The sequence below is a fragment of the Enterobacter sichuanensis genome, from assembly GCF_009036245.1.
GTDB classification, from domain to species: Bacteria; Pseudomonadota; Gammaproteobacteria; order Enterobacterales; family Enterobacteriaceae; genus Enterobacter; species Enterobacter sichuanensis.
The window spans coordinates 2,799,802-3,026,948 of record NZ_CP027986.1; the positions used below are offsets into that span (position 1 = coordinate 2,799,802).

At 56.5% G+C, this 227,147-nt stretch carries 220 protein-coding genes, 7 tRNA genes and 3 pseudogenes (2 of these 230 only partly in view); 93 read left to right on the plus strand and 137 right to left on the minus strand.

Annotated features, from left to right (window positions below; translation table 11 throughout):
- A protein-coding gene (gene kdgR, locus C1N69_RS13520; RefSeq protein WP_025756898.1) for a DNA-binding transcriptional regulator KdgR crosses the window boundary here: on the minus strand, positions 1–386 show its 5' portion. 406 nt of this gene lie to the left of the window's left edge; only the first 386 of its 792 coding nucleotides appear in the window; it begins with the start codon at positions 384–386; the stop codon falls past the left edge of the window.
- 178 nt (positions 387–564) lie between these two features.
- Here kdgR and C1N69_RS13525 point away from each other — a divergent pair, with 178 nt between their 5' ends.
- Positions 565–1,938: an MFS transporter gene (locus tag C1N69_RS13525; protein WP_155031367.1), complete on the plus strand. Its 1,374-nt coding sequence runs from the start codon at positions 565–567 to the stop codon at positions 1,936–1,938.
- A 49-nt stretch (positions 1,939–1,987) separates the two neighbouring features.
- On the opposite strand, the gene htpX is transcribed toward C1N69_RS13525, so the two are convergent.
- From htpX to C1N69_RS13545, 4 genes are all read right to left on the minus strand, one after another.
- Positions 1,988–2,869 carry a protease HtpX gene (gene htpX, locus C1N69_RS13530; protein WP_155031368.1) on the minus strand — a complete coding sequence of 294 codons (882 nt, stop codon included), beginning with the start codon at positions 2,867–2,869 and terminating at the stop codon, positions 1,988–1,990.
- Positions 2,870–3,062: 193 nt separating this feature from the next.
- On the minus strand, positions 3,063–5,111 hold the full coding sequence (gene prc / locus C1N69_RS13535) for a carboxy terminal-processing peptidase (RefSeq protein WP_047958944.1): 2,049 nt from the start codon (positions 5,109–5,111) through the stop codon (positions 3,063–3,065).
- A gap of 19 nt (positions 5,112–5,130) precedes the next feature.
- Positions 5,131–5,817 (minus strand): RNA chaperone ProQ, encoded by a 687-nt coding sequence (proQ, locus tag C1N69_RS13540; protein ID WP_025756901.1) that lies wholly within the window; start codon positions 5,815–5,817, stop codon positions 5,131–5,133.
- A gap of 96 nt (positions 5,818–5,913) precedes the next feature.
- Positions 5,914–6,411 carry a GAF domain-containing protein gene (locus C1N69_RS13545; protein WP_008500476.1) on the minus strand — a complete coding sequence of 166 codons (498 nt, stop codon included), beginning with the start codon at positions 6,409–6,411 and terminating at the stop codon, positions 5,914–5,916.
- Positions 6,412–6,543: 132 nt separating this feature from the next.
- Between C1N69_RS13545 and yebS the strand changes: the two genes are divergently transcribed.
- The 4 genes from yebS to C1N69_RS13565 all read left to right on the plus strand — a co-directional run bounded on the left by yebS (position 6,544) and on the right by C1N69_RS13565 (position 12,294).
- The gene (gene yebS / locus C1N69_RS13550) at positions 6,544–7,827 is read left to right on the plus strand and encodes a membrane integrity lipid transport subunit YebS (RefSeq protein WP_104557091.1); all 1,284 of its coding nucleotides are present in this window, start codon (positions 6,544–6,546) and stop codon (positions 7,825–7,827) included.
- Positions 7,796–10,429, plus strand: a complete 2,634-nt coding sequence (locus tag C1N69_RS13555; RefSeq protein ID WP_047958946.1) for a PqiB family protein — start codon at positions 7,796–7,798, stop codon at positions 10,427–10,429. Before yebS ends, C1N69_RS13555 begins: the two co-directional genes overlap by 32 nt.
- A gap of 77 nt (positions 10,430–10,506) precedes the next feature.
- Positions 10,507–11,949 carry a 16S rRNA (cytosine(1407)-C(5))-methyltransferase RsmF gene (gene rsmF / locus C1N69_RS13560; RefSeq protein ID WP_155031369.1) on the plus strand — a complete coding sequence of 481 codons (1,443 nt, stop codon included), beginning with the start codon at positions 10,507–10,509 and terminating at the stop codon, positions 11,947–11,949.
- 105 nt (positions 11,950–12,054) lie between these two features.
- Positions 12,055–12,294: a YebV family protein gene (locus tag C1N69_RS13565; protein WP_008500472.1), complete on the plus strand. Its 240-nt coding sequence runs from the start codon at positions 12,055–12,057 to the stop codon at positions 12,292–12,294.
- A gap of 34 nt (positions 12,295–12,328) precedes the next feature.
- Here the strand turns inward: C1N69_RS13565 and pphA are convergent, their stop codons facing one another.
- Positions 12,329–12,973, minus strand: coding sequence for a protein-serine/threonine phosphatase (gene pphA, locus C1N69_RS13570; protein ID WP_155031370.1), 645 nt, complete (start codon positions 12,971–12,973; stop codon positions 12,329–12,331).
- A 167-nt stretch (positions 12,974–13,140) separates the two neighbouring features.
- Between pphA and C1N69_RS13575 the strand changes: the two genes are divergently transcribed.
- Positions 13,141–14,082 (plus strand): VirK/YbjX family protein, encoded by a 942-nt coding sequence (locus C1N69_RS13575; protein WP_155031371.1) that lies wholly within the window; start codon positions 13,141–13,143, stop codon positions 14,080–14,082.
- Positions 14,083–14,489: 407 nt separating this feature from the next.
- Here C1N69_RS13575 and C1N69_RS13580 read toward each other — a convergent pair whose 3' ends face one another.
- From C1N69_RS13580 to yobA, 3 genes are read right to left on the minus strand one after another with little or no spacing between them, the layout of a single operon-like run.
- Positions 14,490–14,828: a YebY family protein gene (locus C1N69_RS13580; RefSeq protein WP_025756907.1), complete on the minus strand. Its 339-nt coding sequence runs from the start codon at positions 14,826–14,828 to the stop codon at positions 14,490–14,492.
- Between the two features lie 16 nt (positions 14,829–14,844).
- Positions 14,845–15,714 carry a copper homeostasis membrane protein CopD gene (gene copD, locus C1N69_RS13585; protein WP_155031372.1) on the minus strand — a complete coding sequence of 290 codons (870 nt, stop codon included), beginning with the start codon at positions 15,712–15,714 and terminating at the stop codon, positions 14,845–14,847.
- 1 nt (position 15,715) lies between these two features.
- Entirely contained in the window at positions 15,716–16,087 is a 372-nt protein-coding gene (gene yobA / locus C1N69_RS13590) for a CopC domain-containing protein YobA (RefSeq protein ID WP_155031373.1), read from the minus strand.
- Positions 16,088–16,224: 137 nt separating this feature from the next.
- Here yobA and C1N69_RS13595 point away from each other — a divergent pair, with 137 nt between their 5' ends.
- The 3 genes from C1N69_RS13595 to exoX all read left to right on the plus strand — a co-directional run bounded on the left by C1N69_RS13595 (position 16,225) and on the right by exoX (position 17,903).
- Positions 16,225–16,455, plus strand: coding sequence for a DNA polymerase III subunit theta (locus C1N69_RS13595; protein ID WP_013096102.1), 231 nt, complete (start codon positions 16,225–16,227; stop codon positions 16,453–16,455).
- 110 nt (positions 16,456–16,565) lie between these two features.
- The gene (locus tag C1N69_RS13600; protein WP_155031374.1) at positions 16,566–17,216 is read left to right on the plus strand and encodes a carbon-nitrogen hydrolase family protein; all 651 of its coding nucleotides are present in this window, start codon (positions 16,566–16,568) and stop codon (positions 17,214–17,216) included.
- Between the two features lie 24 nt (positions 17,217–17,240).
- Positions 17,241–17,903 carry an exodeoxyribonuclease X gene (gene exoX, locus C1N69_RS13605; RefSeq protein WP_025756911.1) on the plus strand — a complete coding sequence of 221 codons (663 nt, stop codon included), beginning with the start codon at positions 17,241–17,243 and terminating at the stop codon, positions 17,901–17,903.
- Here exoX and ptrB read toward each other — a convergent pair.
- Positions 17,900–19,960, minus strand: coding sequence for an oligopeptidase B (gene ptrB, locus C1N69_RS13610; protein WP_155031375.1), 2,061 nt, complete (start codon positions 19,958–19,960; stop codon positions 17,900–17,902). The genes exoX and ptrB overlap by 4 nt on opposite strands.
- Positions 19,961–20,044: 84 nt before the next feature.
- Positions 20,045–20,695 carry a tellurite resistance TerB family protein gene (locus C1N69_RS13615; RefSeq protein WP_059386792.1) on the minus strand — a complete coding sequence of 217 codons (651 nt, stop codon included), beginning with the start codon at positions 20,693–20,695 and terminating at the stop codon, positions 20,045–20,047.
- A 171-nt stretch (positions 20,696–20,866) separates the two neighbouring features.
- On the opposite strand from C1N69_RS13615, the gene purT reads away from it, so the two are divergent.
- On the plus strand, positions 20,867–22,045 hold the full coding sequence (gene purT, locus C1N69_RS13620) for a formate-dependent phosphoribosylglycinamide formyltransferase (protein WP_095441572.1): 1,179 nt from the start codon (positions 20,867–20,869) through the stop codon (positions 22,043–22,045).
- A gap of 41 nt (positions 22,046–22,086) precedes the next feature.
- Here purT and C1N69_RS13625 read toward each other — a convergent pair whose 3' ends face one another.
- The 3 genes from C1N69_RS13625 to zwf all read right to left on the minus strand — a co-directional run bounded on the left by C1N69_RS13625 (position 22,087) and on the right by zwf (position 26,288).
- The gene (locus C1N69_RS13625; protein ID WP_025756915.1) at positions 22,087–22,728 is read right to left on the minus strand and encodes a bifunctional 4-hydroxy-2-oxoglutarate aldolase/2-dehydro-3-deoxy-phosphogluconate aldolase; all 642 of its coding nucleotides are present in this window, start codon (positions 22,726–22,728) and stop codon (positions 22,087–22,089) included.
- Positions 22,729–22,767: 39 nt separating this feature from the next.
- On the minus strand, positions 22,768–24,579 hold the full coding sequence (edd, locus tag C1N69_RS13630; RefSeq protein WP_045286373.1) for a phosphogluconate dehydratase: 1,812 nt from the start codon (positions 24,577–24,579) through the stop codon (positions 22,768–22,770).
- A 233-nt stretch (positions 24,580–24,812) separates the two neighbouring features.
- On the minus strand, positions 24,813–26,288 hold the full coding sequence (gene zwf, locus C1N69_RS13635) for a glucose-6-phosphate dehydrogenase (protein ID WP_028013613.1): 1,476 nt from the start codon (positions 26,286–26,288) through the stop codon (positions 24,813–24,815).
- A 356-nt stretch (positions 26,289–26,644) separates the two neighbouring features.
- Here zwf and C1N69_RS13640 point away from each other — a divergent pair, with 356 nt between their 5' ends.
- Together C1N69_RS13640 and pyk are read left to right on the plus strand one after the other, a co-directional pair.
- Entirely contained in the window at positions 26,645–27,514 is an 870-nt protein-coding gene (locus C1N69_RS13640) for a MurR/RpiR family transcriptional regulator (RefSeq protein WP_155031376.1), read from the plus strand.
- A gap of 137 nt (positions 27,515–27,651) precedes the next feature.
- Positions 27,652–29,094 carry a pyruvate kinase gene (gene pyk, locus C1N69_RS13645; RefSeq protein ID WP_020883399.1) on the plus strand — a complete coding sequence of 481 codons (1,443 nt, stop codon included), beginning with the start codon at positions 27,652–27,654 and terminating at the stop codon, positions 29,092–29,094.
- Between the two features lie 59 nt (positions 29,095–29,153).
- Here pyk and lpxM read toward each other — a convergent pair whose 3' ends face one another.
- From lpxM to znuA, 3 genes are all read right to left on the minus strand, one after another.
- On the minus strand, positions 29,154–30,125 hold the full coding sequence (gene lpxM / locus C1N69_RS13650; RefSeq protein ID WP_045286372.1) for a lauroyl-Kdo(2)-lipid IV(A) myristoyltransferase: 972 nt from the start codon (positions 30,123–30,125) through the stop codon (positions 29,154–29,156).
- 121 nt (positions 30,126–30,246) lie between these two features.
- On the minus strand, positions 30,247–31,566 hold the full coding sequence (gene mepM / locus C1N69_RS13655) for a murein DD-endopeptidase MepM (protein WP_025756921.1): 1,320 nt from the start codon (positions 31,564–31,566) through the stop codon (positions 30,247–30,249).
- Between the two features lie 15 nt (positions 31,567–31,581).
- Entirely contained in the window at positions 31,582–32,526 is a 945-nt protein-coding gene (gene znuA, locus C1N69_RS13660) for a zinc ABC transporter substrate-binding protein ZnuA (protein WP_047959829.1), read from the minus strand.
- Between the two features lie 77 nt (positions 32,527–32,603).
- On the opposite strand from znuA, the gene znuC reads away from it, so the two are divergent.
- On the plus strand, positions 32,604–33,359 hold the full coding sequence (znuC, locus tag C1N69_RS13665) for a zinc ABC transporter ATP-binding protein ZnuC (RefSeq protein WP_155031377.1): 756 nt from the start codon (positions 32,604–32,606) through the stop codon (positions 33,357–33,359).
- A complete protein-coding gene (znuB, locus tag C1N69_RS13670) occupies positions 33,356–34,141 on the plus strand; it encodes a zinc ABC transporter permease subunit ZnuB (RefSeq protein WP_155031378.1) in 786 nt (261 codons plus the stop codon). The genes znuC and znuB overlap by 4 nt, the downstream gene beginning before the upstream one ends.
- 54 nt (positions 34,142–34,195) lie before the next feature.
- On the opposite strand, the gene ruvB is transcribed toward znuB, so the two are convergent.
- The 6 genes from ruvB to aspS all read right to left on the minus strand — a co-directional run bounded on the left by ruvB (position 34,196) and on the right by aspS (position 39,451).
- On the minus strand, positions 34,196–35,206 hold the full coding sequence (ruvB, locus tag C1N69_RS13675; protein WP_025756924.1) for a Holliday junction branch migration DNA helicase RuvB: 1,011 nt from the start codon (positions 35,204–35,206) through the stop codon (positions 34,196–34,198).
- A gap of 8 nt (positions 35,207–35,214) precedes the next feature.
- Positions 35,215–35,829: a Holliday junction branch migration protein RuvA gene (ruvA, locus tag C1N69_RS13680; protein ID WP_155031379.1), complete on the minus strand. Its 615-nt coding sequence runs from the start codon at positions 35,827–35,829 to the stop codon at positions 35,215–35,217.
- Positions 35,830–35,909: 80 nt separating this feature from the next.
- Complete coding sequence (gene ruvC / locus C1N69_RS13685; protein ID WP_014832404.1) at positions 35,910–36,431, minus strand: crossover junction endodeoxyribonuclease RuvC; 522 nt, start codon at positions 36,429–36,431, stop codon at positions 35,910–35,912.
- A gap of 34 nt (positions 36,432–36,465) precedes the next feature.
- Positions 36,466–37,206, minus strand: a complete 741-nt coding sequence (locus tag C1N69_RS13690) for a YebC/PmpR family DNA-binding transcriptional regulator (protein WP_045286369.1) — start codon at positions 37,204–37,206, stop codon at positions 36,466–36,468.
- Between the two features lie 27 nt (positions 37,207–37,233).
- The gene (gene nudB / locus C1N69_RS13695) at positions 37,234–37,677 is read right to left on the minus strand and encodes a dihydroneopterin triphosphate diphosphatase (protein ID WP_155031380.1); all 444 of its coding nucleotides are present in this window, start codon (positions 37,675–37,677) and stop codon (positions 37,234–37,236) included.
- A 1-nt stretch (position 37,678) separates the two neighbouring features.
- On the minus strand, positions 37,679–39,451 hold the full coding sequence (gene aspS / locus C1N69_RS13700; protein ID WP_059386787.1) for an aspartate--tRNA ligase: 1,773 nt from the start codon (positions 39,449–39,451) through the stop codon (positions 37,679–37,681).
- 263 nt (positions 39,452–39,714) lie between these two features.
- Here aspS and C1N69_RS13705 point away from each other — a divergent pair, with 263 nt between their 5' ends.
- Genes C1N69_RS13705 through cmoB form a run of 5 tightly spaced genes read left to right on the plus strand, consistent with a single transcriptional unit; the run spans position 39,715 to position 43,295 of the window.
- Positions 39,715–40,281 (plus strand): hydrolase, encoded by a 567-nt coding sequence (locus tag C1N69_RS13705; protein ID WP_155031381.1) that lies wholly within the window; start codon positions 39,715–39,717, stop codon positions 40,279–40,281.
- A complete protein-coding gene (locus tag C1N69_RS13710; protein ID WP_155031382.1) occupies positions 40,278–41,096 on the plus strand; it encodes a DUF72 domain-containing protein in 819 nt (272 codons plus the stop codon). Before C1N69_RS13705 ends, C1N69_RS13710 begins: the two co-directional genes overlap by 4 nt.
- 51 nt (positions 41,097–41,147) lie before the next feature.
- Positions 41,148–41,543, plus strand: a complete 396-nt coding sequence (locus C1N69_RS13715; protein ID WP_025756930.1) for an MAPEG family protein — start codon at positions 41,148–41,150, stop codon at positions 41,541–41,543.
- A 40-nt stretch (positions 41,544–41,583) separates the two neighbouring features.
- Positions 41,584–42,327, plus strand: a complete 744-nt coding sequence (gene cmoA, locus C1N69_RS13720; RefSeq protein ID WP_025756931.1) for a carboxy-S-adenosyl-L-methionine synthase CmoA — start codon at positions 41,584–41,586, stop codon at positions 42,325–42,327.
- On the plus strand, positions 42,324–43,295 hold the full coding sequence (cmoB, locus tag C1N69_RS13725) for a tRNA 5-methoxyuridine(34)/uridine 5-oxyacetic acid(34) synthase CmoB (protein ID WP_025756932.1): 972 nt from the start codon (positions 42,324–42,326) through the stop codon (positions 43,293–43,295). The genes cmoA and cmoB overlap by 4 nt, the downstream gene beginning before the upstream one ends.
- A 145-nt stretch (positions 43,296–43,440) precedes the next feature.
- On the opposite strand, the gene cutC is transcribed toward cmoB, so the two are convergent.
- The gene (gene cutC / locus C1N69_RS13730; protein ID WP_155031383.1) at positions 43,441–44,184 is read right to left on the minus strand and encodes a copper homeostasis protein CutC; all 744 of its coding nucleotides are present in this window, start codon (positions 44,182–44,184) and stop codon (positions 43,441–43,443) included.
- Positions 44,185–44,262: 78 nt separating this feature from the next.
- Positions 44,263–44,823: a VOC family protein gene (locus tag C1N69_RS13735; RefSeq protein ID WP_155031384.1), complete on the minus strand. Its 561-nt coding sequence runs from the start codon at positions 44,821–44,823 to the stop codon at positions 44,263–44,265.
- A gap of 239 nt (positions 44,824–45,062) precedes the next feature.
- Between C1N69_RS13735 and argS the strand changes: the two genes are divergently transcribed.
- Positions 45,063–46,796 carry an arginine--tRNA ligase gene (gene argS / locus C1N69_RS13740; RefSeq protein ID WP_155031385.1) on the plus strand — a complete coding sequence of 578 codons (1,734 nt, stop codon included), beginning with the start codon at positions 45,063–45,065 and terminating at the stop codon, positions 46,794–46,796.
- Positions 46,797–46,850: 54 nt separating this feature from the next.
- Here the strand turns inward: argS and flhE are convergent, their stop codons facing one another.
- The 14 genes from flhE to C1N69_RS13810 all read right to left on the minus strand — a co-directional run bounded on the left by flhE (position 46,851) and on the right by C1N69_RS13810 (position 62,230).
- On the minus strand, positions 46,851–47,243 hold the full coding sequence (flhE, locus tag C1N69_RS13745) for a flagellar protein FlhE (protein ID WP_047958967.1): 393 nt from the start codon (positions 47,241–47,243) through the stop codon (positions 46,851–46,853).
- Positions 47,243–49,321 carry a flagellar biosynthesis protein FlhA gene (gene flhA, locus C1N69_RS13750; protein ID WP_045285655.1) on the minus strand — a complete coding sequence of 693 codons (2,079 nt, stop codon included), beginning with the start codon at positions 49,319–49,321 and terminating at the stop codon, positions 47,243–47,245. Before flhA (C1N69_RS13750) ends, flhE begins: the two co-directional genes overlap by 1 nt.
- Positions 49,314–50,462 (minus strand): flagellar biosynthesis protein FlhB, encoded by a 1,149-nt coding sequence (flhB, locus tag C1N69_RS13755; RefSeq protein WP_025756937.1) that lies wholly within the window; start codon positions 50,460–50,462, stop codon positions 49,314–49,316. The genes flhA (C1N69_RS13750) and flhB (C1N69_RS13755) overlap by 8 nt, the downstream gene beginning before the upstream one ends.
- 147 nt (positions 50,463–50,609) lie before the next feature.
- Positions 50,610–51,254 (minus strand): protein phosphatase CheZ, encoded by a 645-nt coding sequence (cheZ, locus tag C1N69_RS13760; RefSeq protein WP_008500432.1) that lies wholly within the window; start codon positions 51,252–51,254, stop codon positions 50,610–50,612.
- A gap of 10 nt (positions 51,255–51,264) precedes the next feature.
- Complete coding sequence (gene cheY / locus C1N69_RS13765; RefSeq protein ID WP_008500431.1) at positions 51,265–51,654, minus strand: chemotaxis response regulator CheY; 390 nt, start codon at positions 51,652–51,654, stop codon at positions 51,265–51,267.
- 17 nt (positions 51,655–51,671) lie between these two features.
- On the minus strand, positions 51,672–52,721 hold the full coding sequence (locus C1N69_RS13770; RefSeq protein WP_014884341.1) for a protein-glutamate methylesterase/protein-glutamine glutaminase: 1,050 nt from the start codon (positions 52,719–52,721) through the stop codon (positions 51,672–51,674).
- On the minus strand, positions 52,718–53,584 hold the full coding sequence (gene cheR / locus C1N69_RS13775; RefSeq protein ID WP_008500429.1) for a protein-glutamate O-methyltransferase CheR: 867 nt from the start codon (positions 53,582–53,584) through the stop codon (positions 52,718–52,720). The genes C1N69_RS13770 and cheR overlap by 4 nt, the downstream gene beginning before the upstream one ends.
- A gap of 19 nt (positions 53,585–53,603) precedes the next feature.
- Complete coding sequence (tap, locus tag C1N69_RS13780; RefSeq protein ID WP_025756938.1) at positions 53,604–55,205, minus strand: methyl-accepting chemotaxis protein IV; 1,602 nt, start codon at positions 55,203–55,205, stop codon at positions 53,604–53,606.
- Between the two features lie 44 nt (positions 55,206–55,249).
- Positions 55,250–56,917, minus strand: coding sequence for a methyl-accepting chemotaxis protein II (tar, locus tag C1N69_RS13785; RefSeq protein WP_025756939.1), 1,668 nt, complete (start codon positions 56,915–56,917; stop codon positions 55,250–55,252).
- An 85-nt stretch (positions 56,918–57,002) separates the two neighbouring features.
- On the minus strand, positions 57,003–57,968 hold the full coding sequence (locus tag C1N69_RS13790) for a Csu type fimbrial protein (RefSeq protein WP_104557107.1): 966 nt from the start codon (positions 57,966–57,968) through the stop codon (positions 57,003–57,005).
- Positions 57,965–60,349 carry a fimbria/pilus outer membrane usher protein gene (locus C1N69_RS13795; RefSeq protein ID WP_155031386.1) on the minus strand — a complete coding sequence of 795 codons (2,385 nt, stop codon included), beginning with the start codon at positions 60,347–60,349 and terminating at the stop codon, positions 57,965–57,967. Before C1N69_RS13795 ends, C1N69_RS13790 begins: the two co-directional genes overlap by 4 nt.
- On the minus strand, positions 60,325–61,080 hold the full coding sequence (locus tag C1N69_RS13800) for a fimbrial biogenesis chaperone (protein ID WP_047958971.1): 756 nt from the start codon (positions 61,078–61,080) through the stop codon (positions 60,325–60,327). The genes C1N69_RS13795 and C1N69_RS13800 overlap by 25 nt, the downstream gene beginning before the upstream one ends.
- 16 nt (positions 61,081–61,096) lie before the next feature.
- The gene (locus C1N69_RS13805) at positions 61,097–61,645 is read right to left on the minus strand and encodes a Csu type fimbrial protein (protein ID WP_047958972.1); all 549 of its coding nucleotides are present in this window, start codon (positions 61,643–61,645) and stop codon (positions 61,097–61,099) included.
- A gap of 12 nt (positions 61,646–61,657) precedes the next feature.
- Entirely contained in the window at positions 61,658–62,230 is a 573-nt protein-coding gene (locus C1N69_RS13810; RefSeq protein WP_155031387.1) for a Csu type fimbrial protein, read from the minus strand.
- Positions 62,231–62,659: 429 nt separating this feature from the next.
- On the opposite strand from C1N69_RS13810, the gene C1N69_RS13815 reads away from it, so the two are divergent.
- Entirely contained in the window at positions 62,660–63,919 is a 1,260-nt protein-coding gene (locus tag C1N69_RS13815; RefSeq protein WP_025756945.1) for a dicarboxylate/amino acid:cation symporter, read from the plus strand.
- Between the two features lie 484 nt (positions 63,920–64,403).
- On the opposite strand, the pseudogene C1N69_RS13820 reads toward C1N69_RS13815, so the two are convergent.
- The 7 genes and pseudogenes from C1N69_RS13820 to flhD (C1N69_RS13850) form a co-directional block, all read right to left on the minus strand.
- Positions 64,404–65,545 (minus strand): annotated as a pseudogene (locus C1N69_RS13820) (IS481 family transposase).
- A gap of 205 nt (positions 65,546–65,750) precedes the next feature.
- Positions 65,751–66,254: a chemotaxis protein CheW gene (gene cheW, locus C1N69_RS13825; protein WP_014884351.1), complete on the minus strand. Its 504-nt coding sequence runs from the start codon at positions 66,252–66,254 to the stop codon at positions 65,751–65,753.
- A 19-nt stretch (positions 66,255–66,273) separates the two neighbouring features.
- Entirely contained in the window at positions 66,274–68,310 is a 2,037-nt protein-coding gene (cheA, locus tag C1N69_RS13830; RefSeq protein WP_059385023.1) for a chemotaxis protein CheA, read from the minus strand.
- A gap of 4 nt (positions 68,311–68,314) precedes the next feature.
- A complete protein-coding gene (gene motB, locus C1N69_RS13835) occupies positions 68,315–69,244 on the minus strand; it encodes a flagellar motor protein MotB (RefSeq protein ID WP_025760369.1) in 930 nt (309 codons plus the stop codon).
- A complete protein-coding gene (motA, locus tag C1N69_RS13840; protein WP_008500417.1) occupies positions 69,241–70,128 on the minus strand; it encodes a flagellar motor stator protein MotA in 888 nt (295 codons plus the stop codon). The genes motB (C1N69_RS13835) and motA (C1N69_RS13840) overlap by 4 nt, the downstream gene beginning before the upstream one ends.
- A 123-nt stretch (positions 70,129–70,251) precedes the next feature.
- The gene (gene flhC, locus C1N69_RS13845; RefSeq protein ID WP_013096051.1) at positions 70,252–70,830 is read right to left on the minus strand and encodes a flagellar transcriptional regulator FlhC; all 579 of its coding nucleotides are present in this window, start codon (positions 70,828–70,830) and stop codon (positions 70,252–70,254) included.
- A 2-nt stretch (positions 70,831–70,832) separates the two neighbouring features.
- The gene (gene flhD / locus C1N69_RS13850) at positions 70,833–71,183 is read right to left on the minus strand and encodes a flagellar transcriptional regulator FlhD (protein WP_025760368.1); all 351 of its coding nucleotides are present in this window, start codon (positions 71,181–71,183) and stop codon (positions 70,833–70,835) included.
- Between the two features lie 795 nt (positions 71,184–71,978).
- Between flhD (C1N69_RS13850) and uspC the strand changes: the two genes are divergently transcribed.
- A complete protein-coding gene (gene uspC / locus C1N69_RS13855; RefSeq protein WP_155031388.1) occupies positions 71,979–72,407 on the plus strand; it encodes a universal stress protein UspC in 429 nt (142 codons plus the stop codon).
- A gap of 15 nt (positions 72,408–72,422) precedes the next feature.
- Here the strand turns inward: uspC and otsA are convergent, their stop codons facing one another.
- The 5 genes from otsA to araF form a co-directional block, all read right to left on the minus strand.
- Positions 72,423–73,847, minus strand: a complete 1,425-nt coding sequence (gene otsA, locus C1N69_RS13860) for an alpha,alpha-trehalose-phosphate synthase (RefSeq protein ID WP_094919080.1) — start codon at positions 73,845–73,847, stop codon at positions 72,423–72,425.
- Positions 73,822–74,625, minus strand: a complete 804-nt coding sequence (otsB, locus tag C1N69_RS13865; RefSeq protein WP_059385026.1) for a trehalose-phosphatase — start codon at positions 74,623–74,625, stop codon at positions 73,822–73,824. The genes otsA and otsB overlap by 26 nt, the downstream gene beginning before the upstream one ends.
- Positions 74,626–74,801: 176 nt before the next feature.
- Complete coding sequence (gene araH / locus C1N69_RS13870; protein WP_173651692.1) at positions 74,802–75,791, minus strand: L-arabinose ABC transporter permease AraH; 990 nt, start codon at positions 75,789–75,791, stop codon at positions 74,802–74,804.
- 11 nt (positions 75,792–75,802) lie between these two features.
- Positions 75,803–77,317, minus strand: a complete 1,515-nt coding sequence (araG, locus tag C1N69_RS13875; protein ID WP_025760331.1) for an L-arabinose ABC transporter ATP-binding protein AraG — start codon at positions 77,315–77,317, stop codon at positions 75,803–75,805.
- Positions 77,318–77,388: 71 nt separating this feature from the next.
- On the minus strand, positions 77,389–78,378 hold the full coding sequence (gene araF, locus C1N69_RS13880) for an arabinose ABC transporter substrate-binding protein AraF (protein ID WP_014832433.1): 990 nt from the start codon (positions 78,376–78,378) through the stop codon (positions 77,389–77,391).
- Positions 78,379–79,165: 787 nt separating this feature from the next.
- On the opposite strand from araF, the gene C1N69_RS13885 reads away from it, so the two are divergent.
- On the plus strand, positions 79,166–79,669 hold the full coding sequence (locus C1N69_RS13885) for a non-heme ferritin-like protein (RefSeq protein WP_094919078.1): 504 nt from the start codon (positions 79,166–79,168) through the stop codon (positions 79,667–79,669).
- Positions 79,670–79,825: 156 nt separating this feature from the next.
- Positions 79,826–81,169 (plus strand): anaerobic C4-dicarboxylate transporter, encoded by a 1,344-nt coding sequence (locus C1N69_RS13890; RefSeq protein ID WP_025760177.1) that lies wholly within the window; start codon positions 79,826–79,828, stop codon positions 81,167–81,169.
- 41 nt (positions 81,170–81,210) lie between these two features.
- Here C1N69_RS13890 and C1N69_RS13895 read toward each other — a convergent pair whose 3' ends face one another.
- Positions 81,211–81,462, minus strand: coding sequence for a DUF2766 family protein (locus C1N69_RS13895; protein WP_014832436.1), 252 nt, complete (start codon positions 81,460–81,462; stop codon positions 81,211–81,213).
- Positions 81,463–81,559: 97 nt separating this feature from the next.
- The gene (azuC, locus tag C1N69_RS13900) at positions 81,560–81,643 is read right to left on the minus strand and encodes a stress response protein AzuC (protein WP_088244265.1); all 84 of its coding nucleotides are present in this window, start codon (positions 81,641–81,643) and stop codon (positions 81,560–81,562) included.
- A gap of 225 nt (positions 81,644–81,868) precedes the next feature.
- Between azuC and yecR the strand changes: the two genes are divergently transcribed.
- From yecR to tyrP, 3 genes are all read left to right on the plus strand, one after another.
- Entirely contained in the window at positions 81,869–82,207 is a 339-nt protein-coding gene (gene yecR / locus C1N69_RS13905) for a YecR family lipoprotein (RefSeq protein ID WP_155031389.1), read from the plus strand.
- 202 nt (positions 82,208–82,409) lie between these two features.
- Positions 82,410–82,907: a non-heme ferritin gene (ftnA, locus tag C1N69_RS13910; protein ID WP_025760175.1), complete on the plus strand. Its 498-nt coding sequence runs from the start codon at positions 82,410–82,412 to the stop codon at positions 82,905–82,907.
- A gap of 238 nt (positions 82,908–83,145) precedes the next feature.
- A complete protein-coding gene (gene tyrP, locus C1N69_RS13915; protein WP_263575168.1) occupies positions 83,146–84,297 on the plus strand; it encodes a tyrosine transporter TyrP in 1,152 nt (383 codons plus the stop codon).
- A 32-nt stretch (positions 84,298–84,329) separates the two neighbouring features.
- Here tyrP and C1N69_RS13920 read toward each other — a convergent pair whose 3' ends face one another.
- Positions 84,330–84,998, minus strand: coding sequence for a YecA/YgfB family protein (locus C1N69_RS13920; protein WP_025760173.1), 669 nt, complete (start codon positions 84,996–84,998; stop codon positions 84,330–84,332).
- 425 nt (positions 84,999–85,423) lie between these two features.
- Here C1N69_RS13920 and C1N69_RS13925 point away from each other — a divergent pair, with 425 nt between their 5' ends.
- The 5 genes from C1N69_RS13925 (at position 85,424) to C1N69_RS13945 (ending at position 90,430) form a co-directional block, all read left to right on the plus strand.
- Positions 85,424–86,545 (plus strand): branched-chain amino acid ABC transporter substrate-binding protein, encoded by a 1,122-nt coding sequence (locus tag C1N69_RS13925; protein WP_104557206.1) that lies wholly within the window; start codon positions 85,424–85,426, stop codon positions 86,543–86,545.
- A 99-nt stretch (positions 86,546–86,644) separates the two neighbouring features.
- Entirely contained in the window at positions 86,645–87,559 is a 915-nt protein-coding gene (locus C1N69_RS13930) for an ABC transporter permease subunit (RefSeq protein ID WP_025760171.1), read from the plus strand.
- Positions 87,560–87,570: 11 nt separating this feature from the next.
- Positions 87,571–88,845 (plus strand): high-affinity branched-chain amino acid ABC transporter permease LivM, encoded by a 1,275-nt coding sequence (gene livM / locus C1N69_RS13935; RefSeq protein WP_059385032.1) that lies wholly within the window; start codon positions 87,571–87,573, stop codon positions 88,843–88,845.
- On the plus strand, positions 88,842–89,717 hold the full coding sequence (locus C1N69_RS13940; RefSeq protein WP_094919074.1) for an ATP-binding cassette domain-containing protein: 876 nt from the start codon (positions 88,842–88,844) through the stop codon (positions 89,715–89,717). The genes livM and C1N69_RS13940 overlap by 4 nt, the downstream gene beginning before the upstream one ends.
- Entirely contained in the window at positions 89,714–90,430 is a 717-nt protein-coding gene (locus tag C1N69_RS13945) for an ABC transporter ATP-binding protein (RefSeq protein ID WP_045285642.1), read from the plus strand. Before C1N69_RS13940 ends, C1N69_RS13945 begins: the two co-directional genes overlap by 4 nt.
- A gap of 233 nt (positions 90,431–90,663) precedes the next feature.
- Here C1N69_RS13945 and C1N69_RS13950 read toward each other — a convergent pair.
- From C1N69_RS13950 to uvrY, 6 genes are all read right to left on the minus strand, one after another.
- A tRNA-Leu gene (locus C1N69_RS13950) sits at positions 90,664–90,750 on the minus strand.
- A 12-nt stretch (positions 90,751–90,762) separates the two neighbouring features.
- Positions 90,763–90,836, minus strand: a tRNA-Cys gene (locus C1N69_RS13955).
- A 46-nt stretch (positions 90,837–90,882) separates the two neighbouring features.
- A tRNA-Gly gene (locus C1N69_RS13960) sits at positions 90,883–90,958 on the minus strand.
- 152 nt (positions 90,959–91,110) lie between these two features.
- Positions 91,111–91,659 carry a CDP-diacylglycerol--glycerol-3-phosphate 3-phosphatidyltransferase gene (pgsA, locus tag C1N69_RS13965; protein WP_008500348.1) on the minus strand — a complete coding sequence of 183 codons (549 nt, stop codon included), beginning with the start codon at positions 91,657–91,659 and terminating at the stop codon, positions 91,111–91,113.
- Between the two features lie 56 nt (positions 91,660–91,715).
- On the minus strand, positions 91,716–93,548 hold the full coding sequence (gene uvrC, locus C1N69_RS13970) for an excinuclease ABC subunit UvrC (protein ID WP_155031390.1): 1,833 nt from the start codon (positions 93,546–93,548) through the stop codon (positions 91,716–91,718).
- Complete coding sequence (uvrY, locus tag C1N69_RS13975) at positions 93,545–94,201, minus strand: UvrY/SirA/GacA family response regulator transcription factor (RefSeq protein ID WP_013096026.1); 657 nt, start codon at positions 94,199–94,201, stop codon at positions 93,545–93,547. The genes uvrC and uvrY overlap by 4 nt, the downstream gene beginning before the upstream one ends.
- 387 nt (positions 94,202–94,588) lie before the next feature.
- Here uvrY and C1N69_RS23170 point away from each other — a divergent pair, with 387 nt between their 5' ends.
- Positions 94,589–94,642, plus strand: coding sequence for a hypothetical protein (locus tag C1N69_RS23170; RefSeq protein WP_418885776.1), 54 nt, complete (start codon positions 94,589–94,591; stop codon positions 94,640–94,642).
- Between the two features lie 25 nt (positions 94,643–94,667).
- Positions 94,668–94,892, plus strand: coding sequence for a DUF2594 family protein (locus tag C1N69_RS13980; RefSeq protein WP_008500345.1), 225 nt, complete (start codon positions 94,668–94,670; stop codon positions 94,890–94,892).
- A 66-nt stretch (positions 94,893–94,958) separates the two neighbouring features.
- Here the strand turns inward: C1N69_RS13980 and sdiA are convergent, their stop codons facing one another.
- From sdiA to C1N69_RS14025, 9 genes are all read right to left on the minus strand, one after another.
- The gene (sdiA, locus tag C1N69_RS13985; RefSeq protein ID WP_025759910.1) at positions 94,959–95,681 is read right to left on the minus strand and encodes a quorum-sensing transcriptional regulator SdiA; all 723 of its coding nucleotides are present in this window, start codon (positions 95,679–95,681) and stop codon (positions 94,959–94,961) included.
- Between the two features lie 221 nt (positions 95,682–95,902).
- The gene (tcyN, locus tag C1N69_RS13990; RefSeq protein ID WP_155031391.1) at positions 95,903–96,655 is read right to left on the minus strand and encodes an L-cystine ABC transporter ATP-binding protein TcyN; all 753 of its coding nucleotides are present in this window, start codon (positions 96,653–96,655) and stop codon (positions 95,903–95,905) included.
- Entirely contained in the window at positions 96,652–97,320 is a 669-nt protein-coding gene (gene tcyL, locus C1N69_RS13995; RefSeq protein ID WP_025759914.1) for a cystine ABC transporter permease, read from the minus strand. The genes tcyN and tcyL overlap by 4 nt, the downstream gene beginning before the upstream one ends.
- Before the next feature lie 21 nt (positions 97,321–97,341).
- Positions 97,342–98,328 carry a D-cysteine desulfhydrase gene (gene dcyD, locus C1N69_RS14000; protein WP_095441692.1) on the minus strand — a complete coding sequence of 329 codons (987 nt, stop codon included), beginning with the start codon at positions 98,326–98,328 and terminating at the stop codon, positions 97,342–97,344.
- A 106-nt stretch (positions 98,329–98,434) separates the two neighbouring features.
- Complete coding sequence (tcyJ, locus tag C1N69_RS14005; RefSeq protein ID WP_023336163.1) at positions 98,435–99,235, minus strand: cystine ABC transporter substrate-binding protein; 801 nt, start codon at positions 99,233–99,235, stop codon at positions 98,435–98,437.
- 86 nt (positions 99,236–99,321) lie between these two features.
- The gene (gene fliZ / locus C1N69_RS14010) at positions 99,322–99,873 is read right to left on the minus strand and encodes a flagella biosynthesis regulatory protein FliZ (RefSeq protein ID WP_025759916.1); all 552 of its coding nucleotides are present in this window, start codon (positions 99,871–99,873) and stop codon (positions 99,322–99,324) included.
- Between the two features lie 54 nt (positions 99,874–99,927).
- Entirely contained in the window at positions 99,928–100,647 is a 720-nt protein-coding gene (locus tag C1N69_RS14015; protein ID WP_025759917.1) for an RNA polymerase sigma factor FliA, read from the minus strand.
- Between the two features lie 129 nt (positions 100,648–100,776).
- On the minus strand, positions 100,777–101,982 hold the full coding sequence (gene fliB / locus C1N69_RS14020) for a flagellin lysine-N-methylase (protein WP_155031392.1): 1,206 nt from the start codon (positions 101,980–101,982) through the stop codon (positions 100,777–100,779).
- Positions 101,983–102,044: 62 nt separating this feature from the next.
- On the minus strand, positions 102,045–102,869 hold the full coding sequence (locus C1N69_RS14025; RefSeq protein WP_047362882.1) for a flagellin N-terminal helical domain-containing protein: 825 nt from the start codon (positions 102,867–102,869) through the stop codon (positions 102,045–102,047).
- A 401-nt stretch (positions 102,870–103,270) separates the two neighbouring features.
- Here C1N69_RS14025 and fliD (C1N69_RS14030) point away from each other — a divergent pair, with 401 nt between their 5' ends.
- The 4 genes from fliD (C1N69_RS14030) to amyA are packed head-to-tail and all read left to right on the plus strand — an operon-like array spanning position 103,271 to position 107,041.
- Positions 103,271–104,695 carry a flagellar filament capping protein FliD gene (gene fliD / locus C1N69_RS14030; protein ID WP_045285397.1) on the plus strand — a complete coding sequence of 475 codons (1,425 nt, stop codon included), beginning with the start codon at positions 103,271–103,273 and terminating at the stop codon, positions 104,693–104,695.
- 21 nt (positions 104,696–104,716) lie between these two features.
- Positions 104,717–105,121, plus strand: a complete 405-nt coding sequence (gene fliS, locus C1N69_RS14035; protein WP_045285398.1) for a flagellar export chaperone FliS — start codon at positions 104,717–104,719, stop codon at positions 105,119–105,121.
- Between the two features lie 5 nt (positions 105,122–105,126).
- Positions 105,127–105,501: a flagella biosynthesis regulatory protein FliT gene (fliT, locus tag C1N69_RS14040; protein WP_045285399.1), complete on the plus strand. Its 375-nt coding sequence runs from the start codon at positions 105,127–105,129 to the stop codon at positions 105,499–105,501.
- 52 nt (positions 105,502–105,553) lie between these two features.
- Positions 105,554–107,041, plus strand: coding sequence for an alpha-amylase (gene amyA, locus C1N69_RS14045; protein ID WP_094919083.1), 1,488 nt, complete (start codon positions 105,554–105,556; stop codon positions 107,039–107,041).
- Between the two features lie 102 nt (positions 107,042–107,143).
- On the opposite strand, the gene yedD is transcribed toward amyA, so the two are convergent.
- Positions 107,144–107,557, minus strand: coding sequence for a lipoprotein YedD (gene yedD, locus C1N69_RS14050; RefSeq protein WP_014832473.1), 414 nt, complete (start codon positions 107,555–107,557; stop codon positions 107,144–107,146).
- A gap of 74 nt (positions 107,558–107,631) precedes the next feature.
- Complete coding sequence (gene fliE, locus C1N69_RS14055; RefSeq protein WP_025759462.1) at positions 107,632–107,946, minus strand: flagellar hook-basal body complex protein FliE; 315 nt, start codon at positions 107,944–107,946, stop codon at positions 107,632–107,634.
- A gap of 228 nt (positions 107,947–108,174) precedes the next feature.
- On the opposite strand from fliE (C1N69_RS14055), the gene fliF (C1N69_RS14060) reads away from it, so the two are divergent.
- From fliF (C1N69_RS14060) to rcsA, 14 genes and pseudogenes are all read left to right on the plus strand, one after another.
- Entirely contained in the window at positions 108,175–109,851 is a 1,677-nt protein-coding gene (gene fliF / locus C1N69_RS14060) for a flagellar basal-body MS-ring/collar protein FliF (RefSeq protein WP_155031393.1), read from the plus strand.
- The gene (gene fliG, locus C1N69_RS14065) at positions 109,844–110,842 is read left to right on the plus strand and encodes a flagellar motor switch protein FliG (protein WP_008500327.1); all 999 of its coding nucleotides are present in this window, start codon (positions 109,844–109,846) and stop codon (positions 110,840–110,842) included. Before fliF (C1N69_RS14060) ends, fliG (C1N69_RS14065) begins: the two co-directional genes overlap by 8 nt.
- Positions 110,835–111,542, plus strand: coding sequence for a flagellar assembly protein FliH (fliH, locus tag C1N69_RS14070; RefSeq protein ID WP_025759464.1), 708 nt, complete (start codon positions 110,835–110,837; stop codon positions 111,540–111,542). The genes fliG (C1N69_RS14065) and fliH overlap by 8 nt, the downstream gene beginning before the upstream one ends.
- Positions 111,542–112,912: a flagellar protein export ATPase FliI gene (gene fliI / locus C1N69_RS14075; RefSeq protein ID WP_045285403.1), complete on the plus strand. Its 1,371-nt coding sequence runs from the start codon at positions 111,542–111,544 to the stop codon at positions 112,910–112,912. Before fliH ends, fliI (C1N69_RS14075) begins: the two co-directional genes overlap by 1 nt.
- A gap of 21 nt (positions 112,913–112,933) precedes the next feature.
- Positions 112,934–113,377 carry a flagellar export protein FliJ gene (gene fliJ / locus C1N69_RS14080; RefSeq protein WP_014170734.1) on the plus strand — a complete coding sequence of 148 codons (444 nt, stop codon included), beginning with the start codon at positions 112,934–112,936 and terminating at the stop codon, positions 113,375–113,377.
- A complete protein-coding gene (gene fliK / locus C1N69_RS14085; RefSeq protein ID WP_155031394.1) occupies positions 113,374–114,606 on the plus strand; it encodes a flagellar hook length control protein FliK in 1,233 nt (410 codons plus the stop codon). The genes fliJ (C1N69_RS14080) and fliK overlap by 4 nt, the downstream gene beginning before the upstream one ends.
- 106 nt (positions 114,607–114,712) lie before the next feature.
- Positions 114,713–115,183: a flagellar basal body-associated protein FliL gene (gene fliL / locus C1N69_RS14090; RefSeq protein ID WP_021241388.1), complete on the plus strand. Its 471-nt coding sequence runs from the start codon at positions 114,713–114,715 to the stop codon at positions 115,181–115,183.
- Positions 115,184–115,187: 4 nt separating this feature from the next.
- Positions 115,188–116,192: a flagellar motor switch protein FliM gene (gene fliM, locus C1N69_RS14095; RefSeq protein ID WP_008500320.1), complete on the plus strand. Its 1,005-nt coding sequence runs from the start codon at positions 115,188–115,190 to the stop codon at positions 116,190–116,192.
- The gene (gene fliN / locus C1N69_RS14100) at positions 116,189–116,602 is read left to right on the plus strand and encodes a flagellar motor switch protein FliN (RefSeq protein WP_025759467.1); all 414 of its coding nucleotides are present in this window, start codon (positions 116,189–116,191) and stop codon (positions 116,600–116,602) included. The genes fliM (C1N69_RS14095) and fliN (C1N69_RS14100) overlap by 4 nt, the downstream gene beginning before the upstream one ends.
- Before the next feature lie 2 nt (positions 116,603–116,604).
- Positions 116,605–116,979, plus strand: a complete 375-nt coding sequence (fliO, locus tag C1N69_RS14105; protein WP_025759468.1) for a flagellar biosynthetic protein FliO — start codon at positions 116,605–116,607, stop codon at positions 116,977–116,979.
- Positions 116,979–117,716, plus strand: a complete 738-nt coding sequence (gene fliP / locus C1N69_RS14110) for a flagellar type III secretion system pore protein FliP (protein ID WP_008500316.1) — start codon at positions 116,979–116,981, stop codon at positions 117,714–117,716. The genes fliO (C1N69_RS14105) and fliP (C1N69_RS14110) overlap by 1 nt, the downstream gene beginning before the upstream one ends.
- Before the next feature lie 9 nt (positions 117,717–117,725).
- On the plus strand, positions 117,726–117,995 hold the full coding sequence (fliQ, locus tag C1N69_RS14115) for a flagellar biosynthesis protein FliQ (RefSeq protein ID WP_008500315.1): 270 nt from the start codon (positions 117,726–117,728) through the stop codon (positions 117,993–117,995).
- A 7-nt stretch (positions 117,996–118,002) separates the two neighbouring features.
- Positions 118,003–118,795 (plus strand): annotated as a pseudogene (fliR, locus tag C1N69_RS14120) (flagellar biosynthetic protein FliR); the annotation flags it as partial.
- Between the two features lie 287 nt (positions 118,796–119,082).
- A complete protein-coding gene (gene rcsA / locus C1N69_RS14125) occupies positions 119,083–119,706 on the plus strand; it encodes a transcriptional regulator RcsA (protein ID WP_013097740.1) in 624 nt (207 codons plus the stop codon).
- Between the two features lie 107 nt (positions 119,707–119,813).
- On the opposite strand, the gene dsrB is transcribed toward rcsA, so the two are convergent.
- Positions 119,814–120,002: a protein DsrB gene (gene dsrB, locus C1N69_RS22825; RefSeq protein ID WP_008500312.1), complete on the minus strand. Its 189-nt coding sequence runs from the start codon at positions 120,000–120,002 to the stop codon at positions 119,814–119,816.
- Between the two features lie 136 nt (positions 120,003–120,138).
- Here dsrB and yodD point away from each other — a divergent pair, with 136 nt between their 5' ends.
- Both yodD and C1N69_RS14140 read left to right on the plus strand, forming a co-directional pair.
- Entirely contained in the window at positions 120,139–120,366 is a 228-nt protein-coding gene (yodD, locus tag C1N69_RS14135) for a YodD family peroxide/acid resistance protein (protein WP_155031396.1), read from the plus strand.
- Between the two features lie 300 nt (positions 120,367–120,666).
- Positions 120,667–121,467: a mannosyl-3-phosphoglycerate phosphatase-related protein gene (locus C1N69_RS14140; protein ID WP_155031397.1), complete on the plus strand. Its 801-nt coding sequence runs from the start codon at positions 120,667–120,669 to the stop codon at positions 121,465–121,467.
- On the opposite strand, the gene dgcQ is transcribed toward C1N69_RS14140, so the two are convergent.
- From dgcQ to C1N69_RS14155, 3 genes are all read right to left on the minus strand, one after another.
- Positions 121,452–123,152 (minus strand): cellulose biosynthesis regulator diguanylate cyclase DgcQ, encoded by a 1,701-nt coding sequence (dgcQ, locus tag C1N69_RS14145; protein WP_155031398.1) that lies wholly within the window; start codon positions 123,150–123,152, stop codon positions 121,452–121,454. The genes C1N69_RS14140 and dgcQ overlap by 16 nt on opposite strands.
- A gap of 67 nt (positions 123,153–123,219) precedes the next feature.
- A complete protein-coding gene (locus tag C1N69_RS14150) occupies positions 123,220–123,402 on the minus strand; it encodes a YodC family protein (protein ID WP_025759475.1) in 183 nt (60 codons plus the stop codon).
- 78 nt (positions 123,403–123,480) lie between these two features.
- Positions 123,481–124,392, minus strand: a complete 912-nt coding sequence (locus C1N69_RS14155; RefSeq protein WP_155031399.1) for a DUF808 domain-containing protein — start codon at positions 124,390–124,392, stop codon at positions 123,481–123,483.
- Positions 124,393–124,570: 178 nt separating this feature from the next.
- Here C1N69_RS14155 and yedA point away from each other — a divergent pair, with 178 nt between their 5' ends.
- Positions 124,571–125,485 (plus strand): drug/metabolite exporter YedA, encoded by a 915-nt coding sequence (gene yedA / locus C1N69_RS14160; protein ID WP_025759478.1) that lies wholly within the window; start codon positions 124,571–124,573, stop codon positions 125,483–125,485.
- Here the strand turns inward: yedA and C1N69_RS14165 are convergent.
- From C1N69_RS14165 to C1N69_RS14175, 3 genes are all read right to left on the minus strand, one after another.
- Positions 125,457–125,948 carry a very short patch repair endonuclease gene (locus C1N69_RS14165; RefSeq protein WP_155031400.1) on the minus strand — a complete coding sequence of 164 codons (492 nt, stop codon included), beginning with the start codon at positions 125,946–125,948 and terminating at the stop codon, positions 125,457–125,459. The genes yedA and C1N69_RS14165 overlap by 29 nt on opposite strands.
- Complete coding sequence (locus C1N69_RS14170; RefSeq protein WP_155031401.1) at positions 125,929–127,344, minus strand: DNA cytosine methyltransferase; 1,416 nt, start codon at positions 127,342–127,344, stop codon at positions 125,929–125,931. The genes C1N69_RS14165 and C1N69_RS14170 overlap by 20 nt, the downstream gene beginning before the upstream one ends.
- A 61-nt stretch (positions 127,345–127,405) precedes the next feature.
- Entirely contained in the window at positions 127,406–128,107 is a 702-nt protein-coding gene (locus tag C1N69_RS14175) for a phosphohydrolase (protein ID WP_059385101.1), read from the minus strand.
- Positions 128,108–128,392: 285 nt separating this feature from the next.
- Between C1N69_RS14175 and ompC the strand changes: the two genes are divergently transcribed.
- Positions 128,393–129,499, plus strand: a complete 1,107-nt coding sequence (gene ompC / locus C1N69_RS14180) for a porin OmpC (protein ID WP_095441700.1) — start codon at positions 128,393–128,395, stop codon at positions 129,497–129,499.
- A 54-nt stretch (positions 129,500–129,553) separates the two neighbouring features.
- Here ompC and C1N69_RS14185 read toward each other — a convergent pair whose 3' ends face one another.
- The gene (locus tag C1N69_RS14185) at positions 129,554–130,417 is read right to left on the minus strand and encodes an N-acetylmuramic acid 6-phosphate etherase (protein WP_155031402.1); all 864 of its coding nucleotides are present in this window, start codon (positions 130,415–130,417) and stop codon (positions 129,554–129,556) included.
- Between the two features lie 165 nt (positions 130,418–130,582).
- On the opposite strand from C1N69_RS14185, the gene C1N69_RS14190 reads away from it, so the two are divergent.
- Together C1N69_RS14190 and dcuR are read left to right on the plus strand one after the other, a co-directional pair.
- Positions 130,583–132,199: a sensor histidine kinase gene (locus tag C1N69_RS14190; RefSeq protein ID WP_155031403.1), complete on the plus strand. Its 1,617-nt coding sequence runs from the start codon at positions 130,583–130,585 to the stop codon at positions 132,197–132,199.
- Positions 132,196–132,915, plus strand: coding sequence for a two-component system response regulator DcuR (gene dcuR, locus C1N69_RS14195; RefSeq protein ID WP_025759484.1), 720 nt, complete (start codon positions 132,196–132,198; stop codon positions 132,913–132,915). The genes C1N69_RS14190 and dcuR overlap by 4 nt, the downstream gene beginning before the upstream one ends.
- On the opposite strand, the gene C1N69_RS14200 is transcribed toward dcuR, so the two are convergent.
- Both C1N69_RS14200 and C1N69_RS14205 read right to left on the minus strand, forming a co-directional pair.
- Positions 132,896–133,858: an FAD:protein FMN transferase gene (locus C1N69_RS14200; protein WP_104557490.1), complete on the minus strand. Its 963-nt coding sequence runs from the start codon at positions 133,856–133,858 to the stop codon at positions 132,896–132,898. The genes dcuR and C1N69_RS14200 overlap by 20 nt on opposite strands.
- An 88-nt stretch (positions 133,859–133,946) precedes the next feature.
- Positions 133,947–136,727, minus strand: coding sequence for a flavocytochrome c (locus tag C1N69_RS14205; protein WP_155031404.1), 2,781 nt, complete (start codon positions 136,725–136,727; stop codon positions 133,947–133,949).
- A 610-nt stretch (positions 136,728–137,337) separates the two neighbouring features.
- Here C1N69_RS14205 and C1N69_RS14210 point away from each other — a divergent pair.
- From C1N69_RS14210 to C1N69_RS14225, 4 genes are all read left to right on the plus strand, one after another.
- Positions 137,338–138,846, plus strand: a complete 1,509-nt coding sequence (locus C1N69_RS14210) for an anion permease (protein WP_014884418.1) — start codon at positions 137,338–137,340, stop codon at positions 138,844–138,846.
- A 53-nt stretch (positions 138,847–138,899) separates the two neighbouring features.
- Positions 138,900–140,549, plus strand: coding sequence for a class I fumarate hydratase FumA (gene fumA, locus C1N69_RS14215; protein ID WP_104557488.1), 1,650 nt, complete (start codon positions 138,900–138,902; stop codon positions 140,547–140,549).
- Between the two features lie 272 nt (positions 140,550–140,821).
- Positions 140,822–142,120, plus strand: coding sequence for an MFS transporter (tcuC, locus tag C1N69_RS14220; protein ID WP_047959002.1), 1,299 nt, complete (start codon positions 140,822–140,824; stop codon positions 142,118–142,120).
- Between the two features lies 1 nt (position 142,121).
- Entirely contained in the window at positions 142,122–142,913 is a 792-nt protein-coding gene (locus C1N69_RS14225) for a substrate-binding domain-containing protein (RefSeq protein WP_047959003.1), read from the plus strand.
- Here C1N69_RS14225 and psrA read toward each other — a convergent pair.
- The 20 genes from psrA to flgB all read right to left on the minus strand — a co-directional run bounded on the left by psrA (position 142,888) and on the right by flgB (position 161,797).
- Positions 142,888–143,787, minus strand: coding sequence for an L-proline-binding transcription factor PsrA (gene psrA / locus C1N69_RS14230; protein WP_047959004.1), 900 nt, complete (start codon positions 143,785–143,787; stop codon positions 142,888–142,890). The two genes, C1N69_RS14225 and psrA, sit on opposite strands and share 26 nt — an antisense overlap.
- Positions 143,788–143,887: 100 nt before the next feature.
- A complete protein-coding gene (locus C1N69_RS14235; protein WP_059385109.1) occupies positions 143,888–144,409 on the minus strand; it encodes a chemotaxis protein CheW in 522 nt (173 codons plus the stop codon).
- Positions 144,406–146,325 carry a chemotaxis protein CheA gene (gene cheA, locus C1N69_RS14240; protein ID WP_104557484.1) on the minus strand — a complete coding sequence of 640 codons (1,920 nt, stop codon included), beginning with the start codon at positions 146,323–146,325 and terminating at the stop codon, positions 144,406–144,408. The genes C1N69_RS14235 and cheA (C1N69_RS14240) overlap by 4 nt, the downstream gene beginning before the upstream one ends.
- Positions 146,312–147,217, minus strand: a complete 906-nt coding sequence (motB, locus tag C1N69_RS14245) for a flagellar motor protein MotB (RefSeq protein ID WP_155031405.1) — start codon at positions 147,215–147,217, stop codon at positions 146,312–146,314. The genes cheA (C1N69_RS14240) and motB (C1N69_RS14245) overlap by 14 nt, the downstream gene beginning before the upstream one ends.
- Positions 147,214–148,110 (minus strand): flagellar motor stator protein MotA, encoded by an 897-nt coding sequence (gene motA / locus C1N69_RS14250; RefSeq protein ID WP_059385112.1) that lies wholly within the window; start codon positions 148,108–148,110, stop codon positions 147,214–147,216. Before motA (C1N69_RS14250) ends, motB (C1N69_RS14245) begins: the two co-directional genes overlap by 4 nt.
- Positions 148,111–148,193: 83 nt before the next feature.
- Entirely contained in the window at positions 148,194–148,769 is a 576-nt protein-coding gene (gene flhC, locus C1N69_RS14255; protein WP_059385113.1) for a flagellar transcriptional regulator FlhC, read from the minus strand.
- Between the two features lie 2 nt (positions 148,770–148,771).
- Complete coding sequence (gene flhD, locus C1N69_RS14260; RefSeq protein WP_104557483.1) at positions 148,772–149,122, minus strand: flagellar transcriptional regulator FlhD; 351 nt, start codon at positions 149,120–149,122, stop codon at positions 148,772–148,774.
- A 361-nt stretch (positions 149,123–149,483) separates the two neighbouring features.
- Positions 149,484–150,209, minus strand: a complete 726-nt coding sequence (gene fliA, locus C1N69_RS14265) for an RNA polymerase sigma factor FliA (RefSeq protein ID WP_059385115.1) — start codon at positions 150,207–150,209, stop codon at positions 149,484–149,486.
- A 158-nt stretch (positions 150,210–150,367) separates the two neighbouring features.
- Positions 150,368–151,993, minus strand: coding sequence for a methyl-accepting chemotaxis protein (locus tag C1N69_RS14270; RefSeq protein ID WP_155031406.1), 1,626 nt, complete (start codon positions 151,991–151,993; stop codon positions 150,368–150,370).
- Positions 151,994–152,064: 71 nt separating this feature from the next.
- Positions 152,065–152,967 carry a flagellar hook-associated protein FlgL gene (gene flgL, locus C1N69_RS14275; protein WP_155031935.1) on the minus strand — a complete coding sequence of 301 codons (903 nt, stop codon included), beginning with the start codon at positions 152,965–152,967 and terminating at the stop codon, positions 152,065–152,067.
- A gap of 10 nt (positions 152,968–152,977) precedes the next feature.
- On the minus strand, positions 152,978–154,612 hold the full coding sequence (flgK, locus tag C1N69_RS14280; RefSeq protein ID WP_155031407.1) for a flagellar hook-associated protein FlgK: 1,635 nt from the start codon (positions 154,610–154,612) through the stop codon (positions 152,978–152,980).
- Positions 154,613–154,705: 93 nt separating this feature from the next.
- A complete protein-coding gene (flgJ, locus tag C1N69_RS14285) occupies positions 154,706–155,626 on the minus strand; it encodes a flagellar assembly peptidoglycan hydrolase FlgJ (protein ID WP_155031408.1) in 921 nt (306 codons plus the stop codon).
- Complete coding sequence (locus C1N69_RS14290) at positions 155,626–156,753, minus strand: flagellar basal body P-ring protein FlgI (protein WP_155031409.1); 1,128 nt, start codon at positions 156,751–156,753, stop codon at positions 155,626–155,628. The genes flgJ and C1N69_RS14290 overlap by 1 nt, the downstream gene beginning before the upstream one ends.
- Position 156,754: 1 nt before the next feature.
- Entirely contained in the window at positions 156,755–157,456 is a 702-nt protein-coding gene (locus tag C1N69_RS14295; protein WP_155031410.1) for a flagellar basal body L-ring protein FlgH, read from the minus strand.
- A gap of 47 nt (positions 157,457–157,503) precedes the next feature.
- Positions 157,504–158,286 (minus strand): flagellar basal-body rod protein FlgG, encoded by a 783-nt coding sequence (gene flgG / locus C1N69_RS14300; protein ID WP_155031411.1) that lies wholly within the window; start codon positions 158,284–158,286, stop codon positions 157,504–157,506.
- 19 nt (positions 158,287–158,305) lie between these two features.
- The gene (locus C1N69_RS14305) at positions 158,306–159,043 is read right to left on the minus strand and encodes a flagellar basal body rod protein FlgF (RefSeq protein ID WP_059385123.1); all 738 of its coding nucleotides are present in this window, start codon (positions 159,041–159,043) and stop codon (positions 158,306–158,308) included.
- A 9-nt stretch (positions 159,044–159,052) separates the two neighbouring features.
- Entirely contained in the window at positions 159,053–160,240 is a 1,188-nt protein-coding gene (gene flgE, locus C1N69_RS14310) for a flagellar hook protein FlgE (RefSeq protein ID WP_059385124.1), read from the minus strand.
- A gap of 22 nt (positions 160,241–160,262) precedes the next feature.
- On the minus strand, positions 160,263–160,967 hold the full coding sequence (locus C1N69_RS14315; RefSeq protein WP_155031412.1) for a flagellar hook assembly protein FlgD: 705 nt from the start codon (positions 160,965–160,967) through the stop codon (positions 160,263–160,265).
- A gap of 8 nt (positions 160,968–160,975) precedes the next feature.
- Positions 160,976–161,380 (minus strand): flagellar basal body rod protein FlgC, encoded by a 405-nt coding sequence (gene flgC, locus C1N69_RS14320; RefSeq protein ID WP_059385126.1) that lies wholly within the window; start codon positions 161,378–161,380, stop codon positions 160,976–160,978.
- A 6-nt stretch (positions 161,381–161,386) separates the two neighbouring features.
- Positions 161,387–161,797: a flagellar basal body rod protein FlgB gene (flgB, locus tag C1N69_RS14325; protein WP_059385127.1), complete on the minus strand. Its 411-nt coding sequence runs from the start codon at positions 161,795–161,797 to the stop codon at positions 161,387–161,389.
- Positions 161,798–162,045: 248 nt separating this feature from the next.
- Between flgB and flgA the strand changes: the two genes are divergently transcribed.
- From flgA to C1N69_RS14340, 3 genes are all read left to right on the plus strand, one after another.
- Positions 162,046–162,744: a flagellar basal body P-ring formation chaperone FlgA gene (flgA, locus tag C1N69_RS14330; protein ID WP_155031413.1), complete on the plus strand. Its 699-nt coding sequence runs from the start codon at positions 162,046–162,048 to the stop codon at positions 162,742–162,744.
- Between the two features lie 68 nt (positions 162,745–162,812).
- Positions 162,813–163,106 carry a flagellar biosynthesis anti-sigma factor FlgM gene (gene flgM / locus C1N69_RS14335; RefSeq protein WP_104557470.1) on the plus strand — a complete coding sequence of 98 codons (294 nt, stop codon included), beginning with the start codon at positions 162,813–162,815 and terminating at the stop codon, positions 163,104–163,106.
- 17 nt (positions 163,107–163,123) lie between these two features.
- Positions 163,124–163,567, plus strand: coding sequence for a flagella synthesis protein FlgN (locus tag C1N69_RS14340; RefSeq protein ID WP_059385130.1), 444 nt, complete (start codon positions 163,124–163,126; stop codon positions 163,565–163,567).
- Positions 163,568–163,784: 217 nt separating this feature from the next.
- Here the strand turns inward: C1N69_RS14340 and fliT (C1N69_RS14345) are convergent, their stop codons facing one another.
- From fliT (C1N69_RS14345) to fliD (C1N69_RS14355), 3 genes are read right to left on the minus strand one after another with little or no spacing between them, the layout of a single operon-like run.
- On the minus strand, positions 163,785–164,105 hold the full coding sequence (gene fliT, locus C1N69_RS14345; protein WP_059385131.1) for a flagellar protein FliT: 321 nt from the start codon (positions 164,103–164,105) through the stop codon (positions 163,785–163,787).
- Entirely contained in the window at positions 164,098–164,505 is a 408-nt protein-coding gene (gene fliS / locus C1N69_RS14350) for a flagellar export chaperone FliS (RefSeq protein WP_104558202.1), read from the minus strand. The genes fliT (C1N69_RS14345) and fliS (C1N69_RS14350) overlap by 8 nt, the downstream gene beginning before the upstream one ends.
- Positions 164,506–164,540: 35 nt before the next feature.
- The gene (gene fliD / locus C1N69_RS14355) at positions 164,541–166,022 is read right to left on the minus strand and encodes a flagellar filament capping protein FliD (RefSeq protein WP_155031414.1); all 1,482 of its coding nucleotides are present in this window, start codon (positions 166,020–166,022) and stop codon (positions 164,541–164,543) included.
- A gap of 300 nt (positions 166,023–166,322) precedes the next feature.
- On the opposite strand from fliD (C1N69_RS14355), the gene C1N69_RS14360 reads away from it, so the two are divergent.
- Complete coding sequence (locus C1N69_RS14360; protein ID WP_155031415.1) at positions 166,323–167,828, plus strand: flagellin N-terminal helical domain-containing protein; 1,506 nt, start codon at positions 166,323–166,325, stop codon at positions 167,826–167,828.
- A gap of 176 nt (positions 167,829–168,004) precedes the next feature.
- Here the strand turns inward: C1N69_RS14360 and C1N69_RS14365 are convergent, their stop codons facing one another.
- The 5 genes from C1N69_RS14365 to C1N69_RS14385 all read right to left on the minus strand — a co-directional run bounded on the left by C1N69_RS14365 (position 168,005) and on the right by C1N69_RS14385 (position 174,227).
- Positions 168,005–168,454 (minus strand): hypothetical protein, encoded by a 450-nt coding sequence (locus tag C1N69_RS14365; RefSeq protein WP_155031416.1) that lies wholly within the window; start codon positions 168,452–168,454, stop codon positions 168,005–168,007.
- A 299-nt stretch (positions 168,455–168,753) separates the two neighbouring features.
- Positions 168,754–169,896: an IS481 family transposase gene (locus tag C1N69_RS14370; RefSeq protein WP_047959517.1), complete on the minus strand. Its 1,143-nt coding sequence runs from the start codon at positions 169,894–169,896 to the stop codon at positions 168,754–168,756.
- A 632-nt stretch (positions 169,897–170,528) separates the two neighbouring features.
- Entirely contained in the window at positions 170,529–172,424 is a 1,896-nt protein-coding gene (locus C1N69_RS14375; protein ID WP_153907617.1) for a methyl-accepting chemotaxis protein, read from the minus strand.
- A gap of 36 nt (positions 172,425–172,460) precedes the next feature.
- Complete coding sequence (locus tag C1N69_RS22740) at positions 172,461–173,624, minus strand: methyl-accepting chemotaxis protein (RefSeq protein ID WP_104557498.1); 1,164 nt, start codon at positions 173,622–173,624, stop codon at positions 172,461–172,463.
- Positions 173,625–173,735: 111 nt separating this feature from the next.
- Positions 173,736–174,227, minus strand: coding sequence for a DoxX family protein (locus tag C1N69_RS14385; RefSeq protein ID WP_059385139.1), 492 nt, complete (start codon positions 174,225–174,227; stop codon positions 173,736–173,738).
- 455 nt (positions 174,228–174,682) lie between these two features.
- Here C1N69_RS14385 and C1N69_RS14390 point away from each other — a divergent pair, with 455 nt between their 5' ends.
- Positions 174,683–175,492 (plus strand): winged helix-turn-helix domain-containing protein, encoded by an 810-nt coding sequence (locus tag C1N69_RS14390; protein WP_155031417.1) that lies wholly within the window; start codon positions 174,683–174,685, stop codon positions 175,490–175,492.
- Positions 175,458–175,982: a hypothetical protein gene (locus C1N69_RS14395; protein WP_155031418.1), complete on the plus strand. Its 525-nt coding sequence runs from the start codon at positions 175,458–175,460 to the stop codon at positions 175,980–175,982. The genes C1N69_RS14390 and C1N69_RS14395 overlap by 35 nt, the downstream gene beginning before the upstream one ends.
- A 3-nt stretch (positions 175,983–175,985) precedes the next feature.
- On the opposite strand, the gene fliR (C1N69_RS14400) is transcribed toward C1N69_RS14395, so the two are convergent.
- The 13 genes from fliR (C1N69_RS14400) to fliF (C1N69_RS14460) all read right to left on the minus strand — a co-directional run bounded on the left by fliR (C1N69_RS14400) (position 175,986) and on the right by fliF (C1N69_RS14460) (position 186,384).
- The gene (gene fliR / locus C1N69_RS14400; protein WP_155031419.1) at positions 175,986–176,765 is read right to left on the minus strand and encodes a flagellar biosynthetic protein FliR; all 780 of its coding nucleotides are present in this window, start codon (positions 176,763–176,765) and stop codon (positions 175,986–175,988) included.
- Positions 176,765–177,034, minus strand: coding sequence for a flagellar biosynthesis protein FliQ (fliQ, locus tag C1N69_RS14405; RefSeq protein ID WP_155031420.1), 270 nt, complete (start codon positions 177,032–177,034; stop codon positions 176,765–176,767). Before fliQ (C1N69_RS14405) ends, fliR (C1N69_RS14400) begins: the two co-directional genes overlap by 1 nt.
- Positions 177,035–177,043: 9 nt before the next feature.
- Positions 177,044–177,742, minus strand: a complete 699-nt coding sequence (fliP, locus tag C1N69_RS14410) for a flagellar type III secretion system pore protein FliP (protein WP_153907685.1) — start codon at positions 177,740–177,742, stop codon at positions 177,044–177,046.
- A 26-nt stretch (positions 177,743–177,768) separates the two neighbouring features.
- Complete coding sequence (gene fliO / locus C1N69_RS14415; protein WP_104557501.1) at positions 177,769–178,140, minus strand: flagellar biosynthetic protein FliO; 372 nt, start codon at positions 178,138–178,140, stop codon at positions 177,769–177,771.
- Positions 178,140–178,523, minus strand: a complete 384-nt coding sequence (fliN, locus tag C1N69_RS14420; protein WP_059385145.1) for a flagellar motor switch protein FliN — start codon at positions 178,521–178,523, stop codon at positions 178,140–178,142. Before fliN (C1N69_RS14420) ends, fliO (C1N69_RS14415) begins: the two co-directional genes overlap by 1 nt.
- Positions 178,524–178,530: 7 nt before the next feature.
- Positions 178,531–179,523, minus strand: a complete 993-nt coding sequence (fliM, locus tag C1N69_RS14425; RefSeq protein ID WP_059385146.1) for a flagellar motor switch protein FliM — start codon at positions 179,521–179,523, stop codon at positions 178,531–178,533.
- Positions 179,524–179,528: 5 nt separating this feature from the next.
- A complete protein-coding gene (locus tag C1N69_RS14430) occupies positions 179,529–180,035 on the minus strand; it encodes a flagellar basal body-associated FliL family protein (protein WP_153907621.1) in 507 nt (168 codons plus the stop codon).
- Between the two features lie 129 nt (positions 180,036–180,164).
- Entirely contained in the window at positions 180,165–181,208 is a 1,044-nt protein-coding gene (locus C1N69_RS14435; RefSeq protein ID WP_155031421.1) for a flagellar hook-length control protein FliK, read from the minus strand.
- Entirely contained in the window at positions 181,205–181,654 is a 450-nt protein-coding gene (gene fliJ, locus C1N69_RS14440) for a flagellar export protein FliJ (RefSeq protein WP_032672560.1), read from the minus strand. The genes C1N69_RS14435 and fliJ (C1N69_RS14440) overlap by 4 nt, the downstream gene beginning before the upstream one ends.
- A gap of 12 nt (positions 181,655–181,666) precedes the next feature.
- Positions 181,667–183,031 carry a flagellar protein export ATPase FliI gene (gene fliI, locus C1N69_RS14445; protein ID WP_155031422.1) on the minus strand — a complete coding sequence of 455 codons (1,365 nt, stop codon included), beginning with the start codon at positions 183,029–183,031 and terminating at the stop codon, positions 181,667–181,669.
- Positions 183,028–183,732 (minus strand): flagellar assembly protein FliH, encoded by a 705-nt coding sequence (locus C1N69_RS14450; protein WP_155031423.1) that lies wholly within the window; start codon positions 183,730–183,732, stop codon positions 183,028–183,030. Before C1N69_RS14450 ends, fliI (C1N69_RS14445) begins: the two co-directional genes overlap by 4 nt.
- Positions 183,719–184,705, minus strand: a complete 987-nt coding sequence (gene fliG / locus C1N69_RS14455) for a flagellar motor switch protein FliG (protein ID WP_059385151.1) — start codon at positions 184,703–184,705, stop codon at positions 183,719–183,721. The genes C1N69_RS14450 and fliG (C1N69_RS14455) overlap by 14 nt, the downstream gene beginning before the upstream one ends.
- Complete coding sequence (gene fliF / locus C1N69_RS14460) at positions 184,705–186,384, minus strand: flagellar basal-body MS-ring/collar protein FliF (RefSeq protein WP_155031424.1); 1,680 nt, start codon at positions 186,382–186,384, stop codon at positions 184,705–184,707. The genes fliG (C1N69_RS14455) and fliF (C1N69_RS14460) overlap by 1 nt, the downstream gene beginning before the upstream one ends.
- Positions 186,385–186,648: 264 nt before the next feature.
- Between fliF (C1N69_RS14460) and fliE (C1N69_RS14465) the strand changes: the two genes are divergently transcribed.
- The 8 genes from fliE (C1N69_RS14465) to C1N69_RS14500 are packed head-to-tail and all read left to right on the plus strand — an operon-like array spanning position 186,649 to position 193,600.
- Positions 186,649–186,972, plus strand: a complete 324-nt coding sequence (fliE, locus tag C1N69_RS14465) for a flagellar hook-basal body complex protein FliE (RefSeq protein ID WP_155031425.1) — start codon at positions 186,649–186,651, stop codon at positions 186,970–186,972.
- Between the two features lie 16 nt (positions 186,973–186,988).
- On the plus strand, positions 186,989–187,843 hold the full coding sequence (locus C1N69_RS14470) for a CheR family methyltransferase (RefSeq protein WP_155031426.1): 855 nt from the start codon (positions 186,989–186,991) through the stop codon (positions 187,841–187,843).
- Positions 187,840–188,919 (plus strand): protein-glutamate methylesterase/protein-glutamine glutaminase, encoded by a 1,080-nt coding sequence (locus C1N69_RS14475; protein WP_155031427.1) that lies wholly within the window; start codon positions 187,840–187,842, stop codon positions 188,917–188,919. Before C1N69_RS14470 ends, C1N69_RS14475 begins: the two co-directional genes overlap by 4 nt.
- On the plus strand, positions 188,909–189,295 hold the full coding sequence (gene cheY, locus C1N69_RS14480) for a chemotaxis response regulator CheY (protein ID WP_059385156.1): 387 nt from the start codon (positions 188,909–188,911) through the stop codon (positions 189,293–189,295). Before C1N69_RS14475 ends, cheY (C1N69_RS14480) begins: the two co-directional genes overlap by 11 nt.
- Positions 189,296–189,300: 5 nt before the next feature.
- A complete protein-coding gene (cheZ, locus tag C1N69_RS14485; protein ID WP_155031428.1) occupies positions 189,301–189,939 on the plus strand; it encodes a protein phosphatase CheZ in 639 nt (212 codons plus the stop codon).
- An 18-nt stretch (positions 189,940–189,957) separates the two neighbouring features.
- Positions 189,958–191,103 (plus strand): flagellar biosynthesis protein FlhB, encoded by a 1,146-nt coding sequence (flhB, locus tag C1N69_RS14490; RefSeq protein WP_155031429.1) that lies wholly within the window; start codon positions 189,958–189,960, stop codon positions 191,101–191,103.
- Positions 191,103–193,196, plus strand: a complete 2,094-nt coding sequence (gene flhA, locus C1N69_RS14495) for a flagellar biosynthesis protein FlhA (RefSeq protein WP_155031430.1) — start codon at positions 191,103–191,105, stop codon at positions 193,194–193,196. The genes flhB (C1N69_RS14490) and flhA (C1N69_RS14495) overlap by 1 nt, the downstream gene beginning before the upstream one ends.
- Positions 193,193–193,600 carry a flagellar protein FlhE gene (locus tag C1N69_RS14500; RefSeq protein WP_104557512.1) on the plus strand — a complete coding sequence of 136 codons (408 nt, stop codon included), beginning with the start codon at positions 193,193–193,195 and terminating at the stop codon, positions 193,598–193,600. The genes flhA (C1N69_RS14495) and C1N69_RS14500 overlap by 4 nt, the downstream gene beginning before the upstream one ends.
- Positions 193,601–193,642: 42 nt before the next feature.
- On the opposite strand, the gene C1N69_RS14505 is transcribed toward C1N69_RS14500, so the two are convergent.
- The 3 genes from C1N69_RS14505 to C1N69_RS14515 all read right to left on the minus strand — a co-directional run bounded on the left by C1N69_RS14505 (position 193,643) and on the right by C1N69_RS14515 (position 197,365).
- Positions 193,643–195,778: an autotransporter outer membrane beta-barrel domain-containing protein gene (locus C1N69_RS14505; RefSeq protein WP_155031431.1), complete on the minus strand. Its 2,136-nt coding sequence runs from the start codon at positions 195,776–195,778 to the stop codon at positions 193,643–193,645.
- An 80-nt stretch (positions 195,779–195,858) separates the two neighbouring features.
- On the minus strand, positions 195,859–196,128 hold the full coding sequence (locus tag C1N69_RS14510) for a hypothetical protein (RefSeq protein WP_059385162.1): 270 nt from the start codon (positions 196,126–196,128) through the stop codon (positions 195,859–195,861).
- A 31-nt stretch (positions 196,129–196,159) separates the two neighbouring features.
- The gene (locus tag C1N69_RS14515; RefSeq protein ID WP_155031432.1) at positions 196,160–197,365 is read right to left on the minus strand and encodes a conjugal transfer protein TraF; all 1,206 of its coding nucleotides are present in this window, start codon (positions 197,363–197,365) and stop codon (positions 196,160–196,162) included.
- 278 nt (positions 197,366–197,643) lie between these two features.
- On the opposite strand from C1N69_RS14515, the gene C1N69_RS14520 reads away from it, so the two are divergent.
- The 3 genes from C1N69_RS14520 (at position 197,644) to mtfA (ending at position 199,719) form a co-directional block, all read left to right on the plus strand.
- Positions 197,644–198,189: a chorismate mutase gene (locus tag C1N69_RS14520; RefSeq protein ID WP_155031433.1), complete on the plus strand. Its 546-nt coding sequence runs from the start codon at positions 197,644–197,646 to the stop codon at positions 198,187–198,189.
- 29 nt (positions 198,190–198,218) lie between these two features.
- On the plus strand, positions 198,219–198,710 hold the full coding sequence (locus C1N69_RS14525; RefSeq protein ID WP_146086292.1) for a hypothetical protein: 492 nt from the start codon (positions 198,219–198,221) through the stop codon (positions 198,708–198,710).
- Positions 198,711–198,921: 211 nt separating this feature from the next.
- Positions 198,922–199,719: a DgsA anti-repressor MtfA gene (gene mtfA, locus C1N69_RS14530; protein WP_047959006.1), complete on the plus strand. Its 798-nt coding sequence runs from the start codon at positions 198,922–198,924 to the stop codon at positions 199,717–199,719.
- Here mtfA and C1N69_RS14535 read toward each other — a convergent pair.
- On the minus strand, positions 199,716–200,927 hold the full coding sequence (locus tag C1N69_RS14535) for an MFS transporter (protein ID WP_155031434.1): 1,212 nt from the start codon (positions 200,925–200,927) through the stop codon (positions 199,716–199,718). The two genes, mtfA and C1N69_RS14535, sit on opposite strands and share 4 nt — an antisense overlap.
- Before the next feature lie 138 nt (positions 200,928–201,065).
- Here C1N69_RS14535 and C1N69_RS14540 point away from each other — a divergent pair, with 138 nt between their 5' ends.
- The 6 genes from C1N69_RS14540 to C1N69_RS14565 all read left to right on the plus strand — a co-directional run bounded on the left by C1N69_RS14540 (position 201,066) and on the right by C1N69_RS14565 (position 209,275).
- Positions 201,066–202,808, plus strand: coding sequence for an IucA/IucC family protein (locus C1N69_RS14540; RefSeq protein ID WP_155031435.1), 1,743 nt, complete (start codon positions 201,066–201,068; stop codon positions 202,806–202,808).
- A complete protein-coding gene (locus C1N69_RS14545) occupies positions 202,808–203,755 on the plus strand; it encodes a GNAT family N-acetyltransferase (RefSeq protein WP_155031436.1) in 948 nt (315 codons plus the stop codon). Before C1N69_RS14540 ends, C1N69_RS14545 begins: the two co-directional genes overlap by 1 nt.
- Complete coding sequence (gene iucC / locus C1N69_RS14550; RefSeq protein WP_155031437.1) at positions 203,752–205,494, plus strand: IucA/IucC family protein; 1,743 nt, start codon at positions 203,752–203,754, stop codon at positions 205,492–205,494. Before C1N69_RS14545 ends, iucC begins: the two co-directional genes overlap by 4 nt.
- Complete coding sequence (locus C1N69_RS14555; RefSeq protein ID WP_059385169.1) at positions 205,491–206,816, plus strand: lysine N(6)-hydroxylase/L-ornithine N(5)-oxygenase family protein; 1,326 nt, start codon at positions 205,491–205,493, stop codon at positions 206,814–206,816. Before iucC ends, C1N69_RS14555 begins: the two co-directional genes overlap by 4 nt.
- Positions 206,817–206,842: 26 nt before the next feature.
- The gene (locus C1N69_RS14560) at positions 206,843–209,032 is read left to right on the plus strand and encodes a TonB-dependent siderophore receptor (protein WP_155031438.1); all 2,190 of its coding nucleotides are present in this window, start codon (positions 206,843–206,845) and stop codon (positions 209,030–209,032) included.
- A gap of 167 nt (positions 209,033–209,199) precedes the next feature.
- Positions 209,200–209,275 (plus strand) — tRNA-Asn (locus tag C1N69_RS14565).
- 83 nt (positions 209,276–209,358) lie between these two features.
- On the opposite strand, the pseudogene C1N69_RS14570 reads toward C1N69_RS14565, so the two are convergent.
- Positions 209,359–209,562, minus strand: a pseudogene (locus C1N69_RS14570) (Rid family hydrolase); the annotation flags it as partial.
- A 172-nt stretch (positions 209,563–209,734) separates the two neighbouring features.
- Here C1N69_RS14570 and C1N69_RS14575 point away from each other — a divergent pair.
- Entirely contained in the window at positions 209,735–210,343 is a 609-nt protein-coding gene (locus tag C1N69_RS14575; protein ID WP_155031439.1) for a glutathione S-transferase family protein, read from the plus strand.
- 38 nt (positions 210,344–210,381) lie between these two features.
- On the opposite strand, the gene cbl is transcribed toward C1N69_RS14575, so the two are convergent.
- Positions 210,382–211,332, minus strand: a complete 951-nt coding sequence (gene cbl, locus C1N69_RS14580; RefSeq protein ID WP_025759285.1) for an HTH-type transcriptional regulator Cbl — start codon at positions 211,330–211,332, stop codon at positions 210,382–210,384.
- A gap of 96 nt (positions 211,333–211,428) precedes the next feature.
- On the minus strand, positions 211,429–212,346 hold the full coding sequence (nac, locus tag C1N69_RS14585) for a nitrogen assimilation transcriptional regulator NAC (RefSeq protein ID WP_045286298.1): 918 nt from the start codon (positions 212,344–212,346) through the stop codon (positions 211,429–211,431).
- A gap of 320 nt (positions 212,347–212,666) precedes the next feature.
- Here nac and C1N69_RS14590 point away from each other — a divergent pair.
- Positions 212,667–212,742: transfer RNA gene (locus C1N69_RS14590), tRNA-Asn, on the plus strand.
- Between the two features lie 77 nt (positions 212,743–212,819).
- Here C1N69_RS14590 and ldtA read toward each other — a convergent pair.
- Positions 212,820–213,719, minus strand: coding sequence for a L,D-transpeptidase (gene ldtA / locus C1N69_RS14595; protein WP_155031440.1), 900 nt, complete (start codon positions 213,717–213,719; stop codon positions 212,820–212,822).
- Positions 213,720–213,910: 191 nt separating this feature from the next.
- Between ldtA and shiA the strand changes: the two genes are divergently transcribed.
- The 3 genes from shiA to C1N69_RS14610 all read left to right on the plus strand — a co-directional run bounded on the left by shiA (position 213,911) and on the right by C1N69_RS14610 (position 218,537).
- Complete coding sequence (shiA, locus tag C1N69_RS14600; protein ID WP_155031441.1) at positions 213,911–215,224, plus strand: shikimate transporter; 1,314 nt, start codon at positions 213,911–213,913, stop codon at positions 215,222–215,224.
- A gap of 73 nt (positions 215,225–215,297) precedes the next feature.
- Positions 215,298–216,752 (plus strand): AMP nucleosidase, encoded by a 1,455-nt coding sequence (locus C1N69_RS14605; protein WP_025759291.1) that lies wholly within the window; start codon positions 215,298–215,300, stop codon positions 216,750–216,752.
- Between the two features lie 18 nt (positions 216,753–216,770).
- On the plus strand, positions 216,771–218,537 hold the full coding sequence (locus C1N69_RS14610; protein WP_155031442.1) for an aminopeptidase P family protein: 1,767 nt from the start codon (positions 216,771–216,773) through the stop codon (positions 218,535–218,537).
- A 142-nt stretch (positions 218,538–218,679) separates the two neighbouring features.
- Here the strand turns inward: C1N69_RS14610 and C1N69_RS14615 are convergent.
- Both C1N69_RS14615 and emmdR read right to left on the minus strand, forming a co-directional pair.
- Positions 218,680–218,755: transfer RNA gene (locus C1N69_RS14615), tRNA-Asn, on the minus strand.
- A gap of 103 nt (positions 218,756–218,858) precedes the next feature.
- Positions 218,859–220,313 carry a multidrug efflux MATE transporter EmmdR gene (emmdR, locus tag C1N69_RS14620; RefSeq protein WP_155031443.1) on the minus strand — a complete coding sequence of 485 codons (1,455 nt, stop codon included), beginning with the start codon at positions 220,311–220,313 and terminating at the stop codon, positions 218,859–218,861.
- Positions 220,314–220,474: 161 nt separating this feature from the next.
- On the opposite strand from emmdR, the gene C1N69_RS14625 reads away from it, so the two are divergent.
- A tRNA-Asn gene (locus C1N69_RS14625) sits at positions 220,475–220,550 on the plus strand.
- A 53-nt stretch (positions 220,551–220,603) separates the two neighbouring features.
- The gene (locus tag C1N69_RS14630; RefSeq protein WP_047959028.1) at positions 220,604–220,939 is read left to right on the plus strand and encodes a gamma-glutamylcyclotransferase family protein; all 336 of its coding nucleotides are present in this window, start codon (positions 220,604–220,606) and stop codon (positions 220,937–220,939) included.
- Positions 220,940–220,986: 47 nt separating this feature from the next.
- Here the strand turns inward: C1N69_RS14630 and C1N69_RS14635 are convergent, their stop codons facing one another.
- The 4 genes from C1N69_RS14635 to dacD all read right to left on the minus strand — a co-directional run bounded on the left by C1N69_RS14635 (position 220,987) and on the right by dacD (position 224,391).
- Positions 220,987–221,322 (minus strand): DUF496 family protein, encoded by a 336-nt coding sequence (locus tag C1N69_RS14635; RefSeq protein WP_008499467.1) that lies wholly within the window; start codon positions 221,320–221,322, stop codon positions 220,987–220,989.
- 158 nt (positions 221,323–221,480) lie between these two features.
- On the minus strand, positions 221,481–222,539 hold the full coding sequence (locus tag C1N69_RS14640) for an FUSC family protein (protein WP_025759299.1): 1,059 nt from the start codon (positions 222,537–222,539) through the stop codon (positions 221,481–221,483).
- A gap of 92 nt (positions 222,540–222,631) precedes the next feature.
- On the minus strand, positions 222,632–223,105 hold the full coding sequence (gene sbmC / locus C1N69_RS14645) for a DNA gyrase inhibitor SbmC (RefSeq protein ID WP_025759300.1): 474 nt from the start codon (positions 223,103–223,105) through the stop codon (positions 222,632–222,634).
- Positions 223,106–223,224: 119 nt separating this feature from the next.
- Positions 223,225–224,391, minus strand: coding sequence for a serine-type D-Ala-D-Ala carboxypeptidase DacD (dacD, locus tag C1N69_RS14650; RefSeq protein ID WP_155031444.1), 1,167 nt, complete (start codon positions 224,389–224,391; stop codon positions 223,225–223,227).
- Between the two features lie 198 nt (positions 224,392–224,589).
- Here dacD and sbcB point away from each other — a divergent pair, with 198 nt between their 5' ends.
- Complete coding sequence (gene sbcB / locus C1N69_RS14655) at positions 224,590–226,026, plus strand: exodeoxyribonuclease I (protein WP_420841812.1); 1,437 nt, start codon at positions 224,590–224,592, stop codon at positions 226,024–226,026.
- Positions 226,027–226,149: 123 nt separating this feature from the next.
- On the opposite strand, the gene plaP is transcribed toward sbcB, so the two are convergent.
- Positions 226,150–227,147, minus strand: the 3' portion of a protein-coding gene (gene plaP, locus C1N69_RS14660; protein ID WP_014832589.1) for a putrescine/proton symporter PlaP. Its footprint extends 361 nt past the window's final position; 998 of the gene's 1,359 nt are visible here — the last part of the coding sequence; the start codon falls outside the window, past its right edge; its stop codon occupies positions 226,150–226,152.

Here is a 227,147-nt window from a genome sequence, read left to right on the forward strand (position 1 = left end):
TTATACATGGAGTCGATTTTATGGATGTAAACAATGCTGTCTTCATCCAGCGCGCCGAGATGGATGGTCTCTTTGGTCAGACGCGAGATTTCACGCATCTGAATATCAGCGCTGCGGATCAGGTCAACATTTTGCAATGCACGGGCGCCCAGCTCGAACAGTTTCAGCGTCAGAGAGTATTTTTCAGACTCGCCTTCCTGGGCAACGTACCCCAGTGACTTCATGGTTTGCAAAAAGCGATAAACGGTGCTTTTCGACATCATCACACGCTGCGACAACTCTGTAATACCAATCTCACGCTCTTCCCCGAGCGCCTGTAAGATGCCAAACACCTTCAGCACGGAAGAAACAGAATCTGGCTGTTTATCCAAATCCGCAATAGCCATTTACCACCTCATAGAGAGTGTTTTATAAAAATCAGAACCGGTTTTTATTATAAGTTCCCGTCATGTCACCTGCAATCAGTCCCCGTTTACTTCGTTACAAATCTGCGACATATCGCGCCAGTAACAGTGCTAAAATAGTTACCCTGAGAATAATTTCACGCTGAGCTTTTTACTCCTGATGGAAAAGAATCTTTCCGATGGTCTGCCTTTACCCCAGCGCTATGGCGCGATAGCAACCATCATTATTGGTATCTCAATGGCCGTCCTTGACGGCGCCATTGCAAACGTTGCCCTGCCAACCATCGCCAGCGACCTGCATGCCTCCCCGGCCAGTTCGATATGGATTGTTAACGCCTACCAGATTGCGATTGTGGTTTCGCTGCTTTCGTTCTCATTCCTCGGCGATATGTTCGGTTACCGTCGGGTGTATCAGTGCGGTCTGGTGGTTTTCACTCTCACCTCATTGCTATGCGCCCTGTCGGATTCACTGCATACCCTGACGCTGGCGCGCATTGCGCAAGGTTTTGGCGGCGCGGCGCTCATGAGCGTCAACACGGCGCTGATCCGCTTAATTTATCCACAGCACCATCTGGGCCGCGGGATGGGGATAAACTCGTTTATTGTCGCCGTCTCTTCCGCTGCCGGGCCAACCATCGCGGCGGCGATCCTGTCCGTTGCGTCCTGGCAATGGCTGTTTGCCATAAACGTGCCTTTGGGAATGGTGGCCATCTTCTTTGCCCTGCGTTTTCTTCCCGCTAACGGCCCGAAAAGCACCATGCCGCGCTTCGATGTGGCGAGCGCGGTGATGAATGCCCTCACCTTTGGTCTGCTGATTACCGCCCTGAGCGGTTTTGCGCAGGGGCAATCGCTGATGCTTACCGGGGTGGAACTCCTCGCACTGCTGGTGACAGGCTTCTTCTTTGTTCGCCGCCAGCTTGCTCTGCCGGTGCCTTTACTGCCGGTTGATCTGCTGCGGATCCCTCTCTTTTCACTCTCCATTTGCACCTCTGTCTGTTCGTTCTGCGCCCAGATGCTGGCCCTGGTTTCGCTGCCGTTCTTCCTGCAGAGTGTGGTTGGCCGTTCAGAAGTAGAGACCGGGCTGCTGTTAACCCCGTGGCCGCTGGCAACAATGGTGATGGCCCCGCTGGCGGGCTATCTGATCGAACGCGTTCACGCCGGTTTGTTGGGTGCGCTGGGGCTGGCGGTGATGGCGACGGGGCTTTTCGCGCTGGCACTGCTGCCGTCGTCGCCTTCAGACCTGGATATCATCTGGCGCATGGTGCTGTGCGGAGCGGGGTTTGGCCTGTTCCAGTCCCCTAACAACCACACCATTATCACTTCGGCGCCACGTCATCGCAGCGGTGGGGCCAGCGGCATGCTGGGGACCGCGCGTCTGTTGGGACAAAGCACCGGTGCGGCGCTGGTCGCCCTGATGTTTAACCTCGCGGGCCAGAACGGCAACCATGTTGCACTTCTCACCGCCGGTGTACTTGCCACCCTTGCGGCTATCGTCAGCGGCCTGCGGGTGACCCAGCCCAGGGTTCAGGCATAAAAAAAGCCGGGCGGAGTAGTCTCCTGCCCGGCTTAGTACGCTGCTTTACTTACTTCAGGTATTCCCCACTGCGCAGCGCTTCAATTCGCTTATCCAGCGGCGGGTGAGACATAAACATCTCGCTCAGCGATTTTGATTTACCGTTGATGCAGAAGGCCATCATGCTGTTCGCTTCCTGCGGCTCGTAGCTGGTTTTCAGACGCTGCAGGGCAGCAATCATCTTCTCACGACCGACCAGCTTCGCAGAGCCGGCATCCGCGTGGAATTCACGGTGACGTGAGAACCACATGGTGATGATACTGGCCAGAATACCGAATACCAGCTCCAGCACCATTGAGACGGCAAAGTAGATCAGCGGGTTACCGTTGCTCTCTTCGCCTTCGTCGCGGTTCCCCCCCATAAAACCTGCCGCAATCTGCGCCAGAATACGGGAGATGAAGATAACGAAGGTGTTCACTACGCCCTGAATCAGGGTCATGGTCACCATGTCGCCGTTGGCAATATGGCTGATCTCGTGGGCAATAACCGCTTCGGCTTCGTCACGGCTCATGTTCTGCAGCAGACCGGTGCTCACGGCAACCAGTGACGCATCACGACGGGCACCCGTGGCGAAAGCGTTAATATCCGGAGCATGGTAAATGGCGACCTGCGGCATGGCGATACCGGCCTGACGGGATTGCTGCGCCACCGTATTCATCAGCCACTGTTCCATATCGTTACGCGGTTGCTCAATGACCTCACCGCCTACCGATTTCAGTGCCATCCACTTCGACATCAGCAGGGAAATGAAAGAGCCACCAAAACCAAACAGCAGCGCCATAATCAACAGACCCTGAACGCTGCTCGACTGAATTCCTGTCAGGCTTAGCACGAGCCCGAAAACCACCATCACCGCCAGGTTGGTGAGCAGGAAGAGCGCGATTCGCATCATAATTTTCTTTTTACCTCAGTTTAACAAAACGCACTATGCGATTACCCACATCGTATGGGTATTGCGGCTATTTTCAAGCATCCGGCGGGCGTAAGTCACCAGAAAGACACAACTTTACACAATTGAAAAGCTGGCTGACGGAAGGATGCAGAACAAAAAGAAACAGGCACAATGTCTTGTGCCTGTTGGGAGATTATTTTGCCGGAGCGGGCTGCTCGGCAGGCTTCTCTTTTTCCAGATTCGCCAGGTCAAGTGCGATATGCACCGTCTCGTCCAGATACGGATCCGGCTCCTGGTAATCTTTAGGCAGATCGTCCAGTTTCTTGAGCAACGGCTTGCCTTCGCGTTTGAAGCGGTCGTTGATACGCGCCAGACGGGTTGCGTCATCCTCGTTGTTCTCTTTCTCACGCTGAGCGTAGTTCAGAGAAACAATATTCCGTTTATCCTTCATGGCATTGAAGCGAGCAATGTCCTTCATGATGTACTGGAATTCAGGATCTTTCGCGATGCGTTCGTTATGGTCTTTCAGCAATTCCGGACCAAACTGGGTCATATCGCCGGCTTTGACATAGGTCGCGGCATTGATGCTGTCCCACGGCAAGGCGTTATCTTCAAACTTCTCGCCGGTTTCCGTCTCTTCCGTGCCTGTCGGCATGATGATGTCTGGCGTCACGCCTTTACGCTGCGTACTGCCGCCATTCACACGGTAGAATTTCTGAATGGTGTACTGAACCGACCCCAGCGCTGGCCATTCCGGACGCAGCATCTGATCGTAAATACGGTTCAGGGAACGGTACTGCTGAACGGTCCCTTTACCGAACGTCGGTTCGCCCACAATCAGCGCACGGCCGTAATCCTGCATGGCAGCGGCAAAGATTTCAGACGCGGACGCACTGAAGCGGTCAACCAGGACCACCAGCGGGCCTTTGTAGTAAACCACGCCGTCGTTGTCGGCATCTTCACGGACTTTACCGTTATTATCGCGGACCTGAACCACCGGACCAGAAGGAATGAACAGTCCAGAGAGTGAAACCGCTTCCGTCAGCGCACCGCCGCCGTTACTGCGCAGGTCGATAATTACGCTGCTGACGTTCTGCTTTTCAAGCTTCTGCAGCTGCACTTTCACATCGTCGGTCAGCCCCACATAGAAGCCCGGAATATCCAGGACCCCCACCTTCTCTTTACCCACGGTTTTCACCGACATTTTCACCGCGCGGTCTTCCAGACGGATACGCTCACGGGTCAGGGTAACGATACGGGTTTTGGTGCCTTTTCCGGCTGGCAGAATTTCCAGACGAACCTTGCTGCCTTTCGGGCCTTTGATCAGCGCAACCACGTCATCAAGACGCCAGCCGATCACATCAACCATGTTCTGGCCAGTTTGACCCACACCGACAATACGATCGCCGACGCTAATCGCTTTACTCTTGGATGCCGGACCACCTGCGACCATCGAATTGATCACCGTGTAATCATCATCCATCTGCAGCACCGCGCCGATACCTTCCAGAGACAGGCTCATTTCAGTATTGAACTGTTCGGTGTTGCGCGGAGAGAGATAGTTGGTGTGCGGATCGATTTCGTGCGCAAAGGCCGTCATGGCCAGCGAGAAGACATCCTCACTGTTGGTCTGCGCCAGACGACGAATGGCAAATTTGTAACGGCGCGTCAGCGTGTCACGGATCTCTTTTTCATCTTTGCCCGTGAGCTTAAGGCTCAGTTCGTCGTATTTCACTTTACTGTCCCACAGCGCATTCAGCTCGGCTTCATCTTTCGGCCAGGGCGCTTTACTGCGGTCCAGATTAAAGGTGTCGTTGCCGGTGAAGTCCATCGGACGTTCCAGCACTTTTAGCGCATACTGATAGCGTTCGAAGCGGCGCTTTTGCGACAGGTTGTAGAGATCGTAGAACAGATCCAGCTTGCCTGAACGCAACTCATCACCCACCTCGGATTTGCGCTTAGCGAACTGCTCGACATCACTGGCGAGCAAAACGTTATGGCTGTAATCCAGCAAGTTCAGATAGCGGTCAAAGATTTTGGCCGAGAAGGCCTGATCGAGATCGAACTGACGATAGTGCGAACGGGTAAAACGTGAGGTCACGCGCTCGCTCACCGTCGCGTGCTGCGTCTCTTCCTTGAGTACCGGAATTTGATCAACACGGGTGATATCGTCCACTGCAAAAGCATGACCTGTTATGGCAAACAGGCCCGCCAGCGCGGTGAGCTTAAAAAAAGTGTTCATGCCAGGCTTGGCCTCCGTTTCAGAACAACAAGTGTTCTGCGCGTACAATCATTGACATACCAGAAGTCAGCTGTACACGAACGCCATCTTTGGTGATTTCCAGTACGGTGGCGTCCATAGCATTGTTACCCGCTTTCACCTTCAGTGCCTGACCTACGCTCAGAGCGTTAATGTCAGAAACTGGCGTATGGCGCGGCTCTTCACGAGGGGCGCGCGGGGCTTTAGCTGCTGGTTTGTCAGCACGCGGTTTGCGATCGTTATTGTCGTTGCGACGTGGCGCAGGACGAGGTTTACGCTCGCGACGAGGCGCGTCTTCCTGACCATTAGCCGCTGCGGCTTCACGTTTTTTCGCTTGCTGTTCAGCACGTTGTGCCTGAACGCGTGCTTTGGCTTCTTCCAGCTGTTTACGCGCGTGCTCTACGTGCTGCTCGTCCAGCTCACCACAAGGATTGCCGTCGAGATCCACACGGGTCGCGCCCGGTTTGATACCGTACAGGTAACGCCAGCTCGAAGTATAAAGACGTAAGGCGGAACGCAGCTGAGTTTTGCTGAGGTTCATTTCCCCCTCAACGCGCGCTACCAGATCCTGAAAAATACCGACTTTCAGGGGACGAGCTTCGCCTTCAGCGCTGAAGCACTGTGGGAAACGCTCGGCCAGAAATGCGATAACTTCTTTACTGCTATTCAACTTAGGTTGATTTTCCATGAAATTTCCTGATTACAACGGACGTTGCCAACAAGCGCAGGCATGAACAGGCGTCATTATAATGACGCTATCCGTAAATGCTACGTTATCCGTTGATTATCCTGCGACGCTCGCAAAGAATTTTTGATAATCGGTTGCTGCGAGTACGTTTTCCAGATTCGCCACCAGCTCGCGCAGCCCCTGTTCGTCCTCGGTTGTAAAGCGACTGAAGACCGTACTGTCGATGTCCAGAACGCCAATAATCTGATTTTTTACCACCAGCGGCAGAACGATTTCAGAATTACTGGCGGCATCACAGGCAATGTGACCGTCAAACGCATGCACATCTTCCACACGCTGTACCTGATTCTCAGCCACCGCGGTGCCGCAGACACCACGACCAACTGGAATGCGCACGCAGGCCAGTTTGCCCTGGAACGGGCCAAGCACCAGCGTTTCCCCTTCCAGGAGGTAAAAGCCAGCCCAGTTCACGTCAGAGAGACGTTCAAACAGCAATGCGCTAGTATTTGCCAGAGTGGCTAAGAAGCTGGTCTCACCCGCCATCAATGCCTTAAAATCGCGGTTCAGATCCGCGTAGAATTCTGTTTTGTTCATTATTCAATCACTTAGTTGTCTTACAAAATTACCGCATAGCCTATTAAAATAAGCATTAAATGCGCTCATGCTCAAGATGAATCCGTTCATGAGTTATTATAACTTTCAACAATACTTATTTGTGCGCAGCTGATGGCCTTAAAAACAACCAAAATTACGCCGAAAAAAAAGATAACTGTCCATACGGTAAGCCAGGCTTTGCCCCGTGCACATTATCAGCGTTGCCCTCAGTGCGATACGCTTTTTATGTTGCCGAAGATGAAATCGCACCAAAGTGCCTTTTGTCCCCGCTGCGACGCCAAAATCCGTGACGGCCGCGACTGGTCGTTAACCCGCCTCGCCGCCATGGCGGTCACCATGCTTCTGCTGATGCCGTTTGCCTGGAGCGAGCCGCTGCTCAAACTTTACCTGCTCGGCGTGCGTATCGACGCCAACGTGCTGCAGGGGATCTGGCAGATGACGCGTCAGGGCGATCCACTGACCGCGGCCATGGTGCTGTTCTGCACCGTTGGCGCACCGCTGGTGCTGGTCGCCGCCATTGCTTATCTCTGGTTTGGCAACATTCTGGGCATGAACCTGCGTCCGGTGCTGCTGATGCTGGAAAAGCTGAAAGAGTGGGTGATGCTGGATATCTACCTGGTGGGCGTGGGCGTGGCGTCAATAAAGGTACAGGACTATGCGTTTCTGCAGCCGGGCGTCGGGCTGTTTGCCTTCATTTGTCTGGTCTTGCTCAGTATCCTGACGCTGATCCATCTGAATGTGGAGCAGCTCTGGGAGCGCTTTTACCCTCAGCGCCCCGCTACCCGCCCCGATGAGAATCTTCGGGTTTGTCTGGGCTGCCACTATACCGGCTTTCCCGACGCGCGCGGCCGCTGCCCACGGTGCCATATCCCGTTGCGGCTGCGGCGCAACAACAGTCTGCAGAAATGCTGGGCCGCGCTGATTGCCTCTCTGGTCTTCCTGATCCCGGCCAATATGCTGCCCATCTCCATCATCTATGTGAATGGCGGACGTCAGGAAGATACCATTCTCTCGGGGATCATCTCGCTTGCACACAGCAACATCGGCGTGGCGGCAATCGTCTTTATCGCCAGTATTCTGGTGCCGTTTACGAAAGTGATCGTGATGTTTACCCTGCTCATCAGTATTCATTTTAAATGTGAGCAAGGTTTGCGCACCCGTATTCTGCTTCTGCGATTCGTGACCTGGATTGGCCGCTGGTCAATGTTGGATCTGTTTGTGATTTCGCTGATGATGTCGCTCATCAATCGCGACCAGCTACTTGCTTTTACAATGGGACCCGCGGCTTTTTATTTCGGCTCTGCGGTGATATTGACTATTCTTGCTGTGGAATGGCTGGATAGCCGCTTACTTTGGGATGCACATGAGTCAGGAAACCCCCGCTTCGCCGACTGAAGCGAGAATTAAAACTAAACGCCGCATTTCGCCATTCTGGTTGCTGCCTGTCATCGCGCTGATGATTGCAGGCTGGCTTATCTGGACGAGCTATGAAGATCGCGGAAGCACTGTGACCATCGATTTCCAGACCGCTGACGGCATCGTTGCCGGGCGAACCCCTGTTCGCTTCCAGGGGGTTGAAGTCGGTACGGTTCAGGACATCTCCCTTGGAAAAGGGCTGAACAAGATCCAGGTGCGGGTCAGTATCAAATCTGACATGCAGGATGCCCTGCGCAGCGAAACGCAGTTCTGGCTGGTGACGCCGAAAGCCTCGCTGGCCGGTGTCTCCGGGCTGGATGCGCTGGTGGGCGGTAACTATATCGGCATGATGCCGGGCAAAGGTGAGCCCCAGGATCACTTTGTTGCGCTGGATACCCAGCCCAAATACCGTCTCAATAACGGCGATTTGATGATCCATCTGCAGGCGCCGGATCTCGGCTCGCTGAACAGTGGCTCCCTGGTCTATTTCCGTAAAATCCCGGTTGGCCGCGTGTACGACTACGCGATTAACCCGAATAAACAGGGCGTCACCATTGATGTGCTGATCGAACGTCGCTTCACCAACCTGGTAAAAAAAGGCAGCCGCTTCTGGAACGTCTCCGGCGTGGATGCTGACCTCAGCCTGAGCGGTGCGAAGGTGAAGCTGGAAAGTCTGGCGGCACTGGTGAATGGCGCCATTGCCTTTGATTCCCCGGAAAACTCAAGCCCGGCTACCGCCGACGACACGTTCGGGTTGTACGCTGACCTGGCGCACAGCCAGCGCGGGGTGATTGTTAAACTGGCCCTGCCCGATGCGAAAGGGCTAAAAGCCGGCTCAACACCGCTGATGTATCAGGGGCTGCAGGTGGGTCAGCTCACCAAAATGACCCTCAACCCGGGCGGCTCGGTCACCGGCGAGATGACGGTCGATCCGAGCGTGGTCGATCTCCTGCGCGAGAAGACTCGCATCGAAATGCGCAGTCCGAAGCTATCCCTGAACGACGCCAACATCAGCACCCTGCTCACCGGCAATACGTTTGAGCTGATCCCCGGTGAAGGTCAACCCAGCAACAGCTTCGTCGTTGCCCCGGCGGATAAAGCCCTGCTGCAAAAACCGGGGGTGATAACGCTCACGCTCAATGCCCCGGAAAGTTACGGTATCGAAGCCGGTCAGCCGTTGATTTTGCATGGCGTGCAGGTGGGTCAGGTGCTGGAGCGTACGCTCTCAGCGAGTGGCGTGAGCTTCTCGGTCGCCATCGATCCGCAATACAGCGACCTGGTGCACGGCGACAGTAAATTCGTGGTGAACAGTCGCGTCGACGTCAAGGTAGGTCTGGACGGCGTGGAGTTCCTCGGTGCCAGCGCCAGCGAATGGGTTAACGGCGGCATCCGCATTTTGCCAGGGGATAAAGGCCCCGTGCGCGATAGCTACCCGCTATACGCGAACCTCGAAAAAGCGATTGAGAACAGCCTGAGCGATCTTCCTACCACCACGCTAACATTAAGCGCCGAGACGCTGCCGGACGTACAGGCAGGTTCCGTTGTGCTCTACCGCAAGTTTGAAGTCGGGGAAGTGATTACCGTTCGCCCGCGTGCGGACGCGTTTGATATCGAGCTGCATATCAAGCCCGAGTACCGCAAGCTGCTGACGCCAAACAGCGTCTTCTGGGCCGAAGGTGGCGCGAAAGTTCAGCTCAATGGTAACGGGCTGACCGTGCAGGCTTCCCCGCTCTCACGCGCGCTGCGCGGCGCGATTAGCTTCGATAATCTCAGCGGTGCGGGTGCCAATCTGCGTAAAGGCGATAAGCGTATTCTTTTCCCGTCGGAAACCGCCGCGCGTGCCGTGGGGGGGCAAATTACCCTGCACGCGTTTGATGCCGGTAAGCTGGCGGAAGGCATGCCAATCCGCTATCTGGGCATTGATATCGGGCAGATCCAGAAGCTGACGCTCATCACCTCGCGCAACGAGGTGCAGGCCACCGCCGTGCTGTATCCGGAATATGTGCAGACCTTTGCGCGCACGGGTTCACGTTTCTCCGTAGTCACACCGCAGATTTCGGCCGCGGGGGTGGAACATCTCGACACCATCCTGCAGCCGTATATCAACGTTGAGCCCGGCCAGGGCAATGCCCGTCGTGATTTCGAACTGCAGGAAGCCACAATCACCGACTCGCGCTACCTGGGTGGCCTGAGCATTGTGGTGGAAGTGCCGGAAGCTGGCTCGCTGAGCATCGGTACGCCGGTCCTGTTCCGCGGCATTGAGGTGGGTACGGTCACGGGTCTGACGCTCGGTACACTCTCCGACCGCGTGATGGTGGCGTTACGCATCAGCGAACGTTACCAGCACCTTGTCCGCAATAACTCGGTATTCTGGCTGGCATCCGGCTATTCACTGGACTTCGGCCTGACGGGAGGGGTGGTGAAAACCGGCACCTTCAATCAGTTCATCCGCGGTGGTATTGCCTTTGCCACGCCGCCGGGAACGCCGCTGGCGCCGAAAGCGCAGCCGGGTAAACACTTCCTGCTGCTTGAAAGTGAACCAAAAGAGTGGCGTGAGTGGGGAACGGCCCTGCCGCGTTAATCTGAAAGGCTCCGGTGTCAACGCGCCGGAGCCTTTATGTTACACTGCGCACCTGAACTTTTCCCTGTGGTGTGCCCGTGGCTCAAAACTCCGTATTTCTTCCTGAACAATTCCTGGCGCAGATGCGCGAGGCGCTTCCCTCTCATCTCTCCTTAGACGACTTTATTGCCGCCTGCCAGCGTCCGCTGCGCCGCAGTATCCGCGTCAACACGTTGAAAATCAGCGTCGATGATTTTCTGACGCTGGTCGCGCCCTACCGCTGGCAGCTTATGCCAGTCCCGTGGTGTGCTGAGGGGTTCTGGATCGAGCGCGATGATGAAGATGACGTGCCGCTGGGCAGTACCGCTGAACATCTGAGCGGTCTGTTCTATATTCAGGAAGCCAGTTCGATGCTGCCGGTTGCCGCCCTGTTCGCGGATGGCAATGCACCTGAACGCGTAATGGATGTTGCCGCGGCTCCTGGCTCGAAAACCACGCAAATTGCCGCCCGTATGGGCAATCAGGGGGCGATCCTCGCCAACGAGTTTTCCGCCAGCCGGGTGAAAGTGTTGCATGCCAACATCAGCCGCTGCGGTATTCATAATGTTGCCCTCACCCACTTCGACGGACGCGTCTTTGGCGCCGCCTTACCGGAAGCTTTCGATGCCATTCTGCTGGACGCCCCCTGCTCCGGCGAAGGGGTGGTGCGTAAAGATCCCGATGCGTTAAAGAACTGGTCGGTGGAAAGCAACCTTGAGATCGCCGCCACACAGCGCGAGCTGATCGACAGCGCCTTTCACGCCCTGCGCCCGGGTGGCACACTGGTTTACTCCACCTGCACCCTCAACCGCGATGAAAACGAAGACGTCTGTCTGTGGCTGAAAGCGCAATACCCGGATGCGGTCGACTTTCTGCCGCTGAACGATCTGTTTGCCTCAGCCGGTGAAGCGGTCACCCCCGAAGGTTTTCTTCACGTCTTCCCGCAGATTTACGACTGTGAAGGGTTCTTTGTGGCGCGTCTGCGTAAAACGCAGGCGGTGGCTCCCCTCCCTGCACCTAAATTCAAGGTTGGTACTTTCCCGTTTGCGCCTCTTAAAGGTCGCGATGCCGCACAGCTTATCGCGGCCGCCAGCCAGGTTGGGCTGGTATGGGATGAAAGTCTGCACCTCTGGCAGCGCGATAAAGAAGTTTGGCTTTTCCCGGCGAATATCGAACCGCTGATTGGTAAAGTGCGTTTTTCGCGCATCGGGATCCGCCTGGCGGAAGTCCATAACAAAGGCTATCGCTGGCAGCACGAGGCCGTCATCGCACTTGCCGGGGGCGAGAATACTTTTGCCCTCACGCATCAGGAAGCCGAAGAGTGGTACCGTGGTCGCGATGTCTACCCGGCGAGCACCCCGGCAGGCGATGAAGCAATCGTGACGTATCAGGGGTACCCGCTGGGACTGGCAAAAAAGGTCGGCTCCCGACTGAAAAACAGTTATCCGCGCGAACTGGTCCGCGATGGTCGTCTGTTTACCGGTAACGATCGCACCGACTAAAAAAAGCGCACTTTTTTACTGGCGATTTTGCTCTCCTTGTCTACGATAAAAAATGGGTGACCGTACTGGTCATACCAGATTTTGACAACCGACCCGGAGAGCACTATGACGAAAACCAGCGTGCGTATTGGCGCTTTCGAGATCGACGACGCAGAACTGCGCGGCGAAGCACAAGGCGATCGAACGTTAAGTATTCCCTGCAAATCCGACCCGGATTTGTGCATGCAGCTCGATGCGTGGGATGCCGACACCAGCGTCCCGGCAATACTTGATGGCGAACATTCTGTCCTTTACCGTGAGCATTACGATAGCAAAACCGATGCCTGGGTCATGCGCCTTGCCTGACCTAAAGAGAACCCGCCCGAAGGCGGGTTATTTATTACTGCAGTTGCGCCAGCGTAAAGTAACCGTCAAAAACGGCCCCCGTATCAATGTAGTGAAGATTATTAAAATCATACCGTCTGTCGACGGGCGTATGGCCGAACCAGAAATGATCCGCGCCGCTGATACCCTGCCCTTTACCCACCATAAAGCCCATCAGCCGATCGCGATCCCATAAAACGCGCTGGGCGCTGACCGGTTTTTGCCAGCGGTATTCCGCTGCCGGATAATCGGCATGGGCAATCACATTCAGGCCGTTAGCGCAGGTTATCTCAATAATATGCGGTAAATCGCGGCAGGCATCGAGCAACGACAACGCGAGCTGTTGCTGGTCGCGTTCAAGTTGCGCAAACCACATTCCGCCATTCATCGTCCAGAGAGAAAAATCGTTATTATCCAGACTGTCGAGAGCCATTTGCTCGTGGTTGCCACGCACGGCACGAAACCATTTTTCATTGATAAGCTGTAATGATTTAACACTGTCTGGACCACGATCAATCAAATCGCCCACAGAAATCAGTAAATCCTCAAACGGGTTAAAATGACGGCATTTGAGCTCGTCTAAAAGACGCTGATAACAACCGTGAATATCGCTGACAACCCAGACGTGACGCCACATCCGCCCCTCTATTCGCTGGTACATAAGGCCCTCCTGTTAACAGTATAGCTGCAGCAGAAATGACAGAAGATCGCCAGGGCTCTCGCAAAATCAAACAAACGCTAAACCAAACGGAAATAAAGGTCCGCGCACTATTAATCCCTTTTTACTGGCTCTTTAGAATAAGGGGAGATAAAAACGAGGGCCTTCACGTGTCTAATACAGAACTGCATAACGATGTTTTCTATCCACATCGCACACATATTATTTCTGAGCTGGTGAAAGGCAAACGGACTCCTGGGCCAATCTGGCAGAAACGCGAATATCGCCTCAAGTTCCTTCTGCGTTCGCTTCTGTTCTGGTCCTCCACCCATCGCATGCTGGAAAGCCTTGCAGGTCGCGACGATTTCGACAGACTGCTGGCCTCTCAGGTGACCTTACCGAGCAAGACCCATCGGCAGTACCTGATGCGCGGCCTGACGGCGAGCGATCGCGCTGACGCTATCATTCACCACTATCACTGGATTGATAGCCTGAAAGAGAAGGGGCTGGCCCAGGCGCTCACCAGCCCGCATGAGCAACCGTTCGTCCAGTTCAGGGCCAAAAACGACGCGATCTATACCGTCAATGCCTCTTGTGCCGGGAAAGCCGAGCGCGAAGGCGAAAGCACGCTGTGGCTGCGCGATAACGAGAATACGCTGCTTGCCAGCCTGACTTTTAGCGTTGCGCGCAGCAATGGCCAGCGGGTCATCGTGATAGGTGGACTTCAGGGCCCCCGCCGCAACGTCTCGCGGGATGCCATTAAGCAGGCCACCCGCTCCTGCCACGGTCTGTTCCCAAAACGGCTGCTAATGGAGGTGATTTTCCAGCTGGCGGCACAGTCGTCAGTGCGGGCAATTTTTGCCGTCAGCGATGAGGGACACGTTTTCCGCGCCTTGCGCTATCGCCTTAGTAAAGGTCGCCACTTCCACGCCAGCTATGATGAGTTCTGGGGATCGCTGGACGGTAAAAAACTGTCCGCCTTCTGCTGGCAACTCCCCCTGCAGATGGAGCGCAAATCCCTTGAGGACATTGCCAGTAAAAAGCGTGCCGAATACCGCCGTCGCTTTGAACTGCTTGATGAAATTGAGGCGTCCGTTAAATCGCGCTTTTAAGCCCGGCATTGCCATTTACTGACGCGACACGAAAATTTAACAAAACAGGCAAAAAGGGCTGGACTTCCGCATGCTGTGTTGTGTTATGTTTTAGCTGGACGTACAGGAAGTGCGCGCTGTATGAGAAAGACATTACCGGGAATATTCTTTCACTTTCATACAGATAAAAAGAGACCGAATACGATTCCTGTATTCGGTCCAGGGAAATGGCTCTTGGGAGAGAGCCGTGCGCTAAAAGTTGGCATTAATGCAGGCTAAGTCGCCTTGCCTTTTAAGAATAGATGACGACGCCAGGTTTTCCAGTCAACAGTTAAAGCGGCTGGAAAAAAAGCGTCAGAGCATCATTAAACGAAAAAAACCGCAGTGCTTTCGCAAGCATCTGCGGTTTTTTATTGGAAACCTGAACGTTAGCAGAGCTTATCCGCGCGCTCAATAAATGGTGCCAGGCTCATCTTCTGCCCCGGGTGGGAAGGATCGTCAATCTGGATCACGCTGATGGGCTGCCCGCTGCTCTTCCCGCTGGCCACCTGCTGCTCGGCGGTATCATTCAGCGGGTATTGCACCAGCGTACTCGGGTTGATGGCATACAGCGCATGGCCCGGACGGCAGGTCAGCATCACCTCTTCGCGATTAAACGCCCATTTGTCCTTACCCACTTCGAAACGGCTGACGGTGATAACCTGTGGTGCAGCAAGCGCGCTCCCCGTGCAGGCCAGCAATACAAGAGAAAGTACTGTCTTTTTCATATGATATTTAACCTTGTCAGAAGGGTTCCCAGGTGGCGAACAGGCTTACCGTTGCCAGCACCAGCGCCCCCAGCACCACTTCTGCCTGCGTCATCCTGATAAAAATCTGTTGTGTCCGTCCGGTTTCTGGACGGAACCGTGGCACCAGAAAATACCGATTTGCCAGCGCAATTACCACCATCAACGCCACCAGCGCACATTTGAACAACAATAACTGTACATAACCAGCCTGCCAGGGAATCTGGAGGCCAAGTATCATTAGCGCGTTAACCACCCCGGTGAGCAGCACGCCGGAGACGGCGTAATGGCCCACGCGTGAGAAGCGCATCATGGTGTAGATGGCGGCAGTCTGCCAGCGCCCTTTGGCCAGACGCATGCAGAACAGCAGCGGCAGTAATCCCCCCAGCCAGGTGGCGGCACAGATCAGGTGAACAGCATGATTAAGACGCTGCAAAGCCCCCATCGCCCCCTCCAGCATCGCCGCGTGTCCTACCCCGGCCAGCAGGATAAGCTGCCCCATTGCCAGCAGCAGCAGTCGCGACCCTTTCAGTGGCGCGAGCCATGCGGCGCCGACCGCGATCGCCGCGAGAATAATCTGCCACAGCCAGACGCTACCAAACTGCGTACCCAACACGCTTTGCCAGACCTGCGGGGCAAACACATCTCCCCAGCCGCTTCCCATCAATCCGCCCTGAAGCATAAACATGAGAAGTGCGGCCGCCAGGCTGATTAACGACGCCACTTTCTGCTGCCACTGAAACCGCCGTGACATTAAACGCTGGAGAGAAGAAGGTGCAAACCAGACGCTGTAAAGCGCATTGCCAAAAACCAGCATCAGCGCCCCAAAATGGATAAAGCGCAACCCGATGTAAACCAGCGACAGCATGCTATTTCACGCTAAAGTGATAGCTGCCTTTGGTTTTATGGCCATCAACCGAGACCACATGCCAGTCGACCTGGTAAGTCCCTGGCGTCAGCGGTTGTTCCAGAGGTACGTTAAGCTGAGTTTTATTCTTTTCGTCTCGCGTAGCGGTACCGGCCCTGATGACTTTTTTTTGCGCATCCGTTACCACCACGCCGCTAAAACCGGGTTCGATACCTTCCGAAAAATTCAGCGTCAGGGCCTGCGGTGCGCTCACCAGGCTGTCTGCCGCCGGGATAGTCTGTTGAAGATGCGCATGCGCAAGCACCGAGGGAGAAATCACTGTAGAGGCGAGAAAAACCAGTGCGCATGCCGCGCGGGAAGCAGAGAAACCCATCGCAATCATTCCTTTTTGTTATGTCTGTGTGCTAAAGAATAACGCTGTATAATAAACGAGTCGAGGATCATCCCGCCTCCGCTTGTCATCGTCGCGCAATCGCGGTAACGTTGCCGCCGCATAATAAGGAGAAGGTAATGAAGATCAATCTGGCCGCCCTTCCTCAGGACGAGATGGATAAAGTGAATGTCGATCTCGCTGCCGCTGGCGTCGCTTTCAAAGAGCGTTACAACATGCCCATCGTGGCGGAAGTTGTTGAACGTGAACAACCTGCCCATCTGCGGGACTGGTTCCGTGAAAGATTAATCGCCCACCGTCTCGCCTCGGTCAATCTTTCTCGTTTGCCGTACGAGCCTAAAGTTAAATAAGCTTAACGACTCGTTACACTTCCTTACGCTGAATCTGGCAGGATAAGAAAACCCTGATTAAATTAGGTGTATTCTTAAATCCCTGCGACTCAGTGTATAAGGAAGTCACGATGTCACATTGGAATATAGCGGCAGCCCAGTATGGCGGGCAGCACCAGAGTATCAATGACCATGTTACGCACCATCTTCGCTTCATTGCGGAAGCCGCGCGGCAACGGTGTGATTTGCTGGTCTTCCCTGAACTCTCATTAACGGGATCCGGGACGTCGACGTTACCTCCCCCACCCGGCGACGCCCAGCTGGATCCCCTGCTTGACGCGGCCCATTTTTACCGGATTACGGTGATTGCCGGGCTCCCTGTTGAGCGCAATGGTCTGCGCCAGAAAGGCCTCGCGCTGTTTACCCCCTCTCGCCAGCGCGTTTTGCGCTATCCGCAAGGCAGCGGTGCCAGCCTGATGCCGGGGGATAAACACCTGAGCATCATGGATGCCCACGCCGATTCGCCGAATCTCGACCCCAGGGCAACACTCTTCACCAGCTGTCAGTCGGTGCGGGATTACCGCTGGCGACAGTCCATCAGCACCCTTCAGCGCTTCGCGCATAAATATGCCATTGCTGTGCTCATGGCGAATGCCGGTAGCGGCAGCGCGCTGTGGGATGATAAAGGCCAGCTGATTGTCCGCGCGGATAACGGTGAGTTACTGTTGACGGGCTCGCTCGGCAGACAGGGTTGGCAAGGCGATATCATTCCTTTAGGCTAGGCGTTTTAAGCTCAGGAGTGTTCAATGCTGCGCGTCATCGATACCGAAACTTGCGATCTTCAGGGCGGAATAGTGGAAGTGGCCTCTGTCGACGTGGTTGACGGAAAAATCGTCAACCCAATGAGCCATCTGGTGCGTCCCGATCGCCCCATCAGCCCTCAGGCGATGGCTATCCATCGCATTACCGAATCGATGGTGGCGGATAAACCATGGATCGAAGACGTGATTCCCCACTATTACGGTAGCCCGTGGTACGTCGCGCATAACGCCAGCTTTGACCGTCGCGTGCTGCCGGAGATGCCCGGGGAATGGATTTGTACCATGAAGCTGGCGCGTCGCCTCTGGCCGGGGATCAAGTACAGTAACATGGCGCTGTACAAGTCCCGTAAGCTCAGCGTCCGCACGCCTGAGGGGCTGCATCATCACCGCGCCCTGTATGACTGCTATATCACCGCCGCGTTACTCATCGATATTATGAACACCTCCGGCTGGACGCCGGATGATATGGCGACCATTACGGGACGCCCCGCGCTGCTGACCACGTTTACCTTTGGTAAGTACCGGGGCAGAGCGGTGTCGGATATTGCCGATAAAGACCCGGGCTATTTGCGCTGGCTGTATAACAACCTCGACAAAATGAGCCCGGAGCTGCGTCTGACGCTGAAACATTATCTGGGCGAAGCTTAACGCTCTGCACGGCCTGGCAGCGTCTCCTGCGCCAGGCCAATCAAAAAGGCATACTCCAGGGCCACCCCTTCATACGATTTAAACCGTCCCGATTTCCCGCCGTGTCCGGAATCCATATCGGTACAGAGCAACAACAGATTATCGTCGGTTTTCAGTTCCCGCAGTTTTGCCACCCATTTTGCCGGCTCCCAGTATTGCACCTGAGAGTCATGCAAACCGGTGGTCACCAGCATATGAGGGTAGGCTTTCGCCTCGACGTTATCGTACGGGCTGTACTCTTTCATATAGCGGTAGTAAATCTCATCCTGCGGATTACCCCACTCCTCAAACTCCCCGGTAGTGAGAGGAATGGATTCATCGAGCATGGTGGTGACCACATCAACAAACGGCACCTGCGCGACGATGCCTTTGAAGCGGTCGGGACGCTGGTTGATAACCGCCCCCATCAGCATGCCGCCCGCGCTACCGCCCATGCCAAAGCAGAGCTGCGGATCGCCATAGCCCTGTTCAATCAGCGCATCGCAGACGTCAAGGTAGTCATTAAAGGTGTTTTTCTTTTTGAGGAATTTCCCGTCTTCATACCAGTGCTGCCCCAGTTCGCCGCCGCCGCGAATATGGGCGATGGCGTAAACAAAGCCGCGATCGAGCAGGCTTAATCTGCTGCTGCTGAAATCGGCGTCCATGCTTGAGCCGTAGGAGCCGTAGCCGTAGACGAGGATCGGGTTTTTCCCTTTCTGAAAATGCGCTTTGTGATAGACGAGCGAGACGGGAACCTCCACGCCATCCCGGACGGTGACCCACACGTGTTCGCTTCGGTAGTTTTCAGATTCGAACCCTTTAACCTCGGTCTGTTTAATCACCTGACGCTGCCCGGTGTCCATATCCAGCTCAAACAGGGTGTCCGGTGTGGTCATGGACGAGTAGCCGTAGCGCAGCCGTGAGGATTCCGGTTCCGGGTTGAATCCAATCCACGTCACATAGGCCGGGTCATCAAACGCAATCCCCACCACTTCCCGGGTTTTACGGTTGATTTGCCGGATACTGGTCAGCCCCCGCTGGCGCTCTTCCACCACCAGCCAGTCAGTAAACAGGGTGAAGCCTTCCAGCATCACCTGATCCCGCGCGGGGATCAGCACTTCCCACTTGCGCTCATCGCGCACTTTGGTTTTATAAAGACCGAAGTTTTTGCCCTCGCGATTCGAACGCACATAAAAACTGTGCTGGAAGTGATCCAGGCTGTACTCGTGGTCCTTGCGGCGCGGCAGAAAGCAGAGCGGCTGGGCATCAGGCAGTTCGGCATCCAGCAGCAGAACTTCGGATGTCGTCGCGCTGGCCAGGAAGATAATGACATAGTGGCGTGAGGAGGTTTTATGCAGGCTGACATAAAAGGTTTCGTCCTGCTCTTCATAGACCAGCTCGTCGTCCGCAGAGTCGGTCCCCACGGTGTGTCGCCAAACCTGGTAAGGCAGCAGCGTGGAGGCGTGTTTTTTGACGTAGTAAACCGTTTCGGAGTCATTTGCCCAGACAAAATCCGGGGAGACGTTTTCCAGCATTTCCGGATACCAGTTGCCGGTGTCGAGATTGCGAAAACGCAGGCCGTACTGGCGACGGGAGAGATAATCCTCCGCCAGCGCCATCACCGCGTTATCCGGTGAAATGGACATGCCGCCAAGGGTATAAAATTCGCTGTGGGCCGCGCGCTGGTTGGCGTCCAGCAGAATATCCCACTCGTCCCACTCGGCGCTCAGCACCGACTGACGCTGGTAGATGGGGTACTCGTTGCCGGGCTCGTAGATATGGCGATAGCGGTAGCCGTTTTTGGTCCAGGGCGCGGAGATATCACGCTGAGGAATACGCTGTACCATTTCATTCAGCAGCTGGTCCTGAAGCGTCTGCTGGCTGGACATGACCTTGCGACCATAGTCGTTTTCCTCGTGCAGGTAGTCGAGTACCTCTGGCCGGGAACGCGAATCGTCCCGTAGCCAGTAATAGTTGTCTATGCGCGTATCGCCATGCGTGGTGATTGCATAAGGTATACGTCGGGCTTTCGGTGGCATGTCATCATTCTTTTTAGTTTTACACCCTATAAGGTTGGCAAAACCCACGCATGATGCAAGCGAAACCGTGACCCCGCCGCGACGTTATCCCTGTAACGCCTGTTTTTGCTCCCGGATATCCTGTTCAATGCCTTCGCGCACATCCTGAGGGATCTTCAGCGCGTCGCCAAGCGCGTTCAGGTAGCTGCGTTCCATAAAGTGATCGATATCGATAGCGGCACAGCTGAGGAAATAGAGTTCAAGCGCCTCTTCCTCATTTTTCACACTCTGCGCAAGACGCTGCGGGTCAAGCGGCTGTTCAATCGCCTGCGCTACCAGCGCTCTGCCCTTCTCTTCGACACCGGCTTCACGCAGTTGCTGCTCAATCGCCGATCGTTCTTTATCGTCGATGTGCCCGTCGCTTTTCGCGGCAAAGACCAGCGCAAGGATAAGCCGTTCGGTACGCAGATCCAGCGGCGAGGTGTGTTCACCATACTGCGGTTCATCCCTGTGCGCAGTGCGTACCCTGTCTTTGTATTTATTCCACAGAACGGTCCCCGCGATGGCTCCGCCACCGGCCAGCAGCGCTCCGGTGCCATACTTTGCCAACAGCTTGCGCGAGGACTTATTCGCCACCAGCAGGCCAGCCAGCCCGCCGAGTGCGCCAGGTACCAGCAGGTTACTGAGCCCCTGCTCGCCGGACGATGCCGTTTTCTGCCCTAACAGTGATTGCAATTGATTCAGCCAGCCTGACATGGTTTCCCTCACTTAACGGTGAACATGTTCCACAGCGTAAGCGAGCAGGCGTCAGGAAATGTCTGGCCGGACTAAAGAAGCGCAAATTTCTTCCTGCCGCACTGAGCCGTGCGCGAGACAGACGCAAACGTTTTCGTTTATACTGCCCGCAACTTTTTCAGGGGGATTGTTATGATTCGTTTAGGAACCGCGCTGCGGCCATCGGCGACGCGAGTGATGCTGTTGGGATCGGGCGAGCTGGGAAAAGAAGTCGCCATTGAGTGTCAACGTTTAGGCGTGGAAGTCATTGCCGTTGACCGCTACGCTGATGCACCCGCCATGCACGTCGCCCATCGTTCTTATGTGATTAACATGCTGGATGGCGATGCCCTTCGCGAACTGATTACGCGTGAAAAACCGGATTTTGTGGTGCCGGAAATTGAAGCCATCGCTACCGATACGCTGATCGCCCTTGAGCAGGAAGGCCAGCGCGTGGTGCCCTGTGCAAAAGCCGCAAAGCTGACCATGAACCGCGAAGGGATCCGTCGCCTGGCGGCGGAGGAGCTCGGGTTGCCTACGTCGGGCTACCGTTTTGCTGGCGATAAAGCCGCATTCCTGCGGGCCGTCGAGGAGATCGGCTACCCGTGCATCATTAAGCCGGTCATGAGCTCCTCCGGTAAAGGGCAGAGCTTTATCCGCGACAGCAGCACACTGGACAAGGCGTGGGATTATGCCCAACAGGGTGGTCGCGCCGGAGCCGGTCGTGTGATCGTTGAAGGTGTGGTGAAGTTTGATTTCGAGATCACCCTGCTGACCGTCAGCGCCGTGGACGGCGTTCACTTCTGTGACCCGATTGGCCACCGTCAGGAAGATGGCGATTACCGCGAATCCTGGCAGCCGCAGCAGATGAGCCCCCTGGCGCTGGAACGCGCGCAGGCGATCGCCCGCAAGACCGTCCTGGCGCTGGGCGGCTATGGCCTGTTCGGCGTGGAGCTGTTTGTTTGCGGTGACGAAGTGATTTTCAGCGAAGTCTCCCCTCGCCCGCATGACACCGGCATGGTCACGCTCATCTCGCAGGACCTCTCCGAATTCGCCCTGCACGTGCGCGCCTTCCTCGGCCTGCCCGTCGGCGGTATCCGTCAGTACGGTCCGGCCGCCTCGGCGGTGATCCTGCCGCAATTAACCAGCCAGAACGTCACCTTTGATAACGTCGACGCGGCGGTGGGCGCAGGTCTGCAGGTGCGTTTGTTCGGCAAGCCGGAGATCGACGGCTCCCGTCGTCTTGGGGTGGTATTAGCCACCGGGGAGAACGTGGACGACGCCGTGACGAGAGCGAAAGCGGCCGCCGCAGGCGTTAAGGTAGCAGGATAAAAAAACGGGCCCCGGGGCCCGTTTTTCATACGGCGAATAACTTACTGCTTCGCGCCTTCAACCGCTTCACGAGCCAGTCGGGTAATGCGGTCCCAGTCGCCTGCTTCCAGCGCATCCGCCGGCACCAGCCATGAGCCACCGATGCACAGCACGCTTTTCAGCGCCAGGTAGTCACGGTAGTTGGCCGGAGAGATACCGCCCGTCGGGCAGAAACGCACCTGGGAGAATGGACCCGCAATGGCCTGCAGCGCTTTGGTGCCGCCGTTGGCTTCTGCCGGGAAGAATTTGAACTCTTTCAGACCGTAGTCCATGCCCAGCATCAGTTCAGATACGGTGCTGATACCCGGGATCAGTGGAATCGTGCCTTCGGTGGCGGCTTTCAGCAGCGACTCGGTCAGACCCGGGCTGATGGCGAACTGTGCACCCGCTTCGGTCACTTCAGCCAGCTGTTTTGCGTTCGTCACGGTACCCGCACCAATGATAGCGTCCGGTACTTCTTTAGCGATAGCGCGAATGGCATCCATCGCGCAGGCGGTGCGCAGGGTCACTTCCAGAACGCGAACGCCGCCCGCAACCAGCGCTTTCGCCATCGGTACAGCGTGCTCCAGCTTGTTTACCACGATAACCGGCACGACAGGGCCAGTGGTCAGGATTGCTTCTGCACTTGTTTTCCAGTTTTTCATCAGAGTCTTCTCTCGCCAGATCGTTAAAATCAAGTCGTCTTAAAACGTAATACAGGTTGCGCCCTGCTCAGCACCGGAGAGTTTCTCACGCAGCGCACCAAACATTTCGCGCCCTGTCCCCACGCGCGAGGCGCTCAGGTCAGGAATATGGGGGTTACGTGCCGCCAGCTCTGCGTCATCGACCAGCAGGGTTAACTCGCCTGTCTGTCCGTTTACGCGGATCATGTCGCCGTCACGCACTTTCGCCAGCAACCCGCCGTCATAAGCTTCCGGCGTCACGTGGATGGCGGAAGGCACTTTACCGGATGCGCCTGAGAGGCGTCCATCGGTCACCAGTGCAATTTTGAAACGGCGGTCCAATAATACACCAAGTGGTGGCATAAGTTTATGTAATTCTGGCATCCCGTTGGCTTTCGGCCCCTGATGACGCACCACCACCACGCAGTCTTTGTCGAGAAGCCCGGCGTCAAAGGCAGGTAATACGTCATGCTGGCTTTCGAACACCACCGCCGGCGCTTCGATAACCTGATTCTCTTCCGGTACGGCAGAGGTTTTCATCACCGCACGCCCCAGGTTACCGCTCAGCACTTTGGTGCCACCGTGAGGAGAGAACGGTTTGTCGATGGTGGCAATCACCTGCGGGTCAAGGGAGGCGCTCGCGCCATCACGCCAGTCCAGCTCGCCGTTGTTCAGCCACGGCTCCTGGGTGTAGCGTTTCAGGCCGAAGCCCGCCACGGTGTTCACATCTTCATGCAGCAGACCGCCCTTCAGCAGCTCGCGCATCAGCAGCGGTACGCCGCCTGCGGCCTGGAAGTGGTTAATGTCCGCCGGACCGTTCGGGTACAGGCGCGCCATCAGCGGCACCACGGATGAGATCTCGGAGAAGTCATCCCAGTTAATCAGAATACCCGCCGCACGCGCCATGGCCACCAGGTGCATGGTGTGGTTAGTTGACCCCCCGGTTGCCAGCAGCGCGACGATACCGTTGACGATGACTTTTTCATCAACCATTTTGCCCATCGGCATCCATTCGTTGCCGTTTCCGGTCAGACGCGTGACCTGACGTGCCGCTGCCTCGGTCAGCGCTTTGCGCAACGGGGCATCCGGCTGGATAAAGGACGAGCCCGGAAGCTGCATCCCCATAAACTCCACCACCATCTGGTTCGTGTTCGCGGTACCGTAAAACGTACAGGTGCCCGGCGCATGGTAAGACGCGGCTTCCGCCTCCAGCAGCGCCTGGCGATCGGCTTTCCCTTCAGCATACAGCTGGCGGATACGGACTTTTTCTTTGTTCGGCAGACCGCTTGCCATCGGGCCGGATGGTACAAAGATCGCAGGCAGATGACCAAACGACAGCGCAGCCATGACCAGACCCGGGACAATCTTGTCGCATACGCCGAGATACAGCGCGCCATCAAACATGTTGTGTGACAACCCAACCGCCGCAGACATCGCAATCACCTCACGGCTCAGCAGCGACAGCTCCATACCGTCCTGCCCCTGCGTCACGCCGTCGCACATGGCAGGCACCCCGCCCGCGACCTGACCAACGGCATTCACGCTGTGCAGCGCTTTACGGATGATGTCAGGATAGACCTCATACGGCTGGTGCGCGGAAAGCATGTCGTTATAGGAGGTGATGATGGCGATATTGTTACGCAACATGCTTTTCAGCGACGCTTTATCTTCAGGCTGGCAGGCGGCGAAGCCGTGAGCCAGGTTACCGCAGGCCAGCTGCGAGCGGTGGACGGTGTTGCTCTTTGCCTGTTCAATCCGGGCGAGGTAGGCCGAACGGGTCTCTTTCGAGCGCTCGATAATGCGTTGTGTTACGCGTAACAATGTCGGATTCATAAAAGCTCCTCTCATTTATCTGTCCGGGCTCGGGAGTTTACAAAGTCGCTGGCAGTTGTTAACAACGCTGAAACGCTTGCTGTCCGGAGCTCAGGGGCAAAATCACTTCCGGCAGTGTAATAAAAAAAGCTCCGCGGGTGAATCCACACGGAGCTTAAAAGTCAAAAATTATGCCGCGAGCTGTGTTAGATCATGTTACCGGTAAAATAACACTTTCGGGCTGGCGGATTATCTTACTCAAACTCGTTCCAGGAGCGACCATCGCGGGTGATCATCGCCACTGACGCAACAGGTCCCCAGGTGCCTGCCTGATACGGTTTTGGTGCATCCTGATCGGCAGCCCAGGCTTCGGTAATGGAGTCGACCCATTTCCATGCCTCTTCCACTTCATCGCGACGCACGAACAGCGCCTGGATACCGCGCATGGTTTCCAGCAGCAGACGCTCGTAAGCATCCGCCAGGTGCGTCTGGTTGAAGGTTTCGGAGTAGCTCAGATCCAGCTTGGTGGTCTGCAGGTTGTGTTTATGATCCAGGCCCGGCACTTTGTTCAGGATCTGGATATCGACCCCTTCGTCCGGCTGCAGACGAATGGTCAGCTTGTTCTGCGGCAGCTCCTGCCAGGACTCTTTGAACAGGTTCAGTTCCGGGTTTTTAAAGTAGACCACCACTTCGGAGCACTTGGTCGGCAGACGTTTACCGGTGCGCAGGTAGAACGGTACCCCCGCCCAGCGCCAGTCGTCGATGTCCACGCGGATCGCCACAAACGTCTCGGTGTTGCTGGACTTGTTCGCGCCCTCTTCTTCCAGGTAGCCTGGCACTTTTTTGCCTTGCGCAAACCCGGCAGTGTACTGACCACGCACGGTCTTCTCACGCACGTTGGAGCGGTCGATGCGGCGCAGTGATTTCAGTACTTTCACTTTGGCGTCACGAATGCTGTCCGCCGTCAGATCGGACGGTGGCGACATGGCAATCATGCACAGGATTTGCAGCAGGTGGTTCTGGATCATGTCGCGCATCTGACCGGCCTGGTCAAAGTAACCCCAGCGGCCTTCAATGCCCACCTCTTCCGCCACGGTGATTTCCACGTGGTCGATGGTGCGGTTGTCCCAGTTATTCACAAACAGGGAGTTAGCGAAACGCAGCGCCAGCAGGTTCAGAACCGTCTCTTTACCGAGGTAGTGGTCAATACGGTAAACCTGGCACTCTTCAAAGAACTCGCCCACCTGGTCGTTGATTTCTCGCGAGGTGGCCAGCGACGTGCCCAGCGGTTTTTCCATCACGACGCGAGCCGGCTTGGCGTTCAGTTTGGCTTCGCCCAGCCCTTTGCAAATGGCGCCGAAGGTGCTTGGCGGCATGGCGAAATAGTTAATGGTGACACGGTTTTTCTGATCCAGCATTGCGCCTAAACGGCTAAACGCGCTGACGTCATTCACGTCCAGATTGCAGAAATCGAGACGGCCACTCAGGGTATCCCACAAACTTTCATCAATTTTTTCTTTCATGAAAGTTTCGAGCGCCTCGCGGACGACTTTGGTGTAAGCGTCCTTGTCCCAGTCGGCGCGCCCAACACCCAGGATACGGGTATCCGGATGAATTTGGCCCGCTTTCTCCAGTTGATACAGGGAAGGCAGCAATTTTCGGCGTGCAAGATCGCCTTTCGCGCCGAAAATGACCAGGTCACATGCCTGGGCTGTTTGCGTTACCGCCATGTCATTCTCCTCAGTTGGATCACCTGGTACTTCCGCCAGGTATCGTTGTAATTTTATTACAATGCACTGTACTGCTTTTACGTCATTCCCGAAACCATTAGCGCTTATCGTCGCGTGCGATACCGCGATTTTTCACCCTTCAGACGATTACGATGGCGTAATGACGCAACAACCGTCGATTCTTTGCGCAACAGGGCCGCAGCAAAACCCGACACCGATCAAGTTATGAAAAAAAACAACAACATTATCTTGTCGATTGTTACCCTTTCTGGAAGTCACAGGGGTAATATCGGCTAAATCGAATTACGATTTCATCAATTTATGAAATCGTTTACACCCATGAGCGTCCTGTTAACATGAACATGCTGGAAAAAATCCAGTTTCAACTGGAACACCTTAGCAAATCCGAGCGTAAAGTGGCCGAGGTCATTCTGGCTTCTCCCGCGCAGGCGATCCATTCAAGCATCGCCGCTCTGGCACAGGAAGCGGGTGTGAGCGAACCGACGGTCAATCGCTTTTGCCGCAGCCTGGAAACACGCGGCTTCCCTGATTTTAAACTGCATCTGGCACAAAGTCTGGCTAATGGCACCCCCTATGTTAATCGCAATGTGGATGAAGACGACAGTGTTGATGCCTATACCGCGAAAATATTTGAATCAGCCATGGCCTCGCTTGACCACGTCCGCCAGTCTCTGGATATGAACGCCGTGAATCGCGCGGTGGATCTCCTTACCCAGGCCAAGCGAATCGCGTTCTTTGGTCTCGGGTCGTCGGCGGCCGTGGCGCATGACGCCATGAACAAGTTTTTCCGCTTTAACGTCCCGGTGATTTATTCCGATGACATTGTGCTGCAACGCATGAGCTGTATGAATTGCAGTGAAGATGACGTCGTGGTACTGATTTCGCATACCGGCCGCACCAAGAGTCAGGTCGAGCTGGCGCAGCTGGCCCGTGAAAACGATGCCATGGTTATCGCGCTTACCACGGCGGGCACGCCGCTGGCCCGTGAGGCGACGTTGGCGATCACGCTCGACGTACCGGAAGACACCGATATTTATATGCCGATGGTCTCCCGCCTGGCGCAGCTCACGGTGATTGACGTGCTGGCGACCGGTTTTACCTTACGTCGGGGGGCAAAATTCCGGGATAACTTGAAGCGGGTCAAGGAAGCGCTTAAGGAATCGCGTTTTGATAAAGAATTGCTTATAAAGAGCGATGTTCGATAGTTGATAACGAAGACGTAACGAATAATTACGATGTAACGATTTACGGCATTCGGTCCACTCGCTGCTGCCTTGCGGCAGATGATGGCCGATTCAATGTTCACGCAACACCAAAGTTGTTTCAGTCAACGGAGTATTACATGTCCAGAAGGCTTCGCAGAACCAAGATCGTAACCACCTTAGGCCCGGCCACCGATCGTGATAATAATCTCGAGAAAATTATCGCCGCTGGCGCCAACGTGGTGCGTATGAACTTCTCTCACGGTACGCCAGAAGACCATAAATTACGTGCCGATAAAGTGCGTGAAATCGCAGCAAAACTGGGCCGCCACGTCGCTATTCTTGGCGATTTGCAGGGTCCTAAGATTCGTGTTTCAACCTTTAAAGAGGGGAAAGTTTTCCTCAATATTGGTGATAAGTTCCTGCTTGATGCCAACCTGGGCAAAGGCGAAGGCGATAAAGAGAAAGTCGGTATCGACTATAAAGGCCTGCCAGCGGACGTGGTACCGGGCGATATCCTGCTGCTCGACGACGGTCGCGTACAGCTGAAGGTGCTGGAAGTTCAGGGCATGAAGGTGTTCACCGAAGTCACCGTCGGCGGCCCGCTCTCCAACAATAAGGGCATCAACAAACTGGGCGGTGGACTCTCTGCGGAAGCGCTGACTGACAAAGACAAAGCGGACATCGTGACCGCGGCGCTGATTGGCGTTGACTACCTGGCGGTCTCCTTCCCGCGCTGCGGCGAAGACCTGAACTATGCGCGTCGTCTGGCACGTGATGCTGGTTGTGATGCCAAAATCGTTGCGAAAGTTGAGCGTGCGGAAGCCGTTTGCGATCAGGATGCCATGGACGATGTGATCCTCGCGTCTGACGTAGTGATGGTTGCGCGTGGCGACCTGGGTGTGGAAATCGGTGACCCTGAGCTGGTCGGGATCCAGAAAGCGCTGATCCGTCGCGCACGTCAGCTGAACCGCGCGGTGATCACCGCCACTCAGATGATGGAATCCATGATCACCAACCCGATGCCAACCCGTGCGGAAGTCATGGACGTGGCCAACGCCGTACTGGACGGTACCGATGCGGTGATGCTCTCGGCGGAAACCGCTGCGGGTCAGTACCCTGCAGAGACCGTGGCCGCCATGGCGCGCGTCTGCCTGGGCGCTGAAAAGATCCCGAGCATCAACGTCTCTAAACACCGTCTGGACGTGCAGTTCGACAACGTGGAAGAAGCGATTGCCATGTCCGCCATGTATGCCGCGAACCACCTTAAAGGCGTAACGGCGATCATCACCATGACCGAATCCGGCCGTACCGCGCTGATGACCTCGCGTATCAGCTCCGGCCTGCCGATATTCGCCATGTCTCGTCACGAACGTACGCTGAATCTGACGGCGCTGTACCGCGGTGTGACGCCGGTACACTTCGACAGCACCAATGACGGCGTGGCCGCGGCGCACGATGCCGTAAACCTGCTGCGCGACAAAGGCTATCTGGTCTCAGGTGATATCGTTATCGTGACCCAGGGTGATGTGATGAGCACCATCGGCTCAACCAACACCACGCGCGTACTCACAGTCGAATAAAACGGAAATGTGCGATCCCCTCTCCCCTGTGGGGAGAGGGACAGGGTGAGGGGTGTTTTTTATTTCGTTGGATACAGCTCTTTGCGTTTATACGGCTCTTTTTCACCCGGCTTACGCGTTTTGAGCAACTTCAGGATCCACGTGTACTGCTCAGCATGCGGTCCCACCAGAATCTCCACCTCTTCATTCATGCGACGGGCGATGGTGCGATCGTCCGCGGTGAGTAGATCGTCCATCGGCGGACGCACCTCAATGCTCAGGCGATGGGTGTTGCCATCGTAGGTCGGGAAAAGCGGGATCACGCGGGCACGGCACACTTTCATCAGGCGGCCAATCGCGGGCAGTGTCGCCTTATAGGTTCCGAAGAAATCCACAAACTCACTGTGCTCCGGGCCGTGGTCCTGATCCGGCAAATAGTAGCCCCAGTATCCCTGACGCACAGACTGAATAAACGGTTTAATACCGTCATTTCGCGCATGCAGGCGGCCACCAAAACGACGACGTACGGTATTCCAGACGTAATCGAAGATCTTGTTGCCCTGGTTGTGGAACATTGCCGCCATCTTCTGACCCTGGGAAGCCATCAGCATGGCAGGAATATCCACGCCCCAGCCGTGCGGAACGAGAAAGATGACTTTCTCCTCGTTGCGTCGCATCTCGTCGATAATCTCCAGCCCTTTCCAGTCAACGCGCTCCATGACCTTCTCCGGCCCTTTCAGCGCCAGCTCAGCCATCATCGCCATTGCCTGCGGGGCGGTGGTATACATTGCGTCAATAATGGCCTCGCGCTCGGCATCGCTCTTTTCCGGGAAGCAGTAATAGAGGTTAATTTGCGCGCGGCGACGGGCGCTTTTGCCTAAGCGTCCGGCCAGTCGGCCTATTTTGCCCAGAACAGGATCGCGAACGGAGGCCGGCAGCATCGCGATGCCCGCAAAGGCGTAAACGCCAAGCCAGGCGCCCCAGTTGCGCGGATGACGAAAGGATTTTTCAAACTCAGGAATGTATTCAATATTGTTTTTTTGGGTTTCCATGCTGGATCCAGGGTCTGATGACGCGAAATTTAATGCAGATAGTGTAGCGAGGCAGTCGCCCACGCACAAAAGAAAAAGCCGGCGCATACTGACGCCGGCTTTTTTAACAAAAGCAGGAAGCTTAGTTTAAGCTCAGCTGCGGCACCACCTCTTTTACCTGCGCCAGGTAATCAGTACGATCTTTACCCGTCAGGCCTTCGGTGCGCGGCAGTTTCGCCGTCAGCGGGTTCACCGCTTGCTGGTTGATCCACACTTCATAGTGCAGGTGCGGGCCGGTGGAACGTCCGGTATTGCCGGAGATGGCGATACGGTCGCCACGCTTCACTTTCTGGCCCGGTTTGACCAGCAGCTTACGCAGGTGCATATAGCGAGTGGTGTATGTACGGCCATGACGCACCGCGACATAATAACCGGCTGCACCGCTACGTTTAGCAACCACCACTTCACCATCCCCTACCGCCAGTACCGGCGTGCCCTGCGGCATAGCGAAGTCAACGCCACGGTGCGGCGCGACGCGTCCGGTGACCGGGTTCAGGCGACGCGGGTTAAAGTTAGAGGAGACGCGGAACTGTTTGGCTGTCGGGAAGCGCAGGAAACCTTTCGCAAGTCCCGTACCGGTGCGGTCATAGAACTTACCGTCTTCGGCACGGATCGCGTAGTAATCTTTGCCCTCGGAGCGCAGACGTACCCCCAGCAGCTGGCTTTGTTCGCGCTTGCCATCCAGCATTTCGCGGGACATCAGGACGGAAAACTCATCGCCCTTCTTCAGTTTGCGGAAATCCATTTGCCACTGCATGGCTTTAATCACCGAACTGATTTCAGCGCTGGTCAATCCTGCATCGCGCGCGCTGGAGACAAAGCTCGCGCCCACGGTACCTTTCAGTACGCTGTTAACCCAGTCGCCCTTCTGCATTTCGCTGGTCATCTTGAAACCGTTTGCAGTGCGATCGTAGGTGCGGGTTTCACGGCGGGACATTTCCCAGGTCAGGCGTTGCAAATCCCCGTCTGCGGTTAATGTCCAGGAGAGCTGTTGCCCGATTTTCAGGTTGCGAAGATCTTTATCAGCAGCCGCCAGCTGGCTGATATTGCCCATGTCGATGCCGTACTGGTTCAGCACGCTGCTGAGCGTGTCCCCGGTTGAAACAACGTATTCGTGGATACCCGCTTCGTTTTCGGTTTTATCGTCCAGCTCATCCTGCGGGATGGCTTCATCTTCCTGGGCCGCCTGGTCAATCGGTTCACTGGCTTCAGGCAGCAAAGAACGGATTTCGCTCTTCTCAAGCTCTATGGTTTTGATGATAGGGGCAGAACTCGGGTGGTAAACATAGGGCCGCCAGACGGCGACCGCTAAGGTGAGAACTGTAAGCGACCCCAGCATAACGCGGTGGGGTCGAGGCAGATTGTTAAATGCCAGAGCGACAGAGCGGGCTATCTGTTGCACGTATTCACTTCCTCGTTAATCTCCTTTCAGGCAGCTCGCATACTGGTTCGCCAGTTGGCTGAGGAACTGCGAATAGCTCGCTTTGCTCAACTGGATATTCGTTCCTAGCGGGTCAAGGGTCCCCATGCGCACGGATGTCCCCCTGGCCACGGCTTCTACGACCGCTGGCCTGAACTGTGGCTCAGCAAAAACGCATGTTGCTTTTTGCTCAACCAGCTGTGTTCTGATTTCATGTAAACGCTGCGCACCAGGCTGAATTTCAGGGTTGACGGTGAAATGACCCAGCGGGGTCAGGCCGTAGTGTTTTTCGTAATAGCCGTAGGCGTCATGAAAAACGAAATACCCTTTTCCTTTCAACGGTGCGAGCTCATTACCTACCTGCTTATCGGTTGCGGCTAATTGTGCCTCAAAATCCTTCAGGTTGGCGTCAAGTTTGGCTCGACTTTGCGGCATAAGTTCCACTAATTTGTCATGGATTGCAACCGCCGAAAGCCGCGCTATCTCTGGGGAAAGCCAAAGATGCATGTTGTACTCGCCGTGATGGTGATCCTCATCACCTTTTTCACTGTCAGCATGATGATGGTCATGTTCGTCACCGTCGTCATCCGCGCCTTTCATGAGCAGCGGTTTCACTCCGGGAAGTGTGGCAATCGCAACCTGTTTTTCGCCCGCGATCTGTTTGGCCGACTTCTGCATAAACGCTTCCATTTCTGGTCCAATCCAGACCACTAAGTCTGCGTTTTGTAAGCGTTTTACATCCGAAGGGCGCAGGGAATAGTCATGCTCAGATGCCCCATCCGGGAGTAAAACCTCAGTCTGTGTCACCCCATCAGCAATGGCCGACGCGATGAACCCGAGCGGTTTAAGCGAAGCGACAACGGCAGCGTTAACATCTTGTGCGGTTGTACCCCAAAGGGCAGCGGATAATGCTGCGAAAAGAAGCGTATTTTTATGTAACATAATGCGACTAATCATCGTAGTGAATGCGTGAAATGTGATATTATAACATTCGTTGACTTCTTCAAGCTTAAAATGACATGACGACATTGGTTTCTCTTGAAAATATTTCGGTCTCATTTGGTCAGCGCCGCGTCCTCTCTGACGTGTCGCTGGATCTGAAGCCCGGTAAAATTCTAACGCTGCTCGGCCCCAATGGCGCAGGTAAATCGACCCTGGTGCGCGTGGTGCTGGGTCTGGTCGTCCCCGATGAAGGCGTGATCGCGCGCGAGGAAAAATTGCGAATCGGCTATGTGCCGCAAAAACTTCACCTCGATGCCACGCTGCCCCTGACGGTCAGCCGTTTCCTGCGTTTGCGTCCCGGCACGCGGAAAGCGGATATTCTCCCGGCACTGAAACGCGTGCAGGCGGGTCATCTTATCGATACGCCGCTGCAAAAACTCTCTGGCGGCGAAACGCAACGTGTTTTACTTGCCCGCGCGCTGTTGAGCAGCCCACAGCTGCTGGTCCTGGATGAGCCCACCCAAGGGGTGGATGTTAACGGCCAGGTCGCGCTGTACGACCTCATCGACCAGCTGCGCCGGGAACTGAACTGCGCGGTGCTGATGGTCTCCCACGATTTACATCTGGTGATGGCGAAAACCGATGAAGTGCTGTGCCTCAACCATCATATCTGCTGTTCCGGCACGCCAGAAGTGGTATCAATGCATCCGGAATTTATCTCCATGTTCGGCCCTCGCGGCGCTGAACAGCTGGGCATTTATCGCCATCATCATAATCATCGCCATGATTTACAGGGACGAATCGTTCTGCGTCGGGGAAATGGACACTCATGATTGAACTATTACTGCCCGGCTGGCTGGCCGGGATTATGCTTGCCTGCGCCGCGGGGCCGCTGGGCTCGTTTGTGGTGTGGCGCAGAATGTCCTATTTCGGTGATACCCTGGCGCATGCGTCTCTGTTGGGCGTTGCCTTTGGCCTGCTGCTGGATGTAAATCCCTTCTATGCGGTGATTGTCGTCACGCTGCTGCTCGCGGCCGGTCTGGTCTGGCTGGAAAAACGTCCTCACCTTGCCATCGACACGCTGCTGGGCATCATGGCGCACAGCGCCCTGTCCCTGGGTCTGGTGGTGGTCAGTCTGATGTCGAATATCCGTGTCGATCTGATGGCCTACCTGTTCGGCGACCTGCTGGCCGTGACGCCGGAGGATCTGATCGCTATCGCCATTGGCGTGATCGTGGTCCTGGGGATTTTGCTCTGGCAGTGGCGTAATCTGCTGGCGATGACCGTCAGCCCCGATCTGGCGTTTGTCGACGGCGTGAAGCTGCAGCGTGTAAAACTACTGCTGATGCTGGTGACGGCGTTAACCATAGGCGTGGCAATGAAGTTTGTCGGTGCGCTGATTATCACCTCACTGCTGATTATTCCGGCCGCCACGGCGCGTCGTTTTGCGCGTACGCCGGAGCAGATGGCCGGCGTGGCGGTTGTCGTCGGCATGATTGCCGTGACGGGGGGATTAACCTTCTCGGCGTTCTATGACACGCCTGCGGGGCCGTCCGTGGTGCTGAGTGCGGCGGTGTTATTTATCTTCAGTATGATGAAAAAGACCGCGCAGTAGTCAGTATGTCCCCGGTGGCGCTTCGCTTACCGGGGCTACAAAACCCTTCCCCACTCAGGGCATCGCCGGCGGCGTAATGCCGAAATGATTCCACGCCCGCACTGTTGCCATGCGTCCACGCGGGGTGCGCTGCAGGAACCCCTGCTGGATGAGATACGGCTCAAGCACATCTTCGATCGTTTCGCGCTCTTCACCGATCGCCGCCGCCAGGTTATCCAGCCCAACCGGACCGCCAAAGAACTTGTCCAGCACCGCCAGCAGCAGCTTGCGGTCCATATAGTCAAAACCTTCAGCATCAACGTTCAGCATATCCAGCGCCTGCGCGGCAATCTCGGCTGAAATCGTGCCATCATGCTTTACTTCAGCAAAGTCGCGCACTCGGCGCAGCAGACGGTTAGCGATACGCGGCGTGCCGCGGGAGCGCTTCGCCACTTCAAACGCCCCTTCTTCGCTCATATCCAGCCCCATGTAGCGCGCGCTGCGTCCCACAATATGTTGCAGGTCCGGCACCTGATAAAACTCCAGGCGCTGCACGATACCAAAGCGGTCACGCAGTGGAGAGGTTAACGACCCGGCACGGGTGGTGGCACCAATCAGGGTAAACGGCGGGAGGTCGATTTTGATGGAGCGCGCAGCCGGCCCTTCACCGATCATGATATCCAGCTGGTAATCTTCCATCGCCGGATAGAGCACCTCTTCCACCACCGGTGACAGGCGGTGGATCTCATCAATAAACAGTACATCATGCGGTTCGAGGTTGGTCAGCATCGCCGCCAGATCGCCCGCCTTCTCCAGCACCGGGCCGGAGGTGGTGCGCAGATTGACGCCCATCTCATTGGCGACGATATTCGCCAGCGTGGTTTTCCCCAACCCCGGAGGACCAAAGATCAGCAGGTGATCGAGCGCATCGCCGCGCAGTTTTGCCGCCTGGATGAAAATTTCCATCTGGGAACGGACCTGCGGCTGGCCGATATACTCATCAAGCAGTTTCGGGCGGATCGCGCGATCCACCACATCTTCTGCCTGAAGGGTGCCTGCCGATACCAGGCGATCTGCTTCAATCATCCTTTACCTCACAATGCAGCGCGCAGCGCTTCACGAATCAGGGTTTCACTGCTGGCATCCGGTGTGGCAATTTTGCTCACCATACGGCTGGCCTCCTGAGGTTTATAGCCCAGCGCCACCAGCGCAGCAACCGCTTCCTGCTCGGCATCATCATCCGTCGCAGGCGTGCCAGGGGACGTCAGTACCAGATCGGCCGCCGGGGTGAAGAGATCGCCATGCAGTCCTTTAAAGCGGTCTTTCATCTCGACAATCAGGCGCTCGGCGGTTTTCTTGCCGATGCCAGGAAGTTTAATCAGCGCCGCAGGATCTTCACGCTCAACGGCATTCACAAACTGCTGAGCTGACATACCGGATAAAATTGCCAGCGCCAGTTTCGGCCCCACCCCATTAGTTTTAATCAACTCGCGGAACAGGGTGCGTTCCTGTTTGTTATTGAAACCGTACAGCAGTTGCGCATCTTCACGCACCACAAACTGGGTAAAGACAATCGCCTCTTTGCCCGCGTCCGGCAGTTCGTAGAAACAGGTCATCGGCATATGGACTTCATAGCCCACGCCACCCACTTCCAGCAGCACTAACGGGGGTTGTTTTTCAATGATGATGCCTCTGAGTCTGCCTATCACGTGACGCTCCTGCGTTCTGGAAGAAATTAACTGCCGACATAATAAAAAAAGGCTGGATAAACATCCAGCCTGATTTGTCATTATCGTAACCTGCCGCGCGCCAGATTGAGCCGCGACTCGCTCATTTGCATCGCGTTCTGGCTGACGTGGCAGTGGGTAATCGCGATAGCCAGCGCATCCGCGGCGTCGGCCTGCGGGTTCGCGGGAAGCTTCAGCAAGGTCCGCACCATGTGCTGCACCTGGCTTTTCTCCGCGCTACCAATCCCCACCACCGTCTGCTTGACCTGTCTTGCCGCGTATTCGAATACCGGCAAATCCTGGTTCACCGCCGCCACAATGGCCACCCCCCGCGCCTGACCGAGCTTTAACGCCGAATCGGCGTTTTTCGCCATAAAGACCTGCTCGATGGCGAAATAATCTGGCTGAAACTGGGTGATGATCTCCGTTACGCCTGCATAGATAAGCTTCAGGCGTGACGGCAGATCGTCCACTTTGGTGCGAATACACCCGCTGCCAAGGTAGGTTAGCTGGCGTCCTACCTGACGGATGACGCCATAACCGGTGACGCGTGAGCCAGGGTCAATCCCGAGGATAATCGACATCACGCGTCTCCTGTAACGGATTTACACGCTCTCATCAGAGAGTCGCTGCAACCTCATCAGAGATTTCACCGTTGTGATACACTTCCTGCACGTCGTCACAGTCTTCCAGCATGTCGATCAGACGCAGCAGTTTCGGCGCGGTTTCCGCATCCATGTCTGCTTTGGTAGAAGGGATCATGGAGACTTCCGCGTTGTCCGCTTTCAGACCCGCCGCTTCCAGCGCATCACGCACGGCACCCATCTCTTCCCACGCGGTGTAAACATCGATTGCGCCATCATCGTAGGTCACGACGTCTTCCGCACCGGCCTCCAGCGCCGCTTCCATGATCACATCTTCGTCGCCTTTCTCGAAGGAGATGACGCCTTTTTTGCTGAACAGGTAGGCCACGGAACCGTCAGTCCCCAGGTTACCACCGCATTTGCTGAAGGCATGACGCACTTCTGCAACGGTACGGTTACGGTTGTCAGACAGACATTCAACCATCACCGCGGTACCGCCAGGGCCGTAACCTTCATAAATGATGGTTTCCATGTTCGCGTCTTCATCACCGCCCACGCCACGTGCGATAGCACGGTTCAGCGTGTCACGCGTCATGTTGTTAGACAGCGCCTTATCCACCGCCGCGCGCAGACGCGGGTTAGAAGCCGGATCGCCGCCGCCCAGACGCGCTGCAGTCACCAGCTCGCGAATAATTTTAGTAAAGATCTTACCGCGCTTGGCATCCTGTGCCGCTTTGCGGTGTTTGGTGTTGGCCCACTTACTATGACCTGCCATAAAAAGTTCTCCAAAAATCGCGCCTTCTCAGGCTGCGTTAATTACAAATTCTTCAATCGCCTGCCGGTTGCTCCACGACTTGGTCAGTGCGGCGGCATCCGCCGCTTTCACCCAGCGGTAGGTCAGGTGTTCGGTAAACACGATCTCCCGCTCATGGGGAAGCGCGAGACAGAACCACGACTCCGTATTGCGCTCGGTACCCGGCGCGTAGCGATGACGTAAATGGCTAAAAATTTCAAACTCCACCGTACGCTGACAGTCCTTCAGGGTCAGTTGCTCGCGGGCAACATCAATGGCGACCTCTTCCTTTACTTCGCGCGCGGCGGCCTGCAACGCGGTTTCCCCCTCTTCCAGACTGCCGGTAACCGACTGCCAGAAATCAGGGTCATCGCGCCGCTGCAACATCAGCACCCGCTTCGTGTCTTCTGCATAGATGACCACCAGGACCGAAACGGGAAGCTTATATGTCATATCAGTTTTTCTCTTCCTTCTTCACCACGTCAATGCCCAGCTCAGCCAGCGCGGCCGGGTTGGCAAAGCTTGGCGCTTCGGTCATCAGACACGCTGCTGCGGTGGTTTTCGGGAAGGCAATAACATCACGGATGTTATCGGTGCCGGTCAGCAGCATGGTCAGACGGTCAAGACCGAAAGCCAGACCCGCATGCGGAGGCGTACCGTATTTCAGCGCGTCCAGCAGGAAGCCGAATTTCTCGCGCTGCTCCTGCTCGTTGATGCCCAGGATACCGAACACGGTCTGCTGCATTTCACCGCTGTGAATACGCACGGAGCCGCCGCCCACTTCGTAGCCGTTGATGACCATATCGTAGGCGTTGGCGACCGCATCTTCCGGTGCCGCTTTCAGCTCTGCAGCCGTCATGTCTTTCGGCGAGGTGAACGGGTGGTGCATCGCGGTCAGACCGCCTTCACCGTCATCTTCGAACATTGGGAAGTCAATCACCCACAACGGCGCCCATTTGGACTCGTCGGTCAGGTTCAGATCTTTACCCAGCTTCAGACGCAGCGCGCCCATCGCATCCGCTACGATTTTCTTGTTATCTGCGCCGAAGAAGATCATATCGCCGTCTTGCGCGCCGGTGCGCTCAAGGATCGCTTCCACGATCTCCGCGTTCAGGAATTTCGCGACCGGGCTGGTGATCCCTTCCAGGCCTTTCGCGCGCTCGGTGACTTTAATATAAGCCAGACCTTTCGCGCCGTAGATCTTGATGAAGTTGCCGTAGTCGTCAATCTGCTTACGGCTCAGTGCCGCACCGCCCGGTACGCGCAGCGCAGCGACACGGCCTTTGGCGTCGTTAGCCGGGCCGGCAAAGACCGCAAATTCTACGGATTTTACCAGGTCCGCCACGTCCACCAGCTCCATCGGGTTACGCAGGTCCGGTTTATCAGAGCCGTAGCGACGCTCGGCTTCCGCGAAGGTCATGATCGGGAAGTCGCCCAGCTCAACGCCTTTCACGTCGTTCCACAGGCTACGCACCAGCGCTTCCATCACTTCACGCACCTGTTCGGCGGTCATGAAGGAGGTTTCCACATCGATCTGGGTAAATTCTGGCTGGCGGTCAGCACGCAGGTCTTCGTCACGGAAGCATTTCACGATCTGATAATAGCGATCGAAGCCGGACATCATCAGCAGCTGTTTGAACAGCTGTGGAGACTGTGGCAGCGCGTAGAATTTGCCTTTATGAACGCGGGATGGCACAAGGTAATCGCGCGCGCCTTCCGGCGTGGCTTTGGTCAGCATCGGGGTTTCGATGTCGAGGAAACCGTGGTCATCCATAAAACGGCGCACCAGGCTGGTGATTCTCGCACGTGTTTTCAGGCGCTGAGCCATTTCCGGGCGACGCAGATCCAGATAGCGGTATTTCAGACGCGCTTCTTCAGTGTTGACGTGGTTGGAGTCCAGCGGCAGCGCTTCAGCACGGTTGATGATCGTCAGATCGGACGCCAGCACTTCAATGGCACCGGTCGCCATGTCCGCGTTGACGTTTTTCTCGTCACGCGCACGCACGGTGCCGGTGACCTGAATGCAGAACTCATTACGCAGCTCAGAAGCCAGTTTCAACGCGTCCGCACGATCCGGATCGAAGAACACCTGAACGATACCTTCGCGGTCGCGCATATCGATGAAGATAAGGCTACCAAGATCACGACGACGGTTGACCCAACCACACAGGGTCACCTGCTGTCCGACGTGGGACTGACGCAGCTGCCCGCAATATTCTGTACGCATGAGATATCCCTTAATTAGCCGCAGGCTAAATGTCGCCTGGCGTGCAGGCTACTATGTCGCAGCTTTCTGTATGTCACAACTGGATGAAAAAAGGCGGCTATTATACTGGAAATTCCGCCGGACGATAAGAGCGAACCACGGCCAGACGGTCGTTTGCTGCACGCTTATTGTCTATTCTCACAAAAATTAACAAAATTATCCGACCGATAACAGGCCATCACGTCGTATGGTGTCTGGAAGTGGTTAATTTAACGGGAGTAACGATGTTAACATTTGATGCCAGCAAAACCGCGCTTGTTGTGATTGATTTACAGGAAGGCATACTGCCCTTTGCCGGTGGCCCGCACAGCGCGGACGACGTGGTAAGCCGCGCCGCTCGCCTGGCGGAAAAATGTCGCGCCAGCGGTGCCCCGGTGGTTATGGTCCGTGTCGGCTGGTCAGCCGATTACGCCGAAGCGTTAAAACAGCCCGTTGACGCACAGGCTCCTGCGCGTGCCCTGCCGGAAAACTGGTGGACGTACCCGGTCTCACTCGGCAAACGCGACAGCGACATTGAAGTGACTAAACGTCAGTGGGGCGCATTTTACGGCACCGATCTCGAGCTACAGCTACGCCGTCGCGGCATCGACACCGTTATTCTGTGCGGCATTTCCACCAACATCGGCGTGGAATCTACCGCCCGTAACGCATGGGAGCTGGGCTTTAATCTGGTGATCGCCGAGGATGCCTGCAGCGCCGCCACCGCGGAACAGCACCAGGGCAGCATGACCCATATCTTCCCGCGCATTGGCCGCGTGCGCAGCACGGATGAGATTTTACGCGCGCTATGATGTATGTCGGTTTGCCCCAGTGGTCGCACCCGAAATGGGTGCGCCTTGGCATCACCAGCCTTGAGGAGTATGCCCGACACTTCAACTGTGTCGAGGGTAACACCACCCTGTATGCGCTCCCCAAAGCAGAGGTTGTTGCGCGCTGGCGGGAACAAACGACGGATGACTTCCGCTTTTGCTTCAAGTTTCCGGCCACCATTTCCCACCAGGCCGCGCTGCGCAACTGCGGAGAGTTGACCGAAGAATTTTTTACGCGTATGTCGCCGCTGGCGAACCGGATTGGTCTGTACTGGCTCCAGCTTCCCGCCACCTTTGCCCCGCGCGATCTGCCTGCGCTCTGGCAGTTCCTGGATGCCCTGCCCCGTGACTTCACCTACGGCGTTGAAGTCCGACACCCGCAATTCTTTGCGAAGGGCGAAGCGGAAAAAGCCCTCAATCGCGGCCTGCTTGAGCGTTCCGTTAACCGGGTGATCCTCGACAGCCGCCCCGTCCACAGCGCCATCGCGCACAGTGAAGCGATTGTGGATGCCCAGCGCAAAAAACCGAAAGTGCCAGTTCACGTCATTGTGACCGCGCAGAACCCGATGGTCAGGTTTATCGGCAGCGATAATATGCAGCAAAACCAGGCGATGTTCGCCGTCTGGCTGCAGACATTAGCGAAGTGGGAACAGACCACCACGCCGTATCTCTTTTTGCACACGCCGGATATCGCCCAGGCACCCGAACTGGTCGATGCTCTGTGGCAGGCCTTGCAGGCTGCGGTCCCGGCCGTAGGAAGCGCCCCTTCCATTCCACAACAATCTTCTCTTTTCTGATATCACCCCCTATCATAGGGAAGTGCCATCTGCCAAAAACAGGGAGTTTGTATGGTCAGCGCGCTGTATGCGGTGTTAGGTGCATTACTGCTGATTAAGTTTTCATTTGATGTTGTGCGCCTCAGAACGCAGTACCGCGTCTCTTACGGCGACGGCGGATTTTCCGAGCTACAAAGCGCTATCCGCATTCACGGCAATGCGGTTGAATATATCCCCGCGGGATTAATCCTGTTGCTTTTTATGGAGATGAATGGCGCAGAAACGTGGATGGTACACATCTGTGGCCTGCTGCTGATTGCTGGCCGGCTAATGCATTATTATGGCTTTCACCATCGCCTGTTCCGCTGGCGTCGTTCCGGCATGAGTGCGACCTGGTGTTCACTTTTGCTGATGGTGCTGGCTAACCTGTGGTATATGCCGTGGGAGTTGGTTTTCTCCCTCCATTAGCGCACAATACGCCACTTTATTTTTCCCGGATTTTTACGTTATGTCAGATCGCGACACGCTTTTTTCCGCGCCTATCGCCAGCCTGGGCGACTGGACCTTCGATGAACGGGTAGCTGAAGTCTTCCCGGATATGATCCAGCGCTCTGTTCCCGGTTATTCCAATATTATCTCTATGATCGGCATGCTGGCTGAGCGCTTCGTTCAACCCGGCACGCAGGTCTATGACCTGGGCTGCTCGCTCGGCGCGGCAACGCTGTCGGTTCGTCGTAATGTTCACCACGAAGGCTGTCGGATCATCGCCGTCGATAATTCCCCGGCCATGGTGGAACGCTGCCGTCGCCATATTGACGCGTACAAAGCCCCTGTTCCGGTGGACGTGGTGGAAGGCGATATCCGTGATATCGAGATCAATAACGCGTCGATGGTGGTGCTGAATTTCACCCTGCAGTTCCTGGTGCCTGAAGACCGCCAGCGTCTGCTGGACAAAATTTATCAGGGGCTGAATCCTGGCGGCGCGCTGGTGCTCTCAGAGAAATTCAGCTTTGAAGATGCCGAGGTTGGCGAGCTGCTGTTCAATATGCACCACGATTTCAAGCGTGCGAATGGCTACAGCGAGCTGGAGATCAGCCAGAAACGCAGCATGCTCGAAAACGTAATGCTGACGGACTCCGTGGAAACCCACAAAGCGCGCCTGCGTCAGGCCGGTTTTGAGCACAGTGAACTGTGGTTCCAGTGCTTCAACTTTGGCTCTCTGGTGGCGCTGAAAGCGGGGAATGCGGCATGATTGAGTTCAGCAACTTTTATCAGCTGATTGCCAAAAGCCCGCTCTCCCACTGGCTGGAGACGCTGCCTGCGCAAATTGCCGCCTGGCAGCGGGACCAGCAGCACGGCCTGTTAAAACAGTGGTCGAATGCGGTGGAATACCTGCCCGAGCTGACCCCGCATCGTCTGGATCTCCTGCACAGTGTGACTGCCGAGAGCGCAGAGCCGCTTCCGGCAGGTCAGGTCAACCGCATCGAAACGCTGATGCGTAACCTGATGCCGTGGCGTAAAGGGCCATTTTCCCTTTACGGCGTGAACATCAATACCGAATGGCGCTCTGACTGGAAATGGGATCGCGTTCTGCCGCATCTTTCCGACCTGACCGGGCGCACCATTCTGGACGTCGGCTGCGGCAGCGGCTACCACATGTGGCGCATGATTGGCGCAGGGGCGCATCTGGCAGTGGGTATTGACCCGATGCAGCTCTTCCTGTGCCAGTTTGAAGCGGTGCGTAAACTGCTGGGTAACGACCAGCGCGCGCACCTGCTGCCGCTGGGCATTGAGCAGCTCCCGGCCCTGAAAGCCTTTGATACCGTGTTCTCCATGGGCGTGCTTTACCATCGCCGCTCTCCGCTGGAGCATTTATGGCAGCTTAAGGATCAGCTGGTCAGCGGCGGTGAACTGGTGCTGGAAACGCTGGTGGTGGAAGGTGACGAAAATACCGTTCTGGTGCCGGGTGACCGCTACGCGCAGATGCGCAACGTCTACTTCATTCCTTCCGCGCTGGCGCTGAAGAACTGGCTGGAGAAGTGCGGGTTTGTGGATGTACGGATTGCCGACGTCAGCGTGACCTCCATCGAGGAACAGCGCCGCACCGACTGGATGGTCACCGAATCGCTGGAGCAGTTCCTCGACCCGGCCGATCGCAGCAAAACCATTGAAGGCTATCCGGCCCCGATGCGTGCGGTGCTGATTGCCACGAAGCCGTAGTATTTATCCCCTCACCCTAACCCTCTCCCCACAGGGGAGAGGGGCGAATGGCGAATAAAAAAAGGCCCCTGTTGAAATTGCAGGGGCCTGGTACAAGCAAGCATCATATTGGGCGACATGATGCGCGGTAAAAATCGGTACGTTGCTACACGTGATGGCGCTCAATCAGCGACTTCATTTCCGCAACCGACTCTCCCTCTACACCGTAGCGTGAGTACTCATCCGCTTCAGCATCCGTCGACATTGACAATCCTGTATTGCGATAACGCATGGGCGACGGCATCCATTTGCCTGCCGAGCTGTGCAGCTCTTCAACCCCGGCGTTTAAAAACCGTTCCAGATTGCTGGCACGGACTCCCGCACCCGCCATTATTATTGGAACACCGGAATGGGCTTTTAGTTCCGTAATTAATTGCAGTCCTTTTTCAGCAGACGCCTGCTGCCCAGATGTCAGAATGCGCGCCACGCCCAGTTCGCCCAGCGTATCAAAGGTTTGCAGGGGGTTTTTACACATATCAAACGCCCGATGAAACGTGACGGCCATTCCTTTCGCGGCGTCCATGACCTGACGCATACGCGGCAGATCGATTTCACCGTCTTCATTAAGCAGACCAATGACCAGACCGGGGAACCCCAAATCGCGCACGAGGGCGATATCTTCAAGCATGGCGCCGAACTCACCCGGCGTGTAACAAAAATCGCCGCCGCGAGGACGAATAATCGGGTGAACGGGAACGGTGACAGCCTCACGGGCAGACGTCAACACGCCGTACGAGGGCGTCAGCCCGCCCTCTTTGGGGGCTGCGCACAGTTCGATGCGGTCAGCTCCGTGTTTTTGCGCGGTCACGGCACACTCCACGCTGTAACAACAAATCTCCAGCAGCGCCATTTAATCCTCCTGAAATCCCACTAAATGAATCATCATGACACGCCGGCCGTTTTCCGTCCGGGCGTGAACACACATCTCTTACGCTTCACTGGCAACAATCTGTTCAATGGTCCACGGATGAAACTTCACCGTGACCTGTCCGTCAGTGACGGCAAGCGTCGGGTTAGGTAACCGCTCGCGTTCGCCTTTGGGTGAGCTCGTTTTCACATAAATCCCCGGCTGGCTTAAGCCTTCGTCAGATAACAGCGCCAGCGCGCGCGCGTTCAGTGTTTCAGGCTCACCCGGCAGGACAATTTCGATGTGTTCCCAGCCTTCGTGCGGATAGCGTTTCTCGCCCGGCCACGGCAGTTCAACCACGGTAAATTGCCAGTGCGCCACGCAGACCGGCTGGTGCAGTTTGAACAGGCAAATCGGACGGCCATTAATGATGTTCTCAGAGAGTAACTCGCCACACTGTTCGAACCCGCGACGCCAGCGCTCGGCGGTCGCATTCTGATGGCAGCGCAAAGAGATGTGATCGGCCTCAAGCGGCACGATATCCAGACCAAGACGGGTGGCAAGTTCTGTGAACGCCTGGGTGAAGCGCGGTAAATCTGCGGAAATATCATGCAGTTCGTCAATGGATTGCCAGTTCGCCATAAGTCAGTCTCTTATCGTGTCGCAAAGCCGCTAATTTACTCTGTTGCTCTGTTTTGACCAACCGCTGAATACGGCTTTTTATGACTGCATGATTATGCACACCTTCTTAGCCTGGATTCTGAGCAATCTTCGGCCCCCGCGATGCTGACGCCAGAGGGCATTTGCAGTATACTCCCGCCCTAAATTCTTTAACTGGCGCGGGCGGTTGTAGGCCCGCATCAAAAACGTAAGGTATCCAGGTGAATATTCAGGCTCTTCTCTCCGAAAAAGTCAGTCAGGCACTGATTGCCGCAGGCGCGCCTGCGGATTGCGAACCGCAGGTTCGTCAGTCAGCAAAAGTACAGTTTGGCGACTATCAGGCTAATGGCGTGATGGCAGTGGCTAAAAAACTGGGCATGCCGCCGCGACAACTCGCTGAGCAGGTACTGACGCATCTGGATCTCTCCGGCATTGCCAGCAAAACTGAAATTGCCGGCCCGGGCTTTATTAATATCTTCCTGGATCCTGCGTTCCTGGCAAGCCACGTTGATGCGGCACTGAAATCTGACCGTCTGGGTGTTTCCCGGCCACAAGCGCAGACCGTGGTAATCGACTACTCCGCTCCGAACGTGGCGAAAGAGATGCACGTTGGCCACCTGCGCTCCACCATCATCGGTGATGCCGCGGTGCGTACGCTCGAATTCCTTGGTCACAAGGTGATTCGTGCGAACCACGTGGGCGACTGGGGTACCCAGTTCGGTATGCTGATTGCTTACCTGGAAAAACAGCAGCAGGAAAACGCGGGTGAAATGGCGCTGGCGGACCTGGAAGGGTTCTATCGCGAAGCCAAAAAACACTACGACGAAGACGAAGCCTTTGCCGAACGCGCGCGCAGCTACGTGGTAAAACTGCAGGGCGGCGATCAATACTTCCTCGAGATGTGGCGCAAGCTGGTTGACATTACCATGTCTCAGAACCAGCTCACCTATAACCGTCTTAACGTCACCCTGACCCGTGACGACGTGATGGGTGAAAGCCTGTACAACCCAATGCTGCCGGGTATTGTGGCTGATCTGAAAGCGAAAAACCTGGCGGTTGAGAGCGAAGGCGCAACGGTCGTGTTCCTTGATGAGTACAAAAATAAGGAAGGCGAACCGATGGGCGTGATCATCCAGAAAAAGGATGGCGGCTATCTCTACACCACTACCGACATCGCCTGCGCGAAATACCGTTACGAAACGCTGCACGCCGACCGCGTGCTGTACTACATCGACTCCCGTCAGCACCAGCACCTGATGCAGGCGTGGACGATTGTGCGTAAAGCCGGTTACGTACCGGATAGCGTGCCGCTGGAGCACCACATGTTCGGCATGATGCTGGGTAAAGACGGCAAGCCGTTCAAAACCCGCGCGGGCGGTACCGTGAAACTCTCCGATCTGCTGGACGAAGCGCTGGAACGCGCCCGCCGTCTGGTGGCCGAGAAGAACCCGGATATGCCTGCCGATGAGCTGGAAAAACTGGCCAACGCCGTGGGTATCGGTGCGGTGAAATACGCGGATCTTTCCAAGAACCGTACCACCGACTATATCTTCGACTGGGATAACATGCTGGCCTTTGAAGGCAATACCGCGCCATACATGCAGTATGCTTACACCCGCGTGCTGTCTGTATTCCGTAAAGCCAATATTGACGAAAGCGTGCTGGCGAATGCGACGGTGACCCTCAGCGAAGATCGTGAAGCGCAGCTGGCGGCGCGTCTGCTGCAGTTCGAAGAGACGCTGACGGTTGTCGCGCGTGACGGTACACCGCACGTGATGTGTGCTTACCTGTACGATCTGGCGGGCCTGTTCTCCGGCTTCTACGAGCACTGCCCTATTCTGTCTGCGGAAAATGAAGCGGTCCGTAACAGCCGCCTGAAGCTGGCGCAGCTGACGGCGAAGACCCTGAAGCTGGGTCTGGATACTCTGGGTATCGAAACCGTAGAGCGTATGTAAAAAAAGAAACCCGGCAATCGCCGGGTTTTCTTTTATGCGCTGACGGTGCGACCGTCAGCGGTAGTTCACGATAACGGAATTACTCTGCACTTTCAGCGCCGGGATCAAACGTCCACCGCCCGGTACTTCCCAGATAAAACGTAAAGGCTCGATTGCCGGCACGCCGTTAAACGCCTGGGTCGTACCACTTTCGCCATCGATTTCCGTACAGCGCGTCTGAGAGCAGAGACGGACCTGCAGTCCGGCAGGTGTGGGGCCAATCAGCCTGTAGTTCCAGACCACCAGCCCCATCAGACCGGAAACCGCTTCAGACGGCGACAGCGGGTTAGACGACATGGCGACGCCCCGGTTGCTGAGCGTCACGCCCATGCTGCTTGCCTGCCAGGTGCCTCCCCCGGCAGCCTGTACCGCCAGTGGGAAGAACAAAATCCATAACCATTTACGCATTATTTTCCTCCAATCGTGGCTGTCATGCGGATATGACGGTTATCCGACAGTTCCAGATTCGACAGCACCACCAGCTGATTCAGGCTACGACGCAGGAAGCGCGACAGCAGCGGACGCAGCGCATGATTCACCAGCAGCACCGGTGGCGCTCCCAGCATCTCCTGACGCGCCAGCGCCTCCTGCGTTTGCGCCAGCAGACGATCCGCCAGACCCGGCTCCAGCCCGCCGCCGCCCTGCAGGGCCTGCAGCAGCAGACGCTCAAGCGGCGTATCGAGGCCAATAACCTGCACTTCCCCGGTTCCGGGGAACCACTGCTGGGTGATTGCCCGGCCCAGCGCCACACGCACCACCGCCGTCAGCTCGTGCGGATCGCTTTGTAACGGCGCATGCTCGGCCAGGGTTTCCAGAATGGTACGCATATCGCGGATCGGTACTTTTTCGTCGAGCAGATTTTGCAGCACCTTGTGCAGCGTGGTTAACGTCAGCACGCCCGGGACCAGATCTTCGGTCAGCTTCGGCATCTCCTGGGTCACGCGGTCCAGCAGCTGCTGCGCTTCCTGACGGCCAAACAGCTCCGCCGAGAATTGTCCAATCAGGTGGTTAAGATGGGTCGCCACCACGGTACTGGCTTCTACTACCGTATACCCCTGGATCTGCGCCTGCTCTTTCAGGGCGCTTTCAATCCAGATAGCGGCCAGGCCAAAGGCCGGATCGGTAGTTTGTTCCCCCGGCAGCGTGCCTGCGGCAGTGCCCGGGTTAATCGCCAGCCAGCGGCCTGGATAGGCATCGCCGCTGCCAATTTCGACACCTTTCATCAGAATGCGGTAGCGCGCAGGCGGAAGATCCATATTGTCCCGGATGTGTACCACCGGCGGCAGGAAGCCCATATCCTGGGCGAATTTTTTACGGATACTGCGAATTCGGCCAAGCAGCTCGCCATCCTGCTGGAAATCGACCATCGGGATCAGGCGATACCCCACCTCCATGCCCAGGGAATCTTCCAGCTGCACATCGTTCCAGGTGGCTTCGACGGCCTGGGTGTTCTCCGGCATCTTGACCGGAACAGGTTCCGCCGACGGTTTGGTTTCACGGCCGCGCATCCACCAGGCAAGCCCCAGCAGAGCCGCCGTAAACAGCAGGAAAACGAGGTTTGGCATCCCCGGCACCAGACCGAGTAACCCGAGAACCGCCGCAGCCAGCAGCATGACGCGCGGGTTGCTGAACAGCTGGCCCACCATTTGCTCGCCAACGTCCTGATCGGTACTCACGCGGGTGACAATCACACCCGCGGCCGTGGAGATCACCAGCGCCGGGATCTGGGCGACCAGACCATCACCAATGGTCAGCAGCGTATAGCTTTCCGCCGCGTGGCCCATGTCCATCCCGTGCTGCAGTACCCCCACCAGCAGGCCGCCGACCACGTTAATCACCATGATCAGAATGCCGGCGATGGCGTCACCGCGCACAAACTTACTCGCACCGTCCATCGAGCCGTAGAAGTCCGCCTCCTGGGTCACTTCCGCACGGCGTTTTTTGGCTTCATCTTCGGCGATAAGCCCGGCGTTCAGGTCGGCGTCGATCGCCATCTGCTTGCCCGGCATTCCGTCCAGCACGAAACGCGCGCCCACTTCCGCGATACGCCCCGCACCTTTGGTGATAACCATAAAGTTGATGATAACGAGGATAACGAACACCACGATCCCGATTGCGAAATTACCGCCCACCAGGAAGTGGCCGAACGCTTCCACCACTTTACCTGCCGCTGCCGCACCGGTATGACCTTCCATCAGGATGATACGCGTGGACGCCACGTTGAGCGCCAGGCGGAGCAAGGTGGTAAATAGCAGAATGGTCGGGAACGCGGCGAACTCCAGGGTACGCTGGGTGAACATCGCCACCAGCAGCACCATAATGGACAGCGCAATATTGAAAGTGAAAAGCAGATCGAGGATGAACGCCGGGAGAGGCAATACCATCATCGACAGAATTAGCAGGATCAAAATCGGCCCGGCAAGGATCTGCCATTGGGTCGATTTCAGGTTGCCGGGCAGGCGCAACATTGCCACCAGATTAGCCATCAGTGTCCTTCTCGTTCATAAAATCCAGCGCGGCAGGCACCGGAAGGTTCTCAGGTTTCACAGGCCGTTGACCACCGGCCAGACGCCAGCGCTTCAACTGCCATACCCAGGCCAGCACTTCCGCCACGGCGGCGTAGAGTTGTCCCGGGATCTGTTGTCCAATATCCGCATGACGGTACAGGGCACGCGCCAGCGGTGGGGCTTCGAGGATCGGCACACGGTGTTCAGTGCCAATTTCACGGATACGCAGCGCGATCAGACCCGCCCCTTTCGCCACCACTTTCGGCGCGCTCATTTTGTTTTCGTCATAGCGCAGCGCAACGGAGTAGTGTGTCGGGTTGGTGACGATGACGTCGGCCTTCGGCACGTCGTCCATCATCCGGCGACGGGCGGCGGCACGTTGCATCTGGCGGATACGCCCTTTCACGTGCGGGTCACCTTCCATCTGCTTGTATTCGTCACGGATATCCTGACGTGACATCCGCAGTTTCTTGAAGTGGCTATACAGCTGGAAAATCACGTCAAAACCCACCATCGGGATAATGCTGAGCACCACCAGTAGCGCGCAGAGTCCAACCAGGTTCAGCGCATTGCTCATCGCGGTGAGAGGCGATTCGCTGATAAGGCGCATCATTTCCGGCCAGTGGTACCAGAGGTAAAACCCCGCGGAACTGCCCATCAGTACCGATTTGAGAATGGCTTTAAGCAGCTCAGCCCCGGTTTGCGCAGAGAACATTTTCGCAATGCCCGGCAGCGGGTTCAGCTTGGAAAATTTCGGTTGCAGCGATTTGGCGCTAAAGACCAGACCGCCGAGCATGACCGGAGAGACCAGCGCAACCAGCACGACCCCGGTAATCAGCGGCAGCAACGCGACCATCGCCCCTTTTATCAGCTGAATAATCTGGCTGAGGATCAGGTTCGGGTCGTTGACCATACTGTGGTCAAAACGTAAGCCGGTTGAGAGCATTCCCGCCAGCTTGCGGGCGAGCGACTCCCCACCCCACCAGATGATGCACACCCCTACGATAAGGATCAGCAGGGACGTTAATTCTCGGGATCGGGGGATCTGCCCTTCCTCACGCGCCTTTTCTAGTCGGTGGGGTGTGGGGGCTTCCGTTTTGTCGTCGTTCTCTTCTGCCACAGTGCATGCTCAGCCCATTACGTCACGGGTATCATGCCAGCGCAGCGGAAATCCAATGGCGGGAAAAGCCCGTTTATTCGGGCTCTTTTCGGTGATTCTGGCGTAAACCGCCTCAGGCGGCGTGACCTCCTGAGGCGGAACGAACTATCAGAAGCCCAGGCTGTCCAGCAGATCGTCGACCTGATCCTGGCTTGCCACCACGCCCGCCTTGCTGGCGTCGAGCTGTGGACCATTAAGCAGGCTTTCGTTCTCGCGTTTTGGACGGGCAGCCGGTTCCGGAATGTTCTCCAGCAGCACCATCAGCAGCTGACGCTCAATCTCCTGGATCACATCCATCATGCGCTTGATCACCTGACCGGTGAGGTCCTGGAAATCCTGCGCCATCATGATGTCGAGCAACTGGGCGTTGGTGAAGCTGGTGTGGCCCGGCACATCCCCCAGGAACTGGCGGGTATCGGTCACCAGTTCGCGGGCATCCGCCAGCTCAATCGGGTTCTCAAACCACTCATCCCAGCGTTTGGTCAGCGCTTTCGCCCCCTTTTCCATCGCATCCTGGTGCGGTTGTGACGCTTCAACGCTGTTCAGCGCACGTTCCGCGGCTTGCGCGGTCATCTGAACGACGTAGTCCAGGCGGTCGCGGGCATCAGGGATCGCTTCCGCCGCTTCGGCAATTGCCTGATCCAGTCCCAGCTCACGCAGGCTGTCACGCAGCATGCGCGTCAGGCTGCCGATGCGTACGATGATGTCGCTCGGCGAGTGTTCTTCAACGGGTTTCATAGCAGGTTGCATCATGACCAACACCTCACATGCCGAGTTTCTCGAAGATCTTACCGAGCTTCTCTTCCAGGGTCGCCGCGGTGAATGGCTTCACCACGTAGCCGCTTGCGCCCGCCTGTGCAGCGGCAATGATGTTCTCTTTTTTCGCTTCTGCAGTGACCATCAGAACCGGCATAGAGGCCATTCCCGCGTCCGCACGAATGGTTTTGAGCAGTTCCAGACCGTCCATGTTTGGCATGTTCCAGTCGGAGATAACAAAACCAAACCCGCCCGCCTGCAGTTTGTTCAGCGCGTCAACGCCGTCTTCTGCTTCTTCAACGTTGTTGAAACCCAGCTCTTTCAGCAGGTTGCGCACGATGCGACGCATGGTGGAAAAGTCATCCACAACCAAAAACTTAAGCTCTTTATCCGCCATAAAATAATACTCCTGAGTCAAATACGTATTGCCTGTCCGGCACTGATTTTCGCCAGCATCTGCTGGCTTACCTGGCTAAGATCGACCACTTCGCTCACGCCACCCATATTGATGGCCTCGCGCGGCATGCCGAACACCACACAACTTGCTTCATTCTGCGCAATCGTCCAGGCGCCAGCCTGGTGCATTGCAAGCATTCCGGCGGCACCATCGTTGCCCATCCCCGTCAGGATCACCCCAACGGCGTTGCGCCCCGCATGTTTCGCCACCGAATGAAACAGCACATCCACCGACGGACGGTGCCGGTTAACCGGCGGTCCGTCATGAATTTTGATCTGATAGTTAGCGCCGCTGCGCGCCAGCTCCATATGCTTGTCGCCCGGGGCGATATACGCATGTCCCGGCAGCACGCGCTCGCCGTCTTCCGCCTCTTTCACGCTGATCTGGCACAGCTTGTTGAGACGCTCGGCGAACGAACGGGTAAAGCCTGGCGGCATATGCTGAGTGATCAGAATACCCGGACTCGACAGCGGCAATGGCTGGAGTACATGACGAATTGCCTCTGTTCCTCCGGTTGACGCGCCAATGACCAGCAATTTTTCCGAGCTGAGTAACGGACCGGCTTTTAAGGTCGCCGGTGCGGCCATCGGCTTATGCGCGGCAAGCTTCGCCCGCGACGCGGTGCGGATCTTCTCGGCAATCATTTCGCTGTACGCCAGCATCCCCTCACGAATGCCAAGCTGCGGTTTGGTGACAAAATCCACCGCCCCCAGCTCCAGCGCACGCAGGGTGATTTCCGATCCTTTCCCGGTCAGGGAAGAGACCATCACCACCGGCATTGGCCGCAGTCGCATTAATTTTTCGAGGAAATCTATGCCATCCATGCGCGGCATCTCGACATCCAGCGTGAGCACGTCGGGGTTATATTTTTTAATTAAATCCCGCGCTACCAGTGGGTCAGGCGCAGTAGCCACCATCTCCATGTCGCTGTGGCTATTGATAATTTCAGTCATGATCTGACGCATCAGCGCTGAATCATCGACAGACAATACCCTGATTTTACTCATGCTTTTTCCTTACTCAGCGCATATACCGTTTGCCCACGCAGGCTAAACTCACGCACGAGGTTGCTGAAGTTTTCCGAGTGCCCGGCAAACAGTAAACCGTCAGGCTTGAGCAACGGAACAAACCGACGCAATATGTCCTGTTGCGTCGTTTTATCAAAATAGATCATGACGTTACGGCAAAAAATGGCGTCGAACGGCCCCGGCACGTTGTACTGCTTATCCAGCAGGTTAACGGGCGCGAATTCGACGCAGTTCGCCAGCTCCTGGCGTACGCGTACCAGGCCTTCATGCGGGCCGGTGCCGCGCATGAAATACCGCTGCAGCTGCTGCGGAGAGAGTGTTTTCAGTTCATCCTGGCGATAAACCCCGTTACGCGCCTTCTCCAGCACCTCGGTATCGATATCGCTGGCGTAGACTTTCCAGCGTCCGGGGGCCATTCCCAGCGTGTCGGCAAGGGTGATCGCCAGCGAATAAGGCTCTTCCCCCGTCGAAGCGGCCGCACTCCAGACGCGATACTCCCCGGTGCGACGGCGTGCGTGCTCGGCCAGTACCGGGAAGTGGTGAGCTTCGCGGAAAAACGCCGTCAGGTTAGTGGTTAAGGAGTTAATAAAAGCCTGCCACTCAGCGCTGTTCTGGTTCGCTTCGAGCATGCTCAGATAGCGACCAAAATCATCCAGCCCCAGCGTACGCAAGCGCCGCACCAGTCGGTTGTAGACCATGTCTCGCTTATGATCCGCAAGCACGATCCCCGCACGCTGGTAGATTAACTGACATATCCGACGAAAATGCGCGTCGGACAGCGCGAGGCGCTGTGTCATCTGCAACAATAATGACGTTTGCCCAGGAGGCATTGGTGATGTCATAGCGCCTTCTTAATTACATTCAGGATACAACTGGCACGGCCTGCGACCGCCCGACTTCTGTTACTGCTTCAACGTGCTCTTTGACATTAAATACTGCGACCAGCCCGGTCAGGTGATCCGCCTGACTGGCGAGCTGATCCGTTGCCGCTGCCGCTTCCTCAACTAACGAGGCGTTCTGTTGCGTCACCTGATCCATCTGGCTGACCGCCTGTGCGACCTGTTCAATGCCGCGACGCTGCTCATCCGACGCAGAGGCAATTTCGCCCATGATGTCGTTTACCCGCGTGACGGAGGTGACGATCTCATGCATGGTTTGCGCCGCCGTATCCACCAGGGCGGAGCCTTGCTGAACGCGTGACACCGACTCTTCAATCAGGCCCTTAATTTCTTTCGCCGCGTTGGCGCTGCGGCTCGCCAGGTTACGCACTTCTCCTGCCACCACCGCAAACCCGCGTCCCTGCTCACCGGCACGTGCCGCTTCCACCGCGGCATTCAGCGCCAGTATGTTGGTCTGGAAGGCGATACCGTCAATTACGCTGATGATGTCACCAATTTTCTGCGAGCTGGCGGCAATCTCCTGCATGGTGCTGGCGACATGAGAGGCCTGATCGCCGCCCTTCTTCGCCGTCATGGCCGCCTGTTTTGACAGGTCAGACGCCTGACGCGCGTTATCGGCGTTCTGGCTTACCGTCGCGGTCAGTTGCTCCATACTGGCCGCCGTCTGCGCCAGGGAGGCCGCCTGCTGCTCGGTACGGGAGGAGAGATCGTTATTGCCCGCCGCAATCTCTGAGATGCCGGTGTGCATGGCATAACTGCCCTGACGCACATCGGATACCGTTTCCCGCAGCGCGCCCTGCATCGCCTTCAGGCTGGCAAAGATCGCCGAAATTTCGTTCTTACCGAACACCGCCACCGGGCGCGCCAGGTCCCCCTTCGCAATGCTGTCGAAGTGGCTGCTGATGATCGCCAGCGGCTGCACAATCATTTTGCGCGACCAGAGCAGCGCGGCGCCGGTCAGCAACCCTGCCAGAATCACCACCACGGCAAAGATCACGCCCGACATGTGATAGCTTTTACGGCTGTCTTCGCCGGCACGCTGAACAAACTGGTTGATATCCTGCTGCCAGGCGTTAAAGCTGTTGTCAAACGCCGCCTGAGAGGCCTGGACCGGCGCGGTCATAAAGTCCGACAGCTGGTTGTTTTCAAGCCAGGTCGCCTGGTGGTCCAGATCGCTGTACCACTGTTCAAAGTTCTTCTTCATGGCGGCCTTCAGCGCTTTCGCTTTCTCGCTGTCGGCGGCCTGTGCCGTAAAGGTTTTAAACTGTGCGTCAGCCTGCTTCAGGCTGTCGCGCGCGGTGGCCATCAGCGCTTTGATATCATCCGGCGGATAACTCAGCGCGGTTAAGGTTCCCGCCTTATTCAGCGCAGTGCTTGCCTGCAACAGCACGGCACGGGTTTGTGCCAGTGCGGAGCGCTGCTGATTACTCGCCTCAACATCCTGCAAATTCTGATAGCCATCGCGAAACGCCCAAAAAGACAACCCGTTACTGCCAACCTGCAACACACCGCAAAGGATCAGAATCAAAAACAGTGTGGTCGAGATACGAATACGATTTAACATCCACGCTCCCAATAAGCGGCAAGCAGCCGCGGTTTAAATGTCAGTCAAAATGTTTCCCAGTTTTCATCTTGTCCGGTCGTTGCAGAACGCGTACGGTTTGCCGCCGATACAGCGGCGGGTGCGCGATACGTCGCCTGCGGGGTGACCGTATTTCCAGCCAGTGAAGCGAGACGAAACGCCGAGACGGCCATCTTCAGACGGCTCGCCTGGTCTTCCAGAGCAGCGGCCGCCGCAGCGGACTCCTGCACCAGCGCGGCGTTTTGTTGTGTCACGCGATCCATTTCCGATACCGCCAGGGCGACCTGGTCGATACCACGACTCTGCTCATCAGACGCAGAGGCGATTTCACCCATGATGTCCGTCACGCGGGTAACGGCATTCACGATGTCATTCATGGTCTCCCCGGCGCTCTCCACCAGCACGGAGCCGGTATCTACGCGGGAAACGGAATCTTCAATCAGCGATTTGATCTCTTTTGCCGCATTGGCGCTGCGGCTGGCCAGGTTGCGAACTTCCCCGGCCACCACGGCAAACCCGCGCCCCTGCTCGCCCGCACGCGCGGCTTCCACGGCGGCGTTCAGGGCCAGGATGTTGGTCTGGAAGGCAATACCGTCAATTACGCTGATGATGTCGGCAATTTTCTTCGAGCTGTCGGCGATTTCATGCATGGTCTTCACCACGCCGTCCACCACGCGACCGCCGCGCTGCGCGGTCTCGGAGGCACTTTCAGCCAGCTGAGACGCCTGGCGGGCGTTATCGGCGTTCTGCTTCACGGTCGCGGTGAGCTGCTCCATGCTGGCCGCCGTCTCTTCCAGCGCCGATGCCTGCTGTTCAGTGCGGGAAGAGAGGTCGTTATTCCCCATCGCAATTTCGCTGGTGCCGGTATAGATGGCATCGGTGCCGCTACGCACGTTGGCAACGGTATCGATAAGTGAACGCTGCATATGGTCAACGCTGTTGGCCAGTTCGGTGATCTCATTGCGCCCGGACACGGTCAGCGTTTTGGTCAGGTCGCCGCCGGCAATCTCACGAATGTGAGCAATGACGCGACCGAGCGGGTTTAGCAGGATATGACGAATGCCGTACCAGACCGCGACCAGCACAATGACCAGCGCCAGCGCCATCACCGCCATCTGCCATTTTGCAAAGCGGTAGTCATTCTGGCTTTCAGTAAAGGCCGAGTGATAGAGATCCCCGCTGGCTTTGGCATACTCTCCCAGCGCCGCGCCGAGCGCGTTTTGCATCCCTTGCGTAGGCTGCGCGAAATAGGCGTCCATGTTGCCGCTCTCCAGGAACTGAATCAGCTCCGTCAGACCGGCATAGTAGGCGTTGTATTTTTCATCAATATTCTGGCTCACCTGCTCCATCGCAGGCTGCGGGGTGATCTTTTTAAAGGCGTCGTAGTGTTTAGCGGCGTCAGCAAGCGTGGCGCGGGCATTCTTTAACAGATCGGTTTTCGCGCTGCTCTGCTGATTGTTGGGATCCATCATCATGCGCGCGGACGAGCGGCTCAGGTTAATACGCGTTTGCAGCATCAGATCCCACGTGGAGGTGAGTTCACTCTGCTGCAGGCGGAGATCGTTCGAGGCCGCAAAGCTGTCCTGGTTCTGTTTTAATGACGAGAAAAAAAGCCCGCCGGAGATGAGCTGAAGAAGTGCGAAAATGACCAGCACCATCATGAGCATTGTGACAACGCGGATACGGTTCAACATACAACACCTTCTCATAGATTTATTAACGGTGTTATCGGCACAGCCCACAGGAACTTTACATTTGCGAAAGGGAAAAGCGCGGGGGTTAAAACGCCACGTCGACAATCAGCGTGTCGGTGTAGGTTCCGGCGGGTGGCGTGGTCTGGCTGGTCAGGACTTTGGCGGTGTAGTTATAGGTGCGCAGTAAACCGTCAGCGCTGACCTGCGATGAGGTTGCGCTGGTCCAGCGCTCGCTGCCGCTACTGCCCCAGCGGTTAGTCGTGGCTTCTTTATAGATGTCATAACTCAGATAGTTACTGCCGCTCACCATCCGGCGCACGTTATTCAGCGCGTTGGCACCATTGTTAATGCCGATGGTATAGGTACTGCCTTTGGTACAGGTCACGGCAATCGCCTGTGAGACGGTCGGGAAACTTTGCACCAGCGGCGCGCTGTTAAAGTTAACATCCGGCGTGGTCATGGCGCTGCAGTCGTTGGTAACGGTCATATCCAACGTGATGCTGGTCCCTTTCGTTCCGGTCTGAAGCCCCGACAAACAGGCGTTGAGCACGCCCACCGAGCAGACGCTATAGGTGATATCAAAGTTAAGCGTCACCTGATAAGGACCGGCGGACACATTTTGCCCCGGGACCGTCCGGAAATAGAGAGGGATATTGTATTGTTTGCCGCCGATCAGGTTTAACAAGGTACTGCTGTCCCAGGTATAGGTTTTACTGGTTTGCACTTCGCTGTTGTTAGCGCAGCCCGACTGCCCGCACAGACGCGTCGGGATCACATCCGTAATGGTCGCGTTATCGGTACGCTTCATGGTCGCCCGACCATTGGCCGAAACGGTTGCTGAGACAAAATTAAGCGTGATGGTGTCCCCGGTCAGCAAGTTCAACAGCGCATCACAGGCCACGACCAGCGTACCGGTAGTGGCCACTTCGCCAGATCCACTCAGCGCGAATGAGGTCACACTCCCAAACGCGGCGTTGACCGTACTGACCCGACAGTCAGCCCAACTGCCGCTGGTCACCAGCAGCAGAAGCATAAATAGCAGGCGCTTCATGGCCCCTCCCGACAAATCAGCGGGCCGTAGGTTTGCAGCTTATGCTCGGGATTCGCCCCCATGGTCAGGGTTGTCGTGCAGCGTTTTCCGTCAGGTGCAATCACCTCCAGCGGGTTCACATCGTTAAGGTTTTCCAGCCATGCGATGCCGTCATACCCCACCACCGCATTGCTGCGCGAGGCGCGTCTGACCTGACTGCCCACCGGGAGCGCCTGCCCGTGCGCGTCGTGCAGGATCACGCTCGCCACCCGCTCCTGCTCCATGGGAAAATCCACCAGATAGCCGCTGTGACGCCGGATAGCGATCCGCCGCTCGGTCTCTTTTAGTCGGGTATCTGCCGGCAGATTCAGGGTATCAATGCGGTAGCTTGCCGGGTAATAGGCCGACACCCCGCTGACCAGCAGGTAACCGTTGCGATTGGTTTTCCCGACGGGCTGGTTCTCATAGCTGACGGGGACATCCGGGTGGCCGTCAGTGCTGATGACCACAAACGCGTCGTTGATCTTGTTCGCCGCAAACAGCTCGCCGTCCATCAGGACAATCGCGCCCATCGCCTCGCCCCACCAGGTCATCATCTCCCTTTCGCCATAGCCGCCGCCCTGCAGCTCAATCGTGTTGTTGCGCCAGCCCAGCGTGCCCTGCTGGTAATCACTGGCTTTCGACTGGTTGGCCCACGCCATGTTCCAGCTAAACCCGCCGTCGGAGGGCATGGAGTGGTTGTAGTTAATGCGCTGGGTGCTGCCTGCTTGCGGGGTATGTTCAACGGTGACGGCGGCGCTGTCGAGGGCGCCCAGCGGCACCTGCAGCGACAGTGCGACCGTCCAGTCTCCCTGCTGCTGGTCCCGGCTCGCGGCGAGATAAATACTACTCGCCCCCCACAAATTACGGCTCCAGGAGAGGTTCAGCAGCTCCGTTTTTTGACTGTCAAAGCTCTCCACACCGATCCAGGCCGCCCCAATGTTGCCGTACTGCCCCAGATTGAAGGTCAGCGAGTACTGGTCCGTATTACGGCTAAAGCTGGCGATGGGCCTGTCGTTTTCGTCATAGACCGTCGGCTGGTCGTAGAGGGCGAGATTGCCAAAGCCACGGTCGCGGCGCGAGTGCTGGGTGGCCACGCTAAACTCGCTGGTGCTGTACTGGTAACCCCAGTTGACCTGCCCGCCGGCATCCCCGCCCATGCGGCTTTGCGTGTAAGCGGTATTCACCACGCCAAACTGGCCGAGCTTAAGCACCGTCCCCACCCCACCCAGCGCCAGCGCCTGCGCCCCTTCCGCGTGGCCTTCCAGCGTCAGCCAGTCCGTTACCCCATAGCGATACGAGCCGCTGCCTGCCGCAGAGCCGTAGTCGAAATTCTTTATGCCGTAATTGCGCCGCAGGCTGCCCAGGGTCACGGCGCCATCGCTTAGCCCTTGTTTCAGCAGATCGCTGGTGACATAAAACGGTAGCGTGGTGCTCACCTGGCGCCCCAGCGCATCGGTGGTGACCAGCACCGCATCCCCGGCGCCGTTTATATAGGGCAGATTGGTCAGCGTGAAGGGACCCGGCTGAAGCTGGGTTGAGCCGGAGCGATAGCCATTGATAAAGAGATCGACCGAGGTGGGTACCGCGGCGTCCCCCGAGAACTCGGGCAGCGGCCATGTCACCAGATCAGGGCGCAGGGAGAAATCCCGCCCGACGCTGATCCCACCCATCCGCACGCTGGAGCTCCAGGTCAGGGCGTCGCTAATCACATCGCCCACGCTCCAGCTTATGGCATCGTCTTCGTTTGTGAACAGCAGGGTTGTGTCATAGCGGACATACCCTTCCTGCTGGCCGTCGTTACCGGTGAAATTTTCCCGCGCGTAGCCGGTGGAGGAAAACGAACCGTTCTCGTTGAAGTAGCGAAACTCATGCCAGAGCGAGGCCTGACCGCCGATATGTTCCGTGTGGTTGGTGTAGAGATCGTAATTGAGCAGCGCACCGCGGCCAAAGTGCGGTTTGGTCTGCGCCGTTTGCGCACCGAAGGGGGTCACGCGGGCAGTAACCCAGTCGCGGGGAACGGTCAGCAGCAGGCGCTGGGCGGCACTGTCGTACTCCACCCTCACCCGGGAAAGCGAGGAGAGATTCACCTCGCCGGTGGGGACATGCTCCGGGGGCAGCCCTGCGCGCAGCAAATCGGCGCTGGAGATAAAGAACGCGCCTTTACGTTGCGTCACCGGCACGACCAGGCCGGTATCGTAATGGTTCAGGACGAGGGCAAGCTGAAAGACGGCCTCATCATTGATCGCCTGCGCCCGGGGAGGCGGCGGGAGAGCATCGTCGCCGGGCTCAGCCCAGGTCGCGGAACTGACGCAAAGCAGAATCATCATGACCGGCGTCAGTTGACGGGCGTCGACTGCCATTGTGCGTCCCTGGCATTAATCTGCGCGCTCATCCGCTCTGGCTGACGTACGCCTGCGGGTATCGGCCAGCTGCGGCTGCTGCCCGGCAGGACATAACCCAGTAATCCCTCCGCAATCGTGCGTTTCTGCCCTCCCTGCTCCAGCGCGACCTGACTCAGCCTGACATGGACATCCCCCCGATTCTGCACCTCCAGGGCCGGTTGTCCGCCCGCCTGCGTGACCCGCCAGCTCAGATTTCGGGTCTCCACCACCGCGTGATGCGCGCCCTCTTTTATGGTCGGGATCCCCAGGCCATAAACAAACAGCGGAATGGAATAACGCATCTGTAACTTGAGGCCGATGGCGGGTTCGGCTTTAACGTCAGCCTGAGGGATTTCATCCACAATAATGCGGTAGGCTTGCTCGACGCCCGCAGGAACGGAGGCCTGTTTGATCAGGCGAATAAGCTGTTTACTGCCGGCGGCAATCGTAACGATCGGCGGGCTGGCGACCACATCCTGCTGCGCGGTATAACGTTCGTGCCCGTTCTCCTGCTTCCAGCGCACAATGCGCACCTGCATCGTCGTCGCGCTGTTTCCCTGGTTCTGGATCCACAGCTCCGTGGCCTTAGCGTCTGCCGCAAGCCACGGATCGATAGGCCATAACAGTATGGTGGCGGCCGCCTGTACCTGGCCTGTTGCCGCCAGAAACAAGGCCCCCGCCAGACCAAAACGTCTGAAAAATGGCTTCATCGACACTCTCCCTTTATTACCATGACAAGGTCACGGTGAGCTGATCGGAATAGGTTCCTGCCGGGCTGAACCCGGTCAGTAGCGCCACGCCAAAAAGCGGCAGCGCGATATTATTGCTATTGCTATAGGTCACTGGTATCGCCTGGTTGACGCCTATTTCGCTGTTGGCAGCCAGTGAACTGCTGCTGTAGAGCCGGTATCCCACCATTTCCGGGCCATTGGTCCGTTTCATACGGCGAAGGGAGGCGTAATTTTGACCGCCATTGATGCTCATGCTCAGCGCCACGCCAGGCGTACAGGCAATGGACAATGCGCCGTTTGGTACAAAGCTGGTGCTTACCGGCGCGCTCTCGACACCGTTATGGCTGCCAAAATCCAGCGTACCGAGAAGGCCTCCGCTGCCGGTGGCCACCGCGCAGCCCGGTACAATGGTGGCGCTAACCTTAAAGGACTGTGATGTCACCGCCTCCGCCGTGGGCAGCATGAGCAATCCGACCATCAGCGCGAAAAATGGCTGCACGTGTCCCTCTGCGCATTTGCGCAGACCTCTAAGAGATGCCGTCATGGCCGTGCTGAACTAATAGGTTACGCTGACGTTTATCGTGTCGGTGTACGTGCCCGGTACGACCGTTACGCTGTTACCGCCGCCGGTAATACGCCCGTAAAGAGTGTAACTGTCGACGCCACCCGCCGTAGAGGCGGCCGACAACGCGGTGTTATTGGCAATTACGGAGTTAAATCCGCTGTCGCTATACAGGCTGTACGCCACGCCCTGCGCCGCATTGGCCGTATTGACCAGATAACGCGCAGGGGTGCCCGGAGTCCCGACCACGGTACCGGGTGCGGTGGAGTTGGCGTTGCCGGTGATCGCCACCGAATAGCTGGCGGTGGTGCACTGGATGGTGAAGGTGTTTCCGCCGCTGGCGCCGGTTAATTGTGTGGTCAGGGTGGAAAACGTTGCAGGATGGGTGCCGAAATCCAGCGTACCGAAATTAATCCCATTTTGCGTGGGCGATCCGTTGATCAGACAACCATTTGTCAGCGTCAGCGTGGCCCCGATGGTGCCGCTGCTGGTCACGGCCAACGCCTGGTGGATGGTTGTCGCAATCAGTAAAGTGCCAGCGCAGATCAAAAGGCGTTTTCTTTTCATTTACCACCCTCCAGAAGACATTTCCGTTCCCATGCCACTTTTTATTTCGAGTGTTCAAGATGTTAGCCCCGCTTAACGTTCCTCTGAGGGGGTTATTGAGAATTTAGTTTACGGATATCGCTTCGACCACCCGGCGCATGGCAGGACACACCAATGTCTTATTGACACAGTTTATTTATAAAAAACAGAATGTTAAATTGAAAAGCAGAAATATTTTGCCGCTTTTACGGAGGATATATCCGCAAAAATGTGATAAGCGTCACAATATATCGTCAGCGCATTAACAACAAAATTAATAAAACTTAAAAAGGAGTTGTAACCCCCTACCGTTTGCGTCAATTTATGTGCCGAATAATTTCCCGCGTTGTAATAAAAAATTTATATGTATCGACGCGGGCTCCATCAGAAGCGCATAGAGGGTCTTTTTTCGTGGCAAGTGCAAACAAACTCACACTCTTCATCGTGATATTCATGCTGGCGGGTATTCTTTCAGGGGCAGCAATTCATGAGTATGCATCTGCGGATGCCATCAAAGCCTGGTCGGATAACATTACCCTTCTGACCGATATCTTCCTTCGTCTGATCAAAATGGTCATTGCCCCCCTGGTCTTCAGCACGCTGACCGTTGGCATTATGAAACTGGGCGAAACCTCCACGATTGGTCGCGTTGGGGGCAAAGCGATGGTGTGGTTTATCAGCTCATCCGTGCTCTCAATTCTGGTCGGCCTGTTTATCGTCACCCTGGAGCATCCGGGGAGCGGCCTGAACCTGACTATCCCTACCGAAGCGGTTGATACTGGCCTGGCCGTGGGCGGCATGACGCTGAAGGCGTTCCTCTCTCACACCATTCCGACCAGTATCGCTGGGGCGATGTCGAACAACGAGATCCTGCAGATTGTGGTGTTTTCAATGTTCTTCGGCATTGGCGGCGCGTCGCTGGGGCAGAAATTCAACGCACCGCTGGTGGCCGCGCTGGATGTGGTTTCCCATATCATGCTGAAGGTGACGGGCTACGTGATGTACGTTGCCCCGCTGGCAATTTTCGCGGCGATTTCTTCCGTAATTGCCACGCAGGGTCTTGGCATTCTGTTGAATTATGCCTCCTTTATTGGCGGCTATTATGTTGCCATTCTTCTCACCTGCATGGTGCTGCTGGCCGTGGGTTACATGGTGTTGAAAAAAGAGGTGTTCCGTCTGGTCAGCATGCTGAAAGACCCGGTACTGGTGGCGTTTACCACCAGCAGTTCTGAAGCCGCCTATCCAAAAACGCTGGAACAGCTGGAGCGTTTTGGCTGTTCACGCAACATTGCCTCTTTCGTGCTGCCGATTGGCTACTCCTTCAACCTGGTGGGTTCGATGGTGTACTGCTCGTTCGCCTCGATGTTTATCGCGCAGGCGTACAATATTCATCTGAGCTTCTCGGAAGTTACCGTTCTGATGTTGACCCTGATGCTGGCTTCAAAAGGGATTGCGGGCGTACCGCGCTCTTCGCTGGTGGTGCTGGCCGCGACGATCCCAAGCTTTAACATTCCGGTGGCTGGTATTCTGCTGCTGATGGGGATTGACCACTTCCTGGATATGGGCCGTTCGGCGATTAACGTGCTGGGGAATGGTATTGCGACCGCGATGCTGTCGCAGAATGAAGGCGCGCGGGACGCGGACGCTGAGCTGGTGGAGCAGGAAGTATAATGGCATAAAAAAGGGGGGGAGGCCTGATGCCCTCACCCCAGCCCTCTCCCGAAGGGCTGAGGGATCCCCAGTAATTTTTTACCTGAAGCGATGAACGTTGCTTTAGCAAAATTAATGACTTACAGCGATGCCCTGGTCCGGCTGTAAATCGCCGAAGCGTTTCCGTAAGGCCGGGGCGAGGCGCAGGGATGCGCCGAGAGGGCGTGGCCTGCAGGGATGCAGGCTCATGCCCGACCCGATAGCCTGGAGGAATAAGCTGAGGGTACCGCGAAGCGGCGATTTACCGCCGGGAGCCCGGGTCGCCAGGGCGGTGGCGATTGAGCCGCCCTGGCACGTTCACTGGTCATGTTGTTACAGAGTAGCATTGAACATAAAGTGAACGGAATGTCCACCAGAGCCGTATGTTCCCCCTCACCCCAGCCCTCTCCCTCTGTACAGTCCGGGGACATGGTAGACAGGTGTTCGGGGACATGGTGAACACTTTTTAACATCCTTTACCCATGGTGATCGACTTTTTCTTCAGGTCGATCACCCCCACTTTCGTGCTGTACCACCACACTTCATAGCAGCCATCCTCCTGCGTCTCCTTCAGTCCGACCCGCTCTCCCCTGAACGCTTTACCCGCGCTCAGACTTACCCCTTTCACGCTCAGCTTTCCGCTGATATCCACTTTCCTGACCATCACGCCCTCGTCGTATTCCGGGGCGTTGTGTTGCCGCTGTACCGTCGCGATGACGGCTGATACCGCGAGCCCGGTACCGCCATATCCAGCGCCTCATGCGGGCGTTCAAGGTTATAGACCGTCCGCCAGTGGTCGAAGGCGCGCTGCAGTTCACCGCTGTCCGCGAACCACTTCCCCTGCAGCACTTCCGCCTTCAGGCTGCGGTGAAAACGCTCCAGCTTGCCCTGCGTCTGCGGATGATACGGCCGGGAGTGCCCCACCCGGATACCCTGGCGCATAAGCCACAGCTCCAGTGCCGTCCAGGTGCCGGTGGTGTCTCCCCACGGTGAGCCGTTATCCATCGTCATCCTGTCCGGCAGGCCGTAGCGTTCAAACACGCTGACCAGCTGCTGCTGCACGGTCTCACGACGTTCATCGTTACAGTGCACCAGGCACAGGGAAAAACGGGAGTGGTCGTCCAGCAAAGTGAGCGGATGGCAGCGGCCACCGCCAAAGGGAAAGTGGCCCTTAAAATCCATCTGCCAGAGCCGGTTGGGCGCGTCATGTTCGAACCGTCCCGTGGCGGGAATGCCCGGTGAAGTGCCCGGCAGCAGGCCGTGACGGGCCATCAGGGTATGAACGGTGCTGAAGGCGGGCATGGTGTGCCCCTGGTCTTCCAGCCAGCGCTTAATCTTGCGGGCTCCCCAGCGTTGATGACGGTCATGGGCCATGCGCAGCAGGGCAGTGATGTCGTCAGATGAGCGGTTCGGGGAATGGTGCGGTATGCGCGGGCGGTCCTGAAGGCCGGAGGCCCCTTCCTCCGCCCAGCGACGAAGCCACTTGTAGCCGGTGGCAGGTGAAATGCCGAAGCGACGGCAGAGGGAACGGATGTTCGCCCCGTCCTGCGAGGCGAACAAAACAAACTCGGTACGTAATGACATGGTATCTCTCGCATCCCAGGGCATAAGCGACTCCATAAACGGGTTCTTATGCCTTAGTTGTAAGTGTCTACCATGTCCCCGAACAAGCGTTCACTATGTCCCCGGACCGTACACCCTCAAGGGAGAGGGGGTCGTCGGAGTAGACATTATTTTGTGTTTGCTCCCTCACCCCGAAGGGAGAGGGAGCAAACACAAAAAACGGCAACCTGGGTTGCCGTTTTGCATTAACTTACGCTACATGGTTCGCCGCGATATCCAGCAGCGCCATCTCTTCACTGTTCAGCAGCTTCTCAATATTCACCAGAATCAGCATACGCTCACCCAGCGCACCCAGACCGGTCAGATATTCGGTCGACAGCGTGACCGCAAACTCCGGTGCAGGGCGGATTTGGTCCGACGTCAGGGAGAGCACATCAGAGACGCCGTCTACCACAATACCCACCACGCGCTGCCCCAGGTTCAGGACGATCACCACGGTGTTGTCGTTGTAGTCAACGTCGCCCTGGCTGAACTTCACGCGCAGATCAACGATAGGCACAATCACGCCGCGCAGGTTGGTGACACCTTTAATAAAAGCAGGCGTGTTAGCGATGCGGGTAACCTGATCATAACCACGGATTTCCTGCACTTTCAGGATATCGATGCCGTACTCCTCATCGCCTAAAGTGAATACCAGGAATTCCTGCCCTGATGGCTCGCCCGCCAGTTTCGTTACATTACTCATACCGGTCATGTTATTACCTTCTACTTAATCAGGCGGCTGTGTACGCCACACGTTGTTCACGATTTAATCCCTGAAGCGCCGACACATCGACGATCAGCGCCACGCTACCATCACCCAGAATGGTGGCGGCAGAAATACCCGGCACTTTGCGGTAGTTGCTTTCCAGGTTCTTCACCACCACCTGGTGCTGACCAATCAGTTGATCAACCAGCAGCGCGTAGCGGCGGCCCGCACTTTGCAGGATCACAACGATACCCTGCGTGGCCTCTGTCTTCGCCCCGTCCACTTCAAATACTTTCCACAGTTCCACCAGCGGCAGATACTCACCGCGCACTTCGAGAACGCGCTCGCCGCCCGCCAGCGGATGCAGATCTTCCTCACGCGGCTGCAGGGATTCCATCACGGCGTTCAGCGGCAGGATAAAGACTTCGTCCGCCACTTTGACTGACATGCCGTCCAGGATCGCCAGCGTCAGCGGCAGCAGGATGCGAATGGTGGTGCCGGAGCCCTGTTTAGACTGGATCTCAACGTGGCCGCCCATCTCCTGAATGTTACGTTTCACCACGTCCATGCCGACGCCGCGCCCGGAGACGTCGGTCACCTGCTCTGCGGTAGAGAAGCCCGGGGCAAAGATCAGCATCCCCACTTCTTCATCAGTCATGTTCTCGCTAACCGCCATCCCCTGCGAAATCGCTTTTGCCAGGATGCGCTCGCGATTAAGGCCCGCGCCGTCATCGGTCACTTCAATGCAGATGTTCCCGCCCTGATGCTCTGCGGAGAGGATCAGATTCCCGACCGGGGATTTCCCGGCAGCAATACGGTTTTCCGGCAGTTCAATACCGTGATCGAGGCTGTTACGCACCAGGTGGGTTAACGGGTCAATGATGCGTTCGATCAGGCTCTTATCGAGTTCCGTTGAGCTACCCATCAGGGTCAGTTCAATCTGTTTATTCAGCTTGCTGGCCAGATCGCGGACCAGACGCGGGAAGCGGCTGAAGACATATTCCATCGGCATCATACGGATGGACATCACTGATTCCTGCAGATCGCGGGCGTTACGCTGCAGCTGACCCATGCTGGTAATCAGGTCGCCGTGCGTGACCGGGTCCAGTTCGTTAGAACGCTGCGCCAGCATCGACTGCGTGATGACCAGCTCGCCCACCAGGTTAATCAGCTGATCGACCTTCTCAACCGCAACGCGGATACTGGTTGACTCGCTGGCGCGCGCGGCAGGTTTTTCACCACGGCCCGGCGCGGCAGTCTCTTTTGGCACCGCTTTTAATGCCGGGGCCGCAGGCGCAACAGCCGGGGCCGCCGCCTGAGGGACGACTGCCACCTCTTCCGTTGCAGTTGGGGCTTCAACCGCGACGGTTTCGGTTTCAAAGGCAATCTGGTCGGCTTCAATCACAAAGCACAGCACCGCCACGATGTCGTCCTGACTGATACCGTCATCCAGCGTCGCAGCCAGGCTGTCTTTGCCTTTTACTACGTTGCTTAATTTCGCCAGGTTACCCAGCTCTTCTTCCAGCAGGTTGACTTCATTTTCTTTCAGGCGTGACAGCACCACGCGCAGTTTGCCCGCCGGTGCGTCGGCAGGGGCAGACGCCGGAGCGGCAACCGCATCGACAACGCTCAGCTTTGCGGCCGGAACCACGGCTGCGGCAACCTCACCTTTCGCTTCCAGCGCGAGCTGGCGCAGCGCATTGCAGATGTATTCAAAGCTGGCGGCATCAGGCTCTGCCGAACTTTTATAGGCGTCGAGCTGTTCCTGCATAATATCTTTGGTTTCCAAAAACAGGTTGATAATGTCGGTATTGAGCTGCATCTCACCGCGTCGTGCTTCATCAAGCAGGTTCTCCATTAAATGGGTAGTCTCCTGCAGGATGGTAAATCCAAACGTTCCGGCTCCGCCTTTAATGGAATGCGCCGCACGGAAGATGGCATTGAGCTGCTCGGAATCCGGTGCTTCGGGCACCAGATCGAGCAAGTGTTGCTCCATATCGGCCAACAATTCGTCGGCTTCATCAAAGAATGTCTGGTAAAAATCGCTAATATCCATGCTCACGCTATCACCTCGGATTGGCTGGTGGCGATGTTGGAACGGCAGCCGAAGGAACGGCCCCAGGCTGTTTTAAATCGTCCAGTGACTCATTCTGACTTTCGGCGTTTTCATGCAGGATGGCCTGCTCCGCCTGCTGGTTCAGCACTAAAAGACTGATACGACGGTTGATGGCGTCATCCGGCCCGCGGTCGGAAACGCGCATGGTTGCTGCCATGCCGACCACGCGCAGTACCTTGCCATCATCAAGCCCACCGGCCACCAGCTCGCGACGCGAGGCGTTGGCACGATCGGCAGAAAGCTCCCAGTTGCTGTATCCCTTCTCCCCACTGGCGTACGGGAAATCATCCGTGTGTCCTGACAGGCTGATGCGGTTAGGAATGCCGTTCAGCACCGGAGCAATGGCGCGCAGAATATCGCGCATGTACGGTTCAACTTCCGCGCTCCCGGTTTTGAACATCGGGCGGTTCTGGCTATCAATAATCTGAATACGCAGCCCTTCCTGCACCAGGTCGATTTTCAGGTGCGGGCGCAATGCGCGCAGCTTCGGATCCGCTTCAATCAGCTGATCGAGATCGCCACGCAGTTTCTTCAGCCGCGCCTGCTCCATCTTTCTTTTCAGCTCGTCGATGTTCGGCTCTTTTTTCACCTCACCCTTTTGCTGGGTGTAATCATCGCCCCCACCGGGGATCGGGCTTTCGCTGTTAGAGATACGCGGCCCACCGGTCACCGCCGTCGCCAGCGGCGTTCGGAAATATTCGGCAATCTGGATCAGTTCTTTCGGGCTGGAGATGGAGATGAGCCACATCACCAGAAAGAATGCCATCATTGCGGTCATAAAGTCAGCGTACGCGATTTTCCAGGAGCCGTGCGCGCCATGACCCCCGCCCTTGTGCTTGCGTTTTTTTACGATGACGATCGGATGGGACTGGTTTTTCATGCGTCCTCAGTTGTCGTCTGTTGGTTTGGGTTTTTCACCGCACGCACGTGTTCTTCAAGCTCGATAAACGACGGACGCTCGCTGGAATAAAGCGTTTTACGGCCAAATTCAACCGCGATCGGTGGCGCATAACCGTTGAGGTTAGAGAGCAGCGTGATCTTCACGCACTGCATCATTTTGGTGGTTTCCGCGCTCTTCTGGCGCAGGACGCTGGCCAGTGGAGAGATGAAGCCGTACGCCAGCAAGATACCGAGGAAGGTGCCCACCATCGCGTGGGCAATCAGCGCACCCAGTTCGGCTGCCGGGCGGTCTGCCGACGCCAGGGCGTGAACCACCCCCATGACCGCAGCAACGATACCGAATGCCGGCAGGGAGTCGCCCACCAGCGCCAGGCTATTAGCCGGCACTTCAGATTCACTTTCGTGGGTTTCAATCTCTTCATCCATCAGCGCTTCGATTTCGAAGGTGTTCATGTTGCCGCTGATGATGAGTCGCAGATAATCGACGATGAAATCCAGCATCATGGCGTCGGCAAGAATACGCGGATAGCTGGCAAAAATTTCGCTCTCTTTCGGGTTTTCGATATCCCGTTCAAGCGAGAACATCCCCTGCTGACGCGACTTCGCCATCAGGCGATAGAGCAGTGCCAGCAGGTCCATATACATGCTTTTGGTGTATTTCGAACGACGGAACAGCAATGGAATAGCTTTCAGCGTCCCCTTGATCGATTTACCGTTGTTACCAACGATAAAAGCCCCTACCCCTGCACCGCCGATGATAATAAGTTCAGCCGGTTGATAGAGTGCTCCAAGGTGCCCGCCGGTCATCATGTAACCGCCGAAAACTGTACCGAGAACTACCAGGTAACCTAATAAGATAAGCACGACATCATCCTTCCGCTAGTGACTATGGCAAGGACGTCCAGCTCGCAGCGTTTACCGTTTGCGGGGTAAAAAAAAGCAGCGGTAATTGCTTACCGCTGCTGGAATCTTTCCCACACGTTCGGGTTAAACAGCTTGTTCGATCTGTTCATCCAGCAGTTGTGGAATAATATCGGCAGCATCCCGGGAAAGTTTACGTCTTTTTACTGCGCGGGATGGAGGCTGACATAAACTACAGGCGAAGCTGCCTGCAGGCTGATGAGCATGGGTAATAAAATTGCCATCGCAGCAGTTGCAGCGCGACAGTTCAAGCATTCCGCTCTCAACAAAACGCACCAGCGTCCATGCGCGGGTCAGCGCCAGCAGAGGGCCTTCTTCCTGCTGTGGGCATTGTTCAAGGTAAAGTTTGTACGCTTTGATCACGGCGTCAACGCCGCTACACAAACCGGTTTTGAGAAGATACTGCCAGGCGTTACAGAACATGGACGCGTGAATATTCTGCTCCCATGTCATAAACCAGTCGGTAGAAAACGGCAGCATGCCTTTTGGCGGGGGACTACCACGTAACTCTTTGTACAGCTTGATGAGACGACCACGGCTGAGCTGAGTCTCGCTTTCAAGCATTTGTAAACGAGCACCCAGTGTAATCAGCTCCATCGCCAGCTGTATGTCACGCGCTTCCTGAACAATGCTTTTCTCGCTCATTGCTAGGCCCTTTTCTTACGGGCTACGTCATCAGGCTGGCTGATTTCGTTAAGCAAGCGCGTGGAAAGAAGAATACCGGTATGGATCTGCTGAAGATCGTCAACGCGGGACTCCTGGGTCAGACGCGTGATGGTCTGCGCATCGTCGAAACGGAACTGGCAAACCAGTTGATTCGTTTCAGCCAGTTTAACCATCTGTGGGAGGGTTAAACCACCCAGCATGGTTGCCATTTCTTCGTTAATACCCAGACGAAACATCGCGGACGCTTTGTCCTGACTAATCAAACGCTGCGCGAGCAGTAAATACGACAAATTGATGTCATAGATATGTTTTAGCAACTCGGATGTATGCATTGTTCCCATCCCGAATAACCAACTATTATTTTTATGCGGAAAGACCGCACCCCGTGATGTCGCCGGGAAATCACCCGGTATAAAAAAGAAAAGGCTAAATGCATAGTTGAATTTAGGTTTGTATTCACTGAAACGCGTAAGAGAGAAATCGCGAATGCGTCCCTTACGTGTTTTATCATTTCTTACAAATAACTAAGATTTTTCCTAATTCGACGCAAACTCTACTCGTCAGTTTTGACACATACAATCCAGCCACCCTCAAATTTAAAAAAAATGTGATCTACGTCACACAATTTAAGTGAATTTGACCCATAAATCCATCAGTATGACTTGTAATTTGTTCACTTATTGACCATTTGGAACTATTTTGTATTCTTAAATGACGAATACTCATGCAGATGGCTTAAAAGAACTGGCACGTAACGTGCTTGCTCTGTCCCGGGCGTCTGTCTGAAACATTCTCGCCAGACGCCTCTGCGTGACACATTTTTCTTACCGTGAAAAAACATAGAGTTATACAAACAGCCTAAAAACACCGTTTCATAAAGAAACTATTCGAAATGATTTTGTAACGACAAGGAACGATTAAACAGGGAAAAGGTGCATTTGTGTGATTTACGTTAAGTTGTTAATTTTTTTCATTTAGGGCCATTTTTCAGTTATTCTTCTTATAAGAATAATTAATGAATAATTATGATAAGGTTCACACTAATGTCGTAATCCGCTCTTGCAGATCCAGGCAAATCGCGGTAATGGTGATCACACGCTGTCTGTCAGACATCTAAGGAGTGCGCCATGAGTTACTCCCATCTTCTTGTTTCTGTTGCTGTTTCTCCCGAAAGCCATCAACTCCTCGCCCGGGCCGTTTCGATTGCCAGACCCCACAATGCGCGTATCAGTCTTATAACACTGGCGGCCGAACCCGAGATGTATAATCAGCTGGCTGCCCCGATGCTGGAGGATATTCGTGAGGTTCTGCAGGAGGAAACGCAGCAATTTCTGCGTGAGCTGGTCGAAAAGGCACAATATCCTGTTTATGAAATCGTTATAGCGACAGGCGAACTTAATGCTCATATTCTGGATATGTGTCGTAAACAGAAAATTGATTTAGTGATATGCGGTAATCACAACCACAGCTTTTTATCGCGCGCGGCCTGCGCGGCAAAATCTATTGTCGCCTCAAGCCAGGTTGATGTGTTGTTAGTGCCGCTTGGGGGGCGTTAACCCCCCGGTATAAAATCAGGCGAGTTTAGGGAAAGTCGCGATCTTTTTTTGCAGGTAGCCTTCATGGCTTTGCGGGGCGATATCACGCAAATCCTGAATAAAGCGCGCCTGCCAGTGATTAATATCGTTCTTACGGATCGTCTCCATCATTTCAGCATGGCGGGAAATACGCTCCGTGAGCGGCATCGTCAGGGCACGATTCAGCGCGTTTGCCACATCATCGCGATCGTAAGGGTTTACGATCAGCGCTGAGGTGAGTTCATTTGCGGCCCCGGCAAACTGGGAAAGCACCAGCACCCCAGGATCGGCAGGGTCCTGAGCCGCCACATACTCCTTCGCGACCAGGTTCATCCCGTCCCGCAGCGGCGTGACGAGGCCGACATCCGCATAGCGGAAGACCTTCATCAGGATCTTGCGATCAAAATGCTGATTCAGATAAAAGAGCGGCGTCCAGCCCAGCTGGCCGTAGCGACCATTAATGCGCCCTGCTTCAGTCTCCAGCTGATGACGAATGTCCTGGTAGGCCTGAACCTCACCGCGTGAGGTCGGCGCTATCTGGGTATAGCGAATTTTACCGTGATGCTGCGGGTATTTATCCAGCAGCGTTTCATACGCCAGGAAACGTTCCGGCAGCCCTTTGGAATAATCAAGACGCTCGACCGAGAAGATATTTTTCACGTGCTTAAGTTCATTCTTAAGCTGCGCCAGCTTAGGCGGCAGCGGACCGGCGGCCTGCTCAGCGATTTCGTCAGGTTCAATCCCTATTGGATAGACTTCGGTATGGAAGGTTTTCCCCCACGCCGTATGGGTCTTGCCCCCTTTGGTCACCAGACGCGCTTTACCTGACACCGAATCAAGGAACGCCAGACGGTCATTTTCAGTCTGGAAGCCCAGTAAATCATAATCACACAGCGCCTCCAGCAATTCTTCATGCGGCGGCAGCGCGGTAAAGATCTCCGGCGTCGGGAACGGAATGTGCAGGAAGAAGCCGATCCGGTTATTGACCCCCCTCTTGCGCAGCTCTCTGGCGAAAGGCAGCAGGTGATAATCGTGGATCCATAAAATATCGTCTTCTTCGATTAAAGGCAGCAGTTTATCCGCCAGCAGCGCATTCACCCGCGTATAGCCTTCAAAGGATTCACGCTGGAATTTCACCAGGTCAAGACGATAGTGAAACGCAGGCCACAGAACGGCATTGGAGAACTGCGAGTAGTACTCGTCGTAATCTTTCTCTTTCAGGGCGAATGAAGCCCACGTGATGTTTCCGCGCGTGACCTTTTTTAGCGGTTTCTCTTCTTCACTGATTTCACCACTCCAGCCAAACCACAGCCCGCCAGCAGCTTTTAAGGCACCTAATACCCCTACCGCCAGGCCACCTGCACTGGCTTTTTTATCATCAGGCGGTGCAATTCGGTTAGAGACGACGACTAAGCGACCCATAATGGTTTCCCCCTTTGTTTTGCGCTATTTGTTGTTGTTGCTGGTTAGCGATGTCAGATATCCACTGCCAGACGCTGGCGACATCCGCCAGCCGCCATTCGGCGACAGTGTCACCAGGCCCCACCTTGACGGCGATCCCTCCGGCCTGATTTACCACACGAAACCCGGCCTCGTCGGTCAGGTCATCCCCTATGAAAACGGGCGTCCGCCCTTTGAAAGGCGGTGTCGCCATAAACGCGGCAATGGCCGCACCTTTATTGATCCCTTTCGGTTTTAACTCCACGACGCATTTACCGGGCTGCAGTGCCAGCTGCGGATGCGCATCCGCAACCGACTGAGCCAGGGCCAGTACAGCCTCTTCATGCTGCGGTGCCTGGCGATAATGCAGGGCGAAGGCCATGCCTTTGGCTTCCAGCTCGGTGCCAGGCAGGTCAGCCAGCGCAGCAGAGAGCTGCTTCTGGAGCGTTTGCGTGAGTGCGTCGGGGAGTGAAACGATATGCGTTTGATCATGGATGTCGCGGCGCTCCGCTCCGTGTACACCGGCCAGCGGAAAGTGGTATGGACTGGCGAGCATGTCCAGCTCGGCCATTGAGCGCCCTGATATCAATGCCAGTGCTCCCTCATTCATGCGCGAGAGCTGATGCAAATCCTGTAACACCGCCTCCGGAATAGACACCTGATCGGGGTGCGGTTTTATCCCGGCGAGCGTGCCGTCGAGATCGAAAAAGAAAGCATAATGTCCGGGCAGTACAGGCGGTGCGGTTAACGAGTCAGCCACCCTTTTCCTCCTTACGGTTTACGAGAGGTAAACGCCTTTACCTCTTTCATAGCCATGTAAGTATAGACAGTGTGACGTCGCTCGCCATTTGACAACCGCCCCGCCAGTTTTACTGGCGGGGCGGTGAAGGGGTCAACTATGGTTATTAGTTGAGCAATGAAAGAGAAGAAAAAGGGTCAGACAGTTCGCTTCGCTTTTTGCTTGTAACGGTCGAAAATCACGGCTGCCAGCAGGATCAGACCCCGCACCACGTACTGAGAGAACGGCGAAATATTCAGCAGGTTCATGGCGTTCTCTACCGTCCCCAGAATCAGGATACCGGCCACCACATATGAGATTTTTCCGATGCCGCCTTTGAGGGAAACGCCCCCTAAAACGCAGGCGGAGATGACGATCAGCTCATAACCGATGGAGGTCATTGGCTGGCCGCTGGTCATACGCGACGCCAGGATAATCCCCGCGGCGGCAGAAACCAGCCCTGAGAGCACAAAGATAATAATCTTGGTGCGTACCACCGGCACCCCAGCCAGACGAGCCGCTTCTTCATTACCGCCAATTGCCAGGGTGTTACGGCCAAAGGTGGTCCGGTTAAGCAGGAAGCCGAACAGGATCAGGCAGGCGACGGTCAGCCAGATAGGCGCAGGCAGACCCAGCCAGTTCGCATAACCCAGGGTAAAGAAGCGCTCGTCTTCAATCCCCACCGCTTTACCGTCGGAGATGATATAGGCCAGCCCGCGGACAATTTGCATCGTCGCAAGGGTGGTGATCAGGGCGTTAATCTTCAGACGTGCGATAACAAAACCGTTCACCAGACCACTGATAACGCCAAGTAACAGACCGGCCAGCACGCCAATCCACAAACTCTCCGTCATGTTGATCACCACGGCCGTGGTGACGCCGGCACAGGCAATCACCGACGCCACCGAGAGGTCAAAATCGCCGGAGGCCAGACAGAACAGCATCCCGCAGGCCACCATTCCGGACATGGAAATGGCCAGCCCCAGCCCCTTCATATTAATGAAGGTGGCAAAGTTAGGAACGAAGATCGCACAGGCCAGGAAGAGCGCGGCAAAGACCACCAGCATGCCGTACTGATCCCAGATACGTCCCACACTCAACGCCGACTTCGACTTCGGCACTCCGGATGTAGTAACAGAGGACATCATTAACTCCTTACTCAGGCGACAGCCTGGCTGACTTTAGGCATGGCGAGGTTCAACGCCTGTTGTTCATTCGCCTGTTCATGAAGTAATTCACCGGCAATTTCGCCTTCACGCATCACCACAATGCGATCGGCTACGCCAAGTACCTCCGGCAGATCGCTGGAGGCGAAGAGTACCGCCACGCCGCGTTTTGCCAGTTCATAGATCACGTTATATATCTCGTGTTTTGCCCCCACATCGATCCCGCGGGTCGGCTCATCCAGTAAAATGACCTTCATATCCTCTGACAGCCAGCGGCCTAAAATGGCCTTCTGCTGGTTTCCGCCAGAAAGATTCATGATCAGCTGCTGGGGTCCCGGCGTTTTGATATTCAGTGAGCGAATATGGTGGTCGGCGTTGCTCGACTCCCAACTATCGTTTATCAGGCAACCTGCGCGAATAAACTTACGGCGGGCGGAGATATTGATGTTGTCGCGCACCGAATGCACCGGAATGATCCCCTCCGCCTTACGGTCTTCCGGACAGAGCATCATCCCCGCTTTTATTGCATGGGCCGGTTTCTGGATATCCACCCGCTCACCATCAATGGAAACCTGTCCATCGGTGATACGGGTTCCGCCGAACAAGCCTTTCATTAATTCGCTGCGCCCTGCCCCAACCAGACCAAACAGTCCGACAATTTCACCGCTGCGTACGGATAACGAAACCGGCGTTCTCACGCCCGGCGCTTTCACATTGTCCAGGCGCAGGCGTTCAGGCCCGTACTCGCGTGGCTTCCAGTGATAAATATCACCCAGCTCGCGTCCGACCATCGCCTGAACAAGCTGGTCATGGTTAACCTGCTCCATGTCGGTAAAGGTGCGCACATAGCGCCCATCTTTAAACACGGTGATGGCATCGCTCAGGGCAAAAATCTCTTCCATACGGTGTGAAACGTACAAAATTGTGCGCCCTTCCTGACGCAGTTCGCGGATAACCCGAAACAGATTGTCGATTTCACGCGCAGAGAGCGAACTGGTGGGTTCATCAAAGGCAATAATTCTGGCGTTACGCGCCAGTGCCTTGGCAATTTCAACCATCTGCCACTGGCCGATGGAGAGATATTTCAGCGGCGTCTGGGGATCAACATCCAGACCCAGGTGTTTAAGCTGCAGCCCCGCTTCATAATTAAGTAGCGAACGATTCACCACGCCGCCTTTATGCGGAAGCTGTCCTAAATAGATATTTTCCGCCACGGTCATCTCGGGGATGAGGTGCAGCTCCTGATAGATAATGGCCACCCCGGCATTTAGCGCCGCAGTGGTATCGGCAAACGCCACCTCTTCACCGCGAATCGCCAGCGTGCCAGTCGTTGGCGTGTAGTTGCCGCTGAGGATTTTCAACAGTGTGGATTTTCCCGCACCGTTTTCCCCCATCAGGGCATGAACCTGGCCGGCATAGCAGTCGAAGCTGATATCGGTCAGCGCGTTAACACCGGGGAATGTTTTCCCGATGCCGCGAAAAGAGAGATACGGATCAGACTGTCGCATAACGTCTCCGTGATTCCTGTAGTGTGTACGTCAGGCCCCTCACCCTGCGCGAGGGGCACAATCACTGCGTATTACTTACCGCCCAGTCCTTTTTTCGCCAGCTCCTCTTTGAAGTTGTCGCGGGTGATCAACACCACGTCGGTTACTTCCGTAAATTTCGGCGGCTCAACCCCTTTGGTTACCCAGTTGTAGAGCATTTCGCTGGACTTATAGCCATGAACGTCCGGGCTTGGCAGCAGAGAGCCGTAGAAACCAGTGGCCTGCGCTTTAGAGAGTTCACTCACCGCGTCAACGCCGTTGATGCCAATCCCGATCACATCAGGTGCTTTGAACCCCTGACCTTCCGTCGCGCGTACCCCGCCCAGCACGGTATTGTCGTTCATGCCGACCACCAGCCAGTGTTTCACCTCCGGATGCTGAACCAGCATGGAGTTGGCGGCGTCGAAAGCGCCCGGGATATCGTTGGATTTGGTGGGGACTTTGTAGATCTGTTTTTCCGGGAAGCCGGCCGCTTTCAGGGCATCCATTGAACCGGTGGTACGACGACGCGCCGTGTCCAGTTCATCCGCGGTGATCGCCATTACCGCCGTTTCTTTCACATCCCAGCCACGCTTTTGCATCTCTTTATAGAGTTCCTGGCCCTGACGTTCGCCAATCTTGGTCGCCGCCATCATCACCAGCGGGACGCTGTCCATCGGCTTGCCTTTGGCGTTAACGAACTGATCGTCAACGGCAATGACTTTCATGTCGTAACCGCGAGCTTTCGCCGCAATGGCCGAACCGAGCTTGGGATCCGGCGTACAGATAACGAAACCTTTCGCACCGCTGGCCGCCAGGCTGTCGATGGCATTCAGGGTTTTCTCACCGTCCGGCACGGCGATTTTAATCACCTCAAAACCTAAATCTTTCCCGGCCTTATCAGCGAATTTCCACTCGGTCTGGAACCAGGGTTCTTCGGGCTGTTTTACCAAAAAACCGAGTTTTAAATTCTCAGCGATAGCGGATTGTGACATAACGGCAGCCAGACCGATGGCCGCGAGCGCTTTAGTAAATTTGTGCATGGTAAACTCCAGCTTTAGCATTCTTTTCTGTAGGGAATATTTGCGTGCTTCTAATTTAATCGGACTTAAAACAAGGCATTAGCGCTTACCTCGTCATAAGCGTTATTGCTGGTGATAGTTTTAGCGGGAAATTAATCATCCATAAGAGAGCCCCATCACACCGCAGAATTACAGTAATTGCGTACATAAATTCAGCGAAAAATGACATAAAAAAGGGCGTATTTGTCTGACAAATGAATAAGGGTTAAGCAGGATTATCCATAAGATTAGCTAAGAAATCCCTGATGCCCTTAAGGAGGCAAAATCGCAATGGCGTGTTAACGAAGGGGTAACCGGTTTTAGATCATGAAGAACAGAGAAACTGAATTACCGTTATTCTGCAGAATTTGATTTAACTCAATTTTACGTCGTCAGCATAAATTAAAAATAATTAAGCCGTATTTGTATTTTTCACCGAGCATTATTCCAGTTAATTATTTTCGGAAGAGTAACAATGCATGACGCAGACAAAAATCACTTATTATCATAGGCTTAATCGTATGTTATTTCATGGCGAGCTAATTGACTTTTTGTACTATATTAAACTTTGTAATGTATGGTAAACACAGCCTAATTAAGAGTTTTCTTAGACCAAAGACAAGGGTATGCTTATTTATATCGAACACAGGAAGTGAATTCGGTCGACTTTAGTCACTGCAGAAAGACTATTTCTGTTTTTTCTTCGTATTTGCCTGGCACACAGGTTAAGCAACGGACATCACGTCCCACAGTCAATAAGGATATGAGTATGGCTACCCAAACGATGATGCAAAAACTTAACGCGCAGATGAACCTTGAGTTCTATGCCTCTAATCTGCACCTGCACCTGAGTGCATGGTGTGCCGAGAACAGTCTCACGGGCTCTGCCACATTCTTTCGCTCTCAGGCGCAAAGTAACGTCACGCACATGATGCGTGTTTTTAACTACCTGAAAGCCGCAGGGGCAAATCCTGTTGTGAAAGCCCTTGATGGGATCAACGAAAATTACTCTTGTCTGGAAGAACTGTTTCAGAAAACGCTCGACGAGTATGAGCAGCGCTGTAGTACGCTCAGCAAGCTGGCCGATGAAGCCAAAGCCCAGCAGGACATTACTACGCTTAAATTCTTACGCGATATGGACAAAGAGCAGCAGCAGGATGGCATGCTGCTGAAGACGCTGGCGGATGAGATCCATAACGCGCAGCAGGCAGGGTTATGCCCCGAGCAAACCGACCGTCATCTGCTCGATATTGTGGCGGTGCAGCATCACTGAGTCTTTTAACCTGCTCCCGTCCGGGGGCAGGTTCCCCTTCTTATCCCCAACCTCCTCTTTTTTCTGAAATTTAACAAATCAGATCTCGCTCCCAATGATTAACCACACAACGTGTAATGATTTATTTAATTACATAATCATTGACGAGGGAGCAGTATGATCACCATTGAGTTTGTTGTCATTCTCCTCTGCCTGCTGACAGGCACACGTTACGGCGGGATGGGGCTGGGGTTGATAAGCGGTATTGGTCTGTTCATTTTATGTTTTGTCTTTGGTCTGCAGCCGGGTAAGCCACCGGTTGACGTGATGCTAACCATTCTTGCGGTGATTGGTTGCGCGGCCACCCTGCAGACGGCGGGCGGTCTCAACGTTATGATGCAGTTTGCTGAACGTTTGCTGCGCAAACACCCGCAACACATCACCCTCCTCGCCCCGTTTACCACCTGGATGCTGACCTTTCTGTGCGGTACCGGGCACGTGGTATACACCATGTTCCCCATTATCGCGGATATCGCCCTGAAAAAAGGGATCCGCCCGGAGCGCCCAATGGCCGTGGCATCGGTCGCCTCACAGATGGCGATTACGGCCTCCCCCGTTTCCGTTGCCGTGGTGTCGCTGGTCTCCATTCTGGCGGCGCAGCATGGGCTCGGCCACGCGTGGGGCATCCTGGAGATCCTCGCCGTGTCGGTTCCCGCGTCACTGTTCGGCGTGGCCATTGCGGCCCTGTGGAGTTTACGCCGCGGGAAAGAGCTGGCTGATGACGCGGAGTTTCAGGAAAAACTGAAGGATCCAAAGCAGCGCGAGTTTATCTATGGCGGCACGGAGACGTTACTGAATCAACGTTTCCCCAAACAAGCCTACTGGTCGACGTGGATTTTCTTTGCCGGTATTGCCGTGGTCGTTTTGCTGGGGGCATTCCCTGAATTACGCCCCGCCTTTGAACTGAAAGGCAAAATGACGGCGCTGTCGATGAACCTGGTCATCCAGATGATGATGCTTATTGCAGGCGCGGTGATGCTGATGGCCTGCAAAGTTAATGCCTCTGCCATATCTAACGGCGCGGTATTCAAGGCGGGTATGGTCGCGATCTTTTCGGTGTTCGGCGTGGCGTGGATGAGTGATACCTTTTTCCAGGCACATCTCGACGAGTTAAAACTGGCGCTGGAAGGGGTGGTGAAAAGCCACCCGTGGACCTATGCCATTGTGCTGTTTTTGGTGTCAAAACTGGTGAACAGCCAGGCGGCGGCGCTGACGGCGGTGGCGCCTATGGGCCTGATGCTGGGTATCGATCCGAAGATGCTGATCGCCTTCTTCCCGGCCTCATACGGCTATTTTGTCCTGCCGACCTATCCAAGCGATTTGGCCTGCATCGGTTTTGACCGGTCAGGCACCACCCGTATCGGTAAATTTATCATCAACCACAGCTTTATTCTGCCAGGGCTGATTGGAGTGAGCTGCGCGTGTGCGGCGAGCTACCTGCTGGTTCAGACCTTCTTTTAACGGCATCAACGGGCGACAGGTTCCGTCGCCCCTTCCCCGCTTTAATGAGACTCACCCTGCGGCGTGAATCGCAGCTCAATCAGCGCGATGGCTTTCTGGATCGCACGAAGCGTAACCGGATCAGCGGCAGCAGGATGGCTGGTGAAATCGATATTTTTCAGCTGCGTTGACATCTTCTCGCGCACTTCAACCGGCGCAATCACGTCCAGAACATCGAGGATTTGTTTGATAACCAGCTGGCACGCGACAACGTCAGACACCAGTTCCTGATCGGCGCTCAGGTTTTGAGACATGGGGTTTTCTCCTTATTGAAAGGCCGCCATAGTAACAAAACGTGGCCCCTTTCATCTCCCGCAGAGATAAAAAAACCTGCCGAAGCAGGTTTTTTTATCAGAACATGGCGCCCGGCGGCACGTCTTTAAACGTGCGGCAGTAATTGGTCCACATGCTTTTCAGGATTTTGCGCAGTTTCACGATGATGCTCCATTAACTTGTTATACAACTTTATTGTCAACGTGCTTATAATATGACCATCATCACAAAAATCAATGTTTTTGTGATGAATATCACAATTTTGTGCGCATAAGCATTTATCCCTGACCCGTTGCAAAGAGAGAGGGCAGATTGTCCGGCTATTCCAGCCATTGCAGCTGACATCTGCGGGTACGATAACGTATTTCCATCCACTCAGAGCGAACCATGAAAAGAGTCATTGTAGCTGGTGCAATCCTGCTGCTCGCGGGGTGTAAGGTCCCTCGCCAGGCTGAAGTCAGTAGCCTCGACGCACCAAACGGCATCGTCCGCCTCGACTACGGCCAGGCAGCACTGCAAAATGCGTATTCTGATGAGTATGTGAATAACGGTACGGCGGCAAAAGCGTGTCAGCGTATGGGGTATGCCACCGCCTCAGCCTATGGTCAGCCCATCAAAACCTGCACCCTCATCAGCGGCTCATTGTGTCTGAATGAGAGCGTGACAATCCAGTATAAATGTATGGGTTATGCCGTTAACCCTCAGTCAAACAATCCCTGGTATTAATCAGCGTTGCCAGCGTCTGCTGGCAACTTATTTTATTAAGAACAAAAATAATTCTCATTAATAAATATTAAAATCGTCAATGCGTTTTATTCCCATTCGTATTTTGAATAAAGAAATAATAATTTTACGTTTTGCAAATAATTAAATAACAAATTATAGTGTCGCTCATTGTGAACCAGAAATAATAACCCGGAGCGCCACCATGCTGAAAACTGAAATGATCGACAAGCTCAACGCACAAATGAACCTTGAGCTGTTTTCGTCCCTGCTCTACCAGCAGATGAGCGCCTGGTGCAGCTACCACAGTTTCGAAGGCGCAGCCGCATTTCTGCGTCGTCACGCGCAGGAAGAGATGACTCACATGCAGCGTCTGTTTGATTATCTGACCGATACAGGCAGCCTGCCACGCATTGAAAGCGTGACGTCCCCTTTTGCTGAATATAATTCTCTCGATGAACTGTTCCGCGCCACCTACGAACATGAACAGCTGATCACGCAGAAAATTAACGAACTGGTGCATGCGGCAATGACCAGCCAGGATTACCCAACCTTTAATTTCCTGCAGTGGTACGTTGCAGAACAGCACGAAGAAGAGAAGCTGTTTAAATCCGTACTGGATAAATTATCTCTGGTGGGTAAATCCGGCGAAGGTCTCTACTTTATTGATAAAGAACTCTCCACCCTCGATACACAAAATTAATATCACCGCGGTGCTGTTTTCCGGCACCGCGTTTATTGACCTTCCCCCCGAATTGATCACACCGCAATACGTAAACCTTTCATTACACCCCTTGTAACGGTGGTTTGACGAATTACCGCTTTTGCCTTACTCTGCGCCGCAGATTTATTCGCGAATAAGAGTCGTTGTAGAGGAAAGCGTGAAAAACAGAACCCTGGGAAGTATTTTTATCGTCGCCGGAACGACAATTGGCGCAGGAATGCTGGCCATGCCACTGGCCGCCGCTGGCGTGGGATTTGGCATGACCCTGCTGCTACTGGGCACCCTTTGGGCGTTAATGTGTTACACCGCCCTGCTGCTGCTTGAGGTTTACCAGCACGTGCCCGCCGATACCGGCCTGGGTTCTCTTGCGTCGCGCTACCTGGGACGTTACGGCCAGTGGATAACCGGCTTTAGCATGATGTTCCTGATGTACGCCCTGACTGCCGCTTACATCAGCGGAGCCGGGGAATTGATCGCGTCCAGCGTTAACGACTGGTTCGGCTCTGACATTACCCCGGCGACGGGGGCAATCTTCTTTGCTCTCATCGGCGGCGGCGTGGTCTGCGTGGGGACATCGCTGGTCGATCTGTTTAACCGTTTCCTGTTCAGCGCCAAAATTCTGTTTCTGGTTGTCATGCTGGCCCTGCTGGCACCCCATGTTCATAAGGTCAATCTGCTGACGCTGCCGCTGGAAAAAGGGCTGGCGCTTTCCGCAATCCCGGTGATTTTCACCTCGTTTGGCTTCCACGGCAGCGTGCCAAGCATTGTCAGCTATATGAACGGCGATATTCGCAAGCTGCGCCGCGTCTTTGTTATCGGAAGCGCGATCCCGCTTATTGCCTACATTTTCTGGCAACTGGTTACGCTGGGCAGCATTGACTCTTCAACCTTTATTGGGCTGATGGCACAGCATGCGGGTCTGAACGGTTTTCTGCTGGCGCTGCGGGAGGTCGTCACCTCCCCGCACGTTGAGCTGGCGGTACACCTGTTTGCCGACCTGGCGCTGGCGACCTCGTTCCTCGGCGTGGCGCTCGGCCTGTTCGACTACCTGGCTGACCTGTTCCAGCGCCGCAATACCGCTGCCGGACGCTTACAGACCGGGGCAATCACCTTCCTGCCGCCGCTGGCCTTCGCCCTCTTCTATCCTCGCGGGTTTGTGATGGCGCTGGGGTACGCGGGGGTGGCACTGTCGGTTCTGGCCCTGCTCCTCCCTTCCCTGCTGGCATGGAAGAGTCGCCAGCAGCATCCTCAACAGGGTTACCGCGTGGCTGGGGGGAAACCGCTGCTGTGCGTTGTGTTTGGCTGTGGGGTGGTGATTATTCTGGTGCAGGTATTGATTGCAGCGGGAATGCTGCCGGAAGTGGGTTAACGATAAAGGGGCTATCATTAGCCCCTTTTTTGTCAGTGCAGACAGCAGCTCTTAAACTTCTTCCCGCTGCCGCAAGGACACGGATCGTTACGCCCAACCTTCGTGCCATTTACCATCGGCTTCTTCACTTCCGGCTGCTGCGGGTTGTTCACCCAGTAGTTATACAAGCGCAGCGCCGCAGGCTGGATACGTTCAATGCTGGCTGCATATTCTTCTTCGGTCAGCTCATCCAGCTCGCCGCCGATCTCTTCGCTACCGTGCAGCGCAATCACATCCAGATCGGCCTTTAGCTCGTCCGGCAAGGCTGACCAGTCCGTCAGCGCTACGCCGCGCATGTAGCCATAGCACCACTCTTCCACCACGGTATAGGTCTCACCGTCAACGTCGTTATAGCCAAACATCGGTTCGAACTGGTCCGGATATTCGCTCAGGCGTTCGGCAATATCGTTCATATGCTTAAAGCAAAGATCGATAAAACGGTTCATCTCGCGGTCGTTTTTCCAGCGCGGAATGTACTTCTCACCACCCCATACCGCCACCAGCCAGGTATCTGGCTCAACGACAACAGGACCGGAAAGCACTGCGGTAAGCATGCCGTCCAGTTCAGACACGTCAAGCACGGACGCATCATCATGACCGTAAGACATTAATGTCTCTTCAAGCCACGCCATTTCGCTTTCATTTAATGGGCCTTCAGTCATCGCTGACACTCCTGATAAAAAGAAAACGATCCTAACACATCTCTCACGCCTCTCCGGGCTGAAGTTTAGGTCTTTATTGCCGCAAAAACGTGCAAATCGTGACCTTTGCACAACTTATGGGCTTTATTGTTAACGATATGTGATCTCCGCTGTAATTTCTTCTCGTCCCGCAAGGCGGCATAACGCGGCGCTCTATACTCAAACATGTCACAAGCCCGTCAATGGGTTAACCATTCTGGCAACGTTTTTGCTTAGTGTTCTTCGCGCGATGCTGCGCAGGGAAACCTCGCCGTACTCTGCAGGATGCCGTCTGTATCTCGTTCGTTTAGTGCATTTTGTTCTTGCTCGTGTTTTGGATTGGCTGCGCCGTCGGGCGTTCGGGTTTACGCCGTGGTGCAAAAACCTCTTTGCTAAGGAACATAATAATGTCGCTGAAATTTATCAGAACTCCGCTTTCTCTCGTGTTGGCCGGTTGCCTGGTGACGGCGTTTTCCGCCAGGGCAGATATCGTGATTGGCGTGGCCGGACCGTTCACGGGCCCCAATGCCACCTACGGCGATCAGTACTGGCACGGCGCAACGCAGGCCGCTGAAGACATTAACGCTGCAGGCGGTATCAACGGTGAGAAGATCAAACTGGTTCAGGGAGATGACGCCTGCGAGCCTAAGCAGGCCGTGGCCGTCGCCAACCGTTTAGTTGACCAGGATAAAGTCAACGCCGTGGTCGGCCATTTCTGCTCCTCCTCCACGATGCCCGCCTCCGAGGTTTACAGCGATGCGGGGATCATCGCCATCACCCCGGGCTCGACTAACCCGTTGATTACCGAACGCGGCATGAGCGACATGTTCCGCATGTGCGGCCGCGATGACCAGCAGGGTCAGGTAGCCAGCGACTTCATCATCGACAAGCTGAAAGCGAAACGGGTGGTGATCATTCACGATAAAGACACCTACGGACAAGGTCTGGCAGACGCCACTAAAGCGGCGCTGGCGAAACGCGGGGTTCAGGATGTGATGTACGAGGGGCTTTCGCGCGGTGAGAAAGACTTTAACGCGCTGGTGACCAAGATTGGCGCGCAAAAACCGGATGTGGTGTTCTTCGGGGGCTGTCATCCGGAAGCCGGCCCGCTGGTTCGCCAGATGCGCGAACAGGGCGTACAGGCCAAATTCTTCTCCGGGGACTGTATTGTCAACGAAGAGATGGTCACCGCGGCGGGTGGCCCGCAGTACACCAATGGCATTTACATGACTTTCGGGAAAGATCCGCGCCTGATCCCGGACGGTAAAGCGGTTATCGAGAAATTCCGCGCCGGTAAATTCGAGCCGGAAGGTTACACCCTTTACTCTTATGCCTCCGTACAGGCGATAGCGGCGGCCTTCAAGGCCACCGGCGGCAAAGACGCTGCGAAAGCCAGCGAGTGGCTGAAAGCCAATTCCGTCGACACGGTGATGGGCAAAAAAGCCTGGGACAGCAAAGGCGACCTGAAGGTCTCTGACTATGTGGTTTACCAGTGGGACGACAAAGGAAAATATAAGGAAGTGCAGTAACGGGACGGAGTCACGCTCAACGCCGGCGGGCACGCCTGTCGGCGCGTAATAAACATCAGGCTGCGCGGTTCGTGCAGCCTATAAAACGAGCGCGCTAAAATGAGTACATTCTTCCTGCAACAGTTGATCAATGGCTTAACGCTGGGTTCCGTCTACGGCTTAATCGCCATCGGTTACACCATGGTGTACGGCATTATCGGCATGATTAATTTCGCCCACGGCGAAGTGTATATGATTTCTGCCTATCTTTGCGCCATTGGCCTGGCGCTGCTCTCCTTCTTTGGCCTGCAGTCGTTCCCGCTGTTGATCCTCGGGACGCTGGTGTTCACCATTGTGGTCACCGGCGTATACGGCTGGACTATCGAGCGGATTGCCTATAAGCCGCTACGTAACTCCACGCGCCTGGCCCCGCTGATCTCCGCCATCGGGATGTCGCTTATCCTGCAAAACTACGCCCAGCTAAGCCAGGGTCCGCGCCAGCAAGGGGTTCCTACCATGCTGGACGGCGTTATTCGTCTGCATCTGGGCGATGGGTTCGTTCAGATAACCTACACCAAGGTATTTATTCTGCTCGCCTCGTTTACCGGCATGCTGGTGCTCACCTGGATAATCAACCATACCCGGCTGGGGCGAATGTGCCGGGCAGTGCAGCAGGATCGTAAAATGGCCTCCATTCTGGGCATTAATACCGACCGGATCATTTCGCTGGTATTTGTTATCGGCGCGGCGATGGCTGGCCTGGCAGGCGTGCTGATCACCATGAATTACGGCACCTTTGATTTCTACGTCGGGTTTGTGATTGGCATTAAAGCCTTTACGGCGGCGGTACTGGGCGGCATCGGTTCTCTGCCCGGCGCGATGCTCGGCGGCCTGATCCTCGGCGTGGCGGAAGCGCAGTTCTCCGGCATGGTGAACTCGGACTATAAGGATGTGTTCTCGTTTGGGCTGCTGGTGATGATCCTGATTTTCCGTCCCCAGGGGCTGCTTGGCCGCCCGATTGTGGCCAAAGTGTGAGGGAGAATAAAATGGAATCGCACGCTTTTTCTCTTAAACGCTGCATTCTGGACGCAATTTTTTCCGGGCTGATTGCGCTGATTATCTTCGGTCCCATTGCGGGCGTGGTGCTGGACGGATATAGCTTTAACTTCGACGGGCAGCGTCTGGCCTGGATGGTCGGCATCGTGATGTTGGGGCGTTTTCTGTTAAGCGCTTTTTTAGCTACCCCTGCCGGCACCCGTTTCCAGTCTCGCTTCGAGGCCGACAGCGCGGGGGTGTATGTCCGGCCGCCAGAATACAAAAGCCGCCTGCGCTGGATTATTCCCCTGGTCATTACCCTTGCGATTTGCTTCCCGTTTGTCGCCACCAAATATGTGTTGACCGTCGCCATTCTCGGGCTGATCTACGTTCTTCTCGGTCTGGGGCTGAACATCGTCGTGGGTCTGGCCGGTCTGCTGGACCTGGGGTATGTCGCGTTCTATGCAATTGGGGCGTACGGTCTGGCGCTGGGGTACCAGTATCTCGGCTTAGGCTTCTGGAGCATGCTGCCGCTGGCGGCAATCATGGCCGCCGCCGCTGGCGCCCTGCTCGGTTTCCCGGTGCTGCGCATGCACGGGGATTATCTGGCCATCGTCACCCTTGGGTTCGGGGAGATCATCCGCCTGATACTGAACAACTGGCTGACGTTCACCGGTGGGCCCAACGGCGTATCGGCCCCTCCCCCCACCTTCTTCGGTCTGGAATTTGGTCGGCGGGCAAAAGAAGGGGGCGTGCCCTTCCATGAGTTTTTCCACCTGACCTACAACCCGAATATGAAGTTTATCTTTATCTACGCGGTGCTCTTTCTGGTGGTGATGCTGGTGCTCTATATCAAGCACCGCCTGACGCGAATGCCGATCGGCCGGGCGTGGGAAGCGCTGCGGGAAGACGAAATTGCCTGTCGCTCAATGGGGCTGAATCATGTGCTGGTCAAGCTGTCGGCCTTTACGCTGGGCGCATCGACCGCGGGCATTGCCGGGGTGTTCTTCGCCACCTACCAGGGGTTCGTGAATCCGACCTCATTTACGTTTTTTGAATCCGCGCTGATCCTCGCCATCGTCGTGCTGGGCGGGATGGGCTCGACGCTGGGCGTAGTGCTGGCCGCTTTTGTGCTCACGGTGACGCCAGAGCTGCTGCGCAGTTTCGCTGAGTACCGTGTCCTGCTGTTTGGTATGCTGATGGTAGTGATGATGATCTGGCGTCCTCGCGGGTTAATCCGCATTAACCGCAGCGGGTATACCGTGCGTAAGGGCGTCGCGCCATGAACGAAACGATATTACGCGTTGAACATCTGATGATGCACTTCGGCGGGATTAAGGCGCTAAATGACGTTAATCTGGACGTTCAGCGCGGATCAATCACCGCCCTTATTGGGCCCAACGGGGCGGGAAAAACCACCGTGTTTAACTGCCTGACGGGCTTCTACAGAGCCTCAGGCGGCAACATTTTATTTAATACCCGCAGCAAAACGACCAACGTCATTCAGGTACTCGGACAGAAATTCCAGCCAGGCGACTGGATTAACCCTGCCCGGTTCGGGCAGCGTCTTTTCTACAAAATGTTTGGCGGAACCCACCTGGTCAACCGCGCAGGGCTCGCGCGCACGTTTCAAAACATTCGCCTTTTTCGCGAGATGTCAGTCGTCGAAAATCTGCTGGTCGCGCAGCATATGCGCGTCAACCGCAATCTGCTTGCCGGGATCTTAAATACCCCCGCCTACCGCCGGGCGGAAAACGACGCCCTGGACAGGGCCTTCTACTGGCTGGAGGTGGTGGATCTGGTGGAGTGTGCCAATCGCCTGGCGGGAGAGATGTCGTACGGCCAGCAGCGCCGTCTGGAAATTGCGCGCGCCATGTGCACCGGGCCGGAAATGATCTGCCTCGATGAACCCGCCGCCGGGCTTAACCCGGTTGAAACGCATAAGCTGAGCAGCATTATTCGTTTTCTGCGGGATCGCCATGACATCACGGTTTTACTGATTGAGCATGATATGGGGATGGTGATGGAGATTTCAGACGACATTATTGTGCTCGATCACGGCGATGTAATTGCGAGGGGAAAACCCGAGCAGATCCAGCATGACGAAAAGGTGATTGCCGCCTATCTGGGCACGGATGAAAGCGAGGTCACCCTATGAGCGAACCGCTGCTCGCCTTTCGCGAGGTGGATGTTTTTTACGGCGTCATTCAGGCGCTGAAACAGGTTTCCCTGGAGGTAAATAAAGGGGAAACCGTGGCGCTGATTGGCGCAAATGGCGCCGGAAAATCGACACTGCTGATGTCCATCTTTGGCCAGCCCCGCGTCCGCAGCGGGCAGATCCTGTTCGGTGGTGAAGATATCAGCCATAAATCCACCCACTACGTCGCCTCCGGCGGCATTGCCCAGGCACCTGAGGGGCGACGTATCTTTCCCGATATGACCGTGGAAGAGAATCTGCTGATGGGTACCATCCCCATCGGCAGCCAGTTTGCTGTGGACGATATGCAAACCATGTTTGACCTCTTCCCTCGTCTTAAAGAGCGGCGTAAACAGCGCGCGATGACGATGTCCGGCGGAGAACAGCAGATGTTAGCCATTGCCCGGGCGCTGATGAGCCGTCCGAAACTGCTGCTGCTGGATGAACCCAGCCTGGGCTTAGCGCCCATTGTCGTGAAGCAGATTTTCCAGACGCTGCGCGAGCTGGCCCAAAGCGGGATGACCATTTTTCTGGTGGAGCAGAATGCACACCATGCATTGAAGCTGTCTGACCGTGGGTATGTGATGGTTAACGGCCAGATCCGCCTGAGCGGCAGCGGCGAGGAGCTGTTGGGGAATCAGGAGGTGAGGAAGGCGTATCTGGGCGGGGTGTGACTGGCGGATGCTGGTTTTCGACATCAGACCCGACAGAAAGCCCACCACTGTTTATCTGCTGAATTTTCCTTTATCCCAGCCTTCACCTCGGGCGGTTAATCCGCCCACTGTTTTAAAGCGACCGCGCCGGATCATTGACTTGAAAGCGGAAAGGTAGAATTCAGGCACAAAAAAACCACCTTTCGGTGGTTTCACGACACTGCTTATTGCTTTGATTATTCTGCTTATTCCCATGGTACCCGGAGTGGGACTTGAACCCACACAGCGCGAACGCCGAGGGATTTTAAATCCCTTGTGTCTACCGATTCCACCATCCGGGCTCGGGAAGAAAGTGGAGGCGCGTTCCGGAGTCGAACCGGACTAGACGGATTTGCAATCCGCTACATAACCGCTTTGCTAACGCGCCGTAAAACTTTTCAAACTGACACCCGCTAGTGCGCATGTCTTTAATCTGGAGCGGGAAACGAGACTCGAACTCGCGACCCCGACCTTGGCAAGGTCGTGCTCTACCAACTGAGCTATTCCCGCATGTCATCAAGTAAACGTCTAACCACTTGATTTCATTATCGTCCGGCTTGCTGTGCCGCCGTTCGATGCGTTGCATTCTACTGATATGACGTTATGAGTCAACGTTATTTTTTGCATCCCCGGATCGTTTGCTGAAAATTACGGCGAAACGATCACTGATCAAGCAAATCCCCACGCGCGGCGTTCAAATATTGCAGCATTGACCACAACGTCAGCACTGCCGCCACCCACAGCAGACCAATGCCCGCCCATTCAACCCAGGCGTTTGGACGCCAGAGCATCCAGACCAGCGCCGCCATCTGCGCGGTCGTTTTCACTTTACCGATCCAGGAGACCGCCACGCTGCTGCGTTTCCCCAGTTCCGCCATCCACTCGCGCAGCGCGGAGATAATGATCTCACGGCCGATCATGGTAGCTGCCGGCAGTGTTACCCACCAGGTGTGATAGTGCTCGGCCACCAGCACCATTGCGATAGCCACCATCACTTTATCCGCTACCGGATCGAGGAAGGCACCGAAACGGGTGCTTTGATTCCAGCGACGGGCCAGATAGCCATCAAACCAGTCGGTAACCGCCGCAATCAGGAAGATCAGTGCGCAGGCGAAAGGCGCCCAGACAACCGGCAGGTAAAACGCCAGCACAAAGAATGGAATGAGTACGACACGAAAGAGAGTGAGCAACGTAGGGATATTATATTGCATAGTGACGGTAACTATTTGTTGTCAGTAAAATTTAGCTCTATGTTGCTACAGAGCCCTCAATGTTTCAACGAGTAGTAGATCTTTTCTGCCAGCCCTTGCGAAATACCCGGCACTTTTGCAATTTCTTCCATACTGGCGTTGAGTAATCCTTGCAATCCGCCCATATATTTCAGCAGCATCTGGCGACGTTTCGGCCCCACGCCCTCGATCGTTTCCAGGGTACTGGTATTTTTCACCTTCGCGCGTTTTTTGCGATGACCGCTGATGGCATGGTCGTGGGACTCGTCGCGAATATGCTGAATGACGTGCAGCGCCGGGGAGTCCGGCGGCAGGCTGAAGCCCTCACCTTCCGGCTCGAAGAACAGGGTCTCCAGACCGGCTTTACGATCGGCCCCTTTTGCCACACCCAGCAGCAGCGGATGGTTTTTATCCCAGCTGACATCAAGCGATTCAAAGACCGCTTTCGCCTGGCCGAGCTGCCCTTTCCCACCGTCAATCAGGATCACATCCGGGATCTTGCTCTCTTCAATCGCTTTACCATACCGACGGCGCAGCACCTGATTCATCGCCGCATAGTCATCTCCCGGCGTAATGCCGGTGATGTTATAGCGACGGTATTCCGCGCGCAGTGGGCCATTGGAATCAAACACCACGCAGGACGCTACCGTCTGTTCACCCATCGTATGGCTGATGTCGAAACACTCCATACGCTTCACTTCCGGCAGCTTCAGCAGTGTGGCCAGCGCCGTTAAACGCTGGCTTACCGTCGATTGCTGGGACAATTTCGTCGTCAGTGCCGTCGCCGCGTTGGTGCGCGCCAGCTTCAGATAACGCGCCCTGTCGCCGCGCGGTTTGGTCTGTACATTGACCCGACGGCCGGCAAGTTCGGAAAGCGAATCGGCCAGCAGGGTTTTATCATCAAGGCTGAAATCAAGCAGGATCTCAGACGGCAGCGTGCGCATCTGGCTCCCCTGCAGATAGAACTGGCCGACAAAGGTTTCCACGACTTCACCCAATTCGGTGCCGCCAGGCACTTTCGGGAAATAGCTGCGGCTGCCAAGCACTTTGCCCTGGCGAATAAAGAGAACGTGCACGCAGGCCATTCCGGCGTCAAAGGCCACGCCGATGACATCGAGATCGTCCCCGGTATTGGAGACAAACTGTTTTTCCGTGACCCTGCGTACCGCCTGGATCTGGTCGCGGATGCGCGCGGCCTCTTCGAATTCCAGCGCGGCGCTGGCCTTTTCCATCCGTTCAATCAGCTGGGTTAACACCTGATCGTCTTTTCCGGCTAAAAACAGGCGCACATACTCCACCTGCTGGGCATACTCTTCTTCGCTCACCAGCCCGGCCACGCAGGGCCCAAGGCAGCGCCCAATCTGGTACTGCAGGCACGGCCGCGAGCGGTTACGGTAGACGCTGTTTTCACACTGGCGGATCGGGAAGATTTTTTGCAGCAGCGCCAGCGTTTCACGCACGGCATAGCCGTTCGGGAACGGCCCAAAATATTCACCCTTCGCATGTTTTGCACCGCGGTGCATGGCGAGGCGAGGATGGGTGTCGCCGCTCAGGAAAATGAACGGGTAGGACTTATCATCACGCAGCAGCACGTTATAACGCGGCTGGTAGAGCTTAATATAGTTGTGCTCAAGCAGCAGCGCTTCGGTCTCAGTGTGCGTGACGGTAACATCAATATTATGAATAAGTGAGACCAGCGCTTCGGTCTTACGGGAGGCAAGGTTGCTGCGAAAATAGCTGGAGAGGCGTTTTTTGAGATCTTTCGCCTTCCCCACGTAGATAACCGTACCGCCAGCGTCATACATGCGATAGACGCCAGGCTGGCTGGTAACGGTTTTCAGAAATGCTTTTGAATCGAACACATCACTCACTGACTTAACAACGTCTCTGCATTACACAAACCATGTCGGATGGCCAGATGCGTCAGTTCAACATCACCATGAATGTTCAGTTTACTGAACATGCGATAACGATAGCTGTTCACCGTTTTCGGGCTGAGATTCAGCTGTTCCGAAATCTCATTCACCTTCTGACCTTTGGTGATCATCAGCATAATCTGCAATTCACGCTCAGACAAACTGGCAAACGGTGATTCGGTTTTCTCAGGTTCGATCTGACTCAGCGCCATCTGCTGAGCGATGTCGGACGCAATGTAGCGCTGTCCGGCAAACACGGAACGGATAGCATTTACCACCTCCTGCGGCGCAGCCCCTTTACTCAGGTAACCTGCGGCACCCGCCTGCATTACTTTCGCAGGCAGTGGATTTTCGGTATGCACGGTCAGCATGATGACTTTCGTATCAACAAAGGTACGCGCGATTTTGCGTGTGGCTTCAAGACCACCGATACCGGGCATGTTCATATCCATTAACACCACATCGGCGGAATTTGTGCGGCACCATTTTACCGCGTCTTCGCCGCAGCACGCCTCGCCGGCAACTTTAATACCTTTAATATCTTCAAGAATGCGTCGTATCCCTGCGCGCACCAGTTCGTGGTCATCAACAAGAAGGACGTTGATCAAAGGAAATGTCTCCAGAATAGGGATAACGCTACTGAGTGATAATTTGGTTTATATTAACGGTTTTCCTCACAAGATTAAAACGTTAAAAAACCAGCTATTGGATTCTGCTCTCGTTTTTGGAAATTAGCCTGTACAGTCCCTGGAAAGCGAGTCCGTGCATTCAGGGCTTTTGCGCCTTTTTTTAAGCATCTGTATTCAAAAAGTTACGAAAAATCTGCACGCTTTAGCCGCCAAAAAACAGTTCTCAAATTTTTGTAACAATAATTAACGACAAACGAACCGGGCATATACAATTAATCGCCATTAACAGCGGCTCAGTTTACCGGTACGTTCTGTTTACGCAATTAAACACCCGCGTAAAAGTACGAAAAACAACCGCTGCATTTTTTGCTTCAGCTTGTGGTATACTCCGCCGCCTTGACTTTCGTCGTCGCGCTTTAGCGCCGTTTAATAATGAGGAAAATAAATGAGCACACCTGAATTTGCCACTGCGGAGAATAACCAGGAACTGGCACAGGAAGTAAACTGCCTGAAAGCACTGCTGACCTTGATGCTGCAGGCGATGGGCCAGGCTGACGCTGGCCGTGTGATCATTAAAATGGAAAAACAAATCGCGGAGATGGAAGACCAGGCTGAATCAGCGGTATTTGCGAACACCGTTAAGCAAATCAAACAAGCCTACCGCCAGTAACAAAAAACGGCTGAGTGCAGTGCATTCAGCCGTTCGTTCGTCTGTCACGCAGAACGTATTGTCTACTCAGATCAGTCCTGTTGCCGCCGCGTAGCACGCGATTTGCGTCTTGTTCGGCGCGTTGAATTTCTTCTGCATATTTTTCTGATGGAAGTTAACGGTATTCTCCGAGATAGAGAGAATGATCGCTATTTCTGCTGACGTCTTCCCTTCCGCGGTCCATTTCAGAATTTCCCGCTCACGTTTACTGAATTTCATTTCGGGTGGCATCACCATACCATCTGCAAAACGCATCAGAGAGGTTAAGGCCATTTGCACCAGCATCTGCAGCCGCAGTTCTATTTCTTCCTGCCTGAACGGCACATCCTGCACACTAGTACGGGAAACTGACAGGAAACCGAGCGCGTGATTAGGCAGCATCAGACACTGCGTTATTCCCGTGCGTAAACCGTGGTCCTGCGCGCTATGCCATAATTCCTGCGCATCAGCGAATAATGCGTCTGTCCAGGGGAGATGACCCTGAATGAAATTCTCCGCCTTTAAAACCGGATCAATCGCGAAATAGTTCGCAGAATGATATTGCGCCATCCACTGTTTTGGATAAGTGGTTTGCAACGAGATCTTCGGTCGCGTAAATGGCACGGGATGACGCACGCAGAGCGCGTAATAATCGAATTCCAGCGCCTGCGTTTGTCGCTGAAGTTCCTGATATACCTCGTCGGCACAGGTCAATTCCTGAAACCGGAGGAAGCAATCCCGTCGCCAGGTGAAAAAGTCTGAATCCTTCATACTTACTAAATGAAGCCTCTGAAAAGATAATCATTATTATGGTGAATATAACCTAACACATAAAACTTATTTCTAACTACAAAATATCGGCAATAGCACAATTAACTTTACTATTGATAAGGTTTATCCAGGCAGGATGGAATAAAAAAACATCGAACCAGGTGAAGGAGGAGAATAATTTGCCCCAGAGTAAATTTCTGGAGCAAATTAGTTCGAAAATGCTACTGCATAAGGAATTTTTCAAGGAACTGACGGGTTCGCGGATGCTGCGGATCGGCAAACAGGCGCTTCGCCGGCCCCTGCTCCACAATGCGTCCCTGGTCCATGAAGATAGCGCGGTCAGCGACGTCGCGTGCAAAGCTCATTTCATGGGTCACGATCACCATCGTCCGTTTTTCCTGCGCCAGCTGGCGAATGGTGTTCAGCACCTCACCCACCAGTTCCGGGTCGAGCGCCGAGGTGGGTTCATCAAACAGGATCACATCCGGGCGCATAGCCAGCGCGCGCGCTATCGCCACACGCTGCTGTTGTCCCCCCGAGAGGCGTCGCGGATAGCTGGTCTCTTTACCCGCCAGGCCGACTTTGGCGAGCAGTTCGCGCGCGCGCGCCGTCGCTTCCTCTTTCGGTTCACCTTTTACGATGACCGGCCCTTCAATAATGTTCTCCAGCACCGTCCGGTGTGGGAAAAGGTTGAAGTTCTGAAAAACGAAGCCGACATGCTGGCGCAGGCGACGAATCAGTCCTTTCTGCTGGCTGATGGATTTGCCGGTATCAATCGTTATCTCCCCGACCCGGATAGTGCCGCCTTCCGGCTGTTCCAGCAGGTTAATGCTGCGCAGGAGCGTGGTCTTTCCTGACCCGCTCGGTCCGATAATCGCCACCACTTCGCCCTGCTCGACTTCCAGGTCGATCCCGTGAAGTACCGTTTGACCGTGGAATTTTTTCACCAGGTTTTTGACATCGATAGCACTCATTTTGGATCACGCTCCTGGCGGTTAAGCTGGTTTTCGAAGTAGTTTTGCAGCGCAGACAGCACCGTCGCCATCACCCAGTAAATCAGCGAGGCGGCCAGATACATGGTGAAAACTTCAAGCGTGCGGGAGGTAATCAGCTGCGCCTGACGGAACAGCTCCGGCACCTGAATGGTTGCCGCGAGTGAGGTATCTTTTACCAGGCTAATGAAGCTGTTGCTGAGCGGCGGAAGCGCCACCCGGGCCGCCTGCGGCAGGATCGCGCGGCGCAGGGTCTGCCACGGGGTCATACCGATACTGGCCGCGGCCTCCCACTGCCCTTTATCAATGGAGGAGATAGCCGCACGCAGGGTTTCGGAGGTGTACGCCGCGGTATTGAGCGACAGCCCAATCATTGCCGCCGGGATCGGATCCAGCTCGATACCAAACTGCGGTAAGCCGTAGTAGATCATGAAGAGCTGGGCGATGAGCGGCGTACCGCGAAATACGGAGATATAAAAGCGCGCCAGCCAGCGTACCGGCAGGAGGGGTGACATGCGCATTAAGGCCAGCACAAAGCCCAGCACCAGCCCGAAGAACATCCCGCCAATACTGAGCTGTAATGTAAATACCGCGCCTTTCAGCAGATAAGGCAGCGAATCAATAACCAGTTGAATACTTTCTTGCATTATTATTTTTCGACCTGATTTTTAGACATGAGGATGATAGGCAAATAGCGCAGGCGCCCCGCCGGTATGAACAAATAAAATCGGCCCTTCATCCTTAAAGCGTTTCTGCGCAATGCCATCAATCAGTCCGGCCATCGCTTTGCCCGTATAGACAGGATCAAGCAGTATGCCTTCGAGACGCGCCAGCAGCTTAACCGCTTCCATTCCCTCTTCGTTAGGCGTGCCGTAACCCGGGGCAAAATAGTCATCCCAGAGCAGGATCTCGGCCTTTGCCTGCAGATCCAGTTGCTCAGCCAGCGCCTGTTGCAAAGCCACCACTTTGGGCTTCTGATCCGCGACGCTGCGGGACACCGTGACGCCAATCAACTCCACCTCCGGCAGCAGTTGTTCCAGCCCTATCGCCAGCCCGGCATGCGTGCCCGCACTGCCGGACGCAACCACCACCGAGGAGAGGCTAACCGCCCCCTCGCACTGCTGCGCAATTTCCAGCGCGCTTTCCACATACCCCAGCGCACCCAGCGCATTCGAACCGCCAACGGGGATGACGTAGGGACGGAAGCCCTGAGCTTCGAGACGCGTCGCCAGTTCATCGAGCTGCGCGGTGGGGTCGGTCAACGCATCAACCATCTCAACCTGCACGTTAAACAGATCCAGCAGCAGGCGGTTACCGTTGGTCAGATAGTTTTCTGCCCGCGTGCCAATCGGGTTTTCCAGCAATGCCACGCAATGCAACCCAAGTTTTGCCGCCACGGCCGCCGTCTGACGAACGTGGTTAGACTGAATCGCCCCGGCAGTGACCAGCGTATCCGCCCCTTCGCGCAGGGCGTCCGCCGCCAGAAACTCCAGCTTGCGCAGCTTGTTGCCCCCCATCGCCATCGGCGTCACGTCGTCACGCTTAATAAAAATATCGCGCCCTAAATAATCAGAAAATCGCGGCAGGTACTCCAGCGGCGTTGGCGCGCCGATAAACTCCAGACGAGGAAAGCGCGTTAAATTCTGTAGTGGCATGGGTTCTCCGGTAACTCAGACAAAATGTGATATTTTTCATTATGCACGCAGACGCGTAAGAAATAAAAAAGGCGCTTTTAAAAGCGCCTTTTTTTACGTCAAAGACTTATTTGGTGACGTCTGCGCCGAACCACTTCTCGGAGAGCGCCTTCAGGCTGCCGTCTTTTTGCATGTCAGCAATTGCGGAGTCGATCGCCTTAACCAGGTCTTCGTTGCCTTTACGTACCGCGACGCCGGATTCCTGACGAGAGAACGCATCACCGGCCACCGCCAGCGTGTTGTTAGTTTTCTTCACCAGATCCAGTGCGGCCAGGCGGTCAACCAGAATGGCGTCAATACGGCCCACGCGCAGATCCTGGTATTTGGTCGGGTCATCATCATAGGTACGAATATCCACGCCCTGCACGTTCTGGCGCAGCCACTCTTCGTAGTTGGTTCCCAGACCGACACCGACTTTCTTCCCTTTCAGGTCCGCAGCCGTTTTGATCCCACCTTCGTTGCCTTTTTTCACCAGCGCCTGAATACCGGACACGGTATACGGGGTGGAGAAGTCATACTTCTTCTTACGCTCGTCAGAAATGGTGACCTGGTTAATAACCACGTCAATACGTTTCGAATCCAGCGACGCCAGCATGCCGTCCCATTTGGTCGGTTTCAGGGACGCTTTCACGCCGAGGTGCTTCGCCAGCTCTTCAGCAAACTCCACTTCGAAACCGGTCAGCTTACCGTCATCCCCCTGGAAGCTGAACGGAGGATAAGTCCCTTCCAGCCCAACCAGCAGCGTACCGCGCTCTTTCACCTTATTCAGCAGGTTTTCTGCGGCGAACGTTTTCACGCTCATGCCCGCAACCAGCGCAACGGCCATAACACCCATCAGCGCCTGACGACCCAGAAGTGCAAATTTCATAAATACCCCGATATAGTGGAATTTTTACGTAGTGTAGAGAAATCGCCTGCAACGTCAAAGGCGACTGCGCTACATCTTATTCTTTTTTAATATATATCAGAAGTTGTTCCGGCGTGGGCTTTCTGCTTCACCGCTCCCGGCATTTGCACCTTATATTGCGCGTACTTGCGCAGCGCAATTCGGTAGTTGTTGGTGCTGGTCGCCGGCAACCACGGCTCCAGATTCTCATCCAGATAGCCGGTCTTGAGCAGATCGCGGGAAATGTTGTTTACGGTCAGATGCTGGCCGAGGCGGCGCAGGCGAACCACATATTCGCGAACGGTGCCGTGGCTCATCTCCGTTTGTTCAAACAGGAATTGTTTGAAGCCGATAATGTCGAAGAAGTCGCTTTGCTCTTTGCAGTGGAGATCGCCACAGAAACGGCAAAGCGCCACCCACTCTTTTTGCTCTTCGAGCCATGCTGCTTCGTCCATCAACGTGTCGAGGCGCGAAATCGCGATCTTATTGACGATTTCGCCACGGCGAACCAGCGTGATACGATCGAGTAACTTGTTACAGTGGGCGCAATGCGTCTGGCTGTGTTTAAAGTCTTTCAGGTAGCGGCTTAAAGGCCGTCTTTTAGATTGCTGCACCGTCATGATAACTCCTGGTTGTCAATACGTTGTGCGGCATTTTTCAGGTGAATCAATCACCTATAACTTACCCAGCTTGGTTCGTAAGCGTTTGATGGCCTGGCTGTGCAGCTGGCTCACCCGCGACTCTCCCACCTCCAGAACAGCGCCAATCTCTTTGAGGTTAAGCTCTTCCTGGTAATAAAGGGTCAACACCAGCTGTTCGCGTTCCGGCAGAGCGTCAATCGCTTCCATCACGCGCTGGCGTAAATTCCCTTCCATTAAATGGTGTAACGGGTTCTCTTGCTGATGCTCATCCGTCACCAGCTCGATGCTATCGCCATGCTCTTCGCGCCACTCGTCATAGGAGAAGAGTTGGCTATTATTGGTATCGAGCAACATCTGACGATACTCTTCAACAGCAATACCAAGACGTTCCGCCACTTCGGTTTCCGTTGCGTTGCGTCCCAGTTCCTGTTCCAGCTGCCCCATCGCATGCGCCACTTCGCGTGCGTTACGGCGAACACTGCGCGGTACCCAGTCACGGCTGCGCAGCTCGTCCAGCATCGCACCACGAATACGCTGAACTGCGTAAGTCGTAAATGCCGTTCCTTGCAGAGCGTCGTATCGGTCAACTGCATTCAATAACCCGATACCGCCCGCCTGTAGCAGATCGTCGAGTTCCACGCTCGCCGGCAAGCGCACCTGGAGGCGCAATGCTTCGTGACGCACCAACGGGACATAACGCTGCCACAGCGAGTGTTTATCCATTACACCTTCAGCGGTATAGAGTGAATTCACGATAAACAGCCCTGCGTTAGTTGAGTTATCGGCATGATTATCCGATTCTGCAGGGCGTTCAATTGGATGAAAAAGGGGGATAAAGTGAGGTTATTCTGAGGTTGCCCACAACAGGGGCAACTTTTTTCACTAAATTAACAGTTGTAACAATGAAAGATCGTCGCCCAGTTTGACGCTATCTATATGTTGATGAAAGAGCTTTCCCGCTTCCTGATTATGCTGGCTCAGGGAGTGAAAACTGTAAATAACATCAATAATATTATCTTGTTCAATTTTCCCCGCCACGATGGCCTGCCCGGCCAGTAACGATTTCAGGAAATAGAACTCCGCCACGATTAAATAAAGGTTATTCAACATGCTGCGGCCATTGTTTTGCGGGAAGCCCTGCTCCCAGAGTTTATATTTAAAAAAGTTCTTAAATACATAGTCATGGGTGGCCAGGTAGCTGCCCGCCGCATCGCGCCAGACGGACTCGATGTTTTCCATCACCTGCTCTGCCGGTACGCTATCACCGACAGACTCAAATTGTTGATACAGCTGGGTAAAATAACGGTTCAATACCGCGCCGCCGCGGGCGCCTGCTTTCTTCGTAAAGTAACTCTGAATCAGCGAGATTAAGGCGAATTTCAGACTGTAGTTCTGATTAAAACCGCTTAACTCCGTTTTGATTTTACCGCTCACCAGTTCGTTCACCAGTGAAAAATAAACCGTTTCGAGCGTGCCGATATTCTCCGATAGATTGTCGAGCTTTTCGGCCACCATCAGGAATTTCACTACGGCGTATACCTGCTCTTCAACGGAAACCGTTTCAACGCTGAATATATTCTGACAGAAGAGATTGATGACTTTTGCCTGGAGATCAATCATCGGCGCATTATTGACATCCTGCTGGACGCTGATGGATTCCATCATTGACATGGCGTCCCGGTCATTCAACAGCAGTCGGGTCACTTCCGGACACGAGAGATTGAGCGATTTTTCAATTTCATTTTTATAGACCCGGTTTGTTCGTGGAAATGACGAACAGGTCGGGCTTAAGGCCTGGGCACCCATCGCGCTGTGAATAGAACAGAGCTTTTCGGTATCCATAAACGGGCAATTTTTGCTTTCCGTACGGAAAATCACTTCGCCCCAGTGGCCATAGTGTTTTTTGGTGACTTTTATCGCCGTTTTCGCCGTCTGACGAATCGCGACATTTTTACTGTTCAGATAGCGGTTAACGGAGGATTTATCAAATGCGATGGTCCAGCCCTGACAACAATGTTCACGGCATTCCCCACCGACACATGAAAAATCTGCGACCAGCTTTGGTTGAGTGACACTGATTTGTTTCACAGGCGGATTCTCAAATAGCAGAGATAAAAAAACCCCGCCGAAGCGGGGTTTTGTGCGTAAAATTAACGCAGCAGAGACAGAACAGTCTGTGGAACCTGGTTTGCCTGAGACAGAACAGAAGTACCAGCCTGCTGCAGGATCTGCGCGCGGGACATGTTGGAAACTTCAGTTGCGTAGTCAGCGTCCTGGATACGGGACTGAGCAGCAGACAGGTTGTTAGAGGTGTTGTTCAGGTTGTTGATAGCAGAAGTGAAGCGGTTCTGCACAGCACCCAGACCGGAACGAGCGGTATCAACTTTAGCGATAGCTTTGTCAATGGTGTCCAGATCGGTAGCGGTCATTGCTTTCAGGTCGATAGCGTTCACGCCCAGAGTGGTGGTGTCAGCTTTAGCACCGCTCAGGTCCAGATCGATGGTGTCGCCGTCGTTCACGCCAACCTGAATTTTAACCACACCAGCAGTACCTGCAGAACCGTCCAGCAGTTTGATGCCGTTGAAGTCAGTTTTGCTTGCAACACGGTTGATTTCAGCCAGACGAGCGGTAACTTCATCCTGCAGAGAAGCCAGGTCAGACGTGCTGTTGGTGCCGTTGCTTGCCTGAACAGCCAGTTCACGAACGCGCTGCAGGTTGTTGTTGATTTCGTTCAGGGAACCTTCAGCAGTCTGCGCCATGGAGATACCGTCGTTGGCGTTACGTGCTGCCTGAGTCATACCTTTGATCTGAGCGGTCATGCGGTTTGCAATCGCCTGGCCAGCGGCATCGTCTTTCGCGCTGTTGATACGCAGACCTGAAGACAGACGCTCAATAGCAGTGCCCAGAGAAGACTGAGATTTGTTCAGGTTGTTCTGAGTAGTCAGGGACAACAGGTTAGTATTGATAACTGCCATAATTTTCTTTCCTTCAAAAATTGGGTTTTAGGTCCGGTGCCTAACACTCACAGCGTCTCTCACCGTCAACAAGGTTATCGACGGGTCCCCAAAAGACTTTAGAACCAATTTTGAAAAAATTATAACGCACTGTTTTACAATGATTTTATTTTTAAAAAAGCCATTAAGGCCCGCCAGGGGAATATTATTTACGCTTTTTAAATGCATAAAAAGATGATCAACAGGACGCTTGTTTATCCCCGTTTTTAATACGCGTATCGCGTGCCTAAAGTGCAATCCTTTCATTAACCCCGCCAGGACGTGTCTATTCTGTGGATTATTTTTTTCTCACCATCGTAAACTTTTGCGGTAAGAGGCCGATAAGAGTCCTGAACTACTTTCGTATTTTAAGGAAAATATGCATGGCTACTATCAGCAACCTCGGGATAGGTTCTGCAGGACTCGGGGATTTATATAATCAGTTGGAAGCAGCAGAGAAAACCAAGCTGACGACGATTACTTCCCAGCAATCAACGTATAACGCACAGTTAAGCGCTTACGGCAAACTGCAGAGCGCCATGACTTCGCTGCAGACTGCGACGGCTGCGCTGGGTAAAGCAACCACCTGGAACTCAACGTCCGTTTCCAGCACTAACACGGCCTTTACTGCCACAACCACGGCGGACGCGTCCGTAGGTTCCTATGTTGTCAACGTCAACCAGGTGGCAAAAGCACAGGCGCTCACGACGGGCTCCTATGCCAACAACACGGATCTGCTGGGCGATACGACAGGGACGACGCGTAAAATCACCATCACCCAGCCGGGTACCAAGACACCTTTAGAGGTGACCCTGGCAGATGGCGATACCTCCCTGGCAGGGATCGCGAGTGCGATTAATAAAGCGAACGGCAACGTCACCGCCAGCGTGATTAAAGCGAAAGACGGTGATTACCGCCTGATGCTGTCATCAAAAACCACCGGTACGGATGGGGCGATGACCATCACCGTGACCGGCGATGACAAGCTGCAAAGCGCAATTGGCTACGATTCAACCACCAAAACGGGTGCCCTGACGGTGAACACCGCCGCACAGAACGCCATTGTGGTGGTGAACGACATTTCGATCGAGCGTCAGTCGAATACCATTACCGATGCGCTGCCTGGGATCACCTTCTCGGTGAAGGCCGAGAGCAAAGCGGATGAAACCCTTGAGATTACACGCGCAACGGATGCCAACCAGAAAGCGATCACCGACTGGGTTACGGCGTACAACTCGCTGCAGTCCACGATTAACAGCCTGACGAAGTACGTTCCGGTTGATGCCGGTTCGGGCAGCCAGTCCACCAGCAACGGCGCGCTGGTCGGTGATGCTAACGTGCGTGGGATCCAGTCTCAGTTGCGCGGTCTGCTGACCGAAGTCCAGGCCGGCTCGGTTCAGATTATGGCCCAGCTGGGGATTACCCAGGATCCGGTGAAAGGCGCGGACGGCACTGTCGGTAACCTGAAAGTGGATACCGATAAGCTGAAAAAAGCGCTGACCGACAACCCGAACGCCGTACAGCAGTATTTCGTCGGTGACGGAAAGAAAACCGGCATGGCGACCCAGATGAATAACACGCTGACCTCCATGCTCAGCACCAGTACCGGCAGCGCCGGGGTGATCCAGAACGCGAAAGACGGGATCAACAAAACGCTGAAAACGCTGGGTGAACGTTACGATGCCATGGATGCCCAAATTGAAGCGACCATGGCGCGTTACAAAACGCAGTTCACCAGCCTGGACGTATTAGTCACCAAAATGACCAGTACGGCTAACTACCTGACCCAACAGTTCTCACAGAAATAGTCGTCGCATTGAGGAGTGGATATGTATAACACCTCTGGTGTTCAATCCTATCAGCAGATAGGAGTCGAAAGCGCAGTTATGAATGCCAGTCCACACCAGCTGATTGTCATGTTGTTCGACGGGGCGCATAGCGCCCTTGTCCGCGCGCGTTTGTTCATGGAAGCCGGACAAATTCGTGAAAAAGGCGAAGCGTTATCTAAAGCCATCAACATCATCGACAACGGTTTAAAAGCAGGACTGAACATGGAGGTTGAGAGCGAGTTGTCGGGTAATCTTGCCTCCTTGTACGAATATATGGTTCGACGTTTGTTGCTGGCGAATGTCAGTAACGACGTTGACGCAATTGTTGAAGTCGAGGGTTTATTAAACAACATTGCGGATGCATGGAAGCAAATCGGCCCCAATGCGTCCTCTATTTCAGGATAATTTTGATGAATACTCCCAGCGCAGCGCTTAGCCACTGGCAGGCGTTACATGCTCAGAGCATTGCTATGCTAAATCTTGCACATTCTGGTCAATGGGATGCGCTTATCGAGCAGGAAATGCATTACGTACAACTGGTGGAAAGGATTTCTCAAACGCCCATCATGTCATGCCCTCCGGCTCAGGTTGAGCAAGCGCGTGCGCTGCTGGAAATGATCCTCGAAAATGAGAATGCGCTAAAGGCGTTGCTGAAAGTCCGCATGGACGAGCTGCGCAGCCTGATTGATCAAACCGGTAAACAGCAATCCATCACGTCTACCTATGGAAAGCTGTCAGGGAATATTCTTTATCCAGAAAGTTTGACCCGCGACACACAATTATGATTTCTTCATCCATACTCCAGAAGTCAGCTAACCGGCTTCTGGAGCAAGGATGATGAAAAACCCCACCCTGTTACAATGCTTTCACTGGTATTACCCCGCAGGCGGTGAATTGTGGCGAGAAGTCACGGCATTAGCCCCCAACCTTAACGAAATCGGCATCAACATGATCTGGCTGCCCCCCGCTTATAAAGGCGCGTCCGGGGGTTATTCGGTGGGTTATGATTCGTATGACCTGTTCGATCTTGGCGAGTTTGACCAGAAAGGCAGCGTTGCCACCAAATACGGCGACAAAGCGCAGCTGCTGGAGGCCATCGACGCCCTCAAAAGCAACAACATTGCCGTCCTGCTGGATGTGGTGGTGAATCACAAAATGGGGGCCGACGAAAAAGAGCCTGTTCGCGTTCAGCGCGTGAATGAGCAGGACCGCACGCAAATTGATGACGAAGTCATTGAGTGCGAAGCCTGGACCCGCTACACCTTCCCTGCCCGCGCCGGGCAATATTCGCAGTTCATCTGGGATTACAAATGCTTCAGCGGCGTCGATCATATAGAAAACCCCAATGAAGACGGCATCTTTAAAATCGTCAACGACTACACCGGCGACGGCTGGAACGATCAGGTTGATGATGAGATGGGCAACTTCGATTATCTGATGGGCGAGAATATCGATTTTCGCAATCACGCCGTGACCGAGGAGATCAAATACTGGGCCCGCTGGGTGATGGAACAGACCGGCTGCGACGGTTTTCGTCTGGATGCCGTGAAACACATCCCTGCCTGGTTCTACAAAGAGTGGATTGAACACGTTCAGGAAGTCGCCGCCCAGCCGTTATTTATCGTGGCGGAATACTGGTCCCACGAGGTGGATAAGCTTCAGGCCTATATCGATCAGGTCGAGGGCAAAACCATGCTGTTTGATGCCCCCCTGCAGATGAAATTCCACGAAGCGTCACGTCAGGGGCGGGATTACGACATGAGCCAGATTTTCACCGGCACGCTGGTGGAAGCCGATCCGTTCCATGCGGTGACGCTGGTTGCCAACCATGACACCCAGCCGTTGCAGGCGCTGGAAGCACCGGTCGAGGCCTGGTTTAAACCGCTGGCCTACGCGTTGATCCTGCTGCGGGAAAACGGTGTACCGAGCGTCTTCTATCCCGATCTCTTCGGCGCCAGCTATGACGATACCGGGGGAGACGGTGAAACGTACCATATTGATATGCCAGTGATTGAGCAGCTTCACGAGCTGATCCTCGCTCGCCAGCGTTTTGCCCACGGCGTGCAGACGCTCTTTTTTGACCATCCTAACTGTATCGCCTTCAGCCGCAGCGGCACGGAAGACGATCCCGGCTGTGTGGTGGTGATGTCGAACGGCGACGACGGCGAAAAAGTGATTTGTCTTGGGGAAAACTACGGTAATAAAACCTGGCGTGATTTTCTCGGCAATCGCGAAGAAACGGTCACCACGGCGGCGGACGGCGAAGGGACGTTTACCTGTAAAGGGGGAAGCGTCAGCGTGTGGGTGATTGAGGATGCGTTGTAGAACGGGAAACGTGCGGCCTGATGCCCTCACCCCGTCCCTCTCCCACAGGGAGAGGGCGTAAACACCAAAAACGGCAACGAGGTTGCCGTTTTGCTTTTACCCTTAGGGCAGCTTACTCTCCAGCGGATTTTTGCTCAGGTAATCGGCACACTCCACCGTTGGGCGGTCGACCTTCTGCAGCTCCATGCCGTCGTACTCCAGCACCGAGCCATCACGCTCCAGCGGATAGATATCCAGCTTGCTGGTCACGTTGTAATAGCTGTCTGAACGCAGCATGATTTTACCCGGCACGGCAATCACGCGCTGCCATTGACGGCAGTCCAGCGTATCGCCCTCCTCCGTCACCACTAACGTGGCAATCGCCTCCGGGCTGACCATTTTGCTCTGCGGCCCTTTTGACTGCCAGTATCCCGCCAGATGTGCCGGGACCGGATGCTTAATCACGTCCTGATAGTTATCTACCTGAACGCATCCGGTCAGTGCCAGCAGCGCGCCAGCAATTGCTATTTTTTTCATCATCTTTCCTGCATTCGAAGAAAAAAATATTGTGGCATTAAAGCGCTAAGGCTGCCAGCGAAGATCGCCAGGTCTTAGACCTGCATCCCCATCACCTCTTGATAGGCGGACACCAGCTTGTTACGCACCTGGATCCCCATCTGCAGGGAGACCGAGGCTTTTTGCAAATCGGTCATCACATCGTTTAACGCCACGCCCGGCTCGCCGAGGGTGAACTTCTCGGCCTGGGTGCGCGCGGCGGTCTGGGTATCGCTGATACGGTCAAGCGCGGCGTGCAGTTGCCCGGCAAAGCTAATACCCGGCTGCTGTTCTGCCACATTCTGATTACGGGCCGTCATCGCGGTTGCCTGCAGCTGACTGATAACCCCTTCAATACCCTGAATAGCCATGACTCTCCCCTGGATGGTTTTTTACGCGGTCAAGACTAACAGCTTGTCAATAAGATAATGGCGGTAAATAGCGTTAAAAAACCAGGTTATTTGACGCATAGAAAATCACGAATCATCAAATAATGGCAGGGCCATCAATATGGAACTTTTGTCGTGTTTGCCGACCCGGGAGTCAGTTTTGTTTCTCTACACGAATAACGTAAACCACCAGGATTTAAGAGGTGCGCAATGAGTGCAACAGCATCGACAGCGCCGCAAAATAAATCACTCGAGTGGATGAACCGCCTTCGCGCGAATCCTAAAATCCCGTTGATCGTGGCAGGCGCTGCCGCAATTGCGATCCTTGTAGCGATGGTCCTGTGGGCGAAAAGCCCTGACTACCGGACGCTCTACAGTAACCTTTCCGATCAGGATGGCGGCGCCATCGTCACCCAGTTGACCCAGATGAACATCCCTTATCGCTTCGCCGATAACGGGGGCGCGCTGGAAGTGCCTGCGGATAAGGTACACGAACTCCGTCTGCGTCTGGCTCAGCAGGGGCTGCCGAAAGGCGGCGCGGTGGGCTTTGAGCTGCTGGATCAGGAAAAATTCGGTATCAGCCAGTTCAGCGAGCAGGTAAACTACCAGCGTGCGCTGGAAGGTGAACTGGCCCGCACCATTGAAACCTTAGGCCCGGTGAAGAGTGCCCGTGTGCACCTGGCAATGCCTAAACCCTCCTTATTTGTCCGTGAGCAGAAATCGCCTTCCGCTTCCGTGACCGTGAACCTTGAACCTGGCCGCGCGCTGGACGAAGGGCAAATCAGCGCGGTGACGCATCTCGTCTCCAGCGCCGTCGCCGGTCTGCCGCCGGGTAACGTGACGCTGGTCGACCAGAGTGGCCACCTGCTGACGCAATCCAATACCGCCGGTCGCGATCTGAATGATGCGCAGCTGAAATATGCCGCCGATGTGGAAAGCCGTCTCCAGCGTCGCATCGAAGCGATCCTCGGCCCGGTGGTGGGCAACAGCAACGTGCATGCGCAGGTCACCGCGCAGATCGACTTCTCCAATAAAGAACAGACCGAAGAGCAGTACAGCCCGAACGGCGATGCCTCTCAGGCGGTCATGCGTTCGCGCCAGATCAACTCTAACGAGCAGATTGGCGGTGCTTATCCTGGCGGCGTGCCGGGTGCGCTCTCTAACCAGCCTGCCCCGGCAAACGCGGCGCCGATCTCCACCCCGCCGGCCAATCAGCAGAACGGTCAGCAGAATCAGCAGACAACCTCTACAACCAGTAACGCCGGTCCGCGTACCAGCAGCCGTAACGAAACCACGAACTATGAAGTGGACCGCACGATTCGCCATACCAAACTGAACGTCGGTGATATCCAGCGCCTGTCCGTCGCCGTGGTGGTGAACTACAAAACGCTGCCGAATGGCAAACCGCTGCCGCTGACCGCCGAGCAGATGAAGCAGATCGAAGACCTGACCCGTGAAGCGATGGGTTACTCCGAGAAGCGTGGCGACAGCCTCAACGTGGTGAACTCACCGTTCAACCAGGTTGAAGAGACCGGTGGTGAACTGCCGTTCTGGCAACAGCAGGCGTTTATCGACCAGCTGATGTCCGCAGGTCGCTGGCTGCTGGTGCTGATTGTCGCGTGGCTGCTGTGGCGTAAGGGCGTTCGTCCTCAGCTTCAGCGTCGTGCAGAAGCCGAGAAAGCGGCTCGCGAACAGATGAGCGCGCGTCAGGAAGTGGAAGAAGCGGTTGAAGTTCGTCTCAGCAAAGACGAGCAGATGCAGCAGCGCCGTGCTAACCAGCGCATGGGCGCTGAGGTGATGAGCCAGCGCATTCGCGAAATGTCAGATAACGATCCGCGCGTCGTGGCGCTGGTCATCCGCCAGTGGATGGGTAACGAACATGAGTAATACGCTTACGGGCACCGATAAAAGCGTCATCCTGCTGATGACCATTGGCGAAGATCGCGCGGCAGAGGTGTTTAAGCACCTCTCCCAGCGGGAAGTGCAAATTCTGAGTGCGGCGATGGCCAACGTGCGTCAGATCTCCAACAAACAGCTGACCGAAGTGCTGTCGGAGTTTGAGCAGGAAGCAGAACAGTTTGCCGCTCTCAACGTCAACGCCAACGACTACCTGCGCTCCGTGCTGGTCAAGGCCCTGGGTGAAGAGCGTGCCGCCAGCCTGCTGGAAGATATTCTGGAAACGCGCGATACCGCCAGCGGTATCGAAACGCTTAACTTTATGGAGCCGCAGAGCGCCGCCGACCTTATTCGCGACGAGCACCCGCAGATTATCGCGACCATTCTTGTCCACCTCAAACGTGGCCAGGCAGCCGATATTCTGGCGCTGTTCGAAGAGCGTCTGCGTCACGACGTGATGCTGCGTATCGCGACCTTCGGCGGTGTCCAGCCGGCCGCGCTGGCGGAGCTGACCGAAGTGCTGAACAACCTGCTCGACGGCCAGAACCTCAAGCGCAGCAAAATGGGAGGCGTGAGAACGGCGGCAGAGATCATCAACCTGATGAAAACCCAGCAGGAAGAGGCGGTTATTACCGCGGTTCGCGAATTCGACGGCGAGCTGGCGCAGAAAATCATCGACGAGATGTTCCTGTTCGAAAACCTGGTCGAAGTGGACGACCGCAGCATCCAGCGCCTGCTCCAGGAAGTGGATTCCGAGTCGCTGCTTATCGCCCTCAAAGGTGCCGAGCAGCCGCTGCGCGAGAAGTTCCTGCGCAACATGTCCCAGCGTGCGGCGGATATCCTGCGCGACGACCTTGCCAACCGCGGCCCGGTTCGTCTGTCTCAGGTGGAAAACGAACAGAAAGCTATCCTGCTTATTGTTCGTCGTCTGGCAGAAACCGGCGAGATGGTGATTGGCAGCGGAGACGACACCTATGTCTAATGAGCTGCCGTGGAAGCGCTGGACGCCGGACGATCTGGCCCCTCCCCTCTCCGAGTTCACGCCAGCCGTGATTCAGACCGAGGAGAGTGACCCGGACGTCGAACAGCCCGAGCTGAGTGAAGAAGAACAGCAGGCACAGATGCTGGCTCAGCTGCAAATGCAGGCGCATGAGCAGGGCTATAACGCCGGTCTGAACGAAGGCCGGCAGAAAGGCCACGAGCAGGGATACCAGGAAGGTCTGGCGAAAGGGTTAGAGCACGGCATCGATCAGGCGCGCCAGCAGCAGGCGCCGCTCCATGCCCGTATGCAGCAGCTGGTCAGCGAGTTTCAGCATACGCTGGACGCGCTGGACAGCGTCATTGCCTCGCGCCTGATGCAGATGGCGCTGGAAGCCGCCCGTCAGGTGATCGGCCAGACGCCGGTGGTAGATAACACGGCGCTGATTAAACAAATTCAGGGCCTGCTGCAGCAGGAGCCGCTGTTTAGCGGGAAGCCGCAGCTGCGCGTCCATCCGGACGACCTGCAGCGCGTGGAAGAGAGTCTGGGTGCCACGCTAAGCCTGCACGGCTGGCGCCTGCGCGGTGACCCGACGCTACATCACGGCGGATGTAAAGTCTCTGCCGATGAGGGTGACCTGGATGCCAGCGTCGCCACCCGCTGGCAGGAACTGTGTCGCCTGGCGGCACCGGGAGTCGTCTGATGACCGCACGCCTCACCCGCTGGCTCAATACCCTCGACAACTTTGAGACGAAGATGGCGCAGCTGCCATCTGTTCGTCGTTATGGCCGACTGACCCGCGCCACCGGTCTGGTGCTTGAAGCCACCGGCCTGCAGCTGCCGCTGGGCGCGACCTGTGTGATTGAGCGTCAGGATGGCCAGGAAACGCGTGAAGTGGAAAGCGAAGTGGTCGGATTTAACGGCCAGCGCCTGTTTCTGATGCCGCTTGAAGAGGTGGAAGGCATCCTGCCCGGCGCGCGCGTGTATGCCAAAAACATCACCGGCGATGGACTGCAGAGCGGGAAACAGCTGCCGCTGGGGCCGGCCCTGCTGGGTCGCGTGCTGGATGGCAGCGGCAAACCGCTCGACGGACTGCCCTCCCCGGACACCACCGAAACCGGCGCGTTGATCACCCAACCGTTTAACCCCCTGCAGCGTACCCCTATCGAGCATGTGCTGGATACCGGCGTACGCCCGATTAACGCCCTGCTGACCGTTGGTCGTGGGCAACGTATGGGTCTGTTCGCCGGCTCAGGGGTAGGTAAATCGGTCCTGCTCGGCATGATGGCGCGTTACACCCAGGCCGATGTGATCGTCGTGGGGCTGATCGGCGAGCGTGGTCGTGAAGTAAAAGACTTTATTGAAAACATTCTGGGTGCGGAAGGCCGCGCCCGTTCGGTGGTTATCGCCGCACCGGCGGATGTTTCCCCGCTGCTGCGCATGCAGGGTGCCGCGTACGCCACCCGTATCGCCGAAGATTTCCGCGACCGCGGCAAACACGTGCTGCTGATCATGGACTCCCTGACCCGTTACGCGATGGCGCAGCGTGAAATCGCGCTGGCCATCGGTGAGCCACCGGCCACCAAAGGCTACCCGCCTTCGGTCTTTGCCAAACTCCCTGCCCTGGTTGAGCGTGCAGGGAACGGCATCAGCGGCGGCGGCTCCATCACCGCGTTTTACACGGTGCTGACGGAAGGCGATGACCAGCAGGATCCGATTGCCGACTCCGCGCGCGCGATCCTTGACGGTCATATTGTGCTGTCGCGTCGTCTGGCCGAAGCCGGGCACTATCCGGCCATTGATATTGAGGCTTCTATCAGCCGCGCAATGACGGCGCTGATAACCGAGCAGCACTACGCCCGCGTGCGTAACTTCAAACAACTCCTCTCCAGCTTCCAGCGTAACCGCGATCTGGTGAGCGTGGGGGCGTATGCCAAAGGCAGCGACCCGATGCTCGACAAAGCGATTAACCTGTGGCCGCAGCTGGAGGCATTTTTACAACAAGGCATTTTTGAACGCGCCGACTGGGAAGATTCCATTCAGGCACTGGAGCTAATTTTCCCGCAGGTGTAACACAGGTGGAGGGCGAAGGTCATGGCGCAAAACAGCGCGTTATCAACGCTGAAAGATCTGGCAGAAAAAGAAGTTGATGATGCCGCATTGCAGCTTGGCGCAATGCGACGCGGGTGCCAGCAGGCTGAAGAACAGTTGAAGATGTTAATCGACTATCAGCATGAATATCGCACCAACCTCAATACCGATATGACACAGGGCATTGGCAGCCAGCGCTGGATTAACTATCAGCAGTTTATCCAGACACTGGAGAAGGCGATAGAACAGCATCGCCAGCAGCTGAACCAGTGGACCCAAAAAGTCGATACTGCGCTGAATTTCTGGCGTGAGAAGAAGCAGCGACTGCAGGCCTGGCAGACCTTACAGGACCGGCAGATCGCGGCAACGACCCTGGCGGAAAACCGTCTGGATCAGAAGAAAATGGATGAGTTTGCCCAGCGCGCATCAATGAGGAAACCGGAATGATCACACTGCAACAACTGCTGATGAGCGACAGCGAGCTCGCAGGCGGCACGCAGACAGGAAAAGGCACCGAGGGTGCGCAAGACTTTCTCTCTCTGCTGGCGGGCGCCCTGACGGAGGCAACGGGCAAGGGGAACGATGCGCCGCTGACCCTGGCGGACCTGAAAGCTGCCGGCAGCAAGCTCTCTAAAGTGGCTCAGGACGCCAAAGGGGATACCGCTCTGCAGGCTAAAATTGCCGACCTGCTCGCGCGTCAGCCGACACTGAATGGCGAGGAAGCTATGCCTGTCATCTCGCCTGAAACGTTGGTTTCCGGGCTGGTGCCGGTATCGAAGGGCGATGCCCTGAAAGCGCTCAATGCGGTCAACAGCAAAGATGACGGCAAAAGCGAGCTGAGCGAAGAGGAACTGGCCGGATTAAGCGCGCTGATGGCCATGCTGCCGCACCAGCAGACCCGCACCGTCCAGGCGACAGAGCGTAACGATATTACCGCACCGTCGGCGCTGGGTTCCGCAACGCGTGCCCAAAACGGTGCGACCCAGCCGTTGCTGAACGCGGCGCAGGGCGGCCATGAAAAAGCGCAGATAACGACGCCTTATCAAAGCCAGACGCAGATGACAAACAGCGATCCGGCGCTGCCTGCCAACGCGCCGGCAGCACCGGTTGTGACCGCCAGCGCAGAGAAGCAGGACCTCGCCAGTTCATCCTGCTCGTCGCCGACGGCCACCCTGGCACCGATCGTCTCCAGCCATGCGACCAGCCAGCCTGCCGCTACCGTTGCCACCGCGCCGGTGTTAAGTCAGCCGCTGGGTACCCACGAATGGCAACAATCCCTGAGCCAGCACATCACGCTGTTCACTAAGCAGGGCCAGCAGACCGCGGAACTGCGTCTGCACCCGGAAGATCTGGGTCAGGTGCAAATTTCACTTAAACTGGACGATAACCAGGCGCAGCTGCAGATGGTTTCTGCTCACAGCCATGTCCGTGCGGCACTGGAGGCAGCCCTGCCGGTCCTGCGGACCTCGCTTGCGGAGAACGGCATTCAGCTATCGCAAAGCAGCGTCAGCAGCGAGAGCTTTGCCGGGCAGCAGCATTCCTCCTCCCAGCAGCATCAGGCTTCGCGTTCCGGCAACACCGGCGGTTTTAATGAAGAGAGCGATGAGCTTCTGCCTGTCCCTGCGGCCCTGCAATCCGCCGCGCGCGGTAACGGTGCCGTAGACATCTTCGCCTAAACGCCAGAGGTAGCGTGATTATCCCCGTCTTTTCCACGCTTTGACGACAGCAGGACACGGGATAATCACCTTATTAAGCTGTACCGAAACAGGAAGCTCGTATCAGATGACTGACTCCGCTATCACCAAAAAAAGTAAGCGTTCCATCTGGATCCCGCTGCTGGTGTTGATCACGCTCGCCGCCTGCGCTACCGCGGGCTATAGTTACTGGCGTATGCAGCAGGAACCTTCAACCGCTGCGGCCAAGGCCGAACCTGCACCGCCGCCGGCGCCGGTATTTTTCCCTCTGGACACCTTCACCGTGAATCTCGGTGATGCGGACCGTGTGCTGTATGTCGGTATTACGCTGCGCCTGAAGGATGAAGCCACCCGCGCGCGTCTGAATGATTATCTCCCGGAGGTGCGCAGCCGCCTTCTGCTGCTGTTCTCTCGTCAGGACGCTTCGGCGCTGGCCACCGATGTTGGCAAGCAAAAGCTGGTCGATGCCATTAAACAAACGCTGGCGACCCCGCTGGTAAATGGTCAACCTAAGCAGGAAGTCACTGACGTTCTGTACACAGCTTTCATTCTGCGGTAACGACATGGGCGACAGTATTCTTTCTCAGGCAGAAATCGATGCGCTGCTCAACGGCGACAGCGATAAGAGTGACGATCCGCAACCGGGTATTGGCGGCGATAGCGATATTCGCCCCTATGACCCGAATACCCAGCGTCGCGTGGTACGTGAACGTCTGCAGGCGCTGGAGATCATTAACGAACGTTTTGCACGTCAGTTCCGTATGGGGCTGTTTAACCTGCTGCGTCGTAGCCCGGATATCACGGTCGGTGCGATCCGCATTCAGCCGTATCATGAGTTTGCCCGCAATCTGCCGGTGCCAACCAACCTTAACCTGATTCATCTGAAGCCGCTGCGCGGCACCGGTCTGGTGGTGTTTTCCCCAAGCCTGGTGTTCATCGCGGTGGATAACCTGTTCGGCGGCGACGGGCGTTTCCCGACCAAAGTAGAAGGTCGTGAATTCACCCACACCGAACAGCGCGTCATTAACCGCATGCTGAAGCTGGCGCTGGAGTCTTACAGCGACGCGTGGAAAGCGATCAACCCGCTGGAAGTGGAGTACGTCCGTTCTGAGATGCAGGTGAAATTTACCAATATCACCACCTCCCCGAACGATATCGTCGTGAACACCCCGTTCCACGTGGAGATCGGTAACCTGACCGGTGAGTTCAATATCTGCCTGCCGTTCAGCATGATCGAACCGCTGCGCGAGCTGCTGGTCAACCCGCCGCTGGAGAACTCCCGCAACGAAGACCAGAACTGGCGTGAAAACCTGGTCCGCCAGGTCCAGCATTCACAGCTTGAGCTGGTGGCGAGCTTCGCCGATATCCCGCTGCGGTTATCCCAGATCCTGAAATTACAACCCGGTGATGTTTTGCCGATAGAAAAACCCGACCGCATTATTGCCCATGTGGATGGTGTCCCCGTGCTGACAAGCCAGTACGGCACGATTAACGGTCAGTATGCGTTACGCGTTGAGCACTTGATCAACCCGATTTTGAATTCGCTGAATGAGGAACAGCCCAAATGAGTGACATGAACAATCCGTCCGATGAAAACAGCGGAGCACTGGACGATCTGTGGGCTGACGCGTTAAACGAGCAAAAAGCGACCCCGAGCAAAAGTGCGGCGGATGCCGTCTTCCAGCAGCTTGGCGGCGGTGACGTCAGCGGCACGCTGCAGGACATCGACCTGATTATGGACATCCCGGTTAAGCTGACCGTTGAACTGGGCCGCACCCGGATGACCATTAAAGAGCTGCTGCGCCTGACGCAGGGTTCCGTGGTCGCCCTTGACGGTCTGGCCGGTGAACCGCTGGATATTCTGATCAACGGTTATCTGATTGCCCAGGGTGAGGTAGTGGTGGTTGCCGATAAATACGGCGTACGTATCACCGATATCATTACCCCGTCTGAACGTATGCGTCGTCTGAGCCGTTAAGCATGAAAACCCAGGCAACACTATCGCAACCTTCTGCCGTCCCCGGTTCACCTCTGCTCCAGGTGAGCGGGGCGTTGTTCGGTATTATTGCCTTTATTCTTATCGCCGCCTGGCTGGCGAAGCGCTTTGGTCTGGCGGGTAAAACCGCCGGCACCCGCGGCCTGAAAGTCAGCGCCAGCACCACGCTGGGGCCACGTGAACGCGTGGTCATTGTCGAGGTGGAAGACGCGCGTCTGGTCCTGGGCGTCACGGCCTCCAGCATCAACGTATTACATAAACTGCCGCCCGCCCCTGTTGAGGTGGACGCGCGCGCAGAGGCCCCTGCGGATTTTCAGTCCGTCATGAAGAGTTTGCTTAAGCGTTCCGGGAGATCCTGATGCGCCGTTTGTTATCCCTGACGCTTGCGGGCGTTGGCCTGTTTGCTCCCGCGGTTTATGCGCAACTGCCCGGTCTGGTATCTACCCCGCTCGCGGGCGGTGGCCAAAGCTGGTCACTTCCGGTTCAGACGCTGGTTTTCATCACCTCGCTGACGTTTATTCCGGCCATTCTGCTGATGATGACCAGCTTCACCCGCATCATCATCGTCTTTGGTCTGCTGCGAAACGCGCTGGGCACCCCGTCCGCCCCGCCAAATCAGGTTCTGCTCGGGCTGGCGCTGTTTTTGACCTTTTTCATTATGTCGCCGGTGATCGATAAGATTTATACCGATGCCTACCAGCCGTTTAGCGAAGATAAAATCTCCATGCAGGAGGCGCTGGATAAAGGCGCGCAGCCGCTGCGGGAATTTATGCTGCGCCAGACGCGCGAAGCGGATCTCGCCCTCTTTGCCCGCCTGTCCAATACCGGCGAGCTGCAGGGGCCGGAAGCGGTACCCATGCGTATACTTCTGCCCGCCTATGTCACCAGCGAGCTGAAAACCGCGTTCCAGATTGGCTTTACCATCTTTATTCCGTTCCTGATTATCGATCTGGTGATCGCCAGCGTTCTGATGGCGCTCGGGATGATGATGGTGCCGCCCGCGACCATCGCCCTGCCCTTTAAGATCATGCTCTTTGTGCTGGTCGACGGCTGGCAGCTGCTGGTCAGTTCGCTGGCGCAGAGTTTCTACAGTTAAGGAACGGCAATGACACCCGAATCGGTCATGATGATGGGCACGGAAGCGATGAAAATCGCCATTGCCGTTGCCGCGCCGCTGCTGCTTGTCGCGCTGGTGACAGGTCTGATTATCAGTATTCTTCAGGCCGCCACGCAGATTAACGAAATGACGCTGTCGTTCATTCCGAAAATCATCGCCGTGTTCGTGGCGATTATTGTCGCCGGGCCGTGGATGCTGAACCTGTTGCTGGACTATATGCGCAACCTGTTTACCAACCTGCCGTATATCATCGGCTGATCTGACGATGCTGCACTTCACCAGCGACCAGTGGGTTCAGTGGCTCGGCGTCTATTTCTGGCCGATGCTGCGCATTATGGCGCTGGTCTCCACCGCCCCGATCCTCAGTGAGAAATCGATCCCCAAGCGTGTCAAAGTGGGGCTGGGCATTATCATCTCGATTATCGTCGCCCCATCCCTTCCCCCGGTGGAGATTCCGATTTTCTCGGCGAACGCGGTGTGGGTGGCTCTGCAGCAGGTGATGATTGGCGTTGCCGTCGGCTTTACCATGCAGCTCGCGTTTGCTGCCGTGCGTACCGCGGGAGAGCTGATTGGCCTGCAGATGGGGTTATCGTTCGCCACGTTTGTCGATCCCGGCAGCCATCTCAACATGCCCGTGCTGGCGCGCATTATCGACCTGCTCGCCATGCTGCTGTTTCTGTCGTTCAACGGTCATCTGTGGCTCATCTCCATGCTGGTGGACACCTTCCATACGCTGCCGATTGGGGAAAATCCGGTGAACAGCAATGCGTTTCTGGCGCTGACCCGCGCTGCAGGGCTGATTTTCCTCAACGGGCTGATGCTGGCGCTGCCGATCATCACCCTGCTGCTGACCGTCAACCTGGCGTTAGGTTTACTGAACAGAATGGCGCCGCAGCTTTCGGTGTTTGTCATTGGTTTTCCGCTGACGCTGACGGTCGGGATTTTATTAATGTCATTACTGATGCCACTTATCGCTCCCTTCTGTGAACATTTATTCGGCGAGATATTCAACCTCTTAGCGGATATTGTCAGCGAGCTGCCTCGTAAATAATAGCCCGCACTGTTGCTATTGTCTTTCTGAGGATATTCCTAAAATAAAACCTGAAAAACATCTTCCAGGATATATCTGACGCGGTTTAATTGTTTCTAACCACCTCACAATACTTAATATTTACTTTACTTTAAGAAGATTCCTGGCAAATTATACGTAACTTTACGGGATAGTGAGTCCGCCTGAAAGTCTTTGTCATGCTCACAGGTTTATTATTTTTTTCCATCCCGTATGGCTGTTTTGAGCTCTCAGGCAGATGGTGAATTATCGTTACGCATTGAGTGAGGGTATGCCATGTCAACGATCATTATGGATTTATGCAGCTACACCCGGCTAGGGTTAACCGGGTACCTGGCAAGCAGAGGGGTAAGAAAGAGAGACATCAACGATGCACACACCGTTGAAGAGCTCGCGGCCGCTTGTGACGAACTCAAACCAGGCGTGGTGTTTATTAATGAGGACTGTTTCATTCACGATCCAGCCAACAGTCAGCACATTAAGCAAATCATTAATCAGCATCCAAAAACCCTGTTTATTGTTTTTATGGCGATCGCAAATATCCATTTCGATGAGTATTTGTTGGTCCGTAAAAATTTATTGATCAGTTCTAAATCGATTAAACCCGAGTCGCTGGATGACATTCTGGGTGATTATTTGAATAAAGAAGTTAAAAATGTAGGAGCGGTTAACTTACCCACCCTATCATTAAGCAGGACTGAATCAAGTATGCTGCGAATGTGGATGGCGGGCCAGGGAACTATTCAGATCTCCGACCAGATGAATATTAAAGCTAAAACCGTTTCGTCACACAAAGGAAATATTAAAAGGAAAATTAAAACGCATAATAAGCAAGTGATCTACCACGTGGTACGCCTGACCGATAATGTGACGAACGGGATTTTCGTCAACATGCGTTAGTCGCTTAAGAAAAGACCCTGTGCACCCTACCTTTGATCTCTGGCCTGGCCAGAGATTTTTGCTTTTGTACAGGCGGTCGGGCTCGCGAAGCGCGACCCGACGCCGTGTTAGTCGGCTTTCTCGACAAAAATCCCATCCGGATGCCCCAGTTCGTTAAAAAACCAGATGCCGAGCGGGTAGTCTTCCAGTGAGACCAGGTACATTGTCCCTTCACTAAACTCTTCAATTGCCAGCACCACGCCCGGGCGGCGCGGCCCACCGTCCGTTTTAACGGTGACCCGATCGTTGACCTTCATACATTCCTCCTCTGGTTTTGAGCCAGTGTAGAACAAAACGCAAAAACGCACATCGCTGCCCGGTGTGAATGGCGTTTTTATACACAGGCTATACTTACCGTTGGACCGCGTTGAAGGTTTAATGAGGAGCCCCGTAATGAAGACCGAGAAAGAGTACAGCGACACCATCAAGCGCGAAGTCGAGGTGGATGTCGATGCCCTGCTGGCCGCCATCAATGAGATTAGTGAGTCAGAAGTCCGCCGGACGGACGACAATTCAGACCGGGTCATTGTCAACGGAAGGGACTATCACACCTATCGTGAGCTGGCGGAGGCCTTCGAGCTGGATATTCACGACTTTAGCGTGTCTGAAGCCAATCGGTAGGGCGAAAAAAATCCCGGTCATGGGGATGGCCGGGATCAAAACTTGCTTTTGCAAGAAGCACTTGAAAATTCGTTACACCAGGAAATCTGATGTACATGCCACACTATCCCCAACGAATTTGTCTGACAAGCATATATTCTTATGATGAATATATTATTTTCAGCATTATGCATTTGGTTATGAACAGCAACATACGCCGAATGCGGGTTTGCCAGGATCCGTTCTCATTGTTCCAGTTTTTACCTCGGCTATTTTTTAGGAATTTTCTTAGAAAGCGACACCACCGTACCAGGAGTCTGTATGCCTTCACTGCGGGATACCTTGCTGATTTTTTCCGATCTGGACGGCTCGTTGCTCGATATACATACCTACGAGTGGCAGCCCGCGCTCCCCTGGCTGGACAGGCTGCTGGATAACCAGGTTCCGCTCATTCTCTGTAGCAGCAAAACGGCGGCCGAGATGCTGGATATTCAGCAGGATCTGGGTCTGGAAGGCCTGCCGTTTATTGCCGAGAACGGTGCGGTTATTCAGCCTGACGTGCGGTGGGAAAAGGTGCCGCGTCAGATTAGAGGAATGTCACATCGGGATATTCGCCCGCGGATCGAGCAAATCCGCCTGGAGACGGGCGTTAAGTTCACCACCTTTGACGACGTGGACGATCGCATTATCAGTGAGTGGACCGGCCTGACGCGCTATCGCTCTGCGCTGGCCCGCAGGCAGGAAGCCTCGGTCACGCTCATCTGGCGCGACAGCGACGAGAAAATGGTCCAGTTTGAAGAGGCGCTGGCGCGTAGCGGTCTGCAATGTCTGCAGGGGGCGCGGTTCTGGCATATTCTTGACGTCCGCTGTGGTAAAGACGTGGCGGTTAACTGGCTGATTGAGCAGTACCGTGAGCAGGAAGCGATCGAACCCACGACGCTGGGACTCGGTGATGGCCCCAATGATGCGCCGCTGCTGGACAGCATGGATTACGCGGTAGTGATTAAAGGCATTAACCGTCAGGGCATCACGCTACGGGACGATAACCCCGTGCGGGTTTATCACACCCAACAGCCCGGTCCGGCGGGCTGGCATGAGGGGCTGGATCATTTCCTCTCCTGATCCCGCCAGACAACGCGGTTACGCCCGGTCTGTTTAGCCAGATATAAGCGGGCGTCCGCCACGGACTGCAATTGTTCAAAATCGTAATTCCCCTTTTCATCCGCGCTGCTGACCCCCAGCGAGGCGCTGATGCGCAGGGTCGTGCTCTTCTTCACCAGAATCTCCTTGCTGTTGATGCGGCAACGAATACGCTCCGCAATCCCTCTCGCCTCCTCAAGGCTAATCCCCGGCAGGGCGACACAAAACTCTTCCCCGCCGACACGCCCTGCGACATCGTTTTTGCGTAACCCGGTGGCAATCAGCCCCGCCGTATGGGACAGCACCTTATCACCGGCCTGATGGCCGAAACGGTCGTTGATGCTTTTAAAATGGTCAAGATCGATCTGAATCACCGAGAAGGGCAGCGACTGCTGGCGACAGGTTTCCGCCAGCATTTTCGCGCGGTCGAACAGCGCGCCGCGATTATTCAGCCGGGTAAGCGGGTCATGCCAGGCCTGCCACTGGAGCGAATGCTGAAGCGTATACATGTTGCTCACCATCCGACGGATCACCAGCCACGAGATCAATAGCATGGCGGTAAACAGCGCCCACAGCAGCGCCAGCACAATACTGATGCTGCCGAAGTCGTCCTGCACCCCTTCATGCAGGGTGTGGATCCGCAGAACGACGCCATCGAAGTGATCGAGCCGCTCCCAGCTAATAAAACGGCTTCCGAGGCGGATGCCACCGCCGGTATCATGTTCAATCGCCTGGGCAATCTGCGCCGTTTCGCGTTCGTCAAAGTGGTTAACCGGGTTACCCGCATGGGCAGAGGAGGCAATCAAATTGAGCCGGGTGTCGTACAGCTGATACTCCCCTTCCGTTCTGTCTTCCGTCGCGTCAGCCAGCAGGCGTTGCATCGTGCCCAATGTGAAATCCATCGCCACCACGCCATACCAGTAATGATCAAAATAGATGGGGACGCTGGCGGTGATCGCGCGTTCATCGCCGGTCCATGCGGAGGGCGTGGAGATAAACCAGCGCACCGCGCGTGCGCGGTTGTTGCGTTCTGACTGCTCGGTGAACCAGGCTTGCGTGACCAGATGGTAATAGCGGGAGGTAATGTCACCCGCCTGCTCCGGCGTGTCGGTAGAGAGATAAAACCCGGCGCGGGAGACGTAGTTCACCCGCGATTCTGTCTGCGCTCTCGATGAGGCCAGCCGGAGCAGATACCCCACTTCCAGCGCGGCAGAAATTTCATTGCTGATGCGCTCCGCGTCGCGGTTGAGAAGCGTCGTTTTTTCGACGAACGCATCGGACACCCCGTTTATCGGCAGGGTGCGTTTTTTATCCACGGCAAGCTGCCAGGTGGGGAGTACGCGCAGAGTATTGAAGCGTGACACCGCACTCTGTAAAGCGTCAAAGGCCAGCGGCGTCTGGATGGCATCGCGCATGCCCTGGCGGAACAACAGCATCCTGTCCACGCTGTTCTGTAGCTGTCTGTCCAGCGAACTGGCCACCGTATCCAGATGGTTACGCTGGCTGGAGACGTACGCGTCTTCCAGGACCACCACTTCGCGCCAGGTCAGGAGGGTGGAAAACACCAGAACAACAATAAAACAGAGATTAACAATCAGCCCCGGATTGCTACGTTTATGCAGCCATTGCAAAAAAGATTGTCTCACAACAAAGGTATCGCGCTGCACACACACTCCCTGATCACTGCCCTACACCCTGAGATAAAAACGCCCGGCAAAGCCGGGCGTTACGTGATTAAGCCTTGTCCCGCTTGTGCTGTCCGTCACCCGGCTGAAGCTCATCTTCACGGAATGCTTCCCGCTTGATGCCGTAGCCATCATGCCACCGACATTCCACCATTCCGCTGGAATACCCGGTCACAATCATACGTGGACCGCCCTTCTTCGGCTTAACTTCATCACTGACCAAAAAGACCATACCTGCCTCCTGTATCAGGGTGAAACTGTTTCAATTTAGACGAGGAATGGTCTTTTTGCATCCCGCACCGGGTAACAATTAGTGCGACGTACCGCGGAGTTTCTCAACCCCTTTTACCGCCGCAACCACGATGGCGCCAATGATAAAGCCCAGCACCAGATTCAGCAGCGTGGGCAGAATCGCCTCGACAACCGCCCCCTGTGTGGCGGAGAAATGTTCGATAGCATGGTGCAGCGGGGCAATGCCGTGAACCACAATCCCGCCGCCGACGAGGAACATCGCCAGCGTACCCACCACGGACAAACTCTTCATCAGCCACGGGGCCAGCACCAGTAAGCTCTTGCCGATGCCTTTCGCCACCGCGCTCGATTTCGTCTCCAGCCAGTAGCCGATGTCATCCAGCTTCACGATCAATCCCACCAGGCCGTAGACGCCTACCGTTACCAGAAGGGCAATGCCGGAGAGGATCAGCACCTGATTCAGGAGCGGCGCGTCAGAGACAATGCCCAGCGTAATGGCGACAATTTCAGCGGACAGAATAAAGTCGGTGCGGATGGCGCCTTTGACTTTATCACGCTCGAAGGTCTTCGGATCCTGAGCGGCCAGCGCTTCAAGACGCTGCTGACGCATCTCCGGGGTATCGCTCTCCTTGCGCGCACTAAAGGAGTGCAGAACCTTCTCGACGCCCTCAAAGCAGAGAAATGCCCCGCCAATCATTAATAGCGGCGTGATCGCCCACGGAATGAACGCGCTAATAAGCAGCGCCAGCGGCACCAGAATCACCTTATTGAGGAAGGAGCCTTTTGCTACCCCCCACACCACCGGCAGTTCACGGTTGGCCCTCACCCCACTCACCTGCTGGGCGTTCAGCGACAAATCATCTCCCAGCACGCCGGCGGTTTTCTTCGCCGCCAGTTTCCCCATCACCGAAATGTCATCCAGTAAGGTGGCAATATCATCCAGCAATGTTAATAAGCTACTTCCTGCCAAAATCTTAATCCTTCATTTTTTGGTAATTAAGTGAATAGTATGGAGCAAAAGTACAAAGCCGGAAACAGGCTCCTCACGTCAACAAAAAATTCACATCAACTACACAATTAAAGGGCTCGCCAGCGCGATAGTTTTCGCGTTTACTATCAGCGAACTTTTTATTTCGTCGTGAGGGATTATGCGTTTCCGGCAATTGCTACCGCTCATCGGGGCACTCTTTTCGCTGTATATCATCTGGGGTTCAACCTACTTTGTCATTCGCATCGGCGTGGAAAGCTGGCCACCCTTGATGATGGCGGGCATTCGCTTCCTTTCGGCAGGCGTCCTGCTGCTCGCGTTCCTGCTGCTGCGCGGCCACAAGCTTCCCCCGCTGCGTCCGCTGCTGAATGCCGCGCTAATCGGCCTGCTGCTGCTGGCGGTGGGAAATGGGTTTGTAACGATTGCCGAGCACCAGAACGTGCCGTCCGGGATCGCCGCCGTGGTCGTTGCCACCGTGCCGCTCTTTACCCTCTGCTTCAGCCGCCTTTTCGGCATCCGCACCCGCAAGCTGGAATGGCTGGGGATTGGTATCGGACTCGCCGGTATTATTCTGCTCAACAGCGGCGGGAACCTGAGCGGGAATCCGTGGGGCGCAGTGATTATCCTGATAGGCTCCATGAGCTGGGCGTTTGGCTCGGTATACGGTTCACGTATCACGCTCCCCACCGGCATGATGGCCGGCGCAATTGAGATGCTCGCCGCGGGGATTGTTCTGCTGCTCGCCTCGGCGTTGACGGGAGAAAAGCTGACTACACTGCCGGACCTGTCGGGCTTTCTCGCGGTAGGGTATCTGGCGCTGTTTGGCTCAATCATCGCCATTAACGCCTATATGTTCCTGATCCGCAACGTCTCCCCGGCGGTTGCCACCAGCTACGCCTACGTTAACCCGGTGGTGGCCGTACTGCTCGGCACGGGTTTAGGCGGGGAAACGCTCTCTGCCGTTGAATGGCTGGCGTTGGGGATCATTGTGTTTGCCGTCGTGCTGGTCACCCTGGGCAAATATTTGCTGCCAGCAAAACCGGTCGTCACCCCTTGCGAGGCGGAGAAACCGTGAGCAGGTGAATCCCCTGCGTGTCGATCTGCGCGGTCTGACCGCCGCCGCAGATCCACTCTTCCAGCCGTTCCGACAGTTCAACGTCGTTCAGCTTTAATCTGCCTCTCAGCGCACACTCCCAGACGATCAGCACCCGCCAGCCCTGCGCCATCAGCGTGGTCAGATCCCGCCTGTCGCGTTCAACGTTCTTGCCAATCTTATCCAGCCAGAAATCGGTGCGCGTCGCCGGGACTTTAAACAGGTAGCAGTCGTGATGATGCCAGAAACAGCCATGGGTAAAGATGATGCACTGCCAGGCGTCAATGACGAAATCGGGCCGTCCCGCAAGGGCGGCATCCTGCACGCGGAAGTCAAACCCCGCCTGCGTCAGCAGCGCGGCCAGGCGCTTTTCAATGGCGGTGTCACGCGTGCCGATGGCACGCATGTTTTTACTGCGCGTCGCCTTATTGTGAACATCCGTCATTGACGGCCTCACCCTGACGAAGTGCCACCGCCTGTCTGATGCGCGAGGCCAGCAGTTTTGCCACGGCCGCGAACGCCGGCACCACTACCGAGTTGCCAAACTGACGGTACGCCTGGGTGTCCGAAACCGGAATGCGGAAGCGATAACCCTGTGGCGTCTCAAAGCCCATCAACCGGGCGCACTCCCGCGGCGTTAAGCGTCGTGGACGGTGACGCTGGTTTAGCGGATCGTCGAAATCCTTTTCCCCCAGCGCCTTGTCCCAGCCTCTGTCGATAAGGATTTCCGCGCCGTCTTTGTAGTAACGCGCGGAGAGCGTGCGCGTCACGCTGTGCGGATCGTTCGGATCTACCAACCCGAAGCCGAAGCCGTTGCCCTTCGCCTGATGTTTCTTGGCATAGCGGTAGAGGTATTTCCACAGCACCGGGGTGAGGATGAACTTCGCGTCAACGACAGGCTCCAGCAGGTCGGCCACGGTGGGACGGCGCTCGGGGTAGAGTGACGGGATATCCCGCAGGGTGAAATCGCCCTTCAGATTGAGATCGCGGCGGAAACCCACCAGCACGATGCGTTCGCGATGCTGGGGCAGGAAATGTTTACCATCAATGATTTTTGGGTCATCTGCGCCCATGTCCTGGGCATCGGCCACGTCATAACCTAGCTCATCCAGCGTCTGCATGATAATGCGGAAGGTTTTCCCGCCGTCGTGGCTTTTTAAATTCTTAACGTTTTCCAGCACGAAAATGGCCGGGCGACGGGCGTCAATGATACGGGCTACGTCAAAAAACAGCGTTCCCTGGGTATCGCAGGCGAAACCGTGGGCGCGTCCGAGGGCGTTCTTTTTTGAGACGCCGGCCAGCGAGAAAGGCTGGCACGGAAAGCCAGCCAGCAGCACATCATGCGCCGGGATGGTCTGGCGAATATGTTCGGCGGCCTGTTCATCGCTGACACCGCTTTTATGGCTCAGGGTGACATCGCGGATGTCGGCGTTGAAATGATGCGCCTGCGGATCGCAATACCAGTTGGCCTTGTAGGTCCGCACGGCATGTTTGTTCCACTCGCTGGTAAACACGCACTGACCCCCGATAGCTTCAAAGCCGTGTCGAATGCCGCCGATACCGGCGAACAGATCGATAAAGCGGAAGGCATAGTTCGGGTGCACAGCGGAAGGTCGCGGAAGCAGGTTTTGCAGATAACGAAACTCGCCTTCACTCAGGCGTCGCCCTGCCCGCTCGCTGGTCACCAGCCGTTTAAGAATGGCCGGGCTCCAGTGGTTCTCACCGTGCGCCACCAGCAGATTGGCCAGCGTTTTAGCATCATAGATATCCAACAGCTGACGCAGTAACGCCTGCACCGTTGCCGTTGATTTCTCAGCCTGCTCAGGCGCGGGCTCAGTCACTGATCGTTTTTCCTGCATTCTTTTAACCGGAGAATAAAGACTGGAGACAGATTACCACAGTTCATTCATGCAAACTGCGACGGAAGCGGTTCATCACCTGGCTATCCAGCCCGATGCAGTCGCCGTGCAATTCGGCGCTGAGTTTCGCCATAAACTGGATCAGGAAATCAGCGTTGTGCCGTGCCAGCTCGCGGCCCATTTCCGTTTGCATGGTATCAGGCAGTCGCAGCAGTTTGGTCTGAAAATGGTCGAGAGCAAATGCCCGATCATCAAGCGTACGCGCATCGGCAAAGGGATCGTCTGCGTCAAACAGCGCCACGCCCAGTGCGCCCGAGACGGCAAAGACGCGCGCGAGGCCGATAGCCCCTAGTGCTTCCAGCCGGTCAGCATCCTGGACTATTTTCGCTTCCACGCTCTGCGGCGCGATCCCGGCGCTGAAGCTGTGCGCCTCAATGGCATGTGCAACGCCTGCATAGTGCTCTGAGGGGAAGTCCGGGAAATGGCGCTGCAGAATGTCGCGGGTTTTGCGCGCGGCCAGTTGCGATGACTGGCTGCGTTCGGGATGGTTTTTCGGCAGGCTAACGATATCGTGAAAATAGCAGGCGGTCAGGACCACCAGCGGATCGGCGGTCTGGCGAGACATGATTTTTTGCGCCGTTTTCCAGACGCGACGAAAGTGCGAAATATCATGCGCAGCATCGTCAGAGGTGTGGTTTGCGTCGAGCCAGCGCTCAAAACGCTGCTGCCACTGCGTCAGTTCCATCGTGATGCCCTGTCGTGAAATATGAGCCTGAACTATAACACATACAAATTAAATGAATTAATAAATAGAAGCTCGAAATACTTAATAATAATTACACCATATTAAATCAAGAAATTAATTCATAAGAAAAATAAAGAGATCGATAGAAATATTTTGCAATATTTAAACGGATTTAATTACATTTATTTTTGAAACTAAAGCTCAATAGCTGGAATAGTATCGACGCTGTAATTGCGGAGAGTGATTACATATATTCATATAAATTATCTTTCAAGGGAATATATAATGAAAAGAAAAGTTCTGGCTATTCTTGTACCCGCATTATTAATGGCTGGCGCAGCAAATGCGGCTGAGGTTTATAACAACAACGGCAATAAACTTGATCTGTACGGCAAAGTTGATGGTCTGCACTACTTCTCTGACGACACGGGTTCCGATGGCGACATGAGCTACGTTCGTCTGGGCTTCAAAGGCGAAACGCAAATCAACGACCAACTCACTGGTTATGGTCAGTGGGAATATAACATTCAGGCCAACAATACTGAGAAATCAAGCAACCAGTCCTGGACTCGTCTTGGTTTCGCCGGTCTGAAATTCGGTGAATACGGTTCATTCGACTATGGTCGTAACTACGGCGTGGTTTACGACGTTGAAGGCTGGACCGATATGCTGCCTGAATTCGGCGGCGATACCTACACCTATACCGACAACTTTATGACCGGTCGTGCAAACGGCGTGGCGACATACCGCAACAACGGTTTCTTTGGCCTGGCTGACGGCCTGAATTTCGCTGTTCAGTATCAGGGTAATAATGAAAGCGCGTCTAACGATCAGGAAGGTACCAACAACGGTCGTGATGTGCGCAAGCAGAACGGTGATGGCTGGGGTGTTTCAACTTCCTACGATTTCGGTATGGGCTTCAATGCCGCTGCGGCATATGCCTCATCTGATCGTACCAACGACCAGGTGACCAAAACAACTGCTGGCGGTGATAAGGCTGACGTCTGGACTGTAGGCCTGAAATACGATGCCAACAATATTTATCTGGCGACCATGTATGCGGAAACCCGCAATATGACGCCTTACGGCGATTTTGCTGTAGCAAACAAAACCCAGAACTTTGAAGTTACCGCACAATATCAGTTTGATTTCGGCCTGCGCCCTGCAGTCTCTTTCCTGATGTCTAAAGGTAAGGATCTGAATTCGTTCTACGGTAACGATAAAGATCTGGTGAAATATGCGGATGTGGGTGCAACCTATTATTTCAACAAAAACATGTCCACCTATGTTGACTACAAAATCAACCTGCTGGATGAAGATGACGATTTCTACGCGGCGAATGGCATCAGCACCGATGACATCGTAGCGCTGGGTCTGGTCTACCAGTTCTAACCCCCCCAAAAACACCAAAGGCCGCAATCGCGGCCTTTTTTCTTTCTGAAGATCTTACGGCGCTTCCTGCAGCGCCACGCGGATAAACCCGTTATTCTGCGCCAGCAGCTCATGGGCTTTCCACGCATCCAGCCCTGTCAGCACCATCAGTACCGCCGTTTTACAGTGGTGGTTACAGGCTTCCAGCGCCGCTTTTGCCTGCGCCCGGGTGCATCCCCCCGCTTCCATCACAATGGCGATTTGCCGTTCCGCCCAGTGAGTATTGCTTGCCTCAAGATCCACGCGCAGGTTGCTGTAAACGCGCCCGGTACGAACGGCCAGCCCGGTGGCGATCATCAAGAGGATCATTTTTTGCGCAATCCCGGCTTTGGTGTTGAGATAACCTGCCACAACGTCAGGCCCCAACTCTGGCGCGATGACCATGCTCGCCAGCTGAGCGGCTTCACTTTGCGCATCATCTGTAATGATGGCCACCGGCGAACCCAGCGACCAGGCATGCCGCATGGCGCCCCAGACCCACGGCGTTTTTCCGCTGACGCTCACCGCCAGCATCATATCGTGTTCACCAAAGTTGATGGCCTGCAGGTCGGCTACACCGCGCTCGTAACTCCCTTCCCCCTCTTGCGGCGTCACGGCAATCACCGGGGTTTTGCCCGGCGCATAGTCATCGGCGACCTGTTGCGCGACGCAGCCCGACGGCCCCGCGCCGACAATCACCAGACGCCCCCCATGGCTCAGGGTCGCGGCGGCGTTATCCACCACACGGGCAATAATGGGTAAAAAAGGGGTGATTGCAGCGGAGATAAGTGCATCATCCTGGTGAATGACTTTCAGCATGTCCAGCGTGGACAATCTATCAATATTCATCGTGCTGGCGTGCCGTCTTTCCTTGACCGAACCGGTAAGCATAATGCTCATAAACAGCCTCCTTATTATGAGTACCCACACACTATAAAGTGTTTTATATAGATGACCTGCGAGGGGGGTCACGAAAAGAGGACCCAATCCTCGCTTTTACATGGCTTTAAGAAAAGCGCGTCATCGGCGATAATTACCCCCTTTCTTTATCATCGCGGAGTGTTGATGAGCGATTTGCAGCCTTTCCTTCCGACGCGCAAGCGCCCCATGAAACTCAATACACTGGTCACGCTGATGGTGTGCGCGATTATCGGTTCAGTCCTGCTGGTGGTCTTTGCGCTCTATTCGGTGCAGATCACCCGGGCAACACGCGATGATGTCAAAGACACCGCGCTCGGCATTGCCCGCACCCTCGCCGATAGCCCCGAGATCCAGCGCGGCCTGATGCAGGCACCGCAGGAGAATATTATTCAGCCCATCGCCCAGGCGGTGACGAAACGAAACGATCTGCTGTTCACCGTGGTCACCGATATGCGCGGGATCCGCTATTCACACCCGAACGAGGCGCTGCTGGGGCTGCATTTTATCGGCGATGATTTGAACCCGGCTCTGGAAGGCAAAGAGAACGTCTCCGTTAACCGTGGCGCCCTCGCCGAAGCGCTTCGCGTTTTCACCCCGGTTTACGACAGCCAGCACGAACAGATCGGAGTGGTCGTGGTCGGTATCTCCCTCAAAAAAGTGGAAGATCAGATTTCCCGTGGGCGGCTCAACGCCGTCTGGACCATTTTGTTCAGTATTTTTATGAGTTCTATGGCGATTTGGGGCCTGGTGCGGGTCCTGAAACGCATCCTGTTCGGACTCGAACCTTACGAAATATCCGCCCTGTTTGAACAGCGCCAGGCGATGCTGCAGTCGCTGCGGGAAGGGGTGCTGGCGGTCGATATTCACGGGCGCGTGACGATGATCAACCACGCCGCCAGAGAGATACTCCTCCTGCCCTCCGGCAAGCAGAGCGAAAACGCCAGCGCTCCCCTGCTGGCCAGCCTGCGGGACGTGTCAAAAACGGGCGTTGCGCGACAGGATCAGGAGATCAGCTGCAACGGGCGGCTGCTGCTGTGCAACATGGTGCCGGTGAAAAGCCAGGATCGGGTGATAGGCGCCATCACCACCTTCCGCGATAAAACCGAGATCAGCCAGCTGATGCAGCGTATCGACGGTATGGTTAATTACGTCGACGCCCTGCGCGCCCATACGCACGAGTTTATGAACAAGCTGCATGTGATCCTGGGTCTGCTGAACATTAAGCGCTACGACAAGCTTGAAGAGTACATCCTCCAGACGGCGCATAATTATCAGACCGACATTGGCACCATCCAGAGCAAGGTGAAATCCCCGGTGATTGCCGGGTTCCTGCTGGGTAAAATCAACCGGGCGAAAGAGGCCGGGATCACCCTCACCCTCGCAGAGGAATGCCAGATACCGGATACCGCCAACGAAGAGCAGGTCGCGGTGCTGGTCACCGTGCTCGGTAACTTAATTGAAAACGCGCTGGACGCGATGGAAGGCCAGCCGGAAGGTGAGATCACCCTGCTGCTGCACTATCAGAACGGCTGGCTCAGCTGCGAAGTCAGCGATGACGGTCCGGGTATTGATCCCGACCAGCTGGAGACTATTTTTACTAAAGGCTTCTCAACAAAAGGTGAAAACCGCGGCGTTGGGCTGTTCCTTGCCCGTCAGCAAATTCAGAACCTCGGCGGGGACATTACCGTCGAATCTGAACCTGGCGTATTTACCCAATTTTTTGTTCACATCCCCTGGGATAGCGAGAGGAATATCGCGTGATAAATGTATTAATTGTCGATGATGACGCCATGGTAGCCGACCTCAACCGTCTGTACGTCAACCGTGTTGAAGGCTTTAGCTGCTGCGGTGTCGCCTCCACGCTGAACCAGGCCGAGGCCGTGATTAACGACCCGAATCAGCCGGTGGATCTGGTGCTGCTGGATGTCTATATGCAGCAGGATAACGGGCTGGATCTGCTGCCGGTTATCCGCGCATCCGGTCGTCCGATTGATGTCATAATGATCTCCTCGGCTGCCGATGCCGCGACCATTCAGACCTCTATCCACTACGGCGTGGTGGATTATCTGATTAAACCGTTCCAGTTCCCGCGCTTTGAAGAGGCGCTGAACAGCTGGAAGGCAAAGCACAGCCTGATGGGCTCGCACCAGTATTATGAGCAGGCGGACGTTGACCGGCTGATCCACGGCGGGGCGCCGGAACTGGCGGATAACAAAAAGCTGCCGAAAGGGTTAACGCCGCAGACGCTGCGTACCATCTGCCAGTGGATTGACGCCCATCCGGAAACCGAGTTTTCCACCGATGACCTGGCAAGCGCCGTGAATATCTCCCGCGTCTCCTGCCGTAAGTACCTGATATGGCTGGCGCAGATCAATATCCTGTTCACCAGCATTCACTACGGCGCCACCGGGCGTCCGGTGTATCGTTATCGTCTCCAGCCGGAGCAGACGGGCCTGCTCAAGCAGTACTGTCAGTAACGCGGTAGTCGTTATCCAGCAGGGTAAAACGGAAGTGGTGCGCTGAAGAGAGCACCACTTCTTTTGTTTTGGTGACAAAAATAGCTTCAATATCGGGGCGCGAGCGCAGGGCCGCACAGCCCTTCTCCACGCCCATGCCATACATCAGCGTGGTCCAGATATCGCCATCAATGGAATCTGTCGAAATGATGGTCACACTGTCCAGTTCGTTATCCAGCGGGTATCCGCTGCGCGGATCGAGAATGTGGTGATAGCGTTTGCCGTTTTGTTCAAAGTAGCGTTCATAAGTGCCGGACGTCACCACGGAGCGGTTCTCTACCGTCATGGCGCCGATCAGTTCATCACCGGCAAACGGTTTTTTGAGCCCTACGCTCCAGCCCCCTTCCGGCGAGCCTAACGTCTGGATATTCCCCCCGAGGTTGATCAGCCCGAGTTCAGCGCCCTCTTTGCGCAGGTAATCCCGCACCCTGTCGGCGATATAGCCTTTGGCGATGGCCCCGAGGTCGATCTCCATGCCTGCCCGGGTCAGGAACACGCTGCTGCTGGCGTCATCCAGTACCACATCCTCAGGACGGGTAATCGTAAGCAGGGTCGCAATCTCATCGGCTGGCGGTACGCTGTCGCCGCGAAACCCGATTTTCCAGCGCTTCACCAGCGGGCCGATGGCCAGGTTAAACGCACTGTCTTTAAGGAGGCTTGCCGCTTTCGCGCAGCGAATCAGCTCAAACACCGGACGGCTGACGCTGACCGGATGCTGCCCCGCAGCATGGTTGATATCCATCACCTGCGAGTGGGCACGGTTGACGGTGAGCAGGTCTTCGTACTGTTTGATCAGGCGAAACACGCGGGATGCGAGGGCTTCGTCATGGGAGAAGAGTTTCAGGAGGATGGGAGAGCCCATCTGGACGGCGGAGTAACTGTAGACGCGGGTGTCATCAGGCATGGCATGTCTCCTCAGATATCGCCCCGGCCAGCACCGCGCCGCCGGGGAGAGTGCCGGATGCGCGCATCCGGCTTACAGAACAGGAGCCTTACATTCTTTTCGAACGCATCGCCGCCTGATGTCCGGCAAGGGTACCAAAAATAATGATATCTGCCACCGCGTTACCGCCGATACGGTTACCGCCGTGGATCCCGCCAACCACTTCACCGGCGGCAAACGCCCCTGGCAGCACGTTGTGGTTGCTGTCCAGCACGCAGGTATCGGTGTTGATGGTCACGCCGCCCATGGTGTGGTGCACGCCCGGCGCAATCTGAATGGCGTAGAACGGCCCTTCGTTGATCGGCGCACGCAGCGCGGTGGTACGGCCAAAGTCGTCATCGTGCTGTTTTTCCACGAAGCCGTTGTAACGCTCCAGAGTGGCCAGGAACGCGTGGTAATCCATTCCCAGCGCCTCTGCCAGGGCTTTTGGCGAGCTGGCGCTGGTCACGAAACCTTTGGCAATGTACTCATCCGCGGCTTTGTTTTTGGCACGAACATGCTCGTCAAAGACGATGTAAGCGTATTTCTCCGGCAGCGCGATGATCTGCGCCGAGACTTTATCGCGGGTTTCCATCTCATTGAAGAAACGGTTCCCCTGCTGGTTCACCAGAATCGCCCCGCCCCCGCGGATGGATTCGGAAATCAGATACGAGGTTTTCTGCTCAACGGTCGGGTGGATCTGGATCTCGCCCATATCCACCGTGCCGGCACCGATACGCTCCAGCAGCGCGATACCGCCACCGGTCGCCCCTTTGTGGTTGGTGGTCACGAAACCTTCGAGGTCCGGACGGTATTTCACCACCATCTGGCTGTTGGCGCTGAAGCCGCCGGTGGCGACAATCACGCTTTTGGTAGCCACGCTGATCGTTTCGTTCTCTTCGGTGGTCAGACGCACGCCGGTCACTTCGCCGTTCTCGAAAATAATGTCGCTGACGGAGGTATCGAGCATCACTTCGATGTTGCGTTTGTTGACGTTACGCACCAGGCCGCTGATCAGGTAGCCGCCGACCGCAGAACCGTCTTTTGGACGGTGGGTACGGTCAATGCTCATCCCACCGGTGGTGGTGATGTCGTTGAGCATAATGCCGCGGGTTGCCAGCCACTCAATCGCCTGTGGCGCATTCTCCACGAAGCGGCGCAGCAGTTCAGGGTTGTTCTTGTTACCGCCCCCTTTCAGGCTCTCCTGGTAGAACAGCTCTTTGCTGTCCTGAATGCCTTTCACCCGCTGGAAGCGCGTCTCTGCGGCGTTCATCCCGGCAGAGGCTTTAATGGTGTTCCCGCCGATGGTGGGCATTTTCTCGACGATCAGCACGCTCGCCCCTTCGTCATGGGCCTGGATGGCTGCGGCCAGACCGGCACCGCCGCTCCCAACCACCACCACATCCACGCTGCGGGTCTCATTCGGGTCGACACCCTCTTCTGCTGCCCGCGCTTTGCTGGATTTCAGCATCGCTTTAGAGACCGCTTTTTTCACCGCCTCGCTCTGGCTGGTGGCACCAGTGATGGCGTCCACGTGCGGGGTATTGGCATCCAGAATGCGGGAACGAATCTCTTCAAAGCTGGTGACAAACTCAACGTCGTCACCCGGGCCAGAGGCCAGCTCAATATCGGCGATGCGATCGGTTTCCAGGCTGACGTTTATCACCAGCTCGTTCGCCTCGTCCTGCACCTTCTCGGTGAACGTGCCCGGTTTGAATTTCGATTCGCCCATGCTCATGTCGCGGATCATCGCTTCCACCAGCGAGAAACGCCACAGCGGTTCAGGAATGCTCAGCGCCTCGCGTTTGGTGCTGTCCATAAACAGCTCCAGGGTTTCCCCGGCCGCGATGCGGTCAGTCCAGTCCGGGTAAGCAATGGTGGCGCGGCCAACGGCGATCAGATCGTAACCGTGGTCCAGCGCTTCACAGGCATCGGCAGCATTCACCACGCCGCCCACGCCCATGACCGGGATCTGCGCCAGGGTTTCAGAACGCATGGCGCAGTATTTTTCGATAAGCGGCGTCGGGTCCTGGGTATCTACGATGGAAGGACGCAGGGTGGCGCCCACGGAGAAGTGCAGGTAGTCCACACCGCGCGCCGCCAGTTTTTCCAGCAGGTACATGGTGTCTTCAAAGCGGATCCCTGGGACTTCCAGCTCTTCAGGGGAGAAACGGTAACCAATAATGAACGCATCGTCCGCGTACTGGCGCACCATTTTGTGGGTAATGTCCAGTACCGCCAGCGGGAATCTGGCGCGGTTGTCGCGGCTGCCGCCCCACTCGTCGTCGCGCTGGTTAGAGTTTGGCGAGTAGAACTGCTGAATCAGATAGGTGTTTGCCCCGTGAATTTCCACGCCGTCGAAACCGGCCTGGATGGCGCGGCGCACTGCTTCACCAAACTTGCCGATCATGCCTTCCACTTCTTCAGTGGTCAGCGCAACCGGTGTGGCCGCACCGTCACGCGGCGCAGCGACGGCGCTTGGGCCCACCGGCGTGCGGCCACCGATCAGTTTCGGGTCAACCATACGGCCGCCGTGGTAGATCTGCAGCAGGGCTTTCGAACCTTTGGATTTAATCGCCTCGGCGATTTTCGCCAGCCCGGCGATTTTCTCGTCGTTATCGATGCCAATCGCGCCCGGGAAAGCGAGACCGAGATCGTCGACGAAGCAGCACTCCACAATAATGGTCCCAATGCTGCCGGAACGGGCCCGGTAGTACTCCACCAGCTCGCTGGTGACCGTGCCGTCGTAATAGCCGGTACAGGTGGTCATTGGTGCCATTAACAAACGGTTTTTCAGTTCAGTACCATTCGGTAATGTGAAGGGAGTCAGAATGCGTTCGTTAGTGCTCATAATAGAAACTCCAAACTTTTAAAAATTAAGAATTCGTTATCGGATTGGTTTTTTATTTCGTCGTTATTTGCCGATGTCATGATATTAATATAATGATTTTTTTAGTTTCTAAAGCTATTACGTTAGTTAATAAACTATTTAATCCCTTCGATAACATTAATAACACATTGGTGTTAGCGATTGTGATTCAGGTATTCACATTAATTTAAAATCCGTTAAATTTTTAAAGGTAAGACCATTTCACCAGTAACAATAAAAATCTATGTTTTTCAACAAAATACCAAATTACCCACTGCGCAATTGTTACAGGATTGATAAAAGCACTTAAGAAATTACCTAATACCCACATACGCCTGAGTGGTTATTAATAAAAGCACAAAAATAACGCTGCAATTCTCTTTTTTTGATCGCGATCAATAGTTATGGCATCCAAAAGCGCAATATAAAAACATCATCAATTTTTAATTTAGCGCAATCAAAAATGCGTTAAATCGCTATTACTGAAAATACAAAACCGCACCTTTAATAACTAAAAAAAGCAAAGAAACTTAAGAAAGCGAATTTGTCTTTTCACTGCGACCGAATTCTTGACAACTTAAGACGTGAAACTATGAATACAAAAACTGCTGTAACGCCCCCTGTGGCGAATCAGGCATCAAATGGAAAAGCAAAACGACTGCTGATGATGGCACTGCCCGTCATTGTCGCCGTACTGCTGCTGTTTGTTCCGGTACCGGAAGGACTGCCGCCTTACGCGTGGCACTACTTCGCTATCTTTGTTGGCGTGATCGTCGGCCTGATCTTCGAACCCCTGCCGGGCGCGGTGATCGGCCTGACCGGCGTCGTGGCGATTGCGCTCTGCAGCCAGTGGGTGCTGTTCAGCCCCGATCAGCTGGCCGACCCGAAATTCAAGCTGGCTGGCGCCTCCTTTAAATGGGCGGTGAGCGGGTTTGGTAACTCGACCGTCTGGCTGATTTTCGGTGCCTTTATGTTTGCCGCAGGCTACGACAAAACCCGCTTCGGTCGCCGTCTGGCGCTGATTCTGGTGAAGTATCTCGGCCGTCGCAGCCTGACGCTCGGTTACGCCATTACCTTCGCGGACCTGCTGCTGGCACCGTTTACCCCGTCCAACACCGCGCGCAGCGGCGGGACCATCTACCCGATCATCGCTAACCTGCCGCCGCTGTACGGTTCAAAACCGAACGACCCAAGCGCGCGTAAAATTGGTTCGTACCTGATGTGGGTAGCCATCACCGCGGCCTGTATCACCAGTTCAATGTTCCTCTCCGCCCTTGCGCCGAACCTGCTGGCGCTGGCGCTGGTGAAAAGTACAGTGGGGATTGATATCTCCTGGGGGACCTGGTTCCTGGCCTTCCTGCCGCTGGGCATCCTGCTGATTCTGACCATGCCGCTGCTGGCCTACTGGTTCTACCCACCTGAAGTCAAAGTGAATAATGAAGTGCCGCTGTGGGCGACCCGCGAGCTGGAAAAACTGGGCAAACTGTCCCGCAATGAAATTCTGCTGCTGGTGTTCGTCTGCTGTGCCCTGCTGATGTGGATCTTCGCTGCCGCGTGGATTGAACCGGCGATGGCCGCCCTGCTCATCGTGGGTCTGATGTTATGGACCGGTGTGCTGGAGTGGAACGATATCACCGGTAATAAAGCCGCATGGAACACCTTCGTCTGGTTCGCCACCCTGGTGGCGCTGGCGGACGGCCTCTCCTCGACCGGCTTTATCAGCTGGCTGGGTAAAGAAGGCGGTCTGCTGATGAGCGGTATCTCGCCGGGCGTTGCCACCATCGTGCTGCTGCTTGCGTTCTACCTGCTGCACTACCTGTTTGCCAGCACCACCGCGCATACCACGGCGCTGCTGCCAGCGATGCTGACCATCGCCTCCACCATTCCGGGGATGAATATGGAAGTTTTCGTTCTGCTGATGGTGACCTCACTGGGCGTGATGGGGATCATCACCCCGTACGGTACGGGTCCAAGCCCGATTTACTACGGTAGCGGCTACCTGCCAACCAAAGACTACTGGCGCCTCGGCACGATCTTCGGTGCCATCTTCCTGGCGGCCCTGCTGCTGATTGGTTATCCGTGGATGTCCATGATGTTCTGATTCCTGACCGCCGGACGTTTCCTCCGGCGGTTTTATTTTTGTGGAGCAATACTATGTCGAATAAACCGTTTATTTATCAGAACCCCTTCCCGCTTTCCCATGACGACACCGAATACTATCTGTTGACCAAAGAGCACGTCTCCGTTGCCGAATTCGACGGTCAGGAGGTCCTGAAGGTCGAGCCTGAAGCGCTGACCCTGCTGGCACAGCAGGCATTCCACGATGCAGCCTTTATGCTGCGCCCATCGCACCAGAAGCAGGTTGCCGCCATCCTTAACGATCCGGAAGCCAGCCAGAACGACAAATACGTCGCCCTGCAGTTCCTGCGCAACTCTGAAATCGCAGCCAAAGGCGTGCTGCCAACCTGTCAGGATACCGGCACGGCAATCATCATGGGTAAAAAAGGCCAGCGCGTCTGGACCGGCGGCGGGGATGAAGCCGCGCTAAGCCAGGGCGTCTACAACACCTACATCGAAGATAACCTGCGTTACTCCCAGAACGCCGCGCTGGATATGTATAAAGAGGTGAACACCGGCACCAACCTGCCGGCACAGATCGATCTCTACAGCGTCGACGGCGACGAGTACAAATTCCTCTGCATGGCGAAAGGCGGCGGCTCGGCCAACAAAACCTACCTCTACCAGGAAACCAAAGCGCTGATCACCCCGGCGAAGCTGAAAAACTATCTGGTGGACAAAATGCGTACCCTCGGTACCGCAGCCTGCCCGCCGTACCATATCGCGTTTGTGATCGGTGGTACCTCGGCGGAAGCGACGCTGAAAACCGTCAAGCTGGCTTCCACCCGCTACTACGACGCGCTGCCCACCGAAGGGAACGAACACGGACAGGCATTCCGCGACGTGCAACTTGAACAGGAACTGCTGCAGGAAGCGCAGAACCTCGGCCTCGGCGCGCAGTTTGGCGGCAAGTACTTCGCCCACGATATCCGCGTGATCCGCCTGCCGCGCCACGGTGCCTCCTGCCCGATCGGCATGGGCGTCTCCTGCTCCGCAGACCGCAACATCAAAGCCAAAATCAACCGCGACGGGATCTGGATTGAAAAACTGGAACACAACCCGGGCCAGTATATTCCTGAATCGCTGCGCCAGCAGGGCGAAGGCGACGTGGTCAGCATCAACCTGAACAAGCCGATGAACGAGATCCTGGCGCAGCTCTCCGCGCACCCGGTCTCTACCCGCCTGTCGCTGAACGGCACCATCATCGTGGCGCGCGACATTGCACACGCGAAGCTGAAAGAGCTGCTCGACAACGGCGAAGAACTGCCGCAGTACGTCAAGGATCATCCGATTTACTACGCAGGCCCGGCCAAAACGCCGGAAGGTTATGCCTCCGGCTCACTCGGCCCGACCACCGCAGGGCGTATGGACTCGTATGTCGATTTGCTGCAGTCCCACGGAGCGAGCATGATCATGCTGGCGAAAGGTAACCGCAGCCAGCAGGTGACCGATGCCTGTCATAAACACGGCGGCTTCTACCTGGGCAGCATCGGTGGCCCGGCGGCGGTGCTGGCGCAAAACAGCATCAAGAGCCTGGAATGCGTGGCGTATCCGGAGCTGGGCATGGAAGCCATCTGGAAAATCGAAGTGGAAAACTTCCCGGCGTTTATCCTGGTGGATGACAAAGGCAACGATTTCTTCCAGCAGATCCAGAATAAACAGTGCAAAGGCTGTTCACAGCGCTGAGTCGCATCAGCCCGGCAGGCGCCTCGCCGCCGGGCTTTTTCAGGCTTGCGTCTGTTCACAAAACAGAGAACCGACGGCGTCAGCCGTGCCAGGTGAATAAATCATCAATACAATGTTAAGTCATTGTTAAATAAATAACACTCGCTGCCCCCATCCTGATTAATGCAGCAAACGCATCAGATGATGTGTTTATTGCGCTTATAAAATTCCCCTCACTGATCCAGTTTTCAGAAACAGACGGACAACACGTCAATAATAAACTGGAGACGACCATGATTTCCTCAACCCCACCTGCAACCGTTCGTGCACGAGCGGGCGCGATACTTCGCGTCACCTCGGGCAATTTCCTCGAGCAATTCGACTTCTTCCTGTTCGGGTTCTACGCCACCTATATCGCCCATACCTTCTTCCCGGCGAGCAGTGAATTCGCGTCGCTGATGATGACCTTCGCCGTCTTCGGCGCGGGCTTCTTAATGCGCCCCATCGGCGCAATTGTCCTCGGGGCTTACATCGACAAGGTTGGTCGCCGCAAAGGGTTGATCACCACCCTGTCGATTATGGCGGCCGGCACCTTCCTGATTGTGCTGATCCCCTCTTATGAAAGCATCGGCCTGTGGGCGCCGCTGCTGGTGCTGGTGGGACGTCTGCTGCAGGGCTTTTCCGCCGGGGCGGAGCTTGGCGGGGTGTCGGTCTATCTGGCGGAAATTGCCACGCCGGGCCGCAAGGGCTTCTTTACCAGCTGGCAATCCGGCAGTCAGCAGGTGGCAATTATGGTGGCCGCCGCAATGGGCTTTGCGCTGAACGCGGTGCTGGAAGAGAGCGCCATTCGCGAATGGGGCTGGCGCATCCCGTTCCTGTTCGGCTGTCTGATTGTGCCGTTTATCTTCTTCCTGCGCCGCAAGCTGGAAGAGACCGAGGAGTTCCGCGCACGCCGTCACACGCTGGCGATGCGTCAGGTCTTTACCACCCTGCTGGCGAACTGGCCGGTCGTGGTCGCGGGCATGCTGATGGTGGCCATGACCACCACCGCGTTCTACCTGATCACCGTCTACGCGCCCACCTTCGGTAAAAAAGTGTTAATGCTCAGCGCCTCAGACAGCCTGCTGGTGACGCTGCTGGTGGCGATCTCGAACTTTATCTGGCTGCCGGTGGGCGGTGCGCTGTCGGACCGCTTCGGCCGCAAACCAGTACTGATTGCCATGACCCTGCTGGCGCTGGCGACCAGCTATCCGGCCCTGACGCTGCTGGCGCAGGCCCCGAGCTTCTCCATGATGCTGAGCGTGCTGCTGTGGCTCTCCTTCCTTTATGGCCTCTACAACGGCGCGATGATCCCGGCGCTGACGGAGATCATGCCGGTCGAGGTGCGTGTCGCCGGTTTCTCACTGGCGTACAGCCTTGCTACGGCGATCTTCGGCGGCTTTACCCCGGTCATTTCGACGGCCCTGATTGAGTACACCGGCGATAAAGCCTCACCGGGCTACTGGATGAGCTTCGCGGCGATTTGCGCGCTGCTGGCAACGCTTTATCTCTACCGTCGCAGCGCCATGAGCCTGCAAGTTCAGCGAGGATAATATGCGCACATTCTTACGTTCAGGACTGACCGGGCTGGTATTGCTGGCCACCAGCGCAGGCGCGCTGGCTCAGGAGGTGACGGTTATGATTTCGGGCGGTTTTAAGGCCGCGCTGGAAAAACTCGCCCCCGGGTATGAAGCCCGGACGGGTGACCATATCGTGCTGATCCCGGGGCCGTCGATGGGACAGACGCCGCAGGCGATCCCCAACCGGCTGGCACGCGGTGAAAAAGCGGACGTGGTGATCATGGTCGGCGATGCGCTGGAGCATCTGGCGAAAGACCGGATGGTCAACGCCGATTCACGGGTGGAGCTGGCGGATTCGCCCATCGGCATGGTGGTGAAAGCCGGGTCACCCGTGCCGGATATCGCCACGGACAGTGCGCTAAAACAGACCCTGCTTGCGGCCAGCGCCATCGCCTACTCAGACAGCGCCAGCGGCCGGTATGTGCAAAGTCAGCTGTTCAAAAAGCTGGGGATTGACGCCCAGGTGGCGGGAAAAGCGCACAAGGTAGAGCGGATCCCGGTTGCCTCTGAAGTGGCGAAAGGGAAATACGCCGTGGGGTTCCAGCAGGTCAGCGAACTGTTGCCCGTGCCCGGCGTGACCTTTGTCGGCAAACTGCCGGATAACCTGCAGTACATCACCCGTTTTGCCGGAGCGGTCACCGCCCACGCGGAGCACCCTGCCGCGGGGAAAGCCCTGCTGGATTACCTCGCGTCGCCGCAGGCGCAGGAGACCATCACCGCCACCGGGATGCTCCCCGTCGCTACGCCGCGCGGTAACGGGCAATAATCAGCGTTTCCAGCTCGGCGGCAATCCACGACTGAATCCGCCCGCTGCGCCGAATCAGCCCGACAGTGCGTTTGACTTCGGGCTCGGTCAGCGGGACAGAGGTCAGTACAGCATGCTCAGAGTGAGGCATTGACATGGCGGGGACGGCAGCAATGCCTATCCCCGCCTCGACCATTCCCAGCATGGTTGTCACGTGGCGCGTCTCGCAAATGCCCGGACGCTCGGGCTTAATATGGCCGAGCATCTGATCGAGCAAATTGCGGTTCCCCGACGTGATATCCAGGCTGATGTAATCCTGCTGATAAAATGCCTCCCAGGTCAGACTCTTGCGCCCTGCAAGCGGATGATCGCGACGGCACGCGGCGACATACACATCCTCCACCAGCGGCATAAAGGTGATATCCGGCTGCAGGCTTCTGGCAAAGCAGATGCCAAAGTCCGCCTGGCCGCTGGCCACCGCCTCAATGACGTTGCCCGCGCTGCTGTCGATAAGCCTGATGCGCACGCGCGGATAGCGGCTGTGAAACTGACGGATCACCTCCGGCATAAAATGGCAGGCCGCCGACGGCACGGTGGCGACGGTGACAAGCCCGGTGCGCTCCTCGCTCACCTTGTCGATATCCGCCAGCATCGACTCCACGTTTTCCAGAAGTTGCCCGCAGCGATCGGCAAAGGTTTGCCCGAAGAGGGTCAGCGTTACGCGCCGGGTGGTTCTGTCGAACAGCTTCGCGCCGACGGCCGCCTCCAGCTTCTCAATGCGGCGGCTTAAGGCGGACTGGGAGAGACAGATAGACTCCGCGGCGATGCGGAAGTTACCGTACTCCACCAGAGCTCTGAAGGCGTAAAGATCGTTGAGGTCGAAATTGACGGGCATTTTTCTGGCAATCCTTAGCGCTTTCTGGAAACTCGGACATTCATAATAGCGACTTATGAATCAGCGGCAACCTCTGCCGCTGATGTGTGTCCGCAAAGCGCTACACGAGGCTGTGGGCCTCGCTATGCGACGACGCCACCGCATCCACCAGCGCCATCTCTTCGCGGCTCAGCAGCATCTCAATATTCACCAGAATAATCATTCGGCTGTCGAGCACGCCGAGCCCAAGCAGGTAGCGGCCAGAGAGCACCGAGGCCACGTCCGGGGTCGGCTTGATGTTATCCACATCTATCGACAGCACGTCTGCCACACCGTCAACCACGATACCCACCACACGATCGTTCAGATTGAGCACGATAACCACCGTTTTGTCGTCCTGCGACGGATCGGGCAGATCGAAGCGTACGCGCAGATCGACAATCGGTACAATCACGCCGCGCAGGTTGGTCACGCCGGTGATAAAGTTCGGCGCGTTCGGTATACGCGTCAGGCGATCGCATCCGCGGATCTCCTGCACTTTAAGGATATCAATGCCGTACTCTTCATCGCCCAGGCGGAATACCAGGTACTCCTGCGCAATGGCGTCGGGTACGGCGGGTTTACTCGCGGTTGCTACTGTCATGCGTTTACCCCCTCCCTCTGGGGTTGTGGAGCGTTGAGCGTTGAGAGCTCAACCACATCAAGGATCAGCGCCACGCTGCCATCACCGAGGATGGTCGCTGCAGAGACGCCAGGCACTTTGCGGTAGTTATGTTCAAGGTTTTTGACCACCACCTGCTGCTGGCCGATAAGCTGGTCGACCCACAGCGCGTAGCGGCAGCCCGCGCTTTGCACGATGACCACAATGCCATCGTCGGCCGGAGCCTCGCCCGCGACCGAGAGACGCTGGCGCAGCAGCACCAGCGGCAGATATTCGCCGCGCACCTGCAGCAGGCGCTCTTCGCCGACAAAACGGCACAGCATCTCGTCGGTCGGTCGCAGCGACTCCATCACCGCGCCCAGCGGCAGGACGTAAATCTCCTCCCCCACCTTCACCAGCATGCCGTCAAGGATGGCCAGGGTCAGCGGCAGGATAATGCGGATAGTGGTCCCGGCTCCCGGCGTGGAGAGCACATCCACGTGGCCGCCCATCGCCAGAATGTTGCGTCGCACCACGTCCATACCGACGCCGCGTCCGGAGACGTCCGTCACGCTCTCGGCGGTGGAGAAACCGGCGGCGAAGATCAGCATCCACACATCGTCGTCGCTCATGGTGTCGCTGATGGTCATGCCCTGAGAACGGGCTTTGGCGAGGATCTTCTCCCGGTTCAGCCCCGCCCCATCGTCGCTGACCTCAATCACGATATTGCCGCCGTGATGTTCGGCTGAAAGCGTCAGGTTGCCGGTGACCGGTTTGCCTTTTGCGACGCGCACCTCTTTCTCTTCAATGCCGTGGTCCAGGCTGTTACGCACCAGGTGGGTCAGCGGATCGATAATGCGCTCGATCAGGCTCTTATCCAGCTCGGCGGAGCCGCCTTTCAGGGTCAGCTCGACCTCTTTATTCAGGCGAGCGCCCAGGTCATGCACCAGCCGCGGGAAGCGGCTGAAAACGTAGTCCATCGGCATCATACGAATGGACATCACCGACTCCTGCAGCTCGCGGGTGTTGCGCTCCATCTGCGCCACGCAGCCGGACAGTAGATCGTAGCTGGCCGGATCAAGGGTCCGTGAGAGCTGGGAGAGCATCGCCTGGGTGATGATAAGCTCGCCCACCTGGTTGATAATCTGGTCCACTTTACTCACCGCCACGCGAATGCTGCCGGACTCCTGACTGGCTGCCCGCGGCGCCGGTGGCGCTTTTTTGGCAACGGCCTCGGGTGGCGCAGCGGGCGCTGGTGCCGCTGCGGGCTCTGCGGGCCGGACCTCAATCTGCTTGCTGTCGAGTACAAAGCAGAGCACGGCGGTGATATCGTCCGCCGAGGCGGTGGTCTGTAGCGTCACCGTCATGCCGTCAGACGACGTCTGTGCGTCTGAAATCGTCCCCATATTGCTCAGTTCGTCACGCAGCATTGTCTGCTCGCGCGCATCAACGTTTCGCAGGGTCACGACCAGCGTGGCTTCCTTCTCCCCGGCCGTGCTGGCTGGCACGGGCGCGGGCTCAGGTGCGGGCGGTTTTCCTTCAAGGGCTATCTCTCTGAGGGCTTCACAGATATAGCGAAATTGAGCGTCATCAGGCTCCTGCGAAGCCTGATAGGCTTCCAGCTGCGCTTGCATAATGTCCTTACATTCCAGAAAAAGGTTGATGATCGAGCGACTGAGCGTCCTCTCCCCTGCCCGCGCCTGGTCAAGGAGGTTCTCCAGCAGGTGGGTGGTCTCCTGTAAGGCGGTAAAACCGAAGGTGGCTGCGCCCCCTTTCAGGGAGTGTGCCGCCCGGAAAATCGCATTCAGCTGCTCCTGGTCCGGCGCCACCACGTCAAGCTGCAGCAGATGCTGCTCCATGTCGGCCAGCAGTTCTTCTGCCTCAGTAAAAAAGATCTGCGAAAAATCATTCATGTCCATCGGTATAGCCCTGCACGTTTTGCAGATTGATATCGCTCAGCACGCTCTCTGCACGCTGGGCCTGGGTATCTTCCAGACGGATCTCCTGCTCTTTCGAGCGGCTGAGGACCAGAATGCTGATGCGGCGGTTCACCGCGCTTTCCGGCAGGGTGTTCTCCAGCGGCATCCGGCTGGCGGTGCCGATCACGCGCAGAAAACGCTCATCGCTCAGCCCGGCCCTGACCAGCACCCGACGCGCGGCGTTAGCACGACCGGCGGACAGCTCCCAGTTGCTGTAGCCGCCCTCGCCCCCGGCATACGGCAGGGAATCGGTATGGCCCGTCAGGCTCAGCGCGTTGGGCAGTTCCTGGAGCAGCGGCACCAACGCCTGCAGAATACCGTTCATGTAGGATTCCGGCAGCTCGCTGCCCACGCGGAACATGGGGCGGTCCTGGGAGTCGGTGATCTGGATCAGCAGCCCGTCGTTGGTCAGATTCAGCAAAATGTTGGACTTGAAGTTGTTCAGCCGCGGATCGGTTTCGATCATCTTCTGCAGCTTCTCTTTTGCCTGCTTCAGGTTCTCGACGCGCTTGTGCTTATCGATCTGACTAAGCTGTCCTTTAAACACTTCGCCCTGCCGCTTGATGATGTCATCCCCGCCGCCAGGGATGACGCTGTCGCTGAGGCTGGTTTTATCGCCGTTGGCCATCGACGGCTTCAGCGGCATGCGGAAGTAGTCGGCAATCAGCTCCCGTTCCATGTCCGTGGACTGCGACAGCAGCCACATCACCAGGAAAAAGGCCATCATGGCGGTCATAAAGTCGGCATAGGCAATCTTCCAGGTGCCGCCGTGGTGCGCATGCTTTTTCTTTTTACGCTTACGGGAAATGATGACAGGCGTGACGTTCTTCATGCGGCGCTGTCCGAGGTTTTGGTTTTCAGCGTGGCGTTGGATTTCACTTCGCGCACGTGCTCTTCAAGCTCTTCGAACGACGGACGTTCGCTGGTAAAGATGGTTTTGCGGCCAAATTCCACGGCAATCTGCGGGGCATAGCCGTTGAGACTGGAGAGCAGCGTCACCTTGATGCACTGCAGGATTTTGACCTGATCGGAACTCTTCTGGCGCAGCAGAGTGGCCAGCGGCAGCACGAAACCATAGGCGATAAGGATCCCGAGGAAGGTCCCTACCAGCGCGTGGCCGATCAGAACGCCCAGCTCCGCCGCCGGGCGATCCGCCGAGCCCAGAGCGTTCACCACCCCCATCACCGCGGCCACAATGCCGAACGCCGGAAACGCATCGCCCACCGTATTGAGGCTGTGCGCAGGGACTTCCAGCTCCTCTTCGCAGGTCTCGATCTCTTCATCCATCAGGGCTTCGATTTCATGGGAATTCATGCTGCCGCCAATCATCAGGCGGAAGTAGTCGAGGATAAAGTTGGCGAGCATCGGGTCGCTCATCAGACGGGGATAGGCGCTAAAAATATCGCTGTTCTGCGGGTCTTCGATGTCCTTTTCCAGCGACATCAGCCCGTGCACGCGGCTCTGGGAGAGCAACAGGAACATCAGCGCCATCAGATCCATATACACCGCTTTGTTGTAGCGCTTGCCCACGAAGAGCTTAACCAGCGCCTTACCCGTTGCTTTAAGGGATTTGACGTTGTTGCCAACGATAAACGCCCCAACCCCGGCCCCGCCGATAATCAACAGCTCCAGCGGCTGAAACAGCGCCATCAGGTTACCGCCGGATAAGAGAAAACCACCAAAAACGGTCGATATGACAACAAGATAGCCAACAATAACTAACACAATTTCTCCTTTTCGGTACTTTGACCGATGCCGGGGGCCCCGGCATCAGGTAAACGCCATCTTGTGCACTGCCGTCACGGGGATCAGGCCGTCAGGATTTCCGGCGCCGCGAACGAACCCAGGAGGCCGGTATTGCTTACCTGGGATTTTTTAAGCGCACGCGACGGCGGGCTGCACAAGCTGCAGGTAAATGGGTTTTTAATAAATTCGGTGGTGACGATAAAACCACCGCCACACACGCTGCAGGCTTTACGCGAAATAATGCCGCAGTCGATAAAGCGTAATAATGTCCAGGCGCGGGTCAGACCCAGCACCGGTTTTTCATCGGAACAGGTGCTGCACTGCTCCAGATAAAGACGATAGGTCTTCATCAGCATTTCAATGGAGCGCCCCTGTTCGGTCTTTTTCAAATAGAGATAAATGTTGTAGAACATGGACGAGTGAATATTCTGTTCCCACGACATAAACCAGTCTTCTGAAAAAGGCAGCATCCCTTTCGGCGGCGGACAGCCGCGTAATTCTTTATATAAACGCAGCAGACGGCGACGGCTCAGGGAGGTTTCCGACTCCAGTACCTGCATTCTCGCCCCGAGAGAAATTAATCCCATGGCGATATTCACTTCATCAATTTCCTGCAGCAGACTTTTTTCACCACACATGATTATGCCTCCTCCGCCGTCACCGCATCTTCTTCGCTTAAGGCATTCAGAAGGTTGGTCGACAAAATAATGCCGGTATGGATCTGCTGCAGGGCTTCAATGCGCGAATCCTTGGTTAAATTTTCAATAACCACTTCATCATCCACGCGCAGACGACAAATAAGCTGATTGGTCGTCGCCAGCTTCATTAATTGCGGCAGCGAAAGTTCTTTCAGATTATCAATGGTTCCTTCAGACAACCCCAGGCGAAAACCCGCCGCAAATTTATCCTGACGAATCAGCTGCTGGGCCAGCAGCAAATAGGACAGGTTGATATCATGAATATTCTGCAGGTACTCGTCGAAATTAGACACAGGCGAAAACTCCCAATGTTATTCAGCCAATAGCTGGCATGTCAGTTTAGATAGATAACGTTTCCGAACTGATGCAGAGAGTCTTTTGGTATTGATATTCACTGAGGTAAGTCATTCTTCCTCAGTAAATGCGTCACGTACTTCTCAATGCCAAAGGAGGCTGCATCACAAAACTGGCAAAATCATAAACACTAAGTATTTTCCGAACAAGCGACAGAAATGTCTCCAAATCCTCCAGTCACTGTTAACCTGTTGATTTAAAAAGTTAATAAAGCATTGTTAAACGTTATTAAAGCTTGATTTTAATGATTAATCCTGCTGTTTAACCGGTGTTAACAATATAAATGTTAAGAGCCTGTATTTATCGACAATCCGATTCCATACGACTTCTTAACCTTTTAACCGCCAGACTGTGCAGCTGGCTCACCCGTGTTTCCGTGATGCCCAATACCAGACCAATCTCTTTCATGTTCAAATCCTGAAGATAATAGAGCTGCAACAGTACCTGCTCTCTTTCGGGTATGAACTGAATATGTTCCGTAATACGCTCGATGAGATTCTGGCGCACCGTGTCATTCAGCGGATTAAGCGATTCATTTTCGTCATCGCTCGTTTCCCAGCTGTCGGCATAATTCTCCTGCAGCTCATCAACCGAATACATCTGGCTGGCATTATTATCTGCCAGCATCTGCTGAAATTCCTGCAGCGATACGCCCATGCGCTCTGCAATTTCAGCTTCGGTCGCTTCGCCACCTTTTTCCTGTTCGATTTGCTGAATAATTGCCACTATTTCCCGCGTATGGGTGCGAACCCGTCGCGGGACCCAGTCGCTTTCTCTCAGCTCATCTAATAACGCCCATTTCACCCGCTGGGTGATCCACGCCGTGAGCGTTACCCCTTTTTTCGGGTCGAAACTGTCGACCGCACTTAAAAAACCAATCGATCCTGCCTGAATTAAATCATCCAGCTCGACGCTGGCAGGAAGCCGCTTATGTAAACGCATTGCTTCCTGCCGCACCAGATAGTGATATTTAGACCAGACTACCGATTTATCTTCCAGCCCTTCGGCCGTATAAATACCATCCACGATTACATTCCACCCACTATTCTCTGCGAGAATTATCCGGTGAAATTGCGCATTCAAATAGTGCGATAAGCCTTTATAAAAATGCGCATTCTGTTACTTCGCGCGAATGTTTACGCGTCGCGGAAATATATCGTTATTAATGACGTTAATTCACAGAATTAAAAGGTTTCCCACTGGGCCAGATCGGGTTCCTTCGCCCGCGGCATTTTTTCAGGCGCAGGCGTGACGTTCACCTGACGGCTCTCCTGGTTAAGACGAAATTGCGCCACCAGTTTCTCCAGCGCGTCTGACTGCGCTTCCAGTTCACTTGCCGCCAGTGCCGCCTCTTCCACCATCGCCGCGTTCTGCTGGGTGACCAGATCCATCTCGTTCACCGCCTGTGAGATCTGGTTGATACCCGCGCTCTGCTCGTCCGAGGCGGAGGTGATTTCGCCCATGATCTGGGTTACCTGCCCGACGGAGGTCACAATCTCCTGCATGACGTGGCTGGCCTGCCCTACCTGACGCGAACCGATATCAATATTATTCACGCTGGTGTTGATCAGCTGATTGATCTCTTTTGCCGCATCGGCGCTGCGTTTCGCCAGGTTACGCACCTCTTCGGCCACCACCGCAAACCCGCGTCCCTGCTCGCCGGCACGCGCTGCTTCCACCGCCGCGTTCAGGGCGAGGATGTTGGTCTGGTTGGCAATGCTGTCGATCACGCCGTTGATATCGGCAATCTGACGCGAGCTGGTGGTGATCTGGGCCATGATCTGCTCCAGGCTCTGCATCACCTCCCCGCCGTTATGGGCATTGGTGCTGGCGCTTTCCGCCAGTTCACGCGCCGCGTGGGCGTTGTCAGCATTCTGGCGTACGGTGGTTTTGATCTGCTCCATGCTGGCCGCCGTCTCCTGCAGCGCCGCCGCCTGCTCTTCGGTACGGGATGAGAGATCGTTGTTACCGTGGGCAATTTCCTGCGCGTTGTTGTGAATACGCGACACGCTTTCACGAATGCCGGAGACGGTCGTGGCCAGCGAGGTGCGCATCTGCTCCAGCTCACGGAGCATATTGCCGATTTCATTCTCGCTGCCAGCCTCAATCTCCTTGCTCAGATCGCCGTCGGCGATACGCTTAAGGACATCAACGGTCGTCGCCATACGCTGAACCAGGGTCTGACGCAGCCAGAAGCGGATCACAAACAGCAGCACCACCGCCAGCAGCACCACCACCAGGCCAACGCCGAGCATAATCTGGTAGTCGCGCGCTGACGCCTGAGTAACCTCTTCACTTACGCGCGCGCTGGCATCCGTGTACTGCTCTACCTTGTTACGCAGTTGGGTGCGAAGCTCCATATCGTGTTCCAGAGAGCCGCTATACCCCGCCGGGTTTTGCACATAGCCGAGCTTCACTTCCGCCACTTTATAGACCTCGTTAAATGCCGCATTAACCTCCGCGGCCAGGCGACGCTCCTCCTCGGTATTGAACGGTGAGGCCATAAAGTCGTCCATATTGCGGCGGGCGGTTTTCACCACGTTGAGCGTATGGCTGGCGACATTCTGCGAAACCGGATTACCCAGCGCCGCCTGCAGCATCAAGCCGTTGGTGTTGGCCATCACCGCACTGATATTGTAGGCCGCGTCGCGCATCTGATCGTTATTCTCAGCGGCCACGACAATACGTTTGAAATTTTGGTTGCTGGAGACGGCATTAAACACGGCATAGGCCGTCACGCCGAATAGCATTACCGCGAACAGGCCGATAATCAGCGTGACGGTGCTGTAAATTTTGAGTTTAGCTAACATAATTTTCCACCCTCCGCGCACGGGCAGGCCGTACGCGGTAGCGTCTGAAGTGAATAAAGAGGGCGTTCGAATTACAGATTAAACAGACTCATCTTCTGCATATTCTTGTAAACGAACATCGAGGCATTAAAGGCCAGTTCCGACATCTGCGATTCCGACGCCATCGTCATCAGTAGGCTTAAATCGGAGCCAATGGCGTCCTGCACTTTGACAATGGTGTCGTTGATCAGCACGTTGCCGGTCAAATCCAGGGCGTCAAGCTGCTGCAGATTAGTGCCCAGTTCGGCCTGCGCTTTCCCGAGACGCTCGATACCCGCGTCAAGCCCTTTGCTGGCAGCGCTCAGCGCGGCTTTTATGGCTTCTGCGGTTTCTTCATCAACGGATTCCATCATTAATGCGGCAACGGCATCGTTCAACACCATGAAAATATCGCCAAACACCTCGTCACCGAGATGGCTTGTTTGCATTTCCGTACCGTCAGCGACCGTCTGTTTGCGTGCTTCATTACCGCCGCGGTAATTCCCGACTTCATCAAAGGCAGGCGTATCGGTGTTAAACCCGGAGAAAATATAGCGACCACTGCTGTCCCGACTGTTGGCTAAATCCAGCAGATTGGTTCGGATCCCTTTGATCTCCTCCGCCAGCGCATGGCGGTCTTCATCGGAATAGGCGCCCGACCCTGCGGCGACAAGTTTTTCCTTCAGGGTGGTGGTCATCAGGTTACCGACGCCATTCAGAATATGATCCTGAAACTCCAGCGCACTGCGTGCCCCGGAGCGCACGCTGCTGTACATCTCCAGCTGCGCCAGCGCGTCCTGGTGCTTCACCGCGTCGGTCGCGGCAGTCGGGTTGTCAGAGGCTTTGAGTAGCGTTTTGTTCGCCGACATCCGCAGATAGATTTCGTTGCTTTGACTCATGCGGTTCGTCATGGCCGCCGCGCTTTGCTTATACATATAAAGCGTACTTAATCGCATCATCCTCTCCTTATCGGATGGCCAGCAGGGCATCAAACATGGCGTTGGCGGTCTGCAACAGCTGCGCGCTGCCCCGGTAATACTGATGGAACATATCGAGGTTGATGTACTCCTCGTCCATATTGACGCCAGTGAGCGCCTGTTTGGTGTCGTATTTGGTTTCCAGATCGGTGTAAGCACTGTTGGTGTAAGATTTCACTTCACGCGCGCTTTCCCCGATTTTGCCTGCCAGGCTGGCATAGGCCTCACTGAGCGTGTTGTTGCCAATCAGCGCTTCTTTCTGGATCTCCAGCATCTTCTGGAGGTTGTTGTTGTTGTCGGGTTCACCAGGTTTGTCGGCGGCGGCAAACTCTAACGGGCTGGTGATTTTGCGTTTGATGCCTTCGGCTGCGCCGGACATCGGATTGAGGGTGAATTTATCCCCCTCCTGGGCAGCCGGAGGCACAGGGACCGTCATTTTGATACCGTCAAAACTGAGTTCATCGCCCGTAAGGTTTGTCGGCACGGTGCGACCATCCTCCCCTTTCACCACCCACTGCCCCGCTTCATAACGGATATCGTAGTTTTCTGATTTCACCAGTCTGAAATCTTCCACTGTGATAGAGGTCAGCGTTCCAGTTCCGCCGTTTTTCGCATTGGCAATCGCCTTGATCTCCGGCAGCGAGAACAGATCCTCGCCTTGCAGACCCTCCCCCGTGATGCCGTCCTTATTCTGATCGTTCATCCGGTGCGCCATCATAAAGGCGATCTGATCCAGATCCTTTCGCGCCATCGGGAGGTCTTCATTGCGGAATTTGAACAACCCGGCCAGGCGGCCTTTGGTGATGCTGTTTTCATCCAGCGGCGATGCCTTGCCGTTGGCATCGACGTAGGAGACGATGGTTTTATTCGGGTCGGCATCCGACGGTGAGGTCTGCAGTTTGTAGGCGGTATCGCCGGAGACCAGCGGTCGCCCGTCAGACAGCGTGACCGTGACGCGACCGGACGTATGGTCTTCGGTCACCGTGATGCCAAGCTGTTCGCTCAGCCCTTCCAGCAGCGCGTCGCGCTGGTCCAGCAGATCGGCAGGCTGTGCCCCATTTCCCTGGGCGCGCTCCAGCTGTTTGTTAATCTGCGCCAGCTGCTCGGTAAAGCTGTTGATCTCACTGGCGCTGCGCTCAATCTGGGTATTGGTGCTCTTTTCCAGCCCCGTCAGGCGTTTGGCACTGGCATTGTAGCGGTTCGCCAGTATCTCGAGGGAGGCAAATACCTTCGCGCGCGCCGGGCCTTCCGACGGGTTGGCGCTCAGGGCAGCCATGTCTGTAAACAGCTTGCCCAGCGACACGGAGACGTTATCCGCTTCATCCGCCAGCATGTTGTCGATATCCGCCAGCTGCTCCATCCGTCCCGTCAGTGACGAGTAGGTGGAGAGTGAATCCCGCAGCTGGTTATTGGCAAAGGCGTCATAGGCGCGTTCCACGCCGCCGATGCGGGCGCCATACCCGTAAAACCCCTGTGGGGTCGACATCCCGCCCAGCTCACCGATCAGCAGACTGCGGCGGCTGTAGTTGTTGGACATGCCGTTGACCAGGTTATCACCAGTGACCCGGATGGCGGCCTGCGCCACGCTGATGCCGTTTCTGGCTAAGTTGTAAAGGTTATTCATACGCTCTGGATATTCCCTGATTGCGGGCCCGGCATTGATTTCCGGGCCAGATGTTCATGGCTCTGCTTATTTCATCGGTGATGACAAAATTTTCTAAAAAATTTTATCGAGGTCGTGCTTATAGGCATTCACCCCCTGCTGAATATCCCCTTTTACCTTCTGAATAATGGTGATCAGCTTTTTGGCGTAGGCCGGATCGGTGGCGTAGCCGCCCGCCTGCAGCGCTTTCGCCCCCTGCTCTGGTGAGCCGGACTGCACCACGCCGCGATAGCGCGGGTTGCGGGTCAGCAGCTTCGCGTAGTCCGCCAGCGCATGTTCATAGGAGTCGTAGACGCGGAAGGCGGCTTTCACCTTCTGCTTCACGCCGTTGATGTATTCGGTGGTGGTGATTTCGGTGGTTTTGCCCTGCCAGTCGCCCGTCGCCTTGATCCCGAACAGGTTATGGCTCGGGCTGCCGTCGGCGGCAGGAATTTCACGTTTGCCCCAGCCGGACTCCAGCGCCGCCTGGGCGAGGATCAGGTGCGGGTGCAGCCCGCTCTGCTGCGCGGCTGCCTGGGCCGGGCGCAGCAGACGGGCAATAAACGGATGCGCCCCTTCCGCCGGTTTGGCGAACGACACCGGCGCAGGCAGGCGCAGTGGGCCTGTGGCAGGCGTGGCGGAAAGCCCAGGCCGCAGGAGATCGCGCCCCGGCGTGCTCACGATGGGTTCATCAACCTCCCCGCCCAGCTGGCGGACGATAAGATCGGCAAAGCCGAGCTGACCACTCCCGGCAATATTTTGCGCCACCTGCTGATCGTGCATGGCGGTGTACATCTCAGAAGACTGGCTGTTCAGCAGGTCGTCCTTGAAGGTGGCATCGCGCATGCTCTTCATCATCATCTGCACGAAGATACCTTCCATCTGCTTCGCCGCCGCCTTCAGCGCGCCGGGCGACTGCCGCCCGGCCTCCCGTTTCAGGGTGTCCAGCGAACGGACGTCAAAGGCGGGTTGATCGAGCTTATCGAAAGCGTTCATCAGTTCACCTCCAGCTTCGCCCGTAGACAGCCGGCGTTTTTCATCGCCTGCAGAACCGACATCAGCTCGTTTGGCGTCGCGCCCAGGCTGTTGAGGGCGCGGATCACCGCGTTCAGATCGGTACTGCTGCGCACGTGCTGCAGCGAGCCGCCGCTGTCGCGCACCGAGATATCGGTTTGCGGCACCACCACCGTCTCCCCGCCGCCAAACGGCGTATCGGGCTGGCTGATGATGTTGTTCTGCATCACCTCCACCGTCAGCGAGCCGTGGGCCACCGCGCAGGCGTCCAGCGACACGTGGCGGTTCATCACCACCGAGCCGGTACGCGAATTCACAATCACCTTCGCGTCCTGAACGTTCACCCGCAGCGGGATGTCCTGAATGTTGGCGAGGAAGCGCACGCGGGATGGGCCGTCCGGTGGCGCAAAGAGGCGCACGGTGCGGGCGTCTTCCGGGATCGCCGCCCCGCCGCTGTAGCGCTGGTTAATGGCGTCGCTGATCTGCTGCGCCAGTGAGAAATCGCTCTCGTTAAGCTGCAGGCGCACGATGTTCTGGGTAGCGAAGTCGTTCGGCACCTCGCGCTCCACGGTGGCCCCGCCGCTGATACGCCCGCCGTTAAGCTGGTTCACCTGCACGCGGCTGCCGCCCGCCTGCGCCCCTGCGCCGGAGATCAGGATATTGCCCTGAGCGATAGCGTAGATCTGGTTATCCGCCCCTTTCAGCGGGGTCATCAGCAGCGTACCGCCGCGCAGGCTTTTGGCGTTCCCCACCGAGGAGACCACAATGTCCAGCTTGTCGCCGGGACGGGCAAACGGCGGCAGCTCGGCGGTGACCATCACCGCGGCGATGTTTTTCAGCTGCATATTGGTGCCCGCCGGGACGGTGATCCCGAGCTGCGAAAGCATGTTGTTCAGGCTCTGGCCGGTGAACGGCGCCTGCATGGTCTGGTCGCCGGTACCGTCAAGACCGACAATCAGGCCGTAACCCATCAGGGAGTTGGACCGCACGCCCTGCACCGTCGCCAGATCGCGAATGCGTTCCGCCTGCGCCACTTTAGGTACCGCCAGCATCATGCCGTAGAGCAGGATGCTGAGAAAAAACAGGATAGATTCTTTTTTCATGGTCATATCAGAAAGGAGAAAGGTTCAGGAACAGGCGCTGCAGCCAGCCCATGTTCTGCGCTTCGTTGATGTAGCCGTTGCCGACGTACTCAATGCGGGCGTCTGCCACCTGGGTGGAGGGCACCGTGTTGCTGCCGCTGATAAAGCGCGGGTTCACCACGCCGGAAAATCGGATAAATTCGGTGCCCTGGTTAATGGCGATCTGCTTTTCACCCACCACCCGCAGGTTGCCGTTGGGCAACAGCTCGTTAACGGTCACGGTGATGGTGCCGGTAAAGGTATTACGCGCCGCGGCACCGCCTTTGCCTGCGAAATCGTTTTTGCCTTCAGCTTCGAAATCCGCTTTGCCATCGCCCAGCCAGCTGTTGAGTTTGGTCGGTACCGCAATCAGCCCCATACCGGCCGATCCATTACGGTTGGCACTGGCGGAGGAGCTCTTGCTGGCGCTCACGTTCTCCTGCAGCAGGATGGTCAGCGTGTCACCCACGTTACGCGGGCGACGGTCTTCGAACATCGGCTGATAGCCGTAGTTCATGGCCTGCCCGGCCTGAAACAGTGAGCCGCCGGTGGCCGCCGGTGCCATCGGTAATGGTGTTGCCGTCGTCGGCCCCTCAACGAGAGGCTTTTGCATGATGTGCGCACAGCCGCCGAGCAGCAGCGTGCCTGCCAGCAGCACCGCCGCCGGGATATGTTGAGAAAGTTTATTCATTTCAGTGTCGATAAAATGTCTGGCCGCACAGGCGGCCAGAGAGAGGATTACAGCTGGGAAAGCCGCTGCAGCATCTGGTCGGATGCCGAGACCGCCTTACTGTTGATTTCGTAGGCGCGCTGCACCTGAATCATGGTCACCAGCTCTTCCGCCACGTTGACGTTGGAGATTTCCACGTAGCTCTGTTTCAGGGTGCCCGCGCTCTCCATCCCCGGGTTGAGCTCGTTCGGCGCGCCGGAGGACTGGGTCTCTTTGTAGAGGTTGCCGCCGATGCTTTCGAGCCCCGAATTGTTGACGAAGGTGGTCAGCGTCAGCTGGCCAATCTGCTGCTCTTCCGTCTGCCCTGGCACCTTGACGCTGACGATCCCGTCGCTGCCGATGTTGAGTTTGGTGGCATCCTGCGGGATCACGATCCCCGGCTGGATTGGGTAGCCTTCGGCATTCACCAGCTGGCCGTCCGCGTTTTTCGAGAAGTGGCCGTCGCGAGTGTAGGCGGTGCTGCCGTCCGGCATCTGCACCTGGAAGAAGCCTTCCCCTTCAATCGCCACGTCGTACTCGTCGCCGGTCTGGTTCATTCCGCCCTGAGTGTGCACGCGCTGGGTGGAGACCGGACGCACGCCGGTGCCCAGCTGCAGGCCGCTCGGCAGGGTGCTCTGCTCGGTTGCCTGGGCGCCAGGCTGGCGCATGTTCTGGTAAAGCAGGTCCTGAAACACGGCGCGCTGGCGCTTAAAGCCGTTGGTGTTGACGTTCGCCAGGTTGTTGGAGATGACGTCCATATTGAGCTGCTGTGCTTCCAGCCCGGTTTTTGCGATCCATAAGGAACGAATCATAGTGACTCCTTGCGCGGCCTTAGCTCACGCTTAATAGCTGGTTGGCCTTCTGGGCGTTTTCGTCGGCGGTGCGGATCACCTTCATGTTCATGTCGAAGCCGCGTGAGTTGGCGATCATCGCCGTCATGGCCTGCACCGGGCTGACGTTGCTGCCTTCGATGGCCTCCGGCGTCAGGCGCAGGGTTTCGTCCTGCGCCAGCGGGTTGCCGCCTGCGGTGCGGAACAGTCCGTCATCGCCGTGAACCATGCTGTTCATCTCCGCGTTGACCAGTTTGAGGCGGCCCACCGGCACCAGCGCTGTCGGGTCGTCGCCCATGCCGAGCGCCGACACGGTACCGTCGCTACCGATGGTGACGTGGGATTGTGGCGGCACCTCCAGCGGCCCGCCGTCGCCCATCAGCGGACGGCCGTTGACGCTGAGCGCCCCGTCCTGATCCACCTCGATAGCGCCATTGCGGGTGTAGCCTTCACTGCCGTCGTCCAGCGCCACCGCCAGCCAGCCGTTCTGCGGCAGCGCCACGTCGAGGCTGCGGCCGGTATGGGTGATCGGCCCCATGGTGGTGTCGTGAAACGGCGTCGACTCCGCCACCAGCGCACGGGTGCGCAGGCTTTCCCCTTCGATGGGTACGGAACGAAACGCCGCCAGCTGGGCGCGAAAGCCTGCGGTGGAGCTGTTCGCCAGATTGTTTGAGGTGACCGCCTGGCGGTTGAGCGCCGCGTTGGCGGCACTCATGGCGGTATAGATAGCGCGATCCATCGTTCAGCCTTAACGCAGGTTAACCAGCGTCTGCAACACTTCAGACTGGGTTTTGATGGTTTGTGAGTTGGACTGGTAGTTGCGCTGGTAGACGATCATGTTGACCATCTCTTCACCGAGCTCCACGTTGGAGGTCTCCAGCATCCCGCCGTTGATGGTACCGAAGCTGCCGCTGCCGGAGGTGCCGAGGAACGGTTGGCCGGACTGCCCGGTCTCCGCCCACAGGTTGTTACCCTGCTGCGCCAGACCACCGACGTTGGCAAAGTCCGCCAGCACCACCTGCGCCACGGTCTGGCGTTTCTGGTTACTGTAGATAACGATGACTTCCCCGCTGTCGCTGACTTCGTAGCCGTTGAATTTGCCTGGCGCCTGGCCGTCAATTTCGCCCAGCATAATCTGCATATCGCCGCTGTTCTGGCTCAGTTTGGACAGATCCAGTTTCACTGCCAGCGCCGCAGAGCCGTTATAGCTTTTTCCCTGGATATCCAGTTCAGCAGGGCCGACGATATTACCGCTTGTGTCAAAATTCAGTTCAATATCTTTTATGCCATCAGGTGAAGTGGAGTCTTCCGCGTGAGCTTGCCACTTCCCTTCCCCCGTATGCACGAAATAGACCTTAATGGCGTGCTTGTTGCCCAGGCTGTCCGTCGCGGTGACTTCGCTGACGTAGTTGTAGGTATCTTTGTCATCCTTATCGAATTTCTTGTTAATGATCTCCGCATCGGACTTCAGGTTCCCCGTCAGCGACCCTTTGGTGGACGCCGCAGGCGGCATATCGTCTTTCGGAATGCGGATTGGCCCAACCTGTGCGCCGGGGTTAATCGCCCCGTCCGTCGCCTGGTAGCCGGTTAAAAACAGTCCGTTGGTTTTGTTATAGATATAGCCATTTTCATCCTGATCAAACTGACCGTTACGGCTGTAGAACACGCTGCCTGCCGCATCGACCATACGGAAAAAGCCGCGATTAGAGATCCCCATATCGAGGGCGGAGCTGCCGTTCGCCAGGTTGCCGTCGCCAAAGTTCTGATCAACGCCGGCCACCCGCACGCCCATTCCCGTCGAACCGGCGAAGATATCGGCGAAGGAGACCGAGCCGGCTTTAAACCCAATCGTCTGGGAGTTGGCGATGTTGTTACCCACCACGTCCAGCGCTTTTGCCGCGGCGCTCAGACCGCTAAGACCTTGTGAAAAACCCATAATTTCGTTCCAGAAGTAATGTTTATTTTTGAATGACGAACACTTTGTCCATACCGATCGGATCGTGATTCAGCAGATGCAGAATCGGCCCGCTCGGATCCATGGTGACGCCCTGTACCTGCTCCTGAATCAGACCGTACACCGTCGGGTTCTCCCCTTCGGCGTTGCTGGCCTCAAAGGAGAGGGTGTACTCGCGATCGCGCGGTGGCCCCGGCTCCGGCTTGAAGTTTTCCAGGTCATCAAGGTTGAAGGTATTCATCCCCTTCTTGACGTTCTTCAGCTCGGCGGTGTAGGCCTTATCGCCGTCGTGCAGCGTGACGGTGACCGTTTCGGCATCGTCCGACAGCGCGAAGTGGAAATCGTCGGAGTTACTCGGTAGCTCCACCCCTTCCTGCATGATGCCGATAGCCGGTTCACCAAAGGAGACCTTCGCCTCCCCTTCAATCAGCACGCTGCGCCCGACCCAGGAGGAGGCGCTCATGCTGCCCAGCTGGGACATCATGGCGTAGACGTGAGCGACAGACGTGTTGAGCTTCTCGACGCCCGCCGCCATGTTGAACTGCGCCAGCTGCGAGGTGAGCTGGTTGTTATCCATCGGGTTGGTGGGATCCTGGTTTTTCATCTGCGCCACCAGCAGGGTCATAAACTGGTTCGACAGATCCGCCGCGCTGTTGCCCGTACCGGTGCCGCCCGTGCCGCTGTTGTTGTTAATCGAAGAGACCGCCATATGCGTCCTTACTGACCAAGAGTTAATGTTTTCAGCATCAGGCTTTTGGCGGAGTTCATCACTTCCACATTGGCCTGGTAGCTGCGGGAGGCGGAGATGGTGTTGACCATCTCGTTCATCACGTTGACGTTGGGCATGCGCACATACCCCTGCTCATCCGCCAGCGGATTGCCCGGCTCGTACACCAGGCGATCCGGGGCGCTACTCTCCACCACGTCGCGGACCTGCACGCCACCAATCTCCTGACCGACGGCGTTATCGACCTCAAACACCACCTGACGGGCGCGGTACGGCTGGCCGTCCGGCCCCGCTACGCTGTCGGCGTTGGCCATATTGCTGGCGCTGACGTTAAGACGGCGGGACTGGGCCGCCATCGCCGAGCCTGAAATATCAAATACGCTAAAGAGCGACATCGCTAATTACCCCTGACTGAGCACAGTCATCATTTTCTTAATATCCGCGCCAAGGAACGTCAGTCCCGACTGATATTTCACGGCGTTATCCGCGAAATTAACGCGCTCACGATCCATATCCACCGTATTACCATCGGCACTCGGCTGATCCGGAATGCGATAAAGCAGCTGAGCGTCGTCAAACGGCATCGCTTTGCCTTCGATATGGCGGTTTGACGTTAATGCCAGTGATACGGGTGATTTCGCCAGGGTGTTATTTTCCATGGCCGCTTTTAGCTGTTGAGGAAAATCTATATCCCGCGCCTGGTAGCCAGGGGTGTCGGCATTCGCAATATTCGAAGCCAAAATATCCTGACGGCGCGACAGCAAACCTAACGCCTGCTGTTGAAAGCGAAAGGCGTCATCAAGTTTATTCATGACAACAGGACTCCTGTCTCGCGTTATTTAAACTGCGATAGTGTAGACAGCGCAGGTGAAATATCACACTGCGAAGACCCGACAGAAATAAGCCTATTTAGGGAAATCGAAATAATGAAAAGCGCGAAAAAAAAATGAAGAAGGTAAATGCCGTCAGAAGTGTCATTATTTAAGGCAATAAAAGCCTCGCCACTGCGTATATAATTTCGCCACGTTTTATAAATTAAATACCGTATTAAGGCAATAAGATGAAGCTCCGATTATTCAGCGCGGCGATGGCCGTCTTGCTCTGCTCTGCGTCTGCTGGTGCCAGCGTTCCGTCTGACCAGACGGCGAAGCAGCGCCTGCTGCTCAAGCTGGATGCCCTGATCCAGCAGCCGGAGAGCAATGGCGAGGTGGTGCGCACCGTGGCCCTGCTCGCCACGCCTGCCCAGCTGGCAGGTGTGTGTGAGAACCCGGAACTGAGCCTGGTGGGGCGCGACAGCCGTCTCACCGGCAAGCGTACCGTGCTGGCCCAGTGCGGCGCACGTCGTCATTTCCTGCCGGTACGCATCAGCGCCCAGGGCACCTGGTGGGTGGCCAGCCAGAGCCTGCCCGGCGGGGCCATCGTTCAGCGCAGCGATATCGAACCGGTCACCGGCAGTCTCGATAACCAGCCCGGCGGCTTGATCTTTAACGCCGACGAGATTATCGGCCAGCGCCTGACTCGCGCCATCGACGCCGGTAAACCGCTGCTGGAAAACCAGCTGCGCCAGCAGTGGCGGCTGCGTGCCGGGCAGACGGTGGATCTGGTGACTGCCGGGTCGGGCTTTCGGATCCGCAGCCAGGGCAAGGCGCTGAACAATGCCGCGGTGGATGACGTGCTGAAGGTAAAAACAACAGGCGGGCGCACCGTCAGCGGGAAAGTGGCGGCCGACGGTCAGGTGATGATTATTTCTCAACAATAAATTTTAGCTTTTCTGAGAATCACCGAAGAAAGAAGTATTGAGCACTTAATGTTATTGCGAGGACCACCATGAGCATCAACAGCAGCCAGACCACCGCGCCAGTCGCGAAGATTGCCCCGACGCAGGATCTGCGCGCCCGCACGCAGCCGCAGGAGAGTGAGGTGGCGGCCACGCGCAGCGAAAAGCGTGACAACACTAACGTCACCCTGAGCGAGCTGACTAAAAAAATTCAGACCGACGACAGCCGCGACGTGGACCACGCCCGCGTCGCCGAACTGCGCGCCGCGCTGTCGGCGGGTACCCTGCGCATTGAGCCGGAGAAGATTGCTCAGGCGATGGTGCAGGACATGTTTTCGTTTTAACCGTTTACAGGCCCCTTATGGACAAGCTTTACCCGATACTCACGCAAATGAAAACCTCTCTGGATGAGCTGGAGGCGATCATGATTGAAGAGGTGAATCAGCTCAACCGTACCCAGATCAACCCGGTGTCGCTGCAGGTGCTGGCGGATAACAAAAACCAGCTGCTGACGACCCTGCAGTACTACGACGACATGCGCCGCCAGCAGGAGCAAACCTCCGGCACCGAAGCCCCCTACCCGGGGCTCGGCAAGCTGTTCGCCAGCTGGCAGCAGGTGCATGAAAAGGTGCGCAGCACCAAAGCGCTGAATCAGCAGGTGGAATCCCTGCTGCAAAGCCATATGAAGAAAAACCAGCATATCCAGAAGGCGATCGACAACGTGGGTCACGCCAGCTCACTGTACGGCCCGGCGGGGGAATCCAGCCAGATGCCGACGGGTCGCAAATACAACATCAGCATCTGATCTTATCTGTCTGCGTTGTCCTCTTTTGCCCGCCTCTGGTGGGCTTTTTTTTTGCCCCCCCTCACCCTAACCCTCTCCCCAAAGGGGCGAGGGGACTGTTGGGTGCGGTTTGTGATGACAGCGCAGGTCTGCTTTTTACCCTCTCCCCTTTGGGGAGAGGGCCAGGGTGAGGGGTAGGCCGGGTAAGCGCAGCGCCACCCGGCAATCAGGAAGGAAATTAAACAGAGGTGTAGGCTTTCGCCATCGTACGGCTTTTACGCATGCCGGAAAGTTCGGTGCTGATGGCGGTGAGACGCCCCTGAATGGCGCGCGTCAGAAGGGCATCATGCTCCAGCAGGGTCGCCAGTTGGGCACTGACCTGCGGTTTGTTGTGCTGCGCCAGCTGGGTTAAATCAATGTCGCACAGCGTCCTCATCCCCATGGTATAGGCCACGGACTCGTCAAGAAACACATCCCATTCGCCGGCATCGGCCTGCTGGCGCAACTTTTCGTTGCTAACCAGCAGCTGTTCAATCAGCTCAATCACATCGTTATCCATGCTTCACCTGCTTCTGCTGTGGCGCGATGGCCTGCCAGGTTTCCAGCATCCCCGTCATCAGGGCGATGAGGTGCGGCAGCTTTTCGCCGGACTTGTTGAGGTTAGCCTCCAGCAGCGTGCGCGAAATATACTCGTACAGGCTCTCCAGCTCTTCGGCGATTTTCCCGCCCTTCTCGTGGTCAAGGCCCGCACGCAGGCCGTTGTCGATAATATTGATGGCGCGGGAGATCATCTCCCCGCGCCGGGCGATATTGCCGGACTGAAAGTAAATCTCCGCCCGCTTCATGGCGTTAATCGCCCCGTCATACAGCAGGACGATCAGCTGGTGCGGCGTGGCGCCGCTAATCTGGCTGTCGAGTGAGACAGCGGTGTAGGCACTGTTGCCTGTTTTGGTGTACATCGTTAAATCCTGCCGGGCAGCAGCCTGCCCGGTGATTAGTTGTTAATTAATGAAGCCAGAGAACTCACCAGACTGTTTTCGATACTTTTCATATCGCTCATCGCTTTATCCAGGCGCTGATATTCTTTTTCACGACGCAGCATGGCTTCGTCGATACGCTTTTGCACCGCCGTGATCTGCTTACCGATGCGTTTTTCCTGCTCGCGCAGGGACTCCAGCGTGGTTTCAATCACACCTTCCTTTTTCGTGATCGCGTCCTTATCGCCGAGATAGGTATCAAAGATGCCTTCCATGCGATCTTTAATCCCCTCCTTCCCCCCTTTACCAAGGAACAGCGCCTCGACTTCCTTCGGGTTGTCCTTCAGGGCGGCGTCGAGCTTTTTGCTGTCGATGGTGAGGGTACCCAGCGTACCGCTGCGGTCATCGCCGGTTTTACCGTCGAAGGTCACGGTGATGCCGAGACGCCCAAGTGAGGTGATCACGTCCCCGGCCTCGCGGTACTCACCGCCTACGGTGGCTTTCAGCTGGCTGGTCAGGCGACGCAGGCTGCCGTCGCTGAACAGCGCGCCATTACTGTCGTCAGGCAGCGGGACTTCGCCCTCCGCGAGTTTGTCGCGGTCGGGGGCCGTGTATTTGGTGGCGCTGGCGACGGTGCTGAGGTAGCTGTTGTAGTTTTTAACGAACTCCTCAATCAGTGATTTCACCTTTGAGGTATCTTCGGTAATGGTGAGGGATTCGGTTTTGAAGGGGTGTGGCGCTGACGGGTCGGCATTAGGGTCTTTCTCCGAGACTTCGCGCAGTTCAAGGGTTACACCGGTAATCAAATCTTTTATGGTGTTAGAGCTGCGCTCAACCTTATCCCCGTTAAGCCAGACAATCGCATTCTGGGGTTTAGTGACGTCAGCGGCCCCTTCAAGCGCCGACTTAACATCAGCATCCCCCTTGACCTTTATCGTCATTTCACCGTCTTTACCGGTTTTTTTCGAGGTCAGGACGAGCTTGTGTTCTCCGTCTTTCACCGTCACCACTTCAGCCGCAACGTCACCCTTCTGCGCATTGATTTTTTTGGCAATATCGTCAAGGGACGTTTCGTCTGCCTTGAGTTCCACCACCAGCGGTTTGTCACTGCCTTCCATCTCGATGGTGACGGTCGCGGCGCTCCTCCCAATATCCTTCTCTCGTGAATCTCGCGTCACACCCAGCTGATGCGCTTTCGCCAGTTGCTCCACGGCCATGGAGTAGCTGTTCGGAATAGTCCCTTTCCCCGCCGTGGCCTTAAAGGTTTTGTTATCGCTGACGCTGACACCGTTAAAGCCCTCATCTTCCAGCTTGCCGAGCGTATCCTTCAGGGTGCTGAGCGCGCTGGAAATAGACCCCCACGCGGAAATTTGCCCGTTATAGGTTTTCTGTTTTTGCAGATAGGGGTTCAGCTTGACTGAACTGGCCGCACGCTCCTTTGCCAGCAGTTCCTCAAAAGGCAGACCCGAGCCCATACCTAAAAAGTTGGTTGATACCATAATAATATTTCCTGTTGTAAAGGGATGACCTGTTACTTTTCTATCGGGGAATAAAGAGGGAAGTTTAATTTTTCATATATACGCGAACAACGCGCAGGCGTGCGGATAACAAAGATGTGCGTTTATTGATTAATTGTTTTTAGCCATTTAAGTAATTAGCTGCATTTCTGATGCCATTTTCAGTAATGACAAAAAAATTGAAAAAAATAATTTAGTCATTTTCATTCCCCCCGATGAATTCAGTATGCGACGCAATTAACGCATATCTCACATTTCGTTATTACTTAGAAGGATATAACAATGGCACAGGTCATTAATACCAACGCACTGAGCCTGATGGCGCAGAACAACCTGAACAAATCTCAGAGCTCTCTGGGTACCGCTATTCAGCGCCTCTCTTCCGGTATGCGTATTAACAGCGCGAAGGACGATGCCGCAGGCCTGGCGATTTCTAACCGCTTCACCTCCTCCATCCGCGGTATGACGCAGGCGGCGCGTAACGCCAACGACGGTATCTCCCTGGCGCAGACCACCGAAGGTGCGCTGGAAGAAGTGACCGAAAACATGCAGCGCATCCGCGAGCTGACCGTACAGGCGAAAAACGGCACCAACTCTGCTGGCGACCGTGACTCCATCAAAAAAGAAATTGCTTCCCGTCTGCAAGAGATCCAGCGTGTGGCGGAAACCACCAACTTCAACGGCGTGAAGGTCTTTGACGGTTCACAATCTAAAATCACCATTCAGATTGGTGATAAAGACGACGATACCATCGACATTACCCTGAACAAGCTGGATATGCAGACCCTGGGTCTGGACAACTTCCTGGCTGATTTCGAGGATATCGGGATTACCGTGAATGGTGCGGGTACGCTGGCAAGTCAGTTTGATGATGCCGCAGTCGAGCAGGCAAATGGTGATGTGAATATCGGACACGCGTCGGGTAAGGTTTGGGAACTTGCTGATACAGAAAGAGATGCTCTTAAAGCTGTTGTGGGTGAAGCTGACGTAGCAGATGTTAAGGTAATGACCTACGATGACAATGGTACTACCCGAATCTTTGCGTATGGTGACAAAACTGAAAAAATGGTTGAAATCACCGATCCTAAATGGGACGCAACGGGGGCTAAATTAAAACTGGGTGCAAATCCTGATACAACAGAGATTACTGACCCGGCTGACATCGATATGCTGCTGAAAGGGAAAAGTGACTTCACAGAAGGATCGTCTACCGCACTTAAAGAGGGTGATAAAGTTAATGGTGGAGGTACAGACGTTACCCTGACTGAGACCATACTTAACAATGTTGCTGCAGCAGCCTTCGGAACTGGTGAAACCGTTGAATCTTCTGGTATGAAGATGATCACGATGAACGATGGCACAAGCGATCGCTACTTCGTTTACGGCGGCGATGATGGTACTGGTGGTAAGGTATTAAAAGAAATCACTTTTGATGCTACCGGTGTGCCAACTGCTACTGACGTTCGTCCTGCCGACAGTGATGTTGTGCTGAAGGAGTTTGGTGCGGCTGCTGCCGACAACCTGCTGGAGAAGCTGTCTGATGCAATCACTCAAATCGGTGACTTCCGTGCCGACCTGGGTGCCGTTCAGAACCGTTTCAGCTCCATCATTGCGAACCTGAACACCAACATCATCAACACCACCGAAGCGCGCTCCCGTATTCAGGACGCTGACTTCTCCGTGGAAGTGTCTGCTATGAGCCGTGCGAACATTCTGCAGCAGGCAGGTGTCTCCGTACTGGCCCAGGCCAACCAGGTTCCGCAGAACGTGCTGTCCCTGCTGCGTTAATCTGGACAAAACCACCTTACATTGTCATTACGCGCGTGCCTCACGCGCGGTTTGCCCTCCTCCCCGGAGGGCTTTTTTGTTTTTGTGCGCGGTGCCCATTGCCCGGCGGCGCTGCGCTTGCACGGGCCTGCTGGTTTCGTAGGCCGGGTCAGGCGAAGCCGCCACCCGGCTTGGTTTTAAGCGCGCAGATAAGGTTCCTTCACAAACTCCGCTAGCAGAAAGACCATATCGTGCAGTAATCCCGTCAGCGCATGGTTCACTTCCTGCGGCAGCGTATTCCCCTGAATCGCCTGCGCCAGCGACCGGGCATAGGTGACCGGGGTGATCGTCTCCTGCCAGCAGTGCGGCATACAGGACGGCGCGGCGTCACCGGCAATCAGTTGTTCAATCAGATGCGGCGGCAGATCGTCGTCACACAGACGTTCCAGCGCCTCCAGGGCATACAGTAATCGTCCGCAGAGGGCATGCCGTTCGCTCACGCTTTGTGTTTCGACCAGCGTGCTGGCAAACGCGGCGCAGAGGTCGGCCACGTCAAACAGGTCGGCAGAGGTCGGAAGGGGTAAGGCGATGAGTTGTTCGGTGAAGCTATGGTGGTATGCGTCAGAGAGAGTGGACAGAAGAGTCATAGGAAAGCCTCCAGGGAGATGAGAACTGAATCACAAGGGAGCCAACCCGCAGGTCGCTCCGGTATCACCTTGTATCTTCAGGTTCTCACACCCGGTTGCGGATGTTGCCGCAACGCAGGCACTTTACGATGTGATGAAAACAAACAACAGGGTAAACCACGGATTACATAAGGTTACTTGTGGGATTGCGAGGCGCCTTCCAGATTTGTGCCGGGGGGAACTTCCCCTCACCCTAACCCTCTCCCCTGTACGGTCCGGGGACATGGTAGACAGGTGTTCGGGGACATGGTGAACACTTTTTAACATCCTTTACCCATGGTGATCGACTTTTTCTTCAGGTCGATCACCCCCACTTTCGTGCTGTACCACCACACTTCATAGCAGCCATCCTCCTGCGTCTCCTTCAGTCCGACCCGCTCTCCCCTGAACGCTTTACCCGCGCTCAGACTTACCCCTTTCACGCTCAGCTTTCCGCTGATATCCACTTTCCTGACCATCACCCCCTCGTCGTATTCCGGGGGCGTTGTGTTGCCGCTGTACCGTCGCGATGACGGCTGATACCGCGAGCCCGGTACCGCCATATCCAGCGCCTCATGCGGGCGTTCAAGGTTATAGACCGTCCGCCAGTGGTCGAAGGCGCGCTGCAGTTCACCGCTGTCCGCGAACCACTTCCCCTGCAGCACTTCCGCCTTCAGGCTGCGGTGAAAACGCTCCAGCTTGCCCTGCGTCTGCGGATGATACGGCCGGGAGTGCCCCACCCGGATACCCTGGCGCATCAGCCACAGCTCCAGCGCCGTCCAGGTGCCGGTGGTGTCTCCCCACGGTGAGCCGTTATCCATCGTCATCCTGTCCGGCAGGCCGTAGCGTTCAAACACGCTGACCAGCTGCTGCTGCACGGTCTCTCGACGTTCATCGTTACAGTGCACCAGGCACAGGGAAAAACGGGAGTGGTCGTCCAGCAAAGTGAGCGGATGGCAGCGGCCACCGCCAAAGGGAAAGTGGCCCTTAAAATCCATCTGCCAGAGCCGGTTGGGCGCATCATGTTCGAACCGTCCCGTGGCGGGAATGCCCGGTGAAGTGCCCGGCAGCAGGCCGTGACGGGCCATCAGGGTATGAACGGTACTGAAGGCGGGCATGGTGTGCCCCTGGTCTTCCAGCCAGCGCTTAATCTTGCGGGCTCCCCAGCGTTGATGACGGTCATGGGCCATGCGCAGCAGGGCAGTGATGTCGTCAGATGAGCGGTTCGGGGAATGGTGCGGTATGCGCGGGCGGTCCTGAAGGCCGGAGGCCCCTTCCTCCGTCCAGCGACGAAGCCACTTGTAGCCGGTGGCAGGTGAAATGCCGAAGCGACGGCAGAGGGAACGGATATTCGCCCCGTCCTGCGAGGCGAACAAAACAAACTCGGTACGTAATGACATGGTATCTCTCGCATCCCAGGGCATAAGCGACTCCATAAACGGGTTCTTATGCCTTAGTTGTAAGTGTCTACCATGTCCCCGAACAAGCGTTCACTATGTCCCCGGACCGTACACCCCAAAGGGGCGAGGGGACCGTTCGGTGCGGTCTTTATTTCAGGCACAGGTCTGCTTTTCCTCCTTTCCCTTACCCCGGTAGTTTTACCTGAAGCGATGAATGTTGCTCCGAAAAATTAATGGCTTACAGCGACACCCTGGTCCGGCTGTAAATCGCTGAGGCGTTTCCTGCAGGCCGGGGCGAGGCGCATGGATGCGCCGAGAGGGCGGGCTTTACAGGAACGTTACCTCCGCCCGTCCCCGATAAGCCGGAAGGAATAAGCCGAAGACAAAATTGCCGGGAGCAATTTTGGACAGCGCCTGCGCTGGCCCCGAAGGGGTGAGCCCCAGGGATGGGGCGAACAATCCGCGAAGCGGCGATTTACCGCCGGGAGCCCGGGTCGCCAGGGTGGTGGCGACTGAGCCACCCTGGCACGTTCACATGTCATGTCGTTAAAGAGTAGCAAGGAACATAAAGTGAACGGAATAACCTCCACAGCCGTATGTTCCCCCTCACCCCAGTCCTCTCCCGTCGGGAGAGGACGTCGCCCGTGCAAATAAAATTAAACTTTAAACCGATTCACCACACTTTCCAGCTCTTGCGCCTGCTCTTCCATCGCTTTCGCCGCCGACGAGACTTCCGCCACCAGCGACGCATTCTGCTGGGTCGCACCTTCCAGCTGGCAGACCGCCACATTCACCTGGGCGATACCCACGCTCTGCTCCCGGCTGGCGGTTTTCACCTCCTCCATCAGGGCTGATACCTCGCTCACGGAGGTCACCAGCGCGTTCATGGTCTCCCCCGCTTCCTGCACCAGGCTACTGCCCTCCTGCACGCCCGCGACCGCGTCGTTAATCAGCTCGCGGATCTCCCGGGCAGAGCTGGAGGCTCGCAGCGCCAGGTTGCGCACTTCCGTCGCCACCACGGCGAAGCCACGCCCCTGCTCCCCCGCGCGCGCCGCTTCCACCGCCGCGTTCAGCGCCAGAATGTTGGTCTGGTAGGCAATACCGTCAATCACCCCCACAATGTCCGCCACCCGCAGGGATGAAGATTCAATATGGCGCATTTTCTCCACTGCCGAGGTCATCAGCCCGGCGCCGCGCTGCGCTACCGCTGCGGCGTCGGTCGCCAGCCGGTCGGCGTGTTCCGCGTTATCGGCGTTGTTCGCCACAATTCCTGCGATCTCCTCCATCGAGGCCGCCGTCTGCGTCAGAGAGGCGGACTGCTCTTCGGTGCGCGAGGACAGCGACACGTTGCCTTCGGCAATCTGGTGCGAGGCGGCGGCAATGGTGCGGGTGCTGCTCCCCACCTGCTGTAACAGCCCCTGCAGATAACTCATAAACGCGTTGACGTTGCGGGCGATGGCGTTGAGCTCCTGGCTGCTGCTCTCCGGCAGACGGCGGGTTAAATCCGCCCCGCCTGCGGACAGGGTGGCCAGGCGGTCGCTCACCGTATGCAGGTTACGCATCACCGCGCGAATGGTCAGCACCAGCACCACGCCCAGCAGCAGTAACAGTGGGATCTGCACCATGCCGAGACGCGTCAGGATAGCGTGCGTCTGCTGGCTCAACAGGCTGCTGCGGGTATCTGTCGCCACAAACCACGGGCTGCCCTTGATGGGATAAACAAAAATGGTGTGTTCCCCATCCTGCGCCTGATAGGTTCGCTCCAGCGGTGTCTCTTTCGCCTGCGCCAGCATCGCCTGCAGAATGGCAATTTCATGTCCCGGCAGTTCACTGATATTTTTCAGCGGTGGCGTCTCGTCGGATGCGCGGCTGTAGCCGACGATCTTGCCGCTGGCCTCCACGATCAGCACGCCGCCTTCAATAGGTTCAGCCATCTTGCGGGCCAGCGCGTTAAAGAAGCCGAGCGTCAGGTCAAGGGTTGCCACGCCCCACAGCTGGCCGTGGCGATAGACGGGCATCGCGCAGTTGGTCCGCGGCTGCGGGCTGGCCGCGTCGATATAGGCTTCAGCCCAGGCGCACTGGCCTTTCGCCGCACGGGAGCCGGCTTTGAACCACGACTGTTCCCAGTAGGGCGGCGCGCTGGCGTCGTTCCAGGTGCTGTTCAGGCGCAGCCGGTTTTCCCGGTCCCGGGCAAAGAAGGTGCTGTGCCGGTCTATGCCCGCCTCACGCATGCCGGGAAGCGGCCAGACGCCGCCGCCGAAAAGCGCGCTGTCGCCGTTCTGGTTAATCAGCGCCGGCAGCAAGTTGTCTATCTGCGCACTCTCCAGCAGGGAGACGGTCTCGGTCAGGCTACGCTGCTGGGCCTGCACGCGGGACATTTGCGTGGTAATGGCTGTTGCCTGTTCGCCAATCTGAGCATGGACGCGCTGATACTCGGTTTTAAGCAGCGACGGCGCCACCAGCCGCATCACCACCCACAGGGTGATGCCCGTCAGCAGTAAAAAGAAAGCAGAAACCAGCAGGATGATTCTGCTCTGAGTCGATTTAAACATAATAAGCTCGAAAATAAGGATTAACGTCGCGGCAGGTTAGCCCCGTACTCGCTGCATCAGGGCATTCGCCACGGTACAGACCTCTTCAATCAGTACGCTGTTATTCTGCGTCACCGACGCCGCACCGCTCTGCCCCTGCATCATCGCATCGTCAATCAGGGCCCGAAGCTCCTTAGACGAGCGCGCACAGCGGCTCGCCAGGTTGCGCGACTCCACGGCAAAAATCCCCTCTTCGTTATGCAGGGAGTAGCTGTAGGCGCGGCTCGCCAGCTGAACCAGCGCCCCGCTGCTGTCGGCAATCTGCAGGGCTGCATCATGCAGCGCCTTCATGGCCATGATCACGCCGGTGGCGCTGTCGCCGAGCGTCGCCAGCAGATTGGCGCTGGCCTCCGGGACCTGCAGCAGCCGTTCGTTCTCCTGGGCAATGACAGTGGCCGCCCGGGCGATGGCATTCACCTGCTCGCCCACCTCATGCATCAGCGGCGGCAGATGCGCCCCCTGCCCGGTTTGCAGCTGCGACGGCAGTTCTTCATTGAGCCGGGAAAGGTGCAGATTCAGGCTGCGAAGCAGCGTCAGGGTCGACACCAGCAGCAGCGCGGCCAGCGGCCATGGCTTGTGGAGCAGAATGCCAGGGCGCTCGCCCATGCGGCGGGTGGGGACATCGATGGCCAGCAGCCACGGCGTGTCGGTAAGGGGAACCACCATCAGGGTGTGCTCGCCGCTGGCGCTGCGAAAACGGGTATGGCGCAGCCCTTCCCCGGACTGGGCCAACAGGGCGCGCAGCGGGACCGCCATGGGGAGATCGGCATCGTTGAGGGATTGCACGGTGGGCGCACCGGCAGCATCCGCGATGATGCGCCCGGTGTTTTCCACAATCCAGGCCCGACCGCCCAGCCGCTCCCCCGTCTCTTTCACCAGAGCATTGAAAAACTGACGGCTGTTGCCGGTCTCCTCCGGGAGATCGGTCTCCCCCGGCGCCGCTTTGTCGAGGGCAAAGCTTTTCAGGGTGACCACACTTTCGGTCATCGAACGCTGCTGTGCTTCGACCCGGTCAAGCTGTTCACGCAGCTGGAGTGCCAGGGCATCCACCTGCGAGCGCAGGCGCTGCCCCTCCGTGCGGATAAACCACGGCATGACGCCCGCCTGCACCAGAATAATGAAGGTAATAAAAATAACGACCAGTATGACAATAAAAACCATGACAGCGCCTGTTGTTAAACATGACAGCACAATGCTGCCTCTACAGGGCTATTTTATTATGCGGGGGACTGGAAATATGCTCTTCAAACCGTTGATAACCGCGCACTTCTGTTATCGCTCAATAAAAACAATCCGCCGGACATTATCCCAGCGTCTGACCAGCCAGCCATCGAGACTCCAGAACGTGCCGCCCCATGTCGCAGGCAGCAGACAGAGCACGATATACAGCGTCTCGGGCAGGTAGAACAGCCAGCTGAGCCAGGCGATCAGGTTCAGCCCGCGCGGAATGGTGTAGATACCAATGGTGACCAGCGCCACGGTGCTGATGACCATCAGTACCAGCGCGCTCAGGCGGCTGAATAACCCCAGCGTCAACAGCAGACCCATGCTGCATTCGAGAAAGGCCACCACCACCGCCATCACTGTCGGAAAAGGGATCCCCGCGTCATACATGGTGTCCACCATCAGCAGCTGGTTCTCGGTGACAAATAATTTATTAAACCCTGCGGTAAAGAAAAATACGCCCAGCACCAGACGGCAGAGAAAGACGGGAAACATGGCTGGCATATCGGTGGTATGCAATAAACGCTTCAGAGAGAACATCGGTCATCCTTGTAAAGAAAATAAATACTGTGTAATAAATTCAATAACATCTGTGTACGCAGTATAAATTCGCCGGTCTCGTTCGCAACCGCTCCCGCCCCCTTCCCGACACAATTAATAAAAATATACAGATTAAAAAAGATTAATTCTGAACAATGACAGCGTCTCATTATCAACGCCGTACAGACGCCCCCTTTGACAGCAAAAAGGTAACCGATTGGTTTTAATATGATTAAAGTAAAACGTTATTAAGCACTACGTTTAATGTGGTTAATAACGCTCCGATTAATAACCTTAATCCCGTTAAGGCTGTTATTACGCAGTGGTTGCAAAAATATGACGTAAGACATAAAAAGCATGTCGCTCTGGCCTTCGGCTCGCAATAACATGTATTTCTTACTATTCATTACACTAGCCAGAAGCGATACCTTATACACCAGAAGAAACAAATAACTATGCTAAACCCTATCGCGATTGGAACGTCAGTGACGCTGGATTTACAGACCCGCGTACTTGCCCGGACGGATACGCAAGAGACGGTCACCCTTCCCCAAAGCGCGTGTCTGTGCCTTGCCGCACTGGTGGAGGCCCAGGGGGAGGTGCTTTCTCAGGAACAGCTGATGGAGATCGGCTGGCGCAGCGCAGGCGTGGAAGTGACCGACAACAGCGTCCGGGTAATGATCACCAAGCTGCGTCGCGCATTCGCCCAGTTGGATATGCAGGAAGCCATCACCCTTATTGCCGTGACGCGCAGCGGCTATCGTCTGCTCGTGCGGGACGCCAGCAGCGAACTGCCGCCTCAGCCGCAGACCGCGCCCCTGCCCGTGCAGGATGAACCGGCAGCGCCTGAGGTGTCGCCGGTGGCTGCGCACGCCCCTGCGCGCCACTATGCCCTGAAGCAGAAGATCTGCGTCACCCTGAGTGGCGTGCTGGTGGGGCTGGTGATTGCGCTGCTCCTGCGCGGGATCGTCGATTTTAGCCCCCAGCCGGTCCACTTTGTGCGCTGGAATGGCCCCGGCGTGCCGCCTGGTACACAGGTGATGGTGCAGCAGGAAAAACAGACGCAGCGCGCCCTGATTGAGTCCACGCTGCAAACCTATACCCGTCACGTGCTGGATCGTCGCCCCAATGAGAAACCGGCTGCGGTGCTGTACGTCACAACCGGCTCAGAAAAAATGAGTCAGTTCCAGGGACTTATTGCCTGTCAACAACCCTTTAAGGATTCCGGGAATGACTGCGAATCGTTCTATTTTCGCCTTTATTAAATCCCCGCTCAGCCTGCTGTTTGTCGGCGGGATGGTCGTCGGGCTGGGCGGCATGGCACTGTACGGGCTGAAGACCTCAACGTTCGCGTCGCAGTGCATCGCGCCCACGTCCTACTACGTTATTGAGGATGACAACAATGCGACGCTGGCACGCGGCATCTACCGCTCTTACCGCGACGGCCTGTTCAGCGGGCATACCACCTATATCGGCACCATCAGCCATTTTAAAGACGGCAAACGCGACGGGCTGCCGAAGGCCGTGAACCGGGAAGTGCGCTACGATGTGGAACTGTCGGGCAAGCGGATCCATCTGACCGTCACCAGCCAGCACCGTAAGCTCGGCGGCCAGACCACGGATCAAGATGTGACCGACTATATCTTCCCGCAAATTAAGCCGGGCGAAGTGGCGACCAGCACCGTCTATCTGCTGGATGACAAAGTGCTGGCCTCCGGCACGGAAACCGTCGCCCGCATCGCCTGCATGCACTGAGGGTTACACCAGCGCCTGAATCAGCCCGGCCAGCAGGTCAAAGCCGGTGGCCATCAGGCGCTCAAAGAACGGGGCCAGCGTTTCAGCAATCAGGAACAGCGCCAGCATGCCGAAGGTGAGCGTCAGCGGGAAGCCAATCACGAAAATGGAGAGCTGCGGCGTCAGGCGGTTTAACAGCCCGAGGATGAAGTTGATGCACAGCAGCAGGGCAATCACCGGCAGCCCCAGCATCAGCCCCTGACTGAAGATCAGCCCCGCGTGGGTGACCAGATAGATAAACCCGCCCGCATGCAGCGGCGTGGCGTCAACCGGCAGGGTCTGGAAGGTGTCAGCCAGCAGGGCCAGCAGCCAGAGATGGCCGTTAAAGGCGAGGAACAGCAGCGTCACCAGCAGGTTGAGAAAACGCGAGATCACCGGGCTGTTCCCGGCACCGGGGTCAAAGAAGGTGGCGAACGACAGCCCCATCTGCATGCCGATGATTTCACCGGACATGCGCACGGCGGCAAACAGCAGCTGCAGCGTTAGCCCCATCGCCGCACCGATAATCACCTGTTTCGCCAGCACCCAGACCCCTTCCCAGGAGTAGAGCCCTACCCCGGCGTCGGGCAGCGTGCCGCCGATGAGGATCGCCGTCAGCAGCGCCAGACCGGCGCGCAGTCGGGCACTGACGGCCTTCTCGCTGAAGATCGGCGCCACATGCAGCAGCGCCGCAATGCGCACCATAATGAAAACGTAGTGGCTGACCAGCCCGTAGAGCTGATCGAGGGGAAGTCCAAAGGCCATCAGCCGATCACAAACGGGATGCTGGCAAACACCGCGCGGGTATATTCAATAAAGATTTTCATCATCCACGGGCCAAGCGCCACCGCGACGCCGACAATCATCAGGATTTTCGGGATGAAGGTCATGGTCATTTCGTTAACCTGCGTGGCAGCCTGCAAAATACTGATAATCAGACCGGTGACCAGGGCGGCCACCAGCAGCGGGGCGGAGATCATCAGCCCGACCCTGATGGCCTGCATGCCAATCACCATTACGCTTTCCGGGGTCATGGGGCTCTCCTAACTGTAAAAGCTCTGGGCCAGCGACCCCACGAGCAACTGCCAGCCATCCACCAGCACGAACAGCATCAGCTTGAACGGCAGGGCAATGGTAGTCGGCGGCACCATCATCATCCCCAGCGCCATCAGAATGCTCGCCACCACCAGATCGATGATCAGGAAGGGGATAAAAATGGTAAAGCCGATCTGGAACGCGGTTTTCAGCTCGCTGGTGATAAACGCCGGGATCAGAATGCTGAGCGGCACCTCCTGCGGCGTGGCGACGTCCGGCGTTTTCGCGATGCGGGCAAACATCGCCAGATCGCTTTCGCGGGTCTGGTCGAGCATGAACGCGCGCAGCGGCTTCACCCCTTCCGTCAGGGCCACTTCCATGGTGATTTTGTTTTCCTGCAGCGGCTGCCAGGCTTTTTCGTAGATCTGGCTGAACACCGGCGACATCACAAAGAAGGTCAAAAACAGTGATAGCCCCACCAGCACCTGGTTGGGCGGCGCGGTGGGTGTGCCGAGCGCGTTACGCATCAGCCCCAGCACAATGATGATGCGGGTAAACCCGGTCATCATCAGCAGGACTGCGGGAATAAAGGTAAAGCCGCTCAGCAGCAGCAGGGTTTGCACCGGCAGCGTCCAGCCCCCTTCTCCGGAAGGCTGGCCGAGGGTGATATCCCCGTTGGCCGCCAGCGCACCGGCGGCAGGCAGCATCAGTGCGAATGCCAGCAGCAGGCGATTCACTGTTCACCTCCCGGACGGTATTTCTGGCGCAGCTTCTCCAGCATCAGCGGGAACGTCGCCGCGGGCGCACTGGCCTGCGGGGCGTTTTCCGGGCGCGGCTGGGTGGCGAGGCAGGTAATCTGCGCGGCGGTAACCCCCAGTACCAGACGCTGGTCGCCAACGTCAACCAGCACCAGGCGCTCGCGCGGCCCCAGCGACTGAGTCGCCACCAGGGTCATGTTGCCCTGGGCGTCGTTGAGCCGACGCGCCAGCCCGCTGCGGCGGGCGGCCCAGGCCATCACCACCATCAGCAGAATAATCAGGGCCAGCGCGCCGCTGACCGTCATCAGCACCGAGCCGGTGGCCGGAAGGGAGTCAGTGGCGTTCATTAGCGGCTCAGACGATGCATGCGCTCGGACGGGGTAATGATGTCCGTGATGCGGATACCGAATTTATCGGACACCACCACCACTTCTCCCTGCGCAATCAGGTAACCATTGATCAGGATATCCAGCGGCTCCCCCGCCAGACCGTCCAGCGACACCACCGAGCCCTGGCTTAAGCGCAGCAGCTCCTTGATGGTCATTTTGGTGCGTCCCAGCTCCACGGTCATTTTTACCGGGATATCGAGGATCAGGTTCATTTCGTCAGAAAATTGCGCACCCGCCATGGTGTCGGTCATTCCCGCCGCGTGCTGTTCGGTCATTGCCTCACCCCAAAGATTATCGATGGACTGATCGTCAGAACCCGATGAGGTGTTCATATCGCTCATGGGGAAATTACTCCTTGTTTAATGAAAGTAATGAAGGCTGAATCATCTGCTCGACCTTCAGGGCATATTGATTGTTAACGGCGCCGTAGCGGGCCGTGAAGACCGGTACGCCACCCACGCTGGCCTCGATAAACTCCTGCTTATCCAGCGCGATGATGTCGCCTTTTTTCATCTGCATCACGCGGGACAGACGGGTGCCGATATCGGCGAAACGCGCCGTGAGCTCCAGCTCGGTTTCCCGCATCTGGCTTGCCAGCAGGCCGCGCCAGTGGGAGTCCTCATGGCGTGAGTTGTCCATCGGCGGGTTACTCAGCAGCTCGCGCAGCGGCTCGATGGTGCTGAAGGGAATACAGATGTTGAACTCCCCGCGGTGCGAACCGATCTCCACCGAAAACGGCGTGGTGACCACCACGTCGTTCGGCGACGAGGTGATGTTGGTGAACTTCACCTGAATTTCGGAGCGGATGTACTCCGTTTTGATTTTGTAGATCGAACTCCAGGCGAACTCGTACGCCTCGCGCGCCATCGACAGCATGCGGTGGATCACGCGCTGCTCGGTGGGCGTGAACTCGCGGCCGTCGGCTTTGGTCGGGAAACGCCCGTCGCCGCCGAACAGGTTATCCACGGCCATAAACACCAGCCCCGGTGAGAACGCCATCAGCGAGGTGCCGCGCAGCGGGTTAAGGTGCAGCAGGTTCAGGTTTGTCGGCACCGGCAGGTTGCGGGCAAACTCGTGATACGGCTGGATCTTAATGTTCCCCGCCGTAATATCCGGGCTACGGCGCAGCAGGTTAAACAGCCCCATGCGGAACTGACGGGCAAAACGTTCGTTAATAATCTCCAGCGAATGCAAACGTTCGCGGATCACCCGGCGCTGGGTGTGCGGATCGTAGGGTTTGATCCCCGGGTCTGCCCCATTGTTCTGACGATCGCTGTTGCTCTCCACATCGGCATTGAGCAAACGGTCGATCTCATCCTGAGATAAAAAGCTGTCAGCCATAATAATTACCGCAGAATAAATTCGTTAATAAGCACGTCAGTGACGCGAATGGACTGGTTAAATGCCAGCGGTTTATCCAGCTCACTCTGAATATTGGTAATCAGGCGACGCTTTCCTTCATCCGTCGATAAATCTTCATAGGTCTGGTGAGTGAGCAACATAAATAAGCGGCTGCGATATTCCGGCAAATATTTTTCCAGCACCGCCAGTGATTTCTGTTCCGCCACGCGAATCGACAAGCCCAGGTACAATACCCGGTCCGATTCGTTCGCCGTCGGCTTCAGGCTGACGGTAAAGGTATTCATTGACGCATACAGCGGCTCGACCTGCACGGGCGCGGGCGGTGTTTTGATTTCCCCTTCCGCGACTTCTTGTGCCGGTTTGGCGAACTTCATCTCCCAGAACAGGTAGCCGGAAACTCCGCACGCCGCAACGGCAGTCAAAAACATGAACATCATCAGAAGCGAGCGAGACCCTCCGCCACTGGCGACCTTTTTATTTTTATTACTCATTGAACGTACACCTGATAAATAAGAGAGGGCAGCGTGCTACCCTCGTGTCAATATGGCGGACATTGTAGTCCATTTAATCATCCTGATAATCAGGCGATAAAATTTCATTACTGAAGCTAATTCGCCACTTCAGGCAAAGGTATTAATTCCGTATATATTTCCGGGAGTGGTGGTTAATAACGTAGGCACACTCTCCTCCTCCGGCGCGTGCTCCTCGCCCTCCTGCGCGGCATGCTCGTCGCCTGCGGCGTGTTCCCCCTGCTCACCGGCGGCAAACGACTGCCCTTCCGCGCTGACGCTGGACTGACCCAGCTGAATGCCGGATTCCGCCATCGCGGCGCGCAGCTGCGGCATCGCCTGCTCCATCACGTGGCGAATGTGCGCATGCTCGCTGACGATATGGATCTGTGCCTGATCCTGTTGCACGCGCAGGGAAATCTGCAGCGACCCCAGCTCTTCCGGGTGCAGACGGATCTCCGCGCTGTGCAGCCCGTTGCGGCTAAAGACCGCAATGTGCTGGCTGACCGACTGCTTCCACTCCGGCGCTTCCGGCGGATGGTTAACGGTGACCACCTGCTGCGGCGCATGGGCGACGCTGGTGCGTACGGCGGCAGGCAGCGCCACGGCGTTCACCGTTGGCGTCGCGGCAACCTCGGTGGTGATCAGCGCTTCGCTGCTGAGCGGTGCGGGCTGCACCGCCAGCGGCGCGGCAGCGGCCGCCGGGGTTTTATCCCCGCTCATCATCAACATTGCTGCGGTTTTGCCCTCCGGCGCCGCGTTTTTTTCGCCCGGTACGCCTTTCACCGGCACTTCCCCGGTGACGCTGCGGGTTACCAGCTGCTGCAGCTGCCACTGGGGGCTTTCGTCCCCTTCACCGTCGGTCAGGGCGATGCCCTGCAACGCCTCTGCCAGCGCGGGCATAGCCATCAGCGGCCTTCCCTCGTCATCAAGGACAGGTGCGTCGTCAACCAGCTTGCCCGGCAGTAGCCCGGCAGGTAAGGCGTCCTCCGGCAGCGCGGCCAGCATCTGCGGGTCAAGGCCCGGGAAAAGCTGCGCCAGCTCGGCCAGCTTGTCATCCAGCGCCAGGCTGAAGTTCTCGTCAGCGAGCAGCCCGGCCTTCGGTTTGCCCGGTGCCCCGCTGCCCAACAGCAGGGTGGCAATATCAATGTTCATAGCCTTTCTCTCTTTTGTCCGGCACGCTGGGCAAATTCATCCATCAGCTTCTGTTCATGTCGGCTTTGAACCAGCGCCTGCGCCGTCTCCCGGCGGGCAATCAGGGTTTCAAAGGCGTTCAGGCGCTGCTTGTTCTGCACCCAGTTCTGCTTCACCTTGTCGACCGCCTGTTCACAGGCGTTAACGTGGCCTTCCTGCTGCTTGACGACCTGCTTCAGCGATAAAATAAACGACTGATGATTCACCAGATCCGCCACCGACATGCCGCCGCCCATCATCCCCTGACGCAGGGACTGCTGGTACTCCTGCTCGTAGTGCTGCAGCTGTTCGTGCTGGGTGAGCGCCTGCTGAAGCTGCTGCTGCGCGCCGCCCAGCGCACGGGTGGTCTCCGTCAGCGTCTCTTCGGCCATATCGCGCAGCAGCGTCATCGGGTTTTTTACCTTCATCGCGCCTCCGGATTAGTCTTTGATGTCCGGGAAGAGCCCGGACAGGGCGCGAACGGCATCGTCATAGCCGCTGCGCTCGTGGATCGCCTGGTGGAGGAATGCCTCCAGCGACGGGTATTTGTCGATGGCCTGATCCAGCATCGCGTCGCTCCCTTTAACATACGCGCCCACGCTGACCAGATCGCGGTTACGCTGATACGCGGAGAGCAGCTGTTTGAAACGCTGCACCCGGCGGTACTGGGCATGCGGGATCAGCTCGGTCATGGCGCGGCTGATCGAAGCTTCAATATCGATAGCCGGATAGTGCCCCGCCTCGGCCAGACGACGCGACAGCACGATATGGCCGTCGAGGATCGCGCGCGCGGAGTCGGCAATCGGATCCTGCTGGTCGTCCCCTTCCGTCAGCACCGTATAAAATGCGGTGATCGAGCCGCCCCCTTTCACGCCGTTACCGGTGCGCTCAACCAGGGCAGGCAGGCGGGCAAACACCGAAGGCGGATAGCCTTTGGTGGCCGGCGGTTCGCCAATCGCCAGCGCCACTTCACGCTGCGCCATGGCGTAGCGGGTCAGGGAGTCCATGATCAGCAGCACGTTGAGGCCGCGCTCGCGGAAATCCTCCGCGATGCGGGTGGTATAAACGGCGCCCTGCATGCGTAAAATCGGTGAGACGTCGGCCGGGGCGGCGACAACCACTGCCCGGGCCAGCCCCTCTTCGCCAAGGATATTCTCAATAAAATCTTTCACCTCGCGGCCACGCTCGCCAATCAGCCCCACCACGATGACGTCAGCGGTGGTGAAGCGGGCCATCATGCCGAGCAGCACGCTTTTGCCGACGCCGGAACCGGCGAACAGGCCCATACGCTGTCCTCGCCCCACCGTCAGCAGGCCGTTGATGGCGCGCACGCCGACGTCGAGCACGGTTTTGATCGGGTCGCGGTGCAGCGGGTTAAGCGTCGGGGTAAAAAGCCCGGCCGCCGGTTTTCCCGGCGCGGGACGGCCATCCAGCGGACGGCCCTGGGCATCCAACACGCGGCCCAGCAGATGCGGGCCAACGGGGAGCTGTTTACCGGCGTGGCTGTCGCTTTGCAGGGCGTAGATGCGCGCCCCCGGCAGGATACCGTCGACATGCTCCAGCGGCATCAGGAACAGCGTCTGGCCATTAAAGCCCACCACCTCGCTCTCGACCGGGATAATTCCCTGCTCCGTCTGGCGCTCAACGATGCACAGGGCACCGATGGGCAGCTTCAGCCCCACGGCCTCCATCACCAGCCCGGTGGCGCGCGTCAGCTTGCCGTACTGGCGAAAATCGGGCACCTGCGTGAGTTTTTCCTCCACCCGGTCGAGGGCGGAAAGCCACTTTTTTAGCTGCTGGCTCATTGCGAGAGCTCCTCGCGTGCCAGCTGGCAGAGCGCCTGCCAGCGGGTTTCCATGCTGGCGTCCACCTCAACGTCCGGGGAGACAATCCGGCAGCCCCCGGCGGCCAGGCTGGCGTCGCGGTGCAGCTCCCAGCCCATCGCGGTGAGCGTTTCGCCCAGCGCCGCCTGCACCCCCGCAAACGCGTCCGGGCTGACATACAGCTGGATGGTGCCGTGCAGCAGGGCATCCTGCTGCATCAGGCTGCGGATCTGCGCGTTCAGCGCCTGGTTGTCCGTCACGCGGGCAGTGCCGTAGAGCTGCTGGACAGCGGTGAGCGACAGCTGCACCAGACGCGCGGGGACCAGCCCTTCGAGGTTTTCCAGCGCCAGCTTAAAGTTGCTGACCCAGACTTCGGCCTCGCGCAGCAGCGCCTGCTGCTCCACGCGCGCCTGCTCTACGCCCTGGGCAAACCCGGCGTCGCGGCCCTCTTTCAGCCCGGCCTCGTAGCCCTGCTTGCGCCCCTCTTCCTGGCCCTGCTGCTGTCCCTGAGCAAATCCCTGCTGCTCCGCCTGCTTGCGCAGGCGCGCCAGTTCAGCTTTCAGCTGCGCCTCAGACTGGGCGTTATCCATCGTCGGCAGCGGGGTGTCCAGCGGCTCACCCAGCAGGTTTTCAGGCTTCCAGGCGCGCCACTCACGGGCGTTGTTATCATCAAACGTAGGCATCGTCGCTGCCTCCTATCAGGATCTCGCCAGACTCGGCCAGGCGACGCACCACGTTGAGAATGGTCTTCTGTTCGGCTTCCACCTGCGACAGACGCACCGGGCCACGGGAGGCCAGATCGTCGGTCATCAGCTCGGCCTGACGGCGTGACATATTGCGGAAGAACTTCATGCGCAGCGGCTCGTCGGCCCCTTTCAGGGCGATGATCAGCGTCTCGCTCTCGATCTCCTGCAGCAGACGCTGAATGCTTCTGTCTTCCACATCCACCAGGTTTTCGAACAGGAACATCTCGTCGATGATCTTCTGCGCCAGTTCGCCGTCGAAATCGCGCACCGCCTCGATGGCCGCCTCCTCCTGATGGGATTTCATCAGGTTGAGGATCTCGGCCGCCGGACGGACGCCGCCCATCTTGCTGCGCTTGAGGTTCTGACCGTGCAGCAGGTTGTTCAGCACTTCCGTCAGCTCCTGCAGCGCGGCAGGCTGTACGCCGCCAAAGGTGGCGATACGCAGCATAATGTCGTTACGTTCGCGCTCGTCGAATTTGCCCAGCACGTCCGCCGCCTGGTTACGCTTGAGGTGTACCAGGATGGTGGCGATGATCTGCGGATGCTCTTCGCGGATAAGATCGAACACCGCCTGCGGATCCATAAAGTTGAGCGTTTCGATACCGTTGGTGCCCTGATGGGTATCCAGCAGATCTTCCAGCAGCGAGGAGGCACGCTCTTCGCCCAGCGCCTTGACCAGCACGCTGCGCAGATAATCGTTGGTGTTGAGGCTGAGCGCGGCATATTCGCTGGAGTCTTTCTTAAACTCCTCCAGCACCATGGCCATCTGGTCGTGAGTAAAGCCCGCCATGTTGACCATCGAGGCACTGATCTGTTTAACCTCGTGGGCGTTAAGGTGCTTGAACACCTCCGCCGCCAGGACATCTCCCAGCGTCAGCATGACGATGGCGCTTTTTTCTGAGGCATTCATTATTTCGGCTCCTTACTCATCCACTGGCGGATCACCAGGGCGATAACGCGCGGTTCCTGCTCTGCCAGTTCACGCAACTGTTGACCATTGAGTTCCGTATCCACCCGCTGCTGCGCACGGTCGCGGTTGTTTTTCTCCGCTGCACGTTTTTTGGCGGCAATCTCTTCTTCCCGGGCCTCTTTTTCCATCTCCAGACGACGAATCGTGGTCTCCTGGTGGCGGATCCAGGCCGGCTGCACCAGCTTGCGCCACATGATCCAGGCGATAATGGCAATGACCAGATAACGGGCGATAGCCATCAGCAGCGCGTAGAAGCGATCCTGCTTCCAGAACGGCGGTACCGGTGTCTCTACCACGCCGTTAAAGGCGGAGTTCAGAATATTGACGCTGTCGCCGCGCGCGGCGTTGTAGCCGATGGCCTCTTTCACCAGGGCGTTAATGCGCGCCAGCTCGGCCTCGCCGATCGGCCCCGGCTTGCCCTCTTCCCCTTGCGGCAGGTGGTTAATCACCACCGCGACCGACAAGCGCTGGATGCGTCCGGCATTGGATTTGGTGTGGGTCAGGGTGCGATCCACCTCAAAGTTGGTGGTCTCATCGCTGCGGTTGTTGTACGGCTGCGCCGTTTCACGGCTGGCGCTGCTGCCGGTGGTTTTCTCTTTTTTGTCGTCCGCAGGCGTGTTAAGCGGCTGGGTCAGCGGCGCGGTGGCCGGTGCCGGTGGGGTGTTGCTCAACGCGCCCGGCACGCCGCTCGCGCCACGGCGGTTACCCTGCTCCGAGAGGCTGGCCTGACGGCTGCGGATCGCCATTTTTTCCGGGTCGCTGTTCGGCTGGTACTGCTCCAGGGTCTGCTCCTGCTCGGTGAAATCCATCTGCGCGGTCACCTGGGCGCGGATGTTTTCATCCCCCACCAGCGGGGCGAGAATGCGCTGAATGCGCTGCTGATAATCGCTTTCGATTTCATTGGTGTATTTCAGGTGCGCCGTCTGCAAGCCGCGCAGCCCGCTCTGGGTGAGGAGGTTGCCGCGCTGATCGACAATGGTCACGCTCTCTGCGGCCAGCCCGGTCACCGCACTGGAGATCAGATGGGTGATGGCCACCACCTGGCTGTCGTCGAGGGTCCGGCCCTGCAGCAGGTTAACGGTGACCGAAGCGGTCGGTTTTTTCTGTTCGCGGACAAACATCGACGGTTTCGGCGTGGCCAGATGCACGCGCGCGCTCTGGATCGGACCGAGATTTTCGATGGTGCGCGCCAGCTCGCCTTCGAGTGCACGCTGGTAGTTCACCTGCTCGGTGAACTGGCTGACGCCAAACTTCTCCTGATCGAGCAGCTCAAAGCCCACCGAGCCCCCCTTCGGCAGCCCCTGCTGGGCCAGCTTCATGCGCACCTCATGCACCTGGGAGGCCGGCACCATAATGACGCCTCCCGGTGTATCGATCCGGTAAGGCACATTGAGCTGTGACAGCTGGGCGACAATCGCGCCCCCTTCTTCATCACTGATATTGCTGAACAACACCCGGTAGTCCGGCTCTTTTGCCCAGAACATTAACGCGATGATGACGGAAAGCGCCGCAGCGCCGCAAATCACCAGCAAAAGCTTCGGGCTGCCGCGAAGTGAGGACAGTATCGATTTAATTCGCTCTGCCGGATTGTTGGTTAACTCATTTAGTGTGGCACTCATGCCGTATTCCTGTATGAAATAGCACGCATCAGCGATGCGCGTCAGCTCACGAAATTCGCGAGAGTGATGTCGACGATTTCAAAAATATAAGAATTTTTCAGGCGGGCATTATCGTCTGAAAGGCGTTTTTTTTAAGGATAAATAAGCTCAAAGTTCTGTCGGCTTATTGGATTTTCTGAGGTTTTTAAACGCGTGTTAAGCTGTCGACGTTTAAAAGATGTGCAATAAACAGTGGTTTTTATCCCATTTATCAGGAACTGAAAAATGTCAGCGACATTAATGCGTGGCGTACTCGATCAAATTCAGACCCAGGCGCAGCAGGTCAGCGGCCCGTCTAACCGGCTGCAGAACGCGCGCGGCGACGCGCCCTCCTTTTCTGACGTTTTATTTAACAGCATTAACGAAATAAATAAAACCCAGGTTGAGGCAAAGAACAAAACACAGCAGTGGATGTCAGGCAGTAGCGATATTGCCCTGAATGACGTGATGCTGGCGATGCAGAAATCCTCTATTTCATTCAGCTTCGGTATGCAGGCGCGAAATAAGATGATCAGCGCGTATCAGGAAATAATGAATACCCCGGTGTAAGGTCTGATCCCATTCTATGAGTGAAATTAACAGCACGCCTGCACGCTTATCCCTGAATACGCTTTCTCTGACTGACAGCGAATTACAGCGTGTCGGGAAATTAATCTATAAGCGCGCCGGCATTGTCGTCAACGCGCAAAAGCGAGAGATGATTTTCAATCGTCTCTCTCGTCGCGTGCGCACGCTGGGACTGGCCACGTTCAGCGAGTATATCGCCCTTCTGGAGTCGCACGCAGAGCACCCGGAATGGCAGAACTTTATCAACGCGCTGACCACCAACCTGACCTCCTTTTTCCGCGAGGCCTATCACTTCCCGATCCTCGCGGAACATGCCCGGCAGCGCGCGAATGGCTATCGCGTCTGGTGTACCGCCGCCTCAACGGGGGAAGAGCCCTGCTCTATCGCCATGACGCTGAACGATCAGCTTGGCGCGTCGGTGGCCGGGCCGCGCATCTGGGCGTCGGATATCGACACCGAGGTGCTGGCAAAAGCGGAAGCGGGCGTGTACCGGCTGAGCGATCTGGACGCCCTGACGCTGGCGCAGAAGCGCCATTACTTTCTGCGGGGCGCAGGCGATAACAGCGAATGGGTGAAGGCCAGACGGGAATTGTTGGCGGCCATCCACTATCAGCAGCTGAATTTACTCGATGAAAAGTGGTCCGTTCCCGGGCCGTTCGACGCCATTTTCTGCCGCAACGTGATGATCTATTTCGACGCACCAACGCAGCAGCGCCTGCTGCAGCGCTTTGCGCGTCTGCTTAAGCCAGGTGGCCTGCTGTTTGTCGGCCATTCGGAACACTTTAACCACGCACATATTCCGCTGCGCCTGCGGGGGCAGTCGGTGTATGAACTGACGGAGGCCACACGGTGAAGGCGATTCGTGTGCTGGCGGTCGATGATTCCGCGCTGATGCGAAACATGCTCAGCGCGGTGGTCAATCAGCAGCCGGATATGGAAATGGTCGGTACGGCACCGGACGCGTTTATCGCGCGCGAGTTGATCAAACAGCTTAACCCGGACGTGCTGACGCTGGATATCGACATGCCGCGGATGGACGGGCTGGAGTTTCTCTCCCGCCTGATGCGCCTGCGCCCGATGCCGGTGATTATGGTCTCCTCCCTGACTACCCGCGGGTCGAAAGCCACTCTGACCGCGCTTGAGCGCGGCGCGGTGGATTTTCTGCCCAAGCCCGAGCACCGCGGTGCAGAGAATATCGACAGCTGGGGCCAGCTGGTGGTGGAGAAGATCCGCGTCGCGGCCCGCGCGAAGCTGGCCCCGCACGACCCGGCTGCCAGGCCGGTGCTCGCCGGTATTCCCGTGCGCCAGCAGAGCCTCATCGCCATTGGTGCCTCCACGGGCGGCACGGAGGCGCTGCGCCGGGTGCTGATGCCGCTGCCGGTCAGCACGCCGGGGATTGTGATTGCCCAGCATATGCCTGCCGGTTTTACCCACTCTTTCGCCCAGCGACTCGACTCGCTGTGCCAGATTGCCGTGCGTGAAGCGCAGGATGGCGAGCCGGTGCTGCCAGGTACCGCCCTGATTGCCCCGGGCGATCGCCATATGGAGGTCATCTGCCAGGACAACGGCTACCGGATCAGGCTCAGCGATGCCCCGCCGGTGAACCGTCATCGTCCGTCGGTGGATGTGCTGTTTGACTCCGTGGCGCGTCAGGCCAGCAAACACGCCAGCGCCGCCCTGCTGACCGGCATGGGCGCGGACGGTGCGCGTGGCCTGCTGCACCTGCGCCAGACCGGCGCCTTTACCCTCGCGCAGAGCGAAGCCACCTGCGTGGTGTTCGGCATGCCGCGGGAGGCGATTGCGCTGGGCGCGGCGAAAAAGGTCGTCGACCTCGACGATATCAGCCAGTGCTTACTGGACAGTTTCCATAAACATAAATCATCCCATACCGACTCACGACGTTCAGGAGATACCCCCCATGTCGGATAAAAATTTGCGTTTTCTGGTGGTAGACGACTTCGCCACCATGCGACGCATCGTACGAAACCTGCTGCAGGATCTGGGCTACAAGCACATTGACGAGGCCGAAGACGGCCAGGACGCGCTCAACAAGCTGCGCGCCAGCGACTTCGATTTCGTGGTCAGCGACTGGAACATGCCGAATGTCGACGGACTGGAGCTGCTGAAAACCATCCGCAGCGATGCGGCGATGGCAAAACTGCCGGTCCTGATGGTGACCGCAGAAGCGAAGAAAGAGAACATCATCGCCGCGGCTCAGGCAGGCGCCAATGGTTACATCGTTAAACCGTTCACCGCTGCCACGCTGGAAGAGAAGCTCGGCAAAATCTTTGAAAAACTCGGGTAACCCTTATGAACTCCCCGTTAAACATGCAGGCGGATAACGCCACTGAGATTTTCGTTCGCATCGGACAGTTGACCCGTCTGCTGCGCGACAGCATGGCCAACCTCGGTCTGGAACAGGCGATTATGGAAGTCGCGGACGCGTTTCCGAACACCCGCGACCGCCTGAACTATGTGGTGGGTAAGACCTCGCAGGCCGCCGACCGGGCGCTGACCAGCGTCGAGGTGGCGCGCCCGCTGCAGGAAGGGCTGAGCGATAACGCCACCGCGCTCAGCGCCCGCTGGGATGCGTGGTTTGACAATCCACAGCCGCTGGACGATGCCCGCGAGCTGGTTAAAGCCACCCGCGCGTTTCTGCACGACGTGCCGGAAAAGACCCAGCAGACCAACCGCCAGCTGACTGAAATCATGATGGCGCAGGACTTCCAGGATCTCACCGGCCAGGTGCTGCAAAGCCTGATGCACGTTATCGAGACCGTGGAGAAGGAACTGATCAGCGTGCTGGTGGAAAACATGAGCGAACGCGACGCCAGCGCCGCTGCCGGTGATGCGCACCTGAAAAACGGTCCGCAGATCGATACCCGCGCCGAGGGCATTGTGGCGTCTCAGGAGCAGGTGGACGATCTGCTGGAGTCACTCGGCTTCTAATCCCGCCGGGCGAATGTCATGTCAGAACAAAACGACAGCGAAAAAACAGAAGACCCCACACCCCACCGAAAGCAAAAAGCGCGCGAAGAGGGACAGGTTCCCCGATCGCGCGAACTGACAAGCCTCCTGATGCTGCTGGCAGGCTGGGGGTTGCTGCTGGTGGCGGGCGGCTGGCTGGCAAAACAGCTGCAGCAACTGCTGCATAACGGTCTGACGTTTGACCGGCTGTTAGTCAGCGACCCGCAACAGATGCTGTATCACGCCGGATCGCTGCTGGGGATGGCGTTTCTGGCCCTGCTGCCCTTCGTCGGCGGGCTGTTTCTTACCGCCGTTGCCACGCCGTCGCTGATTGGCGGCCTGAATATGAGCGCCAAGGCCCTCAAATTCAACGTCAAAAAGCTCAACCCGATCAGCGGCATCAAGCGTCTTTTTTCCGCGCAAATGGTGTCGGAAATGGTCAAGAGCATTCTCAAGGTGACGCTGGCGGGCATCGGTGGCGGGCTGTTCCTGTGGTTCAACAAAGGGAAATTTATCAGCCTGATGTATGAGCCACTGCGCCTGGCGCTGGGTGATATCAGCGCCCTGCTGATGGGCTGCATGCTGGTCATCATCTTATCGCTGATCCCGATGGTGGCGTTCGACGTGGTGTACCAGCTCTGGAGCAACTTTAAGAAGTTGCGCATGAGCCTGAAGGAAATCAAAGACGAATTCAAAAATCAGGAAGGCGACCCGCTGATTAAAAGTCGCATCCGCCAGCTGCAGCGTCAGATGGCGCAGCAGCGAATGATGACCGATGTCCCCACCGCTGACGTGGTGGTGAATAACCCGACCCACTATTCGGTGGCCCTGAAGTATCAGGAAGGCGCCATGGGGGCGCCGATGGTGGTCGCCAGCGGTAGCGGGCTGATTGCCCTGCGCATCCGCGAACTGGCCGAAGAGAACCGGGTTCCCATGCTTGAGGCACCGCCGCTGGCGCGCGCCCTGTATCGCCATTGTGACCCCGGCTCACCGGTTCCCGCCGAGCTCTATAGCGCGGTGGCGGAAGTCCTGGCCTGGGTTTATGGCCTGAAGCGCTGGCGTAAGGGCTATGGCTTACGTCCGCTGACACCTAAAGATCTTCCCGTTCCGGCGGGAATGGATTTTGCACAAGAGAGTAGAGAGTGATGGCCAATATCGCCACCAAATTACGATTACCCAACATGAAGGAAACCCAGTGGCAGGTGCTGGCCGGGCCGGTACTGATCATGACCATCCTGGCGATGATGATCCTGCCGCTGCCGACCTTCGTGCTGGATCTGCTGTTTACCTTCAACATCGTGCTGTCGATCATGATCCTGCTGGTCGCCATGTTTACCCAGAACACGCTGGAGTTTTCCGCATTCCCGACGGTACTGCTGTTCTCCACCCTGCTGCGGCTGGCGCTGAACGTCGCCTCCACGCGCGTGATCCTGATGAATGGCCATACCGGCTCAGAAGCGGCCGGTCAGGTGGTGGAAGCGTTCGGCCACTTCCTGGTGGGAGGCAATTTCGCCATCGGTATCATCGTATTCATCATCCTGATCATCATTAACTTTATGGTGATCACCAAGGGTGCCGGACGTATTGCGGAAGTGGGCGCACGTTTCTCTCTCGACGGGATGCCGGGCAAGCAGATGGCGATTGACGCGGATCTAAACGCTGGCCTGATCGGCGAAGAGGAAGCCAAACGCCGCCGTAAAGAGGTGACGCAGGAGGCGGACTTCTACGGCTCGATGGACGGTGCCAGTAAGTTTGTGCGCGGTGATGCCATCGCCGGGCTGCTGATTATGGCGATCAACATTATTGGTGGTCTGGTGATCGGCGTGATGCAGCACGACATGTCCGCCAGCGTGGCCGGTGAAACCTACACCCTGCTGACCATCGGTGATGGTCTGGTGGCTCAGATCCCGGGCCTGGTGATCTCCACCGCGGCCGGTGTGGTCGTGACCCGTGTGGCCAACGATCAGGATGTGGGCGAGCAGATGGTGGGCCAGCTGTTCACCTCTCCGCGCGTGATTGTGCTGGCGGCGGGCGTGATTGGTCTGCTGGGGCTGATCCCCGGCATGCCGAACTTCGTCTTCCTGCTGTTTACCGCCACGCTGCTGGGCGTCGCCTGGTGGCTGCGCGGCCGTGAAGGCGACGCGAAAAAAGCCGGTGGCGCGCAGACCGACGCCGACGCGGCGGAAGCCGAGGTGGCGCAGGTGCACGAAGCCACCTGGTCTGACGTACAAATGGAAGATACCCTGGGTCTGGAAGTGGGCTATCGCCTGATCCCGATGGTGGATCACGAGCAGCAGGGCCAGCTGCTGACCCGCGTGCGCGGCATTCGCAAGAAGTTCGCCCAGCAGATGGGCTTCCTCCCCCCTGCCGTGCATATTCGTGACAACCTGGATCTGGCCCCGACGCACTACCGCATCCTGCTTAAAGGGGTCACCATTGGTTCAGGCGACGTGCAACCGGATCGCTGGATGGCGATCAACCCCGGCTGCGCAGAGGGCGAAGTCCCCGGCACCCCGTGTACCGAGCCGACCTTTGGCCTGCCTGCCCTGTGGATTGACGAAGTGCATCGCGAACTGGCGCAGACGCTGGGCTACACGGTGGTTGACCCGAGTTCGGTGGTGGCAACGCACCTCAACCATCTGATCTCCACCCATACCGAGGAGCTGTTTGGCCGTCAGGAGGCGCAGCAGCTGCTCGACCAGATCACCAAACACTCACCGAAACTGGTGGAGGATCTCATTCCGGCGGTTATCAGCCTGACCACGCTGCACAAGGTGCTGCAGAACCTGCTGGCCGAGCGCGTGCCGATCCGCGATATGCGCACCATCATCGATACGCTGGCGGAGTTTGCCACCGCCCAGAGCGATGCCGATGAGCTGACCACCCGCGTGCGGGCGCGTCTTTCCAGGGCGATCACCCAGCAGTGGTTCCCGGGGGAGGGCGATATTCAGCTGATTGGTCTGGATCTCTCCCTGGAGCAGCTGCTGGTCCAGGCGACCCAGAGCGGCAGCGCGATTGAGCCAGGCATTGCCGAAAACCTGATGAAGCAGACCGAACAGGCGCTGCAGCACCAGGAAGGCTTAGGCGCGCCGCCGGTGCTGCTGGTGAACCCGGCCCTGCGCCTGATGCTGTCGCGCTACCTGCGCCGCATCTTCCCGCAGCTGGCGGTTCTTTCGAGCCAGGAGATTAATACCCAGCGCAACGTGCGGATGACCTATCTGATTGGGGGGAAAGGATGACGCGATGGGCTGCGGGACTACTTCTGATCTCACCGCTGGTCATGGCGGCGGACGGATCCTGGAGCAGCAGCAGCTTTGGCGGCACGATGACGCGGGGCCAGCAGGTGCTGAAGAGCAAACCGGTGCAAAGCCCCTCTCCCCTGCCCGCGGGGGCCGTGGCCGCCCGCGTACACTGGAAAATCACGACCCATGGACTGACCCCGCCGGGGTTTCGCATCCGCCTGTGCAGCGAGGCACGCTGCCTGCCGCTCTCCGGTTTTTCCGGCGAGCAGCGTCTGCCAGCCGGTATGCCAGCAGGCGGGCCATTTCGTTTCGAGTATTATTCCACGGCGGGCGGGCGTCTTGACGCCCCGTTAACGGTGCTGAGTAATCAGGTTACGGTGAGTTACCGGAACCGCGGTTGAGCCCGAGCATGACCGGCGAACCGGTCATGCTTGCGGTACAACTTAGAAATCGACGCGCAGGCCGACACTTCCCACCACCGGCGACTCAACATGCTCACTCTTCGCGTAGCTCGCATCCAGCCAGACCTCGGTTGACGGAGTCACTTTCACGCTGATACCACCCGTGAATGTGCCACCCGTTCCGGTGAAGTCGTTGGTAAAGTCATAGGTTTCGTTAATGCGCGTACTGCCGTTTTTGACCAGCTCCTGACGCAGGGCCGCCGTCGCATAAGGCATGACCTGCACCTCACCGGCCTCCAGACGCGTGCTCACACGCAGACCGGCTTGCGCCTGCAGTGAACGTCCGTCGCCGGTTTCCGCCGTCATCCCGTTGTTCAGTTTGACGTGCTCAGACGGGGTCATCCAGCCGTCGAGCCCGGCAAACGGCGTCAGACGCGTGGCATCGCTCAGGGCGATGTGACGACCCGCTTCCAGACCCAGTCCGTATCCCCAGCTGTTCCAGTCGGCACGCGCCGTTGCGCCATCGCTCATGCGGGCGCTCAGCTTGTTGGCGAAATGGTTAATCTGCGCGGAGCCGCTGGTGTACCAGCCGTTAGCCGAGTTCAGCGTGGCATACAGACCGCCACCGTAGCTGGTGACACGGCTCTGGCCGCCGCGGGCATGTTTAACCTGACCGGTTGACTGGCTCAGCCAGGCCCCTGTGGTGAGATCCCCTGCATTCAGAGAAGTTACCTTATCGCCGCCCAGCATCATGCCGTTTTGTTCCAGGCGGTAGGCGGAACCCCAGGCGCCGTCGACATCGCTGCGGCTGTGCAGCACAGTGCCCCACATGCCGGACTGCGGCCGGGTGCGGGTGTCGTCAAGACGCGCGCGCAGGACGTTCATTTCATACTCGTGGATAAACTGTGGCGCGGACGCCATCGACAACATCGCATCGGTAGACGCGGAGGTTGAACCTGCCGCCTGTACCAGCTCCCACTGATTGCCATTACGCACCAGCGTATGCTGCCAGGCTCCCACGTCGAGGCGTCCCCCGTTCAGGGCAAATTCAGCATCACCGCCGCCGGTACGCACCAGCGTCAGCGCGTCGTGACCGGCCTCGCGACCGCTGGCCGCCACGTGCAGAGTGTGTTTCCCGGAGGCGCTGTCGGTGATATCCAGAAGATCGGCTTCGCCCGTGAGGAGATCGGCATTCATCACAAAATGGCCGCTGCCGGAGAGCGTGCCGAGCGTCAGGGTGCGGTACTCCTCTCCTGCGGCAAATTTCACCGTTCCGCCCGCCATGGAAAGGGATTTGATATCGGAGTCAGCCGTCATTTCATAGAGAGAAGTGTTATCCACCGACAGGGAATTGACGTTCGTCATCGCGCCGGAGAGATGGCTGCCGTTGCTGAGCGCGACGTCAACCACAGCGCCTTCTTCCGCACGGACAGTGCCTGCGGCCTGGCTGGCGTTGAGCGACAGGGAGACTTCGCTGCCCTTTCTGGCGGTCAGAAGTTCCCCGGTATCGGAGCCAGCGGTGCTACCGTTTGTCAGGAGAATAGTCTGGCTACCCGAGCTGACCATAAACGCCGGGCCGTTTACCGCTCCAACGCTGGAGCTGTCCAGGCTGACATTGTTATTGCCACTAAGGTATATACCGGACGCATATCCCTTAATCGCGCTACCGATAAACGTGCCGTGAGTACCATTAAAATCAACTGCCCCGGTGAAGACTTCATCGCTATTGGCAATAACACTGTTCTCGACGATGACCTCTGCATTGTTCGCCGCGAATTGCCGCGCGCGGATTTGTGCCGCGGCTAATTGCGCATCATACATAATAAGTTGGAATGCGATCGTCGTGTTGCGCAGCCGGGTGTCCCCCATCAATGCGGCGACGTTAACGTGAGCATTATCAATAGTTGCCGTACTGCCAGCTTGAAGCGTCAGGAAGCCATTAACCTGCCCGCCATCCATGGCCAGATGGCCATCAGAAATGGTCATTTTACCGACAACCGCATCCTTTGCGGTTAGCGTCGCGCCATTTTGAACCTGATAGTCTTCATTACTGGGGGAGCGGCCATCAATAAGGGTGTCTTTTTCGATGAGGGTGGCGGCAGAGGAAGCACCGGCGGTGCCAAGCAGTGTGACGAGGATCGCCCTGCGAAGCGGCGAAAAATAAAATAACGGTTTCATGAATTGCCTTTCTGATGAGGAATAAACAGAGAGGAGTTCCTCTCTGTTTATTCATCGGTGAAAAGGCCATTGGCTAAAATTTAATACGCTGCAACGTCCAAATCCGATTGCGCCTGTAACGTTTTCCAGCGCAAAGGGGTAAATGCAGCAGCGCTGATTATCTTAACGACTTTATGTTCGTCTTTATTAATCAGATATTTTGCATCCTGCACGGGATAAAGCCTATCGCCCGCAGTAACAGGTGCTGAGGAGGTAATGACCGCCACCAGCTTTAACTGCTCAGCACACAGAATAAGCGCATAGCGCTGCACGGCCGCTAACTCTATAACATCTGTAACCCGCCACTCCATAGCGTCTCCTGTCTCACAAACCCTGGATCTGTCAGAAGTAGAAGGTAAATTGCGCGACACCGCCAATTGTGCGGTCGCGTCCGGCAAGGGCGGTTAAGTCAAACTGCATGGCCTCACCGGCGGAAAGCCCGACACCGCCCGTCACCACGCGGCGGTCATTGCCGCGCATATCCAGACGATAGCCCGCCCGCAGCTGCACCCAGTCGGCTGTGCGCCATTCCGCGCCAAAGGCCGCGTACTGGTTTTTGTCGATATACTGGAAATTGCTGACCGGCGTCAGGTCAATATCGGCCCCCAGCGTCACCGGTCCGGTTTGCCAGGCGGTACCGGCGGTGAGCTGTGGACGGATCACAAAGGCAGGCTGATAGCCGTTTACCTCTCGGGTTTTTACGCGGTTTTCAAACAGGTTTTGCGCGGAAAGCGCCACCATCCAGCCTGGGGTCGGCGAGGCAAAGAGACCGGCGTCGATGTTGGCGCTCATGGTCTGGTGCTGCCAGTTGCCATCGCGCAGATCGGAGCTGTCATAGTTGTTGATGGCAACGTTGTAGTTCCACGTTTCAATACGCTGGATCTTCGGCGTGAACCCCACACCTGCAGGAATATCCCCCACGGTAAACGGATGGGCAATCGACACGCCGTATTCAGTGACCAGCGCCGCCATCCCTTCGGCGCGGGAGGTCAGGTTATCCAGATCTTCCTTCACCGGAATAATGGAGCCATTGGCAACGCCTTCGAGATACTCCAGGTCGCTCTGACTGACCAGCGCACGGGCATTGCCCTTCGCCCAGCTGTTAACGGATAGCGCGATGGGCAGTGAATCATCCGGCACCGCCAGCACCATCGCCAGCCCGACATTCGCGTAAGCATTTTCCCCGGAAAGACCAGCAACCATTTCGCCCAGTTTACCTGCGGCCTGCGCCTCATTGCCGGTACCCATGGCGCTTTCCAGCCTGTCCCAGGCCGATTTGACATCATCAAAACCATCAATCAGGTTGGCCGGATCGCTGACCTGCGCGCCGAGGGACGGTGCGATCAAGCTGATTTTATCCTGCGAGCGCGAGGTCGCCAGCAGGGCCGGGTTGACCAGTGGCGCCACACCAAAGTGTGCCGACGCCACGCCGGTGCCCCCCATGGCGGTGCTGCGGGCATCAAAACCGTTATAAGAAGCAGAGGCAAAAGGGACTGTCGCGCTAAACCCTGCAATTAACAGGCTGCGCATAATAATATTCGTTTTCATTTTATTTCCAGAGTCATATTGAGTGGCGCGTGATAGCGCACATTGCGTGTGGTATAAATTGCTCTTTATTATGCTATCAGGAAGTTCAATCTGTTTATCTGGCAATAACCTTAAAGACCTTTCTACTATTTACGACTTTAGTGAACAGAATAAATTATTTATCCCTTCATCACCCGAAATGCTTACAATTGTCATCGCTTATTAACGTGATAAAGGATTGCCTGTAAAAAACAGGCTGCCATAATAGATTTCTCATTATTATTGCCGGGAGAATAACCGTGCGCTATTTCGCTGTCGTGGTTTCATCAATATTAATGTGTGGCTCTTCTCTGGCCACGTCCGTAAAAGCCGCAACCCTGCCTGAGCTGGCAGAGGCCTTAAATACACGGTTCGACGTGATGAAGGATGTGGCAGGCTATAAAGCGGCGAACCACCTTCCCGTTGAGGATCTCCCGCGAGAAAAAAATGTGCTCCTGAAGGCGCAGAGCGCTGCCCGTGACGCCATGCTGGATCCGCAGAGTATTGACGCGTTTGTCCAGACGCAGATGGCCATCAGTAAAAATATCCAGTATCGCTACCTTGACCGCTGGCGTTTACAGCCAGAAAAAGCGTGGCAGCCCCGTCCATTGAAAGAAGTCAGAGCACAAATTCTGCAACTGGATAATACGATCCTGAATCTGATTAGCCGTCAAATCCTGACCGGTGGTGGGTTTGGTGAAGAGCAGGACCGTATGCTGGCCCGATTACTGGACGATAAGCAGATCTCTGACCTGGAGAAGGCGCAACTGATTGACGCGCTCGGGAAGATTAAACGTCGTCAATAACCCGTTTGAAGAGAATAAAGGAGCAACCATTGATCCTGAAAAGAACCTCAGGCCTGTCCGTTTTTCCACTCCTGATGATAACGCTGGTTCTGTCAGCCTGTAGCGCGTCTGAACACAAGCCCGCGGCAAAAAATAGCGCCCTTTTCACCCCACAAAGTTCGCCACTGCCCTACAAAGTGACGCTTTCCGGAACACAGGATGGCCGTATGCTTTGTGAAAATTGCGGAAATAATGGCAAAAAAGTCTTGATCCGCAGTGGGGACAAACTCAGCCAGTATAATATGATGATCGATAGTCCCTATTTTGCCTTCCTGTGCAACAACTCCGCAAATGCCTGCCGGACCGGTTCGTGGATTGCGATTAATAAAAACTCAGCCACTCCATATGTTAAAACACTCTCGCTTGGCGGCGGAGCGCTAATCAGCGATCTCCGACCCGCAAATGATGAGCATCACACCTGGCTGCAGGTGACGTATGTTAACGGAGAGCAAAACGTATTTGTTTTGGAAAATAGCCAATAACCGTCGGCTACAGACTTTCCTCACCTGATGTTCTCATTGGGAGATTTGTCACTGAAAGGAAACGGGATAAATGGTTGAATAATGGCGGAGAGGCTGGCCTCTTCTGCCATTCCGACATCTCAACGTTTTGTAGTTGCCTTCATGCCGGTTTCTTTGGCATGTTAACCTGACCTTTCAATTTTGTTCACGTGACGAGTTTGCGAGCAAAGCGATGATTAAGTGGCCCTGGAAATCAAATGATGCTGGTCAACATGCGGCGCTGCCGTGGGATGACGCGCTGGCGATCCCCGTGCTGGCCAGTCTCCAGCCGGATGAACAGTCAAAGCTGATTCAGCTGGCGGATCGCTTTTTGCAGCAAAAGCGGCTGGTCCCGCTGCAGGGGTTTGAGCTGGATGCCCATAAAAGTGCGCGCATCGCCCTGCTGTTCTGCCTGCCAGTGCTTGAACTCGGTATTGAGTGGCTGGACGGTTTTCACGAAGTGCTGATCTACCCTGCGCCGTTCGTGGTGGATGACGAGTGGGAAGATGATATCGGGCTGGTGCATAACCAGCGCGTGGTGCAGTCCGGGCAAAGCTGGCAGCAAGGGCCGATTATCCTCAACTGGCTCGATATTCAGGACTCGTTCGACGCGTCCGGTTTTAATCTGATTATTCATGAGGTGGCGCATAAGCTGGATACCCGCAACGGCGATCGCGCCAGCGGCGTGCCGCTGATCCCGCTTCGCGACGTCGCGGGGTGGGAGCACGATCTACATGCGGCGATGGATAACATCCAGGACGAAATTGACCTGGTGGGGGAAAGCGCGGCCAGCATCGATGCCTATGCGGCGACCGATCCCGCCGAGTGTTTTGCGGTGCTGTCAGAGTATTTCTTCAGCGCACCCGAGCTCTTCGCGCCCCGTTTCCCGGCGTTGTGGCAGCGTTTCTGCCACTTTTATCAGCAGGATCCACTTAAGCGTCTAAGGCAGCATGAGGAGTCTGGCGGCGCGTCTGTCCGCCAGGTCCACTAGCGCCTGCCGGCCGGGGTACGCTCAGCTGACCATACCCCTACGCTCAGGGCCAAAAACAGCAGCGCCATTCCCCAGGCGGCCACGATTAACGACGACTCACCGGATACACGCGTCATCAGCGGCACCAGCAGCGCACTGACGCCATAGCCTAACGTATGGCTGGTGGCAATCACCCCCGCCCCTTTCCCTGTCGTCAACCTGTCGTTCAGCAGTAGCTGATAGCCGGGCGTCGCCATGGCCGCACCCAGCGAGGTGATGACGATCCCCGCGTAGAACAGCGCGACATCCGCAATACACATCACCCCGAGGCCGACAACCATCAGCCCCGCCGCCAGGCAGAGCAAGGTGACCGGGCTGAAATGCTGCGGGCGAACCACCAGAAACTGCGCAGCGAGCGTGGCCAGCGCGGCCAGGCTCAGCAGGACCGCGACATGATGGCTAATCTCCCGGGCGTTACCGTTCAGTAACGGGCTAAGATGCGGTGACAGGCCAAGCTGCATCAGACTCACCAGCGCCGCCAGCAGCAGCGCCAGCAGCAGGAACGGCAGCATTGCTGCGGTTAGCCGGGTCGACTGGTGCGCCACCGGCGGCAGCGGCGGATCGGCGACTTCGCGCAGCACCAAAAGCAGAGCGATTAACGGCGCGATCGCCATCAGCCACAGCGGCGCCACCGGGTTAACGCTGAGCATCATCGCCGCCAGCGGCGGGCCAAGCAGACGCCCGCAGCTGAGACCGGAGCTGATTGTCGCCAGCGCGGCCATTCTTTTCTCCAGCCCCGCACGCTGAATCGCCCACGTCTGGGCCGCAGGCACCAGCCCGGAGACCGTCAGGCCGTACAGCGTTCGCGAGAGGACCAGCCCCGCCAGCCCCCACACGGTATCCAGCCTCCCGGCGGCCATCGCCCAGACCACCAGCGCCATGACGACAAAACTGGCCAGATAGCCGCTGAGCGCGGCCAGCATCACGCTTTTACAGCCGTGCCGCTCGCTCTGGCGTCCCCACCAGGGTGAGGCCGGTAAAAAGAGCATCGATCCGAACATCAACAGACCCGCCCAGACGGAGAGGGAGAGTCCGGTCAGGGTGACCAGCTGCGGCAGCATCACCAGCAAACCGTTTTGTCCGATCCCTAATAAACCTGCACACAATGCCAGGGGCCAGTTCGCTTTCGGGGTGAGATTGTCCGTCAGAGTGTCAGAAAGTGAGCGCATAGAATTGTGAACATAGTGTCAATAAATGTGTGGAAATCATGAACTTTATGAAAACAAATATTGCAAAAATAGTTGCGACTGTAAACAGAATGAATATCATAACGAGAATTATTATCAGTCATGGAATGAGGTACACCTATGCGTACTCTGCCCCGCTCTGCCGGTACAGACGTTGCGGCCCAGTGTTTTTTAAACGCCCTGTTGCGCGAAACGAAGGACTGGCGCTATTTCCCCGCGACCTGCGCGGATGCGTTATCGCAGATCCATATCCCGCTCTCGCCAACCCAGGCCATTCGGGTTTCAGTACACTATTTTTCCCCAACCCAGCATCATCAGTACCGTTTCCCGGCAACGCTTATCCAGAGCGACAGCGACCATGGTGACGCCGTCACTTTCCCTCAACTGGTTGATTTAATTCTTGAAAAACCCTCTGTAAAAGGCTCACTGGATGCCGATACGCTGGCGCGTTTTAAACAGCGCGTCCTCGAAAGCCATGCCCACACCTGGCAGGCGATCGACCTGCGTCACCGCTGGGCAACCCTGCGCGACACGCCGCTGACGTTCGCCGAGGCGGAACAGGCGCTGCTGGTGGGGCATGCGTTTCACCCGGCCCCGAAATCGCACGAGCCGTTTAACGAAGCCGAAGCGCGTCGCTATTTGCCCGATTTCGCCTCCCGCTTCCCGCTGCGCTGGTTTGCCGTTGAGAGCGAACTGATTGCCGGCGACAGCCTGAACGTCTCCCTGCGCGAACGCCTGCTGCGCTTCGCCGCCCAGAGCGCGCCTGAGCTGCTCGGCCACTTCACCGACACTCGCTGGCTGCTGCCGATGCATCCATGGCAGGCGGAGTATCTGCTGGAGCAGGCGTGGTGCCAGCGGCTGGTGACGAAGGGTGCTCTGCAGGATCTGGGCGAAGCGGGCGCGCAATGGCTGCCGACCAGCTCTTCCCGCTCGCTGTACAGCGAAACCAACAGCGACATGATTAAGTTTTCCCTCAGCGTGCGCCTGACCAACTCGGTGCGCACACTGTCGGTGAAAGAAGTTAAGCGCGGGATGCGCCTGGCGCGTCTGGCGAAGACGGCGCGCTGGCAGGAACTCCAGGCGCGCTACCCCACCATGCGCGTCATGCAGGAAGACGGCTGGGCGGGTCTGCGTGACGAAAGCGGCACCATACAGGAAGAGAGCCTGATGGCCCTGCGTATCAACCTGCTGTTTGATACCCCGGATACGCAAACCAACGTGCTGGTGAGCCTGACGCAGGCCGCGCCGGACGGCGGTGATAGCCTGTTGGCCGCGGCGGTGCGCCGTCTCAGCCAGCGGCTGGATTTACCGCTAGCCCAGGCCGCGCGCTGCTGGCTGGACGCCTATTGCGACCGCGTGCTCCTCCCGCTGTTCAGCGCCGAGGCGGACTACGGTCTGGTGCTGCTGGCACACCAGCAAAATATCCTCGTTGAGATGCAGCAGGATTTCCCCGTCGGGCTTATCTACCGTGACTGCCAGGGCAGCGCCTGGACCGAAGGGGCTGATGCATGGCTACAGGAGGCGGGTGAAAGCGAGGTGGAAAACCGCTTTGGCGAAAGCCAGCTGCTGCGCTACTTCCCCTATTACCTGCTGCTCAACTCCACACTCGCCGTCACCGCCGCCCTCGCCGCTGCCGGTTTCGACAGCGAAGAGAGCCTGATGATCCGGGTGCGTGATGCACTGGTCGGACTGCGCCAGACCGCGAAGCAGACCCGCTGTCTTGACTACGTGCTCGACAGCCCGACCTGGAACTGCAAAGGCAATTTCTTCTGCTACCTGCACGATCGCAACGAAAACACCATTGCCGACCCGGCGGTGATCTATTTCGACTTTAGCAACCCGTTTTACAAGGAGAAGGCGTGATGGCTAACGCGAATATCGTCCATTCCGGCTACGGCTTTCGCTGCACCACAACTGATAAATCTCTTCCGCTGAGCCTGGGTCTCGACGGCAGCGCGGTGCTTGAGCGTATGAATGACATTCCGGACGGCTGGCTGGTCGAGGCGCTGGATCAGCTGTTCGTCGCCGCACCGTCGCTGACCGGCATCACGCTGCCGTGGGCAGTCTGGCAGGATGAACCCCAGGCGCAGGCGCTGTTTCGCCAGGCTCACGGGGATTATCTGGCCCGTGCGTCCTTCTGGCAGCTGCCGCTGTGGCTTAAAGGCGAACGTCCGCAGGCCAGCGGTGGTATGCAGTTCGATGAGAGCCGTCAGCTCTACTTCCCGCTGCGCCCTCACCGCCCGCAGGGCGAAGTCTATCGCCGTTACGATCCGCAGATTAAACGCTCCCTGAGCTTCCGCGTGGCGGACGTGGCGCTGGACGGCGAACGTTTTACCCAATGGATGAACAATCCACGCGTCAATGCCTTCTGGGAGATGGCCGGCCCGCAGGCCGAGCAGGAGAACTACCTGCGCCGTCAGCTCGATTCGACGTACTGCTATCCGGTTATCGGCTGCTTTGACGATCGGCCGTTCGGCTATTTTGAGCTTTACTGGGCGCCGGAAGATCGTATTGGTCGCCACTATCGCTGGCAGCCGTTTGACCGCGGGCTGCATATGCTGGTCGGGGAAGAGAACTGGCGCGGCGCGCAGTATATCCGCAGCTGGCTGCGCGGCCTGAGCCACTATCTGTTTATGGATGAACCGCGCACCACGCGGATTGTCGCCGAGCCACGTTTCGACAACCAGCGCCTGTTCCGCCATCTGGCTACCACCGGTTTCGACACCGTCAAAGAGTTCGATTTCCCGCACAAGCGTTCGCGCCTCATCATGAGCGAGCGTCACCGCTTCTTCAGCGAGGTGGGCCTGTGAACGCACTCTGGCAAAAAGTGAACCGTGAGATGGTGGCGAAGATCCTCGCCGAGCTGGAATACGAGCGCACCCTGCGCGCTGAGTCCCTGGACACGGACCGCTGGCAAATCACCATGGGCAGCGAAACCTGGCAGTTTCACGCCACGCGCGGGATCTGGGGCTGGCTGCATATCGACCCGAACAGCCTGACTGCCGTGAGCGGCGCGACCATTGAAGCCGAAAGCGCGCTGCTGCAGCTGGCCACGGTGCTGGAGATGAGCGATGCGCAAACGGCAGAGCATCTGGAAGATCTCTACGCCACGCTGCGGGGCGATATTCAGTTGCTGCAGGCGCGTGAAGCGCTGGATGCCGACGCGCTTATCCACCTCGACCCGGACGAACTGCAGTGTCTGATGAGCGGCCATCCGAAGTTTATTTTTAACAAGGGACGCCGCGGCTGGGGGCTGGATGCGCTGCGCCAGTACGCGCCGGAATACCGCGGGCGTTTTCACCTGCACTGGGTCGCCGTTAAGCGCGAGCAACTGGTCTGGAGCAGCGACGCCGATTGCGACATTCACAATCTGCTGGCCAGCGCCATGGACAACGCCGAGCGCGCCCGCTTCGACACCCGCTGGCAGGCGCTGGGGCTCGACGACAGCTGGCTGCCTGTGCCGCTGCACCCGTGGCAGTGGCAGCAGAAGATCGCCATTCATTTCCTGGCACAGCTGGCGCGCGGTGAGATGGTGGAGCTGGGCGAGTTTGGCGATGAGTACCTGGCGCAGCAGTCCCTGCGCACGCTGACCAACGCCAGCCGCCGCACGAAATATGACATCAAGCTGCCGCTGACCATCTACAACACCTCCTGCTATCGCGGTATTCCGGGCAAGTACATTGCTGCTGGGCCGCTGGCATCGCGCTGGTTACAGCAGCAGTTCACCAGCGACGCCACCCTCATCCGCTCTGGCGCGCAGGTGCTTGGCGAACCAGCGGCGGGGTATCTCTCGCATCCGGGTTATGCCGCATTGCCGAAAGCGCCCTATCGCTACCAGGAGATGCTGGGCGTGATCTGGCGGGAAAACCCCTCCTGCTATCTGCAGGACGGTGAACAGGCGGTGCTGATGGCGGCGCTGATGGAGACCGACAACGCCGGGCGTCCGCTGATTGACGCGTGGATCACACGCTCGGGGTTAAGCGCCGAAGCGTGGCTGGAAACGCTGTTTGAGGCGACGGTGATCCCGTTCTATCACCTGCTGTGCCGCTACGGGGTGGCGCTCATCGCCCACGGGCAGAACGTGACGCTGGTGATGAAAGATTACGTCCCACAGCGCATCCTGCTGAAGGATTTCCAGGGTGATATGCGCCTGGTGGATGAGGATTTCCCGCAGGCGCAGAGCCTGCCGGAGCAGGTGAAAGCCGTCACGGCGCGCCTGAGCGCGGATTACATCATTCACGACCTGCAAACCGGCAACTTTGTGACGGTGCTGCGGTTTATCTCGCGTCTTACCCAGCAAAGCGGGGTCAGCGAAACGCGTTTCTACCAGATCCTCGCCGGCGTGCTGCAGCGCTATATGGCTGCGCACCCGGATCTGGCGGAGCGCTTCGCCATATTCGATCTCTTCAGACCGCAGATCATTCGCGTGATCCTCAACCCGGTCAAACTGACCTTCTCCGAACACGACGGCGGTAGCCGCATGCTGCCCAACTATGTCTCCGATCTTGATAACCCTCTTTTTCTGGTCTCCCGGGAGTCAGCGCAATGAAAACCTATGATTTCATCGGCATTGGTATTGGCCCGTTTAACCTCAGCATCGCCGCCCTCGCAGAGGGGCTGGACGGCTTTAGCTCGCTGTTTCTTGAGCGTAAACCGCATTTTTCCTGGCACCCGGGAATGATGGTGCCGGACTGCCACATGCAGACCAGCTTCCTGAAGGATCTGGTCAGCGCCGTGGAGCCTACCAACCGCCACAGCTTCCTCAACTACCTGGTGCAGCGTAAAAAGTTCTACCGCTTTCTGACCACCGAGCAGCGCACCGTCTCTCGCGAAGAGTTTGCCGATTACCTGTGCTGGGCGGCGGAAAACCTCACCAACCTCGCTTTCAGCCAGCAGGTGCAGCAGGTCAGTTTTGATGAGAACAGCGGCCTGTTTGAGGTGGTAACCCAGCGCGATCGCTTCCTGGCACGCCATGTCTGCGTGGGGATTGGCAAACAGATCAATCTGCCCGACTGCGTCACCGTGCAGGACGATACCTGCTTCCACGCCAGCGAGATGATGCTGCGCACGCCGGATCTTGCGGGCAAGCGCGTGACTATCGTCGGCGGCGGGCAGAGCGGCGCCGACCTGTTTTTAAATATCTTCCGCGGGGAATGGGGACAGCCGCTGAGCCTGAACTGGGTGTCACGCCGCAACAATTACAACGCGCTGGATGAGGCCGCATTTGCCAACGAGTACTTCACGCCGGAGTACGTGGACAGCTTCTCCACGCTCGGTGAAGAGGCCCGTCGCCAGATGCTGCACGAGCAGAAGATGACCTCCGACGGGATCACCACCGAGTCCCTGCTGGCCATTTACCGCGCCATGTACCACCGCTTTGAAGTGCTGCGTGAGAAACCCTGGGCGCACCTGATGCCGTCCCGCTCGGTGACCGCGCTGACGCGGCTGCAAAACGGGCAGCGGCTGAGCATACAGCATCACCTCGACGGCGGTAGCGAGCAGCTGGAGAGCGACGTGGTGATTTTTGCCACCGGTTACCGTGCCGTACAGCCGGCGTTCCTCGCGCCGCTGTCTCACCGCCTCCATCTGGACACAGACGACGCCTTCTGTATCAACAACGATTTCACCCTTGAATGGGACGGCCCGCAGAGCAATCGCCTGTTTGCCGTGAATGCCGGGATGCACCGTCTCGGCATTGCCGAACCCCAGCTCAGCCTGATGGCCTGGCGTGCAGCGCGAATTCTGAATCGCGCGCACGGCGACGAGCCGTTTGAGCTGGCCACTACCCCCGGCGTGATCCACTGGCGCAGCACCGCCAGCCCGGAGAGCAGCCAGGTTTTTAAATCGTTAGCCAAAACGACTGAGTACTGACACACACATTCAGGATCAACATAACAATGAAACGTTCTCATCTTTGGGTTTTAAATCCGTGCTTGCTTGCAATGCTTTCTACCTCTGCGTGGGCAGAAGAACAAAAGGAAGAAAATATCGTTGTCTCCGCCAGCCGCGCGCACCGCAGCGTGGCGGAGATGGCGCAGACCACCTGGGTTATTGAGCGGGCTGAAATTGAGCAGCAGGTTCAGGGGGGAAAAGAGATTAAAGACGTGCTGGCGCAGCTGATACCGGGCATGGACGTCAGCAGCCAGGGGCGTACCAACTACGGTATGAACCTGCGCGGCCGTTCTATGATGGTGATGGTGGACGGCGTACGTCTGAACTCGTCCCGCAGCGACAGCCGTCAGCTTGACTCGATCGATCCGTTCAACATCGACCGTATCGAAGTGATCTCCGGCGCCACCTCGCTCTACGGCGGCGGCAGTACCGGGGGTCTGGTGAACATCGTCACCAAAAAAGGCCAGCCGGAGACTGAGGTTGAGTTCCAGACCGGTGCCAAAAGCGGCTTTAACAGCCATAACGATTACGATGAGAACGTGTCGGCGGCGGTCAGCGGCGGGAATGATAACGCGTCCGGCCGTCTGTCGGTCTCCTATCAGCGCTACGGCGGCTGGTATGACGGCAAGGGCGACGAGGTGATTATCGATAACACCCAGACCGGCTTACAATATTCCGACCGTATTGATGTGATGGGCACGGGCACCATCAACATTGACGATCACCAGCAGCTGCAGTTAACCACGCAGTACTACAAGAGCGAATCCGACGGCAAGCACGGCCTGTATCTCGGGAAGAACTTCTCGGCGGTAACGGGTGATGCCACGGCGTATAACAAAAACAACCTGGACTCTGACCGTATTCCCGGCACCGAGCGCCATCTGATTAACCTGCAGTACTCCAATACCGATTTCTGGGGTCAGGACCTGGTTGCGCAGATCTACTATCGTGATGAGAGCCTGACCTACTACCCGTTCCCGACCCTGAGCAAAGGGGCGGTGACCAGCATTGGCGCCTCCCAGCAGAAAACCGATTTTTACGGCGGCAAGCTGACGCTGAACAGCAAACCGGTGGATGACCTGACGCTGACCTGGGGTGTGGATGCCGATCACGAAACCTTCGATGCCAACCAGCAGTTCTTCGACCTGAGCAAAGCGGCGGCGAGCGGCGGCATGAAGCTCGACAACGCCTATAACGTGGGCCGTTATCCGGGTTACAGCATCACCAACCTCGCCCCGTTCCTGCAGGCGAGCTACGACATTGACGCCATTACCCTGAGCGGCGGCGTGCGCTACCAGTACACCGAAAACAAGGTGGATGATTTTGTCGGTTACGCCCAGCAGCAGGCCATCGCCACCGGCAAGGCCACCTCTGCCGATGCGGTACCGGGTGGGAAAACGGATTACAACAACTTCCTGTTTAACGCCGGGATCCTTGGCCGCCTGACCGAACAGCAGCAGCTGTGGTTTAACTTCTCTCAGGGCTTCGAAATTCCTGACCTGGCGAAATATTACGGCTCCGGCACCTATCAGCTTGTCGACGGGCACTATCGTCTGGTTAACAGCGTGAACGTGAACGATTCGAAACTGGATGGCATCAAGGTCAACGCGTATGAGCTGGGCTGGCGTTATACCGGGGATAACCTGCGTACGCAGGTCGCGGCCTATTACTCGCTCTCGGATAAAACCATCACCATCAACAAGACGGACATGACGATTAACCTCGAAGACGACAAGCGTCGTATCTACGGGGTGGAAGGTCAGGTGGACTATTTCTTCACCGACAGCGACTGGAGCACGGGCGCAAACTTCAACGCCATTAAGTCCGAAACCCGTGAAAACGGCAAATGGGAGAAGCTGACGGTTGACAGCGCCAGCCCGTCGAAAGCCAGCGCCTGGGTCAACTGGGCACCGGGCGACTGGACCCTGCGCGTGCAGAGTACGCAGACCTTTGACGTCTCTGATGCCGACGGCAAGAAGATCGATGGCTATAACACCGTCGACTTCCTTGGCAGCTACGCCCTGCCGGTGGGTAAAGTCAGCTTCAGCGTGGAAAACCTGCTGGACAAAGACTACACCACCGCCTGGGGACAGCGCGCACCGGGGCTGTATAGCCCAACGTATGGCGCACCGGGTCTGTATACCTATAAAGGCCGTGGCCGCACGTTTGGTCTGAACTACTCCGTCCTGTTCTAAGTCATCGCGCCGCCTGCCTGCGGGCGGCGCACTTCCTGTGTAATTTCACCGCGATTTTGCTATAAAATCAGCGATTTGCTGAAATTGTCGGCAAACGATCAAAAAGGGTGTTTTCCCCCTTTGACAAGGCGTACTGAGGTCGTTACTATGCGCCTCGTTCACACGATTCCTCTGTAGTTCAGTCGGTAGAACGGCGGACTGTTAATCCGTATGTCACTGGTTCGAGTCCAGTCAGAGGAGCCAAATTTGAAAAGCCTGCTTTTAAAGCAGGCTTTTTGCTTTTCTGCGGTCGGAAAATTAGCCGGGTGGCGGAAAGCCCCTAACACTCAGGGCAGCCTGGCAATCACCTTAATCTCAAACTGGAATCCGTAAAGCCACGTCACGCCGATCCCGGTCAACGTAGGGTAAGGCGCTTCCCCCCAATATTCTGGCAGGATACTCCAGATAGCGTCGAGGTTTGTCTCGGGATCGACGACAAAGAGGGTCACGTCAACCACATCACCGAACGTGCAGCCCGCAGCCGCGAGAACATGAAACCACTCCCTCATATGCTGAATCAGATAAACGGCAACCGGCCAATATGTCAGTAATACTAACTCAGGCCGTAAGATACTGATGATATTCGCCATAACGAATTTCTTGTAATGGCTGTTTATCATCTTCAATGAAGCGTTTTTTCACACAGACAGGAAAACAGGAATCATGATAAAGCTGATTGGCATGATGGATTCACCTTACGTACGGCGCGTAGCGGTCTCCCTGGAACTTTATGGCGTTGCGTTTGAAAGCCAGCCGCTGTCGGTATTCAGCACATTTGAGGAATTTTCCCGGATCAACCCTGCGGTAAAAGCGCCCACGCTCATTCTGGAGAATGGAACGCGTCTGATGGATTCGTCGCTGATACTGAATTATTTTGAGGCCCAGGCTGCCCCTGAACGGAGACTGCTGCCCGTGGCACCGGATGCGCTGGCAAACGATCTGCAGACGCTGGGCTTTATCCTCGCCGCCGCGGAGAAAGCGGTACAAAATGTGTATGAACACAACCTGCGCCCGGCGGAGAAGCAGCATAGTTCATGGGTCGAGCGCATTACCGTCCAGTTGCTGGCAGCCTGCAAAGAATGGAACACGCTGCTGGAGGCGCGTCCGGCCAGCCCCCTGCCCGACCAGGTCGCCATTACCAGTACGGTGGTCTGGACGTTTATTCAGTCGATGATCCCTCACGTCGTTAACACAGCGGATTTCAGAAAGATTCGGGCGGTTACTGATGCCTTCGAGGCGCAAGCGGTCTTCAAAAAATATCCTTTCAACTAAATAACAGGCCCGGTCAGCACGACCGGGCAAGCCAGCGCTTAAATCTGATAATCAATCGCCACTTCTTCCGGCTCCATTACCTGGCGTTTAATCTCATCAACGGACAGCCCGGCATTGCAGAGCTCGATAAAGCGCCACACATAGTTGCGCTGAAGCTGTCCGCGCTTGAGGCCCAGCCATACGGTATTGGCGTCAAACAGATGACGTGTATCCAGACGCACCAGGTTCCCGGCTTCGCGCTCGCCTCCGGACTGTTCCGCCACCAGACCAATGCCCAGCCCCAGCTCGACGTAAGTTTTAATCACATCGGAATCCTGCGCGCTGAGCACCACATCCGGCGTTAACCCTTTACGGTTGAAGGCTTCATCAATGCGTGAACGTCCGGTAATGCCCTGGCGGTAGGTAATCAGTGGCCATTTTGCGATCTCCTCCAGCGTCAGCGGAGAGACCTGATTCAGGGGATGATCGACCGGAAGTAACAGACTGTGATACCAGCGGAACCACGGGAAGGCCACCAGCAGCGGGTCGTTGCTCAGGCGTTCACTGGCGATGCCGATATCCGCCCCACCGTTTTGCAACAGCACTTCAATCTCCTGCGGCGTGCCCTGGATAAGCTCCAGACGCACCTCCGGGAAGAGTTCGCGGAAGGCTTTAATCACCGGCGGCAGGCTGTAGCGCGCCTGGGTATGGGTGGTGGCGATGGTGAGCACGCCGGAGGCATCATTGGTAAAGAGATCGGCCAGACGACGCACGTTGCTGGCCTCGTTGAGGATCCGCTCCGCGATAGTGAGCAATGCCTTACCAGGCTCTGTCATGCCGAGCAGGCGCTTACCGCGGCGGATAAAGATCTCTATCCCCAGCTCCTCTTCCAGCTCGCGGATATGGCGGCTGACGCCGGACTGAGAGGTATAAAGCATATTGGCGACCTCGGTCAGGTTGTAATCCCGCCTGGCCGCCTCACGGATAATTTTAAGTTGCTGGAAATTCACGATTCACTCCGGCGCATCTGACATAGCTCTATTGTTAGAGTCAGCTGAGCTGCAGAACAAATAATAAAAACCAGCATCTTATGCTTTTATGGAATATCAGCTCACGAGCTGAAGTTCGCGGTTCTCAAGCGATGGTTTGCTGACCAGCGACATCAAAATCTCTTTCACCGCCTGCGCCTGCGGCGACAGCGAGCCGCGTGCGGACATATTCAGCGACAGCGGCAGGCTCATTGAAGGCGTGGTGATGCGCGCCATCCAGGCGTTTGCCGCGCTGCACAGCGAACGCGCGGCAGATTCCGGCAGCACCGTGACCCCCATTCCGCTGGCAATGGCTGCGGTCAGCGTGGAGATCGAGTCGATCTCGCCGATGATTTTTGCCGTCAGGCGGCGCAGGGAGAAGGCTTCGTCCACGCGCACGCGCACGGCGCTGTAATCGCGCGGCAGATAGAGGTTCATCTCTGCCACCGCGGTAAGGTCAACGCTCTGGCCCGGACAGTCGCGGGTGCCCACAAGATAAAGATCTTCTTTCAGCAGCGGCTGGCTGGTGATCCCGGCGACCGGGGAGCGATCGTAAAGCACCGCCATATCCAGCTGGCCGCTGAGCAGTTTGTCATTCAGTACGGACCCACTGTTTTCGTGCAGATACACCAGCACTTCTGGCAGCTCAGCGCGAACCGCCTGCAGCAATGGCATGGTAATAGATGATGCGGCCGTTCCCGGCGCCAGACCGATAGAAACATGCCCGCTCAACGTCTGGCCAACGTTATGAACCGCCAGTTGCGCCTGTTCACACTGGCGAAGGATGGTGCGCGCGTGGGTATAAAGGATTTTACCGGCTTCCGTTGGCGTAACGCCGCGTTTGGTGCGGATCAACAGCTGCTGATCCATCTCGCCTTCCAGAGTAGCCACCTGCTGGCTCAGCGCAGGCTGCGCGATGTGCAGCACTTCCGCCGCTTGAGTCAGGCTGCCGATATCGACGATTTTTACGAAGTATTTCAGTCGTCTTAAGTTCATTTTGCCCCCTGTTCGAAATGCTGTGCCGGAACCGGCTGTCGTTGTTGAACAGGTTTTGCAATATGAATGCCAGTTTTACCAGGCGGTCTGAATTGTTCGCTAACCACCTGAAAATAAGGAATCCTAATCATGGAGGGGGCTTTTATTACTGAAACAGCAGTTTATGATCTGCCCCATTAGAGGTATATCCGCACCAAAGCAGTGCATTCCGCTGTCAAAAACGCCACTTTGCCGATTTTGTCAGCAAACGATCAAAAGGCGTTGATCCACCCTTTGACAAGGGAGACGCAGGTCGATAATATGCGCCCCGTTCACACGATTCCTCTGTAGTTCAGTCGGTAGAACGGCGGACTGTTAATCCGTATGTCACTGGTTCGAGTCCAGTCAGAGGAGCCAAATTTGAAAAGCCTGCTTTTAAAGCAGGCTTTTTGCTTTTCTGGGTTGGGTTAAATTGTCGGGTGGCGAAAATGTCCTCAATTGCCGAGCTTCACCGGCATCCCTGACCGCCGTTCCAGCTCAGCAGCTGCCCCCTCGTTGATCAACTCTGTCCGCAGCGCGGCCGATATCGGCAGCGGCACTTTCCGGGTCGATTCAAATTCCGCACGGTTACGTGACAACGGCTCATGCACTTCCACCCAGCGGCTACCGTCCGGCTCGGTGGTGACTTTAACGGGCTGATCGATAAGCTGTACCCGGGTTCCGACCGGAACGTTATCGAACAGGTATTTGATGTCGTTATTGCGCAGACGAATACAGCCCTGGCTCACCCGCAGCCCGATGCCAAAATTCGAGTTGGTGCCGTGAATGGCGTACAGCCTGCCGATATAAATGGCATACAGCCCCATCGGGTTATCCGGCCCGGCAGGCACGAATGCAGGCAGCGTTTTGCCTTCTGCCGCATAGGCGCGGCGCGTATTGGGCGTCGGCGACCATGTCGGTCCCTCCTGCTTACGCTCAACCGCCGTCACCCAGTTACGCGGCGTTTCGCGCCCGGCCTGACCGATGCCAATGGGCAGGACTTCTACGGTAGTGCCGCCGGGCGGATAATAGTAGAGGCGCATTTCTGCCGCATTGACGATAATGCCCTCACGAACGGTGTCAGGCAGAATCAGCTGCTGGGGAATAACCAGCCGGGTACCGGATTTGGGCAAAAAAGGATCCACGCCCGGGTTCGCTTCCAGCATATTACTTAGCCCCTGACCGTACTGTGCGGCAAACGCCTCGAGCGGTAACGTATTGCGATCCGGCACGGTGATGACCTGCGCGCTTCCCACCAGTCGGCTGCCCATCGGCGGCAACGGATAGCTCACCGCCTGCACGCTCTGGCTGATAAGCAACGCAGCAAGACACCCCAACACCTCTTTACGACACATCGTCCCTTCCTCCGTCGCTTCGTTCTTCACTAAGCATAGCGTAGCCGTTTTGCATTACCCATCAGGAAATAAAATCAGTTTGCACAGGCTCCCTGTCGCGGTAGTCTCATAAGTTCCGTTTACGTGACGGCCGCTTTGTGAGTGACTTTTTCTTATACCAATAATTAAAAATCAGTGCAGACAGGACAACTATGGATTCCACTCTCACCTCCACACATCCCACCGAGGAGACACCTTCGCTCAATCGTGCCCGCCGCGCCGCCCTCGGCAGCTTCGCGGGTGCCGTCGTCGACTGGTATGATTTTCTGCTCTACGGCATTACCGCCGCCCTGGTCTTTAACCGCGAGTTCTTTCCACAGGTCAGCCCCGCGATGGGCACCCTCGCCGCGTTTGCCACCTTCGGCGTCGGCTTTCTGTTTCGCCCGCTGGGGGGCGTGATCTTCGGCCACTTCGGCGACCGCCTCGGTCGCAAACGTATGCTGATGCTCACCGTCTGGATGATGGGGATCGCCACCGCGCTGATTGGCATCCTCCCTTCGTTTTCCACCATTGGCTGGTGGGCACCGGTACTGCTGGTTACCCTGCGCGCCATTCAGGGGTTCGCCGTGGGCGGCGAGTGGGGCGGCGCGGCGCTGTTATCGGTTGAGAGCGCGCCAAAAAATAAGAAAGCGTTTTACAGCAGCGGCGTACAGGTCGGGTATGGCGTGGGTCTGCTCCTCTCTACCGGGCTGGTCTCCTTAATCAGCCAGCTCACCACCGACGAGCAGTTCCTGAGCTGGGGCTGGCGCATTCCGTTCATCTTCAGCATCGTGCTGGTCATCGCCGCGCTGTGGATCCGTAACGGGATGGAAGAGTCCGCTGAATTCGAACAGCAGCTGGAAATACCTGCCGTCAAAAAGCGGCTGCCGGTGATGGAAGCCCTGGTGCAGCACCCTGGCGCTTTTCTGAAAATTATCGCCCTGCGCCTGTGCGAACTGCTGACGATGTATATCGTCACCGCGTTTGCGCTGAACTACTCAACGCAGAATCTCGGTCTGCCGCGTGAGCTGTTTCTGAATATCGGCCTGGTGGTCGGCGGGATCAGCTGCCTGACCATCCCCTGTTTCGCCTGGCTGGCGGACCGCTTTGGTCGACGTCGCGTTTATATCACCGGGGCGCTGGTGGGAACCCTCAGCGCCTGGCCCTTCTTTATGGCGCTGGAGGCTCAGTCGATCTTCTGGATTGTCTTCTTTGCCATTATGCTCGCGAACATCGCTCACGATATGGTGGTTTGCGTCCAGCAGCCGATGTTTACCGAACTGTTCGGCGCCAGCTACCGCTACAGCGGAGCAGGCGTGGGTTACCAGGTTGCAAGCGTCGTCGGCGGCGGCTTTACCCCCTTTATTGCCGCCGCGCTGGTGACCTTCTCCGGCGGAAACTGGCACAGCGTGGCGATTTATCTGCTGGCCGGCTGCCTGCTCTCTGCGGCGACGGCGCTTCTGATGAAAGAGACGCACCACCGCTGATCTCACTTTTGTTTCACAGGCGTGTGACATACTATCGGGTAGAGTCGCACACCTGTGGAACAAGGAGACAGAGATGAATAATAAGGGCTCCAGCCTGACCCCGGCTCAGGCGCTGGAAAAACTCGACGCACTGTATGAACAGTCCGTCAACGCGCTGCGCAGCGCCATTAGCGAGTATATCGACACAGGGAAACTCCCCGACGAAAAGGCCAGAAGCGAGGGCCTTTTTGTTTATCCGTCGCTCTCTGTAACCTGGGACGGCAGCGCCAGCACCACGCCGAAAACCCGCGCCTATGCCCGTTTTACCCACTCCGGCTGCTACAGCACCACCGTCACCCGCCCTGCACTGTTCCGTCCTTATCTTGAAGAGCAGCTCACGCTGCTGTACCAGGACTACGGTGCGCACATCGCCGTTGAGCCTTCCCAGCACGAGATCCCCTATCCGTACGTGATTGACGGTTCGGCGTTAACGCTGGACCGCTCCATGAGCGCGGGCCTGACCCGCCACTTCCCGACGACGGAACTTTCGCAGATTGGCGATGAAACGGCTGACGGCATTTATCACCCGGCAGAGTTTTCTCCTCTGTCACATTTTGATGCCCGCCGGGTCGATTTCTCCCTGGCGCGCCTGCGTCACTACACCGGTACGCCAGCCGAACATTTTCAACCCTTCGTGCTCTTTACCAACTACACCCGCTACGTCGATGAGTTTGTCCGCTGGGGATGCAGCCAGATCCTCGACCCGGAGAGCCCTTACATCGCGCTCTCCTGTGCCGGCGGGATCTGGATCACTGCGGAGACCGAAGCCCCCGAGCAGCTGATTTCCGACCTGGCGTGGAAAAAGCATCAGATGCCAGCCTGGCACCTGATCACCGCCGACGGTCAGGGCATTACGTTGATTAACATTGGCGTCGGCCCGTCGAATGCGAAAACCATCTGCGACCATCTGGCAGTTCTGCGCCCGGACGTGTGGCTGATGATTGGCCACTGCGGCGGCCTGCGCGAAAGCCAGCTGATTGGCGATTACGTGCTCGCCCACGCCTATCTGCGTGATGACCATGTGCTTGACGCCGTACTGCCTCCGGATATTCCCATCCCAAGCATCGCCGAGGTCCAGCGTGCGTTGTATGACGCCACCAAAGAGGTGAGCGGCATGCCGGGCGAAGAAGTTAAGCAGCGCCTGCGCACCGGCACGGTCGTCACTACGGACGATCGCAACTGGGAGCTGCGCTACTCCGCCTCCGCGCTGCGGTTTAACCTGAGCCGCGCGGTGGCGATTGATATGGAAAGCGCCACCATCGCCGCGCAGGGCTATCGCTTCCGCGTCCCCTACGGCACGCTGCTGTGCGTCTCCGATAAACCACTGCACGGCGAAATTAAGCTGCCGGGCCAGGCCAACCGTTTCTATGAAGGGGCGATATCCGAACATCTGCAGATTGGCATCCGCGCTATTGACCTGCTGCGGGCGGAAGGGGACAGGCTCCATTCCCGCAAGCTGCGCACCTTCAACGAGCCGCCGTTCCGCTAATGACGACAAGGATAAATAATGTACAGCACATCACCTCTCTCTGCCCTGCGCCAGTGGCTTGAAGCCAGCCATCTCGACGGAATGATCGTCCCGCGCGCCGATGCCTGGCAGAGTGAATACTGCGCGCCCTACGATGAAAAGCTGGCCTGGCTGACGGGCTTTGACGGTTCGGCCGGCGTGGCGCTGGTGCTGCAGGACAAAGCACTGCTGTTCGTCGATGGCCGCTATCAGGTTCAGGCGCGCGTGCAGGTCAACACGGATGAGATTGAGATCCACCACCTGCATAACGAGCCGCTGGCGCAATGGCTGGCGGAAAACGTGGGGGCAGGCACGCGCATCGGTTTTGACCCGCTGCTGATGACCAATACGGAGTTTGATCAGCTATCCGCCACAGCGTGCGAACTGGTGCCATTGACCGAATCGCCTTTTGATACTCTATGGACTGACCGCCCTGTCGCACCGGCGGGGCTAATCCGTAACATGCCGGTTGAACTCAGCGGTGAAAGCAGCGCAGATAAACGTCAGCGCGTTGCCGCCGTGCTGGCCGCCAGCAAGGCCGATTATCTGGCCGTTACCCTGCCGGATAATATCGCCTGGCTGCTGAACGTGCGAGGAGCAGATATCCCTTACAGCCCGGTACCGCTCTCTTTTGTCGTGCTGGGTCGAGACGGTCACGTTGAGTGGTTTGTTAACGACAATAAGCTCAGCGCCCTGCCAGACGCCGTGCGCAATGCGTTCACTATTGCGCCGCAGGACGCCTTTATCGAGCGCTGCCAGCGGCTTGCTGCCGGTAAACGGGTAATGGTAGATGCCGATTCCGCGCCGGTAGCCCTGCGCTTCGCTATTGAGCCACAGGGAGAGATTGTCTGGCGGACCGACCCTATAACCCTGATGAAGGCCACCAAAAACCCGGTCGAACTGGCGGGTTACCGCGAGTGTCATCACCAGGACGGTGCCGCATGGGTCAACTTCCTTGCCTGGCTGAGCCGTGAAGTGCCGCAGCGCGAGGCGGCAGGAAACCCGCTAACCGAGCTGGAGGTTCAGGCGCAACAGCTTGCGTTCCGTAAACAGCAGCCCGGGTTTATCGAGCAAAGCTTTGCCACCATCTCCGCCTCCTCCAGCAATGCGGCGATGTGCCATTACCATTCGAGCGAGGCCAGCAACAAGCCCATCGTTCATGACCACTTTTACCTGAACGATTCCGGCGGTCAGTATGCTAATGGCACTACCGATGCCACGCGCACGCTGGCCTGGGGTCAGGTCGACCCGCAGCAGCGCCTGCACTACACCGCCGTATTGAGAGGTTTCCTGTCGCTGATTACCCTGCAGTTTCCGTCAGGAACCCAGGGACATCAGCTGGATGCTTTCGCGCGTCGTCCATTGTGGGAGATGGGGCTGGATTACGATCACGGTACGGGGCATGGCGTGGGGCATCAGCTTCTGATCCATGAAAACCCGCATCGTATTGCCAAAAAGGTCAACCCGTGGCCGCTGGTGGCGGGCAATATCATGACTATCGAACCGGGATATTATCTGGGCGATAGCCACGGCATCCGCATCGAAAACCAGGTAGAAATCGTTGAGAGCCGCCCGGGATTCTGCAAATTTGCTTCGCTGACGCTGATCCCCATTGACCTGAGTCAGGTCGAGCTGGATCTGTTAAGCGAGCAGGAAAAAGCGTGGCTGGATGCATATCACCAGCAGGTACGTGAGGCGCTGTTACCCCTGGTGAACAGCGAAGCGCGTTCGTGGCTGGAAGCGGCGACGGCGCCGATTAGCGTGTAATTTCGTGCGGTCTGGTGCCCTCACCCCAACCCTCTCCCACGGGAGAGGGTGCACACACTAAAAACGGCAACCGGGTTGCCGTTTTGCATTTACCTTGCGCAGAAAAGCAAAAAGCCTGCTTCAAAAGCAGGCTTTTCAAATTTGGCTCCTCTGACTGGACTCGAACCAGTGACATACGGATTAACAGTCCGCCGTTCTACCGACTGAACTACAGAGGAATCGTGTGAACGGGGCGCATATTATCGATGCTCCCCCATGATGTCAAAGGCAGAATGCATATTTCCGATCGTTTGCCGAATTATTCTCCATTTCGCGCAATTGTCAGGCATTATGACGCGGATATTTCCACAGCCAGCGCCCGCTGACCATGCGCCAGTAGAACAGTGCACCGCGCACGGCCCAGTCGAGGAACATCCCCAGCCAGACGCCGATCACGCCCCATCCGAGCATCACCCCGAGCGTATACCCGGCAACGACGCGACATCCCCACATGCCAAGCATTGAAACCCACATCGCAAAACGGGCGTCCCGCGCGCCTTTCAGACCGGCGGGCAGTACCCATGAGGCCGCCCAGATGGGCATAAAGGCCGCGTTGAGCCAGATGAGGACTTTTACGACCTCTTTCACGTCATCTTCGTGGGTATAGAACGAAGCCATCAGACCGGCAAACGGCGCGGTGCCCCAGGCAATCAGCGTCAGCCCAATCGTCGACAGCCAGAACACGTGACGCAACTGCCGCTCCGCCTGGCCTATCTGCCCTTTCCCGAGCCGTTTGCCGGTAATGATGGTCGATGCCGACCCCAGCGCGTTACCCGGCAGGTTAATCAGCGAGGCAATGGAAAAGGCAATGAAGTTACCGGCGATAACGTCGGTGCCCATCCCGGCGACAAACATCTGCGTCAGCAGTTTCCCGCCGTTAAACAACACCGATTCAATGCTCGCGGGAATACCAATCCCCATGACTTCCCAGATAATGGCGAAATTAAAGGGGCGGAAATAGCTTTTCAGCGTAAGACGCAGCGAAGGCGTGATCCCCGCCATCAGCACCCCAATAATGGCCGCCGCACCGATATAGCGTGAAATGGTTAACCCCAGCCCGGCGCCGATGAACCCCAGTCCATCCCATGAGAACACGCCGTAGATCAGCACGCTGCTGATCATGATATTCAGGATATTCATTCCGCCGTTGATCAGCAGCGGGATTTTGGTATTACCCGCCCCACGTAGCGCGCCGCTGCCAATCAGCGCAATGGCTGCCGCCGGGTAGCTTATGACGGTCATCTCGAGATAGGTCAGCGCCAGGTCTTTTACCTCACTGGTGGCTTCCCCGGCGACAAAGTCGATAATCTCTTTACCGAAATAGTGGATCAGCGCCGCCAGAACGATCGAAAAAATAGTCATGATCATCAGCGACTGGCGGGCCGCCTCGCGGGCACGTTTGGGGTCAAGCTTGCCAAGGCTAAAGGCCACCACCACCGTCGTCCCGAGATCTATAGCGGCAAAGAACGAGATCACCACCATGTTAAAGCTGTCCGCCAGCCCTACCCCGGCCATCGCCTCTTTCCCCAGCCAGCTCACCAGGAAGGTGCTCAGCACGCCCATTAACAGAACGCAGGTGTTTTCCAGAAAGATAGGCACAGCAAGAGGGGTGATTTCACGCCAGAACAGAACACGATAGCTTTTACGTTTTGCATACCATGGCGTGCGCGTTATCGCCTGGCGTAAGGAGGCAGTGACGTTCAAAATGGACCTTAGCGAGAAAAGTTGAAACTCCATTTCAAATGATGGGGGACAAATGCTAATCCTGCAAAGTATTTTCCTTAAAAAGATGTGTGGATTTACAACAAACTGATGACAGAATCAGCAATCAGTCGTTTTTCTCTAAGATCAGGTTTGACAAAACTTTTTTCGCCGCTAAGATAAGCCTCCACAACGATTCCTCTGTAGTTCAGTCGGTAGAACGGCGGACTGTTAATCCGTATGTCACTGGTTCGAGTCCAGTCAGAGGAGCCAAATTTAAAAAGCCTGCTTTTAAAGCAGGCTTTTTGCTTTGCGGATGAGGGAAAATGAACGCTCTGTTTGTCTACGGCACGCTGCGCCCGGGCCACTCTAATGCGCATATTCTGGAAAACATCGGCGGCGAATGGCTGCCCGGCTTTGTATCCGGCACGTTTTACGAACGCGGCTGGGGCGCTGCAGCTGATTTCCCGGGCATCGTGCTCCACCCCGATGGCCCCCGCGTTGAAGGCTATCTGTTTATCTCTGATAACCTTGCCGCACACTGGCCAATGCTGGATGAATTTGAAGACGGCTACGATCGGGTTGAGGTGACGGTGACGACCCATGAAGGTAAACGGGTAAATGCCTGGATTTATCAGCTTCAGCCGCGTTCTGAATCATAAAAAAAGGCTCTCTGTCACCAGAGAGCCTTTTTCACGATTCGCTGCGATTACTCGCTTTTTGCTTCGCCGTTTTTGATTTCGCCCATCACTTTCAGCTTCTTAGAGATGTCACGACGCTCTTTGGACAGCTCAGCGTTTTTGATGATGTAGTCATCAACGCGGTCTTCATAGTCGCTCTTCATGCTGGCGATGATGCCCTGAATAGCTTCAACGCTCATACCCGGCTTGATGTAGTCGCTCAGGTTGTCGAGCAGCAGAACACGTTTCTGGTTGTCACGGATCTTCTTCTCAACGTCCTGGATTTCACGCTGCAGCTTGTTTTTGCGGCGGAACAGGCGGACGAATTCCAGAACATCCTGGAACGAAGGCTTGGTAGTTTCCATTTTTACACCCCTGATAATGTGAGATTCGGATTCGTTAAAGCAACCGTTGTAACAATAACCTTACTGACAGCGGCTGCGAATGACAATGGCTATATCGTTTAAAGCTATCATAACCCCAATTGCTGCTGAATCGAAGCAGCAGGCGTCACATACGCCTTTTATTTGCGCAGCGCCCGGCAAATCAGGTGCGATAACAGCTCAAGCTGTCGCGCCAGCTCCATGCTCAGCCAGACATAACCGTGAATCGGCGTTTCTGCCACGTTATCGCTCTGACGCTCGTTGATCAGCAGCTTCAGCTCCGCCACGATTTCGTTGAGACGTTCGCTGTTCGCCAGGATCGGCTGCGGGTTGCCTTCGTAGAGCGCATGAGCGATGGTCAACAGCGTTTGCTGCGTCATCATCTGAGTCTCTTTGAGCGTCTGCGCGTTAAGCATCAACAGGTGGCTGGGGCGCGAGGCCCAGTGCGCATTGATTTGCAGCTCAAGCATGCACACCAGATTGCGGCTTACCGTCTGGATGGCTTCGAAAATCGCTTTCTGAATATGGGTTTCCTTGCTGGCGGGCGTGATCAGACCGCGCATTTTGACCACGTCGTTGAGGATAGTTTGCAGATGCTTTTCCAGCCGGGGACGTTCAACCAGGTTTGGAGAAAAACCGGCCTGATAGACGCGGTTAAATGCGGTCACATAGTTGGCCATCTGAATACGCCAGTGCAAGAAAGCGCGCTGCGGCCAGATACCGGTGAAGAGCATGGCCAGCAGTGAACCGAGGATAACATCCCCGCTTCGCCAGAGCGCGGTAGTCATATCCCCGGCAGGGGCGCCGACCACCACCGCGAGAGTAATACCAATCAGCAACGCCTGATATGGCTTTTTGCCCAGCGCCAGCCAGCCGCACAGGAACATGGCGGCACCACACCATGCCAGCATGACCGGAAACGAAATAAGCTCCAGCTTCAGGGCGATAAGCCCAAGTGCCGAGCCTGACACGGTCCCACCAATTCGCTCGAAGGCGCGTGGGACGACGTTTCCCCAAAACGAGATGGGCCCCATCACCACCACCAGCGTGATCAGCGGCCACGTCCCTTCCGGGATATCCAGCAAACGGACCAGTACAAACGTCAATACGAACGCCAGCGCAATGCGACACCCATGCACCACGCGGTAGTGTTTGTATAACCGAATTTCAAAAGGGGTTAATGATTTGTCGGGACGCACACCCGCTCTCCAGCTACACGGCAAATCACAATTGTACTGTGTTTTCAGCCGGGCGGATCGCTCCCGGCTGAAAAACCCTTCATTTAACAAGCTTAAACGGGTTTGTGCTCCACCGCGATAAACATCTCAATATCCCAGTAGCCGTCTGCATTGCCGTCATTGAGATAGCGCTCGAAGCAGGGTTTGAGCGCCATCTGGTATTTATTGTCCTGCAACAGGGAATTGAAGAACTGATACCACGGCGTCGCGAAGTCGTAGTTTTCCACGCGGGCCGTTGCCACAGCATAGTCCCCACCCGCGATTTCCGTCATCATGACGCCTTCACTGTTTTCCGGAATGATGAAATCGTCCGGCACCGTGACGGCCGTATCACAGCGCAATTTTTCTGCCGGGACCTCATCCGGGTTGTCGTAGTAGACCGCAACCCACTCCAGCGGCTGAATGTGACGCCCGTCCACCCACATCACCAGCTGTTCAAAGCCCTGTTTTACCGTATGTTCCCACGGCCCGACCAAATGAAAACCGGCAATCTTACGTTTCTGTTGCTGCTTAATGCTGTAGTCCATGCTGCCTCCATTTATTACTGTATATTTATACACTATAAAGCGGATTGTGCGGGTTCAGCAAACGTGAAGTGTTTATTATGTGAGCAGACTCGCAACCCTGCCAGTCTGCTCAACGGCACTTAAAGCGCGTGATGCAGATAATCGCTCAGGCGGGAGAACATGCCGCCTTTATCAACGGCTTCCAGCGTCACCAGCGGCCAGTGCGCCACCACTTTGTCGCGATCATAGAGCTGGATCTCCCCGACCCGCTGATGCGCGGCAATCGGTGCTTCCAGCTCTTTTTTGTCCAGCACGTACTTAGCTTTGATGTTTGGCACTTCCGCTTTCGGCAGGGCCAGCCAGAAGTCCTGGTCGGTGCCCAGCTTCACCTGTTCTTTATCGCCGTACCAGATTCGCTCTGTCCCCACCTTTTTACCGTTATGCAGGATCTGGACGGTATCGAAATTCTGCTGCCCCCAGTGCAGGAGTTTCCGGGCCTGGTCCTCACGCCCTTTCGGGCTGTCCGCGCCCATTACCACGGCAATCAAACGACGCTGACCGTCAACGGCAGACGCAATCAGGTTAAAGCCCGCCCCCGAGGTGTGCCCCGTTTTCAGCCCGTCCACGTTCATGGTTTTATCCCACAGCAGACCGTTGCGGTTTTGCTGGGTGATCCCGTTCCAGGTAAGGCTCTTTTCGCTGTACATATGGTAAAACTCAGGCTCGCCGTGGATGATGGCCCGGGAGAGGACGGCCAAATCGTAGGCTGAACTGTGCTGGCCCGGCGCGTCCAGCCCGTGGACGGTTTCAAAGTGCGTATCGCGCAGGTTCAGCTTTTGCACATAGTCATTCATCATCTTCACAAACTGCGGCTGGCCGCCCGCCACGTGATCGGCCAGCGCCACGCAGGCGTCGTTACCGGAATCGACAATCAGACCACGGCTCAGATCGCGTACGGAGACACGATCGCCCTCTTTCAGGAACATGAGCGACGATCCGTCAAAAACCGGGTTCCCTTTGGCCCACGCATCACGGCCGACGGTGACAATGTCCTCCGGGGAGATACGATGGCTGTCAATGGCCCGATCCACCACATAGCCCGTCATCAGCTTGGTCAGGCTCGCCGGATTACGTTGTTGATGTTCGTTGCCCGCCGTTAAGATCTGACCAGTCGTGTAATCCATCAGCACCCAGGAGCCCGCCTGAATGGCCGGCGGCTGCGGCGAAAAATCCAGTGGTTCGGCCGCAAAGGCAGATGAGACACTCGAAGCGAGTAAAGAAACAGCAATAAACAGACGGCGTTTCAACGGTATATCCTCAGGTCATTAAAAATCGATGACCTTTTTACGGGAGTTCCGCTGTCGTTACCTGGCTTAATTGCAAAAAAATGTGACAGAGCGCATATTTTTCTCTGAAGGCGACGCGCAAATTTGCGACATGGCGGCGCTTTTTATTCGGTCTGACCCGCACGATCGTTTACCATAGTGACGTCAATTTTTAACAGGATGGTATTACTGGTGTCTGACTCTGCCGCACGCCCGACTTTTTTATTCCACGACTACGAAACCTTTGGCACACACCCGGCGCTGGACCGACCGGCGCAGTTTGCCGCCATCCGCACCGACGACGAATTCAATATCATTGGCGAGCCTGAGGTTTTTTACTGCAAACCCGCAGATGACTATCTGCCTCAGCCTAGCGCGGTGATGGTCACCGGGATCACCCCTCAGGAAGCGCGGGAGAAAGGCGTTAACGAGGCAGAGTTCGCCCGCCGCATCCACGATCTGTTTACCGTTCCCCATACCTGCGTGGTGGGGTACAACAACATCCGTTTCGATGATGAAGTGACGCGCAACATCTTCTATCGTAACTTCTACGATCCCTATGCCTGGAGCTGGCAGAACCGCAATTCGCGCTGGGATTTGCTCGACATCATGCGCGCCTGCTACGCGCTGCGTCCTGAAGGCATCAACTGGCCAGAAAATGAAGAAGGACTCCCCAGCTTCCGGCTGGAGCACCTGACGCGTGCCAACGGCATTGAGCACAGCAATGCCCACGACGCGATGGCCGACGTCTATGCCACCATAGCCATGGCGAAACTGGTGAAAACTGCACAGCCCCGGCTGTTTGAGTATCTGCTGAGCCATCGCAGCAAGCAGAAGCTCATGACCCTTATCGACGTACCACAGATGAAACCCCTGGTGCATATTTCCGGCATGTTTGGGGCCTGGCGCGGCAATACCAGCTGGGTTGCCCCACTGGCGTGGCATCCGGACAACCGTAATGCGGTCATCATGGTGGATTTAGCCGGTGATATTTCACCGCTGCTGGAGCTCGACAGCGATACCCTGCGCGAACGGCTATACACGCCGAAAAATGAACTCGGCGATCTGCCTGCGGTACCGGTCAAACTGGTGCATATCAACAAATGCCCGGTCCTGGCGCAGGCGAATACGCTGCGCCCGGAAGATGCGGACAGGCTGGGCATTAACCGCCAGCACTGCCTCGATAACCTGAGAGTGCTGCGTGAAAATCCGCAGGTGCGGGAGAAAGTGGTGGCCATTTTTGCTGAAGCCGAGCCGTTTGTGCCGTCTGAAAACGTGGATGCTCAGCTGTACAATGGGTTCTTCAGCGATGCCGATCGCGCGGCCATGAACATCGTTCTGCAAACCGAGCCGCGTAACTTACCGGCGCTGGATATCACTTTCGCCGATAAACGCATCGAAAAACTGATGTTTAATTACCGGGCGCGTAACTTCCCCGGCACGCTGGATGAAGCGGAACAGGAACGCTGGCTGCAGCATCGTCGCAACGTGTTTACGCCAGAGTACCTGCACAGCTATGCACAGGAGCTGGAGATGCTTTACGGCCAGTATGAAGGGAATGCTGAGAAACAGGCACTGTTGAAATCTCTGTTCCAGTACGCGCAAGAGATAGTTTGATCGATGGGTATAAAAAAAGCCGGAGGCGATGTCTCCGGCTTTTTTTTGCCCGTTGGCGCAGCGCTTACGCGGGCCTACGGGTTTTGGAGGTCGGGTAAGGCGTAGCCGCCACCCGACACAGTATTACGCGACGTCTTCGTACTGCGGAACCGGGTTACGGAAGCTCTTCGTGACGCAGGCCAGATAAACCAGGCCGATACCCGCCCAGATCAGGCCAAGCACCATTGAGCTCTCTTCCAGGTTAACCCACAGCGCGCCTACGGTCAGCGCACCACACATCGGCAGGAACAGATACTGGAAGTGATCTTTCAGCGTTTTGTTACGCTTTTCACGGATCCAGAACTGAGAGATAACCGACAGGTTAACAAAGGTGAACGCCACCAGCGCACCGAAGTTAATCAGCGCCGTTGCCATCACCAGGTCAAAGTTGATTGCCAGAAGCGCAATAGCACCCACCAGGATGATGTTCATCGCCGGGGTACGCCAGGTTGGGTGAACGTAGCCGAAGAAGCTTTTCGGGAATACGCCATCACGACCCATAACGTACATCAGACGCGCAACGCCTGCATGAGCGGCCATACCGGACGCCAGTACAGTGATGGTGGAGAAGATCAGCGCGCCAACCTGGAACGCTTTACCCGCCACATAGAGCATAATTTCCGGCTGAGACGCATCCGGATCCTTGAAGCGGGAGATATCCGGGAAGTACAGCTGCAGGAAATAGGTCGAGAAGATAAAGATCAGACCACCAATCAGCGCCGTCAGGAAGATAGCACGCGGGATCACGCGCTCTGCATCTTTGGTTTCCTCAGACAGGTTGCTGATCCCGTCAAAACCGGTAAAGGAGAAGCAGAGAATGGTCGCCCCGGTAATCATCGGGATCACATGCGCATCACCAGACCAGAACGGCTTGCTGCTCGCCAGCGTGCCCGCGCCTTCGCCGTGGAACACACCGTAGATCACCATGCCAAGAATAACGGCAATCAGCACAACCTGAAGCACAACAATAACGGAGTTAAAGTTGGCGACAGACTTAATGCTGCGCAGGTTAAAGGCGGTCATAAAGGCCACCAGCGCCACGACGAACATCCAGGATGGAATCGACGGCACCAGCGCTTCAA

Bases quoted from the DNA above. Each gene is read 5' to 3' on its own strand.
- C1N69_RS13525 (WP_155031367.1), top strand. From the start codon at position 565: ATGGAAAAGAATCTTTCCGATGGTCTGCCTTTACCCCAGCGCTATGGC.
- htpX (WP_155031368.1), bottom strand. From the start codon at position 2,869: ATGATGCGAATCGCGCTCTTCCTGCTCACCAACCTGGCGGTGATGGTG.
- prc (WP_047958944.1), bottom strand. From the start codon at position 5,111: ATGAACACTTTTTTTAAGCTCACCGCGCTGGCGGGCCTGTTTGCCATA.
- proQ (WP_025756901.1), bottom strand. From the start codon at position 5,817: ATGGAAAATCAACCTAAGTTGAATAGCAGTAAAGAAGTTATCGCATTT.
- C1N69_RS13545 (WP_008500476.1), bottom strand. From the start codon at position 6,411: ATGAACAAAACAGAATTCTACGCGGATCTGAACCGCGATTTTAAGGCA.
- yebS (WP_104557091.1), top strand. From the start codon at position 6,544: ATGGCCTTAAAAACAACCAAAATTACGCCGAAAAAAAAGATAACTGTC.
- C1N69_RS13555 (WP_047958946.1), top strand. From the start codon at position 7,796: ATGAGTCAGGAAACCCCCGCTTCGCCGACTGAAGCGAGAATTAAAACT.
- C1N69_RS13565 (WP_008500472.1), top strand. From the start codon at position 12,055: ATGACGAAAACCAGCGTGCGTATTGGCGCTTTCGAGATCGACGACGCA.
- pphA (WP_155031370.1), bottom strand. From the start codon at position 12,973: ATGTACCAGCGAATAGAGGGGCGGATGTGGCGTCACGTCTGGGTTGTC.
- C1N69_RS13580 (WP_025756907.1), bottom strand. From the start codon at position 14,828: ATGAAAAAGACAGTACTTTCTCTTGTATTGCTGGCCTGCACGGGGAGC.
- copD (WP_155031372.1), bottom strand. From the start codon at position 15,714: ATGCTGTCGCTGGTTTACATCGGGTTGCGCTTTATCCATTTTGGGGCG.
- yobA (WP_155031373.1), bottom strand. From the start codon at position 16,087: ATGGGTTTCTCTGCTTCCCGCGCGGCATGCGCACTGGTTTTTCTCGCC.
- C1N69_RS13595 (WP_013096102.1), top strand. From the start codon at position 16,225: ATGAAGATCAATCTGGCCGCCCTTCCTCAGGACGAGATGGATAAAGTG.
- C1N69_RS13600 (WP_155031374.1), top strand. From the start codon at position 16,566: ATGTCACATTGGAATATAGCGGCAGCCCAGTATGGCGGGCAGCACCAG.
- exoX (WP_025756911.1), top strand. From the start codon at position 17,241: ATGCTGCGCGTCATCGATACCGAAACTTGCGATCTTCAGGGCGGAATA.
- ptrB (WP_155031375.1), bottom strand. From the start codon at position 19,960: ATGCCACCGAAAGCCCGACGTATACCTTATGCAATCACCACGCATGGC.
- C1N69_RS13615 (WP_059386792.1), bottom strand. From the start codon at position 20,695: ATGTCAGGCTGGCTGAATCAATTGCAATCACTGTTAGGGCAGAAAACG.
- purT (WP_095441572.1), top strand. From the start codon at position 20,867: ATGATTCGTTTAGGAACCGCGCTGCGGCCATCGGCGACGCGAGTGATG.
- C1N69_RS13625 (WP_025756915.1), bottom strand. From the start codon at position 22,728: ATGAAAAACTGGAAAACAAGTGCAGAAGCAATCCTGACCACTGGCCCT.
- edd (WP_045286373.1), bottom strand. From the start codon at position 24,579: ATGAATCCGACATTGTTACGCGTAACACAACGCATTATCGAGCGCTCG.
- zwf (WP_028013613.1), bottom strand. From the start codon at position 26,288: ATGGCGGTAACGCAAACAGCCCAGGCATGTGACCTGGTCATTTTCGGC.
- C1N69_RS13640 (WP_155031376.1), top strand. From the start codon at position 26,645: ATGAACATGCTGGAAAAAATCCAGTTTCAACTGGAACACCTTAGCAAA.
- pyk (WP_020883399.1), top strand. From the start codon at position 27,652: ATGTCCAGAAGGCTTCGCAGAACCAAGATCGTAACCACCTTAGGCCCG.
- lpxM (WP_045286372.1), bottom strand. From the start codon at position 30,125: ATGGAAACCCAAAAAAACAATATTGAATACATTCCTGAGTTTGAAAAA.
- znuA (WP_047959829.1), bottom strand. From the start codon at position 32,526: ATGTTACATAAAAATACGCTTCTTTTCGCAGCATTATCCGCTGCCCTT.
- znuC (WP_155031377.1), top strand. From the start codon at position 32,604: ATGACGACATTGGTTTCTCTTGAAAATATTTCGGTCTCATTTGGTCAG.
- znuB (WP_155031378.1), top strand. From the start codon at position 33,356: ATGATTGAACTATTACTGCCCGGCTGGCTGGCCGGGATTATGCTTGCC.
- ruvB (WP_025756924.1), bottom strand. From the start codon at position 35,206: ATGATTGAAGCAGATCGCCTGGTATCGGCAGGCACCCTTCAGGCAGAA.
- ruvC (WP_014832404.1), bottom strand. From the start codon at position 36,431: ATGTCGATTATCCTCGGGATTGACCCTGGCTCACGCGTCACCGGTTAT.
- C1N69_RS13690 (WP_045286369.1), bottom strand. From the start codon at position 37,206: ATGGCAGGTCATAGTAAGTGGGCCAACACCAAACACCGCAAAGCGGCA.
- nudB (WP_155031380.1), bottom strand. From the start codon at position 37,677: ATGACATATAAGCTTCCCGTTTCGGTCCTGGTGGTCATCTATGCAGAA.
- aspS (WP_059386787.1), bottom strand. From the start codon at position 39,451: ATGCGTACAGAATATTGCGGGCAGCTGCGTCAGTCCCACGTCGGACAG.
- C1N69_RS13705 (WP_155031381.1), top strand. From the start codon at position 39,715: ATGTTAACATTTGATGCCAGCAAAACCGCGCTTGTTGTGATTGATTTA.
- C1N69_RS13710 (WP_155031382.1), top strand. From the start codon at position 40,278: ATGATGTATGTCGGTTTGCCCCAGTGGTCGCACCCGAAATGGGTGCGC.
- C1N69_RS13715 (WP_025756930.1), top strand. From the start codon at position 41,148: ATGGTCAGCGCGCTGTATGCGGTGTTAGGTGCATTACTGCTGATTAAG.
- cmoA (WP_025756931.1), top strand. From the start codon at position 41,584: ATGTCAGATCGCGACACGCTTTTTTCCGCGCCTATCGCCAGCCTGGGC.
- cmoB (WP_025756932.1), top strand. From the start codon at position 42,324: ATGATTGAGTTCAGCAACTTTTATCAGCTGATTGCCAAAAGCCCGCTC.
- cutC (WP_155031383.1), bottom strand. From the start codon at position 44,184: ATGGCGCTGCTGGAGATTTGTTGTTACAGCGTGGAGTGTGCCGTGACC.
- C1N69_RS13735 (WP_155031384.1), bottom strand. From the start codon at position 44,823: ATGGCGAACTGGCAATCCATTGACGAACTGCATGATATTTCCGCAGAT.
- flhE (WP_047958967.1), bottom strand. From the start codon at position 47,243: ATGCGTAAATGGTTATGGATTTTGTTCTTCCCACTGGCGGTACAGGCT.
- flhA (WP_045285655.1), bottom strand. From the start codon at position 49,321: ATGGCTAATCTGGTGGCAATGTTGCGCCTGCCCGGCAACCTGAAATCG.
- cheZ (WP_008500432.1), bottom strand. From the start codon at position 51,254: ATGATGCAACCTGCTATGAAACCCGTTGAAGAACACTCGCCGAGCGAC.
- cheY (WP_008500431.1), bottom strand. From the start codon at position 51,654: ATGGCGGATAAAGAGCTTAAGTTTTTGGTTGTGGATGACTTTTCCACC.
- C1N69_RS13770 (WP_014884341.1), bottom strand. From the start codon at position 52,721: ATGAGTAAAATCAGGGTATTGTCTGTCGATGATTCAGCGCTGATGCGT.
- cheR (WP_008500429.1), bottom strand. From the start codon at position 53,584: ATGACATCACCAATGCCTCCTGGGCAAACGTCATTATTGTTGCAGATG.
- tap (WP_025756938.1), bottom strand. From the start codon at position 55,205: ATGTTAAATCGTATTCGTATCTCGACCACACTGTTTTTGATTCTGATC.
- tar (WP_025756939.1), bottom strand. From the start codon at position 56,917: ATGTTGAACCGTATCCGCGTTGTCACAATGCTCATGATGGTGCTGGTC.
- C1N69_RS13790 (WP_104557107.1), bottom strand. From the start codon at position 57,968: ATGAAGCGCCTGCTATTTATGCTTCTGCTGCTGGTGACCAGCGGCAGT.
- C1N69_RS13795 (WP_155031386.1), bottom strand. From the start codon at position 60,349: ATGGCAGTCGACGCCCGTCAACTGACGCCGGTCATGATGATTCTGCTT.
- C1N69_RS13800 (WP_047958971.1), bottom strand. From the start codon at position 61,080: ATGAAGCCATTTTTCAGACGTTTTGGTCTGGCGGGGGCCTTGTTTCTG.
- C1N69_RS13805 (WP_047958972.1), bottom strand. From the start codon at position 61,645: ATGACGGCATCTCTTAGAGGTCTGCGCAAATGCGCAGAGGGACACGTG.
- C1N69_RS13810 (WP_155031387.1), bottom strand. From the start codon at position 62,230: ATGAAAAGAAAACGCCTTTTGATCTGCGCTGGCACTTTACTGATTGCG.
- cheW (WP_014884351.1), bottom strand. From the start codon at position 66,254: ATGACCGGTATGAGTAATGTAACGAAACTGGCGGGCGAGCCATCAGGG.
- motB (WP_025760369.1), bottom strand. From the start codon at position 69,244: ATGAAAAACCAGTCCCATCCGATCGTCATCGTAAAAAAACGCAAGCAC.
- flhC (WP_013096051.1), bottom strand. From the start codon at position 70,830: ATGAGCGAGAAAAGCATTGTTCAGGAAGCGCGTGACATACAGCTGGCG.
- flhD (WP_025760368.1), bottom strand. From the start codon at position 71,183: ATGCATACATCCGAGTTGCTAAAACATATCTATGACATCAATTTGTCG.
- uspC (WP_155031388.1), top strand. From the start codon at position 71,979: ATGAGTTACTCCCATCTTCTTGTTTCTGTTGCTGTTTCTCCCGAAAGC.
- otsA (WP_094919080.1), bottom strand. From the start codon at position 73,847: ATGGGTCGCTTAGTCGTCGTCTCTAACCGAATTGCACCGCCTGATGAT.
- araH (WP_173651692.1), bottom strand. From the start codon at position 75,791: ATGATGTCCTCTGTTACTACATCCGGAGTGCCGAAGTCGAAGTCGGCG.
- araG (WP_025760331.1), bottom strand. From the start codon at position 77,317: ATGCGACAGTCTGATCCGTATCTCTCTTTTCGCGGCATCGGGAAAACA.
- araF (WP_014832433.1), bottom strand. From the start codon at position 78,378: ATGCACAAATTTACTAAAGCGCTCGCGGCCATCGGTCTGGCTGCCGTT.
- C1N69_RS13885 (WP_094919078.1), top strand. From the start codon at position 79,166: ATGGCTACCCAAACGATGATGCAAAAACTTAACGCGCAGATGAACCTT.
- C1N69_RS13890 (WP_025760177.1), top strand. From the start codon at position 79,826: ATGATCACCATTGAGTTTGTTGTCATTCTCCTCTGCCTGCTGACAGGC.
- C1N69_RS13895 (WP_014832436.1), bottom strand. From the start codon at position 81,462: ATGTCTCAAAACCTGAGCGCCGATCAGGAACTGGTGTCTGACGTTGTC.
- yecR (WP_155031389.1), top strand. From the start codon at position 81,869: ATGAAAAGAGTCATTGTAGCTGGTGCAATCCTGCTGCTCGCGGGGTGT.
- ftnA (WP_025760175.1), top strand. From the start codon at position 82,410: ATGCTGAAAACTGAAATGATCGACAAGCTCAACGCACAAATGAACCTT.
- tyrP (WP_263575168.1), top strand. From the start codon at position 83,146: ATGCTGGCCATGCCACTGGCCGCCGCTGGCGTGGGATTTGGCATGACC.
- C1N69_RS13920 (WP_025760173.1), bottom strand. From the start codon at position 84,998: ATGACTGAAGGCCCATTAAATGAAAGCGAAATGGCGTGGCTTGAAGAG.
- C1N69_RS13925 (WP_104557206.1), top strand. From the start codon at position 85,424: ATGTCGCTGAAATTTATCAGAACTCCGCTTTCTCTCGTGTTGGCCGGT.
- C1N69_RS13930 (WP_025760171.1), top strand. From the start codon at position 86,645: ATGAGTACATTCTTCCTGCAACAGTTGATCAATGGCTTAACGCTGGGT.
- livM (WP_059385032.1), top strand. From the start codon at position 87,571: ATGGAATCGCACGCTTTTTCTCTTAAACGCTGCATTCTGGACGCAATT.
- C1N69_RS13940 (WP_094919074.1), top strand. From the start codon at position 88,842: ATGAACGAAACGATATTACGCGTTGAACATCTGATGATGCACTTCGGC.
- C1N69_RS13945 (WP_045285642.1), top strand. From the start codon at position 89,714: ATGAGCGAACCGCTGCTCGCCTTTCGCGAGGTGGATGTTTTTTACGGC.
- pgsA (WP_008500348.1), bottom strand. From the start codon at position 91,659: ATGCAATATAATATCCCTACGTTGCTCACTCTCTTTCGTGTCGTACTC.
- C1N69_RS13980 (WP_008500345.1), top strand. From the start codon at position 94,668: ATGAGCACACCTGAATTTGCCACTGCGGAGAATAACCAGGAACTGGCA.
- sdiA (WP_025759910.1), bottom strand. From the start codon at position 95,681: ATGAAGGATTCAGACTTTTTCACCTGGCGACGGGATTGCTTCCTCCGG.
- tcyN (WP_155031391.1), bottom strand. From the start codon at position 96,655: ATGAGTGCTATCGATGTCAAAAACCTGGTGAAAAAATTCCACGGTCAA.
- tcyL (WP_025759914.1), bottom strand. From the start codon at position 97,320: ATGCAAGAAAGTATTCAACTGGTTATTGATTCGCTGCCTTATCTGCTG.
- dcyD (WP_095441692.1), bottom strand. From the start codon at position 98,328: ATGCCACTACAGAATTTAACGCGCTTTCCTCGTCTGGAGTTTATCGGC.
- tcyJ (WP_023336163.1), bottom strand. From the start codon at position 99,235: ATGAAATTTGCACTTCTGGGTCGTCAGGCGCTGATGGGTGTTATGGCC.
- fliZ (WP_025759916.1), bottom strand. From the start codon at position 99,873: ATGACGGTGCAGCAATCTAAAAGACGGCCTTTAAGCCGCTACCTGAAA.
- C1N69_RS14025 (WP_047362882.1), bottom strand. From the start codon at position 102,869: ATGGCAGTTATCAATACTAACCTGTTGTCCCTGACTACTCAGAACAAC.
- fliD (WP_045285397.1), top strand. From the start codon at position 103,271: ATGGCTACTATCAGCAACCTCGGGATAGGTTCTGCAGGACTCGGGGAT.
- fliS (WP_045285398.1), top strand. From the start codon at position 104,717: ATGTATAACACCTCTGGTGTTCAATCCTATCAGCAGATAGGAGTCGAA.
- fliT (WP_045285399.1), top strand. From the start codon at position 105,127: ATGAATACTCCCAGCGCAGCGCTTAGCCACTGGCAGGCGTTACATGCT.
- amyA (WP_094919083.1), top strand. From the start codon at position 105,554: ATGAAAAACCCCACCCTGTTACAATGCTTTCACTGGTATTACCCCGCA.
- yedD (WP_014832473.1), bottom strand. From the start codon at position 107,557: ATGAAAAAAATAGCAATTGCTGGCGCGCTGCTGGCACTGACCGGATGC.
- fliE (WP_025759462.1), bottom strand. From the start codon at position 107,946: ATGGCTATTCAGGGTATTGAAGGGGTTATCAGTCAGCTGCAGGCAACC.
- fliF (WP_155031393.1), top strand. From the start codon at position 108,175: ATGAGTGCAACAGCATCGACAGCGCCGCAAAATAAATCACTCGAGTGG.
- fliG (WP_008500327.1), top strand. From the start codon at position 109,844: ATGAGTAATACGCTTACGGGCACCGATAAAAGCGTCATCCTGCTGATG.
- fliH (WP_025759464.1), top strand. From the start codon at position 110,835: ATGTCTAATGAGCTGCCGTGGAAGCGCTGGACGCCGGACGATCTGGCC.
- fliI (WP_045285403.1), top strand. From the start codon at position 111,542: ATGACCGCACGCCTCACCCGCTGGCTCAATACCCTCGACAACTTTGAG.
- fliJ (WP_014170734.1), top strand. From the start codon at position 112,934: ATGGCGCAAAACAGCGCGTTATCAACGCTGAAAGATCTGGCAGAAAAA.
- fliK (WP_155031394.1), top strand. From the start codon at position 113,374: ATGATCACACTGCAACAACTGCTGATGAGCGACAGCGAGCTCGCAGGC.
- fliL (WP_021241388.1), top strand. From the start codon at position 114,713: ATGACTGACTCCGCTATCACCAAAAAAAGTAAGCGTTCCATCTGGATC.
- fliM (WP_008500320.1), top strand. From the start codon at position 115,188: ATGGGCGACAGTATTCTTTCTCAGGCAGAAATCGATGCGCTGCTCAAC.
- fliN (WP_025759467.1), top strand. From the start codon at position 116,189: ATGAGTGACATGAACAATCCGTCCGATGAAAACAGCGGAGCACTGGAC.
- fliO (WP_025759468.1), top strand. From the start codon at position 116,605: ATGAAAACCCAGGCAACACTATCGCAACCTTCTGCCGTCCCCGGTTCA.
- fliP (WP_008500316.1), top strand. From the start codon at position 116,979: ATGCGCCGTTTGTTATCCCTGACGCTTGCGGGCGTTGGCCTGTTTGCT.
- fliQ (WP_008500315.1), top strand. From the start codon at position 117,726: ATGACACCCGAATCGGTCATGATGATGGGCACGGAAGCGATGAAAATC.
- rcsA (WP_013097740.1), top strand. From the start codon at position 119,083: ATGTCAACGATCATTATGGATTTATGCAGCTACACCCGGCTAGGGTTA.
- dsrB (WP_008500312.1), bottom strand. From the start codon at position 120,002: ATGAAGGTCAACGATCGGGTCACCGTTAAAACGGACGGTGGGCCGCGC.
- yodD (WP_155031396.1), top strand. From the start codon at position 120,139: ATGAAGACCGAGAAAGAGTACAGCGACACCATCAAGCGCGAAGTCGAG.
- C1N69_RS14140 (WP_155031397.1), top strand. From the start codon at position 120,667: ATGCCTTCACTGCGGGATACCTTGCTGATTTTTTCCGATCTGGACGGC.
- C1N69_RS14150 (WP_025759475.1), bottom strand. From the start codon at position 123,402: ATGGTCTTTTTGGTCAGTGATGAAGTTAAGCCGAAGAAGGGCGGTCCA.
- yedA (WP_025759478.1), top strand. From the start codon at position 124,571: ATGCGTTTCCGGCAATTGCTACCGCTCATCGGGGCACTCTTTTCGCTG.
- C1N69_RS14165 (WP_155031400.1), bottom strand. From the start codon at position 125,948: ATGACGGATGTTCACAATAAGGCGACGCGCAGTAAAAACATGCGTGCC.
- C1N69_RS14175 (WP_059385101.1), bottom strand. From the start codon at position 128,107: ATGGAACTGACGCAGTGGCAGCAGCGTTTTGAGCGCTGGCTCGACGCA.
- ompC (WP_095441700.1), top strand. From the start codon at position 128,393: ATGAAAAGAAAAGTTCTGGCTATTCTTGTACCCGCATTATTAATGGCT.
- C1N69_RS14185 (WP_155031402.1), bottom strand. From the start codon at position 130,417: ATGAGCATTATGCTTACCGGTTCGGTCAAGGAAAGACGGCACGCCAGC.
- C1N69_RS14190 (WP_155031403.1), top strand. From the start codon at position 130,583: ATGAGCGATTTGCAGCCTTTCCTTCCGACGCGCAAGCGCCCCATGAAA.
- C1N69_RS14200 (WP_104557490.1), bottom strand. From the start codon at position 133,858: ATGCCTGATGACACCCGCGTCTACAGTTACTCCGCCGTCCAGATGGGC.
- C1N69_RS14205 (WP_155031404.1), bottom strand. From the start codon at position 136,727: ATGAGCACTAACGAACGCATTCTGACTCCCTTCACATTACCGAATGGT.
- C1N69_RS14210 (WP_014884418.1), top strand. From the start codon at position 137,338: ATGAATACAAAAACTGCTGTAACGCCCCCTGTGGCGAATCAGGCATCA.
- fumA (WP_104557488.1), top strand. From the start codon at position 138,900: ATGTCGAATAAACCGTTTATTTATCAGAACCCCTTCCCGCTTTCCCAT.
- tcuC (WP_047959002.1), top strand. From the start codon at position 140,822: ATGATTTCCTCAACCCCACCTGCAACCGTTCGTGCACGAGCGGGCGCG.
- C1N69_RS14225 (WP_047959003.1), top strand. From the start codon at position 142,122: ATGCGCACATTCTTACGTTCAGGACTGACCGGGCTGGTATTGCTGGCC.
- psrA (WP_047959004.1), bottom strand. From the start codon at position 143,787: ATGCCCGTCAATTTCGACCTCAACGATCTTTACGCCTTCAGAGCTCTG.
- C1N69_RS14235 (WP_059385109.1), bottom strand. From the start codon at position 144,409: ATGACAGTAGCAACCGCGAGTAAACCCGCCGTACCCGACGCCATTGCG.
- cheA (WP_104557484.1), bottom strand. From the start codon at position 146,325: ATGGACATGAATGATTTTTCGCAGATCTTTTTTACTGAGGCAGAAGAA.
- motB (WP_155031405.1), bottom strand. From the start codon at position 147,217: ATGAAGAACGTCACGCCTGTCATCATTTCCCGTAAGCGTAAAAAGAAA.
- flhC (WP_059385113.1), bottom strand. From the start codon at position 148,769: ATGTGTGGTGAAAAAAGTCTGCTGCAGGAAATTGATGAAGTGAATATC.
- C1N69_RS14270 (WP_155031406.1), bottom strand. From the start codon at position 151,993: ATGTTAGCTAAACTCAAAATTTACAGCACCGTCACGCTGATTATCGGC.
- flgL (WP_155031935.1), bottom strand. From the start codon at position 152,967: ATGCGATTAAGTACGCTTTATATGTATAAGCAAAGCGCGGCGGCCATG.
- flgK (WP_155031407.1), bottom strand. From the start codon at position 154,612: ATGAATAACCTTTACAACTTAGCCAGAAACGGCATCAGCGTGGCGCAG.
- flgJ (WP_155031408.1), bottom strand. From the start codon at position 155,626: ATGAACGCTTTCGATAAGCTCGATCAACCCGCCTTTGACGTCCGTTCG.
- C1N69_RS14290 (WP_155031409.1), bottom strand. From the start codon at position 156,753: ATGACCATGAAAAAAGAATCTATCCTGTTTTTTCTCAGCATCCTGCTC.
- C1N69_RS14295 (WP_155031410.1), bottom strand. From the start codon at position 157,456: ATGAATAAACTTTCTCAACATATCCCGGCGGCGGTGCTGCTGGCAGGC.
- flgG (WP_155031411.1), bottom strand. From the start codon at position 158,286: ATGATTCGTTCCTTATGGATCGCAAAAACCGGGCTGGAAGCACAGCAG.
- C1N69_RS14305 (WP_059385123.1), bottom strand. From the start codon at position 159,043: ATGGATCGCGCTATCTATACCGCCATGAGTGCCGCCAACGCGGCGCTC.
- flgE (WP_059385124.1), bottom strand. From the start codon at position 160,240: ATGGGTTTTTCACAAGGTCTTAGCGGTCTGAGCGCCGCGGCAAAAGCG.
- C1N69_RS14315 (WP_155031412.1), bottom strand. From the start codon at position 160,967: ATGGCGGTCTCTTCGATTAACAACAACAGCGGCACGGGCGGCACCGGT.
- flgC (WP_059385126.1), bottom strand. From the start codon at position 161,380: ATGTCGCTCTTTAGCGTATTTGATATTTCAGGCTCGGCGATGGCGGCC.
- flgB (WP_059385127.1), bottom strand. From the start codon at position 161,797: ATGAATAAACTTGATGACGCCTTTCGCTTTCAACAGCAGGCGTTAGGT.
- flgA (WP_155031413.1), top strand. From the start codon at position 162,046: ATGAAGCTCCGATTATTCAGCGCGGCGATGGCCGTCTTGCTCTGCTCT.
- flgM (WP_104557470.1), top strand. From the start codon at position 162,813: ATGAGCATCAACAGCAGCCAGACCACCGCGCCAGTCGCGAAGATTGCC.
- C1N69_RS14340 (WP_059385130.1), top strand. From the start codon at position 163,124: ATGGACAAGCTTTACCCGATACTCACGCAAATGAAAACCTCTCTGGAT.
- fliT (WP_059385131.1), bottom strand. From the start codon at position 164,105: ATGGATAACGATGTGATTGAGCTGATTGAACAGCTGCTGGTTAGCAAC.
- fliS (WP_104558202.1), bottom strand. From the start codon at position 164,505: ATGTACACCAAAACAGGCAACAGTGCCTACACCGCTGTCTCACTCGAC.
- fliD (WP_155031414.1), bottom strand. From the start codon at position 166,022: ATGGTATCAACCAACTTTTTAGGTATGGGCTCGGGTCTGCCTTTTGAG.
- C1N69_RS14360 (WP_155031415.1), top strand. From the start codon at position 166,323: ATGGCACAGGTCATTAATACCAACGCACTGAGCCTGATGGCGCAGAAC.
- C1N69_RS14365 (WP_155031416.1), bottom strand. From the start codon at position 168,454: ATGACTCTTCTGTCCACTCTCTCTGACGCATACCACCATAGCTTCACC.
- C1N69_RS14370 (WP_047959517.1), bottom strand. From the start codon at position 169,896: ATGCCCTGGGATGCGAGAGATACCATGTCATTACGTACCGAGTTTGTT.
- C1N69_RS14375 (WP_153907617.1), bottom strand. From the start codon at position 172,424: ATGTTTAAATCGACTCAGAGCAGAATCATCCTGCTGGTTTCTGCTTTC.
- C1N69_RS22740 (WP_104557498.1), bottom strand. From the start codon at position 173,624: ATGGTTTTTATTGTCATACTGGTCGTTATTTTTATTACCTTCATTATT.
- C1N69_RS14385 (WP_059385139.1), bottom strand. From the start codon at position 174,227: ATGTTCTCTCTGAAGCGTTTATTGCATACCACCGATATGCCAGCCATG.
- C1N69_RS14390 (WP_155031417.1), top strand. From the start codon at position 174,683: ATGCTAAACCCTATCGCGATTGGAACGTCAGTGACGCTGGATTTACAG.
- C1N69_RS14395 (WP_155031418.1), top strand. From the start codon at position 175,458: ATGACTGCGAATCGTTCTATTTTCGCCTTTATTAAATCCCCGCTCAGC.
- fliR (WP_155031419.1), bottom strand. From the start codon at position 176,765: ATGGCCTTTGGACTTCCCCTCGATCAGCTCTACGGGCTGGTCAGCCAC.
- fliQ (WP_155031420.1), bottom strand. From the start codon at position 177,034: ATGACCCCGGAAAGCGTAATGGTGATTGGCATGCAGGCCATCAGGGTC.
- fliP (WP_153907685.1), bottom strand. From the start codon at position 177,742: ATGCTGCCTGCCGCCGGTGCGCTGGCGGCCAACGGGGATATCACCCTC.
- fliO (WP_104557501.1), bottom strand. From the start codon at position 178,140: ATGAACGCCACTGACTCCCTTCCGGCCACCGGCTCGGTGCTGATGACG.
- fliN (WP_059385145.1), bottom strand. From the start codon at position 178,523: ATGAGCGATATGAACACCTCATCGGGTTCTGACGATCAGTCCATCGAT.
- fliM (WP_059385146.1), bottom strand. From the start codon at position 179,523: ATGGCTGACAGCTTTTTATCTCAGGATGAGATCGACCGTTTGCTCAAT.
- C1N69_RS14430 (WP_153907621.1), bottom strand. From the start codon at position 180,035: ATGAGTAATAAAAATAAAAAGGTCGCCAGTGGCGGAGGGTCTCGCTCG.
- C1N69_RS14435 (WP_155031421.1), bottom strand. From the start codon at position 181,208: ATGAACATTGATATTGCCACCCTGCTGTTGGGCAGCGGGGCACCGGGC.
- fliJ (WP_032672560.1), bottom strand. From the start codon at position 181,654: ATGAAGGTAAAAAACCCGATGACGCTGCTGCGCGATATGGCCGAAGAG.
- fliI (WP_155031422.1), bottom strand. From the start codon at position 183,031: ATGAGCCAGCAGCTAAAAAAGTGGCTTTCCGCCCTCGACCGGGTGGAG.
- C1N69_RS14450 (WP_155031423.1), bottom strand. From the start codon at position 183,732: ATGCCTACGTTTGATGATAACAACGCCCGTGAGTGGCGCGCCTGGAAG.
- fliG (WP_059385151.1), bottom strand. From the start codon at position 184,705: ATGAATGCCTCAGAAAAAAGCGCCATCGTCATGCTGACGCTGGGAGAT.
- fliF (WP_155031424.1), bottom strand. From the start codon at position 186,384: ATGAGTGCCACACTAAATGAGTTAACCAACAATCCGGCAGAGCGAATT.
- fliE (WP_155031425.1), top strand. From the start codon at position 186,649: ATGTCAGCGACATTAATGCGTGGCGTACTCGATCAAATTCAGACCCAG.
- C1N69_RS14470 (WP_155031426.1), top strand. From the start codon at position 186,989: ATGAGTGAAATTAACAGCACGCCTGCACGCTTATCCCTGAATACGCTT.
- cheY (WP_059385156.1), top strand. From the start codon at position 188,909: ATGTCGGATAAAAATTTGCGTTTTCTGGTGGTAGACGACTTCGCCACC.
- cheZ (WP_155031428.1), top strand. From the start codon at position 189,301: ATGAACTCCCCGTTAAACATGCAGGCGGATAACGCCACTGAGATTTTC.
- flhB (WP_155031429.1), top strand. From the start codon at position 189,958: ATGTCAGAACAAAACGACAGCGAAAAAACAGAAGACCCCACACCCCAC.
- flhA (WP_155031430.1), top strand. From the start codon at position 191,103: ATGGCCAATATCGCCACCAAATTACGATTACCCAACATGAAGGAAACC.
- C1N69_RS14500 (WP_104557512.1), top strand. From the start codon at position 193,193: ATGACGCGATGGGCTGCGGGACTACTTCTGATCTCACCGCTGGTCATG.
- C1N69_RS14505 (WP_155031431.1), bottom strand. From the start codon at position 195,778: ATGAAACCGTTATTTTATTTTTCGCCGCTTCGCAGGGCGATCCTCGTC.
- C1N69_RS14510 (WP_059385162.1), bottom strand. From the start codon at position 196,128: ATGGAGTGGCGGGTTACAGATGTTATAGAGTTAGCGGCCGTGCAGCGC.
- C1N69_RS14515 (WP_155031432.1), bottom strand. From the start codon at position 197,365: ATGAAAACGAATATTATTATGCGCAGCCTGTTAATTGCAGGGTTTAGC.
- mtfA (WP_047959006.1), top strand. From the start codon at position 198,922: ATGATTAAGTGGCCCTGGAAATCAAATGATGCTGGTCAACATGCGGCG.
- C1N69_RS14535 (WP_155031434.1), bottom strand. From the start codon at position 200,927: ATGCGCTCACTTTCTGACACTCTGACGGACAATCTCACCCCGAAAGCG.
- C1N69_RS14540 (WP_155031435.1), top strand. From the start codon at position 201,066: ATGCGTACTCTGCCCCGCTCTGCCGGTACAGACGTTGCGGCCCAGTGT.
- C1N69_RS14545 (WP_155031436.1), top strand. From the start codon at position 202,808: ATGGCTAACGCGAATATCGTCCATTCCGGCTACGGCTTTCGCTGCACC.
- C1N69_RS14555 (WP_059385169.1), top strand. From the start codon at position 205,491: ATGAAAACCTATGATTTCATCGGCATTGGTATTGGCCCGTTTAACCTC.
- C1N69_RS14560 (WP_155031438.1), top strand. From the start codon at position 206,843: ATGAAACGTTCTCATCTTTGGGTTTTAAATCCGTGCTTGCTTGCAATG.
- C1N69_RS14575 (WP_155031439.1), top strand. From the start codon at position 209,735: ATGATAAAGCTGATTGGCATGATGGATTCACCTTACGTACGGCGCGTA.
- nac (WP_045286298.1), bottom strand. From the start codon at position 212,346: ATGAACTTAAGACGACTGAAATACTTCGTAAAAATCGTCGATATCGGC.
- ldtA (WP_155031440.1), bottom strand. From the start codon at position 213,719: ATGTGTCGTAAAGAGGTGTTGGGGTGTCTTGCTGCGTTGCTTATCAGC.
- shiA (WP_155031441.1), top strand. From the start codon at position 213,911: ATGGATTCCACTCTCACCTCCACACATCCCACCGAGGAGACACCTTCG.
- C1N69_RS14605 (WP_025759291.1), top strand. From the start codon at position 215,298: ATGAATAATAAGGGCTCCAGCCTGACCCCGGCTCAGGCGCTGGAAAAA.
- C1N69_RS14610 (WP_155031442.1), top strand. From the start codon at position 216,771: ATGTACAGCACATCACCTCTCTCTGCCCTGCGCCAGTGGCTTGAAGCC.
- emmdR (WP_155031443.1), bottom strand. From the start codon at position 220,313: ATGGAGTTTCAACTTTTCTCGCTAAGGTCCATTTTGAACGTCACTGCC.
- C1N69_RS14630 (WP_047959028.1), top strand. From the start codon at position 220,604: ATGAACGCTCTGTTTGTCTACGGCACGCTGCGCCCGGGCCACTCTAAT.
- C1N69_RS14635 (WP_008499467.1), bottom strand. From the start codon at position 221,322: ATGGAAACTACCAAGCCTTCGTTCCAGGATGTTCTGGAATTCGTCCGC.
- sbmC (WP_025759300.1), bottom strand. From the start codon at position 223,105: ATGGACTACAGCATTAAGCAGCAACAGAAACGTAAGATTGCCGGTTTT.
- sbcB (WP_420841812.1), top strand. From the start codon at position 224,590: ATGGTATTACTGGTGTCTGACTCTGCCGCACGCCCGACTTTTTTATTC.